Annotated in this window: 242 protein-coding genes, 5 pseudogenes and 2 riboswitches (2 of these 249 cut by a window edge); of the genes and pseudogenes, 196 read left to right on the forward strand and 51 right to left on the reverse strand. The window is 32.3% G+C overall.

The window, feature by feature from the left end; genetic code table 11:
- From KFV12_RS06060 to KFV12_RS06225, 36 genes and pseudogenes are all read left to right on the forward strand, one after another.
- Nucleotides 1-3,017, forward strand: partial view of a PolC-type DNA polymerase III gene (locus KFV12_RS06060; RefSeq protein ID WP_254257555.1) — the 3' portion only. The gene continues 1,285 nt to the left of window position 1, outside the view; the window shows 3,017 of its 4,302 coding nt (coding positions 1,286-4,302); its start codon lies beyond the left edge, outside the window; it ends in the stop codon at nucleotides 3,015-3,017.
- A 113-nt stretch (nucleotides 3,018-3,130) separates the two neighbouring features.
- The gene (gene rimP, locus KFV12_RS06065) at nucleotides 3,131-3,598 is read left to right on the forward strand and encodes a ribosome maturation factor RimP (protein ID WP_254257556.1); all 468 of its coding nucleotides are present in this window, start codon (nucleotides 3,131-3,133) and stop codon (nucleotides 3,596-3,598) included.
- 13 nt (nucleotides 3,599-3,611) lie between these two features.
- Nucleotides 3,612-4,676, forward strand: a complete 1,065-nt coding sequence (gene nusA / locus KFV12_RS06070; protein ID WP_099577725.1) for a transcription termination factor NusA — start codon at nucleotides 3,612-3,614, stop codon at nucleotides 4,674-4,676.
- Nucleotides 4,677-4,684: 8 nt separating this feature from the next.
- Entirely contained in the window at nucleotides 4,685-4,972 is a 288-nt protein-coding gene (gene rnpM / locus KFV12_RS06075; protein ID WP_239242653.1) for an RNase P modulator RnpM, read from the forward strand.
- Nucleotides 4,969-5,301, forward strand: a complete 333-nt coding sequence (locus KFV12_RS06080; RefSeq protein ID WP_096076703.1) for a YlxQ family RNA-binding protein — start codon at nucleotides 4,969-4,971, stop codon at nucleotides 5,299-5,301. Before rnpM ends, KFV12_RS06080 begins: the two co-directional genes overlap by 4 nt.
- A pseudogene (locus KFV12_RS13410) lies at nucleotides 5,294-5,468 on the forward strand (translation initiation factor IF-2 N-terminal domain-containing protein); the annotation flags it as partial. The gene KFV12_RS06080 and the pseudogene KFV12_RS13410, both read left to right, overlap by 8 nt.
- A 242-nt stretch (nucleotides 5,469-5,710) precedes the next feature.
- Nucleotides 5,711-7,480 (forward strand): annotated as a pseudogene (gene infB, locus KFV12_RS06085) (translation initiation factor IF-2); the annotation flags it as partial.
- Nucleotides 7,481-7,720: 240 nt separating this feature from the next.
- A complete protein-coding gene (locus KFV12_RS06090; RefSeq protein ID WP_254257557.1) occupies nucleotides 7,721-8,617 on the forward strand; it encodes a nuclease-related domain-containing protein in 897 nt (298 codons plus the stop codon).
- Nucleotides 8,618-9,050: 433 nt separating this feature from the next.
- Nucleotides 9,051-9,395 (forward strand): 30S ribosome-binding factor RbfA, encoded by a 345-nt coding sequence (rbfA, locus tag KFV12_RS06095; protein WP_111714670.1) that lies wholly within the window; start codon nucleotides 9,051-9,053, stop codon nucleotides 9,393-9,395.
- A 322-nt stretch (nucleotides 9,396-9,717) separates the two neighbouring features.
- Nucleotides 9,718-10,959: a poly-beta-1,6-N-acetyl-D-glucosamine synthase gene (pgaC, locus tag KFV12_RS06100; protein WP_436970159.1), complete on the forward strand. Its 1,242-nt coding sequence runs from the start codon at nucleotides 9,718-9,720 to the stop codon at nucleotides 10,957-10,959.
- Nucleotides 10,923-11,243 carry an intracellular adhesion protein IcaD gene (locus tag KFV12_RS13420; RefSeq protein ID WP_496113278.1) on the forward strand — a complete coding sequence of 107 codons (321 nt, stop codon included), beginning with the start codon at nucleotides 10,923-10,925 and terminating at the stop codon, nucleotides 11,241-11,243. The genes pgaC and KFV12_RS13420 overlap by 37 nt, the downstream gene beginning before the upstream one ends.
- Nucleotides 11,227-12,093 (forward strand): intercellular adhesin biosynthesis polysaccharide N-deacetylase, encoded by an 867-nt coding sequence (icaB, locus tag KFV12_RS06105; RefSeq protein WP_254257558.1) that lies wholly within the window; start codon nucleotides 11,227-11,229, stop codon nucleotides 12,091-12,093. The genes KFV12_RS13420 and icaB overlap by 17 nt, the downstream gene beginning before the upstream one ends.
- A complete protein-coding gene (locus KFV12_RS06110; RefSeq protein ID WP_254257559.1) occupies nucleotides 12,086-13,159 on the forward strand; it encodes an acyltransferase family protein in 1,074 nt (357 codons plus the stop codon). The genes icaB and KFV12_RS06110 overlap by 8 nt, the downstream gene beginning before the upstream one ends.
- A 67-nt stretch (nucleotides 13,160-13,226) precedes the next feature.
- On the forward strand, nucleotides 13,227-14,123 hold the full coding sequence (gene truB, locus KFV12_RS06115; protein WP_254257560.1) for a tRNA pseudouridine(55) synthase TruB: 897 nt from the start codon (nucleotides 13,227-13,229) through the stop codon (nucleotides 14,121-14,123).
- A gap of 9 nt (nucleotides 14,124-14,132) precedes the next feature.
- Nucleotides 14,133-15,086 (forward strand): bifunctional riboflavin kinase/FAD synthetase, encoded by a 954-nt coding sequence (locus KFV12_RS06120; RefSeq protein WP_254257561.1) that lies wholly within the window; start codon nucleotides 14,133-14,135, stop codon nucleotides 15,084-15,086.
- A gap of 115 nt (nucleotides 15,087-15,201) precedes the next feature.
- The gene (gene rpsO, locus KFV12_RS06125; RefSeq protein ID WP_111714678.1) at nucleotides 15,202-15,471 is read left to right on the forward strand and encodes a 30S ribosomal protein S15; all 270 of its coding nucleotides are present in this window, start codon (nucleotides 15,202-15,204) and stop codon (nucleotides 15,469-15,471) included.
- A gap of 120 nt (nucleotides 15,472-15,591) precedes the next feature.
- Nucleotides 15,592-17,700: a polyribonucleotide nucleotidyltransferase gene (gene pnp, locus KFV12_RS06130; protein ID WP_254257562.1), complete on the forward strand. Its 2,109-nt coding sequence runs from the start codon at nucleotides 15,592-15,594 to the stop codon at nucleotides 17,698-17,700.
- A 60-nt stretch (nucleotides 17,701-17,760) separates the two neighbouring features.
- Entirely contained in the window at nucleotides 17,761-18,954 is a 1,194-nt protein-coding gene (locus KFV12_RS06135; protein WP_254257563.1) for a M16 family metallopeptidase, read from the forward strand.
- Nucleotides 18,955-19,017: 63 nt separating this feature from the next.
- Nucleotides 19,018-19,272: a hypothetical protein gene (locus KFV12_RS06140; protein WP_111714683.1), complete on the forward strand. Its 255-nt coding sequence runs from the start codon at nucleotides 19,018-19,020 to the stop codon at nucleotides 19,270-19,272.
- 112 nt (nucleotides 19,273-19,384) lie between these two features.
- A complete protein-coding gene (gene rnjB, locus KFV12_RS06145; protein WP_254257564.1) occupies nucleotides 19,385-21,058 on the forward strand; it encodes a ribonuclease J2 in 1,674 nt (557 codons plus the stop codon).
- Nucleotides 21,059-21,125: 67 nt separating this feature from the next.
- Nucleotides 21,126-23,414, forward strand: a complete 2,289-nt coding sequence (locus KFV12_RS06150) for a DNA translocase FtsK (RefSeq protein ID WP_254257565.1) — start codon at nucleotides 21,126-21,128, stop codon at nucleotides 23,412-23,414.
- 10 nt (nucleotides 23,415-23,424) lie between these two features.
- Nucleotides 23,425-24,147 carry a GntR family transcriptional regulator gene (locus KFV12_RS06155; protein ID WP_111714688.1) on the forward strand — a complete coding sequence of 241 codons (723 nt, stop codon included), beginning with the start codon at nucleotides 23,425-23,427 and terminating at the stop codon, nucleotides 24,145-24,147.
- Nucleotides 24,144-25,373 carry an EF-P 5-aminopentanol modification-associated protein YfmF gene (yfmF, locus tag KFV12_RS06160; RefSeq protein ID WP_254257566.1) on the forward strand — a complete coding sequence of 410 codons (1,230 nt, stop codon included), beginning with the start codon at nucleotides 24,144-24,146 and terminating at the stop codon, nucleotides 25,371-25,373. Before KFV12_RS06155 ends, yfmF begins: the two co-directional genes overlap by 4 nt.
- Nucleotides 25,370-26,644 carry an EF-P 5-aminopentanol modification-associated protein YfmH gene (yfmH, locus tag KFV12_RS06165; protein WP_254257567.1) on the forward strand — a complete coding sequence of 425 codons (1,275 nt, stop codon included), beginning with the start codon at nucleotides 25,370-25,372 and terminating at the stop codon, nucleotides 26,642-26,644. The genes yfmF and yfmH overlap by 4 nt, the downstream gene beginning before the upstream one ends.
- Complete coding sequence (gene ymfI / locus KFV12_RS06170) at nucleotides 26,637-27,347, forward strand: elongation factor P 5-aminopentanone reductase (protein WP_254257568.1); 711 nt, start codon at nucleotides 26,637-26,639, stop codon at nucleotides 27,345-27,347. The genes yfmH and ymfI overlap by 8 nt, the downstream gene beginning before the upstream one ends.
- Nucleotides 27,348-27,358: 11 nt before the next feature.
- The gene (locus tag KFV12_RS06175) at nucleotides 27,359-28,153 is read left to right on the forward strand and encodes a DUF3388 domain-containing protein (RefSeq protein WP_111714694.1); all 795 of its coding nucleotides are present in this window, start codon (nucleotides 27,359-27,361) and stop codon (nucleotides 28,151-28,153) included.
- An 18-nt stretch (nucleotides 28,154-28,171) separates the two neighbouring features.
- Nucleotides 28,172-29,026 carry a helix-turn-helix domain-containing protein gene (locus KFV12_RS06180; RefSeq protein ID WP_254257569.1) on the forward strand — a complete coding sequence of 285 codons (855 nt, stop codon included), beginning with the start codon at nucleotides 28,172-28,174 and terminating at the stop codon, nucleotides 29,024-29,026.
- Nucleotides 29,027-29,063: 37 nt separating this feature from the next.
- Nucleotides 29,064-29,645 (forward strand): CDP-diacylglycerol--glycerol-3-phosphate 3-phosphatidyltransferase, encoded by a 582-nt coding sequence (gene pgsA, locus KFV12_RS06185; protein WP_096076666.1) that lies wholly within the window; start codon nucleotides 29,064-29,066, stop codon nucleotides 29,643-29,645.
- A 307-nt stretch (nucleotides 29,646-29,952) separates the two neighbouring features.
- Complete coding sequence (recA, locus tag KFV12_RS06190; RefSeq protein ID WP_254257641.1) at nucleotides 29,953-31,014, forward strand: recombinase RecA; 1,062 nt, start codon at nucleotides 29,953-29,955, stop codon at nucleotides 31,012-31,014.
- Between the two features lie 228 nt (nucleotides 31,015-31,242).
- Nucleotides 31,243-32,802, forward strand: a complete 1,560-nt coding sequence (gene rny / locus KFV12_RS06195) for a ribonuclease Y (RefSeq protein WP_096076664.1) — start codon at nucleotides 31,243-31,245, stop codon at nucleotides 32,800-32,802.
- Between the two features lie 132 nt (nucleotides 32,803-32,934).
- A complete protein-coding gene (locus tag KFV12_RS06200; RefSeq protein ID WP_254257570.1) occupies nucleotides 32,935-33,522 on the forward strand; it encodes a hypothetical protein in 588 nt (195 codons plus the stop codon).
- Between the two features lie 11 nt (nucleotides 33,523-33,533).
- Nucleotides 33,534-34,295: a hypothetical protein gene (locus KFV12_RS06205; RefSeq protein ID WP_254257571.1), complete on the forward strand. Its 762-nt coding sequence runs from the start codon at nucleotides 33,534-33,536 to the stop codon at nucleotides 34,293-34,295.
- Between the two features lie 7 nt (nucleotides 34,296-34,302).
- Nucleotides 34,303-35,094: a TIGR00282 family metallophosphoesterase gene (locus tag KFV12_RS06210; RefSeq protein WP_254257572.1), complete on the forward strand. Its 792-nt coding sequence runs from the start codon at nucleotides 34,303-34,305 to the stop codon at nucleotides 35,092-35,094.
- Nucleotides 35,095-35,105: 11 nt separating this feature from the next.
- Entirely contained in the window at nucleotides 35,106-35,621 is a 516-nt protein-coding gene (locus tag KFV12_RS06215; RefSeq protein WP_254257573.1) for a DUF3467 domain-containing protein, read from the forward strand.
- A 106-nt stretch (nucleotides 35,622-35,727) separates the two neighbouring features.
- Entirely contained in the window at nucleotides 35,728-37,461 is a 1,734-nt protein-coding gene (locus tag KFV12_RS06220; protein ID WP_111714705.1) for a 2-oxoacid:acceptor oxidoreductase subunit alpha, read from the forward strand.
- The gene (locus tag KFV12_RS06225) at nucleotides 37,462-38,325 is read left to right on the forward strand and encodes a 2-oxoacid:ferredoxin oxidoreductase subunit beta (RefSeq protein ID WP_099577775.1); all 864 of its coding nucleotides are present in this window, start codon (nucleotides 37,462-37,464) and stop codon (nucleotides 38,323-38,325) included.
- A gap of 60 nt (nucleotides 38,326-38,385) precedes the next feature.
- On the opposite strand, the gene KFV12_RS06230 is transcribed toward KFV12_RS06225, so the two are convergent.
- A complete protein-coding gene (locus KFV12_RS06230; RefSeq protein WP_254257574.1) occupies nucleotides 38,386-39,372 on the reverse strand; it encodes a C40 family peptidase in 987 nt (328 codons plus the stop codon).
- A gap of 206 nt (nucleotides 39,373-39,578) precedes the next feature.
- Nucleotides 39,579-39,679, forward strand: a riboswitch (TPP riboswitch).
- Between the two features lie 44 nt (nucleotides 39,680-39,723).
- On the opposite strand from KFV12_RS06230, the gene KFV12_RS06235 reads away from it, so the two are divergent.
- From KFV12_RS06235 to KFV12_RS06250, 4 genes are read left to right on the forward strand one after another with little or no spacing between them, the layout of a single operon-like run.
- On the forward strand, nucleotides 39,724-40,746 hold the full coding sequence (locus KFV12_RS06235) for an ABC transporter substrate-binding protein (protein WP_254257575.1): 1,023 nt from the start codon (nucleotides 39,724-39,726) through the stop codon (nucleotides 40,744-40,746).
- Nucleotides 40,746-41,033, forward strand: coding sequence for a thiamine-binding protein (locus tag KFV12_RS06240; RefSeq protein WP_254257576.1), 288 nt, complete (start codon nucleotides 40,746-40,748; stop codon nucleotides 41,031-41,033). The genes KFV12_RS06235 and KFV12_RS06240 overlap by 1 nt, the downstream gene beginning before the upstream one ends.
- Nucleotides 41,030-41,770, forward strand: coding sequence for an ABC transporter permease (locus KFV12_RS06245; protein WP_239242678.1), 741 nt, complete (start codon nucleotides 41,030-41,032; stop codon nucleotides 41,768-41,770). Before KFV12_RS06240 ends, KFV12_RS06245 begins: the two co-directional genes overlap by 4 nt.
- A complete protein-coding gene (locus tag KFV12_RS06250; protein WP_111714716.1) occupies nucleotides 41,763-42,470 on the forward strand; it encodes an ABC transporter ATP-binding protein in 708 nt (235 codons plus the stop codon). Before KFV12_RS06245 ends, KFV12_RS06250 begins: the two co-directional genes overlap by 8 nt.
- Before the next feature lie 78 nt (nucleotides 42,471-42,548).
- On the opposite strand, the gene KFV12_RS06255 is transcribed toward KFV12_RS06250, so the two are convergent.
- Both KFV12_RS06255 and KFV12_RS06260 read right to left on the reverse strand, forming a co-directional pair.
- On the reverse strand, nucleotides 42,549-43,091 hold the full coding sequence (locus tag KFV12_RS06255) for a hypothetical protein (RefSeq protein ID WP_239242680.1): 543 nt from the start codon (nucleotides 43,089-43,091) through the stop codon (nucleotides 42,549-42,551).
- A 12-nt stretch (nucleotides 43,092-43,103) separates the two neighbouring features.
- A complete protein-coding gene (locus tag KFV12_RS06260) occupies nucleotides 43,104-43,745 on the reverse strand; it encodes a VTT domain-containing protein (RefSeq protein ID WP_254257577.1) in 642 nt (213 codons plus the stop codon).
- 133 nt (nucleotides 43,746-43,878) lie between these two features.
- On the opposite strand from KFV12_RS06260, the gene KFV12_RS06265 reads away from it, so the two are divergent.
- The 7 genes from KFV12_RS06265 (at nucleotide 43,879) to KFV12_RS06295 (ending at nucleotide 50,734) form a co-directional block, all read left to right on the forward strand.
- Nucleotides 43,879-45,594 (forward strand): ABC transporter ATP-binding protein, encoded by a 1,716-nt coding sequence (locus KFV12_RS06265; RefSeq protein ID WP_254257578.1) that lies wholly within the window; start codon nucleotides 43,879-43,881, stop codon nucleotides 45,592-45,594.
- Complete coding sequence (locus KFV12_RS06270) at nucleotides 45,587-47,437, forward strand: ABC transporter ATP-binding protein (RefSeq protein WP_254257579.1); 1,851 nt, start codon at nucleotides 45,587-45,589, stop codon at nucleotides 47,435-47,437. The genes KFV12_RS06265 and KFV12_RS06270 overlap by 8 nt, the downstream gene beginning before the upstream one ends.
- Nucleotides 47,438-47,628: 191 nt before the next feature.
- Entirely contained in the window at nucleotides 47,629-48,000 is a 372-nt protein-coding gene (locus tag KFV12_RS06275; RefSeq protein ID WP_254257580.1) for a GntR family transcriptional regulator, read from the forward strand.
- Nucleotides 48,001-48,002: 2 nt separating this feature from the next.
- Nucleotides 48,003-48,905, forward strand: coding sequence for an ABC transporter ATP-binding protein (locus KFV12_RS06280; RefSeq protein WP_254257581.1), 903 nt, complete (start codon nucleotides 48,003-48,005; stop codon nucleotides 48,903-48,905).
- Between the two features lie 617 nt (nucleotides 48,906-49,522).
- Nucleotides 49,523-50,182 (forward strand): hypothetical protein, encoded by a 660-nt coding sequence (locus KFV12_RS06285; protein WP_239242685.1) that lies wholly within the window; start codon nucleotides 49,523-49,525, stop codon nucleotides 50,180-50,182.
- Between the two features lie 116 nt (nucleotides 50,183-50,298).
- A complete protein-coding gene (locus KFV12_RS06290; protein ID WP_254257582.1) occupies nucleotides 50,299-50,541 on the forward strand; it encodes a hypothetical protein in 243 nt (80 codons plus the stop codon).
- A gap of 1 nt (nucleotide 50,542) precedes the next feature.
- A complete protein-coding gene (locus tag KFV12_RS06295; protein WP_254257583.1) occupies nucleotides 50,543-50,734 on the forward strand; it encodes a hypothetical protein in 192 nt (63 codons plus the stop codon).
- Between the two features lie 23 nt (nucleotides 50,735-50,757).
- On the opposite strand, the gene KFV12_RS06300 is transcribed toward KFV12_RS06295, so the two are convergent.
- On the reverse strand, nucleotides 50,758-50,964 hold the full coding sequence (locus tag KFV12_RS06300) for a zinc ribbon domain-containing protein (RefSeq protein WP_111714732.1): 207 nt from the start codon (nucleotides 50,962-50,964) through the stop codon (nucleotides 50,758-50,760).
- 152 nt (nucleotides 50,965-51,116) lie between these two features.
- On the opposite strand from KFV12_RS06300, the gene miaB reads away from it, so the two are divergent.
- The 12 genes from miaB to hfq all read left to right on the forward strand — a co-directional run bounded on the left by miaB (nucleotide 51,117) and on the right by hfq (nucleotide 65,094).
- Nucleotides 51,117-52,649 carry a tRNA (N6-isopentenyl adenosine(37)-C2)-methylthiotransferase MiaB gene (gene miaB, locus KFV12_RS06305; RefSeq protein WP_111714734.1) on the forward strand — a complete coding sequence of 511 codons (1,533 nt, stop codon included), beginning with the start codon at nucleotides 51,117-51,119 and terminating at the stop codon, nucleotides 52,647-52,649.
- On the forward strand, nucleotides 52,649-53,074 hold the full coding sequence (locus KFV12_RS06310) for a YlbF/YmcA family competence regulator (protein WP_099577800.1): 426 nt from the start codon (nucleotides 52,649-52,651) through the stop codon (nucleotides 53,072-53,074). Before miaB ends, KFV12_RS06310 begins: the two co-directional genes overlap by 1 nt.
- Nucleotides 53,075-53,139: 65 nt before the next feature.
- Nucleotides 53,140-53,637, forward strand: coding sequence for an energy coupling factor transporter S component ThiW (thiW, locus tag KFV12_RS06315; protein WP_111714735.1), 498 nt, complete (start codon nucleotides 53,140-53,142; stop codon nucleotides 53,635-53,637).
- Nucleotides 53,638-53,639: 2 nt separating this feature from the next.
- Nucleotides 53,640-56,237: a DNA mismatch repair protein MutS gene (mutS, locus tag KFV12_RS06320; RefSeq protein ID WP_254257584.1), complete on the forward strand. Its 2,598-nt coding sequence runs from the start codon at nucleotides 53,640-53,642 to the stop codon at nucleotides 56,235-56,237.
- A gap of 8 nt (nucleotides 56,238-56,245) precedes the next feature.
- Nucleotides 56,246-58,207, forward strand: a complete 1,962-nt coding sequence (gene mutL, locus KFV12_RS06325; protein ID WP_254257585.1) for a DNA mismatch repair endonuclease MutL — start codon at nucleotides 56,246-56,248, stop codon at nucleotides 58,205-58,207.
- On the forward strand, nucleotides 58,207-58,758 hold the full coding sequence (locus KFV12_RS06330) for a glycerol-3-phosphate responsive antiterminator (RefSeq protein ID WP_111714740.1): 552 nt from the start codon (nucleotides 58,207-58,209) through the stop codon (nucleotides 58,756-58,758). Before mutL ends, KFV12_RS06330 begins: the two co-directional genes overlap by 1 nt.
- 128 nt (nucleotides 58,759-58,886) lie before the next feature.
- Nucleotides 58,887-59,702: an MIP/aquaporin family protein gene (locus KFV12_RS06335; protein WP_254257586.1), complete on the forward strand. Its 816-nt coding sequence runs from the start codon at nucleotides 58,887-58,889 to the stop codon at nucleotides 59,700-59,702.
- Nucleotides 59,703-59,764: 62 nt separating this feature from the next.
- A complete protein-coding gene (gene glpK / locus KFV12_RS06340) occupies nucleotides 59,765-61,258 on the forward strand; it encodes a glycerol kinase GlpK (protein ID WP_254257587.1) in 1,494 nt (497 codons plus the stop codon).
- Nucleotides 61,259-61,278: 20 nt separating this feature from the next.
- On the forward strand, nucleotides 61,279-62,952 hold the full coding sequence (locus KFV12_RS06345) for a glycerol-3-phosphate dehydrogenase/oxidase (protein ID WP_254257588.1): 1,674 nt from the start codon (nucleotides 61,279-61,281) through the stop codon (nucleotides 62,950-62,952).
- Nucleotides 62,953-63,082: 130 nt separating this feature from the next.
- On the forward strand, nucleotides 63,083-63,982 hold the full coding sequence (locus KFV12_RS06350) for an alpha/beta fold hydrolase (RefSeq protein ID WP_254257589.1): 900 nt from the start codon (nucleotides 63,083-63,085) through the stop codon (nucleotides 63,980-63,982).
- Complete coding sequence (gene miaA / locus KFV12_RS06355) at nucleotides 63,975-64,913, forward strand: tRNA (adenosine(37)-N6)-dimethylallyltransferase MiaA (protein WP_254257590.1); 939 nt, start codon at nucleotides 63,975-63,977, stop codon at nucleotides 64,911-64,913. The genes KFV12_RS06350 and miaA overlap by 8 nt, the downstream gene beginning before the upstream one ends.
- A complete protein-coding gene (gene hfq, locus KFV12_RS06360; protein WP_111714754.1) occupies nucleotides 64,897-65,094 on the forward strand; it encodes an RNA chaperone Hfq in 198 nt (65 codons plus the stop codon). Before miaA ends, hfq begins: the two co-directional genes overlap by 17 nt.
- Before the next feature lie 101 nt (nucleotides 65,095-65,195).
- On the opposite strand, the gene KFV12_RS06365 is transcribed toward hfq, so the two are convergent.
- Complete coding sequence (locus KFV12_RS06365) at nucleotides 65,196-65,669, reverse strand: glutathione peroxidase (protein WP_111714755.1); 474 nt, start codon at nucleotides 65,667-65,669, stop codon at nucleotides 65,196-65,198.
- A gap of 66 nt (nucleotides 65,670-65,735) precedes the next feature.
- On the opposite strand from KFV12_RS06365, the gene hflX reads away from it, so the two are divergent.
- From hflX to KFV12_RS06390, 5 genes are all read left to right on the forward strand, one after another.
- Nucleotides 65,736-67,046, forward strand: coding sequence for a GTPase HflX (gene hflX, locus KFV12_RS06370; RefSeq protein WP_254257591.1), 1,311 nt, complete (start codon nucleotides 65,736-65,738; stop codon nucleotides 67,044-67,046).
- Nucleotides 67,033-68,292: a methionine gamma-lyase family protein gene (locus KFV12_RS06375; protein WP_254257592.1), complete on the forward strand. Its 1,260-nt coding sequence runs from the start codon at nucleotides 67,033-67,035 to the stop codon at nucleotides 68,290-68,292. The genes hflX and KFV12_RS06375 overlap by 14 nt, the downstream gene beginning before the upstream one ends.
- Nucleotides 68,293-68,407: 115 nt before the next feature.
- Nucleotides 68,408-68,743 (forward strand): MerR family transcriptional regulator, encoded by a 336-nt coding sequence (locus tag KFV12_RS06380; RefSeq protein WP_111715520.1) that lies wholly within the window; start codon nucleotides 68,408-68,410, stop codon nucleotides 68,741-68,743.
- 17 nt (nucleotides 68,744-68,760) lie between these two features.
- Nucleotides 68,761-70,098, forward strand: a complete 1,338-nt coding sequence (glnA, locus tag KFV12_RS06385; RefSeq protein WP_239242697.1) for a type I glutamate--ammonia ligase — start codon at nucleotides 68,761-68,763, stop codon at nucleotides 70,096-70,098.
- Between the two features lie 445 nt (nucleotides 70,099-70,543).
- Nucleotides 70,544-71,578, forward strand: a complete 1,035-nt coding sequence (locus KFV12_RS06390; RefSeq protein ID WP_254257593.1) for a DUF2332 family protein — start codon at nucleotides 70,544-70,546, stop codon at nucleotides 71,576-71,578.
- A gap of 38 nt (nucleotides 71,579-71,616) precedes the next feature.
- Here the strand turns inward: KFV12_RS06390 and KFV12_RS06395 are convergent, their stop codons facing one another.
- Nucleotides 71,617-72,963 carry an aspartate kinase gene (locus tag KFV12_RS06395; RefSeq protein WP_111714763.1) on the reverse strand — a complete coding sequence of 449 codons (1,347 nt, stop codon included), beginning with the start codon at nucleotides 72,961-72,963 and terminating at the stop codon, nucleotides 71,617-71,619.
- A gap of 119 nt (nucleotides 72,964-73,082) precedes the next feature.
- Between KFV12_RS06395 and KFV12_RS06400 the strand changes: the two genes are divergently transcribed.
- The 4 genes from KFV12_RS06400 to KFV12_RS06415 are packed head-to-tail and all read left to right on the forward strand — an operon-like array spanning nucleotide 73,083 to nucleotide 77,114.
- Nucleotides 73,083-74,318, forward strand: coding sequence for a homoserine dehydrogenase (locus KFV12_RS06400; protein ID WP_254257594.1), 1,236 nt, complete (start codon nucleotides 73,083-73,085; stop codon nucleotides 74,316-74,318).
- Between the two features lies 1 nt (nucleotide 74,319).
- Nucleotides 74,320-75,381 carry a threonine synthase gene (gene thrC, locus KFV12_RS06405; RefSeq protein ID WP_111714767.1) on the forward strand — a complete coding sequence of 354 codons (1,062 nt, stop codon included), beginning with the start codon at nucleotides 74,320-74,322 and terminating at the stop codon, nucleotides 75,379-75,381.
- A complete protein-coding gene (gene thrB / locus KFV12_RS06410; protein ID WP_111714769.1) occupies nucleotides 75,382-76,266 on the forward strand; it encodes a homoserine kinase in 885 nt (294 codons plus the stop codon).
- A gap of 47 nt (nucleotides 76,267-76,313) precedes the next feature.
- Nucleotides 76,314-77,114 carry a Cof-type HAD-IIB family hydrolase gene (locus KFV12_RS06415; protein ID WP_254257595.1) on the forward strand — a complete coding sequence of 267 codons (801 nt, stop codon included), beginning with the start codon at nucleotides 76,314-76,316 and terminating at the stop codon, nucleotides 77,112-77,114.
- A 43-nt stretch (nucleotides 77,115-77,157) separates the two neighbouring features.
- Here the strand turns inward: KFV12_RS06415 and KFV12_RS06420 are convergent, their stop codons facing one another.
- A complete protein-coding gene (locus tag KFV12_RS06420; RefSeq protein WP_254257596.1) occupies nucleotides 77,158-78,021 on the reverse strand; it encodes an oxidoreductase in 864 nt (287 codons plus the stop codon).
- 112 nt (nucleotides 78,022-78,133) lie between these two features.
- Between KFV12_RS06420 and panB the strand changes: the two genes are divergently transcribed.
- From panB to panD, 3 genes are read left to right on the forward strand one after another with little or no spacing between them, the layout of a single operon-like run.
- On the forward strand, nucleotides 78,134-78,955 hold the full coding sequence (gene panB, locus KFV12_RS06425) for a 3-methyl-2-oxobutanoate hydroxymethyltransferase (protein ID WP_302054734.1): 822 nt from the start codon (nucleotides 78,134-78,136) through the stop codon (nucleotides 78,953-78,955).
- A 2-nt stretch (nucleotides 78,956-78,957) separates the two neighbouring features.
- Nucleotides 78,958-79,812 carry a pantoate--beta-alanine ligase gene (gene panC, locus KFV12_RS06430; protein ID WP_254257597.1) on the forward strand — a complete coding sequence of 285 codons (855 nt, stop codon included), beginning with the start codon at nucleotides 78,958-78,960 and terminating at the stop codon, nucleotides 79,810-79,812.
- Nucleotides 79,813-80,196 carry an aspartate 1-decarboxylase gene (gene panD, locus KFV12_RS06435; protein WP_111714777.1) on the forward strand — a complete coding sequence of 128 codons (384 nt, stop codon included), beginning with the start codon at nucleotides 79,813-79,815 and terminating at the stop codon, nucleotides 80,194-80,196.
- 26 nt (nucleotides 80,197-80,222) lie between these two features.
- On the opposite strand, the gene KFV12_RS06440 is transcribed toward panD, so the two are convergent.
- Nucleotides 80,223-80,540: a hypothetical protein gene (locus KFV12_RS06440; RefSeq protein WP_099577849.1), complete on the reverse strand. Its 318-nt coding sequence runs from the start codon at nucleotides 80,538-80,540 to the stop codon at nucleotides 80,223-80,225.
- 74 nt (nucleotides 80,541-80,614) lie between these two features.
- Nucleotides 80,615-82,054, reverse strand: coding sequence for an amino acid permease (locus KFV12_RS06445; protein WP_239242704.1), 1,440 nt, complete (start codon nucleotides 82,052-82,054; stop codon nucleotides 80,615-80,617).
- 264 nt (nucleotides 82,055-82,318) lie between these two features.
- On the opposite strand from KFV12_RS06445, the gene KFV12_RS06450 reads away from it, so the two are divergent.
- Complete coding sequence (locus tag KFV12_RS06450; protein WP_254257598.1) at nucleotides 82,319-83,797, forward strand: catalase; 1,479 nt, start codon at nucleotides 82,319-82,321, stop codon at nucleotides 83,795-83,797.
- A gap of 648 nt (nucleotides 83,798-84,445) precedes the next feature.
- On the opposite strand, the gene rpmG is transcribed toward KFV12_RS06450, so the two are convergent.
- Nucleotides 84,446-84,595: a 50S ribosomal protein L33 gene (rpmG, locus tag KFV12_RS06455; RefSeq protein WP_096076614.1), complete on the reverse strand. Its 150-nt coding sequence runs from the start codon at nucleotides 84,593-84,595 to the stop codon at nucleotides 84,446-84,448.
- Between the two features lie 33 nt (nucleotides 84,596-84,628).
- Nucleotides 84,629-85,825, reverse strand: a complete 1,197-nt coding sequence (locus tag KFV12_RS06460; RefSeq protein WP_302054735.1) for a GTP-binding protein — start codon at nucleotides 85,823-85,825, stop codon at nucleotides 84,629-84,631.
- Nucleotides 85,826-86,090: 265 nt separating this feature from the next.
- Between KFV12_RS06460 and KFV12_RS06465 the strand changes: the two genes are divergently transcribed.
- The 8 genes and pseudogenes from KFV12_RS06465 (at nucleotide 86,091) to KFV12_RS06500 (ending at nucleotide 91,462) form a co-directional block, all read left to right on the forward strand.
- Nucleotides 86,091-87,029, forward strand: a complete 939-nt coding sequence (locus tag KFV12_RS06465) for a metal ABC transporter solute-binding protein, Zn/Mn family (RefSeq protein ID WP_254257599.1) — start codon at nucleotides 86,091-86,093, stop codon at nucleotides 87,027-87,029.
- 121 nt (nucleotides 87,030-87,150) lie between these two features.
- Nucleotides 87,151-87,795 (forward strand): annotated as a pseudogene (locus KFV12_RS06470) (CobW family GTP-binding protein); the annotation flags it as partial.
- A gap of 15 nt (nucleotides 87,796-87,810) precedes the next feature.
- Nucleotides 87,811-88,080: a 30S ribosomal protein S14 gene (gene rpsN / locus KFV12_RS06475; protein ID WP_239242707.1), complete on the forward strand. Its 270-nt coding sequence runs from the start codon at nucleotides 87,811-87,813 to the stop codon at nucleotides 88,078-88,080.
- A 186-nt stretch (nucleotides 88,081-88,266) separates the two neighbouring features.
- Nucleotides 88,267-89,250 carry a GMP reductase gene (gene guaC / locus KFV12_RS06480; RefSeq protein WP_239242708.1) on the forward strand — a complete coding sequence of 328 codons (984 nt, stop codon included), beginning with the start codon at nucleotides 88,267-88,269 and terminating at the stop codon, nucleotides 89,248-89,250.
- 83 nt (nucleotides 89,251-89,333) lie between these two features.
- Nucleotides 89,334-90,344 (forward strand): CAP domain-containing protein, encoded by a 1,011-nt coding sequence (locus KFV12_RS06485; RefSeq protein ID WP_254256349.1) that lies wholly within the window; start codon nucleotides 89,334-89,336, stop codon nucleotides 90,342-90,344.
- A 28-nt stretch (nucleotides 90,345-90,372) separates the two neighbouring features.
- The gene (locus KFV12_RS06490) at nucleotides 90,373-90,789 is read left to right on the forward strand and encodes a hypothetical protein (protein ID WP_111714789.1); all 417 of its coding nucleotides are present in this window, start codon (nucleotides 90,373-90,375) and stop codon (nucleotides 90,787-90,789) included.
- Nucleotides 90,790-90,809: 20 nt separating this feature from the next.
- Nucleotides 90,810-91,190 (forward strand): VOC family protein, encoded by a 381-nt coding sequence (locus KFV12_RS06495; RefSeq protein ID WP_111714791.1) that lies wholly within the window; start codon nucleotides 90,810-90,812, stop codon nucleotides 91,188-91,190.
- 20 nt (nucleotides 91,191-91,210) lie between these two features.
- Complete coding sequence (locus KFV12_RS06500; protein WP_111714793.1) at nucleotides 91,211-91,462, forward strand: hypothetical protein; 252 nt, start codon at nucleotides 91,211-91,213, stop codon at nucleotides 91,460-91,462.
- Nucleotides 91,463-91,505: 43 nt separating this feature from the next.
- Here the strand turns inward: KFV12_RS06500 and KFV12_RS06505 are convergent, their stop codons facing one another.
- The gene (locus tag KFV12_RS06505; RefSeq protein WP_254256350.1) at nucleotides 91,506-92,282 is read right to left on the reverse strand and encodes a metal-binding protein ZinT; all 777 of its coding nucleotides are present in this window, start codon (nucleotides 92,280-92,282) and stop codon (nucleotides 91,506-91,508) included.
- A gap of 153 nt (nucleotides 92,283-92,435) precedes the next feature.
- Here KFV12_RS06505 and KFV12_RS06510 point away from each other — a divergent pair, with 153 nt between their 5' ends.
- Complete coding sequence (locus KFV12_RS06510) at nucleotides 92,436-92,591, forward strand: hypothetical protein (protein ID WP_170122444.1); 156 nt, start codon at nucleotides 92,436-92,438, stop codon at nucleotides 92,589-92,591.
- A gap of 96 nt (nucleotides 92,592-92,687) precedes the next feature.
- Here the strand turns inward: KFV12_RS06510 and KFV12_RS06515 are convergent, their stop codons facing one another.
- Together KFV12_RS06515 and lexA are read right to left on the reverse strand one after the other, a co-directional pair.
- Nucleotides 92,688-92,897 (reverse strand): PspC domain-containing protein, encoded by a 210-nt coding sequence (locus KFV12_RS06515; protein ID WP_111714796.1) that lies wholly within the window; start codon nucleotides 92,895-92,897, stop codon nucleotides 92,688-92,690.
- 407 nt (nucleotides 92,898-93,304) lie between these two features.
- Nucleotides 93,305-93,922, reverse strand: a complete 618-nt coding sequence (gene lexA, locus KFV12_RS06520) for a transcriptional repressor LexA (protein ID WP_254256351.1) — start codon at nucleotides 93,920-93,922, stop codon at nucleotides 93,305-93,307.
- 145 nt (nucleotides 93,923-94,067) lie between these two features.
- Here lexA and KFV12_RS06525 point away from each other — a divergent pair, with 145 nt between their 5' ends.
- The 4 genes from KFV12_RS06525 to KFV12_RS06540 all read left to right on the forward strand — a co-directional run bounded on the left by KFV12_RS06525 (nucleotide 94,068) and on the right by KFV12_RS06540 (nucleotide 97,044).
- Entirely contained in the window at nucleotides 94,068-94,289 is a 222-nt protein-coding gene (locus KFV12_RS06525; protein WP_254256352.1) for a hypothetical protein, read from the forward strand.
- A gap of 88 nt (nucleotides 94,290-94,377) precedes the next feature.
- The gene (locus KFV12_RS06530; protein WP_111714800.1) at nucleotides 94,378-94,614 is read left to right on the forward strand and encodes a DUF896 domain-containing protein; all 237 of its coding nucleotides are present in this window, start codon (nucleotides 94,378-94,380) and stop codon (nucleotides 94,612-94,614) included.
- A gap of 92 nt (nucleotides 94,615-94,706) precedes the next feature.
- The gene (tkt, locus tag KFV12_RS06535) at nucleotides 94,707-96,689 is read left to right on the forward strand and encodes a transketolase (protein WP_254256353.1); all 1,983 of its coding nucleotides are present in this window, start codon (nucleotides 94,707-94,709) and stop codon (nucleotides 96,687-96,689) included.
- A 124-nt stretch (nucleotides 96,690-96,813) separates the two neighbouring features.
- Complete coding sequence (locus KFV12_RS06540) at nucleotides 96,814-97,044, forward strand: YneF family protein (protein ID WP_096076599.1); 231 nt, start codon at nucleotides 96,814-96,816, stop codon at nucleotides 97,042-97,044.
- Between the two features lie 55 nt (nucleotides 97,045-97,099).
- On the opposite strand, the gene KFV12_RS06545 is transcribed toward KFV12_RS06540, so the two are convergent.
- Nucleotides 97,100-97,843, reverse strand: coding sequence for a hypothetical protein (locus tag KFV12_RS06545; protein WP_254256354.1), 744 nt, complete (start codon nucleotides 97,841-97,843; stop codon nucleotides 97,100-97,102).
- Nucleotides 97,844-98,040: 197 nt separating this feature from the next.
- On the opposite strand from KFV12_RS06545, the gene KFV12_RS06550 reads away from it, so the two are divergent.
- Both KFV12_RS06550 and KFV12_RS06555 read left to right on the forward strand, forming a co-directional pair.
- Entirely contained in the window at nucleotides 98,041-98,715 is a 675-nt protein-coding gene (locus KFV12_RS06550; protein ID WP_111714805.1) for a cytochrome c biogenesis CcdA family protein, read from the forward strand.
- Nucleotides 98,716-98,729: 14 nt separating this feature from the next.
- Nucleotides 98,730-99,197 (forward strand): CcdC family protein, encoded by a 468-nt coding sequence (locus KFV12_RS06555; RefSeq protein ID WP_111714807.1) that lies wholly within the window; start codon nucleotides 98,730-98,732, stop codon nucleotides 99,195-99,197.
- A 39-nt stretch (nucleotides 99,198-99,236) separates the two neighbouring features.
- On the opposite strand, the gene KFV12_RS06560 is transcribed toward KFV12_RS06555, so the two are convergent.
- The gene (locus tag KFV12_RS06560; RefSeq protein ID WP_111714808.1) at nucleotides 99,237-99,734 is read right to left on the reverse strand and encodes a DUF2621 domain-containing protein; all 498 of its coding nucleotides are present in this window, start codon (nucleotides 99,732-99,734) and stop codon (nucleotides 99,237-99,239) included.
- A gap of 94 nt (nucleotides 99,735-99,828) precedes the next feature.
- Here KFV12_RS06560 and KFV12_RS06565 point away from each other — a divergent pair, with 94 nt between their 5' ends.
- The 5 genes from KFV12_RS06565 to KFV12_RS06585 all read left to right on the forward strand — a co-directional run bounded on the left by KFV12_RS06565 (nucleotide 99,829) and on the right by KFV12_RS06585 (nucleotide 105,329).
- Nucleotides 99,829-100,032, forward strand: a complete 204-nt coding sequence (locus KFV12_RS06565; RefSeq protein WP_111714810.1) for a DUF1659 domain-containing protein — start codon at nucleotides 99,829-99,831, stop codon at nucleotides 100,030-100,032.
- A 22-nt stretch (nucleotides 100,033-100,054) separates the two neighbouring features.
- A complete protein-coding gene (locus tag KFV12_RS06570; RefSeq protein WP_170122445.1) occupies nucleotides 100,055-100,279 on the forward strand; it encodes a DUF2922 domain-containing protein in 225 nt (74 codons plus the stop codon).
- A 101-nt stretch (nucleotides 100,280-100,380) separates the two neighbouring features.
- The gene (locus KFV12_RS06575) at nucleotides 100,381-101,496 is read left to right on the forward strand and encodes an exonuclease SbcCD subunit D (protein ID WP_254256355.1); all 1,116 of its coding nucleotides are present in this window, start codon (nucleotides 100,381-100,383) and stop codon (nucleotides 101,494-101,496) included.
- Nucleotides 101,486-104,593, forward strand: a complete 3,108-nt coding sequence (locus KFV12_RS06580) for an AAA family ATPase (protein ID WP_254256356.1) — start codon at nucleotides 101,486-101,488, stop codon at nucleotides 104,591-104,593. Before KFV12_RS06575 ends, KFV12_RS06580 begins: the two co-directional genes overlap by 11 nt.
- 109 nt (nucleotides 104,594-104,702) lie before the next feature.
- A complete protein-coding gene (locus KFV12_RS06585; RefSeq protein ID WP_111714816.1) occupies nucleotides 104,703-105,329 on the forward strand; it encodes an SCO family protein in 627 nt (208 codons plus the stop codon).
- A 44-nt stretch (nucleotides 105,330-105,373) separates the two neighbouring features.
- Here KFV12_RS06585 and mscL read toward each other — a convergent pair whose 3' ends face one another.
- Complete coding sequence (mscL, locus tag KFV12_RS06590) at nucleotides 105,374-105,742, reverse strand: large conductance mechanosensitive channel protein MscL (protein WP_111714818.1); 369 nt, start codon at nucleotides 105,740-105,742, stop codon at nucleotides 105,374-105,376.
- A gap of 307 nt (nucleotides 105,743-106,049) precedes the next feature.
- Here mscL and KFV12_RS06595 point away from each other — a divergent pair, with 307 nt between their 5' ends.
- From KFV12_RS06595 to KFV12_RS06605, 3 genes are all read left to right on the forward strand, one after another.
- The gene (locus tag KFV12_RS06595) at nucleotides 106,050-107,603 is read left to right on the forward strand and encodes a glycine betaine uptake BCCT transporter (RefSeq protein ID WP_254256357.1); all 1,554 of its coding nucleotides are present in this window, start codon (nucleotides 106,050-106,052) and stop codon (nucleotides 107,601-107,603) included.
- A 162-nt stretch (nucleotides 107,604-107,765) separates the two neighbouring features.
- On the forward strand, nucleotides 107,766-110,474 hold the full coding sequence (acnA, locus tag KFV12_RS06600) for an aconitate hydratase AcnA (protein WP_254256358.1): 2,709 nt from the start codon (nucleotides 107,766-107,768) through the stop codon (nucleotides 110,472-110,474).
- 101 nt (nucleotides 110,475-110,575) lie between these two features.
- Nucleotides 110,576-111,004, forward strand: a complete 429-nt coding sequence (locus KFV12_RS06605) for an acyl-CoA thioesterase (RefSeq protein WP_111714823.1) — start codon at nucleotides 110,576-110,578, stop codon at nucleotides 111,002-111,004.
- Between the two features lie 20 nt (nucleotides 111,005-111,024).
- On the opposite strand, the gene KFV12_RS06610 is transcribed toward KFV12_RS06605, so the two are convergent.
- Both KFV12_RS06610 and plsY read right to left on the reverse strand, forming a co-directional pair.
- Complete coding sequence (locus tag KFV12_RS06610; protein ID WP_239242715.1) at nucleotides 111,025-111,327, reverse strand: HesB/YadR/YfhF family protein; 303 nt, start codon at nucleotides 111,325-111,327, stop codon at nucleotides 111,025-111,027.
- Nucleotides 111,328-111,335: 8 nt separating this feature from the next.
- Nucleotides 111,336-111,923, reverse strand: coding sequence for a glycerol-3-phosphate 1-O-acyltransferase PlsY (gene plsY / locus KFV12_RS06615; protein ID WP_254256359.1), 588 nt, complete (start codon nucleotides 111,921-111,923; stop codon nucleotides 111,336-111,338).
- 307 nt (nucleotides 111,924-112,230) lie between these two features.
- On the opposite strand from plsY, the gene parE reads away from it, so the two are divergent.
- The 3 genes from parE (at nucleotide 112,231) to alsT (ending at nucleotide 118,338) form a co-directional block, all read left to right on the forward strand.
- On the forward strand, nucleotides 112,231-114,273 hold the full coding sequence (parE, locus tag KFV12_RS06620) for a DNA topoisomerase IV subunit B (protein WP_254256360.1): 2,043 nt from the start codon (nucleotides 112,231-112,233) through the stop codon (nucleotides 114,271-114,273).
- Nucleotides 114,273-116,684, forward strand: coding sequence for a DNA topoisomerase IV subunit A (parC, locus tag KFV12_RS06625; protein WP_239242718.1), 2,412 nt, complete (start codon nucleotides 114,273-114,275; stop codon nucleotides 116,682-116,684). Before parE ends, parC begins: the two co-directional genes overlap by 1 nt.
- A gap of 148 nt (nucleotides 116,685-116,832) precedes the next feature.
- A complete protein-coding gene (gene alsT, locus KFV12_RS06630) occupies nucleotides 116,833-118,338 on the forward strand; it encodes a glutamine transporter AlsT (RefSeq protein ID WP_239242719.1) in 1,506 nt (501 codons plus the stop codon).
- 76 nt (nucleotides 118,339-118,414) lie between these two features.
- On the opposite strand, the gene KFV12_RS06635 is transcribed toward alsT, so the two are convergent.
- Entirely contained in the window at nucleotides 118,415-119,389 is a 975-nt protein-coding gene (locus KFV12_RS06635) for a DUF1002 domain-containing protein (protein WP_254256361.1), read from the reverse strand.
- Nucleotides 119,390-119,524: 135 nt separating this feature from the next.
- Here KFV12_RS06635 and glcT point away from each other — a divergent pair, with 135 nt between their 5' ends.
- From glcT to mprF, 4 genes are all read left to right on the forward strand, one after another.
- Nucleotides 119,525-120,379 (forward strand): glucose PTS transporter transcription antiterminator GlcT, encoded by an 855-nt coding sequence (glcT, locus tag KFV12_RS06640; RefSeq protein ID WP_254256362.1) that lies wholly within the window; start codon nucleotides 119,525-119,527, stop codon nucleotides 120,377-120,379.
- Between the two features lie 161 nt (nucleotides 120,380-120,540).
- Nucleotides 120,541-122,637 (forward strand): glucose-specific PTS transporter subunit IIBC, encoded by a 2,097-nt coding sequence (gene ptsG / locus KFV12_RS06645; RefSeq protein ID WP_254256363.1) that lies wholly within the window; start codon nucleotides 120,541-120,543, stop codon nucleotides 122,635-122,637.
- Nucleotides 122,638-122,809: 172 nt separating this feature from the next.
- Entirely contained in the window at nucleotides 122,810-123,967 is a 1,158-nt protein-coding gene (locus tag KFV12_RS06650; protein ID WP_254256364.1) for an AI-2E family transporter, read from the forward strand.
- A 123-nt stretch (nucleotides 123,968-124,090) separates the two neighbouring features.
- Nucleotides 124,091-126,634, forward strand: coding sequence for a bifunctional lysylphosphatidylglycerol flippase/synthetase MprF (mprF, locus tag KFV12_RS06655; protein WP_254256365.1), 2,544 nt, complete (start codon nucleotides 124,091-124,093; stop codon nucleotides 126,632-126,634).
- On the opposite strand, the gene msrA is transcribed toward mprF, so the two are convergent.
- Complete coding sequence (msrA, locus tag KFV12_RS06660; protein WP_254257644.1) at nucleotides 126,631-127,146, reverse strand: peptide-methionine (S)-S-oxide reductase MsrA; 516 nt, start codon at nucleotides 127,144-127,146, stop codon at nucleotides 126,631-126,633. The genes mprF and msrA overlap by 4 nt on opposite strands.
- 120 nt (nucleotides 127,147-127,266) lie before the next feature.
- On the opposite strand from msrA, the gene KFV12_RS06665 reads away from it, so the two are divergent.
- A complete protein-coding gene (locus KFV12_RS06665) occupies nucleotides 127,267-128,208 on the forward strand; it encodes an LCP family protein (RefSeq protein WP_254256366.1) in 942 nt (313 codons plus the stop codon).
- Nucleotides 128,209-128,295: 87 nt separating this feature from the next.
- Nucleotides 128,296-128,748 carry an Imm48 family immunity protein gene (imm48, locus tag KFV12_RS06670; RefSeq protein ID WP_099577927.1) on the forward strand — a complete coding sequence of 151 codons (453 nt, stop codon included), beginning with the start codon at nucleotides 128,296-128,298 and terminating at the stop codon, nucleotides 128,746-128,748.
- Between the two features lie 43 nt (nucleotides 128,749-128,791).
- On the opposite strand, the gene thmT is transcribed toward imm48, so the two are convergent.
- Together thmT and KFV12_RS06680 are read right to left on the reverse strand one after the other, a co-directional pair.
- A complete protein-coding gene (thmT, locus tag KFV12_RS06675; RefSeq protein WP_099577929.1) occupies nucleotides 128,792-128,977 on the reverse strand; it encodes a 2-hydroxymuconate tautomerase in 186 nt (61 codons plus the stop codon).
- Between the two features lie 12 nt (nucleotides 128,978-128,989).
- Nucleotides 128,990-129,994 carry a cation diffusion facilitator family transporter gene (locus tag KFV12_RS06680; RefSeq protein ID WP_254256367.1) on the reverse strand — a complete coding sequence of 335 codons (1,005 nt, stop codon included), beginning with the start codon at nucleotides 129,992-129,994 and terminating at the stop codon, nucleotides 128,990-128,992.
- Between the two features lie 219 nt (nucleotides 129,995-130,213).
- On the opposite strand from KFV12_RS06680, the gene KFV12_RS06685 reads away from it, so the two are divergent.
- From KFV12_RS06685 to KFV12_RS06695, 3 genes are all read left to right on the forward strand, one after another.
- A complete protein-coding gene (locus KFV12_RS06685; RefSeq protein ID WP_254256368.1) occupies nucleotides 130,214-130,606 on the forward strand; it encodes a sporulation protein in 393 nt (130 codons plus the stop codon).
- 241 nt (nucleotides 130,607-130,847) lie between these two features.
- Nucleotides 130,848-131,051 carry a LacI family DNA-binding transcriptional regulator gene (locus KFV12_RS06690; RefSeq protein ID WP_254256369.1) on the forward strand — a complete coding sequence of 68 codons (204 nt, stop codon included), beginning with the start codon at nucleotides 130,848-130,850 and terminating at the stop codon, nucleotides 131,049-131,051.
- Entirely contained in the window at nucleotides 131,052-131,792 is a 741-nt protein-coding gene (locus tag KFV12_RS06695) for a substrate-binding domain-containing protein (RefSeq protein ID WP_302054742.1), read from the forward strand.
- A 51-nt stretch (nucleotides 131,793-131,843) separates the two neighbouring features.
- On the opposite strand, the gene KFV12_RS06700 is transcribed toward KFV12_RS06695, so the two are convergent.
- Entirely contained in the window at nucleotides 131,844-132,359 is a 516-nt protein-coding gene (locus KFV12_RS06700; protein ID WP_254256371.1) for a DUF402 domain-containing protein, read from the reverse strand.
- 193 nt (nucleotides 132,360-132,552) lie between these two features.
- Between KFV12_RS06700 and KFV12_RS06705 the strand changes: the two genes are divergently transcribed.
- The 5 genes and pseudogenes from KFV12_RS06705 to rpsI (KFV12_RS06725) all read left to right on the forward strand — a co-directional run.
- The gene (locus tag KFV12_RS06705; RefSeq protein ID WP_302054743.1) at nucleotides 132,553-132,909 is read left to right on the forward strand and encodes an NUDIX domain-containing protein; all 357 of its coding nucleotides are present in this window, start codon (nucleotides 132,553-132,555) and stop codon (nucleotides 132,907-132,909) included.
- Nucleotides 132,910-132,927: 18 nt separating this feature from the next.
- The gene (locus KFV12_RS06710) at nucleotides 132,928-133,695 is read left to right on the forward strand and encodes a nucleotidyltransferase family protein (RefSeq protein WP_254256373.1); all 768 of its coding nucleotides are present in this window, start codon (nucleotides 132,928-132,930) and stop codon (nucleotides 133,693-133,695) included.
- Between the two features lie 8 nt (nucleotides 133,696-133,703).
- Nucleotides 133,704-134,567, forward strand: a complete 864-nt coding sequence (locus KFV12_RS06715; RefSeq protein WP_254256374.1) for an alpha/beta fold hydrolase — start codon at nucleotides 133,704-133,706, stop codon at nucleotides 134,565-134,567.
- Nucleotides 134,568-134,737: 170 nt separating this feature from the next.
- The gene (locus KFV12_RS06720) at nucleotides 134,738-135,472 is read left to right on the forward strand and encodes a class I SAM-dependent methyltransferase (protein ID WP_254256375.1); all 735 of its coding nucleotides are present in this window, start codon (nucleotides 134,738-134,740) and stop codon (nucleotides 135,470-135,472) included.
- Between the two features lie 6 nt (nucleotides 135,473-135,478).
- Nucleotides 135,479-135,544: pseudogene (rpsI, locus tag KFV12_RS06725) on the forward strand (30S ribosomal protein S9); the annotation flags it as partial.
- Nucleotides 135,545-135,791: 247 nt separating this feature from the next.
- On the opposite strand, the gene KFV12_RS06730 reads toward rpsI (KFV12_RS06725), so the two are convergent.
- Nucleotides 135,792-136,217 (reverse strand): VOC family protein, encoded by a 426-nt coding sequence (locus KFV12_RS06730; protein ID WP_254256376.1) that lies wholly within the window; start codon nucleotides 136,215-136,217, stop codon nucleotides 135,792-135,794.
- 77 nt (nucleotides 136,218-136,294) lie between these two features.
- Between KFV12_RS06730 and KFV12_RS06735 the strand changes: the two genes are divergently transcribed.
- The 7 genes from KFV12_RS06735 to KFV12_RS06755 all read left to right on the forward strand — a co-directional run bounded on the left by KFV12_RS06735 (nucleotide 136,295) and on the right by KFV12_RS06755 (nucleotide 141,428).
- Complete coding sequence (locus KFV12_RS06735; RefSeq protein WP_254256377.1) at nucleotides 136,295-137,230, forward strand: helix-turn-helix transcriptional regulator; 936 nt, start codon at nucleotides 136,295-136,297, stop codon at nucleotides 137,228-137,230.
- A 205-nt stretch (nucleotides 137,231-137,435) separates the two neighbouring features.
- The gene (locus tag KFV12_RS06740) at nucleotides 137,436-138,617 is read left to right on the forward strand and encodes an MFS transporter (RefSeq protein ID WP_254256378.1); all 1,182 of its coding nucleotides are present in this window, start codon (nucleotides 137,436-137,438) and stop codon (nucleotides 138,615-138,617) included.
- A gap of 488 nt (nucleotides 138,618-139,105) precedes the next feature.
- The gene (locus KFV12_RS06745; protein WP_254256379.1) at nucleotides 139,106-139,774 is read left to right on the forward strand and encodes a hypothetical protein; all 669 of its coding nucleotides are present in this window, start codon (nucleotides 139,106-139,108) and stop codon (nucleotides 139,772-139,774) included.
- A 221-nt stretch (nucleotides 139,775-139,995) separates the two neighbouring features.
- On the forward strand, nucleotides 139,996-140,079 hold the full coding sequence (rpsI, locus tag KFV12_RS13365) for a 30S ribosomal protein S9 (protein WP_367304776.1): 84 nt from the start codon (nucleotides 139,996-139,998) through the stop codon (nucleotides 140,077-140,079).
- 462 nt (nucleotides 140,080-140,541) lie between these two features.
- Nucleotides 140,542-140,670, forward strand: a complete 129-nt coding sequence (locus KFV12_RS13290; RefSeq protein ID WP_302054705.1) for a DUF7695 domain-containing protein — start codon at nucleotides 140,542-140,544, stop codon at nucleotides 140,668-140,670.
- A 131-nt stretch (nucleotides 140,671-140,801) separates the two neighbouring features.
- On the forward strand, nucleotides 140,802-141,017 hold the full coding sequence (locus KFV12_RS06750) for a hypothetical protein (RefSeq protein WP_254256380.1): 216 nt from the start codon (nucleotides 140,802-140,804) through the stop codon (nucleotides 141,015-141,017).
- Between the two features lie 45 nt (nucleotides 141,018-141,062).
- Nucleotides 141,063-141,428: a hypothetical protein gene (locus KFV12_RS06755; RefSeq protein ID WP_254256381.1), complete on the forward strand. Its 366-nt coding sequence runs from the start codon at nucleotides 141,063-141,065 to the stop codon at nucleotides 141,426-141,428.
- Between the two features lie 323 nt (nucleotides 141,429-141,751).
- On the opposite strand, the gene KFV12_RS06760 is transcribed toward KFV12_RS06755, so the two are convergent.
- Nucleotides 141,752-142,297, reverse strand: coding sequence for a hypothetical protein (locus tag KFV12_RS06760; protein WP_254256382.1), 546 nt, complete (start codon nucleotides 142,295-142,297; stop codon nucleotides 141,752-141,754).
- Nucleotides 142,298-142,528: 231 nt separating this feature from the next.
- Here KFV12_RS06760 and KFV12_RS06765 point away from each other — a divergent pair, with 231 nt between their 5' ends.
- From KFV12_RS06765 to KFV12_RS06790, 6 genes are all read left to right on the forward strand, one after another.
- A complete protein-coding gene (locus KFV12_RS06765) occupies nucleotides 142,529-142,981 on the forward strand; it encodes a GNAT family N-acetyltransferase (protein WP_254256383.1) in 453 nt (150 codons plus the stop codon).
- Between the two features lie 282 nt (nucleotides 142,982-143,263).
- Nucleotides 143,264-143,413: a hypothetical protein gene (locus tag KFV12_RS06770; protein WP_254256384.1), complete on the forward strand. Its 150-nt coding sequence runs from the start codon at nucleotides 143,264-143,266 to the stop codon at nucleotides 143,411-143,413.
- A 143-nt stretch (nucleotides 143,414-143,556) separates the two neighbouring features.
- A complete protein-coding gene (locus tag KFV12_RS06775; protein ID WP_254256385.1) occupies nucleotides 143,557-143,934 on the forward strand; it encodes an alpha/beta fold hydrolase in 378 nt (125 codons plus the stop codon).
- Between the two features lie 203 nt (nucleotides 143,935-144,137).
- A complete protein-coding gene (locus tag KFV12_RS06780; protein ID WP_254256386.1) occupies nucleotides 144,138-144,359 on the forward strand; it encodes a hypothetical protein in 222 nt (73 codons plus the stop codon).
- A 131-nt stretch (nucleotides 144,360-144,490) separates the two neighbouring features.
- Nucleotides 144,491-144,880, forward strand: a complete 390-nt coding sequence (locus tag KFV12_RS06785) for an NUDIX hydrolase (RefSeq protein WP_254256387.1) — start codon at nucleotides 144,491-144,493, stop codon at nucleotides 144,878-144,880.
- Nucleotides 144,881-144,882: 2 nt separating this feature from the next.
- Nucleotides 144,883-145,443 (forward strand): LOG family protein, encoded by a 561-nt coding sequence (locus KFV12_RS06790; protein WP_254256388.1) that lies wholly within the window; start codon nucleotides 144,883-144,885, stop codon nucleotides 145,441-145,443.
- Nucleotides 145,444-145,594: 151 nt separating this feature from the next.
- On the opposite strand, the gene KFV12_RS06795 is transcribed toward KFV12_RS06790, so the two are convergent.
- On the reverse strand, nucleotides 145,595-146,770 hold the full coding sequence (locus KFV12_RS06795) for an MFS transporter (RefSeq protein ID WP_254256389.1): 1,176 nt from the start codon (nucleotides 146,768-146,770) through the stop codon (nucleotides 145,595-145,597).
- Between the two features lie 536 nt (nucleotides 146,771-147,306).
- Between KFV12_RS06795 and KFV12_RS06800 the strand changes: the two genes are divergently transcribed.
- From KFV12_RS06800 to KFV12_RS06825, 6 genes are all read left to right on the forward strand, one after another.
- Nucleotides 147,307-148,140: a PhzF family phenazine biosynthesis protein gene (locus tag KFV12_RS06800; protein WP_254256390.1), complete on the forward strand. Its 834-nt coding sequence runs from the start codon at nucleotides 147,307-147,309 to the stop codon at nucleotides 148,138-148,140.
- A 422-nt stretch (nucleotides 148,141-148,562) separates the two neighbouring features.
- Nucleotides 148,563-149,381 carry a DUF6414 family protein gene (locus KFV12_RS06805; protein WP_254256391.1) on the forward strand — a complete coding sequence of 273 codons (819 nt, stop codon included), beginning with the start codon at nucleotides 148,563-148,565 and terminating at the stop codon, nucleotides 149,379-149,381.
- Nucleotides 149,381-150,499, forward strand: a complete 1,119-nt coding sequence (locus tag KFV12_RS06810; protein ID WP_254256392.1) for an AAA family ATPase — start codon at nucleotides 149,381-149,383, stop codon at nucleotides 150,497-150,499. Before KFV12_RS06805 ends, KFV12_RS06810 begins: the two co-directional genes overlap by 1 nt.
- A gap of 54 nt (nucleotides 150,500-150,553) precedes the next feature.
- Entirely contained in the window at nucleotides 150,554-151,048 is a 495-nt protein-coding gene (locus KFV12_RS06815; RefSeq protein WP_254256393.1) for a hypothetical protein, read from the forward strand.
- A 123-nt stretch (nucleotides 151,049-151,171) separates the two neighbouring features.
- A complete protein-coding gene (locus KFV12_RS06820) occupies nucleotides 151,172-152,158 on the forward strand; it encodes an AbiH family protein (protein WP_254256394.1) in 987 nt (328 codons plus the stop codon).
- Nucleotides 152,159-152,771: 613 nt separating this feature from the next.
- A complete protein-coding gene (locus tag KFV12_RS06825) occupies nucleotides 152,772-153,695 on the forward strand; it encodes a GNAT family N-acetyltransferase (protein ID WP_254256395.1) in 924 nt (307 codons plus the stop codon).
- Nucleotides 153,696-154,126: 431 nt separating this feature from the next.
- On the opposite strand, the gene KFV12_RS06830 is transcribed toward KFV12_RS06825, so the two are convergent.
- Nucleotides 154,127-154,672: an Hsp33 family molecular chaperone HslO gene (locus KFV12_RS06830; RefSeq protein ID WP_254256396.1), complete on the reverse strand. Its 546-nt coding sequence runs from the start codon at nucleotides 154,670-154,672 to the stop codon at nucleotides 154,127-154,129.
- A gap of 57 nt (nucleotides 154,673-154,729) precedes the next feature.
- Between KFV12_RS06830 and KFV12_RS06835 the strand changes: the two genes are divergently transcribed.
- From KFV12_RS06835 to KFV12_RS06840, 3 genes are all read left to right on the forward strand, one after another.
- On the forward strand, nucleotides 154,730-155,401 hold the full coding sequence (locus KFV12_RS06835; protein ID WP_254256397.1) for a MerR family transcriptional regulator: 672 nt from the start codon (nucleotides 154,730-154,732) through the stop codon (nucleotides 155,399-155,401).
- A gap of 210 nt (nucleotides 155,402-155,611) precedes the next feature.
- Nucleotides 155,612-155,686, forward strand: a complete 75-nt coding sequence (gene rpsI / locus KFV12_RS13370; RefSeq protein WP_367304777.1) for a 30S ribosomal protein S9 — start codon at nucleotides 155,612-155,614, stop codon at nucleotides 155,684-155,686.
- Nucleotides 155,687-155,929: 243 nt separating this feature from the next.
- The gene (locus KFV12_RS06840) at nucleotides 155,930-156,238 is read left to right on the forward strand and encodes an ATP-binding protein (RefSeq protein WP_302054706.1); all 309 of its coding nucleotides are present in this window, start codon (nucleotides 155,930-155,932) and stop codon (nucleotides 156,236-156,238) included.
- A gap of 26 nt (nucleotides 156,239-156,264) precedes the next feature.
- Here the strand turns inward: KFV12_RS06840 and KFV12_RS06845 are convergent, their stop codons facing one another.
- The 5 genes from KFV12_RS06845 to KFV12_RS06865 are packed head-to-tail and all read right to left on the reverse strand — an operon-like array spanning nucleotide 156,265 to nucleotide 160,402.
- Entirely contained in the window at nucleotides 156,265-157,806 is a 1,542-nt protein-coding gene (locus KFV12_RS06845; protein WP_254256399.1) for a hypothetical protein, read from the reverse strand.
- Nucleotides 157,803-158,513, reverse strand: coding sequence for an ABC transporter ATP-binding protein (locus KFV12_RS06850; protein WP_254256400.1), 711 nt, complete (start codon nucleotides 158,511-158,513; stop codon nucleotides 157,803-157,805). Before KFV12_RS06850 ends, KFV12_RS06845 begins: the two co-directional genes overlap by 4 nt.
- A gap of 11 nt (nucleotides 158,514-158,524) precedes the next feature.
- Entirely contained in the window at nucleotides 158,525-159,289 is a 765-nt protein-coding gene (locus tag KFV12_RS06855; protein ID WP_254256401.1) for an ABC transporter permease, read from the reverse strand.
- Entirely contained in the window at nucleotides 159,286-160,176 is an 891-nt protein-coding gene (locus KFV12_RS06860; RefSeq protein ID WP_254256402.1) for an ABC transporter ATP-binding protein, read from the reverse strand. Before KFV12_RS06860 ends, KFV12_RS06855 begins: the two co-directional genes overlap by 4 nt.
- Nucleotides 160,169-160,402: a PLD nuclease N-terminal domain-containing protein gene (locus KFV12_RS06865; protein WP_254256403.1), complete on the reverse strand. Its 234-nt coding sequence runs from the start codon at nucleotides 160,400-160,402 to the stop codon at nucleotides 160,169-160,171. The genes KFV12_RS06860 and KFV12_RS06865 overlap by 8 nt, the downstream gene beginning before the upstream one ends.
- 135 nt (nucleotides 160,403-160,537) lie before the next feature.
- On the opposite strand from KFV12_RS06865, the gene KFV12_RS06870 reads away from it, so the two are divergent.
- From KFV12_RS06870 to KFV12_RS06900, 8 genes and pseudogenes are all read left to right on the forward strand, one after another.
- Nucleotides 160,538-161,059, forward strand: a complete 522-nt coding sequence (locus tag KFV12_RS06870; protein WP_254256404.1) for a helix-turn-helix domain-containing protein — start codon at nucleotides 160,538-160,540, stop codon at nucleotides 161,057-161,059.
- A gap of 123 nt (nucleotides 161,060-161,182) precedes the next feature.
- Nucleotides 161,183-161,494 (forward strand): HEPN domain-containing protein, encoded by a 312-nt coding sequence (locus KFV12_RS06875; protein WP_254256405.1) that lies wholly within the window; start codon nucleotides 161,183-161,185, stop codon nucleotides 161,492-161,494.
- A gap of 32 nt (nucleotides 161,495-161,526) precedes the next feature.
- Nucleotides 161,527-162,132: a hypothetical protein gene (locus KFV12_RS06880; protein WP_254256406.1), complete on the forward strand. Its 606-nt coding sequence runs from the start codon at nucleotides 161,527-161,529 to the stop codon at nucleotides 162,130-162,132.
- 148 nt (nucleotides 162,133-162,280) lie between these two features.
- Nucleotides 162,281-162,355: a 30S ribosomal protein S9 gene (gene rpsI, locus KFV12_RS13375; RefSeq protein ID WP_367304778.1), complete on the forward strand. Its 75-nt coding sequence runs from the start codon at nucleotides 162,281-162,283 to the stop codon at nucleotides 162,353-162,355.
- Between the two features lie 307 nt (nucleotides 162,356-162,662).
- The gene (locus KFV12_RS06885) at nucleotides 162,663-163,358 is read left to right on the forward strand and encodes a class I SAM-dependent methyltransferase (RefSeq protein WP_254256407.1); all 696 of its coding nucleotides are present in this window, start codon (nucleotides 162,663-162,665) and stop codon (nucleotides 163,356-163,358) included.
- Nucleotides 163,359-163,490: 132 nt separating this feature from the next.
- Nucleotides 163,491-164,267: pseudogene (locus KFV12_RS06890) on the forward strand (aminoglycoside 6-adenylyltransferase); the annotation flags it as partial.
- Nucleotides 164,260-165,009, forward strand: a complete 750-nt coding sequence (locus tag KFV12_RS06895; protein WP_254256409.1) for a nucleotidyltransferase domain-containing protein — start codon at nucleotides 164,260-164,262, stop codon at nucleotides 165,007-165,009. The pseudogene KFV12_RS06890 and the gene KFV12_RS06895, both read left to right, overlap by 8 nt.
- A 59-nt stretch (nucleotides 165,010-165,068) precedes the next feature.
- Nucleotides 165,069-165,437: a hypothetical protein gene (locus KFV12_RS06900; RefSeq protein WP_254256410.1), complete on the forward strand. Its 369-nt coding sequence runs from the start codon at nucleotides 165,069-165,071 to the stop codon at nucleotides 165,435-165,437.
- A 639-nt stretch (nucleotides 165,438-166,076) separates the two neighbouring features.
- Here KFV12_RS06900 and KFV12_RS06905 read toward each other — a convergent pair.
- Complete coding sequence (locus KFV12_RS06905; protein ID WP_254256411.1) at nucleotides 166,077-166,577, reverse strand: phosphoribosylanthranilate isomerase; 501 nt, start codon at nucleotides 166,575-166,577, stop codon at nucleotides 166,077-166,079.
- Between the two features lie 22 nt (nucleotides 166,578-166,599).
- A complete protein-coding gene (locus KFV12_RS06910) occupies nucleotides 166,600-167,154 on the reverse strand; it encodes a TetR/AcrR family transcriptional regulator (RefSeq protein WP_254256412.1) in 555 nt (184 codons plus the stop codon).
- A gap of 128 nt (nucleotides 167,155-167,282) precedes the next feature.
- Between KFV12_RS06910 and KFV12_RS06915 the strand changes: the two genes are divergently transcribed.
- The 12 genes from KFV12_RS06915 (at nucleotide 167,283) to KFV12_RS06965 (ending at nucleotide 176,270) form a co-directional block, all read left to right on the forward strand.
- Entirely contained in the window at nucleotides 167,283-167,789 is a 507-nt protein-coding gene (locus tag KFV12_RS06915; protein ID WP_254256413.1) for a carboxymuconolactone decarboxylase family protein, read from the forward strand.
- Complete coding sequence (locus tag KFV12_RS13380) at nucleotides 167,779-168,144, forward strand: HXXEE domain-containing protein (protein WP_367304743.1); 366 nt, start codon at nucleotides 167,779-167,781, stop codon at nucleotides 168,142-168,144. Before KFV12_RS06915 ends, KFV12_RS13380 begins: the two co-directional genes overlap by 11 nt.
- 362 nt (nucleotides 168,145-168,506) lie before the next feature.
- Nucleotides 168,507-168,665: a hypothetical protein gene (locus KFV12_RS06920; protein WP_254256414.1), complete on the forward strand. Its 159-nt coding sequence runs from the start codon at nucleotides 168,507-168,509 to the stop codon at nucleotides 168,663-168,665.
- Nucleotides 168,666-169,241: 576 nt separating this feature from the next.
- Complete coding sequence (locus KFV12_RS06925) at nucleotides 169,242-170,435, forward strand: S41 family peptidase (RefSeq protein ID WP_254256415.1); 1,194 nt, start codon at nucleotides 169,242-169,244, stop codon at nucleotides 170,433-170,435.
- Nucleotides 170,436-170,485: 50 nt separating this feature from the next.
- On the forward strand, nucleotides 170,486-170,914 hold the full coding sequence (locus KFV12_RS06930; protein ID WP_254256416.1) for an NUDIX hydrolase: 429 nt from the start codon (nucleotides 170,486-170,488) through the stop codon (nucleotides 170,912-170,914).
- 82 nt (nucleotides 170,915-170,996) lie between these two features.
- Nucleotides 170,997-171,392, forward strand: a complete 396-nt coding sequence (locus KFV12_RS06935; RefSeq protein ID WP_254256417.1) for a nucleoside 2-deoxyribosyltransferase — start codon at nucleotides 170,997-170,999, stop codon at nucleotides 171,390-171,392.
- 24 nt (nucleotides 171,393-171,416) lie between these two features.
- Nucleotides 171,417-172,427, forward strand: coding sequence for a S66 family peptidase (locus KFV12_RS06940; protein ID WP_254256418.1), 1,011 nt, complete (start codon nucleotides 171,417-171,419; stop codon nucleotides 172,425-172,427).
- Nucleotides 172,428-172,452: 25 nt separating this feature from the next.
- Nucleotides 172,453-173,178 carry a DUF3969 family protein gene (locus KFV12_RS06945; protein ID WP_254256419.1) on the forward strand — a complete coding sequence of 242 codons (726 nt, stop codon included), beginning with the start codon at nucleotides 172,453-172,455 and terminating at the stop codon, nucleotides 173,176-173,178.
- 26 nt (nucleotides 173,179-173,204) lie between these two features.
- A complete protein-coding gene (locus tag KFV12_RS06950; protein ID WP_254256420.1) occupies nucleotides 173,205-173,771 on the forward strand; it encodes a histidine phosphatase family protein in 567 nt (188 codons plus the stop codon).
- Nucleotides 173,772-173,796: 25 nt separating this feature from the next.
- Nucleotides 173,797-174,603 carry a DUF4240 domain-containing protein gene (locus KFV12_RS06955; RefSeq protein ID WP_254256421.1) on the forward strand — a complete coding sequence of 269 codons (807 nt, stop codon included), beginning with the start codon at nucleotides 173,797-173,799 and terminating at the stop codon, nucleotides 174,601-174,603.
- A 97-nt stretch (nucleotides 174,604-174,700) separates the two neighbouring features.
- Nucleotides 174,701-175,948, forward strand: a complete 1,248-nt coding sequence (locus KFV12_RS06960; RefSeq protein ID WP_254256422.1) for an ATP-binding protein — start codon at nucleotides 174,701-174,703, stop codon at nucleotides 175,946-175,948.
- A gap of 70 nt (nucleotides 175,949-176,018) precedes the next feature.
- Nucleotides 176,019-176,270, forward strand: coding sequence for a type II toxin-antitoxin system Phd/YefM family antitoxin (locus KFV12_RS06965; protein ID WP_254256423.1), 252 nt, complete (start codon nucleotides 176,019-176,021; stop codon nucleotides 176,268-176,270).
- A gap of 36 nt (nucleotides 176,271-176,306) precedes the next feature.
- Here the strand turns inward: KFV12_RS06965 and KFV12_RS06970 are convergent, their stop codons facing one another.
- The gene (locus tag KFV12_RS06970) at nucleotides 176,307-176,753 is read right to left on the reverse strand and encodes a GNAT family N-acetyltransferase (RefSeq protein ID WP_254256424.1); all 447 of its coding nucleotides are present in this window, start codon (nucleotides 176,751-176,753) and stop codon (nucleotides 176,307-176,309) included.
- Nucleotides 176,754-176,835: 82 nt separating this feature from the next.
- Between KFV12_RS06970 and KFV12_RS06975 the strand changes: the two genes are divergently transcribed.
- The 9 genes from KFV12_RS06975 (at nucleotide 176,836) to KFV12_RS07015 (ending at nucleotide 183,384) form a co-directional block, all read left to right on the forward strand.
- A complete protein-coding gene (locus KFV12_RS06975; protein WP_254256425.1) occupies nucleotides 176,836-177,576 on the forward strand; it encodes a M48 family metallopeptidase in 741 nt (246 codons plus the stop codon).
- Nucleotides 177,577-177,585: 9 nt separating this feature from the next.
- Nucleotides 177,586-178,476: a phosphotransferase family protein gene (locus tag KFV12_RS06980; RefSeq protein WP_254256426.1), complete on the forward strand. Its 891-nt coding sequence runs from the start codon at nucleotides 177,586-177,588 to the stop codon at nucleotides 178,474-178,476.
- 233 nt (nucleotides 178,477-178,709) lie between these two features.
- Nucleotides 178,710-179,480 (forward strand): nuclear transport factor 2 family protein, encoded by a 771-nt coding sequence (locus tag KFV12_RS06985; RefSeq protein WP_254256427.1) that lies wholly within the window; start codon nucleotides 178,710-178,712, stop codon nucleotides 179,478-179,480.
- A gap of 57 nt (nucleotides 179,481-179,537) precedes the next feature.
- Nucleotides 179,538-179,975: an Rrf2 family transcriptional regulator gene (locus tag KFV12_RS06990; RefSeq protein ID WP_254256428.1), complete on the forward strand. Its 438-nt coding sequence runs from the start codon at nucleotides 179,538-179,540 to the stop codon at nucleotides 179,973-179,975.
- A gap of 99 nt (nucleotides 179,976-180,074) precedes the next feature.
- Nucleotides 180,075-180,878: a protein-ADP-ribose hydrolase gene (locus tag KFV12_RS06995; RefSeq protein ID WP_254256429.1), complete on the forward strand. Its 804-nt coding sequence runs from the start codon at nucleotides 180,075-180,077 to the stop codon at nucleotides 180,876-180,878.
- A complete protein-coding gene (locus KFV12_RS07000) occupies nucleotides 180,862-181,848 on the forward strand; it encodes an SIR2 family NAD-dependent protein deacylase (protein ID WP_254256430.1) in 987 nt (328 codons plus the stop codon). The genes KFV12_RS06995 and KFV12_RS07000 overlap by 17 nt, the downstream gene beginning before the upstream one ends.
- A gap of 276 nt (nucleotides 181,849-182,124) precedes the next feature.
- Nucleotides 182,125-182,610, forward strand: coding sequence for an NUDIX hydrolase (locus KFV12_RS07005; protein WP_254256431.1), 486 nt, complete (start codon nucleotides 182,125-182,127; stop codon nucleotides 182,608-182,610).
- Nucleotides 182,611-182,615: 5 nt separating this feature from the next.
- Complete coding sequence (locus KFV12_RS07010) at nucleotides 182,616-183,038, forward strand: hypothetical protein (RefSeq protein ID WP_254256432.1); 423 nt, start codon at nucleotides 182,616-182,618, stop codon at nucleotides 183,036-183,038.
- A gap of 31 nt (nucleotides 183,039-183,069) precedes the next feature.
- Entirely contained in the window at nucleotides 183,070-183,384 is a 315-nt protein-coding gene (locus tag KFV12_RS07015; RefSeq protein WP_254256433.1) for a hypothetical protein, read from the forward strand.
- Nucleotides 183,385-183,401: 17 nt separating this feature from the next.
- Here KFV12_RS07015 and KFV12_RS07020 read toward each other — a convergent pair whose 3' ends face one another.
- From KFV12_RS07020 to KFV12_RS07035, 4 genes are all read right to left on the reverse strand, one after another.
- Nucleotides 183,402-183,674, reverse strand: coding sequence for a Txe/YoeB family addiction module toxin (locus KFV12_RS07020; RefSeq protein ID WP_086042495.1), 273 nt, complete (start codon nucleotides 183,672-183,674; stop codon nucleotides 183,402-183,404).
- Nucleotides 183,667-183,924, reverse strand: coding sequence for a type II toxin-antitoxin system Phd/YefM family antitoxin (locus KFV12_RS07025; protein ID WP_254256434.1), 258 nt, complete (start codon nucleotides 183,922-183,924; stop codon nucleotides 183,667-183,669). The genes KFV12_RS07020 and KFV12_RS07025 overlap by 8 nt, the downstream gene beginning before the upstream one ends.
- Before the next feature lie 130 nt (nucleotides 183,925-184,054).
- The gene (locus KFV12_RS07030; RefSeq protein ID WP_254256435.1) at nucleotides 184,055-185,227 is read right to left on the reverse strand and encodes an MFS transporter; all 1,173 of its coding nucleotides are present in this window, start codon (nucleotides 185,225-185,227) and stop codon (nucleotides 184,055-184,057) included.
- Between the two features lie 192 nt (nucleotides 185,228-185,419).
- Complete coding sequence (locus KFV12_RS07035; protein WP_254256436.1) at nucleotides 185,420-185,776, reverse strand: cupin; 357 nt, start codon at nucleotides 185,774-185,776, stop codon at nucleotides 185,420-185,422.
- A gap of 154 nt (nucleotides 185,777-185,930) precedes the next feature.
- Between KFV12_RS07035 and KFV12_RS07040 the strand changes: the two genes are divergently transcribed.
- The 14 genes from KFV12_RS07040 to abc-f (KFV12_RS07100) all read left to right on the forward strand — a co-directional run bounded on the left by KFV12_RS07040 (nucleotide 185,931) and on the right by abc-f (KFV12_RS07100) (nucleotide 197,968).
- Nucleotides 185,931-186,425, forward strand: a complete 495-nt coding sequence (locus KFV12_RS07040) for a cysteine hydrolase family protein (RefSeq protein ID WP_254256437.1) — start codon at nucleotides 185,931-185,933, stop codon at nucleotides 186,423-186,425.
- Nucleotides 186,426-186,585: 160 nt separating this feature from the next.
- Entirely contained in the window at nucleotides 186,586-186,711 is a 126-nt protein-coding gene (locus tag KFV12_RS13295; protein ID WP_262492331.1) for a hypothetical protein, read from the forward strand.
- Between the two features lie 35 nt (nucleotides 186,712-186,746).
- Nucleotides 186,747-188,360, forward strand: a complete 1,614-nt coding sequence (abc-f, locus tag KFV12_RS07045; RefSeq protein WP_254256438.1) for a ribosomal protection-like ABC-F family protein — start codon at nucleotides 186,747-186,749, stop codon at nucleotides 188,358-188,360.
- 66 nt (nucleotides 188,361-188,426) lie between these two features.
- Complete coding sequence (locus tag KFV12_RS07050; protein ID WP_254256439.1) at nucleotides 188,427-189,203, forward strand: class I SAM-dependent methyltransferase; 777 nt, start codon at nucleotides 188,427-188,429, stop codon at nucleotides 189,201-189,203.
- Nucleotides 189,204-189,302: 99 nt separating this feature from the next.
- On the forward strand, nucleotides 189,303-189,764 hold the full coding sequence (locus KFV12_RS07055) for a hypothetical protein (RefSeq protein WP_254256440.1): 462 nt from the start codon (nucleotides 189,303-189,305) through the stop codon (nucleotides 189,762-189,764).
- A gap of 102 nt (nucleotides 189,765-189,866) precedes the next feature.
- Nucleotides 189,867-190,235 carry a GntR family transcriptional regulator gene (locus KFV12_RS07060; protein ID WP_203545446.1) on the forward strand — a complete coding sequence of 123 codons (369 nt, stop codon included), beginning with the start codon at nucleotides 189,867-189,869 and terminating at the stop codon, nucleotides 190,233-190,235.
- The gene (locus tag KFV12_RS07065; RefSeq protein WP_254256441.1) at nucleotides 190,235-191,335 is read left to right on the forward strand and encodes a DUF1648 domain-containing protein; all 1,101 of its coding nucleotides are present in this window, start codon (nucleotides 190,235-190,237) and stop codon (nucleotides 191,333-191,335) included. Before KFV12_RS07060 ends, KFV12_RS07065 begins: the two co-directional genes overlap by 1 nt.
- A 126-nt stretch (nucleotides 191,336-191,461) precedes the next feature.
- On the forward strand, nucleotides 191,462-191,992 hold the full coding sequence (locus KFV12_RS07070) for a GNAT family N-acetyltransferase (protein WP_111714885.1): 531 nt from the start codon (nucleotides 191,462-191,464) through the stop codon (nucleotides 191,990-191,992).
- The gene (gene aac(6'), locus KFV12_RS07075; RefSeq protein WP_111714887.1) at nucleotides 191,989-192,438 is read left to right on the forward strand and encodes an aminoglycoside 6'-N-acetyltransferase; all 450 of its coding nucleotides are present in this window, start codon (nucleotides 191,989-191,991) and stop codon (nucleotides 192,436-192,438) included. The genes KFV12_RS07070 and aac(6') overlap by 4 nt, the downstream gene beginning before the upstream one ends.
- A 119-nt stretch (nucleotides 192,439-192,557) precedes the next feature.
- Nucleotides 192,558-193,775: an ATP-binding protein gene (locus KFV12_RS07080; protein ID WP_254256442.1), complete on the forward strand. Its 1,218-nt coding sequence runs from the start codon at nucleotides 192,558-192,560 to the stop codon at nucleotides 193,773-193,775.
- A gap of 135 nt (nucleotides 193,776-193,910) precedes the next feature.
- On the forward strand, nucleotides 193,911-195,173 hold the full coding sequence (locus KFV12_RS07085) for a Y-family DNA polymerase (protein WP_254256443.1): 1,263 nt from the start codon (nucleotides 193,911-193,913) through the stop codon (nucleotides 195,171-195,173).
- Between the two features lie 152 nt (nucleotides 195,174-195,325).
- Nucleotides 195,326-195,514: a hypothetical protein gene (locus KFV12_RS07090; RefSeq protein WP_101140585.1), complete on the forward strand. Its 189-nt coding sequence runs from the start codon at nucleotides 195,326-195,328 to the stop codon at nucleotides 195,512-195,514.
- Between the two features lie 418 nt (nucleotides 195,515-195,932).
- Nucleotides 195,933-196,232, forward strand: coding sequence for a DUF4298 domain-containing protein (locus KFV12_RS07095; protein ID WP_103214550.1), 300 nt, complete (start codon nucleotides 195,933-195,935; stop codon nucleotides 196,230-196,232).
- Between the two features lie 215 nt (nucleotides 196,233-196,447).
- A complete protein-coding gene (gene abc-f, locus KFV12_RS07100; RefSeq protein WP_254256444.1) occupies nucleotides 196,448-197,968 on the forward strand; it encodes a ribosomal protection-like ABC-F family protein in 1,521 nt (506 codons plus the stop codon).
- A 46-nt stretch (nucleotides 197,969-198,014) separates the two neighbouring features.
- Here the strand turns inward: abc-f (KFV12_RS07100) and KFV12_RS07105 are convergent, their stop codons facing one another.
- Nucleotides 198,015-199,619 carry an ABC transporter substrate-binding protein gene (locus KFV12_RS07105; RefSeq protein ID WP_254256445.1) on the reverse strand — a complete coding sequence of 535 codons (1,605 nt, stop codon included), beginning with the start codon at nucleotides 199,617-199,619 and terminating at the stop codon, nucleotides 198,015-198,017.
- A gap of 93 nt (nucleotides 199,620-199,712) precedes the next feature.
- Between KFV12_RS07105 and KFV12_RS07110 the strand changes: the two genes are divergently transcribed.
- The gene (locus tag KFV12_RS07110) at nucleotides 199,713-200,936 is read left to right on the forward strand and encodes an MDR family MFS transporter (protein ID WP_254256446.1); all 1,224 of its coding nucleotides are present in this window, start codon (nucleotides 199,713-199,715) and stop codon (nucleotides 200,934-200,936) included.
- Between the two features lie 101 nt (nucleotides 200,937-201,037).
- On the opposite strand, the gene KFV12_RS07115 is transcribed toward KFV12_RS07110, so the two are convergent.
- Nucleotides 201,038-201,871, reverse strand: a complete 834-nt coding sequence (locus KFV12_RS07115; protein WP_240837772.1) for a DUF2785 domain-containing protein — start codon at nucleotides 201,869-201,871, stop codon at nucleotides 201,038-201,040.
- Nucleotides 201,872-202,062: 191 nt separating this feature from the next.
- Between KFV12_RS07115 and KFV12_RS07120 the strand changes: the two genes are divergently transcribed.
- Both KFV12_RS07120 and KFV12_RS07125 read left to right on the forward strand, forming a co-directional pair.
- Nucleotides 202,063-203,103 carry a M42 family metallopeptidase gene (locus KFV12_RS07120; protein ID WP_254256447.1) on the forward strand — a complete coding sequence of 347 codons (1,041 nt, stop codon included), beginning with the start codon at nucleotides 202,063-202,065 and terminating at the stop codon, nucleotides 203,101-203,103.
- Nucleotides 203,104-203,212: 109 nt separating this feature from the next.
- A complete protein-coding gene (locus KFV12_RS07125) occupies nucleotides 203,213-203,869 on the forward strand; it encodes a type 1 glutamine amidotransferase domain-containing protein (protein ID WP_111714904.1) in 657 nt (218 codons plus the stop codon).
- A 34-nt stretch (nucleotides 203,870-203,903) separates the two neighbouring features.
- Here the strand turns inward: KFV12_RS07125 and KFV12_RS07130 are convergent, their stop codons facing one another.
- Together KFV12_RS07130 and KFV12_RS07135 are read right to left on the reverse strand one after the other, a co-directional pair.
- On the reverse strand, nucleotides 203,904-204,272 hold the full coding sequence (locus KFV12_RS07130; RefSeq protein ID WP_239242971.1) for a hypothetical protein: 369 nt from the start codon (nucleotides 204,270-204,272) through the stop codon (nucleotides 203,904-203,906).
- A complete protein-coding gene (locus KFV12_RS07135) occupies nucleotides 204,266-204,934 on the reverse strand; it encodes a sigma-70 RNA polymerase sigma factor region 4 domain-containing protein (protein ID WP_111714907.1) in 669 nt (222 codons plus the stop codon). Before KFV12_RS07135 ends, KFV12_RS07130 begins: the two co-directional genes overlap by 7 nt.
- Before the next feature lie 307 nt (nucleotides 204,935-205,241).
- Between KFV12_RS07135 and KFV12_RS07140 the strand changes: the two genes are divergently transcribed.
- Nucleotides 205,242-206,495 (forward strand): aminoacyltransferase, encoded by a 1,254-nt coding sequence (locus KFV12_RS07140; RefSeq protein ID WP_254256448.1) that lies wholly within the window; start codon nucleotides 205,242-205,244, stop codon nucleotides 206,493-206,495.
- 20 nt (nucleotides 206,496-206,515) lie between these two features.
- Nucleotides 206,516-207,877 (forward strand): aminoacyltransferase, encoded by a 1,362-nt coding sequence (locus KFV12_RS07145; RefSeq protein ID WP_302054707.1) that lies wholly within the window; start codon nucleotides 206,516-206,518, stop codon nucleotides 207,875-207,877.
- 229 nt (nucleotides 207,878-208,106) lie between these two features.
- On the opposite strand, the gene KFV12_RS07150 is transcribed toward KFV12_RS07145, so the two are convergent.
- Together KFV12_RS07150 and KFV12_RS07155 are read right to left on the reverse strand one after the other, a co-directional pair.
- Complete coding sequence (locus KFV12_RS07150; protein ID WP_254256449.1) at nucleotides 208,107-209,711, reverse strand: choice-of-anchor I family protein; 1,605 nt, start codon at nucleotides 209,709-209,711, stop codon at nucleotides 208,107-208,109.
- Between the two features lie 166 nt (nucleotides 209,712-209,877).
- Nucleotides 209,878-210,267: a hypothetical protein gene (locus tag KFV12_RS07155; RefSeq protein WP_239242974.1), complete on the reverse strand. Its 390-nt coding sequence runs from the start codon at nucleotides 210,265-210,267 to the stop codon at nucleotides 209,878-209,880.
- Nucleotides 210,268-210,512: 245 nt separating this feature from the next.
- On the opposite strand from KFV12_RS07155, the gene pepF reads away from it, so the two are divergent.
- Nucleotides 210,513-212,327, forward strand: a complete 1,815-nt coding sequence (gene pepF, locus KFV12_RS07160) for an oligoendopeptidase F (RefSeq protein WP_254256450.1) — start codon at nucleotides 210,513-210,515, stop codon at nucleotides 212,325-212,327.
- A 72-nt stretch (nucleotides 212,328-212,399) separates the two neighbouring features.
- Entirely contained in the window at nucleotides 212,400-213,107 is a 708-nt protein-coding gene (locus tag KFV12_RS07165; protein WP_254256451.1) for an SDR family oxidoreductase, read from the forward strand.
- A gap of 60 nt (nucleotides 213,108-213,167) precedes the next feature.
- On the opposite strand, the gene KFV12_RS07170 is transcribed toward KFV12_RS07165, so the two are convergent.
- Entirely contained in the window at nucleotides 213,168-214,034 is an 867-nt protein-coding gene (locus KFV12_RS07170; protein WP_096076522.1) for a CvfB family protein, read from the reverse strand.
- Nucleotides 214,035-214,210: 176 nt separating this feature from the next.
- Between KFV12_RS07170 and KFV12_RS07175 the strand changes: the two genes are divergently transcribed.
- From KFV12_RS07175 to lysA, 9 genes are all read left to right on the forward strand, one after another.
- On the forward strand, nucleotides 214,211-215,806 hold the full coding sequence (locus KFV12_RS07175; RefSeq protein ID WP_096076521.1) for an ABC-F family ATP-binding cassette domain-containing protein: 1,596 nt from the start codon (nucleotides 214,211-214,213) through the stop codon (nucleotides 215,804-215,806).
- A 143-nt stretch (nucleotides 215,807-215,949) separates the two neighbouring features.
- A riboswitch (Lysine riboswitch) is annotated at nucleotides 215,950-216,123 on the forward strand.
- Nucleotides 216,124-216,200: 77 nt separating this feature from the next.
- Nucleotides 216,201-217,439 (forward strand): aspartate kinase, encoded by a 1,239-nt coding sequence (locus KFV12_RS07180; RefSeq protein WP_239243061.1) that lies wholly within the window; start codon nucleotides 216,201-216,203, stop codon nucleotides 217,437-217,439.
- An 82-nt stretch (nucleotides 217,440-217,521) separates the two neighbouring features.
- Nucleotides 217,522-218,508 (forward strand): aspartate-semialdehyde dehydrogenase, encoded by a 987-nt coding sequence (locus KFV12_RS07185; protein WP_254256452.1) that lies wholly within the window; start codon nucleotides 217,522-217,524, stop codon nucleotides 218,506-218,508.
- Nucleotides 218,509-218,585: 77 nt separating this feature from the next.
- Complete coding sequence (gene dapA / locus KFV12_RS07190) at nucleotides 218,586-219,473, forward strand: 4-hydroxy-tetrahydrodipicolinate synthase (RefSeq protein ID WP_254256453.1); 888 nt, start codon at nucleotides 218,586-218,588, stop codon at nucleotides 219,471-219,473.
- A complete protein-coding gene (gene dapB, locus KFV12_RS07195) occupies nucleotides 219,474-220,199 on the forward strand; it encodes a 4-hydroxy-tetrahydrodipicolinate reductase (RefSeq protein ID WP_111714921.1) in 726 nt (241 codons plus the stop codon).
- Nucleotides 220,200-220,256: 57 nt separating this feature from the next.
- Nucleotides 220,257-220,973, forward strand: a complete 717-nt coding sequence (dapD, locus tag KFV12_RS07200) for a 2,3,4,5-tetrahydropyridine-2,6-dicarboxylate N-acetyltransferase (RefSeq protein ID WP_275439880.1) — start codon at nucleotides 220,257-220,259, stop codon at nucleotides 220,971-220,973.
- Nucleotides 220,974-221,027: 54 nt separating this feature from the next.
- Nucleotides 221,028-222,179 (forward strand): M20 metallopeptidase family protein, encoded by a 1,152-nt coding sequence (locus tag KFV12_RS07205; protein ID WP_254256454.1) that lies wholly within the window; start codon nucleotides 221,028-221,030, stop codon nucleotides 222,177-222,179.
- A complete protein-coding gene (gene alr, locus KFV12_RS07210) occupies nucleotides 222,169-223,233 on the forward strand; it encodes an alanine racemase (RefSeq protein ID WP_254256455.1) in 1,065 nt (354 codons plus the stop codon). The genes KFV12_RS07205 and alr overlap by 11 nt, the downstream gene beginning before the upstream one ends.
- Complete coding sequence (gene lysA, locus KFV12_RS07215) at nucleotides 223,230-224,501, forward strand: diaminopimelate decarboxylase (protein WP_254256456.1); 1,272 nt, start codon at nucleotides 223,230-223,232, stop codon at nucleotides 224,499-224,501. The genes alr and lysA overlap by 4 nt, the downstream gene beginning before the upstream one ends.
- A 75-nt stretch (nucleotides 224,502-224,576) precedes the next feature.
- Here lysA and cspA read toward each other — a convergent pair whose 3' ends face one another.
- Entirely contained in the window at nucleotides 224,577-224,777 is a 201-nt protein-coding gene (cspA, locus tag KFV12_RS07220) for a cold shock protein CspA (RefSeq protein ID WP_016912585.1), read from the reverse strand.
- Nucleotides 224,778-225,030: 253 nt separating this feature from the next.
- The gene (locus KFV12_RS07225) at nucleotides 225,031-225,327 is read right to left on the reverse strand and encodes a DUF1033 family protein (protein ID WP_254256457.1); all 297 of its coding nucleotides are present in this window, start codon (nucleotides 225,325-225,327) and stop codon (nucleotides 225,031-225,033) included.
- Between the two features lie 127 nt (nucleotides 225,328-225,454).
- On the opposite strand from KFV12_RS07225, the gene KFV12_RS07230 reads away from it, so the two are divergent.
- The 3 genes from KFV12_RS07230 to KFV12_RS07240 are packed head-to-tail and all read left to right on the forward strand — an operon-like array spanning nucleotide 225,455 to nucleotide 227,679.
- Nucleotides 225,455-225,721 carry an acylphosphatase gene (locus KFV12_RS07230; RefSeq protein ID WP_111715526.1) on the forward strand — a complete coding sequence of 89 codons (267 nt, stop codon included), beginning with the start codon at nucleotides 225,455-225,457 and terminating at the stop codon, nucleotides 225,719-225,721.
- Nucleotides 225,722-225,743: 22 nt separating this feature from the next.
- Entirely contained in the window at nucleotides 225,744-226,526 is a 783-nt protein-coding gene (locus KFV12_RS07235; RefSeq protein ID WP_170122451.1) for a 5-bromo-4-chloroindolyl phosphate hydrolysis family protein, read from the forward strand.
- Entirely contained in the window at nucleotides 226,519-227,679 is a 1,161-nt protein-coding gene (locus KFV12_RS07240; protein ID WP_111714931.1) for a toxic anion resistance protein, read from the forward strand. The genes KFV12_RS07235 and KFV12_RS07240 overlap by 8 nt, the downstream gene beginning before the upstream one ends.
- Nucleotides 227,680-227,723: 44 nt before the next feature.
- Here KFV12_RS07240 and brnQ read toward each other — a convergent pair whose 3' ends face one another.
- A complete protein-coding gene (brnQ, locus tag KFV12_RS07245; protein WP_254256458.1) occupies nucleotides 227,724-229,052 on the reverse strand; it encodes a branched-chain amino acid transport system II carrier protein in 1,329 nt (442 codons plus the stop codon).
- A gap of 117 nt (nucleotides 229,053-229,169) precedes the next feature.
- On the reverse strand, nucleotides 229,170-230,686 hold the 3' portion of the coding sequence (locus KFV12_RS07250) for a vWA domain-containing protein (protein ID WP_254256459.1). 325 nt of this gene lie beyond the right edge of the window; the window shows 1,517 of its 1,842 coding nt (coding positions 326-1,842); the start codon falls outside the window, past its right edge; its stop codon occupies nucleotides 229,170-229,172.

Consider the following 230,686-nt stretch of genomic DNA (forward strand, 5'->3'; position numbering starts at 1 on the left):
CACAATACGATAAGATTATTGAACTTGCAGCAGTAAAAGTTAAAGATGGTGAAATTGTTGATAAATTTGAACGCTTTAGCAATCCTGGTGAACGTTTGAATGAAACGATTAAAAATTTAACTGGTATTACAGATGATATGTTAGTTGATGCACCACCGATAGAAGAAGTATTGAGTGATTTTAGAGATTTTGTTGGTGATGCCATCTATATTGCGCATAATGCAAGCTTTGATATGGGTTTTATCGATACAGGATTTGAACGTTTAGGTTATGGTGCGACGACAAATGGTGTTATTGATACGCTGGAATTATCAAGAACAATCAATACTGAGATGGGTAAACACGGTTTAAATTTCCTGGCTAAAAAATATGGTGTTGAATTGACCCAACATCACAGAGCGATATATGATGCTGAAACAACAGCACATATTTTTGTGAAGATGTTGAAGCAAATAGAACAGCTTGGAGTTACAAATCATAATGAAATCGATGCTAAACTTTCAAATCAAGATGCATATAAACGTGCGCGCCCGATGCATGTCACGTTAATCGTGCAAAATCAAACAGGTCTTAAAAACTTATTTAAAATTGTCAGTGAATCGATGGTGCATTATTTTTATCGTACACCACGTATTCCAAGATCTTTACTGATGGAGAATCGTGAAGGGATTCTTGTTGGTAGTGCGTGTGATAATGGTGAAGTATTTACTGCCGTAATGCAAAAAGACCAAGAAGAAGTAGAGCGCATTGCGAAGTTTTATGACTTTTTAGAAGTACAACCGAAAGCATTATATCAACATTTATTAGAACGCGATTTAATTCGTGATAATGAAACGATGGAAGAAATATATGACCGAATCATTCAAGTTGGTGAAAAATTAGATATACCAGTCATTGCTACAGGGAATGCGCATTATTTACATGAACACGAAAAGCCAGCGCGTGAAATATTAATTGCTTCCAACCCAGGTAATCCATTAAATCGACAAACTTTACCTGATGCGCATTTCAGAACAACCGATGAAATGCTGGATGATTTTCATTTTCTCGGTGAAGAGAAAGCTTTTGAGATTGTTGTAACAAATACGAACAATTTAGCAGATGCTATAGATACTGTTATCCCGATTCGTGATGAATTGTACACGCCAACGATAGAAGGCGCGAACGAAGAGATTCGTGAAATGAGCTATAATCGTGCACGTAGTATTTATGGAGATGAATTACCTGAAATCGTTGTCGCTAGACTTGAAAAAGAACTGGATAGTATTATCGGAAATGGGTTTGCCGTTATCTATTTAATTTCACAAAAACTTGTTAAGAAATCACTTGATGATGGATATCTCGTAGGTAGTCGAGGCTCTGTAGGATCAAGTTTTGTAGCTACGATGACAGAAATTACGGAAGTTAATCCATTACCACCGCATTATATTTGTCCGAAATGTAAATCGAGTCATTTCTTTGAAGATGGTAGTGTAGCAAGTGGATTTGACTTGCCGGATAAAAATTGTCCGGAATGTAACGTTCCATATATTAAAGAAGGACAAGATATTCCGTTTGAAACTTTCTTAGGATTTAAAGGGGACAAAGTTCCAGATATCGATTTAAACTTCAGTGGAGAATATCAGCCAATCGCGCATAACTATACGAAAGTACTTTTCGGAGAAGATAAAGTATTCCGTGCTGGTACGATAGGTACGGTTGCTGAGAAAACAGCTTTCGGATATGTTAAAGGCTACCTGAATGATTCTGGCATTCATAAACGTGGCGCTGAAATTGATCGTTTAGTGAAAGCATGTACGGGTGTTAAACGTACAACCGGGCAACATCCAGGAGGTATTATTGTAGTCCCTGAAAATATGGATATCTATGACTTTACGCCGATTCAATATCCAGCTGACCAGCAGGATTCAGCATGGCGAACAACACATTTTGATTTCCATTCAATCCATGACAATTTATTAAAACTTGATATATTAGGACACGATGATCCAACGATGATTCGTATGTTGCAGGATTTATCTGGCATGGATCCAAAGACGATACCAGTCGATGATAAAGAGACGATGAAAATATTTTCTAGTCCTGAGTCATTAGGTGTCTCTGAAGACGATATATTATGTAAGACAGGAACACTTGGTGTACCAGAGTTCGGTACAGGGTTTGTAAGACAAATGTTAGAGGATACGAAACCTTCGTCCTTTAGTGAACTCGTACAAATTTCAGGGTTATCACACGGAACTGATGTATGGCTAGGTAATGCACAGGAACTTATTAAATCGGGCACTTGCGATTTATCAAGTGTAATCGGTTGTCGTGATGATATCATGGTGTATTTAATGTATGCTGGTCTTGAACCATCACTTGCCTTTAAAATCATGGAATCCGTTCGTAAAGGTAAAGGACTTACTGAAGAGTTTGAAGTGGCGATGATTGAGAATAATGTACCTGCATGGTATCTGGAATCATGTAAAAAGATTAAGTACATGTTCCCGAAAGCCCATGCAGCAGCATATGTTTTAATGGCGGTGCGTATTGCTTACTTTAAAGTGCACCATCCGTTATTCTATTATGCAAGTTACTTTACAGTTAGAGCTTCTGACTTTGATCTTATTACCATGGTTAAAGATAAACATACGATTAAAGCCACTGTAAAAGATTACTATGCACGTTATCATGATCTTGGTAAAAAAGAAAGAGATGTACTGACTGTCTTAGAGATTACCAATGAAATGGCACAACGTGGATTTAAGGTGCAACCAATTTCATTAGAAAAAAGTACAGCCTTTGAATTTATTATTGAAGGTGATACATTAATTCCACCATTTATTGCTGTCCCGGGACTTGGTGAGAACGTCGCAAAACGTATCGTTGCAGCACGAGATGAAGGACCATTCCTATCAAAAGAAGAATTAAACAAAAAAGCGGGAGTCTCACAAAAGATTATTGATTATCTAGATGAACTGGGTAGTTTAAGTGATATGCCGGATAAAGCACAACTATCGATATTCGATTTATAATCATTTGAGTTATGCACTAATATGTGCTATCATTACATTGTTAAAGAAAATACTCTACAAGCGAAAAGAGTGGGATATCCCGCTCTTTTCTTAAGTTTTGTGAGGAGGATTATATGTCAAAGATTACTGAACGCGTGGAAGAGATTGTTACACCTATCGTTGAATCATTAGGATTTGAGTTGGTAGATGTAGAATATGTTAAAGAAGGCCCTGATTATTATTTGCGTATTGCAATTGATAAGCCAGGTGGCATCGATATCGCTGACTGTGCACTAGCGAGTGAGCATATTAGCGAAGTGATGGATAAAGAAGATCCAATAACAGAAGCTTACTTTATGGATGTTTCTTCACCAGGAGCTGAACGTCCACTTAAGAAAGAAAAAGATTACGAAAATGCTGTAGGTAATAATATCTATGTAAAACTTTATGAACCGATTGCCGGAGACAAAGAGTGGATTGGTATATTAGAGCATTATAATGAAGAATTCATAACGATAAATGCAAAGATAAAGACGCGTACGAAAACGATTGAAATTGACCGTAAAAAAATAGCAAAAATTCGTCGTGCTGTCGTTTTATAATTTGGAGGGAAACATGAATAAAAATAATGAATTATTAAATGCAATTGATTACCTTGAAAAAGAAAAATCAATTCCAAGAGAAGTTTTAATTGAAACAATAGAAGCTGCGTTAATCACAGCGTATAAAAAGAACTATAATTCAGCGAACAACGTCCGTGTTGAATTAAATATGGATAATGGAGCTTATCGCGTATATTCACGTAAAGATGTTGTTGAAGAAGTGATGAATCCACGTGATGAAGTAAGTTTGGAGATGGCTTTAGAGTCTAATCCAGCCTATGAAGTTGGCGATATTTATGAAGAAGATGTAACACCTAAAGATTTCGGTCGCGTCTCAGCACAAGCAGCGAAACAAGCGGTAATGCAACGATTACGCGACGCTGAACGTGGTATTTTATACAATGAGTTCATCGATAAAGAAGATGATATTATGACTGGTATCATTGACCGCGTTGATCATCGTTATGTGTATGTAACTTTAGGTAAAACGGAAGCGGTATTATCTGAAGCTGAACGTAGTCCAAATGAAGAATATCGTCCAACTGAACGCATAAAAGTTTATGTAAATAAAGTAGAACAAACAACGAAAGGACCTCAAATCTTTGTATCTCGTAGTCATCCAGGTTTATTAAAACGACTATTTGAACAAGAAGTTCCGGAAATTTTTGATGGCACTGTCATCGTTAAGTCTGTTGCGCGTGAAGCGGGCGACCGTTCTAAGATTAGTGTGTACTCGGAAAATCCTGATATCGATGCTGTTGGTGCATGTGTAGGTGCAAAAGGTGCACGTGTTGAGGCTGTTGTTGAAGAATTAGGTGGCGAGAAGATTGATATCGTTGAGTGGAGTGGTGATACAAAGACATTTGTTAAGAATGCATTAAGTCCATCTCAAGTCGTTGATGTGTTAGTGGATGAAGCGAATCAATCAACTACTGTAATCGTTCCAGATTATCAATTATCTCTTGCTATCGGTAAAAAAGGTCAAAATGCGCGTTTAGCTGCAAAACTGACTGGCTGGAAAATCGACATTAAATCTGAGACAGATGCAAAAGAAGCAGGCATTTATCCAGTAGAATAGGTGACATTATGAAACAAAAAAAAATACCTATGCGCAAATGTATATTAAGCAATGAAATGAAACCGAAAAAAGAAATGATTCGAGTTGTTAAGACGAAAGAAGACGAAATCTTTGTTGATCCGACAGGTAAACAAAATGGTCGTGGAGCATATGTTTCGATGGATTTAGAAGTTGTAGAAGCTGCACGTAAAAAGAAGAAACTTGAGCAATTCTTTGAGAGCGATACTGACCGTCTCAATCCTATATATGATGAAATTATTCGTTTAATATATCGAGAAATGATACCGAAACGATGAATAATCAAGATAAATTATTTAATTTACTCGGTCTTGCGATGCGTGCACGTAAACTTGCCACTGGCGAAGAACTTGTCATTAATGAAGTGAGAAATAAGAAATGTAAACTTGTAATACTAGCGACTGACGCTGGACCAAATACGACAAAAACTGTTACGAATAAATGTAATTCGTTCAATGTGCCGCTCGTGCAGCACGGAACGCGTTATGAGTTAGGATATGCGATTGGTAAGGCCGAACGGGTTACAATCGGTATCCTGGATGCTGGATTTGCAAAATCTATCCAAACGCTCATTCGTAACATCAATGAGGAGAGAACCTATGATTAAAAAGAGAATATATGAATACGCAAAAGAAGTTAAATTAAAAAGCAAAGACATCATTGATGAACTGAAAAAAATGAATATCGAAGTAACAAGCCATATGCAGGTGATTGAAGATAAAGAAATTACTGCATTAGATAAAATCTTTAAAAAAGATCAGGTGAAATCTGAACAGAAGGCCGAAAGCAAACCAGCTGAAAAAGTTGAGCCGAAAAAAGAACAACCGAAACAAGAGAAGAAACCTGCAGCGAAGCCTGCTGACAAACCAGCTAATAAGCCAGTTCAAAAACCGCGTCATAACAATAACCACCGACCAGGTAGTAATAACAAACCAGGAACAGGCGGTCCAAACCGTAATAAAAAAGGTAAAGGTAAAGGCAATCCGAAACCTGCTCCAGTAATTCAGGAGCCTGTAATTAAAGAAACACCTTCAAAGATTACATATGAAGAGGGTATTACAGTAGGAGAACTTGCTGAAAAATTAAACAAAGATGCATCTGAAATTGTTAAAAATTTATTTATGGTTGGAATTATGGCGAACATCAACCAAAGTTTAAATCAAGATGCGATTGAATTAATCTGTGATGAATATGGTGTTGAAGCTGAACTTGAAGTTGTAGTTGATGCAACAGATTTAGAAACTTATTTCGAAGATGTTGATGCAAATCCTGAAGATATTATTGAAAGACCTTCAGTAGTAACCATTATGGGTCACGTTGACCACGGTAAAACAACGTTGCTTGACTCTATCCGTAACACGCGTGTTACAGCTGGAGAAGCTGGTGGAATCACACAACATATTGGTGCATATCAAATTGAGAACGAAGGTAAGAAAATTACCTTCTTAGATACACCTGGACATGCTGCGTTTACAACGATGCGTGCACGTGGTGCCCAAGTTACGGATATTACAATTTTAGTGGTTGCTGCAGATGATGGTGTTATGCCACAAACTGTTGAAGCGATTAACCATGCTAAAGCTGCTGAAGTGCCAATTATTGTTGCAGTTAATAAAATTGATAAACCGACTGCTAATCCGGACCGTGTAATGCAGGAATTAGGTGAACACGGATTATATCCTGAAGATTGGGGTGGTGATACAATCTTCGTACAGTTATCAGCGATTAAAGGTGACGGAATTGATGAATTGTTAGAAATGATCTTACTTGTTTCTGAAGTAGCTGAATTAAAAGCAAATCCTAAACGTACTGCAATCGGTACAGTTATCGAAGCAGAGTTAGATAAATCTCGTGGACCAGCTGCATCATTATTAGTTCAAGATGGTACACTTGAAATTGGTGATTCAATTGTTGTAGGTAACACGTTTGGGCGTGTACGTGCAATGGTTAATGATTTAGGTAAACGCATTAAATCTGCAGGACCATCTACACCAGTTGAAATTACTGGTCTACAAGATGTACCTTTAGCGGGTGACCGTTTCGTAGTATTCAAAGATGAAAAACGTGCACGCCGAATCGGTGAAGCACGTCAACAACAAAACATCTTAGCACAACGTCAGGAAAGTCAAAAGGTTTCATTGGATAATTTATTCGAACAAATTAAACAAGGTGAAATGAAAGACTTAAACGTAATTATTAAAGGTGATGTTCAAGGTTCAGTAGAAGCTTTAGCAGCGTCATTAATGAAGATTGATGTAGAAGGCGTTAACGTACGTATTATTCATACAGCCGTTGGTGCGATTAATGAATCAGATGTTACTTTAGCATCAGCATCAAACGGTATCATTATCGGATTCAACGTACGTCCGGATGTAAATGCGAAACGTGCAGCTGAAGCTGAAGGCGTAGATATGCGTTTACACAGAATCATCTACAAAGTAATCGAAGAAATCGAACAAGCGATGATCGGTATGTTAGATCCTGAATATGAAGAGAAAGTGATTGGACAAGCTGAAGTACGTCAAACAATCAACATTTCTAAAGTAGGTACAGTAGCAGGTTCTTACGTAACAGATGGTAAGATTACACGTGATTCTCAAGTCCGTATCATTCGTGACGGTATCGTAGTGTACGAAGGACAAGTTGATGCGTTGAAACGTTTCAAAGATGATGTGCGTGAAGTCGCTCAAGGTTACGAATGTGGTATCACAATCGAAAACTTCAACGACGTTAAAGAAGGCGACATCTTCGAAGCATTTATTATGGAAGAGATTAAACGTAAATAATCAATTTTTAGCACTCACAATTATTTGTGAGTGCTTTATTTGTTTGAGAAAATTTAATTATTTTTATACATGTTTTATGAATAATTTGCTACAGAAAATCATTTTCTGCTAGTAAATTTTGTAGAATATGAATTACTGTATTAATTTTGAATATTCTTGTATAAAAGCACGATAAAGTATGCATTTTAGGCTGTTTGCATGCTCAGTAATTATGTTTTATATTCATTTTGAGGTGATAATTTGTTTATAAAAACAGCAGTGAAACCACCACAACTTGAATATTTAGAAGAGGTTCATGGACGCATGCACATGACTGAATCGGATAGAAGAAAATATTTCAATTTAAAATTGGGCTATGAAGGTGAAAAGAAAGTTTATGATTTTCTGAATCAGTTTAAGCAAGGTGTATGTATTTGGGATGTACGACTGAATATATGCGGAGAGATACAATTTGACTTCTTTGTGATAGTTAATGGAATTATTTTTATATTAGAAATTAAAAATTTTTACGGAAACTATACATATAAAGATGGCAATCTGAAAAGTGAAAGTGGTTATGTATGTCGAGATGTATTTTCTCAGGCAAGTAATGAACGAGATAAATTTGAAGCGTTTTGTTATGAACAAAATATTCATTATAAAATTGTAAATAAAGTCGTATTTGTTAATGAGACTTTCAAGGTGATTAATAATGTAAAAGATATTAAATTTAGTAATATGTCTGATATCGAAAATCTTGCAAGATACATGTGTAGTTTTGAAATTACCGATGAGGATATTGCGATTGGTGAATTGATTGTTAAGCATCATATTGAGCAATCGAAAAATGAACAGAAGCATTTTTATCCATATGAAAAAATGACACGTGGATTGAAATGTCCAGAATGTCACAGATTTCTGAAAGTGAATCGCAATGCGAAGAAAAAAGTTAAATGTACATGCGGCCATGTAATGGATAAATCTAAAGCTATAATTGAAGCGTTTAGAAAAATCGAAATGCTGAAAAGGGATAGTGTAAGTGTTAGTGAAGTTGGTGAGTGGATTGATTGTAATCCGTCAGGCATCCGAAAAATATTAGGGGAAAATTTTATTAAGATAGGTACACATAAGAACAGGAAGTATAAAACTATTATATAATAAGTCAGATGCTAGCGATAAACACGTAATATCGCTAACAAGTTGCAATTTTTTGTTGAAATAGTGAAGATGCTAGCGACAAACACGTAATATCGCTAGCAAGTTGCAATTCTTTGTTGAAATAGTGAAGATGCTAGCGATAAACACGTAATATCGCTAACAAGTTGCAATTTTTTGTTGAAATAGTGAAGATGCTAGCGACAAACACGTAATATCGCTAGCAACTAGCAAAATAATATAGAAATAGTGTAGATGCTAGCGACAAACCAGCGTTATCGCCAGCAACTAGCAAAATAATGTAGAAATAGTATAGATGCTAGCTACAAACCAGCAATATCGCTAACAACTCAAAGCCCGACCCCTTCAATTGACATCACCACGGTACCGACGTATAATTGACACTATTCAATAGTTATAGATGAGGTGAAGATATATGAGTTTAAGAAGTGAACGTGTTGGTCAACAAATGAAAAAAGAAATCAGTGAGATCATCAACCAGAAAATAAAAAATCCTAATGTTGGATTCGTTACAGTTACTGAAGTAGAGGTTACTGGTGACTTATCACTTGCTACTGTATATGTTACAGTACTTGGTGAAAATCATGATCGCAAAAAATCTCTAGAAGCTTTAGAAAAATCTAAAGGTTTCATTAAATCAGAGATTGCACAACGTATGGACTTAAGAATCGTACCTGAATTAAAATTTCATTACGATGAGTCAATCGATTACGGTAACAAGATTGAGCGTATGATTGCAGAATTAAACAAAGATAAATAAAATTTATTAGAACAACGTGATAATTGTATCGCGTTGTTTTTTTTATTTGAATTAGTTAATTATATAAAAATAGTATTAAAATTCCAAAAGGTAGACATTACTAAATAAAATGTCCATTTTTAATATAGGTTGTTTTCGTTATACTTAAATTTATTAAAATAAGATGCAAGTTCCTAAATAGTTAAATAATTTAATTATTTGTGAAAAAATTTTTAACAATTTATTTACAGAAAAAAATAAATAGTTAAATTAATAAGTAGTAATAAATTATTATATTTAAGTAATTTGTATCTTATTTAATATTTTAAAATGAGGTGATTGAGTGGAATTAATTTTCAAAATATTCGGTGATTTTGTGTTGTTTTATCCAATCGTTATGTCTATATTTTGGATAATCGGTACAATTTTGTATTTTTTTATCATTGAAATTAAGTTAAAAAAACAAGTGATGAAAGATAATCTTCCAGGAATCACCTTTATTATACCTTGCTATAACGAAGAGGATACTGTTGAAGATACGATAAGAAGTGTTCTTAAAATGTCTTATCCCAACAAAGAAATTATAGCAGTAAATGACGGGAGCAGTGATAATACTTCACAAGTGCTTTCAGATTTAGAACAAAAATTAGATTTTAAATTTTTGAATATCGTCAATAATAAAGGTAAAGCACATGCATTGAATAGAGCCGCAGAGATAACAACGAATGATTACATCATTTGTATAGATGCAGATACAATTATCGAAGATATAGCACCTTACTATATGATAGAAAGATTTAAAAATAATCCTACGTTAGCAGCTGTAACAGGTAATCCTAGAATTCGTAATAAATCAACGTTGCTGGGAAAAATTCAGACCATTGAATATGCTAGCATGATTGGCAGTATAAAAAGAGCACAGACAATGAATGGATATATTAATACTATCTCAGGTGTGTTTACTTTGTTTAAAAGAGAAGCACTTGAAAAAGTTGGTTACTGGGATATGGATATGATTACAGAAGACATCGCCGTTAGCTGGAAATTCCATTTACATGGTTATCATATAGAATATGAACCGCGTGCGCTATGTTGGATGTTAGTTCCTGAAACACTTTCAGGTTTACTTAAACAACGTATTAGGTGGGCACAGGGTGGCCATGAAGTATTATTAAGAGATTGGAAAGAAATGGGGAGACAGCGCAATTTCTCATTCTGGTTCTTGTTTGTTGAACAAGTGTTATCAATCATTTGGGTATATGGTGTAGTGATTCTTTTAGCATTATCGTTAATACAAAATAACTATTTAGATTTTTACTATTACAAATATAATTTTAGTATTCTCCTTTACTCAGCTCTACTTCTCACATTTGTCAATATTATTCAATTTACAATTTCTCTTTTGATTGATAGCAAATATGAAAAGAAAAATATGTGGTACATATTCTTTCTTGTATGGTATCCAACTTTTTACTGGTTTTTAAATGCATTTACTGCAATTGTTGCATTTCCAAAAGCATTAAGAAGGAAGAAGGGAGAGTTTGCGACATGGTCAAGTCCAGACAGAGGAAATATCCAACAGTAAAATCTCATCTTAATATCTTTAGAGAAATCCTCATTTTTATATTTTCATGCAGTCTATGGGTATATTGTATTGCTGTTATTGCTATACTCTTAGTTTTATTCAGTCGAATTAACAATTATGAATTTAGACTTATAAGGAACGCTTTGAATTTAGAACTTTATCAAGTTTATGATACATCAATTTTATTGGGATATTCTTCTATCGGCATCACTGTATATTTATTAATTAGTTATTTTACAAACAAACAATTAAGGAAGCGCAAATATTATGAGAAAAATTATTAAGTTAATTTTACTGACAGTTATATTGATAAGCATTAATTGTTCTTATGATACACACACAGCTGAAGCTAATGATTATAAAAAAGTAATGAAGAAATTAAATAATACAAATGGTTGTCTTGCGATCAATTATCATCGCGTTAGAAAAGATAATTTACTGGATAAATTGTTATTAATATTAACTAATAGTAAGGAAATGACTTTATATAGTATTACTGAAAAAGAATTTGAATCTGAGATTAAATGGCTCAGCAAAAAAGGTGCTACATTTGTAAGTGCTGATGAGCTATTCAAAGCTAAGGAAAAGAACAAATTCCCAAAAAAATGTGTATTTATTAATTTTGATGATATGGATATTTCATCTTATGAATCTGCACATCCTATACTGAAAAAATACGATGCGAAAGCGACGGAATTTATTATTTCCAGTGCAGTTGGTAATGAAGATTTTAATAATCTTCACATTACTTCCAAGAATCAGTTACAGGAAATGTATAACAGTGGTGTGTGGACATTCGGTTCCCATACACATAACTTACACGAATTAGAAGGAAATAACTCTATATTTCTAAAAGAAAAAAATAAAATTATAAAAGATTTACAAAAATCAAATAAGTACTTAGATAAAAATTTTACTGGTAGCAACCATCAATACTTTGCATTTCCTTATGGTCAATATGATAAGGAAGCGATTAAGAAATTGAAACAATCAAATTTCAAATATGCTTTTACATTAGAAGAAGATATTATTACGCATAAAAGTAATAATTATGAGTTACCACGAATACTCGTAAATCACGATGGATTTGACCGTATTGTTAAGAAATGGAAAGGTTTTGAACAAAATGAATAAAAAAATAGAATTGAATTACTTACGCGCATTATTATGCATTTTTGTAGTTGTAACTCATTTGTTCACGCAATACTCACTTAATACAAATCCAGATGATAATCAAATTGCCACTCTTTATTGGGTTCGTATGATATTTATTGTAGGGACAGCTGGATTCATTATGTTAAGTCAATTACTTGTTACAATGAATTATAAAAAAGATTTACCGAAAAAATTTATTTTTAATCGAATAAAATTTATATTTTTACCATATTTATTGATTGGGATCTTCTATTCGTTTAGTGAATACATGTATTTGAGAAAGCCATTTGAAGACATATTTTATCAAGAAGTCTTAAGAGGGTTTTGGTATGGATATTTTATATTAGTAATTTTCCAATTTTACATTTTGACAAAAATAATTTATTACATTAATAATAAATTCAATTTCAACTTATATAAGTCAAAAATAATCATACTTTTATCTGTTATTATAAATATGGGATACTTATATTTTTATTCCAACAACAAAGATGTTACAAAATTTATAGATCATAATTATTTCTTTTCTCCAAATACGATGATTTTAGGTTGGATTGGATATTATTTTATCGGCTCATTTATCGGGATTTATTATGATGAAATATTAGAATTTTTATCTGAATATATTAGTATATTGATATTTTTAAATGCATTAACTTTTGTATTTTTTATTTTTTCTCAAAAACATGATTACTGGATGGTCACTAGTTTTAGCTGGTCTATTTTACCATACTGTATTTGTATGTTTTTGATGATATTGGTTTTCTCTAAAACTATTGCACCATTTATGTATAAGTTTTTTACTTTAGTAAGTGCATATTCTTTTTTCATCTATTTAATACATCCAATCCTTTTAGATACAATATATATTTATACGAGTCGATTTGAAGACTTCACAGTAGTTTTTATTGTAGTTAGCTTAATCATTACTTTAGGCACATGTATCGGTATGGGACTTTTATTAAAGGAAATAAGTATATCTAAATATATTGTCGGTAAAGGACCTTTTCAAATTAAAGAAGCTGACATTACTTTAAATGAATAGCTGTGATTAGACCTTAAACACTTTTTCATGTAAACTATTTTAGAGTTTACTGAAGGAGTGTTTTTTTATGGATGGAATTATCGGTATCAATAAAGCGCGTGGTATGACAAGTCATGATGTTGTATTTAAATTGCGCAAAATTTTAAAAACAAAAAAAGTTGGACATACAGGTACACTGGATCCTGAAGTCGATGGTGTATTACCGATATGCGTTGGAAAGGCTACACGTATTAGTGACTATGTAATGCAAAGTGGTAAGCGCTATGTAGCTGAAGTAACGTTAGGTGTTCAAACTGCAACTGAAGATGCTCATGGAGAAGTTATTGATGAGGTTGTCATTCATAACAACGCTTATACGGAACAACAGGTAGATAAAGTATTATCAGAACTTACGGGTAGGATTAAACAAATACCGCCAATGTATTCAGCTGTTAAAGTAAATGGCCGAAAGCTATATGAATATGCTCGAGAGGGTATTGAGATTGAGCGTCCGGAACGTATTGTCGAGATTTATGATTTAACACGAAAGAGCATCCTTTACTTTAAAAATAATCAATGTACATTTAATATTGAAATTTATTGTGGCAAAGGTACATATATTAGAACACTTGCTACTCAAATTGCAGAGTGTCTTGGCACAATTGGTCATATGTCAGATTTAACACGTACCGAAAGTGGTGGCTTTAAGCTTGAAGACTGTATAACGTTGGATACTTTGCATGAAATTCCATTTGATGAAATTAATAATTATTTACAACCGATAGAGGTAGGTCTTAAACATATGCCACATTATGCAGTTGATGTAGTTACCTCAAAAAAAATATTGTTTGGGCAAAAGTTAAAACAAGTGAGCCCACCAATTGAAGATGAAACGGTGATGACGTACAATGATAAAGTAATTGCGATATTTGTGCCTGATGATAAGCATCCAGGTTTAATCAAGGCAAAAAAAGTATTTAATTAGGGGATATATATGAAAACAATAGAAATGATTCATCCAATAGAAAATTGCTATCAACATGAGCCATGTGCGCTTGCAATTGGTTTCTTTGATGGTATTCATTTAGGTCATAAGAAAGTGATAGACACAATGATCAATATTGCTAAGGATAAAAATTTAAAAAAAGCTGTAATGACATTTGACCCACATCCATCCGTGGTTTTGAATCCAGAAAAACAGAGAACAGATTATTTAACACCAATGTATGAGAAAAAACGTATATTAGCATCAATGGGAATCGATTATTTATTTATTGTCCCGTTTACATCATCGCTCGCTAAAATGGAAGAACATGATTTTATTAAGGATTACTTTACAAAAAATAATGTAAAGGAAGTCGTAGCAGGATTTGATTTTACATATGGAAAGTTTGGTAAAGGTAATATGTTAAAATTAGAAGCCGATAAAGACGGATTTAATGTCACAACAGTTGAAAAACATGCATTGCATGACGAAAAAATTTCTACGACCTTAATTCGCACGGATTTAGAAAATGGTAACATCAAATCAGCCAATGCTCAGCTAGGCCGTCCTTATAAAATTACCGGGCTTGTTGTACAAGGTGAGAAAAGAGGGCGTACAATTGGATTTCCAACAGCTAATGTTGAACCGAATGAGAATTTTGTTTTACCTAGATTAGGGGTATATGCTGTAACACTTAAAATAGACCAAACAGGAAAAGTTTATAAAGGTGTATGTAATGTTGGTGTCAAGCCGACATTCCATGATCCTGAAAAACAACAAGTTTCTATAGAAGTTAATATTTTTGATTTTAATCAATCTATTTATGGTGAACGTGTTGAAATTGAATGGCATGATTTTCTTCGTGCTGAGCAAAAATTTGATGGCTTAGACAGTTTAATTGCTCAGATTAATCATGATAAAATACAGTCTATTAAAATTTTAGAAACAATTAATATTGACTAAGGATTGATTATTTTAATTTTCATGTTATAATAGTCAAGTACCTTTCCTTGGTATTGAGACACTCCGACTCATACTCGGGTTATGGTGTAAATTAAATTATAGGAGGCTACTAATAATGGCTATTACTCAAGAACGTAAAAATGAAATCATCGCACAATACCGTGTACACGACACTGATACTGGATCTCCAGAAGTACAAATCGCAGTTTTAACTGCTGAAATCAATGCTTTAAACGAGCATTTACGTACGCACAAAAAAGATCACCATTCTCGTCGTGGACTATTAAAAATGGTAGGTCGTCGTAAAAACTTATTAACTTACTTACGTGATAACGATGTTCAACGTTACCGTGAATTAATTAAATCATTAGGTTTACGTCGTTAATTTTTAATGTTAAGAGCACAAATGAATTTGTGCTCTTTTTTTTATGCAATTTGTGACAATATAACCACTGTCGTGGTATGATTAAAGATATATGCTATGAGCTAAGAGAGGAAGATATGAATGTCTCAAGAGAAAAAAGTATTTACAACGGAATGGGCTGGCCGTCCATTAACAATCGAAACAGGTCAACTTGCAAAACAAGCGAATGGTGCAGTACTCGTTCGATATGGTGATACAGTCGTATTATCAACTGCAACTGCAAGTAAAGAACCGAGAGATGTGGATTTCTTCCCATTAATGGTAAATTATGAAGAAAAATTATACGCTGCAGGAAAGATTCCAGGAGGCTTTAATAAACGAGAAGGTCGTCCTGGTGAAGATGCAACTTTAACATCTCGTCTAATTGATAGACCGATTCGTCCTTTATTCCCAAAAGGTTACAGAAACGATGTTCAGGTTATTTCAATTGTAATGAGTGTTGATCCGAATAACTCACCAGAAATGGCAGCAATGATTGGGTCTTCTATGGCACTTTCAGTTTCTGATATTCCTTTTGAAGGACCGATTGCTGGCGTAAACGTTGGTTTGATTGATGATAAATTTATTATTAATCCGAATGTAGAAGAGCGCGAACGATCAATTTTGGACTTACAGGTTGCGGGTCATTTTGATGCAGTGAACATGGTCGAAGCAGGTGCTAAAGAAGTAACCGAAGAAAAAATGTTAGAAGCTATTATGTTTGGAAATGATGAAATTAAAAAGTTAGTGACGTTCCAAAAAGAAATTATCGCTGAATTGAACCCGGTTAAAAAAGAATTTGTTCCTATAGAAACTAATACTGAAGTTGAAGAAGCTGTAACACAGCAAGCTGAAGCATTAAATTTAGCAGCAGCTATTCAAACACAGGAAAAGCAAGAACGTGAAGAACGTATTACTGCGATTAAAGTACAAATTGTTGAAAACTTCCAGGAACAAGGGGAAGAAGTTATCGCAATCGTTAATAAAACGTTTGATGCGTTAGTTAAAGCTGAAGTGCGTCGCCAAATTACAGAAGATAAAGTACGTCCAGATGGTCGTCGTCCTGATGAAATCAGACCATTAGCTTCTGAAGTTGGTTTATTACCAAGAGCACACGGTTCTGGGTTGTTTACACGAGGACAAACTCAAGCTTTATCTATTGCTACTTTAGGTGCACTAGGTGAACATCAAATTATCGATGGTTTAGGTGTGGAAGAAGAAAAACGCTATATGCATCACTATAACTTCCCTAATTTCTCAGTTGGTGAAACAGGTCCAGTGCGTGCGCCAGGTCGTCGTGAAATAGGACATGGTGCATTAGGTGAGCGCGCATTATTACAAGTGATTCCTGATGAGAAAGAATTCCCATATACGATTCGAGTTGTTTCAGAAGTATTAGAATCAAATGGTTCAAGTTCACAAGCATCTATCTGTGGCTCTACTTTAGCATTAATGGATGCTGGTGTTCCGATTAAAGCACCAGTAGCTGGTATTGCTATGGGACTTGTAAAAAAAGATGAACATTATACCATTTTATCGGATATTCAAGGTATGGAAGATGCATTAGGAGATATGGACTTTAAGGTGGCAGGTACATCTAAAGGTATTACTGCGATCCAGATGGATATTAAAATTGATGGATTATCTGAAGATATTTTACGTGAAGCTTTAGAACAAGCACGTATCGGTCGTCTGCATATTATGGAGCATATGCTATCTACAATTAGTGAACCAAGAGCTTCACTGAGCCCATATGCACCGAAAATTAAAATCATCCATATCAATCCAGATAAAATAAGAGATGTTATTGGACCAGGTGGTAAGAAAATCAATGAAATCATTGATGCAACTGGTGTTAAATTAGATATTGAACAGGACGGTACAGTATTTATCGGATCAAGTGATGAGGCAATGATCGCTAAAGCACAGGAATTAATTGAAAATATCGTGCGTGAAGCAAAAGTTGGCGAATTTTATATGTCAACAGTGAAACGTATTGAGAAGTTCGGTGCTTTCGTTGAAATCTTCCCGGGTAAAGATGCACTTGTTCATATTTCACAACTTGCAAAAGAACGTGTCAATAAAGTTGAAGATGTGATTAAGATGGGCGATCAGTTCTTAGTAAAAGTAACTGAAATTGATAAACAAGGTCGTGTGAACGCATCTCGTAAAGTTTTACTTGAAGAAGAAACTAAAAAAGAAGAAAAATAAGCAATTATGAGACTACCGCTTTTGCGTTAGTCTCATATTTTTAGAAATTGAGGGTTATATTTGGAACAAAAAATATTAGAAAATCAATTGAAAGTAGTACATCATAATACTTCGATGCAAATCGTTCATATTGCTATGTATATTAAAGTAGGTACTGCTGATGAGATGAATTATCCAAATGGTATCGCGCATTTCATAGAACACATGCTATTTAAAGGAACAGAACGTTTTCCTTTTAAATTGTTAGCTGAATCGATTGATGCAATTGGTGGAGAAGTTAACGCCTATACAACGAAAACATATACTTGCTATTCAATCAAAACGTTAAAACGTTTTGAACAAAAAGCGATTGATATACTAAAGGAAATGATGTTTTATGCAACATTTGATGAAGAAGAACTTGAAAAAGAACGTCTTGTTATCCTTGAAGAAATAAAAATGATTGAAGATGATGATGAAGAAAATGCATTTGAACGTTTTGAAACAATTTTATATAAAGATACGCCTTATAACACGCCAATCTTAGGAACTGAATCATCCGTAAAAGCGATTACGCAAGATGACTTAAAACGTTTCTATCAAGCTTTCTACCAGCCGGATAACATGATCCTGTCATATGTAGGGAACGATATTGAACATTTATCTGAAGCCTTTCAAATAGAAGGGCAACCAACTGAAAAGCAAAATGTTCACCCATTTAATATGAATCCCTGCACATTAACCCATTATAAATCTGGACTCGAACAAGCCCATGTCATATTAGCACATCCGGCTGTTGGGTATCGTGATGTAGCTCAACCCGTGTTTGAAATTATCAATAATTTATATGGTGGATCAATGACAAGTATGTTGTTTAGAAAGCTACGAGAAGAAGAGGGATTATGCTATAGTTTATATTCTTCTGTAGATAGTTATTACTCTGGTGGCGTACTTTACACTTATTTTGCGACGGATAATGATAATACACAGAAATGTTTATCGATTATTGATGAAATCCATGCAACACTTGTTAACGGTATTGATCAGGAAATTTTAGATAAAACTAAACAATATTTAATTACTAATCTGCATATGAATCTTGATTATGATGGTGCAATTTTAGAACATATGGGGAAAAGTATGCTGCTCTATGACAAAATAATCGATATTACTTCAATTGAAGCTCAAATCAGTGCAGTAACATTAGAACAAGCAAACAAGGCTCTTCAAATATTTAAATCTACGAGTGCGTCATATCAATTACGACCGCAATGATTGGCAAGTAATAAATTTAACGGTATAATAAAAATGTAAACGTATACAAGGAGATGAAAAGTAATGGTATTTGACAAAATTCACGTGAATGGTCAGGAATTTGAAACAGATGGTCGCTTTTCAGTAGATGAAGAACTATTAAAAATTTCAACTGCGAATGGTGATGTCGGTTTATTATTCAAACAAATTGAAGCGACAAGCGAGCCTGTAGAAGTGGTTCTTTTCAAAGGTGAAACAGACCGTTACCATTCAAAGGATTTAAAATTGACACACTACACTGTAGCTGGTGGGGATTTTAAGATGGAATTACAAAAATAATTAATTGCGAGCAGAATATTCTGTTCGCTTTTTTTATTGTTAATTAATCTGCAAATAGCTTATAATAAAGAAGTATGAATTGTACGGGCGAATGAATTTAGGAGGAAATATTTTGAACTTAGTTAAAAAAGAAAATCAACATATAAGAATGATACCTTTAGGCGGTGTCGGTGAAATTGCAAAGAACATGTATATCGTAGAAGTTGACGATGAAATGTTTATGCTGGATGCAGGGTTAATGTTTCCTGAAGATGAGATGTTAGGGATTGATGTCGTAATTCCGGATATTAATTATGTAATTGAAAATAAAGATAAATTAAAGGGTATCTTTTTGAGTCATGGACATCAAGATGCTATTGGTGCGTTGCGTTATATTATTAATCGAGTAGATGCACCAATTTACGGTTCACGTTTAACGATCGCACTTGTTAAAGATCAGATGCGTGAAGCAAAAGTAACAAAGAAAATTAAATACTATACAGTAAATAACAATTCAATTATGCGTTTTAAAAATGTGAATGTGTCATTCTTTAGTACAACGCATAGTATTCCGGATGCGCTTGGTATTGTGATTCATACGTCACAAGGCGCTGTTGTATATACTGGTGAATTTAAATTTGATCAAAGTATGACTGGTAGCTATGCACCAGACATTACGAAGATGGGTCAAATTGGAAACAAAGGTGTATTAATGTTAATCAGTGATTCAACTGAAGCAGAGAAACCTGGTTATAATACACCGGAAAATGTTATTGAAAGTCACATTGTTGATGAATTTGCTAAAGCACAAGGACGTATTATCGTATCGTGTTATGCTTCAAACTTCATACGAATTCAACAAGTACTAAATGCTGCAGCGCGATTAAACCGTAAAGTTTCATTTTTAGGTAAATCTTTAGAATCATCATTTAATATTGCACGTAAACTTGGGTATTTTGATATTAAAGAACAACTATTAATACCAATAAAAGATGTTGAGAAATATCCGAAAAATGAACTAATCATTATTTCTACTGGCTCTCAAGGTGAACCGATTGAAGGATTAGCTCAGATGGCTTTACAAAAACACAGCATTTTAAATATTGAAGAAGGTGATACTGTATTTATTACAACGACACCATCTTCAAATATGGAAGTTATTTTAGGATCAACAATCAATCACCTAGTTAAAGCAGGTGCAAAAGTGATTCCAACGAATAAGAAGATCCATGCATCAGGACATGGATGTATGGAAGAGCTAAAATTAATGCTGAACTTAATGAAACCGACATACTTCGTACCGGTACAAGGTGAATTTAAAATGCAGATTGCGCATGCAAAACTTGCTGCTGAAGCGGGCGTGCTACCAGAACATATTTTCTTACTTGAAAAAGGTGATGTCATCAATTATGACGGAGAACGTATGATAGCCAACGAGAAAGTACCAGCAGGAAATGTTCTGATAGATGGTATCGGTGTGGGCGATGTAGGTAATATCGTTTTACGTGATCGACGATTATTAAGTGAAGATGGTATTTTCATCGCTGTTGTAACACTTGACCCTAAAAATAGACGTATCGTAGCTGGACCACAGATTCAGTCACGTGGATTTGTTTATGTACGCGAAAGTGAAGATTTAATGCGTGAAGCTGAAGAAAAAGTACGTGAAATTGTTGAGCTAGGCTTAATGCAAAATCGTATTGAATGGTCTGATATTAAGCAGGAAATGCGTGATAAATTAGGTAAATTCCTATATGAAAATACGAAACGTCGTCCAATGATTATTCCGGTTATCTCAGAAATTTAAAGATAATAAACAAATGAACAAGCTAACTTTAGCTTGTTTATTTGTTTATATAAAGCAGGTGAAATGAATGGCAGTTAAGAAGAAAACGACCAGAAAGAAAAAAACAAATAAAAATAAAAGTAATGAACCATACCGTTTTATTATTTCTATTTTGTTTATCGCGATGCTGTTATTAGGTGTTTTTCAGTTTGGGTTATTAGGTGTAGGCATAGATAGTGTAATGACGTATATTTTCGGTTCAGCTCGTTTTTATGCATATATTCTACTCATACTCATAACAATTTATTATGCTGTAAATAATAAATGGATTCCTATCAATCGTCGTGTTAACGGCTGGTTATTGCTATTAATTAGTACACCATCCTTTATGCAGGTGGTTCAGCACTTTTTACACGGAAAATCAGTTACACCTGTTTTTGATAAAATCTTTGAATTACAATCTAAGTCGGGGCTTCATTTTTTTGGAGGCGGTATGATTGGTTTTCTGTTTGATTCAGTCTTTTCTACGCTATTAAGTGTTTTTGGTGCATTTATATTATCTATTATTATGATTATTTTAAGTATTCTTTTGATATTAGGACGATCTATACGTAATACAGCGCAGAAATTTCTGCTTTATCAAGTTGATAAAACGAAAGATCTTTCAAGGCAGGCAAAAGTTCAATTAGCACAAAGAAAACAAAGAAAAATGGAACAGACGGTTAAAGATGTTTCTGATTTACCAGAAATTACTGCAATTGAAGCTGAATCTGAGCACTATCCTGAAGTAGAAATACCAATATATGACGGCAATCAAGCAGTAACACTTCAAAATGATCAGGAACATGTTGAAGCAGTACGTCAAAATAGTAATTCTGAATCTGAAACTTTTGATACGAGTCAAGATGAATTTTCAACACAAACTGACGCCACTGAACAAAGTGAAACAAGTGAAATGGAGAACGAAGATTATGATCTGCCTCCTATAACATTACTTTCTCCGGCAACTGACAAAGCAAAATCAAATATGCAGGCAGTAAAAAAGCGTGGTCAATTACTGGAAACAACATTGAAGAATTTTGGTGTGAATGCTAAAGTATCGCAAATCAGAATAGGTCCAGCTGTAACACAATATGAAGTGCAACCAGCGATGGGTGTAAAGGTTAGTCGTATTGTGAATCTTCATAATGATATTGCTTTAGCGCTTGCTGCAAAAGATATTAGAATAGAAGCACCGATACCTGGTAAATCTGCTGTAGGTATTGAAGTACCGAATAGTTCTACATCAATGGTAACATTAAGAGAAGTAATAGAAGCTTCACCTGTTGAAGAAAATAAGTTGAAAGTTGTACTCGGACGAGATATCAGTGGTGAAGCAATTACTGCTGAACTTGATAAAATGCCACATTTACTTGTTGCAGGAGCAACAGGTAGTGGTAAGTCTGTATGTATTAATGGTATTATCACAAGTATTTTGATGCATGCTAAACCACATGAAGTGAAATTAATGATGATTGATCCTAAGATGGTAGAATTAAATGTATACAATGGTATCCCTCATCTATTAACGCCAGTCGTAACGAATCCACAGAAAGCTGCTCAAGCTTTACAGAAAATTGTAGGTGAGATGGAAAGACGATATGATCTTTTTAGTCATACAGGTACACGTAATATAAAAGGATATAATCAATATTTACGACGCCAGAATGCAGAACTTGGCGAGAAAAATGCAGAACTACCCTATATCGTTGTAATCGTTGATGAGCTTGCAGATTTAATGATGGTCGCAAGTAAAGATGTTGAAGCAGCAATTATGCGTATCGCACAAATGGCACGTGCAGCTGGCATTCATTTAATTATTGCGACACAAAGACCATCTGTTGATGTCATTACAGGTCTGATAAAAGCGAATATTCCTTCTCGTATTGCATTTAGCGTTAGTTCAGCAGTTGATTCTAGAACGATATTAGATATGCAGGGTGCTGAAAAATTACTTGGTAAAGGTGATATGCTTTACTTGCCATATGGCGAATCAAAACCTAAACGTATTCAGGGTGCTTTTCTTTCGGATAAGGAAGTTGAAGATGTAGTAAACTTCGTCTGTAAACAACAATCAGCAAACTATATTAAGTCACTGGAACCAACAGAAGAATATACTCAAAAAGGTGAATCTGAAGATGAACTTTATCAAGAAGCTTATCAATTTGTCGTTGAAAAACAAAAAGCATCAGCAAGTCTGTTACAACGACAATTTAGAATTGGTTATAATAGAGCTGCAAGATTAATTGATGAGCTTGAAGCAAATGGTGTTATAGGACCAAGTACAGGTAGTAAACCTAGAACGGTATTAATCGAAAACAATGAAATTATAGAATGAGGTGGAATACATGTCAGTAAATAGAGAGGTCGTCTTTATTAAAGATTGGATTTTAGAACAGATAAATTCAAGGAAATTTGAATTGCACCGACCTTTGCCATCGCAATACGAAATCTCGCGAATGATTGATCGATCGAGAGATGATATAGAATTAGCCTTTCATGAATTAGTAACAGAACAAATTCTTTCAGAACATTTTCAGGAGGGTTACTATATAAAATCTAAGCCGATATTTTTCTATCCAATTGATGAACTCAAAAGTATAACGAGTATGATAGAAGAGGGAGGACAATCGGCAGGCACATTGATGATCAGTCATGATATTGAACAACCTTCTATTGATGATAAACGTGTATTAAATTTAGGTGATGATTGTGACATTACAGTTATCGAACGTATCAGAACAGCAAATGATGAGCCTATCGTATATTGCTTAGATAAGATTGTTGCAGCACCCTTAGAGGGTGGTCACGATATATTAACCCATTCATTATTAGAAATTATGGATCGTACCGATGGACTTAAAATTGTGTATGCTGAAAGTGAAATTGAATCAATTGCATATGAACCATATATTTCTAATGCGTTACAATGCACACCAGAAGAAAGCTTATTATTATTTAAACAAATTCATTTTAATGCTCAAGATGAGCCTGTATTATATTCATTGAATTATTTTAAATCGAGTCAGGTACAATTCGTTATACAAAGAAAAGTTAGGAGTATTCTATGACAATTAATTTATTGAACACAGACAAATTTAAGACAGTGTCTATCGTGCTTAAGTTTAAAGCGCCTCTTGATATTGAAACGATGAGCAGGAGAGCAATTTTATCTAAACTTATTCAAAAGACAACTGCAAAATATGCTGACGAACAGGCAATGATAAATCATCTTGCATATTTATATGGTGCACATCTTTATAGTCATGTTATAAAACAAAACAATGCCCATGTATTAACAGTAGGTATCGATATTGTTAATGATAAATATCTGAATGATGAAGACTTATTAGAAAAAGCATTTCAATTATTATACGAGGTCATATATGCACCTAATGTAGAAGATGGATCATTTCGTGAAGATTTATTAACTACAGAAAAACATCTCTTTAAAAATAAGAATGACGCTATAAAAGAGAATTTAGGCCAATATGGTTTTTATCAGTTATTAAAAACAATGTTTGAAGATGAGTCGATGCGTAATCCAAGTTTTGGAGATATACAAAATTTAGAACTTGTTACAGGCGAAGAAGTTTATCAAGCATATAAAGCTATGTTAAAGGATGATGAAGCACACCTTTATATCGTTGGAGATGTAGATGAATCGAGAGTTGCTAAACTGGCAAAAGAATATCTGGATTTACCTGAAAATAAAATTGATCTAAAACCGATAAAATTAAAGGATATTCATACACCTCAGACAGTTGTTGAACACATTGAGACGAAGCAAGCACGTATTAATATGGGCTATAAGTTAAATGTTAAACATCCAGAGAAAAGCTACTACGCATTTATTTTACTCAATCAAATATTTGGCGGTGATCCATCAAGCCTATTATTTACAAATGTTCGAGAAAAATTAAGTTTAGCTTATCAAATACATAGTCAGATTGATGCAAGAAGCGGTATGTTATATGTACTCTCTGGTGTTAACCAGGATAAACGTCAGCAGGCGATTGACACGATCAATGATGAATTTGAAAAGATTAGACAAGGTGACTTCGATAATGAACTATTGAATACGGCGAAACGTATGATTATTAATCAGAAGAAAGAATCAATGGATCGACCGAAAGGCTTTGTAGAAATTGAGTTTTCTAATACGTTTGGTGCGCACGTTGATGAAGGTGAATGGATAAAAGGTATACAGTCAATAACGAAAGAAGATATTATAGATGTTGCACAGACTGGGGCTTTACATACTGTGTATTGTTTAACAAGTGAGGGAACAGAATGAAACAAACTTATTATAAAGCAATAGATGAAACATTATTTGAAACAGTTTTAGATAATGGCATGCAGCTATTTATTATTCCAAAAAAAGGGTTTCAGAAATCGTATGTCACAATGACAACAAAGTATGGTTCTATACATAATGATTTTGTTAGACAAGATGGAACGAAAGTACATATGCCAAAAGGTATTGCACATTTTCTTGAACATAAAATGTTTGAGAAAGAAGATGGGGATATGTTTAACGCATTCTCAAAATATGGAAGTTCGGCCAATGCATTCACTTCATATGACAGAACAAGTTATTTATTTACTACTGTTGAATCATTAAAAGAAAACATTAAATTATTAGTAGATATGCTACAAACACCATATTTTACAAAAGAAAGTGTAGAAAAAGAAGTAGGTATCATTGCTGAAGAAATTAAAATGTACCAGGATCAGCCTAATTATCGCCTGTATTATCAGACTTTAAAAGCAATGTACCATACACATCCAGTACGTGTTGATATTGCAGGTACAGTTGAAAGTATCAATGAGATTACTGATCAAACTTTATATGACTGCTATAATACATTCTATCATCCAAAGAATATGGTGATGTTTATTGTAGGGAATGTTGAACCGAAAGCAATGACCGAATATATTAACGGCATTATCAAACCATTTAATACTTTTCAGCCAGTCAATATATTACCTTTTGAAGAACCTGAAAGTGTAGCAGTTAATGAGGTTAAGTCGATTGATAATGTGCAGATGGATAAATTAATGCTTGGTATTAAAACAGATAATTTTAAAAGTACAGATAACTTAATATTAACTGAACTCAAGATACTATTTGCTTTAGATATGCTTTTTGGAGAACAAACAGATTTTTATCAGTCGCTATTGAAAGACCAATTAATAGATGATTCTTTCGGATTTAATTTTACGATAGAGCCAACTTTCTCACATATGTTTATAGCTGGTGCCACTCGCGATGCTGAAAGATTAAAACAACGTATAATCAGTCAATTATATAACTTTGACTTATTAAACGACCAAAAAGCCTTTGATTTAATTATCCGTCAAACCATCGGTGAATATGTTTCAAGCATGAATAGCCCTGAATATATTGCGAATCAGTTTACACGATATTTCTTCAATGATGTTATATTATTCGATATTCTGCCACTTTTAGAACAACTGACATTAGCTGAGTGCATTGAAACTTATAAAAGTACATTAAATAATGCTCATATTACGGATAGTAGAATTGTGAAGCGCAATGGGTAAATATCTCGTTATTGGAGCAAGTGGTGATATAGGCAAACAAATAACACATGATTTATTATTTAAAGGACATGAAGTCATTGCGCATTATAATAATACGGACATTACTGCTTTACAAAATGAATTTCAAAATGAAACAATAAGTTTTGTTCAATTTGATCTAAGTAAACCTCTTTATGAAAATCCATTACAGAATTGGATGACAAGTTACCTGGATGGTATGATATATGCAGCAGGCACTGCTTATTATGCAGCTATACAAGAGGTGACAACAGAGGCTATGGATGCTCAATATCATATTCACTTTTCAAATCTTGTAAAGTTAACTCAATTTGTATTGAGTGGCATGCAAAGTAATGATCATGGTCGCATTGTTGTAATCAGCTCGATTTGGGGAGAAACAGGCAGTGCAACGGAATCCATCTATAGTGGTATGAAAGCAGCACAAATTGGATTTATTAAATCTATTGCGAAAGAACTTATACAAACAAACATTACAGCAAATGTTGTAACACCCGGTGTAGTTAATGGTAAAATGACATTACAATTAGATAAAGAAGATATACAATTATTATTATCACAATTACCACAACAAAGACTCATTTCACCGAAAGAAATTAGTCATGCTGTATTGTATTTACTAGATGATTTGTCACAATCTATTACGGGTACAGTACAAAGCGTGAATGGTGGTTGGTATATATAGGGGGTTTGTTAATGACAGCACTTCAGGAAACGAAAGAATGGTATCTTGAATATGAAATTAAGATTAACAGAGCCGGTTTACTTGGTGATGTTTCAAGTTTACTCGGTGTACTGGGAATCAGTATCATTACAATCAATGGTGTCGATCAAGGTGTCCGTGGATTGCTAATTAAAACGGACGATCTTGAAAAAGTGACGCGTTTTGAAAATATTATCAGTCAGTTAGAAGATATTGAGATTATTAAATTACGTAAACCATTATTACAGGATCGACTGGCAGTACGACATGGACAGCATATTGAAAGAGATAATAAAAATAAGCATATCTTTAAATTTGTGCGTAAAGATCTAGGTATTCTTGTAGATTTAATGGCTGAGTTATTTAAGCAGGATGGTAACCAGGTGATTGGTGTGCGAGGGATGCCACGTGTAGGAAAAACAGAATCTGTTGTTGCTGCAAGTGTTTGTGCGCATAAGAAGTGGTTATTTATTTCTTCTACGATGATTAAACAAACCGTTCGTAATAAATTGTATAAGGGCGAATATGACGATAAACATATCTTCATTATAGATGGTGCTTTGACAATCAAACAGAACGCTGAACATCTTAATCTTGTAAGAGAAGTTATGTCATTACCAACAACAAAAGTAATAGAGCATCCAGATTTATTTGTACAGAAAACAGATTACACATTAGAAGATTTTGATTATATTATAGAATTACGTGAAACAGAAGATCAGGAAATTACGTACGAAAAGTTATCAAAGAACAGTTTATTTGATAATGACGAATTTGCGTTCTTTTAAGCCGTAAAGGGGGCAATTATGAAACCAATCGGACAAATATTACGTTCAAAACGTGAATCGTTAGGTATGACGTTAATAGATTTAGAGAAAAAAGTGAAGATACAGAAGAAATACATAGAAATGATTGAGAAAAATGAATTTGATCGTTTGCCCAATCCTGACTATACACGAGGGTTTATAGAAAAATATGCAAAAGCAGTTAATTTAAATGCTGAAAATCTATTGAACGAGCATCAAAATGAATTACCAACTCGAAAATTAAGTGCTAAAGAAGCAAGCAAACAGATTAAAAGTACTCAAACAACGCAAAGTACAGATCAAAGTGTTCATAAATTACTTGCATGGCTGTTAGGGATTATTCTTATAATGTTTTTAATATGGCTTATTTTTTCACAGTTTATCTTCACAGATAAAAATAGTCAGTGGCAGGCAGAAGATATCAATAAGAGCCGTAATGTTAAAGTTGAAAAAAAGACGGAAGAAAAACCTATTGCATCTAAAACCGAACAATCAACAAGCGATAAACAAAAAGAAAAAGATAATGCAAAAGTAGAAGCGTCGACTAAATTAACCTATAAAAACTTTGATGGTGCAAACTTAGCGTATGAAGTAGAATCGACAGAACCGTTAAAGCTTAGGATAGATTCTAAAATACCAACATGGGTACAAATCTATGATGATAAAAAGAAAAATTATGCATATAAAGAAATGAAGAAAGAAACATTCAAAATCGATGAAAAAGTTAAAAGTATCACGTTAATATCAGGGAATTCAACTTCGATGGAAGTATACATTAACGATAAGAAGGTATCTGTACCAAAAGAAGCAGATAATTTAATTACAAGAACATATTTCTTTAAAGTAATACAATAATTTATTGATTTAAACTAATAAGTAAAGGAAGTTAATCATGAATATACCAAATCAAATTACAGTTGCGCGCGTTTTGCTCATACCTGTATTTCTAGTGTTTTTACTAGCAGATTTTAATATGGGGAAAATGAGCTTTTTAGGTAGTGACACGATGCGTATTGAACAATTTATTGCAGCATGTATTTTTATCTTCGCATCACTGACAGACTGGATTGACGGCTATTTAGCAAGAAAATGGCAGCTTGTAACGAATATGGGGAAATTTTTAGATCCGTTAGCTGACAAATTACTCGTATCAAGTGGATTGATTGCTTTAGTAGAACTTGGATTAATTCCATCATGGATGGCCATTGTGATTATTGCAAGAGAATTTGCAGTGACAGGATTACGTTTATTACAAATCGAGCAGGGGTTTGTTTCTGCTGCTGGTCAATTAGGAAAGATTAAGACGGCAGTAACGATGTTAGCAATGACATTATTATTGCTTAATGAGCCATTCAATCAGATGATTGGTTTCAAGCTGGGTTATCCATTGATGTATATCGCTGTATTTTTCACTATTTTGTCTGGTATTGAATATTTTTATCATGGCAGAAACGTCTTTAAAAATTCTAAATAATATTAAGGGCTAAGTATATCTTAGCTCTTTTTTTCTAAAATTTTACTTTATTCAAAAATAAATAAGGATAATCACAGAAATTATAGTGTGTGTTCCCATTTTTAAGGAAAATATAAAAAAATACAAACATGCGTTCGCTTTTCGCTTGCTAAATTAATAAATAATCAGTATAGTATTACTTGTAGTGAGTAATGAGGTTACCATATAAATATTTGAAATAGTGTTATAAATGTAAGTGATATATGAGTAGTATATGAGTAACATACAACAACAACCAATGATTGTAATTATAGGAGGACTCGAACATATGAGTGAACGTCAACAAGCTTTAGATACAGTAATTAAGAATATGGAAAAATCTTTTGGTAAAGGTGCGGTAATGAAACTGGGAGAAAATGCTACACGTAATGTGTCAGCAGTTTCTTCAGGATCAATTACACTGGATAATGCTTTAGGGATAGGCGGATATCCTAAAGGACGTATAATTGAAATATATGGACCAGAGAGTTCTGGTAAAACTACAGTTGCTTTACATGCGATCGCTGAAGTACAGAAACAAGGTGGTATTGCAGCATTTATCGATGCAGAGCATGCACTTGATCCCGTTTATGCCCAAAAACTAGGTGTAGATATTGATAATCTTTATTTATCACAACCTGATCACGGTGAACAAGGTTTAGAAATCGCAGAAGCATTTGTGCGTAGTGGTGCTGTCGATATTATCGTAGTCGATTCAGTCGCTGCATTAACGCCTAAAGCTGAGATTGAAGGTGAAATGGGAGATTCTCATATGGGTCTACAGGCGCGATTAATGTCTCAGGCTTTACGTAAACTTTCAGGTGCAGTTTCTAAATCAAATACGATTGCAATATTCATTAACCAGGTGCGTGAAAAAATCGGTGTTATGTTTGGTAATCCTGAGACAACGCCAGGTGGTCGTGCGCTTAAATTCTACTCTTCAGTACGTTTAGAAGTACGTCGTGCAGAACAGTTAAAGCAAGGTCAAGATATTGTAGGTAACCGTACTAAGATTAAAGTTGTTAAAAATAAAGTAGCACCACCATTTAAAGTTGCAGAAGTGGATATTATGTATGGTCAAGGTATTTCTCGTGAAGGTGAAATGGTTGATTTAGGTGCAGAGTATGAAGTACTACAAAAATCTGGCGCATGGTATTCGTATGAAGGTGAGCGTATCGGACAGGGACGTGAGAACATTAAAACATACTTACGTGAAAATCCGGAAGTTCGCGACGAAATTGATATGAAGATTCGTAAAGCGATGGGCATCGGTGAAGATAAAGATGCAATTAAAACTGAAACACCAGATTCACCACCAGCAGATGATTTGTTTGATGATGAATTAGTATAATATTTCGAATCCGAATAATATGTTATGAAACAAAATAACATGTTATTCGGATTTTTGTAATATTTCAACAATTAATTAAATATACGTTAAATTATTTTCTACTTATCTTGACACGCTTAACTTATTAAACGTACAATTAATTTGTATATGAAATAAGTGATATTTTATTTCTGTACGGAAGTCTTATGGTATAACTAGATGAAAAAAAGCAAATAAGGAGGTGTTTATGTGGAACTATTAACCCTCTTATACATTTTGCTTGGAATAATTCTAGGTGTTGGTGTAGGGTATGTATTAGCAAAAAACAGCTTAACTAATCAGCAAAATCAAGCGCGTACAACTGCTGAACATATTATTAGTGAAGCAAACAAAGAAGCTGAAAGTCTTAAAAAGGAAAAATTACTTGAAGCAAAAGAAGAGAATCAAGTAAGAAGTGATCGTTTAGAAGCAGAGTATAAAGAACGTCGTTCAGACCTTGCAAGACAAGAAGCAAGACTACTTCAAAAAGAAGAAAACTTAGATCGTAAAAGTGAACTTTTAGATAAAAAGGATGAACTTTTAGAACAAAAAGAATCTAAAATTGAAGAAAAACAACAACATGTAGATGCGTTAGAGCAAAGTGTCCAAGACATTATAGTAAAACATGAACAAGAATTAACACGCATCTCCGGACTGACGCAAGAAGAAGCAAAACAGGAAATCATTGATCAAGTTGAAGATGAATTAACACATGACATTGCTGTTATGGTGAAAGAAAAAGAACAAGAAGCAAAAATGCAGGTTGATAAAAAAGCCAAAATGGTACTTGCAACAACAGTTCAACGTTTAGCAGCAGAACATACTTCAGAATCAACTGTATCAGTAATTAACCTTCCAAATGATGAAATGAAAGGTAGAATTATCGGTCGTGAAGGTCGAAATATTCGTACATTAGAAACGTTAACAGGTATTGATTTAATCATTGATGATACACCTGAAGCGGTCATTTTATCTGGATTCGACCCAATCAGACGCGAAATTGCTAAAACAGCATTAGAAGCTTTAGTTTCAGATGGAAGAATTCACCCTGGACGTATTGAAGAGATGGTTGAAAAAGCGCGTAAATCTGTTGACGAAATTATTCGTGAAGCAGGGGAAGCAGCGACTTTTGAACTTGGTATACATAATTTACATCCAGACTTAGTGAAGATTTTAGGACGCATGAAGTTCCGTACGAGTTATGGACAAAATGTGCTGAAACATTCTATTGAGGTAGCACATTTATCAGGAATGCTTGCAGCTGAACTTGGTGAAGATATTACTTTAGCAAAACGTGCAGGATTATTACATGATATCGGTAAAGCGATTGACCATGAAGTTGAAGGATCACATGTTGAAATTGGTGTGGATTTAGCGAAGAAATATCGTGAACATCCTACAGTAATTAATGCGATTCACTCACATCATGGTGATATTGAACCGAATAGTGTAATCTCAGTACTTGTTGCAGCAGCTGATGCGTTAAGCGCAGCAAGACCTGGAGCAAGACGAGAAACATTAGAGAATTATGTAAGACGTCTTGAACGATTGGAACAAATCTCTGAAAGTTATGATGGCGTTGAAAAATCATTTGCGATTCAAGCTGGACGCGAGATTAGAATTATCGTTTCTCCAGAAGATGTTGATGATTTAAAAGCACATCGTATTGCAAGAGATATTAAAAATCAGATTGAAGAAGAGTTACAATATCCTGGTCATATTAAAGTGACAGTCGTCAGAGAAATGCGTGCGATTGAATACGCGAAATAATAATAACAATTTAAACAACGCTTAAAGCTGAATGGTTTTAAGCGTTTTTTTAATTTTTGAAGGTAAATAGTATCTATAATGGAAATATATTATAATTAAATTATTCATATGCTTGAAAGGATGATGAGTTTGATGGATACACGTCATAAAGAGGAGATTACACAAACCATATTACCATTATATGCATTGTTTTTTGATGCATTACCGAATGATTTGGGATTAAGCATTCAAACGAATATCAATTTACCTGATATGTCTGATCACTTTGAATCATATTGCATTCATGAAGAATACACTGCTTTTTCCAGGATGAAGGAGACATCAATTAAAGCGCAAAAGAATGCTATGAAATCCATTAGCCATCCTCTGCATGATTTACTTCAGTTATATGAACAACCAAAGATAAAGTCAATGTTACAGCAAATTACCGATAATGATAGAGTTACGACAATGCAAAGTAAAATGGAGCAAAATAGTAATATCATCAATAAATATTTTTTTGATGCAAACCAAAAGAGTGAAGTGATTAAAAATCATCATGATAATCTAATAAATAAACAATTAAGTGAACTTTGTGAAAATAAAAGAGAGGTCTTCATTCATTTACCACCTATCAAAAAAAGCACTATTGATATTTTAACTTCTATTTTCTGCGGGAAATATACTGCTATTCAATTCGCCTTTGCAGGTGATAATATTATAGGTATACATATTGTATAAGGAGTGAAGCGATGGAAAAACGTGTAAAGATTTATTTATGTATAGCTGCAATATTAATTTTATTATCTTTATTACCGCTCCTTGAAGCATACAAACTTCATTCAAACAGACAAGGGGCAAACAACGAAAGATTATTAACTGAACTAACGATTGATAAAAAGAATATTACTGAAGTGAAAGCCGCTGATAATATTAATGTTGATATGATTAGTGTTGAACATATATTTATTGATGATAAAGGGAAAGAAATAGTTGCGCATAATATGGATGAATATCAAAGGTTGATGAAAAAGAGTAAAATCTATTCTCGTGAATATCAGTTGGGCGATCAAGCTTTAATTCTCACAGAGGATATTAGCAAAAAACGTGTGAAAGAAATCCGGGTTAACAAACAGAAAGTTAATATGAAGATAAAAACAATTCAACAATTGAATAATCATTATGTGAATACTCCCTTAATCTTTGAAAAGAAAATAGCGACTGGTGAAACATTATTAATGTTAATGCAGCAAAATAAAGAAGATATTCGTTATATCGGTTTACAAAGTCATGATGACAATACAGTTGGTAAAACGACGCTTGAATCGATTGATTTAGATGGTGTGTGGAATAACAGAATCAATTTAGTTGGTTTTAATACTTTACCGAAACAGCATCTGAGTCATTATATTTTTCATCTTTTTATATTTTATCCATTGCTCACATTGATTCTAGCACTATTTTTATGTTATATATGTTATTTAAGAGTGAAAACAACACGAATGAAAGAATGAGGAAGCTATGAGAATATTATTTATTGGTGATGTTGTTGGTGCTATCGGTAGAGAGATGCTAGCAGAATATTTACCACAACTGAAGAAAAAATATGGACCGAATATAACGATTGTTAATGGTGAAAATGCAGCACATGGTCGAGGGATTACAGAAAAAATCTATAAGGAAATGATGACTTTAGGTGTAGACTGCGTAACGCTCGGCAATCATACGTACGGCCAGCGTGATAGTTATGAATTATTAGATAGTGATGTAAAGATGATACGTCCCGCAAACTATCCGGATGATAATCCTGGAAAAGGAATGCAGATTATCAAATTTAATGACAAAAAGATTGCTGTCATCAATTTGCAGGGGCGCGCATTTATGCAGCAGATTGATTGTCCATTTAAAAAGTTCGATATTCTTTATGAAACTGCTAAAAAAGAAACAGATTATATCTTTGTTGATTTTCATGCTGAGACAACAAGTGAAAAAGGCGCATTTGGATATTATGTGGATGGACGTGCAAGTGTTGTTGTAGGTACACATACACATATTCAGACAAGTGATAACCGAATTTTTGCTAAAGGTACTGGTTTTATCACCGATGTTGGCATGACTGGTTATTATGATGGTATATTAGGTATTAATAAAGATGAAGTCATCCATCGTTTTTTAACGTCGATGCCGGTTAAACACGTCGTCCCGGAAAAAGGACGAGGCGTGCTAAGTGGCGTTTTTGTAGAGCTTAAAGCAGATGGGACAACGAAGAAGATAGAAAGAATATTAATTAATCAAGATAACCCATTGAAATAGGAGAGGTAAGAATGTTTAGTAAGAAAAGTGAAAAACCATTTTTAAATAAAAGAGATCAAATCAGTTATACAGACGATTCACTTGATTTTTATAATTATGCTGAAGTAATTTTATTTGATAAAAATATTATACTCACATTCAAACAAATTACACCAGCGGGCACAGTTAAACAAAGAAAACTTGTTATGTCAGGAATTGTGGCAAAGGTCATTGCTGAGACTTTTATTGAACCACTAAAAGATTACAAAAAATTTGAAGGTGAAATTGATAAATATAATGTAGATTTCTATAATACACATGATAATGACATACAATCATTAGATGAGACATTATTATATATTCATGATTTTGAAGTAGCTTTCAGTCAAATCGCATTCCTATTACAATTCGAACAGGATACTGCTTTTGAAGATGTATATTATGAAGCATTTATTGTTAATCCAGAACTTGCAGTTTATCTTAAAGACATCCTGGATGATGTAGTCAATCAATACGAAGATAATTTTGGTGAAATTGAATTAGATTAATCGTATCGGCCATTCGACTGATTTTTTATTGAAGAACTACTTGTCTATGTTAAGACAAGTGGTTCTTTGTTATATTATAATAAGTGATTAAAGTAGGAGGGTATTTATGAAATCTCAAATTTCTTGGAAAGTCGGCGGACAGCAAGGTGAGGGTATTGAAAGTACTGGGGAGATGTTTTCAACTGCGCTGAATCGATTAGGTTATTATTTATATGGATATAGACATTTCTCAAGTCGTATTAAAGGTGGACATACGAATAACAAAATTCGTGTCTCTACAACTCGAGTACATTCAATCAGTGATGATTTAGATATATTAGTGGCATTTGATCAGGAAACAATTGATGTGAACTATCATGAAATGAATGAAACAGGCATTATTTTAGCAGATAGCAAGTTTGATCCGGAAAAGCCTGAAGATTATGAAGGTAAGTTCTTCCCAATCGCATTTACTGAAATTGCAAAAGAACTTGGCACTGCATTAATGAAGAACATGGTAGCAATTGGTGCGAGTGCAAGTCTAATTGGTGTAGACCTTAAACATTTTGAAGTATTAGTTGATGACATATTCGGTAAAAAGGGAGAAAAAATTTGTGCATTAAACAAACAGGCTTTACATGCAGGTTTTGATTTAATGGAACAAGAAGATTTCCATACGTTTACATTAAATCCGTCAACTGAAGAAGGGCATTTATTTATGATTGGTAATGACGCGATCTCATTAGGTGCAATAACTGGTGGAGCACGCTTTATGGCAGCTTATCCTATCACGCCTGCGAGTGAGATTATGGAGTACATGATTGATAAGTTACCTGATTTCGGTGGTACGGTTATTCAGACTGAAGATGAAATTGCAGCGGCCGTTATGGCAATTGGCGTGAACTATGGCGGCGTTAGAGCATTTACTGCTTCAGCTGGTCCAGGTTTATCTTTAATGATGGAAGCCATCGGATTAAGCGGTATGACAGAACAACCATTTGTGGTCATTAACACAATGCGTGGTGGTCCATCAACAGGTTTACCAACGAAACAAGAGCAATCAGACTTAATGCAGATGATTTACGGTACGCATGGTGATATTCCGAAGATTGTATTAGCACCGACAACAGCTGAAGATGCATTCTACTTAACAGCAGAAGCATTTAACTTAGCTGAGCAATATCAGTGCCCAGTTATTTTATTAAGTGACTTACAACTTTCTATGGGTAAACATACAGTGCCTCATTTAGACTTTAACCGTATTAAAATTGATCGTGGTAACTTAATTACTGAAGTTGAGCCACGTGAAGATAAATCATACTTCAAACGATATGAAGTAACTGAAAGTGGTGTATCGCCTCGTGTGATTCCGGGTGTTAAAAACGGTATTCATCACGTTACAGGAGTAGAGCATACAGAAGAAGGTAAGCCTTCTGAAAGCCCGGTAAACCGTGCGAAACAAATGGAAAAACGTATGCGTAAAATAGAACAGTTAAAAATATCAGAACCTGTTGATTATAAAGAAAATCATGCAGAAGCGGATGTATTAGTCATCGGCTACTTATCAACGTATGGTGCAATTGATGAAGCAATTGAACGAATTGATGGCCAGGTTAACCACCTGCACATTAAACAATTACATCCTTTCCCGACAGATGAAGTACAAGGTGCTATTAATAAAGCGAAGAAAGTTATTGTCGCTGAACATAACTATGCAGGCCAGTTATCAAGCATCATCAAGATGAATACGATGCATGAAGGTAAGATTACGAACTTCACAAAATATGATGGAACTCCATTCTTACCGAAAGAAATTGAAGCAAAAATCAATGAAGTAATAGAAGTAAAGGAGCGCATCTAAATGGCAACATTTAAAGATTTTAGAAATAGTGTGAAACCCAACTGGTGTCCAGGATGTGGTGACTTCTCAGTACAGGCTGCAATACAAAAAGCATGTGCTAACGTAGGTTTAGAACCTGAAGAATTAGCAGTTATTACAGGAATCGGATGTTCTGGTCGTTTATCAGGTTATATTAATTCATACGGTGTTCACTCAATTCATGGCCGAGCATTACCGATGGCACAAGGTGTTAAAATGGCAAATCAGGAACTTACAGTTATCGCTTCAGGTGGTGACGGAGATGGATACGCAATTGGTATGGGACATACAATCCACTCCATTCGTCGTAATATTGATTTAACATATGTCGTAATGGATAACCAGATTTATGGATTAACAAAAGGTCAAACATCACCAAGTTCAGCACATGGATTTGTGACAAAAACAACTCCACTAGGTTCTATTGAGAAAAATGTATCACCATTAGAACTTGCAATCACTTCAGGGGCTACATTTGTAGCACAAAGTTTCTCAAGTGATATTAAAGAATTAACAGCAATTATTGAAGCGGCGATTAACCATAAAGGGTTTGCATTCGTTAATGTATTCTCTCCATGTGTGACTTACAATAAAGTAAATACGTACGACTGGTTTAAAGAAAACTTAGTTTCTTTAAACGATATCGAAGGTTATGACAATAAAGACAAAAAACAGGCATTAAACACTGTAGTAGAACATAATGGATTAGTAACTGGTATTATTTATCATGATACTGAAACACCAAGTTATGCAGAACAATTAAATGGTTACTCAAAATCATTGGCCAAAGAGTCGATTGAAATGGATCCATCTAAATTTGAAGCTTTAATGGCTGAATTTAAATAATATAATTAAAAGCGCTTTAGCAATGAACATTTTGCTAAAGCGCTTTTTGCAACTTAATAGTTATTTAAACGGTCTTTTTACACCTAATTTATAGTAACCATATTGATTTTTATAACCAGATACGATTTTTACTTTATTGTCAAGTGAATGTAATATTTGGTTGTTACCTAGATATAATGAAACATGTCCAGCTGTGCCATTTCCTCTAATATAGAATATTAAATCTCCACGTTGAATATTATTAATACTGACATATGAAAACGCTCTGTTTTTCCATAATTCATTTGCTAAATCTGATTGTGGTCTAACATTGCTGAAGTTCGATATTCCTTTCGGATCAAATCCACCAGCACGCATCGCCTGTAATAATAATCCTGAACAATCAAAACCGGCTTCTCCTGTACTTCCCCATATATAGGGCTTTCCGACTTGTTTGTTGGCATAGTTAATCATCGCATTAATACGTGTCTCATGATTTGCATTCGTTGCTACAACACTTGGTTTTTTCCAAGCATCAATGTTAAATGCAACCGAATTACCGAACATTTTGGTCCATAGGCTTTTAGATACAATACCTGTCGATTTTAATCCATTTCTTTTTTGATAAGCTTTCACTGCATTAACTGTACGTTCGTTCATTGTCGAAGTATAAGGTGAATAAGGTATACCTAATTTACGTTGAAGATAATAAACTTTTATCCCATTGTAACCCGGATATAACGTATAACCACTATTAGAATTAGGTGCCGTAGATGTCAACTTAGATCTGTGGATGTACATTCCTTTATATTGAGCAGGATACGTTAGTTTAAGGTAAGATCCTACATTTGAGCCGCGAACTTTCGTCGCAGGTAATAGGTTAGCCACCTGGTAACTGTATATTGATGGTTTACTATATACAATAGTTCCTCTATCAAAGGTATATTTCTTATAAGTTTTTACAGCCGCCTCTGCGTGATTGACTGGCATAACTTGCGTTGTAGCCATACTTGATAGTAATAATGCAGAGATAATCATTTTTTTATTGATATTTTGAAATCTTTTCATTTTTTTCGCCTCCAATTGGTTCAATTTATTATATAATTAAAAATTTGAAAATAATAGAGGATTTTAATATTTAAATAACTATCTCTAACAAGAAATTTAAAGTAGAATAATCAAAAAATATTTCTGTTAAAGAGAGCACCAATTAAGTCTTAAACATTTGATACTAGGTATTTCTTTGGTATACTTGTAAAGGAAAATAAAATAACTAAAAACACTAGGGGAGTCATTCTGAGAATGGACATTGGTCCTAAACCCTTATTCACCTGATCTAGATAAAACTAGCGTAGGGAAGTGTCGCTTTTTGACACAACTTTACATATAGGTTGTGTTTTTTATTTGGAGGAAAATAAGATGAAAAAAAGTTTATTAGTAGGTATGAGTTGTGCAGTATTATTAGCTGGTTGTGGTAGCGAAGAAAGTAAGGATACTAATCAATCAACAAGTAAGACAAATAGTAACAAAACTGAAAAAGTTACGATGATGTTAGACTGGACACCAAATACGAACCATACGGGTATTTATGTGGCAAAAGAAAAAGGCTTCTTTAAGAAACATGGTCTGGATGTTGACATTAAAACACCTGGTGATGTTACTGCTGATCAGATGATAGCTGCAAATAAGAAAGATGTTCAATTTGGTATTAGTGCGCAGGAGCAGGTGACGCAATCTCGTTCTGAAGGTGTACCTATTAAATCAATCGGTGCAATCATTCAGCATAACACAAGTGGTTTCATGAGCTTAAAAGATAAAAATATTAAATCTCCAAAAGATTATGAAGGTAAAACGTACGGTGGCTGGGGTGCACCAATTGAGAAGGCATTTATTGAAACATTGATGAAAAAAGAAAATGCTGATATCAATAAAACAAAGATTGTCAATATGGGGAATACTGACTTCTTCTCAGCTTCTAAGAAAAATATTGATTTCTCATGGGTATATTATGGGTGGACCGGTATTGAAGCAGAAACAAGAAATATTGACGTAAACATGCAATACTTAACGGATTACGATAAAAATCTAGATTATTATACACCTATCATTATTGCCAATGAAAAATATTTAAAATCAAATCCGGATACAGCTAAAGCGTTTATGGCAGCCGTAAAAGAAGGATATGAATATGCGATTAAACACGAAAAAGAAAGTGCAGATATTTTAATTAAATCAGCACCAGAATTAAAGAAACAAAAAGATTTAGTCTATAAATCTCAAAGCTATTTATCACCGAAATATCAAGATGATGCAAAATCTTGGGGTATTCAGGATGAGAAAGTATGGGCCAATTATGCGAAGTATTTAAAAGATAATAAAATTATTAAAAATGATTTTGTAGCAAAAGATGCATTTACAAATGAGTTTGTGGAGGGTAAATAATGGCGAATACAATAATGAGCATTCAAATTATTCCAAAAACTCCCGAAGGTCAGGATGTAATACCATATGTCGATGCTGCAATTGAAGTGATTGAGCAATCAGGTCTTAAATTTGTCGTATCACCACTTGAGACAAGTATTGAAGGAGATCTTCATGAACTGTTGCCATTAATTGAACAAATGAACCATCGTATGCGTACATTAGGTTGTCTTTCTATCATTTCTCAAGTGAAATTTTTTCATGCCGAGACTGTATCTATGGATGCATTGGTAGAGAAATATAGATGATTAAGGCTATAAAGTTTTCAATATTTATCATTTGTTTATTAGTGATATGGGAAGCACTCGTTAAGATATTAAAAGTGGATCCCTATACATTACCAGCACCAAGTGCTATAGCGCAGTCATTTGTAATAGACTTTCCGGAATACTTTCCACATCTGTTACCGACGATACAACTTGTATTATTAGGTTTATTTTGTTCAATTATTTGTGGTGTTCTATTTGCGGTCATACTTAACTTAATACCAGTATTAAATGATTATATATATCCATTACTCATTATGAGTCAGAATATCCCTGTTATTGTTATTGCACCGTTACTTGTTATATGGTTTGGATTTGGTCTACTACCGAAACTCATTGTGATTACTTTAATCTGTTTCTTTCCCATAACAGTGAGTTTGCTGGAAGGGTTTCACGAGACAGATAAAGATTTAAAGAAATATATGCAGATGATGGGTGCTTCACGCATGGAACTATTTACAAAATTAGAATGGCCAAACAGTATGCCGTTTTTCTTTAATGGTTTGAAGATTGCTGGCACATATTCAGTAATGGGCGCGATTATTTCTGAATGGCTAGGAAGTGACAAAGGTTTAGGTAAATTTATGATACTTGCACAACGTGCATTTCAAGTCGATCAGGTTTTCGTTGCGATTGTCTGGATCATTATATTCGCATTAATAATATATATAGTAATAGAAGCGATAAAACGTTTCGTATTGAGGTGGAATCATGAATAACTTAATAACAATACAAAATGTTTCACATCAATATGGAGACAAACAAGTATTAACTGATATCAATCTTACAGTACAGCAGAATGAAATTATTGCAATTCTGGGGCCGAGTGGATCTGGAAAGTCAACGCTTATTAATATTATAGGTGGACTATTAGAACAAACATCTGGAGAAGTCTATATTAACGATAAGAAAGTGATGACTACCGGGCATGTTTCATTTATGCCTCAAACGAGTTCTTTAATGCCATGGCGTACTGTAGAAGATAATATAAAGCTTGCTACTGAAATTGGAAAAGAAAATAACCAAGATCAAAGTTTATCATTATTAGAGCGTGCGGGTTTTACTGGTATTAAAGATCAATATCCAGCCAGTTTATCTGGAGGTATGAAACAGCGCGTGTCTTTCTTACGTGCATTAAATACAAACCATCAAGTATTGTTACTCGATGAACCATTTTCTGCATTAGATGAAATTACACGTGTGGATATGCAGCAGTGGCTAAAGGGATTGATTAAAGAAACAGGTAAGACTGTACTTATGATCACGCATAGCATTGAAGAAGCGATTTCAATGTCTGACCGTATTATCGTACTCAATGGTAAACCAGCAACGATAACTCAAATTTATGAAACTCAAGCAATTCAGAATGAATCGGAAAAACAAACGTTGAAATTAAAATTGTTCGATCAATTAAGATAAGTAGGCAGCAAAGCAAAAAGGAGAGACAATTGTCTCTCCTTTTTGTAATTCACAAAATTTACTTAATTACTTAAATATTTATTTACTAATATGATATTGTTCTGCGTTTGAACCGAGATCTGCAATGGTAAAGAATTCACGTTGATTTGCGTTTAATACATGCAGTTTAATTGCATCGTTTCTTATATATTGTTTAGTTAAATCAGGATGTGTCTGTGTATTAAAACTAAAAGTAATAGTACCATCAGTATTAATCTTACCATTATTATTGGTAGGTGTGATAAATGGCTGATCATTTGTATTCGTACCGATAACCGTATAAAGTGATTTCGGAAGTTCTAACCTATAGCTTAAAGATGGTTTCTCTTTTGATAGATACTTTGCCAGCTGTTCTGTAAATCGATACTTTACGATAAACTGAGTTTCATCTCCAGCTTGCTTTTGTGAAAGTGAGCGCACTTTGAAATTTAAAGGAAAATCTTTCATGCTTTTAACGGGTGGTAAAGATTTATTTTCTTGTTTCTGTGTAGTATTAACAGTTTTGTTTTCTTCTTTTTGATTATTATCGCATGCAGCGAGTATAATGATTAAACTGCATAAAAATAAAAGTAATTGCTTCATTCACTTAACTCCTTATTTGTTTCGTAGGTTCTTAATAACGCTTATAACTGCAGGTAGGATTGAAACTAAGATAATAAGAATAAGAACTATTTCAAAATTATTCTTTACGACTGGAATATTACCGAAGAAGTACCCTCCCGCAAGACAAATTCCAACCCATGCAACAGCACCGATGATGTTATACAGAATAAAGTAGCTGTATTTCATAGAACTTGCTCCGGCTACGAATGGGATAAAAGTTCTGATAAATGGCATAAACCTTGCAATAACGATCGTCTTTCCGCCATACGTATTAAAGAAATTTTCAGCCTTTAACATATGGTCCTGTTTAATTAATCTACCAATTTTAGGGTGATTTACAATTCCGTATCCAACCCATTTACCGATATGATAGTTTAAAGTATCACCAATAATCGCGGCGAGTGTGAGTAAGATAAATAACAGCCAGATATTTAGTGCGCCTTGTGGTGCTAATGCTCCTGCTGCAAATAACATAGAATCACCTGGCAAGAATGGCATGATGACTAAACCTGTTTCTACGAATACGATACCAAATAATATTGCATATGTAAGTGTGCCGTATTCTTTTACGATATTAACGAGATGTTCGTCGATATGTAATATAAAATCCATTAATTGAGTAAGTATTGACATTTAATTAGCTCCAATTCATTTGTTTTTTCTAATCTATTATACGCTAGTATATCTGACTTGCAAAAGAGTAAGTATATTTATTTTTAATTAATTTATTTAATGGCATAATATGAATAAGAAAGAGGGTGGGAATATGATATTAAAGTTTACGAAGCCATATTCAGGTTATATCATCTTTGCTTTAATCCTGATGTTACTGGAACTAGCTGTTGAGTTAAGTTTGCCTGTCATCTTATCCCAGATTATCAATGAAGGGATATTAAAGAATGATTTGAATCAAACGTTCTTTTATTTAGGTCTTTTACTTGTAATGAGTATTGCAGCATTTATTTGTGGTATCATTAATTCATTTGTGGCAAGTCATGTCTGTCATGGGTTTTCATTTGACTTAAGAGAAGCTTTGTTTCAGCATATTCAAAAGTTTTCTTTAGCAACACTTGAGCAATTTAGTACTTCGAGTATTATAACTCGTCTTACAAGTGATGTGATTGCATGTGAAATGGTGCTATTCATGAGTTTAAGAATTATGTTACGCGCACCATTACTCGTTATCGGTAGCATTATTATGAGTTTTATGGTTGCCCCTCATTTAGCAATTTACTTACTTATAGGAAGTCCGATTATCTTTATCTTTTTATACATATCAGCAAGAAGTGGCATGAAACTCTTTAAACGTGTTCAAAAAGAGCTGGATGGTGTCAATCGTACCATTCAACAGAATTTATCTTCAGTAAGAATGATCCGTGCAAATTTAAGTGGAGCATACGAAACTTCAAAATTTGAAAACACTTCAACATTACTAAAGAATGACACTGTTAAAGCACTTAAATTGATGGAACGCATTTTACCGTTCTTATTAATAGTTATGAATATTGCACTTTTAATAGTGATTTATATGGGTGCAAAAGACGTTACGCAAAATGCGTTAAATGTTGGAACACTTGTCGCTGTAATCAATTATGCATTGCGTATGCAAGGCGGATTTTCAATGTTTGCTTTTATTATCATTGCCTTCTCACGTGCAAAAGCAAGTAGTGATCGTATGACTGAAGTCCTTGAAACTCCTGTTGATGAAGATCTTTTAGAAACTAATATTCAGCCTCATGCTGGTGGCGCAAGTGTAGAGTTTATAGATGTAGACTTTAAATATCCTTTATCACATCGAAATGTACTGGAGAATATCAATTTTAAAGTGAATGCCGGAGAAAAGTTTGTCGTTATGGGGGCGACAGGGTCAGGAAAATCTGCGATGTTAAGTTTAATCCCTAGAATGTATGAACCAACAAAAGGTCAGATACGCATTGATGGAAAAGATATAAAAGAATATCAGGAAAGCTATTTAAGAGAAATGATTGGCTATGTTCCTCAGAAGAATACACTGTTTACAGGTACAGTATTCGACAATATTATATTTGGCAATCAACTGGCGAGCGAAAGTGAAGTGATGAGAGCAACTGAAATTGCACAAATTCACGATAATATTATGGATTTTGATCAGCAGTATAAAACACGTGTTGGCCAGGAAGGTGTTAATTTATCTGGTGGCCAAAAGCAACGTATCGCAATAGCGCGTGCAATTATTCGTGAGCCGAATATTTTAATACTCGATGATTCGACTTCAGCTTTAGATATACATACAGAATCAAAACTATTTAATACTTTACAGCAACTACCGATGACTCGTATTATCGTAAGTCAAAAAATTGAAACAGCAAAAACAGCTGATCATATTTTACTGCTTGATCAAGGTAAAGTTGTTGGCTTCGGAGACCATGCAACTTTACTGAAGACATCGGAGCTGTATCAACAAATCAATGATTCTCAGGAAAGAGGTGAGGTAGGTGCCTAAATCAATTCTGGGACATGAATTTATATTAACGAAAGAAGATTTAAGGAAGAAAAAACAAAAAACTGATCAACGAGGGAACACAATACCGAATGCGAAGAACTGGCAATATTCAATGAAGAGAATATGGCAGTTGATGGATGATGCACATTTTAAACTATTTGTCGTAATTATGTGTGTGATTATTTCCTCCTTATTAGGATTGCTTGGGCCATATATGATTGGTAAGATTATTGATCATAAAATCATTCCAAAAAAGTTTGATGGTCTGACACAGGATTTGTGGATTTTACTTATCATATTTATATTATTATCTGTAACATCATATATTGCAGCAATTATCATGGTCACAATCGCGCAGGATACTGTATATAAACTAAGAATGCAATTATTTTCACATATGCAGAAGTTACCGATACCTTTCTTCGATAAACGACAACATGGTGAACTGATGAGCCGTATGACAAATGATATTGATACAATATCACAAGTATTAAATTCATCATTTATACAGTTTACATCATCTGTTATCACAATCATTGGAACGATTATCGTGATGCTGATGTTGTCACCATTACTTACATTACTGACGATGATTATTATTCCGCTGATGTTTATTGCGATGCAGTGGATTACAAGAAGAACTGGACCACTTTATAAACGCAGACAAAAAGCAATTGGGGAAATGAATGGTTATATTGAAGAAATTATTTCAGGACAAGTTGTCGTAAAAGTATTCTCACAGGAACAAGAAGTCATAAGTGGATTTAATGAAAAAAATAGCAATGTACGTGACAATAGTTTCTGGTCTGTGACGTATTCTGGTTTCATTCCGAAAGTGATGAACTTATTTAATAATATCTCATTTGCAATAGTTGCCGGTATCGGTGGTATTTTAGCGTTAAAAGGATACGGTATAACAGTTGGAACAATCGTTATATTTGCAGAATATGCACGTCAATTTACGCGACCATTAAATGATCTAGCAAACCAGTTTAATACAGTGTTAAGTGCATTAAGTGGTGCTGAACGTGTATTTGAAATTATCGATACTGAAGAAGAAATAGACGTAGATAATGCGAATCGTAACCTTGAAATAAAAGGTGATATACTACTAGAAAATGTAGTATTCAAATATAATGAAGAACAGACGAAACCAACAATTAATAACGTATCATTTGAAGTGAAAACTGGTGAATCTTTAGCGCTTGTCGGAGCAACAGGTGCAGGAAAGACGACGATCATTCAACTGCTTGCCAGATTTTATGAAATACAAGGTGGCATTATAAAGATTGATGACATCGATATTAAAGATATACCAAAGTCAACCCTTCGTAACCAGATGGCATATGTATTACAGGATCCATTTATATTTGATGGGACGATAAGAGAAAATATTAAATATAAAAATCAGGACATTAGTGATGAAGTGATGATTCAGGCTGCTAAAGATGCCAATGCATATGACTTTATTATGAGACTTGAACATGGATTTGATACAGAAATTACTTTTGAATCAACACATCTTTCACAAGGTGAAAAGCAACTTATCAATATATCGCGTGCACTCGTATTAAATCCTAAAATACTTTTGCTCGATGAAGCAACAAGTAATATTGATACTGTAACTGAGATGAAATTACAGGAAGCGATTGAAAAACTTATGCAGGGTAGAACGAGTATTATCATTGCGCATCGATTAAATACAGTGAAAAAAGCAGATAAGATAGTCGTATTAAATCAAGGAGAAGTCATAGAAGCGGGTAAACAAAGTGATTTAATCGCATCACGTGGTGTGTACTATGACATGCTAAATTCAGATGATGACCTTGAACTACTGGAATAAAATGTGAAATTTAGAACCGATAAACAATGGTTTATCGGTTCTTTTTCTATATAAAAATAGTTTGTAATAAACATAATATACCTAATAAAAACAATAAAAATAATTTATATTTGCGCACTAAATCACTTTACAAAATCGTATATACTGTGTATATTGTATATATACAGTATAACGTTAAAGAAGGTGACATATTGAACATTCATTTTGATCCAAAATGTGATTTACCAATTTATGAACAATTAAAATCTGAAATTATTCGGCTGATTATGTCAAAGGAATTAAAAGAAGGAGAATCTTTAATGTCGATGCGTGCACTTGCAAAGATGCTGGGCATTAGTGTTATTACGACGAAGAGAGCGTATAAAGATTTAGAAGATTTAGGATATCTATATACAATACCTGGTAAAGGAACATTTGTCTCAGAAGGAAATATCGCAATGATCGAAGAACAATCCAATAAAGAATTAGAAAAAATGATCATTAGTACAATACAACTTGCAAAACAACTAAACTTCGATAAAACAGATTTTATAGATTTGTCAAAAGACTTATGGGAGGAATAAACATGACAAAGCATGTAATCGAAATTTCTAATTTAAAGTTTAAACAAAATAAATTTGTACTAGATATACCAAGTCTTCATATACCAATGGGCTACATTACAGGACTTATCGGTGAAAACGGTGCAGGGAAAACGACGCTTATCTATCAACTATTAAATCTTACTACACCAGATAGTGGAGAAATAAAGATATTTGATCAAACTTATTATGAAGATAGAGCAGGGATACTTTCAGAAATAGGTATTGTATTCAGTGAAAACCACTTTCCTGAGTGGATGAATGCAAAGAAACTGGAAACGATTATGAAGATGTATTTTGAGCATTGGGACAGCAGTGCATACTATAACTATTTAGACCGCTTCGAAGTACCTGTTAAAACTAAGATTAAACATTTATCACAAGGGATGAAGGTGAAACTCAGTTTAGCAACTGCACTCAGTCATCAAGCTAAGTTGCTTATCTTAGATGAACCAACATCAAATCTTGATCCGACGTTTAGAGTGGAATTATTAAAGATATTTCAGGATTTGATGCTCGATGAAGAAATGACGATATTATTTTCGACGCATATCACGTCTGACCTTGAATCAATTGCAGATTATATTGCATATATTGAAAAAGGAAAACTACTAATGATGGATGAAAAAGATGTGATATTAGATGATTATAAAATTGTAAGAGGACCAGCATATATATTAGATGATGAGATCAATGGATTATTGATCGGAACAGAATATTTTGAAGATAGCTTTACAGCATTAACAAAAGAAGCTCAGGCAATGGAAGAATTATTTGGTAATGAAGTATCAATTCGAAAAGCAAATATCGATGAGTTGATGTACTTTAAGAAAAGGGAGCGTGTGCATCATAATCAATCAGTTGAAGTTGTTAATAGTGTTCAATAGATACAAATGGGTGTATGCAGGATTATTTATAGCTACGATTGCATTCGATATATTTCTTTTTGTAATAAGAAATGATGAAGTCTCTGCATTTTCACCTTATAATATGACTTTTTATATTATGTTAATGTTTGCATTAAGTGTATTTAGATATAGTATTAATAGTACACGATCTAGAGAAATATACTACCTTCAAAACATTGAAAAAAAGAAATTAATAATCAACGAATGGAGACTCATTTTAATTTTTAATTTAATTAGTTTTTTGTTTTGGTCATTAGAATTAATACTTTCTAAAATGACGATTTCAATGTTGCCTTTATTGTACGTATACAGTATTTCAATTGTATTAAATGCATTAATCATTTTTTGCTACTACATGAATAATAAATATTATCACAAAGTGATTAAAGCAATATTTCCTTTATTATATATAGGAATTATTTTCATCTTTACGAATTTACAATTCGATTATGTAAAAAATAATGATATTGTTAAACAACCGTTATTTAGTATTTTACCTTTTATTACGTTAATTCTATCCTATATTATAGGTAAATTATTTATTCAAAACACGATTAAAAAGTCACATTCAAAACATCTATTATGGAGTGATTAATATGAAAAAGACTTTAGTAACAGATATTAAATTGTTAAGATATTTACCTTTAATTATTATTAGTTTATCTGCATTAACTATAATGCTGAAGATTTTTATTGGTAATGATTCTTTAACTAAGTTGGATCAAAATTATTTGACCTTTAATTTTTCTGATACATTGTTTATATTTCTTGTTGTCTGTGTATTTTACATCCTTACACAGAAATATGATAATTTGAGAAAATATAAGTTAACAGCTTGGTACGATACTTTACCGGTTTCTATAAAGGATATACATTTTTCAAATTTTATACTGGTGATTGTGCCACATATATTGTTATTCATCTTTGCCTGTTTATATTATGCGATAAATGATGATTTCTTTAAATTTCACGGTATTATGCTGATGTTTGGTATAAGTCTTATCATGAATGGCCTCATGCTATTATTCGGAATCAAAAATCCACTTTCATATGTAATACTTGCGAGTATCGGTGGAGCATTTCTAATGTTTGCATTCGGTTTCCATTACTTATTAGTAATGAATGATTTCAATATGCATCTAAATCTGAGTGATAATAAGTACTGGCACTTTTACTTATATCAAATGCCGTATATCGTAACTGCTATCGGAATTATCATTTGTATTTTGTCATTATTTAAATATAGAAAGCATTAAGACACTTCAATCAAGAAGTGTCTTTTTTAGTGATAAATATTGTCCACGTTATATTTTTATTTATTGCATGAATTTGATAAATTTAAAATGGGATATTATTACAATTAGAGACTATTATGACAACTGTTGATATTTCTACAATTACTAAAAATCGCTATAACAGACTTATCAATTTAATGGAATCGGAAATTATGAATACGAATTATTATTACTTGGGTTCAAAGGAGGATATTGATCCATTTCTACTAAAAGGTATTCATTCATATATAAAATTTAATCTATATCAGGCGATGTATGAACAGATAACAAGGATGAAAGATGAACAATCGCTTACGTCTCAAGATGCAATGAATTATTGATATGACAGCTTATATCCATGAATATCCATATGGCATTTCAATGGCGATGATGAATGGAATGTATTTTGAAGGTTTAGATTATGACACTGAACGAAATTTAAAGCGTATGTATTACGATAATCCAGGTTCAAACACATTAAAGAGAGTCAATGAGATAACAGATCAATTTATGGAACAATATGCGATACAATAAAAAAAAAGCGCTTCGGCGCTTTTTTAACTGAAGAAAAGATCGATAATATTTGCTGTACTGTTACCCTTATCTTTATAGAACTCTGTATAACCACAATTGTTACATGAGATTGCAACAAAGTTATTATGTTCAATGTCAAATATTTTTGATAAACCAGAACCTGCCATCGAAACATTCTTAACTGTAGTTTCTTTCGTTCCGCATTTTACGCACCCATCAGCTCTTTCCAAACTACTCACTCCTTTAAATAATGATACTTCTTATTATATGCTATATATTTCCATTTTGAAAATGATAACTGTAAAGTAAAAATACTTTGAAAAAGAGACTTTAAAAAGTTATACTATATGAATGATTAAGTTGAAAATGGGGTTATTATGAAATGAATGAAGAAAGCAGATTAGATGCTTCTCAAGTGCGTGGTAAGACCGCACCAGAGAAAGATTACAGTAAATATTTCGAAAAAGTTTACCAGCCGCCAAGTTTGAAAGATGCAAAAAAACGTGGTAAAGAAACTGTCGAGCATCATGCATTTACAATTGATGATAAATATAAAGGATTAGGGCGTGGTCGTAAATTCTTTATCCGTACCTATGGTTGTCAGATGAACGAGCATGATACAGAAGTAATGGCAGGAATATTTGAAGCGTTAGAATATACAGCTACAAACGATGTGAATGAAGCAGATGTTATTTTATTAAACACGTGTGCAATTCGTGAAAATGCCGAGAACAAAGTATTTGGTGAAATAGGTAATTTAAAACATATTAAACTTGCCAAGCCAGAAGTATTAATTGGTGTCTGTGGATGTATGTCTCAGGAAGAATCAGTTGTCAATAAAATAATGAAATCATATCAAAATGTTGATATGATTTTTGGTACGCATAATATTCACCGCTTACCAGCCATTTTAGATGAAGCATACATGTCTAAAGCGATGGTCGTTGAAGTATGGTCTAAAGAAGGGGATGTAATTGAGAACCTTCCTAAGGTCCGTATGGGTGAAACGAAAGCATGGGTTAATATTATGTACGGTTGTGATAAATTCTGTACGTACTGTATCGTACCATTTACACGAGGTAAAGAGCGTAGCCGTCTTCCAGAAGAGATTATTGCTGAAGTAAGAGATTTAGCACGTCGTGGTTATAAAGAGATTTGTTTACTTGGACAGAATGTTAATGCTTATGGAAAAGATATTGAAGGATTAAATTACGGATTAGGTGATTTAATGGCTGATATTCAGAAGATTGATATTCCACGTGTAAGGTTTATGACGAGTCATCCGTGGGACTTTGATGATCGTTTAATTGAAGTATTAGCACAAGGTGGCAATATCGTCCCACATATCCATTTACCAGTTCAAAGCGGTAATAATGAAGTGTTGAAAATTATGGGTCGAAAATATACACGCGAAAGTTATTTAGCGTTAGTTGATAAAATTAAAACTGCTATTCCTGATGTTGCATTAACAACTGATATTATTGTCGGTTATCCGAATGAGACTGAAGAACAGTTTTTAGATACGATAGACTTATATGAACGCGTTGGATTTGAACACGCATATACTTATCTATATTCACCACGTGAAGGTACGCCAGCTGCAAAAATGAAAGATAACGTATCAACTGAAGATAAGAAAGATCGTTTAAGACGCTTAAATAAAGTTGTTGAACACCATACAGAAAGTGCATTAAAGCAATATCAGGATCAGGAAGTTGTTGTCTTATGTGAAGGACCTTCAAAGAAGAATGAAGCTATTCTTGCTGGTTACACGGATAAAAGTAAGTTAGTGAACTTCCCTGGACCAAGCGAAGCGATCGGTAAATTAGTTAAAGTAAGAATTACTGAAACGATGCGATATTCATTAAACGGAGAATTAGTAGAAATATTAGAACCAGTTGAGGTGGAAAATTAATGTATACAAATGATGAGATATTAGCAAAAGCAAAAGAATTAGGTAAGATGATGGCAGAAACAGAAGCGGTAGATTTCTTTAAACGTGCTGAAGCACAAATTCATGAAAATCAAAATGTTCGTGAAAAAATGGCATCATTAAAATCTTTACAAAAACAAGCGGTTAACTTCCAGAATTATGGTAAAGAAAAAGCATTAGGTATGGTAGAAGAGAAGATTGCGAATGTTGAAGCTGAACTTGATGAAATGCCGATTGTGGATCAATTTAAAGAGGCACAAGGTGAAGTCAATGCATTACTTCAAATGGTATCTCATGCAATTAGTCAAACTGTAACGGATGAAATCATTGTTTCAACGGGTGGCGATTTATTATCTGGTGAAACGGGTGCAGCTGCAGCGAATAGCACACCAGGTAAATGTAGTTAATTTTATAAAATGTAAATAATGTCGGTTCTTTTGAATCGGCATTATTTTATTAAATAGGAGGATATATGAGAAACGATACTAAAAAATTAACATTAACGAGTATTTTTATTGCGATGAATGTTGTTTTAAGTCAAATGATCTATATTCCAGTCGGACCGATAAAAGCTTTTCCAATGCAACATTTTATCAATGTATTATGTGCAGTATTTGTTGGACCGTGGTACGGTTTAGCACAAGCATTTATTAGTTCAGCCCTTAGAAATTTTTTTGGTACAGGTTCATTATTTGCTTTTCCAGGTAGTATGATCGGTGTGTTACTCGCATCATTATTGTATCGCAAATTCAAGAGAATTGAAGTCGCATCAATAGGAGAATGGATTGGTACAGGTTTAATTGGTAGTGTTTGTACAATACCATTAATGTGGATGATGCAAATTGATATGAAAGGATTTATGCCGATATTTTATGCTTTCTTATTGAGTAGCTTAATCGGCAGTATTATTGCGTATATACTATTAGTATTATTAAATAAAAGAAATTTATTAACTAAAAGGAATGGTTAAAGATGTCCAAACCCACACCAATGATGGCGCAATATTTACAGATGAAAGAACTATATAAAGATACGATTCTGTTCTTTCGACTTGGTGATTTCTATGAGATGTTCTATGACGATGCGATACTCGCAGCGAAAGAACTGGAAATTACGTTAACGCGTCGAGATAAGAAAAATGCAATTCCGATGTGCGGTGTACCGCATCATTCAGCGAAAAATTATATTGAACGATTGATTGAAAAAGGTTATAAAGTAGCCATTGCTGAACAAATGGAAGATCCTAAACTGACTAAAGGGATGGTCAAGCGTGAAGTCGTTCAGATTATCACACCTGGAACAGTGATGGATGATATGATCAGTGAGAATGAAAGTAATTATCTAGCTTGTCTTTATAAAATTGAACATGATTATATTATCGCTTATAGTGATGTTTCAACAGGTGAATTGAAAGTTACACAGTGCGATGAAACAACGATGATGAATGAATTAAGTAGTATTTCACCGAAAGAGATTATAGTAAATTTTGAATTGCCACAAATAATGGATCAGCAAATTCGTCTGATGACAAATGTTGTATCTTTCTATGAGTCGCATGACACTTTTAATCTGGTCGATGAACTTGATGCTGAATTACAACCAGCAGTTAATTTGCTACTAAGCTATATTAAAGATACGCAGATGAAAGCATTAAACCATATCGATAAACCAATTGCATATGAAGCGCTGGGTCATATGAGGCTGGATATGTATGCAAAGCGCAACCTAGAACTTACAGAAAGTATCCGTTTAAAAACAAAAAAAGGTACGCTTCTATCCATATATAATCAATGCAGGACACCGATGGGGAATCGCAGATTAAAGGACTGGATTGAACGACCATTAGTAAATAAGGAACAAATTGAAGCGCGATTATCAGTTGTTCGTTTATTTAATGATGAATTTATACTAAGACATAATTTACGGGAAGCATTAACGCACGTCTATGATATTGAACGCTTAGCGGGAAGAGTCCAGTTTGGTAATGTTAATGCGAAAGATTTGATACAGTTAAAATATTCATTAGAACAATTGCCTAGAATTAATGAATTACTGCAACCTTTTCAACATATTATTAGCGGACTTGACGGGATACAAAGTTTAGCACCGTTATATCAGATGCTGGAAGATAGTATCGTCGATGAACCACCAGTTACGATAAAAGAGGGTGGTATTTTTAAAGATGGCTATAATGTTACACTTGATGAATACCGTGATGCCCAGAAAAATGGTAAAGCATGGCTTGCGGAACTACAGGCAAAAGAACGTGAACGTACTGGTGTTAAATCACTTAAAATAAGCTATAACAAAGTATTTGGATATTATATCGAAATTTCAAAAGCGAATCTCGTCAATATTGATATTGCTAATTTCGGATATGATCGTAAGCAAACATTAAGTAATGCAGAGCGTTTTATTACTGAGGAACTGAAAGAAAAAGAAGCATTGATTTTGGGCGCTGAAGAAAAGGCGATAGATTTGGAATACGAAGCATTTATCGAATTACGCGAACAGGTGAAAACTTATATTCCTAATTTAAAACGCCAGGCAAAACGCATTGCTGAACTTGACTGCCTGCAAAATTTTAGTGAAGTCGCAACGAATAATAATTATACAGAACCAGTAATTTCAAGCCGTCGTGTGCTCGATATTAAAGATGCAAGACACCCTGTAGTAGAGCAGGTGATGGAACGTGATCAATATGTACCAAATGATTGTTTGTTAGATGATAATGGTTTTATTTACTTAATCACAGGACCAAATATGAGTGGTAAATCGACATACATGCGCCAAGTAGCATTGATTAGTATTATGGCGCAGATGGGGTCGTTTGTACCAGCTAGTCGTGCAGAATTACCGATATTCGATCAAATCTTTACACGTATCGGAGCTGCAGATGATTTAGTCAGTGGTCAAAGTACATTTATGGTGGAAATGTTAGAGGCGAAAAATGCTTTAGTAAATGCGACTGAAAATAGTTTGATTATCTTTGATGAAATTGGACGTGGAACGTCTACATATGACGGGTTATCACTTGCGCAATCCATGATAGAATATGTTCATAATCATATCGGTGCGAAAACGCTTTTTTCAACGCATTATCATGAATTAGTAGGTTTAGATGATTCGCTTGATGGATTAAACAATATACATGTTGCAGCAAAAGAATATAATGGCGAACTCATCTTTCTGCATAAAATTATGCCAGGAGCTGTAGAAAACAGTTATGGTATACATGTTGCAAAACTAGCAAATTTACCTGAAGAAATTATTAATCGCGCAGGACATTTGTTAGAAACATTTGAAAACTATAGTATTAAAGATTTAAATTTTGTAAAGAGAAATGACGAAAAAGAAGAACGTTATGAAATTATAGCGCAAAATATAGATGATGGTAATAAAAATGAGATTATAAAAGAGCAAGAGCATGTGTTACAGCCATCGTTTGATCTTTTCGGAGAAAGTGAAAATAATGAAATTATTACTGAACTAAAAAATTTAACGATAGAATCTATGACACCAATTGAAGCATTACTCAAGTTACAACAATTGAAGTCTCAAATAAAGTAGGTGAATAAATGGGAATCATAAAAACATTAGATGCCTCATTAAGTAATAAAATTGCAGCTGGAGAAGTGATTGAACGTCCGCAATCTGTTGTTAAAGAATTAGTGGAGAATGCAATAGATGCTCGTGCTACAAAGATAACTGTTGCAGTAGAAGAAGCAGGTTTAAAAAGAATTAAAATAACTGATAATGGTTCAGGTATAGATGAAGATGATTTGGCGTTGATGTTTTTAAGACATGCAACGAGTAAGATTTCAGATGATCATGATTTATTCCATATTCGCACGTTGGGTTTTAGAGGAGAAGCATTAGCTTCAATTGCTTCAGTAAGTCGTGTGACAGTTAATACGTGTAATGACGGTAAAGTTGGACATCAAATTAAAGTTGAAAATAGTCAAATTGTCAGTCGTAATCTACATGCAGCGCGTATAGGAACTGAAATGATTGTCGAAGATTTATTTTATAATACACCTGCTCGGCTGAAATATGTAAAAAGTTTGCAGACAGAGCTTGGTAAAATAACGGATATTATAAATCGATTTATAATGAGTTTTCCGGAAATTCAGTTTACTTTAATAAGCGATGAAAAAGTCGTTGTTCAATCCACTGGCAATGGTAAATTAAATGAAGCAATGGCCGTTATATATGGCATGAAGATTGCAAAAGATATTGTAGAAATAAATGGTGAAACAGGCGATTATAAAGTGCATGGCTATATTGCTAAACCAGAACATACAAGAAGCAATCGCCACTATATGTCGATATTTATCAATGGTCGTTATATTAAAAACTTTATGCTTTCGAAAGCAATTATCAATGGCTATCATACGTTATTACCAATCGGCAGATACCCGATTGTAAGTATACACATTTCTATGGATCCAAGTCTTGTTGATGTGAATGTACATCCAACAAAGCAGGAAGTTAGATTGTCAAAAGAACCGCAATTAATGCAATTAATTGAACAGTTAATCAAAGAGAAGCTCCTTGGACAAAATCTAATACCGAAAGTTACGACAAAGAAAAAAGTACTCGAACAATTTGAACAACAAAAGTTTGAATATGAACATCGTAATTCTGAGCAAGTTGTGAAGGAAAATCAAAGTCCCGATTTTAATGTCAATCGTGGCTTTAGTATTGAAAAGTCTAACGCTTTTGACAAAGCTTCAGAAGTTGTACAAAATAATAATGATTATGTACATAGTAATGACACTTTTAAAGCATCTACTCATAAAAGTGATATAGACGATAGTTCTGGTGAAAAAAAACTTGAACATGACCAACTATTAGAGACGAAACAAGATATTAATAAAGACGCTGTTATCTTCGAAACAGAAATTGTAAAGATGCCTGATGATTCACCACAGCAAGAAACAGCGCACATTCAACCCCGAAAACTTCCGTATCTAGAGGTTGTTGGACAAGTACATGGCACTTATATTGTCTGTCAAAATGATTCGGGGATGTTTATGATTGATCAGCATGCCGCCCAGGAACGCATTAAATATGAATACTTTAAAAATAAAATCGGTGAAGTGAGCCACGAATTACAGTCTTTATTATTTCCGGTTAATATACAATTAACACAAGATGAAGCAATGAAGTTTTCAATGCTTCAGGAAAAATTATCAGAAATTGGTGTTACGCTTGAACACTTTGGTGGACGAGATTATGTCGTTAATGAAGTGCCTGTCTGGTTTCCTGAAGACGCAAAATCAACGATTGAAGATTTAATTGAATATTTATTTGAACATCAGCATGTGAATTTAAATAAATTCAGAGAAGAGACTGCAATTATGATGAGCTGCAAGAAATCAATCAAAGCAAATCATTATTTAAAGAAAGATGATATGATGCGATTAATAAATGAGCTCGCACAAACGAACGAACCTTTTACATGTCCACATGGACGTCCGATTACCATTCAATTTACAACCTATGAATTAGAAAAACTGTTTAAGAGAGTGATTTAATGATATTACCGGCCATCAGAAGTATGAAAGATTTAGAAAAATTTATTCAAACAAATTATGACTATTGCGTCATTCTTGATTTGCATATCAGTCAACTTGAGCACATATTAAATATGTTGAAATTAAACGGTAAATCAGCTTTTTTTCATGTCGATCTCATTAAAGGACTTGCGATAGATGAAGCCGCCGTTGAATATTTAATTCAGAAATTTAAAGTTTATGGTATTGTTACGACGAAAACAAAGCTTATAAAAAAAGCAAAGTTACTCGGAGCACAGACAATATTACGTACTTTTATCATCGATTCGAGTGCTTTAAAGAAAAGTTATCGTTTTATAGAAGCATGTGAACCTGATTATGTTGAAGTATTACCAGGCATTGCAACAAAAGTTATCAAAGAAATGAGTGGTCACACAGAGAGAAAGATTGTAGCTGGAGGGCTCATTGAAACGATTGAAGAAGCGGAAATCGCATTAGCAAACGGAGCATCTCATATAACTACGAGCAATCAGAAGTTATGGGAGCACTACAATCCGATTAATAAAAATTGACAACGTTTACATTTTATTATAAGATTATTTCAAGTTAATATTTTGGGACGAGTTAAAGAGACCTTTTTATCATTAGATAAAGGGGTCTTTTTGTCTTTTTTAACTTAATATCATATAGGGGTGAATTTATGAATGAGTATGTAGCGGAATTTGTAGGAACGGCAATCTTAATATTATTTGGTGCAGGTGTGTGTGCAAATGTGAATTTAAAGGGGAGCTTTGCACGTGGTGCTGACTGGATAGTAATTGCTGTTGGATGGGGACTTGCAGTAACATTAGGTGTATATGCAGTTGGTGCCTTTTCAGGTGCACATTTAAATCCAGCTGTTTCAATTGGTTTAGCAGTGAATGGTGATTTTGAATGGGCAAAAGTACCGGGCTATATTTTTGCACAAATTTTAGGTGCGATGGTGGGTGCTGCAATTGTATGGCTGCATTTCCTGCCACTGTTCAAAGCAGAAGAAGATGCAGGACCAAAGCTTGGTGTCTTTGCAACAGGTCCGGCCTTTCCAAACTATTTCTCAAACTTTTTATCTGAGATTATCGGCACTGTGATTTTAATGATGGGATTATTGTTTTTGGGAGGCGATTTTACCAATGGTTTGAAACCAGTAATTGTAGGACTATTAATCATTGCCATCGGAATTAGTCTTGGTGGTGTAACTGGATATGCGATTAATCCTGCACGTGATTTTGGACCAAGACTTGCACATTTCCTTTTACCGATTCCGGGTAAAGGTAGTTCTAATTTCGCATACGCTATCGTACCGATATTAGGACCAATAGCAGGAGGGATGTTTGGTGCAACGCTTTATCGTCTATTATTTAAAGGTCAGTTTGCAACAATCGATTTCATTTCAGTCATCGTAATGATTGGCGTATTAGTATTAGGTGTTGTATTAAATAAAGCAATATTAAAAGAGAAAACTTCACCGATTATTTAATGTACCGAGCTGAATTGCGATGATTTGTTCAATAAAGAATATAGAATAAAGGGGATAGAAATATGGATAAATTTATTTTAAGTATTGATCAGGGTACGACAAGTACGCGTGCAATGTTAGTTAATCATGAAGGTGATATTAAAGGCGTATCACAAAGGGAATTCAAACAGCATTTCCCACATAGTGGTTGGGTAGAACATGATGCAAATGAAATCTGGTCTTCGGTATTATCATGTATTTCAAGTGTATTGATTGAGAATGATGTTAAAGCTGAGCAAATTGAGGGAATTGGTATAACAAATCAACGTGAAACGACTGTTGTGTGGGATAAGCATTCGGGCAGACCGATTTATCATGCAATTGTCTGGCAGTCACGTCAAACTCAGGAAATTTGTAATGAATTAAAAAATAGGGACTTAGAGCAAACGTTTAAAGATAAAACAGGATTGTTGTTAGACCCGTATTTTTCAGGTACTAAAGTAAAATGGATCTTAGATAATGTTGAAGGTGCCAGAGATAAAGCTGATGCCGGAGATTTACTGTTTGGTACGATTGATACATGGATTGTCTGGAAATTGACACGTGGTAATGCGCACGTAACAGATTACTCAAATGCTAGTCGAACGTTAATGTATAATATTTATGATTTAAAATGGGATGATGAATTACTTGAATATTTAACTGTACCACAGTCAATGTTACCTGAAGTTAAACCTTCAAGTGAAGTATACGGTCATACAGATGCAACGCATTTCTTTGGATTACAGATTCCTATTGCCGGTATTGCAGGCGATCAACAGGCTGCGCTATTTGGTCAAGCATGCTTCAATGCTGGTGAAGCGAAAAATACATACGGCACAGGTTGCTTTATGTTAATGAACACAGGTGAGAAAGCTGTGAAATCAGAAAGTGGTTTACTGACGACTTTAGCATATGGTATCGACGGTAAAGTTAATTATGCATTAGAAGGCTCAATTTTTGTTGCCGGTAGTGCCATTCAATGGTTACGAGATGGTATGCGTATGATTAAAGATGCTCCGCAATCTGAAAGTTATGCAGCAAGTATTGAATCAACAGATGGTGTATATGTAGTGCCTGCATTTGTAGGTTTAGGTACACCGTATTGGGATTCAGAAGCACGTGGGGCAGTATTTGGCATTACACGTGGTACTGAAAAAGAACATTTTATTCGAGCAACGCTAGAAAGCTTAGCTTATCAAACGCGTGATGTTATTGATGCGATGGAAAAAGATTCCGATATTGAACTTAAAAAATTACGTGTTGATGGGGGAGCAGTGAAGAATGATTTTCTAATGCAATTCCAATCAGATATTCTCGATGTACCAGTTGAAAGACCTGAAAACAATGAAACAACAGCTTTAGGTGCTGCTTATTTAGCAGGTATTGCTGTAGGTTACTGGAAATCTAAAGATGAAATTAAAGAAAACTTTAAATTGGATCAGCAATTTGATCCAAAGATGGACGAAGAAAAAAGAAATGATTTATATAAAGGATGGCAGACAGCGGTTAAAGCTACACAAGTATTTAAAAAATAAGTTTTTATGGAGGAATAATAATGCAACTTTCAAGTCTGAATAGAAATCAAACATTGAACAAAATGAAGGAAGAATATTATGATATCGTAGTGGTTGGTGGTGGTATCACCGGTGCAGGTATCGCATTTGATGCAGCACAGCGCGGTATGAAAGTCGCACTCGTTGAAATGCAAGACTTTGCAAGCGGAACTTCTTCACGTTCAACTAAGCTTGTTCATGGTGGATTACGTTACTTAAAACAGCTGCAAATTGGCGTTGTAAGTGAGACTGGGAAAGAAAGAGCGATTGTTTATGAAAATGGACCTCATGTAACGACACCTGAATGGATGCTCTTACCGATGCATAAAGGGGGTACATTTGGCCCGACAACAACATCTCTTGCATTAAAGGTTTATGATTACTTGGCAGGTGTAAAAAAATCTGAACGCAGAACGATGTTATCAGCTAAAGAAACATTAGCAAAAGAGCCCCTAGTGAAAGAAAATGGCCTTAAGGGTGGGGGCTATTATGTTGAATACAAAACAGATGATGCGCGTATGACGATTGAAGTGATGAAACGTGCGGCAGAATTTGGTGCAGATATATTAAACTATACGAAAGCAACAGGCTTTACTTATGATAAGAAAAAGAAAGTAAATGGTATTGAAGCTATAGATACTATCTCTAATACAAAGTTTAAAATTAAAGGTCGTAAAGTTGTTAATGCATCTGGACCATGGGTTGATGAAGTGCGTGGAAAAGATTATTCGAAAAATAATAAGCAACTCCGTCTGACTAAAGGGATTCATCTTGTCTTTGATGAAAGTGATTTTCCTTTAAAACAGGCAGTATACTTTGATACTGAAAGCGATAAACGTATGATCTTTGCGATTCCTCGTGATGGCAAAACGTATGTCGGAACTACAGATACATTCTACAATAATGATAAAACAAGTCCAAAAGTAACACAGGAAGATCGAGATTATATCATTGATGCAATCAACTATATGTTCCCGACTGTAAAAGTTACAGACGAGGATATTGAATCAACTTGGGCAGGTATTCGTCCTCTAATCTTAGAAAAAGGGAAAGATCCATCTGAAATTTCACGTAAGGATGAAATTTGGGAAGGTAAATCTGGTCTTCTGACGATTGCCGGTGGTAAATTAACAGGATATCGTCATATGGCTCAGGAAATCGTTGATTTAGTTGCAAAACGTTTAAAAGAAGAATATAAGCTTAACTTTAAAGAAAGCAACACTAAGCATACAACAATTTCTGGCGGAGATGTAGGAGGCAGTGCTAATTTCGAGCACTTTATTGAAAAGTCACTGAAACCTGAACTCTACAGTTATCTTCCTGAAGAGGACCAAAGATTTTTGATTAAAAAGTATGGTTCAAATGTAGAGAAATTATTTAACATTGCACATACCAAACATACTGCTGAAGTGAACGGATTGCCATTAGTTTATTACGCACAACTTGTGTATTCAATACAGGAAGAAATGGTCGTTAAACCAACTGACTTCTTGACACGTAGAACAGGTGACCTCTATTTTGATATTCATAAAGTTGAACAGCGTAAGGAAGCGGTTATAGATACGATGGCTAATTTGCTCAATTATGACAACGGACAACGAGAAGATTACACACGTGAGCTTGAACAAAAGATTCATGAAGCAAAATCTCCTTCAGTTCAAGTTTCTGTAGAATAAATAAAGACGAATAACAATTGTGAATAAAACCATCCAAATAATTTTATTTGGATGGTTTTACTATATTTAATTTGAGGATAAGATTATGACGAAAATAAATACTTTCGTTATAATATAGATGAGGTGAAGAATGATGGAAATTACGAATAAGTTTATGACGTTAAAGGATAACACACGTATTGCATTTAAATTATATAGACAAGAAAAAAGTAAGGGTGTCATTCAGATGCTTCATGGCATGGCTGAGCACATGGATCGTTATGATGCAGTTTGTCGATATTTTTGTAGTATGGGTTACGATGTTTTGATTCATGATCACAGAGGACATGGAAAGCATATCAGTCCTTCTGAAAAAGGTCATTTTCCATCTATCGATACATTAATTGAAGATGCAAATGAAATTTTTGAAACATTTGATTTTAAAGGAGAATTTATTTTGTTCGGACATTCTATGGGAAGTATCGTCGCTAGAAAATATGTTATTAATTATCCGGGTTTATTCGATAGACTTATATTGTCAGGTACTAGTTTCTATAATAAGAAATTTGAGGCAGCTGCGCTATTGCTTAAACCATTATTAAAGTTGCATCCCGCTAATAAAAAGCTAGATTTCGTCAATAAATTGACTCTGAACGATTTTAATCGTAAGTTCAGACCATTACGAACAGAGAGTGACTGGATCAGTTTGAATGAGGATAATGTCGATGCTTTTGTCTCAGATCCTGATGCAGGATTTAATATGTCGATAGGTGCTTTAAATTCAATTAATGAATCGTTAAAGTTTACAAGCAGTAAGAAGAATGTTAAACGCATGAATAAAAATCTTAAGATTCTTCTGGTAGCTGGCCAGGATGACCCTTTCTCAAATTTCGGAAAAGGTGTAGATAAAACAGGGAAGTTATTTCATAAGTGTGGCATTCATCATGTATATGTTCAGCTCTATGAAAATGCAAGACATGAAGTATTGTTTGAAAAAAATCAACAAGAAGTATTAATTAATATTGGAAAGTGGTTAAACCGAAATGAATAAAATACCTTTAATCGTAATTGTAGGGCCAACTGCAGTTGGCAAAACAGCATTAAGTATAGAAATTGCGAAACGCGTTGACGGTGAAATCATTAGCGGTGATGCCATACAAGTTTATCGGGGCATGAATATCGGCAGTGCTAAGATTACCGAAGAAGAAATGGATGGCATTCCACATCATTTAATTGATATTTTAGAGCCTGATGAACCATATTCAGCCGCACAGTTTAAAATACATGCGGAAGCAATAATTGAAGATATCTATGCACGTGGAAAAACACCTATGGTTGTTGGAGGTACTGGACTATATATTCAAAGTTTATTGTATCAATATGAATTTGTTGAAGAAGATCAGCATGTAAAGATGCAATTGCAGGAAAAATATAATCCAATGAATCTAGACGAACTCTATCAAATACTGACGGAAATAGATGCTGAAGCGGCATCTGTTATTCATCCAAATAATAAACAGCGTATAATTAGAGCGATTATTTATTTTGAGATGCATAAAAAATCAATTACATCGCAAAAAAAAAGTCAGACAATCAACGAAAAATATGATACAGTTATTATAGGACTTAATATGCCGCGTCCTACATTATATAATCGAATCAACCATCGTGTATTACTTATGATTGACCAGGGATTGGTACAAGAAGTGAGTAACTTAATAGACAGTGGCTATAGAGATAAACAAAGCATGACTGCAATAGGGTATAAAGAGATAATTCCTTATATAGATGGAGAAGTTTCATTGAATCAAGCGGTAGAAAGTTTGCAGCAAAATTCTAGGAATTTCGCAAAGCGTCAGTTGACATGGTTTAACAATCAAATGTCGATTGAATGGTTTGACAGTAGTGATTTATCCATTCAGGAAATGGGTGATCAAATAATGACAAATATAGAGGGGAATTATTATGACAAATTCAGGTAATCTGCAGGATGCATTTTTAGACAAGTACAAGACAAGCGGAACAGAACTGACTGTTTTCTTAACAAATGGCTTTCAAATGAAAGGTACAGTATTAGACTTTGACAAGTATGTAATTTTACTTAATGTTGGAGAAAAAGAAAACCTTATTTATAAACATGCAATTAGTACTTTTGTAGAATAATGTGATGCAAACAAAATAATAGAACAAATCCAGAGATGGATTTGTTCTTTTTTTTGTTTATTATTAAGTATTATTTATTATTCCATTAAATAAGTGATATCTTAAAGTAAATTTTCGATATCTTCAGTTAATGATTCAGGCGTCTTTGTTGGTGCGTATCGGTTTACAACATTTCCATTTTTATCTACAAGAAATTTTGTGAAATTCCATTTGATACCATCACCAAGTAATCCTTTTGTTTCTTGTTTTAAATATTTAAATAATGGATGTGCATTGTCACCATTGACCTCAATCTTATCATGCATTGGGAAGGTTACGCCGAAATTTAAACGGCAGTTTTGTTCTGCTTCAGCACCATCACCAGGTTCCTGGTTTCCAAATTGATTGCATGGAAAACCTAATACGATAAAATCTTGGTCTTTATATTGTTGATAAATTTTCTCCAAACCATCGAACTGTTTAGTAAAACCACATTCACTGGCAGTATTGACAATTAACATTGCTTTACCTTTGTATTGTGATAATGGGTATGTTTCATGTTTGGTGTTTGTAACATTAATATCATAAATTGACATGTTGTTTCTTCCTTTCTACTTGTTTATTTTATTGTTTTACCGCAAACTATTGTAAGAGGTGATATTTTGAACGATACATATATAAATATTGAACGTGCTCTTATTATAGCAGTTCACTTAAAAAAAGAATCAGATTTTGACTTTCAGGCAAGTGTTTCAGAGATAAGATCATTATGTGAAACAGCAGGGCTTGAAGTAGTAGATACTGTAATACAAAATAAAGATCGTACTGATCATTCATTTTATCTCGGAAAAGGAAAAATTGAAGAGATTATCGAATTAAAAGAACACGTTGATCTGGAATTCGATGTTGTTGTCGTAAATGATGAACTCACGAATTCACAATCAAAACGTCTTAATGAAATGCTGGAGTGCAAAATTATTGATAGAACACAGGTTATTCTAGATATATTTGCGCAACGCGCAAAAAGCAGAGAAGGTAAACTACAAGTAGAACTTGCTCAGCTGGAATATTTATTACCACGATTAAGTGGACATGGTCAGTCGTTATCACGACTCGGTGGTGGTATTGGAACGCGTGGGCCAGGTGAAACAAAGCTTGAAATGAATAGGCGACATATTCGTAATAAAATTCACGATATCAAAACGCAGCTTGAAGTAATAAAGGAACATCGTAAAAGATATCGAGAAAATAGACAGAAAAAACAAATGTTCCAGGTGGCGCTCGTTGGTTATACAAACGCAGGAAAATCAACATGGTTTAACAAGTTGACCGAAAGTAATACATTTATGGAAGATAAACTATTTGCAACACTTGATCCAAAAAGTAAAATTATGAAGGTAAATGATGGCTTTAATATTTTATTAAGTGATACCGTGGGATTTATTCAGCAGTTACCGACGCATCTTGTTGAAGCATTTAGTTCGACGCTTGAGGAAGCAAAGTATGCAGATGTGATTGTCCATGTGGTCGATCGTAGTCATCCTGATTATATGAATCATATTAAAACGGTCGAAAATATTCTTGCAGAACTTGATATGAAAAATATCCCGATGCTCACTTTATATAATAAAAAAGATTTACTTGAAATGTCTGTTGATACAACTGGTCCACATCAACTCGTTGTGTCGGTTAACGACCCTGAAGATGTATCACGCTTTAAAGCAGCATTGGTCAATTTAATAAAAACAGAAATGCAGTCATATCATATTAAGATGCTGGATTATGATGGACAAACTATTTCTACACTAAAAGAAACGACGCTCGTAGAAAATTTAGAATTTAATGAAATGAGTCAGTTATATGAAATTAAAGGATATGAAAATCCTGAAAATGGTGTAACTGAACAATTGATGAATCACAAAGCAGTTGAAACAATATTTACAGAAACAGAGGGTAAAAATGAAGATAACTAAAAATGATGCTTTACAGCATTTAATCGAAAAAACAGATATAAAAATAGCTGAACAATTGAAACGAATTGAACAAAGCGCACTGTTTAATCAGAAAAAAGTACTGGACGCTTTCAGTGCCTTGAAAATATCTGAGGGAGATTTAGTAGGATCAAACGGATATGGGTATGACGATATGGGACGAGACAATCTTGAAGCAGTGTACAGTCATGTATTTAAAGCTGAAGACACGATTGTTAGACCTCAAGTAATCTCTGGGACGCATGCCATCACACTTGCACTTCAAGCGAACTTAATGCATGGAGATGAACTGATCTATATTACCGGGAAACCTTATGATACGTTACTTGAAGTGATCGGTGTTGAAGGGAACGGTATAGGTTCTTTAATTGAACAGGGTGTAAAATATCAACATATTGAATTGAAAGAAAATCAGATAGATATTCCTTCAGTATTAGATGCGATGAGTGTAAATACGAAGTTGATTGCAATACAACGTTCAAAAGGTTACAGTTCAAGACCGTCGCTTACCATCGCACAAATTGAATCTGCCATTCAAGCGATTAAAGCGCAATATCCAAATGTAATTATATTTGTCGATAATTGTTATGGTGAATTTGTTGAAGATAGGGAGCCTATAGAAGTTGGTGCAGATTTAATAGCAGGTAGTTTAATCAAAAATCCTGGTGGTGGTATATGTAAAATAGGGGGTTATATATCCGGTCGAAAAGATTTAATAGAACGTATTGGTTATCGTTTAACAGCGCCGGGCATCGGAAAAGAAGCTGGTGCATCATTATACAGTCTGCTAGAAATGTATCAAGGTTTCTTCTTAAGTCCGCACGTAGTCAGTCAGGCATTAAAAGGTGCGGTGTTTACAAGTGCAATACTATCACAATTAGGTATGGAAACTACACCACGATTTGATGATTATCGTACTGACTTGATACAATCGGTTACATTTAATGATAAAGAAAAGATGATATTATTCTGTCAGGCGATACAAAGTGCTTCACCGATTAATTCTCAATTCTTACCGATGCCAGCATATATGCCGGGATACACAGATGACGTAATTATGGCAGCAGGAACATTTATTCAAGGTGCATCCATTGAATTAACGGCAGATGGGCCTATTCGTGCCCCTTATGAAGCTTATATTCAAGGTGGATTAACATATGAACATGTGAAACTGGCCATCATTAAAGCGATTGAAAATTTAGTTGAAAAGCAAGTTATTAAATTATAAAATTATCCATGTAAGGTTTCCTTACATGGATTTGTTTTTTAAAAAAAAGTATGTTAATTTATAAATAGTTCTTAGTGGAGGTGCAAAATTGGCAAGTGATAAAGTAAGAAGAAACATGCCGGTATTTCCTATAGGTGTAGTAATGAAATTAACAGAGCTAACGGCGAGACAAATTCGTTACTATGAAGAACAACAATTAATAAAACCAGAACGCACTGAAGGCAATCAACGCTTATTCTCAATGAATGACCTTGATACATTACTAGATATTAAATTATTACTTGAAAAAGGATTTAATATGAAACGTATCAAAACATTATTATATGAGAAAGAAAGTGCAATTAAGACATCATTTGAAGTGAAAGAGTCTTTATATTATGATGTGAGTGAACTAAACAGTAAGACAGATATACCTATTAACCGTGGAGATTTATCAAGATTTTTCAAATAAATTTATTGGAGGCTATTATGGCTAAATACACTAAGGAAGATATTAAAAGATTTGCTGAGGAACAAAACGTACGTTATTTAAGATTACAATTTACTGATATTTTAGGCGCAATTAAAAACGTTGAGATTCCAATCAGTCAGTTAGACAAAGCATTAGATAATGAAATGATGTTTGATGGTTCATCAATTGAAGGATTCGTACGTATTGAAGAATCTGATATGAAATTATATCCTGACTTAGATACTTGGGTTATTTTCCCTTGGACATCTGATAAAGGTAAGGTGGCACGTTTAATTTGTGATATTTATAAACCAGATGGTACACCATTTGCTGGTGACCCACGCTCTAACTTAAAACGTGTATTAAAAGAAATGCAAGATTTAGGATTTTCAGATTTCAACTTAGGGCCTGAGCCGGAATTCTTCCTTTTCAAATTAGATGAAAAAGGCGAACCAACTTTAGAATTAAATGACCAAGGTGGTTATTTTGACTTAGCACCAACAGATTTAGGAGAAAACTGCCGTCGTGATATCGTACTTGAATTAGAAGATATGGGCTTTGATATCGAAGCATCTCACCATGAAGTTGCACCTGGTCAACATGAAATCGACTTTAAATATGCAGATGCGATTACAGCATGCGATAATATCCAAACATTCAAATTAGTAGTTAAGACAATTGCTCGTAAACATAATTTACATGCGACATTTATGCCGAAACCATTATTCGGTTTAAGTGGATCAGGAATGCACTTTAACGTGTCATTATTCAAAGGACCAAAAGAAAATGCGTTCTTTGATGAAAGTGGTGATATGCAGTTATCTGATGATGCACGTCACTTCATCGCTGGTATTATGAAACACGCAAGAGGATTTACTGCGGTATGTAACCCATTAGTTAACTCATACAAACGTTTAGTACCTGGATATGAAGCACCAGTTTACGTTGCATGGAGTGGCCAAAACCGTTCTCCATTAATTCGTATTCCATCATCTCGTGGTTTATCTACGCGTGTTGAAGTACGTTCAGTTGACCCGGCAGCAAACCCATACATGGCGTTAGCAGTAATTTTACAAGCTGGATTAGATGGTATTAAAAATAAATTAGAAGCACCAGCACCAGTGGATCAAAATATTTATGAAATGAACCGTGAAGAACGTGAAGCTGTAGGTATCGAAGATTTACCATCAACTTTATACACTGCAATTAAAGCAATGCGTGAAGATGGCTTAATGAAAGAAGCATTAGGTGAACATATTTACCGCCAATTCGTAAGATCAAAAGGCATTGAGTGGGACATGTATCGTTTACAAGTAAGTGAATGGGAAATTGAGCAGTACTTAAAGCATTATTAATATAGATTAAACCGCCAACAAAAGTTGGCGGTTTATTTTTTTATTACTTTTTTTCAATTTTTACTTTCACAGCATTTTGTATATTTAATATTTCACCTTCATTTAAAGTGACATCCGTTTCTTTTTCGTCCTTTATATTTAATGAATAATAATTTTTAGAATTATACGCTCCATTAAAGAATAATTATTGTTTACAATGTAAATATATCAAAAACGTATGTTGTTTTACACTTAATGTGTCGTATTTACATAAAATTTACAATTAAATAGTATGATAATTATAAAAAAATAATTATATTATTAAAAATGACCAAAAAGGGTATATACATATTGAAACTATCCATAGATTAATATAGAATATGTTGAATGTGGCTAATTATTATTTATATTTATTATGAAAAATATAGAATTAATAGTTTATAAATAAATAAATGGAGGCAGCAAGATGCCAGAAAAAATTAAAAAGCAATTTATTGCATATTCAGAAGCTGTCAAAGAAGACAGCCCGCTGTATAGTTACATCACTAAGCAAATCGCAGAAGAAGAACAATTAATGATAAAGATTAAGCCTCATTTTTTTAATGCACATTTTATTTCTTTATACTTGTCTTCTGTGTTAAAACATCTATATATTTACGAGGATCAATTACGTGATTATTATCTAAACTTTACGAATGATCCAAAGAAACCTTCAAAAGAGATGATAAAAGCATTTCTTGCTTTTCAGGAATCACATTTCTCTGATTTATTAGGTGACATTGAACGATTTAACTTGAAGAAGAATATTGTTGAACGCTCTTCTGTGTTAGTTCCTGTCTTTCAGCATATTATTAAGTTAAGTGGACAGGAACAATTTAATGTTGTAGAACTTGGTTCAAAGGGTGGATTATTACTTAATTATGATTGGTATGGCTATACTTTCAATAAAAAAATAGAAATTGGTAATACGAAAGATTTTAATATTAAAGTTAAATTAAATGGCTATGACGAAGGGTTTGATATATCAAATCTTGCACATCCACATAAAAAAGTGGGTATCACAAAAAATAAGATTGATTTAACGCTTGATGATGAATATTTCTGGCTGATGAGTCTTTATTATCCGGAAGAGACGAAGCGACGTAAACATTTTATGAAAGCACGCAAAGTATTTCTGGAACATCCTGTTGAAATATTAGAAGGCGATGAGCTTACGCTTTTACCAGATGTACTTGCGACATTACCAGAAGATGAAGCTGTTATTTTATTTCATATTCATGTGACCAAAAATTGGTCAGATGATAAAAAGCAACAGTTAATGGAAATCATTAGTGAGTTTTCACAAACGCATGAAATATATCATGTTCATCATCAAATTTTTAATAATGATATCTATCTGGATTCATTTGTTGAGGGTAAATTACAACGTCAAAAACTAGCACATTTTGATTTAAATACATTGACCATTGATTGGTTACATAATCAAAAAGTGATATTCTAGATTGAATAAAAAAAACAGCGCATTTTTGCGCTGTTTTTTTATGCCGTAAAATATGCATCATATATGGCTTGTACTGCTTTTCTTTCATCTGTTTCATCTATCCCAAACATCATACTAATTTCTGAAGACCCCTGATTGATCATCTTCAAGTTAATATTATTCCGTCTGAATGCTTCTGTCGCTTTATTTGCTGTACCAACCTGAGTTTTCATACCTAGTCCAACAATCATGAGAATTGCTATATTCTCTTCTACAGAAATATCATCAACATTGAGTTGATTTTTTATTTCAGTGATCAGTGCATACAAATTATCGTTGAACTGATTTTTTCTAATGATTAAACTGATATCATCAATACCAGATGGCATATGTTCATAAGAAATATTATTGCTTTCAAGTATCGTTAATAACTTTCTTGTAAAACCTATTTCTCTATTCATTAAATACTTAGTCATATTAATACTAACAAAGCCAGAATCACAACTTACACCGACAACACCGCTTGAAGCTCTAGTTTTAGTAATCATCGTTCCAGGATGGTCTGGATCGTTTGTATTTTTAATATTGACGGGAATACCTTCTTTGTATAATGGCATTAATGCTTCATCATGAAAAACATTGAATCCGGCATATGAAAGTTCGCGCATTTCTGCATATGTTAAGTTGTGTATGGAAGCTGGATTTTCCACTATATTAGGGTTGGCGGCAAAAATTCCTGAGACATCCGTGAAGTTTTCATAAATTTCAGCATGAACACTTCTTGAAATAATTGCTCCTGTTATATCACTTCCGCCTCTGGAGAAAGTGACGCGATCTCCGTTTTCATTTACGCCAAAAAATCCTGGAATAATTATTTTTCCTTCGATATTTTGAATAACCTTATAAATTTTTTCATAGCTATCATCTAGTATAATCGCGTTACCTGGTTCGTCTGACACAATCATATTTAATGCTTTCGGAGATAGATAAGTTGTTTTTATACCATTTTGATTATTATATGCTGCAATGAGCTGTGCATTAAAATCTTCACCTGAACTTTTTAGTGCATCAAGTAATCGTAATGGCTGATTATTATATTTTTGTATAAAGTCCAGAAGTTGTGTCTTGAAAAGAGGGGTTAATGATGTCGTTAATCCTAATTCATCTTCTATACTTTCAAAACGGTGAAGAATATCATTTAATTTATTGTCATATTTTTCACTTAGCAGTACTTTATCGTATAATTGAATTAATAAGTCAGTTACTTTGACATCTTCAGCATATCGTTTCCCTGGTGCTGAAACAATTACAATTTTTCGTTGATCATTTTGATTTATTATATTTAGGATTTTCCTTATTTGCTGCGCATTTGCAACACTGCTGCCTCCAAATTTACATACGATCATTAACAACACTCTCTTCTTTTTGTATTTTAAGCTTTACTTTATTAATGACTTAGTTATACTATAAATATAAATCTTTTTCAAGAGTACATTTGTATTTATCAGAAAAACAGGAGGTTGCTATGAAACAATTAAAGATTGGCTTACTCGGACTAGGAACAGTAGGAACAGGTGTTGTTCGTATCATAGAAGAAAATAAAGAACAAATTAAAGAAAAGCTTAATACAGAATTACTTATCACCGCAATCGGTGTTCATAATATAAATAAAAAACGTGATATAGATGTAGAACAATATCACTTAACAACAGATTTAAAATCAATCGTGAATAGCGACATTGATATTCTTATTGAAGTGATGGGTGGAATAGATGACACTTATGTATTAATTAAAGCAGCATTACAGAATAAAATTCATGTGATTACCGCAAATAAAGATTTACTTGCAGAGCGATTAGAAGTATTAGAAAATGCATCCCGTGAATCTGGCGTTTCATTAAAATACGAAGCAGCAGTAGCTGGAGGTATTCCGATTATCAATGCGTTGAACTATGGCTTAAGTGCTAATGGTATTACACATTTTATGGGTATATTTAATGGTACAAGTAATTTTATTTTAAGTAAGATGAGCAATGAAGGTCAGTCTTATGAAGAAGCTTTGAAAATTGCTACTGAATTAGGATATGCCGAAGCAGATCCAACAGCAGATGTTGATGGTATCGATGCGCAAAGAAAAGTAGTGATTATGAGCTACTTAGCGTTTAATCAGTTCAACAAATTACAGGATTGTGCGGTTGAAGGTATTCGAGATGTGCGATTAAGTCATATAGAGCTGGCAAAACAGCTTGGATATCGCATAAAATTAATCGGTAACGGTTTATATGATGGAAAACAAGCTAAGTTATCTGTTGCACCAACTGCTATTCCACAAACGCACCAGTTAGCGCATGTTGAAAATGAATATAACGCAATCTATATTGATGGTAACGCTGTAGGCGATACGATGTATTATGGTAAAGGTGCTGGTAGTCTTGCCACTGGTAGTGCAGTAGTTAGTGATTTACTGCATATTATTGAAATGTTTGACACTGATAACCATAATTTACCGCTTCATCTTGAAGTAAATACTAAATCAGTACAATCTAATCACTCTCACAATATGCTGCTAATGATTGATTTATTTGCTGATAGTAAGGTCGATACATTGTTAAAGGATATCAAACATTCTCGATATATCGTTCAGGACGGCATTGTTGCACTTGAATGTAATGAATTAAATGCACAGGATTATGAGACGATTAAGGATTATTTAAATCAATTAAATGAAATATACAAAATATACAGAATCGAAGGTGTTTAGCATGAAAAGATGGAATGGATTACTAGAAGAATATAAAGCCTATTTACCGATAAATGAAAATACACCATCACTTACATTGAATGAAGGAGGAACACCATTAATTCATATGCCATTTCTTTCTGAATTACTGGAAAATGAAGTGTATGTAAAAGTTGAGGGTGCAAATCCTACAGGTTCTTTTAAAGATAGAGGTATGGTGATGGCTGTTGCTAAAGCAAAAGAAGAAGGTAAGGAAATCGTTATCTGTGCATCTACTGGTAATACTTCAGCATCTGCTGCAGCTTATGCAGCCCGTGCTGGATTAAAGACTGTCGTTGTCATTCCGGAAGGAAAGATTGCGATGGGGAAACTTGCACAGGCAATTATTTATGGCGCTGAAATTGTATCGATTGAAGGCAACTTTGATGAAGCGTTAAATATCGTTAGAAAAGTGAGTGAAATAAGAGATGATATCGCACTCGTAAATTCAGTTAATCCATATCGTCTTGAAGGACAAAAAACTGCAGCTTTTGAAGTGATAGAACAACTTGGTGCATCTCCAGATATTTTAGCAATTCCAGTAGGGAATGCCGGAAATATTTCTGCATACTGGAAAGGTTTTAAAGAGTATGCAGAAAAGCATAATACTTCATTACCTCAAATGTTTGGTTTTCAGGCTGAAGGTGCGGCACCTATTGTAAAAGGTCATGTGATTGACAAACCGGAAACAATTGCTACAGCGATTCGTATCGGAAATCCTGCAAGCTGGAAACTCGCTGAAAATGCACGAGATGAATCTTCAGGATTAATAGATGCAGTAACTGATGAAGAAATTTTAGAAGCTTATCAACTCATTACGAGTAAAGAAGGTGTATTTGCTGAACCAGGTAGTAACGCAAGCATCGCAGGTTTAATTAAGACGCATAAAGCTGGTAAACTCCCGAAAGGCAAAAGAATCGTCGCAGTATTAACAGGTAACGGACTAAAAGATCCACAAACAGCGATAGATACTATAGAAGTACAACCTAAAGTATTAAAAAATGAAGAAGAAGCTATCATAAAATATATTGAGTCGGTGATTTAAATGTTATATATAAAAGTACCTGCATCTACATCGAATTTAGGACCAGGATTTGATTCATTGGGGATGGCAGTTAATCTTTATTTAGAATTAGAAGTTTCAGAAAGTGACGCGTGGAATATCCAGCATTTTGGTGAGGAACTTGCTGGTTTAGAAAATAATGAGGAACATTATATACGTAAATACTGTTCATATTTTATGGAAAAATTTAATTTACAAACAAAATCCTTTACTGTTGTTATGCATACAGATATTCCTTTAGCAAGAGGTTTAGGTAGTTCAGGTTCAGCTTTAATTGCGAGCCTTGAAATTATTGATTATTTTTATGGGCTGGATTTGTCGAAAGAGGAAAAAGTAAGTCTATTATCTGAAATTGAAGGTCATCCTGACAATGTTGCACCAAGTGTATTGGGTGGTGTTGTGGTAGGCTATTATAATGCACATCACAATACTACAAGAACATTGCAGGTTCCTGTCATTGAATGGCCGATCATGGTGGTTATTCCAAACTATGAACTAAAAACAAGTGAAGCACGTGAAGCCTTACCTGCAAGCTTACAATATAGTAAAGCTGTTGAAGCAGGTGCAATTGGAAATATGCTCATTGCAGCATTGTACGCAAAAGATTACGTTACTGCTGGTCAAATGATGATGCAGGATGTATACCATGAACCATATCGTAAACATTTAGTGCCACATTATGAAATGGTGAGAGCAGCAATTACCGGAGATTGTTTTGCATTTTTAAGTGGTGCAGGCCCGTCCATCTTTGTCGTATGTCACCCAGATCATTTCAATGAAAACTTTAAACAACTCAATCAGTTACAAAATTGTGAAGTTAAACACATTCAAGTTGATGTTAATGGTGTTATTGCATACGAAAAATAATTATTTTATGATACGATAACTTTATTAAATGATATGGAGTGAAGAAAATGCAATATAAAATGATTGTTTTAGATATGGATGATACGCTTTTAACATCTAACAATACTATTCTGGATTCAACGAAAGAAGTATTAATAGAGGCACAGGAAAAAGGCATCAAAGTGGTACTTGCATCTGGAAGACCAACTGGTGGTATGCTTGATGCTGCAAAAACTTTAAAACTTGCTGAATATGGATCATACATCTTAAGTTATAATGGGGCTGAAGTAACAGATATGCAAACAGGAGAACGTATTGCAGAGACATATGTCAGCAAAGCGTCGTTCGATGAAGTTTATGATTATTTGAAGGCACGTGATGTCTTTGTATTAACATATATCGATAACACAATCGTTTATGAAGGCACACATGAATACATGAATGTTGAACATGAATTAACAGGTCTGCCGATGCAGCCTGTTGATGATTTGAAAACATTTGTACAGATAAATGTTCCGAAATTAATGGGTGTTGATGATATCGATAAAATTAGTGCGATGAACGAGACAATCGGTGGTAGATTTAACGATGATATCCATGCTACGACTTCTAAACCATTCTTCCTTGAGTTTATGAATAAAAATGTATCTAAAGGTAAAGTTTTAAAACAGCTCGTTGATAAGTTAGACATTCAACCAAGTGAGGTTATGGCTTTCGGAGATAGTAATAACGATAAGGATATGCTTGAATTTGCAGGACTTGGTGTTGCAATGGGGAATGCAAATGACAATATAAAAGCAATCGCGGATGTTATAACTGACGATCATAATCAGGATGGAATCGCACGTATTGTTAAACAATATTTATAATAATAAAACGCAGGTCATCAAATTTATTATGACCTGCGTTTTTTCAACGGTTATATTGATATCCTTTTAAGAGTGCATAAACGATGTCTAGTAAAGGGGTATTTAGTTGATGATGTCTTGCACGTGTATAAATATATCCCTGAATAAACTCAAATTCTGTTAATGCATTCTCTTGTACATCATAGTACATCGATGTGCCCATATGATCAGGATAGCCGTTATATATATTTAATATTTCATCTATCGTATCTTCATTAAATGTCAATCCGTCTTTATTTGCCACTGTGATACCTTCTTTTAATAACTGATTTAAAACTTGATTAACTTCCTCTACTTTTAATACTTGTGCGGTATTTTTCGTTAATGCTGTCATTGAGTTGATGCCAAGATTAACAAGCAGTTTAAACCAGATTTGTTGAAGATAATTATCGCTAATCGTTATATCAAGGTCTGTATTTAGAAATATCGATTGCAGTTTTTTAGTATGCGCATTGTTCGGCAATACAAGTCGATTATCTCTAAAATATATTACGATATCATCTTTTTTCTGTCCGCTAATATAGACGACTGCATGGAAGGTGTTAGGATGCGTTATTCGCTCTGTTTGAGAGTAACCATTCTGGCAAATGATAATAATTGTTTCAGGGTGCGTTATATTCTCAATATAGGGTACGATGTCTTTTAATGTATATGCTTTTGTTGTAATAAATATGACATCGTATTTTTTAGATGATTCTTTTAGCATTTGTGTTTTGTAGGGTAACGATATTTTTTTATTATCTATTTGTAAGTTGATGTCTCTCTTATTTGTCGCAAATATATCGATATTAAGAGATTTATCTTTTGATATTAGATGCAGTATAATACTTCCGACAGCACCAGCACCAATAATTGCTATATTCTTCATCATAATTCTCCTCGTATAATAAATTATTTCATTAATATATTATTATATTAAACTATACACACACTCCTTTACACACTATAATGTATATACTATGAAAAAAGGTGTGAAGAATTTGAGAACGACTCAAGATTTATACAAGATGAAACAGAACGGTGAAAAGATTACGATGCTGACTGCATATGATTATCCGAGTGCAAGACAAGTTGAAAAAGCAGGTATTGATACAATACTTGTTGGAGATAGTCTTGGTATGACAGTGTTAGGATATGAAACGACAGTGCAGGTTACACTAGATGACATGATTCATCACGGACGAGCAGTGCGTCGTGGTGCGCCGAATACATTTGTGATTGTCGATATGCCGATAGGTAGTGTCGGCATCAGTATGGAACAAGATTTGAATAATGCATTAACGTTATATCAAACAACAAATGCCAATGCAATTAAAGCAGAAGGTGCACATTTAAGAGATTTCGTTGCACGTTGTAAACAAATTGGGATACCAGTTGTCGCGCATTTAGGATTAACGCCACAATCTGTTGGTGTTATGGGTTATAGTGTACAAGCGAAGACTAAAGATGCCGCAACACAACTCATTGAAGATTGTAAAGCGATGGAGGTTGCAGGTGCCATCATGATCGTATTAGAAGTGATTCCAAGCGACTTAGCTAAAACAATTAGTCAGACGGTGAATATTCCGATTATCGGTATCGGTGCAGGAAATGGTACGGACGGGCAAGTACTTGTATATCATGATATATTACAATATGAACAAGATCACCGTGCGAAATTTGTTAAAGTTTATGGTGACTTCTCGACAGGCGTAGATGCGATAAAACAATTTAATGAAGAAGTAAAATCAGGCGTATTCCCAAGTGAGGAATACACATACAAAGCAAAAATTATGGATGAATTAAATAAAGGTGAGGTTTAAAATTGACAGTAAAAGTAAAGACGATAAAAGAAATGCAAGCAATTGTAAAATCTTTAAAAAGTGAACAAAAATCAATCGGACTCGTGCCAACGATGGGTGCTTTACATGAAGGTCATATGACATTAATGAAACGTGCACAAAGTGAGAACGATGTTGTCATAGCAAGTGTATTTGTAAACCCATTACAATTTGGGCCGAATGAAGATTATGATGATTATCCAAGACAAATCGATCAGGACCAAGCATTATTAGCTGAGAACGGTATTGATTATGTATTTGCGCCAGAACCAGAAGAAATGTATCCAAGTTCATTGCAAATACAACTGACAGTAGGTGCAATGGCGCAAGTATTAGAAGGTGCGAAACGACCTGGACATTTTGATGGTGTTGTTACAGTTGTAAATAAATTATTTAATATAATTCAGCCAGATCAAGCTTACTTCGGTAAAAAGGATGCACAACAGCTTGCGATTATAGAACAAATGGTTACAGAGATGAATCATTCTGTTGAAATAGTAGGGATAGATATAGTGCGTGAACAGGATGGGTTAGCGAAAAGCTCGAGAAATGTGTATTTAACTGAAACAGAAAGATTAGAAGCTGTGGCACTTTCACAAAGTTTACAAATTGCAAAAACTTTGTTTGATAACGGCGAGCGAAATGTTGAAGTAATTGAATCTGCAATAAAAAAATATTTAACAGCGCATACAGCTGGTAAGATTGATGAAGTTGCAATTTATAGTTATCCTGAATTAAAACAAGTTGAAAAAATTGATACACAAGTGTTCATTTCATTAGCAGTGAAATACAGCAAAGCACGATTGATTGATAATATTATTTTAAAGGATGATAAATAAGTGATTAGAACAATGATGAACGGTAAGATTCACCGTGCACGCGTTACAGAAGCAAATTTAAATTATGTTGGCAGTATTACAATAGATCAGGACATATTGGATGCAGTTGATATGTTACCAAATGAAAAAGTACAAATCGTAAATAATAATAACGGTGCGCGTCTTGAAACGTATGTTATTTCAGGAGAAAGAGGAAGTGGCGTTATTTGTTTAAATGGTGCTGCAGCCCGTTTAGTACAAGTTGATGATATTATTATCATTATTTCTTATGCACAATTAAACGAAGAAGAATTGAAACATCACGAACCTAAAGTTGCGATAATGGATGAGAATAATAAGATTAAATCATTGCTGCATGAAACTGCACATACAATCGTTTTATAAATAAAGAGACGTCAAAAGACGTCTCTTTATTTAGGCGTATGTGTCCATGTATTGCTTCCGCGTAGTCGTTTTGTATGTGCAAATAGATTATCAGCTGCATAATCTTCATTTGTATATACTGATATATCATAAAATACCATATGATCTTCAAATGGTTCAGAGAGATAAGTATCTTTTAAATGTTCAAATAGACGGTGCATTGCTGTACTATCTAAACTTGGATATTCTCTTAATATTTTTTTGATGATTTGTCCATTCTTTTCGTAGACACCTTGTACGACAATAACAAATTTTTCATCTGTTTTTAATACATTATCAAATAGGTTCGTTTGTCCTGCACTCATCTTAATCACTCCTTTGTTACTATAATTATACAAAGAAACCCTTTACAATGTACAGTACATTGTAAAGGGTGATTTTATAGCTGATGTTCATCTAAATTAATTTTTTGTGCTGGGATAACATTAACTTTACGTATAACTTTATAAGAGAAATATACGGCTAACGCAATAATTAACGGTAAGAATGATTCAAACACTTTAACCCAGTTCATTGCCTGAATATCAGCAAATGATTGACCAATCATCAAAAATGCAATTGTTATGAGAACAATTATCGGACCGACTGGATATAGTGGTGCTTTAAATGGTAACAGCTGATCAACACTTTTTCCTTGTGCTTTTATTGCCTGACGTAATCTTATGTGACTGATAATACTAATTGACCAAACAATCAAGACAAGTGAACCGACCATGCTCAGTAGCTTACCATAACCACCCATATTTATATTGGCATAAATTAATATGATAATGATAAATGCTGTTGTTACAAGTAACGCATTGAACGGCATTTTATTCTTATTTAAATTCCCTAAAAAACGAGGAGCCTTACCATCCTGACTTAAAGAAAAGAGTAATCTGCTTGTTGCATATAAACCTGAGTTACCAGCACTTAATACAGCTGTTAAGATAATAGTATTCATAACTGATGCTGCAAACAGAATGCCGACCTTTTCAAAGATAATCGTAAATGGACTCATCGCAACATCGCTATTTTGATTTAATAATCTCGGATCCGTATAAGGAATGATACAAGCGATAATAAATATAGAACCGATATAGAATAACAAAATTCTCCAGAAAACTTGCTTGATTGCTTTCGGCATCGATTCTTGTGGGTTTTCTGATTCTCCTGCAGTTACTGCTACTACTTCAGTACCACCAAAAGAGAAACCAGCAACAACGAGTACCCCAAGTAAACCAAGAATACCATTATGGAAAGGTGCATCTCCGATAGTGAAATTTTTAAATCCGATAGGTTCTCCACCGATAATCCCGAAGATTAATAACAATCCCATGATTAAGAAGATTATAATTGTCGCCACTTTAATAATACTGAACCAGAATTCAGCTTCACCAAATGATTTTACTGAAAATGCATTTAATGCAAATAATAAAGCTAAAAATATAAGACACCATATAAAAGGATGAAGACCTCCAAAAATTTGCCAGTAACTTAAAACTTGTGAAGCGGTTAAAATATCAACACTAGTTACTAAACTCCAGATAATCCAATATAACCAACCTACAGTAAATCCTGCAGCAGGATCGATAAAACGACTTGCATAAGCATTAAATGCACCTGATACTGGATAAAATGTTGCAAGTTCTCCAAGTGCTGTCATCAGAAAATAAATCATAATTCCGATAATTGCATAAGCGACAATAGCACCACCAGGACCAGCCTGTGAAATTACAGCACCACTTGCCATAAATAGACCTGTACCAATAGAGCCTCCGATCGCAATCATGGATATATGACGCGTTTTTAAATCTCTGTCCATCTGTTTCTTTTCCATAACAACACCTAACTTTCTTTCGTTGATTTATAAAGATAAAAGTAATATGTTTTATATTGTATGACTATTCTAAAAATTTATCAAGCAAAAGTTTTAATGCGTCTATGCTTTTATGCGTTAAAGTAAAAAGAAATCCCTTTATGACGGCATTTTCACTAGTAAAAAAATTTAAGAAACAATTAAATTGCATTATTATATTTTCTAGATTATAATAATTATAAATAAGACCTATTCTTATCGTTATCAACAAGGAGGAAAAATTATATGACAGAAAATAATAATCAATTAAGAGGTTTGTTTGGTGCACCAGTTGGCGATAGAGAAAATTCTATGACAGCAGGGCCTCGTGGTCCTTTAGTAATGCAGGATATTTTCTTTTTAGAGCAGATGGCACATTTCGATCGTGAAGTTATTCCTGAAAGAAGAATGCATGCAAAAGGTAGTGGCGCTTATGGTACTTTTACAGTAACACATGATATCACAAAGTATACAAATGCTAATATTTTTAGTGAAGTTGGTAAACAAACACAAATGTTTGCTCGATTCTCAACAGTTGCAGGTGAACGTGGTGCAGCAGAAGCAGAACGTGATATCCGTGGATTTGCACTAAAATTTTATACTGAAGAAGGTAACTGGGATTTAGTCGGTAATAATACACCGGTATTCTTCTTCCGTGATCCTAAGTTATTTGCTAGTTTAAATCACGTTGTTAAAAGAGATCCAAGAACAAATATGCATAATCCGGAAAGTAACTGGGATTTCTGGACATCATTACCTGAGGCTTTACACCAAGTTACAATATTAATGAGTGATCGTGGTATTCCAAAAGGGTTCCGTCATATGCATGGATTTGGTTCTCATACTTACAGTATGTATAACGATGCTGGAGAGCGTGTATGGGTGAAATTCCATTTCAGAACTGAGCAAGGCATTGAAAATTTAACTTCAGAGGAAGCAGCACAAATTATTGCGACAGATCGTGAATCAAGTCAACGTGACTTATACAATGCGATTGAAGCGGGTGACTTCCCTAAATGGAAAATGTATATTCAGGTGATGACTGAAGAACAAGCAAGAAATCATAAAGATAATCCATTCGATTTAACGAAAGTATGGTATAAAGGTGAGTACCCATTAATACCAGTTGGGGAATTTGAATTAAATAGAAATCCTGAGAATTATTTTGCTGAAGTGGAACAAGCTGCATTTGCTCCGACAAATATTATCCCAGGTTTAGATTTTTCACCTGATAAAATGTTACAAGGTAGATTATTCTCATATGGTGATGCGCAAAGATACCGTTTAGGTGTTAACCATCATCAAATTCCAGTAAACGCACCAAAAGCAGTTACTGGTGGATGTCCATTCTCAAGAGATGGTGCAATGCGTGTAGATGGTAATTTAGGTAGCCATACAAATTATTATCCTAATCAGTATCAACACCATCAGGATGATGCAAAGTATAAAAAACCTGCACTAGCAGTTGATAGTGCAGTATACGAATGGAACTTTAGAGAAGATGATGAAAATTATTTCGAACAACCTGGAAGATTATTTAATATTTTATCTCCAGAAGAACAAAAACGTTTATTTATCAATACAGCTAATGAAATGAAAGATGTTTCAACACCAATTAAACATCGTCATATCAGACACTGCTATAAAGCAGATCCATTATACGGACAAGGTGTAGCAGCTGCCATGAATATTGATATTAATGAAGTTGATTTAGTAGGGGAATAGAAGTATTTTTAAAGCCTGCACCCAATTTGGGTGCAGGTTTTGATTGTTTTAATTGTAAGTGTCGTCAAAAGAAGTTTGAAGTCACTTACTTAACGAAAATGAAAAAAAGGTTTGAGTAAGTGTCGTCAAAAGAAGTTTGAAGTCACTTACTTAACGAAAATGAAAAAAAGGTTTGAGTAAGTGTCGTCAAAAGAAGTTTGAAGTCACTTACTTAGTGAAAATGAAAAAATGGTTTGAGTAAGTGTCGTCAAAAGAAGTTTGAAGTCATTTACTTAACGAAAATGAAAAAAAGGTTTGAGTAAGTGTCGTCAAAAGAAGTTTGAAGTCACTTACTTAATGAAAATGAAAAAATGGTTTGAGTAAGTGTCGTCAATAGAAGTTTGAAGTCACTTACTTAATGAAAATGAAAAAAAGGTTTGAGTAAGTGTCGTCAAAAGAAGTTTGAAGTCACTTACTTAGTGAAAATGAAAAAATGGTTTGAGTAAGTGTCGTCAAAAGAAGTTTGAAGTCACTTACTTATTTAATCTCTATAATTATGATCAATAATATGTTCAGACAGCATGAATGTAATTAAAATAGGCATCCGCAACCGGATGCCTTGTGTCGTATTGATATATAACCGCAATAATATTGCACGTTTAACGATAATTATTTTGTTTCGCGATGTAAAGTGTATTTTTTTAATCTTGGGCTGTATTTCATTAATTCAATACGCTCAGGATTATTTCTTTTATTTTTCTTTGTAATATAGTTACGATCTCCACATTCTGTACAAGCTAAAGTTACATTTACTCTCATTTTTATGCTCTCCTTTAAATTTTATTTAATATTTTATAAAACAACATCGGCTTCAACTGGTTCGGCAACTGTGAACTGTGGAAGCGGATCATTAAATGTTGACCAATCTTGTTTCATCTCATCATCAGTTAACAGGCAATTATCTAAATCCTGAATAATTTGTTCTTTATTCATCTCAATGCCAATGAATACGAGCTCAGTTTGACGGTCACCAAATTCATGATGCCATCTGACTTTCAATGTAGGGTCTTCCAGCATTTCTGCTTTAATATCTGCTTCATTATAAGTTGCAATCCATTCACCGGCACCTTGTATTTGCATAGAATTTCCTGCCTGAGAAAGTAAACCGCACATATTATTTCGAGATGCTAGCCAGAAGAAACCTTTTGAACGAATAATATCTAATGAGAAATGTTCTAAGAATTGCATAAATCGCTCTGGATGGAATGGACGCTGTCTTCTATAAACAAATGAAGCTATCCCGTATTCTTCTGTTTCAGGTGTGTGTTCTTCATTTAATTCTTTTATCCAGCCTGCTGCCTGACTGGCTTTATCGAAATCAAATAGTCGTGTATTTAAGATGTTATCTAATGTAATATTTGAATGCTCAGTACGATAAATTTTAGCATCAGGATTCAATTGATGCAGTAATGCTTCTAATTCTTTTAAATCTTCAACGTGTACAAGGTCACACTTGTTTAAAAGGATGACATTTGCAAATTCAATCTGATCGATCAATAAATCGATGACTTCACGTGTGTCAGTTTCGTCGTTCGCCATTTTACGATCTATTAAAGAATCACCAGATGCATAATCGTCCCAGAATCGATTGGCATCTACAACGGTTACCATCGTATCTAAAATTGTATTATCAGCTAGATTTATATTGAGCACTTCATCATTTAAAGTTAATGTTTGTGCAACAGGTACAGGTTCTGAAATACCTGTAGATTCAATAACAATATAGTCTAACTGATTGTTTTTAACTAATTTATCAATTTCGATTAATAAATCTTCTCTTAATGTGCAGCATATACAACCGTTTTGAAGTTGTATCATTTTTTCGTCTGTACGTGACATGTGTACTAAGTCAGCATCGACATTCACTTCACTCATATCATTAACAATTACACCGATTTTTTTATTTTCATTATTGGTAAGGATATGATTGAGCAACGTCGTTTTACCACTACCTAAGAAACCACTTAATACTGTAATAGGTACTTTCAAAATCTTGCCTCCAATTCGTAATCTTTACGATTTATAATGATACGCCTTGAATGAATTTTTGTAAAGCTTTTTTATTAAATTTTTCTTAATACTTTTTCTTCTATATAATGGAGATATTACTTGCTATAATAAAATGTATTTATATAGACCTTTATATTGGATTAAAATGACTTAGGGTTAAAAAATAAAAAATTAGTGATTGATTTCTTATTAAATAAGGTTTAGAATGTTAAAGCGTAATGATTACGAAATAGGAGATGAACGTATGAAGAAGTTATTTTCATTATTATTAATTGCAACATTAGTATTGATGGCTGCATGTGGTAATAAAAGTAGTGAGAAAGAGTCTGGCGATAAACTACAGGTTTATACTACTGTCTTTCCATTTAAAAGCATGATAGAACAAATTGGTGGTGATCATGTCACTGTATCGAGTATCTATCCAAATGGTATCGATATACATACATATGAACCAACACAAAAAGATACGATGCGTATTGCAAAAAGTGACCTTTTCTTTTATTCAGGTGATGAATTAGATCAGGTGAGTGCTAAAATAGCGAAAGTTATTAACAAAAAGGATAAGACAGTTCAACTTGCAAAAGATATCGATGAGCATGATTTATTAGCGGGAGAGGAACATGATCATGATCATGAAGCGGACCATGAGCATGACCATGGCGCACATGACCCACATGTTTGGCTTGATCCAGAAATGAATAAATCATTTGCAAAAGTTATTAAAGATGAATTAGTTAAAAAGGATAAAGAGCATGAAAAAGAATACACAAAAAACTATGAAAAACTTGTAAAAGATATCGATGAAATAGATAAACAGCTAAAAACAATTACAAAAACTAAAAAGCAGGATACAGTTTTTATTTCACATGATTCAATAGGCTATCTTGCTAAACGTTACGGCTTTAAACAGGAAGGGGTTTCAGGTATGAATAATGAAGAACCTTCTCAAAGTGATATTATTAACATGATTAATCATATTAATAAATCAAAAGCAACAGTAATCCTATATGAACAAAATATATCTACAAAAACAGTTGATATTATTAAAGATAAAACGAATGCTACTGCTGTGCCATTCCACAATATGGCTGTGTTAACAGATAAGGATAAAAAAGATGTAACATATCAGGATCTCATGAAAACAAATATTGATTCATTAGATAAAGCACTTAACAATAAATAAAGGTTTTATAAAGTAAATTAATCTTTGAAATTTGGGTTCGGTATAGCCGGACTCAAATTTTTTATTTTACATGCATAGTATGGTATGCTATATTATAAATCGTAATAATTACGATTTAGGAGATTTAAATGATGAAGTTGACAAGGAAAAACTAATCCAGGTCTTAAGAACACTTCAACCCACAGCGCGCTTTATTGAAACAAGTCATTCACAAGTAGATCCGAGCGAGATACTTAATACCAATTTATTTGATTTTGAAACGGCTGCTAATTCTGCAGGATGGATTAAAGAACTTACAGAAGGTGGACATCATACGCATACACCAGAAACAGAGGAGTATGGTATAAGTTCATTTGTTTATCATAGAACATTACCTTTTCATCCGAAACGTTTTTATGATTGGTCACGATCAATGGATGTATCAATTGTCAGAGCAAAAGGAATAGCTTGGCTCGCAAATTATAATACTGTCGCATGTTTATTCTCACAAGCAGGGCCGTCAGTAGAAATTAATCCAGTAACATTTTGGGTAGCTGCAATGCCAAAAGATGAACAAGATAGAATATTAAGTGAACGTCCTGAAGTATTACAGGACTGGGATTTGGAATATGGTGACAGACATACAAAAATTGTGATTATCGGGACAGATTTAGAACAAGAAAAAATAACAGCAGAACTTGATGCATGTTTATTAAAAATGAATGAAATTGATGAAGCGTGGGAAAGTTTTGCTGATCCTTATGGATGGCAAATCAGAAAAATATAAATTAAAGGAGAAATTATGGCTAAAAAATCAAAAATTGCAAAAGAAGCTAAAAGACAAGCATTAGTAGAACAATATAGAGAGAAAAGAGATGCATTAAAAGCAGCAGGAGATTACGAAGGTCTTCAAAAATTACCAAGGGACTCAGCACCTTCAAGACTTACTACACGTTGCCAAGTAACTGGAAGACCGAGAAGTGTTTATCGTAAATTCGGATTGTCTAGAATAGCTTTTCGAGAACTGGCACATAAAGGACAAATTCCAGGTGTAAAAAAAGCGAGCTGGTAATCAATATAAAACAAGAACAAAGACGAATGAGTTAATTTAATTCATTCGTCTTTTCATTGTATATCACTTTACTTTTATTCTAAACAGTAGTAAAGTTTCCATTGGATAAATGATAATAATAAAATTTTATTAATGAAAAATTCTATATTATTCATAAAATATAACAAATGATTAGAGGTTTTAAATATGCAGGATGTATTTGATTATGAAGATATTCAACTGATACCTAATAAATGTATCGTAAAAAGTCGTTCTGAATGTGATACATCAATTCAGTTTGGTCCATTACGTTTTCGAATTCCAGTTGTACCGGCAAATATGCAGACAGTTATCAATGAAGAACTTGCTGAGATGTTTGCTCAAAATGGCTATTTTTATATTATGCATCGATTTGATGAGGCAGCAAGATTACCATTTATCAAGAATATGCACGAAAAAGGTTTATATGCATCGATTTCAGTAGGTGTAAAATCATCCGAATATGATTTTATTCAAACGCTGGCCAATGAAAATATTGTACCTGAATATATCACAATTGATATTGCACATGGCCATTCTGATCAGGTCATTGAAATGATTCATCATATTAAAAAGTTGATACCGGAAACATTCCTGATAGCAGGTAACGTTGGTACACCAGAAGCGGTTCGTGAACTTGAAAATGCAGGAGCAGATGCTACTAAAGTTGGTATCGGACCAGGTCGGGTGTGCATTACAAAGATAAAAACTGGCTTCGGAACAGGTGGATGGCAACTTGCAGCATTAAGATTATGTTCAAAAGCTGCGCGTAAACCATTAATTGCCGATGGTGGCATTCGTACGCATGGCGACATCGCTAAATCCATTCGTTTTGGTGCTTCTATGGTGATGATTGGATCATTACTTGCGGCGCATGAAGAATCACCAGGAGAAACGATTGAAAAAGATGGTAAACACTATAAAGAATATTTTGGTAGTGCATCAGAATTTCAAAAGGGCATACGTAAAAATGTCGAAGGTAAAAAGCTATTCGTTGAACATAAAGGTTCCTTAAAAGAGAAACTCATAGAAATGGAACAGGATATACAATCATCAATTTCATACGCAGGTGGAAAAGACCTTAAAGCAATAACAACGGTAGATTATGTTATTGTGAGAAACTCTATATTTAATGGAGATACTGATTATTAAGCAATTCGTACAGAAAAAGAATTAAATTTGATATAATTAAAAACATACACGCTGTGTATGTTTTTAATTTATAGAGGTGTAACATGAAGCAAATATTGTCATTATGCCTAGTAATAATATTTATACTTATTTTTCCGATTAGTTTTCTTCAATTATCCGATAATATTATTTTGAATATAAAGTCTGAACTACGTGAAATGATTAAAGAAAATCATTTACTGACTGAAAAGCCGGAAAAAGCAAAAAATATAAATGTCGGAAAAATTAAAATGGGGATGACCCAATCACAAGTCAATCATATTTTAGGTAAACCGCATGAACAATTGTTAAATGAATACCAACAGTACTGGACGGTCTATCATAGAGATTATGATGACTTTATGCTGGTTATGTATTTAAATGGCAAGGTGAGTGGTGTCTATTCCAATCAGAATATGATCGTTACTGATAATGGTATAAAGTATGGTTTGACACGCGAAAATGTTGAGAAAAAACTAGGTCAGCCGTTGGAAGTTTTTCAAGGTAAAGATTATCAACTTGCTTTAGACAATAAAGAAAGTGCGATTTATCAGTATGGACAGTACTTTGTTACAATTTATTATGATAAGTATCGTAATAATACAGTAAGTGGAATAAAAATTATTAATAAGTCAATTGATCAGTTGAAGCAAAATTATTATGCTTATCCAAATGATAATTTAGAGAAAGATTATGCAAGGTTACACTTTGAGTTAACAAATGCAACAAGAAAAATGTTTGGTAAGCAAATACTAAATGTACATCCAGAAATTGCAAAAGTTGCATCTGCACACGCAAAAGATATGGCTGAACATCATTATTTCAGTCATACAAATAAACAGAATGAAACACCATTTGACCGTATTAAAAAAGCAAATTTAAATTATAGTGTCGCTGGTGAAAATATCGCTTACGGTCAAGTATCACCCATCGAAGCGCATCATGGATTGATGAATAGTTTAGGCCATAGAAAAAATATTCTGAAACAGAATTATTTGAGTTTAGGCGTAGGAATAGCATTCAATGACAACAATCAGCCATATTATGCTGAAAACTATATTACGCAATATAAATAAAAAAATTTATTATCAAAAGGAGTTTCAAATGAAAGAAAAAATATCTGCTTCATTATTGATAACAACTGAAGACAAAATATTAGTACAGGATTTCGGAAATAAACAAATGAAATTACCAAGTGTCGTAAAATCAGGTCAATCAACAATTAAAGATACTGCAGAACAATTTGCACGTAAATTAAATCACGATATTAAAGTTGGGGGTATATTGTTTGTCGTTGAAGAGAAAAAAGAATTCAAGACATGGTTATCGAAAACGATGGCCAATGATACTGCATTTGTGTTTAACGCTAAAAATAAACAAGAATTTAGAGTTCGTGCACCATATGCCTGGTTAGACTTTGACTATCTAGATCAGCTTGATATCGCAGATGAGTTAAAACATTTAATTGTTTCGAACCAAGTGATAAAATCAAGTGTACCACTTATTAATTTACACAAATAAAAAGAGCAGAGGGAGAATAAATGAAATCATACTGGATTAATTTACCTGTTGCAGATGTGAAAGCATCAACTGAATTTTTTAGAAATATTGGTTTTGAGATTAATGAAGAGCGTTCAAATGATGATACATTAGCTGGAATAATGGTAGGGAAACAAGTAATTTGTTTATTTAGAAAAGATGTTCTGGAAGGCTTTATGGGACGTGAAAGTAGAAGGAGATCTGATTATCCTGAAACGATTATTTCTTTTGATATGGAGAGTGATGAAGCAGTTGATGAATTGGCAAGATTAATAGAACAAAATGGTGGGAAAGTATTGAGTCCTCCAGGTAAGAAAAATGGTTATTATGGTATAATGTTTTCAGATTTAGATGATCATTTATTCAATGTTATCGTAATGTAGGAATAAAGGCAGGAATTATTATGTATCGTTTTATTGTAATATTATTATTATTAATGAGTTCACTTTTATTGATATTTACACCATTTATTCATGGAAGAGGTCAAATTAATTTATATGTACAGATGCTTTTGTATGTAACGACCTTACTTGGTTTATATATGAGTGCTTTATTTGGTAATGTAAGTCATAGAAAGTTATTTGTTGGATTAAATCTTATCATTGTGATATTAATTATTTCAATGCATACATTCAACTTCTGGATAGGAAAATAAAAACCAGGAGCTTATCATATTAGGATAAGTTCCTGGTTTTTTATTAATGTGCTAACATTTCTTCTTTTACTTCTTCACCTTTTAAATCACTTGGATAATATGTTGGCCAATTATCCATTTCTTTGAGTAACTGTGCACGATCATTACCCATATATATATGGTAGTGTAATGCTTTTTCAGGTGCGATAATATGGTCGCTAAATTGTATAAACTTTGGTGCAGCATCATCACCGCTCACTTTTTTAAAGATAAATCGTACACCACGGTTGCCTGCTTCATATGTTAATATTTCTTTACCATCATATGTATATTCACCTGTCGATTTTTCTTTTCCTTTATAAAAAGATATTGATTTTTCACGGATATTAATTCGATTTACATCAGTCTTATAGCCTGTTGTATAATATGCTTTATATGCCTTAGCAGATTTTGAATCATCTTCTTCTGCTTTATGCTCAAATACATCATCTAGCGTTCCATCTTTTAAATAAGGATATACGGATTGCCAATCGCCTTCCCAATCTGTTAATGGACGATCTTTAACTTGTTCATCTTTAAAAATACCTTTATAAATATTTTCTTCTTCTTTCGTCATTGCATGACCACCATGTGAATGACCATGATCGTGAACATGTTCGCTTTGTTCTTGTTCATGGTCATGTGCATGCTCTTTAGAAGTCGTTTTCTCATGCGTTGCGTTAGAATTTGTCTCAGTCTTATGTGTTTGTTCTTTTTCATTTTCAGTGTTAACATCCTGACAGCCCACTAATAATATTCCTAATGATAAGATGCCTAAACCTGTTAATATACTTTGTTTCATAATAATTCTCCTTTTTCGTAATCATTACGATTCAATACTAAAGCAATACAATATAAATGTAAATAGGAATTATTACTATTTAAACAAAAAGTTAAATAAATTAAAAAAAGATGGTATGATGAACATCATATAATATAGAAAAGTAGGGTTGAAATGTCTAACTATCATATCAAGATACTCGTTTTGTTTATTTATGCATTCATATTATTCATATGTCGTTATGGCTTAATGATCATTGATGATAAAATAACGATATTATTGCTCGTATTAGGATTTGGGACTGTGGCGTTATTAAATAAGAGGGAATAAGTAGCAAATATTAAAATGAATAAGCAGAGAAAGAGCTTAAGACAAATGTGCGAATACACATTGTCTTAAGCTTTGTTTAATTTAATAAATTTTTAATTAGTAACGATCGATAACATCAACGTCTTTTGGCATAAAGAGTGCAAGAATAAGATAGATTGTAAATGTTGGGATATGTACAGTTAAGAATGAAACAAGAATAAAGATAACACGGAGTAGTGTTGAATCCATGTTTAAATATTCAGCAAAACCGCCTAATACACCAGCCAAATATCTATCAGTTGTAGAACGTGCTAATTTTCTATGCATGTCATTCGCCTCCTTAACTATATTATATCAAGGAAAAGGAAAGTTATAAAATTTCTGAAGTGGAAAAAGTGAAATATTTGTATGTTCTCATGAATTATTGTAAAATATTAGTAGTTAATTTAATATAAATTGTTACTTCCTGTATTAAAAACAAATACATCGATGTTTGATTCATTTCTTTTTGGGTATATTTTATAAGTAAGCCTTTTATAATGAATATACATTATAAGAATGAGATAAGGGGATAGTACGATGGAAACAAAATCAAAAGAACATAAAGACATATTAGAACAAGTAAAAGAAATCATTGGACGTAAATAATCGTAATAGTAAAATAATTATTATCTAAATGTAAAATAATATAAACGAAAATAAGAGCGAATGACATTAGTCATGCGCTCTTATTTTTAAAATTCTCTAAACAACCCAACAACTTTGCCTAAAACAGTTACAGAATCTAAATAGATTGGATCCATTGAACTATTTTCTGGTTGTAATCGATAACGATTATTTTCTTTATAGAATCTTTTGACAGTTGCTTCGTCTTCTTCAGTCATAGCAACGATAATATCCCCATTCTCTGCAATAGACTGTCTTCTAACAATCACTTTATCTTTATCAAATATACCAGCTTCTATCATACTTTCACCAACAACATCTAAAATAAAGATGTCACTATTATGACTACTTGTAAAGTGAGCAGGTAATGGAAAGTATTCTTCAACATTCTCAATCGCAGTAATAGGGACCCCTGCTGTTACTTTACCGATAACCGGAACGTGAATGGTTTCTGAATAATCAGTAGGTGTTTCATCCTGTACTATTTCTATCGCTCGTGGCTTAGTTGGGTCTCTTTTAATATATCCTTTTTCTTCTAATCGAGATAAATGCCCATGAACTGTCGAAGATGAAGCTAAACCAACCGCTTCTCCGATCTCTCGAACACTAGGTGGGTATCCTTTAGTTGATACAACATGTTTTAAATATTCATATATTTCTTCTTGCCTTTTAGTTAGTTCTCTCATTTATAAACACTCCTTAGCATTGGTGTTATTTGTATTATAGCATATACGTTCGCATGTAACAAACATTTGTTCGTGTTTTTATTGACACAGAACAAACGTTCTGTTAAAGTATAAATACAAACAAATGTTCTAGGAGGAATTAACTATGACAGTTACTATTTCAAAGGAATTTATGATGTATTTTCTATTATTTATTGTAATTACAGTCTTCGGCCTTTTATATATGACGCAATCTCAATATATTTATGAACAAACTTCACCAGGCATTACAGAACAAGTAAGCGAACAAAATGATGTTCGTAATGATAAAGAACAAACGATACATGATCCAGTGCAAAATGGAGAGGTTTTAGGTGTTGTAAATTAAACGTCCATATAATTTTTTACTTAAGCGAGTGTGACCAGTTGGTTTCACGCGCTTTTTTTGGTATCTTTAAATGGAAAGGAATGAGGGTATGTTAGAACAAGAAAAAATGAATAGAATAAATGAATTAGCACAAAAAAAGAAAACTGAAGGATTAACTGAAGAAGAAGGTAGAGAGCAAACGTTATTACGTAAAGAATATCTTCAGACTTTCAGAAATAGCTTTCAAAAAACAATAGAGAACGCAAAGGTAATCGATCCTGAAGGCAATGATGTTACGCCTGAGAAAGTGAAAGAAATTCAAAGAAACAATAATTTAAGAGAATAATAAATAGTTTATTAATGAGTAATTAATATACTAGATAATTATGTATTAGTTTAGTTGAATAATTTAAAATATATTATAAAGGAGAAATAAATATGTTTACAAAAGAAGATCAACTTGCAATTGACACGATCAGAGCATTAAGTATCGATCAGATTGAGGCTGCAAATTCTGGTCATCCGGGTTTACCGATGGGTGCTGCACCATTTGCTTATACATTATGGACGCGTCACCTGAACTTTAATCCTAGCTCAATGAATTTCTTCAATCGAGATAGATTTATTCTTTCTGCTGGTCACGGATCGGCATTATTATATTCTTTATTACATGTTTCTGGTGGATTAGCACTAGAGGAACTGAAAAACTTTAGACAATGGGATTCTAAAACACCAGGACATCCGGAATTTCGTCATACTGAAGGTGTGGAAATTACAACTGGACCATTGGGTCAAGGATTTGCGATGAGTGTTGGATTTGCGATGGCTGAGAAGCATTTAGCTGCTACGTATAACAAAGATATAGATATTGTAGATCATTATACGTATGCACTTGTTTCAGACGGAGATTTAATGGAAGGTATATCTCATGAAGCTGCAAGTTTAGCAGGTCATCTTAAATTAAATAAACTGATTGCTTTATACGATTCAAATGATATTTCTTTAGATGGAGATCTTGACAAAGCATTCTCTGAGGATGTAAAAGGTCGCTTTGAAGCTTATGGCTGGGAGCATATCTTAGTTGAAGACGGTAATGACTGTGATGCGATTGATAAAGCGATTACGCAGGCAAAATCTTCAGACAAGCCTTCAATTATTGAAGTTAAGACAATCATCGGGTATGGTTCACCAAACCGTCAAGGAACAAATGGTGTGCATGGTGCGCCACTTGGTAATGAAGAGAGAATTTTAGCATTTGAAACATATGGATTAGATGCAAACTTAAAATTTGAAGTACCACAATCTGTATATGACATCTTTAATGAAACGATGTTAAAACGTGCAAATGAAGCAGAAGAAACATGGAATAATAAATTTGCAGAATATAAAGAAAAGCAACCAGAACTTGCAGCTCAATTTGAATTAGCGATTAAAGGTGAACTTCCAGAAGGTTATGATACTGAATTACCAAAATATGAAGTAGGTAAATCTGCTGCTACAAGAAGTACATCTGGAGACATGATTCAGGCAATCGCTAAAACAGTACCATCATTCTTTGGTGGGTCTGCAGACTTAGCATCATCAAATAAATCAAATGTTAAAGATACTGCTGATTTCTCAGCTGAATCTCCTGAAGGTAAAAATATCTGGTTCGGTGTCAGAGAATTTGCGATGGGAGCTGCATTAAATGGGATGGCTGCTCACGGTGGTTTAAAAGTATACGGGGCGACATTCTTCGTATTTAGTGACTATTTAAAACCTGCTGTAAGATTATCAGCGCTCATGGGACTACCTGTAACATACGTATTTACGCATGATTCAATTGCAGTTGGTGAAGATGGACCAACACATGAGCCGATTGAACAATTAGCAGGATTACGTGCAATACCTAATCTGAATGTGATTCGTCCGGCAGATGGTAATGAATCTCGCATTGCATGGAAGATTGCTTTGGAATCAAAAGATGTACCTACAGCATTAGTATTAACACGTCAGAACTTAGACGTTACTGATGTTTCTGAAGATGATTTAGAAGAGGGTGTACGAAAAGGTGCTTATGTCGTATATCAATCTGAAACACCTGAGTATTTACTGATCGCTACTGGATCAGAAGTTGGTCTTGCAGTTGAAGCAGCAAAAGCTTTAGAAGCACAAGGTAAAGGGGTACAAGTTGTTTCAGTACCGAATACACGTGTATTTGATTTACAGGATGATAATTATAAAGAACAAGTGATGCCAAGAGATTTAACGAAACGTGTTGCAATTGAAATGGCTGCCACTGCTACATGGTTCAAATATGTTGGCTTAGATGGTAAAGTGATAGGTATTGATACATTTGGTGCAAGTGCCCCAGGCGAATTAGTTATGGAGAAATTTGGATTTACAGTAGACAATATTGTTAGAGAAATTTTAGACTTATAATATTAATGATCGTTGTTAAAGAAGACTGACTCAGTTCAGTCTTCTTTATTCATGATAAATAACTATTGAAAATTAGACTTTAATCTAGTAAACTTTTAAAAGAATGAGAAAGTGGGTGAAGTGAATGGATACTTGGATTTGGATATTATTAATTATTTTAGCATTAGCAGCAGGTGCAGCTGGTGGTTTCTTCTTAGCACGTAAATACATGATGGATTACTTAAAGAAAAATCCACCAATCAATGAAGAAATGTTACGCATGATGATGATGCAAATGGGTCAAAAACCTTCACAAAAGAAAATTAACCAAATGATGCAAATGATGAACCGCAATATGAATCAAAATTTAAAATAGTAAGACAGTAATTTATTTTACAAAAAAAGCATGAGGAATTTCCTCATGCTTTTTATTATTGACCTGGCATCGGCTCGATAAATCCATCATTAGATGAAGGTGGCTCAGGTGTTGCCGGTTGTGTTGTAGCCGGTTGAGTCGTCGTCGGTTGTGTTGGTCTTGGTGTTGTCGTTGGTGTTGTTGGACGTGTTGTCGTTGGTGCTGTCGTTGTCGGTGTCGTTGGTCGTACAGTCACTGTCGGTGTTGATGGTCTTGTCGTTGGTGATTGTGTTGCAGGACGTGTCACAGCAGGTTGAGACGTACTTGATGCTGGTCTTGATGTAGAAGTATTTGAACTGGTATTACTGTTAGATGTGTTACTAGATGAATTGCTTGATGATGTTGAACGACTTGATGCAGTTGATTTTTTCTTTGATGACGTTTTAGTAGACTCTTTTTTAGAATCGCTTTTACTTTCAGAAGTAGATTTTTCAGTTGTATCATTACTTTCTGATTGTGTTTCTTTATCTGTATCATTGGAAGCAATTTCTTTATTATCTGCTTCTTCAATATCATTTTTACTGTTTTTCTTTTTATTTTTACCGCGTTCTTTTGCAGCTTTGATTTTTTCAAGTGCAGCTTTAGATTTATTTTTGTCTGTTACCTTTTTATCTTCGTCAGTTGATTCTTTATTTTTCGTTTCAAATGCAACTTTTGCTTTATTGACTTCTGATTCATCACGTGCATCTTTTCCACACGCTGCTAACAAGGATACCGATAAAAGTGAAGTCATCGATAATAAGAGATATTTATTTTTCATAGCAAGTCCTCCTGTTAATGTAAATATAGCATTTTTTTCTTAATTTGAACATGATAATCTTCTGATTGTTTAATGTATTTGGTGTGATAAATATTAATGAAATAGACTCAAGATTCTATGAATGTCACATTTCGTTCAAAATCTTAGCATTAAGATGCGCAAATATTTGATAAAATGATTGAGAATGGAGGTTGATTATGGGAGATATTACGATAGCCGTTGCTTTCGGCGCTGGTATACTTAGTTTTATTTCACCGTGTGTTCTGCCGATTTATCCTGCATTTTTATCTTATATTACTGGTGTAAGTTATAATGATCTAAAAGATAATAAAATGGATAAAAAAGCCTTATTACACACTGTATTCTTTTTAATTGGTTTTTCTATTGTCTATATTTCGTTAGGCGTGGGATTAGGTTTTGTTTCAGATTTTCTACAGTCGTATGATAATACGATTCGTATGGTTGGAGGACTACTATGTATAATATTTGGTTTAGTGGTACTAGGCATCTTCAACCCACAGTTTTTAATGAAAGATCGTAAATTTGAATTTAAGAATAGACCGACCGGCTTTATCGGAACGTTACTGATAGGCATTGCATTTGCGGCAGGCTGGACTCCATGTATGGGTCCGATTATCGGAACTATTTTTTCTATGGCAGCTGTTAATCAATCGTTAGCGCTGATCTATATGATTGCCTATGTTCTTGGATTTTGTATTCCATTTTTCTTATTGACATTCTTTATCACAAAAATTAATATATTAAAGAAATATAGTCAGATAATCACTAAAATTGGTGGAGTAATGATGATTATTATGGGATTGTTATTATTCTTTGATAAGTTAACAGCAATCACCCAATTTTTTAGTTAGAAAGAAGGATGGATATGTATTTTGTGATATCGATGCTCGTAGCATTATTTATGGGTACGGCAGTTATTATAGTTAGAATGAAGGCTCAAAATTATCCCACAAATGTTAAGAAAATTATTCTTCCACCGTTTTTTATGTCTACGGGAGCGTTGATGTATGTAGTACCTTACTTTCGATTGACACCGATGGAAATATTAGAAGCGGTTGTCGTCGGAATGTTCTTTTCGATTTTCTTAATCTATACTTCTAACTTTGTTGTTAAAGATAACTTAATTTATATGAAACGATCGAAGTTATTTCCGCTCATTTTAATTTCTTTACTGATTATTCGTAGTGTGATGAAATTTTACTTAAGTAGTACGATTCATCCAGGTGAATTAGCTGGTATGTTCTTCTTACTGGCATTCAGTATGATTGTGCCATGGCGTATTGCGATGTATATTAAATATAAGAAGTTAGAGCGCACTTTAATTAAAGATTGACATAAAAATAAGCCGGGTAGTGAATGATCACTGCTCGGCTTATTTTTGTTTTTCAGTTTTCACTATTTCTGAATGATCAAATATAGAGAATTTTTGTTTCTCATCATCCGCATACTTAAAGTAATCTTCGTAGGGCGAATAATCAATTCCTAATTGATTGAGTTTCTTTTTCATAAAAGGGTGATCACGTTTTGGTGTAGCGATGATGTATCCGCGTAATATATGATCAAGTTCTATACTTTCGGCTTGTTCGTCTAACGCAATTTTTGAGATACGTCCTGCGATACGTTCTTTTGCAACATCACGAAATAGTTCCGGTACAGGAGAAACCAGTTCATTGAGTAAACTTTTAGCATCATCTCCCCAGAGTGGTAAAGCTTTATTAATGTAATAATCCTGCCAGTCAAGCTCACTTTTACCATCTTCTTTTGGCATACGCTTTAAAAATTTACGGAACATAAAGAAACCACCGATTGCCAGCATAGAAATAAAGAATACTGTCCATAAGAAAATAAATATCATAAACCAGTCGTTCATGTCGTTCACCTCTAAACACATTATATAGAACTAAAAAATATGTGTCTATCTAATAATCTTTATTCGATATATAAAGTGTAAAGGAGGTGAGAACATGTTAAAAGAAGTTGTATTAAATCTTATGTATGTTACAGGTGTAAAAGAAGATGGTAAAGAAGTATTTAAGACAAGACGTTTTAATCAAGTGCGTATGGATTTGCTTGATAGTGATTTACAAAACTTTGCAACATTAATGTCTGAATTGACTGGTGAAGATTATGTAAAGATTGATAAAGTTGAAACGAAAGCAGTGATTTAATTATTAGCGGGAGGAATAAATGATGAAAAGCTTACAAATGAACTTTTTAACGGATACTGGAAAAAACTACACATTTACAGTGAATCAGCCGAAACAGGATTTGACACGTGAAACGGTATTATCTGTAATGGAGAGCATCGTCAATAGTAAATATTTTATTACGACAGCAGGTGTTCCAGTATCGATAAAATCAGCAAAATTAGTCGATAAAGTTGAAACGATTCTTTTTGATTTAGAGGAAAAGTAATAATAACATATTAATAAATGCATACTTGTTGAATATACCATCGGCACATCCCTATATCAGGGATGTGTTTTTTTGTATAATAAATGCTGAGGTGAAAAAGTATGAAGATAATGCATATCGCAGATTTACATATTGGACGAACAATCAATCAGTTTTCTTTACTAAATGATCAGCAGATGATTTTAAATCAGCTCATAGAACGAATTGATGAAGAGAGCATAGATGTACTTGTCATAGCAGGTGATATATATGATCGTTCAATACCATCAAAGGAAGCAATGCAGGTATATGAGTCATTTTTACTATCAGTAAATGTAGATAGAAAAATTCCGGTGCTCGCTGTAAGCGGAAATCACGATGGTGCTGAACGTTTAGGTCATGCAAGAAATTATTTTAAGCAGTTCCAATATTATCTTTCAACTACGATTGAAGATAGTTTAACACCTATAATCATTGATGGTGTTCATTTCTACTTAGTCCCTTATATTGATCCGGCATATGCCCGTCAGTATTTCAATGATGAATCGATAAGAACGCATCAGGATACATATCAGAAGATAATATCAAACATAGAAAACAATATGGATAAAAATAAGAAAAACATATTGATCAGTCATCTATTTGTTGCTGGTGGTGCGGTAACAGAATCTGAAAGAGAACTCGTTATCGGGACTGTCGAGCATGTGAATAAATCATTATTTGATGAATTTGACTATACGCTGCTCGGTCATCTGCATACACCAGACGCAATAAAAGATGAGAAAGTTTTTTATAGTGGGAGTTTAATGCGTTATTCTTTCTCTGAAATTGGCCAACGTAAGGGTTATAGAATATTTGATTTAAATGAAAATGTAGTAAATTTTAAACCTCTAAAATATGAAAGAGATTTAGAGGTTGCACAAGGAACGTTTAATGAGGCGATGCATTTACAGCTTAAGTGTAATCAGCATGCATATTTAAGGCTTGAACTTAGTGAGATGGAAGCGGTTAATGAACCGATGGCTAAATTAAAACAAATTTATCCGAATTTACTCGAATTAAAACCGATATTGAAAGCAAATAATACATTTACGATGAGTAAGGATGTTACAAGTCTAAATACAATGGATCTCATAGCGACATTCTATCAAGAAATGACGGAAGAAACGTTAAATGATCAACAAATTGATACGCTTCATTCATTACTGACAGCAGGAGGTGATTCAGATGAGACCTAATACATTAACGTTAAAAGCATTTGGTCCTTTTAAGGAAGAAACAATCGATTTTAAAAGCCTTCAAAATCATCAGCTGTTTCTAATCAGTGGTAAGACCGGTGCAGGAAAAACGACGATATTTGATGGGATGATGTACGCATTATTTGGTGTCGCGTCGACGAGTGATCGTGAGGAATCAAATTTAAGAAATATAAATGCACAGGATGATGAACCCACAGAAGTTATCTATAACTTTTATATGCAGGGCAAACAATATGAAATTTACAGAGACATACCCTTTATAAAAAATGGTAATAAGACGAAGAAACCAACTCAGCTCAATGTTTATGAAATCGATGCAAACGAGAAACGATTGCTAGCATCTGGACTGACTGCTGGAAAAGAAAAGATAAAAGATATTATAAAGCTGGATGCCCATCAATTTAGAAAAATTTTTATATTACCACAAGGTGAATTTAAATCATTACTTGTCTCGGGATCAAAAGAAAAGTCAGATATATTACGTACACTTTTCGATACGACGAACATTCAAAAGTTGTCTGCACAACTGCGAGAAAAAGTTCAGCAGGATCAAAAAGAAATGCTGGCATTAGAATCTGAAATAGGTGTCCAGTTTGCCATGTTCAATGGACTAATCGATCAAAATGGGGCAAAAACTTATACCGATAAACGTGATGCAATTCAATCTGCTTTATTAACGATGAATGATGAAATTAAAAAGTCTAAAGAAACGCTTGAAATTAAACGTAATTTGTTAAAGGAAAAAGAGAAAGAAGTAAGTGACGCAGAAATTTTAAATGATAGTATCATACAATTAAAGGAACATGAAGCGGAACGTATTCGTTTAATGGAAAACGAAAAAAATATTAATGACAAGCAAAATGATTTAAAATACCTTATTCAGTTTGATCATTATAAGATGATTGAAAATGATTTATTTTCTCATATTAAGAAAAGAGAAATAGTAGAACAAAACATAAAGCGCCTTAACATTCAATTTCAGGAAATAGAAAAAAGGTTGAAAGTATTACGTAAGCAACAAGAAACATTTCAACAAAGTTATGAAGATATCACTGAAAAGAAAAAATATGTTGTTCAAAATGAGAGTTATACACATTCAAAATATAAAAATTTACAGCAAGATATTCGTAAAAGTAAAGAAAAAATAACCACTTTAACAAATAAGATTGAATCAATACAAGAAAAAGTAAATGATGCGCAAAACTATGAAAGAGAAAAACAGTTGATACAAACGCAAGTACTTGAAAATGATTCAAAAATTACCACACTGGACAATACAATCACAAAAGTTAAGATGCAGATTGCTACATTATCAAAAATTATACAACAATTAGACCGTTTGCTATCAACTAAGGAATCCTATCAAAATATCGATGAATCAATAAAATCATTAAAAAGTAAATTAAATGATTTACAAAGTAGTGAGAAAGTACAGGATGTTGAACAAATAGAAAACATCAAATCTCAATTAAATGTTGGGGATAAATGTCCGGTTTGTGCGAATGTTATTCACAATCTAGATGATACATCACATATAGAAGCACATAAATACCAAATAGAACTAGAACAAATGAAACAACGTCAGCAAAAATTGAGTACTTCTATTGAAATTTACATAAATGAACTTGAAAAAATTCCATCAATTACTCATATTCATGATGAAGATAAATCGAAATTTAATACAATCGAAATTGGTGCATTAAATGAATGGATTGATAATATAACAATCGAAAATATAGGTAATGCAGTGTATTTGGCATTACAGGAACAGGTACAAGCTAATATTAAGGTACTTTCTCATGATATAAAACGTGCAGATAATGAACTTCTGGAACTAACAAATGTTAATTTAAAGTATCAAGAGCAATTACATACGCTTGACGCAGCACACGATGAAACAGTTCAATTTGTTGAATCACTTAAATCAATTCAAGAGGAAGTTACTGTGGTCGAGAAACAATATCACACAGACGCATCTGATTTTTCAAAGTTTCTGCAAGATACGAATACGGATAATCACGAGTCATTTATCAAACGATTCAATACCTATAAAAATGAAATCTCAACTTATGAATCGTCCTTTGAACAATGTAAAGATAATATCGCACAAGACGAAAAAGAAAAACTGGTTATTCATCAAAATGTTGAGAGTTTGAACAGACAAAAAGAAGAAATCGTTCAATCAATTCAACTTTACAATGAAAGAATAGAACAATATCAAATCCCTGAAGCAATTAAACTAAAGTATACTGATAAAAATATTAGTGTTATTATTGAACAATTTGAGAAAGAAATTAAAGCGTTCCATGATAAGCGACTTACACTATCCAATGAAATAGATCGATTCAATCAGATTATTGACAATCGTAAATCACCTAATCTGGATAATTTGCATCAGGAACTAGAAACAATGAGAGAAATGATAGATGAACTGGTTTCAAATGTTGGTTCTATGCAGGAGAAATATCAGAATTATACAAACCAGTTTATAAAGCTTGAAGATAGACTTACTTATTATGAATCAACAATGAAAGATGTAAGATCACTTGTATTATTGAGCGATGCTTTAAATGGAAATAATGCTCAGAAGATAGATATTGAAACTTATGTATTAATGTATTATCTGGAACAGACATTGCTATTAGCTAATAATCGACTAAGACAGATGACGGGTAATCGTTATGAGTTACGACGTCGTGCTGAAAAGCGAGGTGGTGGCAGACAAGGCCTTGTTATAGATGTATTTGATTATAATGCGAATAAAACGAGAAATATATCTTCATTGTCTGGAGGAGAGACGTTTATTGCCTCATTATGCCTAGCATTAGGCTTATCAGATTTTGTGATGCAAATTTCTGGGGGGATTCATCTGGAATCTGTGTTTATTGATGAAGGTTTTGGAACGTTGGATGATGAAACTTTAGAAGTAGCAGTTAACGCATTAATCGATCTGCAAACATCAGGTAAACTCGTTGGAATGATTAGTCATGTACAATTACTCAAAGAAAGAATACCAGCAATATTAAAGATTGAGTCGAACGGTTTTGATAGCAGTGCCACATTTATCATTCAATAATTTCAGGAATCTTAAAAATTGTAATAATTATGACAAAACTTTCGTTGTATTCATATACTCATTACACCTATTATTTGTTATATTAATGTTTGATAAATAGGAGGGAATTATGAAAAAATTACGAATTTTTACAATTATTTTAACTACTTTATTTATTTTTGCGGCTTGTAGTAATTCAAGAATAGTACCGAAGTCTTTATTTGGGAATACCATTACTGAATTTTCAGGGACAAATGAAGAAGGTAAAGCAATTTCTGAGAAAGATTTGAAAGGCAAAGTCTGGTTAGTAGATTTTATCTTTACTAACTGTAAAACTGTTTGTCCACCGATGACTTATAATATGAGTCAAGTTGCAGATGAACTGAAAAAAGAGGGTGTATCTCCTAAAGACTACGGAATTATTAGTTTTAGTGTGGATCCAAAGAAAGACACGCCTGAAAAATTGAAAAAATATATTAATCAGTATAATCCGCCAAAAGGTGTGTGGACAGCTGTTACTGATTATGATGAAAAGTTCATCCGACAGTTTGCAGAAGAGAATTTTAAAACGATTGTCGTTCCACCGACTGCTGACAATGATCAGGCGACACATGGTACATCGTTTTACTTAGTTGACCAAAATGGTGTAATTATGAAAGATTATGCAGGAAAAGATACTGGAGATAAAAAATTTCCGAAAGCAGAAATTGTTGAAGATGTGAAGACAATGATAAAAGAAGGACCTTATAAAAAGTAAAAAAGATAAGAAAAAGAGATTGCAATCGCAATCTCTTTTTAATATTATTTAGAACGCAATAAATCTCTAATTTCAGTTAATAATACAGTATTTTCTTCTACTGCTTCCTCAACTTCTTCAACATCGCTCTTACGTGTTAATTTATTGATTAATTTAACGAATAAGAAGATGGCTGCGGCAACGATTAAGAAATCAACGATAGATTGAATGAAGACACCATATTTAATACCTTTATAAGCCCAGTTTGATGCGAAATCAGTATCACCAAAGATAAGACCGATTATTGGCATAATAACATCTGCTACTAATGAAGATACGATTTTACCAAATGCTGCACCGATTACCACTGCAACTGCTAAATCAAGAACGTTTCCTTTAATAGCAAATTCTTTAAATTCTTTTATTAATGACATGTATAGTCACCTCCTATAATAATTCTATTTTACAATCAAAAATATAAAAAATCAATCTCTATTTATTTATTATATTAATTTTTATTAAATTTTTATCATTTTACAAATAATATTTCTTTCAATTATAAATAATAAGTATATTTGAAATGAGGTGATGAGAAATAAAATTTTTAGATTATAAAGAAATAGCAATGAAAACGATTTAAATTTTTCATTTTGATATTTTCTTAATATTTATTTATTTGAAATTAACTTTTCTCTTTGTTATACTATAGACTGTTTTTAATAATTAGAGAGGAGTTTTTTAATGAAAGAAGGTAGAAAATTAACACCTGTATTTTTTATTGCACTATCTTTAGTGGCCGTTACAGTGATTTTAGGTATTACTATTCCAGAAGAATTTAGTAAAATAACAGGTAATATTAACCAATGGATTTCTAAATATTTTGGTTGGTATTATGTTATGGTGACTTCTATATTTGTCTTTACATGTTTATTCTTAATATTAAGTCCGATCGGTAAACTTAAATTAGGTAAACCAAAGGATAAACCTGAATTTAGTACAATCTCATGGTTTGCAATGTTATTTAGTGCAGGTATGGGGATCGGTTTAGTCTTTTATGGTGCATCAGAACCTTTAAGTCATTTTATTACCTCACCTGTTGCTGAACCAGAGACGGATGAAGCGATGAAAGATGCATTTCGTTATACATTTTTCCACTGGGGATTTCATGCGTGGGCAACATATGGCGTTGTAGCGCTTGGACTTGCATATGCACAATTTAGAAAAGGTGAACCAGGATTAATTTCAAGAACACTACGTCCTGTGTTAGGGAATAAGGTTGATGGATGGATTGGAACAATCATTGATGTACTTGCAGTATTTGCAACAGTAGTAGGGGTTGCAGTTTCACTTGGTATGGGTGCTCAGCAGATCAATGGTGGTTTGCATTATCTCTTTAATATTCCAAATACATTTAACGTGAAATTAATCATTGTTATTATCGTTACAATATTATTCTTGATAAGTGCGTGGAGTGGCTTATCAAAAGGTATCCAAATTTTAAGTAATGCAAATATTACGCTCGCAACATTATTATTATTTGCAGTATTATTTTTAGGTCCAACAGTATTAATTTTAAATATGTTTTCAACATCAATCGGTAATTTATTACAGAATTTCTTAAGTATGAGTTTTGATGTTGCGCCACTTGATAAAGATAAACATGACTGGATGAACAGCTGGACAATTTATTATTGGGGCTGGTGGATGAGCTGGAGCCCATTTGTTGGTATCTTTATCGCACGTGTTTCAAAAGGAAGAACGATTCGTGAATTTTTAATCGGTGTATTACTCGTTCCTACTATTATCAGTGCACTATGGTTTAGTGTGTTTGGTGTAACAGGTATTGAAGTATTCAAGGATGTTCCGAAAATTGGTGAAATGGTCGTTGAAACTCAATTGTTTGCAATCTTTGAACATTTGCCGATGGCGATGGGCTTATCATTGATAGCTTTATCATTGATTTGTACTTTCTTTATAACGTCAGCAGATTCTGCGACGTTTGTATTAGGTATGCAGTCTACAAACGGCTCTTTAGAACCAGCAAACTATATTAAAGTGATTTGGGGTGTTGCGCAATCTTTAATCGCGCTTGTGTTAATTTATGCAGGTGGACTTTCTGCATTGCAAAGCGCAGCGATCATTGCAGCTTTCCCATTCTCATTTGTATTAATGTTGATGTTAGTTTCTGTCTATAAAGACGGAAATAAAGAAAGAATGAGGCTTGGGTTAACGTTGAAACCTGATAAAAAGTTTAGAAATAAAACTTATGAGGTCAATCCTCAGAAAAATAAATAATAGTAAAGACAGTTCAGGTTATTTTACTTGAACTGTCTTTTTATCATAAGTAAAACTTATAAACTGGTATAGCTTATTTGGAATGTGATAATATTTACTTCTCATTCTATTTTGATTAAAATAGGGTTGTAAAGGCTTTAATAATCTTTAGGGGGAACGAATATGAATTCAAATTTACAACAAACTGCAAAACAGACATTTGAATTAAATGGTAAATCGTACACGTTTTATAGTTTAAAATCATTAGAATCATTAGGTTTAGGAGAAATTAAAAATTTACCTTATTCTATTCGTGTATTACTAGAATCAGTGTTACGCCAATATGATGGTCGTGTAATTAACGAGGATCATATTAAGCATTTAGTAAAATGGGGCAAAAAGAATGATCCAAACGCTGAAGTGCCGTTTAAACCATCACGTGTTATTTTACAGGACTTTACTGGTGTGCCTGCGGTCGTTGACTTAGCATCACTTCGTAAAGCAATGGATGACGTTGGTGGAGATGTTACGAAGATTAATCCGGAAGTACCTGTAGATTTAGTAATTGACCACTCTGTACAAGTGGATGCCTATGGTAATGAAACTGCATTAAAACGTAACATGGAGTTAGAATTTGCACGTAACAAAGAACGTTATCAATTCTTAAACTGGGCGACAAAAGCATTTGATAACTATCGTGCGGTTCCACCAGCAACAGGTATCGTACATCAAGTAAACTTAGAATATTTAGCGAACGTTGTTCACGTACGTGACGTAAATGGTGAACAAGTTACTTTCCCTGATACATTAGTAGGTACTGACTCACATACAACGATGATCAATGGTATCGGTGTACTTGGATGGGGTGTAGGTGGAATTGAAGCAGAAGCGGGTATGCTTGGTCAACCATCATATTTCCCTGTACCGGAAGTAATTGGTGTAAAACTGACGGGAGAACTTCCTGAAGGTGCAACTGCCACTGACTTAGCGTTACGTGTGACACAGGAATTACGTAAAAAAGGTGTTGTCGGTAAATTTGTTGAATTCTTCGGCCCAGGTGTAGTGAACTTACCACTTGCAGACCGTGCGACAATTGCTAATATGGCCCCTGAATATGGTGCTACGTGTGGTTTCTTCCCAGTTGATGAAGAAGCTTTAAATTATATGCGTTTAACAGGTCGTGATGAAGCACATATCCAGCTTGTAAAAGAATATTTAGTAAAGAATGACATGTTTTTTACAACAGATAAAGAAGATCCTACGTACACTGATACATTAAATTTAGATCTTTCAACTGTGGAAGCTTCATTATCAGGACCGAAACGTCCTCAAGATTTAATCAAACTTAGCGATATGAAAAAAGAATTTGTGAAATCCGTTACTGCTAAAGCGGGCAATCAAGGTCATGGATTAGATAAAGCTGAATTTGATAAAACTGCATCGGCTACACTTGCTGATGGTAAATCCATCACAATGAAAACGGGAGATATCGCAATTGCGGCGATTACATCTTGTACAAATACATCAAACCCTTACGTGATGTTAGGTGCTGGATTAGTTGCTAAAAAAGCAGTAGAAAAAGGATTACAAGTGCCTGCTTATGTGAAAACTTCATTAGCACCGGGTTCTAAAGTTGTTACAGGATATCTTGAAGATTCAGGATTACAAACGTATCTTAATCAATTAGGATTTAATACTGTCGGTTACGGATGTACGACATGTATCGGTAACTCAGGTCCGTTATTACCTGAAATTGAAGAAACAATTTCAAAAGAAGATTTATTAGTAACCTCTGTATTATCTGGTAACCGTAACTTTGAAGGTCGTATTCATCCATTAGTGAAAGCAAACTACCTTGCTTCACCGCAACTTGTTGTGGCATACGCGTTAGCTGGTACTGTTGACATCGATTTACAAAATGATCCGATCGGTAAAGGTCACGATGGTAAAGATGTATTCTTAAAAGATATCTGGCCAACGATTGATGAAGTTAAAAATGAAGTTAATGCTGTTGTAACACCAGAATTATTTAGAAAAGAATATGAAAATGTCTTTAATTCAAATGAAATGTGGAACCAAATTGAATCAACTGATCAACCTTTATATGATTTTGATCCGACATCGACATATATTCAAAATCCTACATTCTTCCAGGGATTATCTAAAGAACCAGGAAGTATTGCACCACTTAAAGATTTAGCGGTTATGGGTAAATTTGGTGACTCAGTTACAACTGACCATATTTCTCCGGCAGGTGCTATCGGTAAAGATACACCAGCAGGAAAATACTTAAGAGAAAATGACGTTGAAATCCGTGACTTTAACTCATATGGCTCTCGTCGTGGTAATCATGAAGTAATGATGCGTGGTACATTTGCAAATATCCGTATTAAAAACCAAATCGCACCAGGTACAGAAGGTGGATTTACAACGTATTGGCCAACGGGTGAAGTAATGCCGATTTTCGATGCTTGTATGAAATATCAGGCAGATGGTAAAGGATTAGTCGTGTTAGCTGGAAATGACTACGGTATGGGTTCTAGTCGTGACTGGGCTGCAAAAGGTACTAATCTTTTAGGCGTAAAAACAGTGATCGCTCAAAGTTACGAGCGTATTCACCGTTCTAACTTAGTGATGATGGGTGTATTACCTTTACAATTCTTAAAAGGTGATTCTGCAGATGCATTAGGGTTAGATGGTTCTGAAACATTCTCAGTTGAAATCAATGAAGGTATCAAACCACGTGATGAAGTGAAAGTTACTGCAGTGAAAACTGATGGAACTGTTGTTGAATTCAATGCTTTAGCACGATTTGACTCAGAAGTAGAATTAGATTACTACCGTCATGGTGGTATTCTACAAATGGTTTTAAGAGATAAGTTAACGCAATAAAAATAATTGACCTATGAATTAAAAATTCATAGGTCTTTTTTTAGTACCAAGTACTAAACATTTGGTACAATAGAGTTATCATTTATAAGAAGGTGGATAATTTGTATTATACAGAAAAAGAAATAGAAGTGCGTTATGCAGAAACAGACAAAATGGATGTCGTTTATCATGCAAATTATTTAATATGGTTTGAAGTTGCTCGAACAGATTTTATTGCAAAAGCTGGATTCAGCTATGCAGATATGGAAAAAGATGATCTAATTTCACCTGTATTAGATGTAAATGTAAAATATAAACGCTCAATTACTTATCCTGAAAAGATAACAATCAAAACATGGATACATGCTTATTCAAAGTTAAAAACTGTCTATGCTTACGAAGTGATTAAAGAGAATGGGGAGATTGCTGCCACAGGACAAACAACACATGTCGTACTAAAAAAAGGTAGCGATCGACCAATACGATTAGATCGCTATTATCCAGAGTGGCATGCCAAGTATCTGGAGTTTGTTGCAATGGGTGAACTTTAAAATATACAAAAGTAGCCGGGTCAATATTGACCCGGCTTTTTTGGAGCTATTCTATATTTAATTTCATCATTTACTGCCACAACATTCATCGTGTCATCTTTGTAATACCATAGATCCGTTTCTTCAACAAAGTAGACGAGTCCACCTTTTTCATCCTGATAACCGACATTTTGTAGTTTATCAACCATAAATCCTGGTGAATAGCCTTGTTTTAATTGAAATGAGCCACCATAACGAATAAAAAACTTTAAACCTGAACCTTCTGGGAAATCAAATTCTGATTTAAACCACTCAACTGCTGTATCATTTAAATTTATCTGCATGATAAACCTCACTTCTTCTTAAAATTTATTTTAGGTTCTGAACCGTTCATGATACGTTCTATATTTGATTTATGTCTAACGATGATAACAATCATAATGATAAACGATACAACCATTAAAATTTTATCATCAAAAAATAGTGAACCGATAAAATTTGTGATACTTGTTAGCATACTTGTTAGTGACACCATTTTCGTTGTAAACAATAAACTAAAGAAGATGACAGCAATGATTAAGAATAGCACCGGATTTGTACCAAGGATCACACCTGCACTTGTAGCAACAGCTTTGCCACCTTTAAATTTTAAGTATATTGGATATACATGGCCGATAACTGCTGCAACACCGATGATAATGGGATGAACATTCTGATTAAATATAACTGGGAATAGTGCGGGAATCGTACCTTTTAAAACATCAAAGATCGTTACGAATATTCCTGCCTTCTTACCGAGGATTCTAAACGTATTCGTTGCACCTAAATTCCCACTGCCATGTTGTCTAATATCTATATTGTAAAATAATTTACCAATAATTAATCCTGTAGGGATACTACCGATTAAATATGCTGCGATTAACATCATCGCGATAACCATAAAATCTCTCCTTATATTAGCAGGTACTAATAGTTATTCATAAAATCATACTATTATTATAGCTTATTCAGATGAAATAGAAAATAATTATCGAAATTCCATCGCTATTATTTTAATTCATCTATGATAGCCCGTACCGTTTTTATAATGTTTATGATAAAGTTGAATAGAGCACAACTATTTACTACTATAAATATATTATGTAAACTTTTATGTTTTTGTATAAATACTTGCAAAAATATAGGGATTAGATAAAATAGTGAATGTGTATAAATTAAACGAACGTATGTTTGTAGGGGGTAATATTTTGCCGAAAAATCAATATAATGATGAATCGATACAAGTTTTAGAAGGTTTAGAAGCAGTTAGAAAAAGACCTGGTATGTATATCGGTTCTACTGACACAAGAGGGCTTCATCATCTTGTATATGAAATTTTAGATAATTCTATCGATGAAGCGTTAAATGGTCATGGTAATAAAATAGATGTGATATTGAATGAAGATGATTCTGTAACAGTAACAGATAATGGGCGTGGGATGCCGACAGGTCTGCATAAGACAGGTAAACCGACACCTGAAGTAATTTTTACTGTATTGCATGCCGGAGGTAAGTTTGGACAGGGTGGATATAAAACGACAGGTGGTCTACACGGTGTAGGGGCCTCTGTAGTAAATGCTTTAAGTGAATGGTTAGAAGTAACGATTCATAATAATGGTAAGATTTTTAAACAACGTTTTGAAAGTGGTGGTGTGGCTGTAACTACTTTAGAAGAAATAGGGACATCAAAAAAAACAGGAACGCGTGTAACATTTAAACCGGATCCCTCAATTTTTAAGCAAACGACGAAATTTAACTATGAAACGTTAAGCGAGCGTCTACGTGAGTCAGCATTTTTATTAAAAGACTTACATATTTCAATCACGGATAATCGTGTAATTCCGGAACGTCACGATGATTTTTATTTTGAAGATGGCTTAAGTGATTTCGTGAAATTTGTTAATGAAGGTAAAGAAACCTTACATGAAGTGGCGCATTTCAGCGGTACATCAAATGAGATTGAAGTGGAAGTTGCCTTCCAGTACAATGATCAGTATTCAGAGACGATACTTTCATTTGTTAACAACGTACGTACGAAAGATGGCGGGACACATGAAGTTGGTATGAAGACAGCGATGACGCGTGTATTTAATGAATATGCGAGAAAGATTGGTGAATTAAAACAAAAAGATAAAAATCTGGACGGTAATGATATTAGAGAAGGTATGACTGCGATTATCTCTGTTAAGATTCCAGAACATCTTTTACAGTTTGAAGGTCAAACGAAATCTAAGCTTGGGACAAGTGAAGCAAGAAGTGCAGTAGATGCGATGCTTGCTGAACAGCTACCGTATTATTTTGAAGAGAATGGTAAGCTGAGCCAGATACTTGTGAAAAAAGCTGTAAAAGCAGCTCAAGCAAGGAATGCTGCACGCAAAGCACGTGAAGAGGCTAGAAATGGTAAGAAAAATAAGCGTAAAGAAACATTATTGTCAGGTAAATTAACACCTGCTCAAAGTAAAAATACAGAGAAAAATGAACTATATTTAGTAGAGGGTGACTCTGCCGGCGGTTCTGCTAAACTAGGACGCGATCGAAAATTTCAAGCGATACTGCCATTACGTGGTAAAGTCATTAATACAGAGAAAGCTAAGCTTGAAGATATATTAAAGAATGAAGAGATCAGTACGATTATTCATACGATCGGTGCCGGTGTCGGCAACGACTTTAATATTGAAGATAGCAATTACAATAAAGTGATTATCATGACAGATGCAGATACAGATGGTGCACATATCCAGGTATTATTACTTACATTCTTCTTTAAATATATGCGCCCGCTTATTGAAGCAGGAAAAGTTTATATAGCGTTACCACCTTTATATAAAGTTTCAAAAGGTAAAGGTAAAACAGAAGTGATTGAATATGCATGGACGGACGATGAATTAAAAGATGTACAGAAAAAAGTAGGTAAAGGATTTATTTTACAGCGATATAAAGGTTTAGGTGAAATGAATGCCGATCAGCTTTGGGATACAACGATGAATCCTGAAACGCGCACATTAATTCGTGTTGAAATAGATGATGAACTAAGAAGTGCCAAACGTGTATCAACATTAATGGGTGATAAAGTTGAGCCACGACGTGACTGGATTGAACAAAATGTTGAATTTGGTATGCAGGAAGATGCCAGTATACTTGAAAGTGATGAGTTATTGTTACTTGAAAGTGATGAGTTATTGTTACTTGAAGAAGAAGAGGATGTTGCTGTGATTAAAGATGTAGATTTATCTGAAGGAGGTATAGCGTAATGCAGGAAAATATACAAAGCTTACCTTTAGAAGATGTTATAGGTGATCGATTTGGACGCTATAGTAAATATATAATTCAGGATCGTGCAATACCAGATGTCAGAGACGGCCTAAAACCAGTACAACGTCGTATTTTATTTGCGATGCATGCTGAAGGTAATACTTATGATAAGAACTTCAGAAAAAGTGCTAAAACAGTAGGTAACGTTATCGGTAATTATCACCCACATGGTGATACTTCAGTATATGATGCCATGGTCCGTATGAGTCAGGACTGGAAATTACGTCACGTCCTCGTTGAAATGCACGGTAATAACGGTAGCATCGATAATGATCCTCCTGCAGCAATGCGTTATACAGAAGCAAAATTATCTAAACTTGCCAGTGTATTATTACGTAATATTAATCAGGATACTGTTGATTGGGTACAAAACTTTGATGATACTGCAATGGAGCCTATGGTGCTACCTGCAAATTATCCTAATCTATTAGTCAATGGGTCAACAGGTATCTCTGCAGGTTATGCCACTGATATACCACCACATAATTTGAGTGAAGTAATCGATGCCACATTAATGATCATCGATAATCCTAATGTTACTACTGAAGAAATTATGACAGTCATGCCAGGACCAGATTTTCCGACAGGTGGTATTATTCAAGGTAAGTCAGGTATAAAACAAGCATATGAAACTGGTAAAGGTAAAGCGATTGTACGTGGTAAAGTTGAGATTGAAAAATTACGTGGCGGCAGAGAAGAGATTGTTATTACTGAAATTCCTTTTGAAGTGAATAAAAGTACGCTTGTTAAACGTATTGATGAATTAAGAGCTGATAAGAAGATTGAAGGCATTCTTGAAGTTCGTGATGAAACAGATAGAAATGGTTTGAGAATTGCCGTTGAGCTTAAGAAAGATGCTAATGCAGAAGGTATATTAAACTATTTATATAAAAATACTGATTTACAAGTTGCCTATAACTTTAATATGGTAGCAATCAGTGACAGACGCCCAAGTCTTTTAGGTGTCAAAGCGATGCTACAAAGTTATATCAAGCATCAACAGGAAGTTATTTTACGTCGTAGTCAGTTTGAGCTAGATCAGGCTAAAAAACGAATGCACATTGTTGAAGGTCTCATTAAAGCATTGTCGATTTTAGATGAAGTGATTGAAACGATTCGTCAGTCTAAAAACAAAAGCGATGCAAAAGAAAATTTAAAAACTAAATATGACTTTACAGAAGCACAAGCTGAAGCCATTGTGATGTTACAGTTATATCGTTTAACGAATACGGATATCGTGCAATTAGAAAATGAACATGATGAATTAAAGGCAACTTTAGAAAAGCTTGAAAAAATCCTTAACGATAAAAAGCACTTAATGTCGGTGATTAAACGTGAACTTAAAGCTGTACAAAAAGACTTTAGTGAACCTAGATTAAGTACTATTGAAGACGAGATTCAGGAAATTAAGATTTCTAAAGAGATTTTAATTCCTAGCGAAGAAGCAATTGTAAGTATTACGAAAGACGGTTATATTAAACGTACTTCACCAAGAAGTTTTGGAGCAAGTGGATTAAATGAACTCGGAACTAAAGAAGGAGATTCAATACTTGATTATAAAGAGAGTAATCTGCAGGATGTACTGCTTGTGTTTACAAACTTAGGGCACTATATCTACATACCAGTTCATCAGTTACCTGATGTGAAATGGAAGGAACTTGGTACACATTTATCACAAATTGTCCCACTCACGCAAAATGAATATGTTGTAGGAATGATCAATGTTACTGACTTTAATCAGGAACAAAGTATAATGATAGCGACACAAAATGGAATGATTAAAAAGACATTGCTTAATGATTTTAATGTGACACGTTATTCAAGACCGATTGTCTGTATGAAGTTAAAAGATGATGATCAGGTAATTACTGTACAATCTATCACAGGTGAAGAACATATACTTGTAGTTACTCAAAATGGTTTTGCATTACATTATTCCTTAGCTGAAATCAATAATATTGGTATTAAAGCTGCGGGCGTAAAATCAATTAATCTTAAAGATAATGATAAAGTTGTTTCAACTGAAATTCTTTATCCGGAGAGTGATCTTATTATTGCGACGCAACGTGGGGCAATGAAAAAGATGAAAATAGATTTATTTGAAGAAAGTAAGCGAGCGAATAGAGGCGTTGTTATCTTAAAAGAGCTCAAATCTAATCCGCATAAAGTAGTTAATGCATATATCATAACCGATGATTTAAACTTTACATTATCTGCTTCAAATGAAACATATCAGTCTAATACAAAAACGATACGTAATGCTGATCGATATACAAACGGTAGCTTTATCGTAGATGAAAAAGAATTTGGACAGATTGATGCATTTAATCTTATGATTGCTGATGAGTAAGTATTAAATTTTACGGTTAAATATTGTTTGATAGCTTATTAATATATAATAAATAAATTTATATATAAAAAAATAAAAATTGAAACCTTCATATTCTATGATAAAATGAACTTTGTATTATTTTTATTAAAGAATATGGAGGTTTTATATGTTTTCGAATGTTGATTTTGATGCAATGATACCAGAGTGGTTTAAATCGATTGTCACTGCTGGTAATGATTTAATATGGACTGAATTTTTAATCGGTTTATTATTACTTGCTGGATTCTTCTTTAGTTTAAGTTCAAGATTTGTTCAGTTTAGATGGTTACCTGAAATGTTTAGGGTAATCGGTGAGAAACCTGAAACACTCGAAGATGGGAAAAAAGGTATTTCATCTTTTCAGGCTTTTGCTATAAGTGCAGCAAGCCGAGTAGGTACTGGTAATATCGCTGGTGTTGCAACTGCAATTGTCTTAGGGGGTCCAGGTGCAGTTTTCTGGATGTGGGTCATTGCATTCTTTGGTGCTGCAAGTGCATTTTTTGAAGCGACACTCGCGCAAGTATATAAAGTTAAAGATGAAAAAGGTGGTTTCCGCGGGGGACCAGCTTACTATATGGAACATGGATTAGGTCAAAAATGGTTAGGTACAACATTTGCAATACTTATTACCGTAACATTTGCTTTTGTCTTTAATACGGTACAATCAAATACGATTGCTGCAAGTTTTAAAGAACAATATAATTTTGATCCATTCTGGACAGGAATCATCCTGGCTGTGATTACGGCACTTGTAATCTTTGGTGGCGTACGTTGGATTGCTAACGTGTCAACAGCAATTGTTCCTTTAATGGCGATTCTTTATATCGGTATCGTATTGTTTGTATTAATCACACATATTAGTGATGTTATTCCGATGCTTATGCAGATCATTAAAGGTGCATTCGGTTTAGAACCAGCATTTGGTGGTGCTTTAGGATTTACCATCATGCAAGGTATTAAACGTGGATTATTCTCAAATGAAGCAGGTATGGGTTCTGCTCCAAATGCTGCAGCTACTGCAGCAGTAAGTCATCCGGTTAAACAAGGGTTAATACAATCCCTTGGTGTATTCTTTGATACGATGCTAGTATGTACGGCTACTGCAATAATGATTTTATTATATGGTGGTTTAGAGTTTGGTGAGAAAGCACCTCAAGGGATTGAAGTTACTCAAGCAGCTTTAAACAGTCATATCGGTTCATTTGGCGGAGTATTTTTAACGATTGCAGTATTTTTATTTGCATATTCATCTGTGTTAGGTAATTACTACTATGGACAATCAAACATCGAATATTTGACAACAAATAAAACAGTAATGTTTATCTTCAGATTGTTAGTAGTACTCATGGTATTTTTCGGAGCTGTTATTAAAGTTGAAACAGTTTGGTCTACAGCTGATTTATTTATGGGATTAATGGCCATCTTAAATATTACAGCAATCATTGGATTAGCACATGTTGTATTCGAAGTTGCAAAAGATTACGGAGAACAACGCAAAAAAGGTTTAAATCCAGTGTTTAAGACAAAACATGTTAAAGCAGATTTATCATCTGTTGAAACATGGGGAGAGAATCCTTACGAATATCATCCTGAACAGGATAATCTAGAAACGAAAGAGATTAAAAAAAATTAAATAGTAAAACAATTTTCTAAATAAAGACAAAAAGAATCAGCGAATGAAATCATCCGCTGATTCTTTTTATATAACATTATTTAAATAATCCCATAATTGCATCGATAATGGATTGAATAAAGTTCATAAATTTATCCCATACGCTTTCTTTTTCAAGAGAATCCTGGATACTTTTCCCCATATCTTTTGCTTTATCAGTAGCTTGTTTAAAGCCATCTGAATTTTTAATCTCATTGACATAGTCTTTTGCACCATTGATAAACTTATCTTTATTTTCTCCACTGAATACACCAGAATTTTGTGCATTATTAATGAAGTTAACGATGATGTTAATTTGGTTGTCAGAAATAATGTTATTCAGTCCATTGTTTTCAATCTTCTGTACAACGATATTTTTAATTTCAGTCGTATTTAAGTTAGCACCTTGCTTGGCAATTTCCGCTTTAGCTTCGGCGATTGCTTTATTTAATTGTTCTTGAGAGAACCCTTCTTTGCCGGCATTTTCTGCATTAATATTTGAAATTGAATTCAATTCATTTTGAGCGGCTTGCGTCTGTGCAGTGTCAATTGTTTCGCCTTGATCTTCAAATGCTTTATATACACCAGCTAACGCACTTTCACCAGTAACATCTTCTGCTGCTGCAATCGTAACTTCAGCATCCGTTACACCAGCAGTGAGTAATGCATTTTTGTAAGTATCTTCGGTAATTTTAGTGATTTTACCTGCTGATTGGTTTATATTTAAAGAAAGACCAGATCCAGCTGATAATTTTTTGATTCGAATACTAGATTTTAAAACACTATCGTTAGATTGTAAGCCTAAATATTTTGTTAAATCTGCAGCATGGACATATGTTGTCTTATCACTATCATCTGTGCCGAGTAATGATTTAGTTTTACTTTGCAGATCACTATTTTGTTCAAGGGCAGCACCGTAAACAGTAACAGCTTCAGACCAGGCTTCTTCAGTAACAGCGTCAGCATTTTTAAATGGAACTACAAGTAGTAATAATGCTATTGAAATGAATAATAACTTTTTGTATAATTTCAACTTAATCCCTCCAATTTTTATTTAATATTAAGTTTCACTATATTTACTTATAATATAGCAGCTATATATATAGCTAACATTATTTTACCATGTAACTAAATTGAACACATAGGTCTTTGGAATGAGGTATTTAATATGGGACAATATATTGTCGAAAAAGTGTTGAATAATAATGTATTAATTGCACTTAAAAATAATAAGGAAGTTGTATTGATCGGTAAAGGTATAGGCTTCAATAAAAAAGCTGGGCATACAATTATAGATCAGGATTTAAACAAGATAGAAAAAATGTTCGAACTTAAAACGGAACAGGAAAAAGAACGCTATAAAGATTTAATGACGTTAACAGATGACCATGTTATTGCAACAGTCATCGAGATTGTGGAATTTATCGACAAGCGAACAGATGGACAGATGGACGATAAAATTATTTTATCATTAACGGATCATATCATTTTTGCTCTGAAACGTTATAAAGATGGTATTTTTGTTGCAAATCCATTTTTAAAAGAAACAGAAGCACTATATCAGAAAGAATTTTTAATTGCTGAACAAGTTGTTCAAATGTTAAATGATAAGCTACAAGTTAATTTTCCAAGAACGGAAGTAGGTTTTATTGCGTTACATATCCATTCATCCGTTAATAATCATTCGCTTCGTGATATGAATATGATGGCCGAAGTGATTACAAAAGCGATTCAAATGATAGAACAGGATTTGAAAGTTAATATAGATAAGGATTCTATAGCTTATTCAAGATTTGTTAGACATATTAGTTTTGCTGTTCAACGCGTGATGGCTGATGATCGTATGCCTGAACAAAAAAAGTTAGAAAACCTATTGAAAGTACAATATCCATTGTGTTACAATACGGCTGTAAAGATTGTTAAGATGATGCAGACGCATTTAAACAAGCCGGTTTATGAATCAGAGCTTGTATATCTTACAATGCATATTCAAGCATTTAATACTGAAGTAGATAACGTGTAACTGATAAAGCAGGCATGAGTTATTACTGGTACAAAGGGACCAGTATATACTTATGCCTTTTTTGTTTGCTTTGTATTTTGTGAATATGTATGTAAATTTGCTTTTATCTTCTTCTTATCTTATCTAGCAATCTAAACAAAACATTTTAGGAGGAATAAAATATGTTCAAAACGTTATTCGGTCAATTACAACGTATCGGTAAAGCATTGATGTTACCGGTTGCTTTGTTACCAGCAGCAGGTATTTTACTTGCATTCGGTAACGCGATGCACAATGAACAACTTGTGCAGTTTGCACCTTGGTTGAAAGCTGATTTCTTTGTAATGTTATCAGGTATTATGGAAAGTGCAGGACAAGTTATTTTCGATAACTTACCTTTATTATTCGCGATTGGTACTGCACTTGGTTTAGCAGGTGGGGACGGTGTTGCCGGACTTGCAGCTTTAGTAGGTTACTTAATTATGAATGCCACAATCGGTAAATTCATGGGTATTACAATCGACAATATTTATTCATATGCTGAAGGAGCGGAAACTTTAGGTCAGTCAGCTAAGTTACCTGCACATGCTTTAATTTTAGGTATCCCGACACTTCAGACTGGTGTATTTGGTGGTATCATCATGGGGGCCGTTGCAGCATGGTGTTACAACAAATTCTTTAATATCAATATGCCGGCATTCCTAGGTTTCTTTGCGGGTAAACGTTTCGTTCCAATCATTACTTCAGTGATGGCAATCATTGTGGGGGCTGCATTAGCAATTATCTGGCCACCAATCCAAGACGGATTAAATACTTTATCTGAATTCTTATTAAATAAAAACTTAATTTTAACTACATTTATTTTCGGTATTATTGAGCGTTCATTAATTCCATTCGGATTACACCATATCTTCTATGCGCCTTTCTGGTTCGAGTTTGGTAACTACACGAACGCAGCAGGTAACTTAGTACGTGGTGACCAAAGTATCTGGATGGCACAAATGAAAGATGGCGTACCATTTACAGCAGGTATGTTCACAACTGGTAAATATCCATTTATGATGTTTGGTTTACCAGCAGCAGCATATGCCATCTATCGTCAAGCACGTCCAGAACGTAAAAAAGTTGTTGGTGGTTTAATGCTTTCAGCAGCTTTAACATCATTCTTAACAGGTATTACAGAACCTTTAGAATTCTCATTCTTATTCGTAGCACCAATTCTTTACGGAATTCACGTAGTATTAGCGGGTACTTCATTCTTAGTAATGCATTTATTACACGTTAAAATTGGTATGACGTTCTCAGGTGGTTTCATTGATTATACATTATTCGGTTTATTAAACTGGGATCGTACAAATGCGTTATTAGTTATTCCGGTAGGTTTAGTTTATGCAGTTGTTTATTATTTCTTATTTACATTCGCGATTAAGAAATTTAACTTAAAAACACCAGGTCGTGAAGATGAAGAAGCGCAATCAACAACTTCTACAGCTGGTGAATTACCATTCAACGTGTTAGATGCAATGGGTGGTAAAGAAAATATCAAACATTTAGATGCTTGTATTACACGTCTTCGTGTGGAAGTTAAAGATAAATCTAAAGTTGATGTACCAGAATTAAAAGCGTTAGGTGCTGCAGGGGTATTAGAAGTTGGAAACAACATGCAAGCTATCTTCGGTCCAAAGTCAGATCAGATTAAACATGAAATGGCACGTATTATGTCTGGTGAAGTTACACGTCCAGAACAAGTGCATATCGAAGACCCAGGTGCTGTAAAAGCAGAAGAAACAATTGAAGCTGTTCCAGCAACATCAAATATTTCAACATCTACAGCAACTACAATTTATGCACCAATTACTGGTGAAGTGGTTGAACTTTCAACGGTACCTGATCAAGTATTCAGTCAAAAAATGATGGGTGACGGGGTAGCGATTAAACCAGAAGAAGGATTAGTTGTTGCACCATTTGACGGTGAGGTTAAGATGGACTTCCCGACAAAACACGCACTTGGTCTTGAAAGTAATGATGGTATTGAAGTTTTAATCCACTTCGGATTAGAAACAGTTGGATTAAAAGGTGCAGGTTTTGAAATGTTAGTTAAACCTGGTGATCATGTAACGAAAGGTCAAACATTATTAAAAGTAGACCTAGAATATATTCGTGCAAATGCTGATAGTGATATCACACCAATCATTTTCACAAACTTAACAGACAAATCAATGCACAATATTAAATATGGTCATACAGTTGCAGGAGATGCAATTTTAGATATCAAATAATTATATTGAAACGATTAGGGACTAGCATGCGCTGGTCCCTAATTTGCTTTTTTATGATAATTATGGTTAAATTTGATATTATATTTAACACTAAAGAATACAATAACTTGATTATGTAAACCTTAATTAATTTGTTAAAATCAAAATAAAAAACATAAGGAGGAAACAATCCATGCAGGATAATCGATTTATGCGTTTTTTAGGTGGAAAAAATCTCATCTTTTCATTATGTATCCTTATTTTAGTAGGGATATTAATCTTTGTTTTTGCTAAAGTATCATTTGTATTTAAACCACTTCTCATTATCTTTAATACGATTATTGGTCCAATCATTTTAGCTTTTATACTTTTTTATCTATTAAATCCAATCGTAGATTTACTGGAACGCAATAGGGTCAAAAGACTTTATGCGATTATTATTTTGTTTTTATTGATTATCGGTGTATTCACAATACTTATTACTGTATTAATACCTTTAATTGAACAGCAAATATTAAGTCTAGTAGCAAACTTTCCGGATTATATGAAACATCTCCTTAATAAGTTTAATGATATTGCTTCTAATTCACGCATTGCTCCATATATGCAGGACATTCAGAAGTGGGTGAACACGAACTTAAGTGATCTACCTAATAAAGTAGGGGATTATCTCGGTAGCTTTTCATCTCGTTTAAAATCTATTATCGGCACAATTGCTAGTGTAGCAGTGGTAATTATGACATTTCCTTTTGTATTATTCTTTTTACTTAAAGACGGTAAACAATTTAAAAGCTATTTGATCAAATTATTACCCCCACGCTATCGCAGTGATTTCAATGAAATTCTGGAGAAGATGAATGTCCAGGTTGGTTCATATATTCAGGGACAAATGATTGTTGCTTTTTGTATAGGAGTGTTACTGTTTATCGGTTATAAAATTATAGGACTGGAATATGCACTTATCTTAGCGTGTATTGCTGCAGTTACAAGTGTTGTGCCATATTTAGGACCTATGATTGCCATCAGTCCGGCAATCATCATCGCACTTGTTGACTCACCACTTATGCTATTGAAGTTAGCTGTTGTGTGGATGGCGGTACAATTTTTAGAAGGTCATTTTATTTCTCCAAGTATTATGGGTAAAACGATGAAGATTCATCCACTTACAATTATCTTCGTTCTGCTATGTGCAGGAAACATGCTCGGTATCATCGGTGTTATTCTTGGTATTCCGCTATACGCAATTATGAAAGTTTTAGTACAATTTTTCTTCCATAAATTTAAAATACGATATAATAAATATTTTCAGGATGCACATGGTCCATATGAGATTAATAAAAATGAAGCATAACTCTTGTTTATGCTTCATTTTTTTGTGATTTTGCAAAAATGGTATTTACATGTACAATAGTAATATCGTTTTTTTACATAAACAATATTTAAATACATTTTTTAACATAGAAAGTGGGTAAATATGAAAACATTTTTAAATTACCACCAAAACAAACTAAAAATATTATTTATATCTTTACTATTTGTTTTTATTTTTTATAAATTAATCGGTGAATTATCATCTATTGATTATAAAGCAACCTATATTGCGTTTAAATCGTTGCAATCTTATGAACTCGCTGGTCTGATTATATCAGGGTTTTTAGCAGTAATGTTGTTATCGTTATATGACTTTGTATTGGCTAAAAATTTAAATTTATCAATTCCTAAGAAAAAGTTATTGAACACAAGTTTTATAGCGAATGCATTAAACGCTGTAATTGGATTCGGAGGCATAATTGGTGCTGGACTGCGATTACTAGTTTATAGAAATTATGCTGATGACGAAAGAACTTTAGTTAAAGCAATCTCCTTGTTGTTAATATCAATGATTTCGGGAATGAGCATTTTAAGTCTAGGTATCATATTCAATTTATTTAATAACACGCATGCCTTTGATCACTACCCATGGTATAACATTGCATTAATTATCACTGCTTTATTCTTACCTGTGTTTTTAGTATATACATTTATAAAACCGGTCAATCAGGATAAATTATTAGGATTAAAATTTACTTTAGTCTCTGCATTGGAGTGGATTGCAGCGAGTGGCGTAATGTACTTAATCTTTAAATGTATTGGTAATCCCGTACCATTTGCAGTTGTCATCGGCATATTTGTTGTAGCAGCTTTAGCAGGATTAATATCACTCGTACCAGGTGGATTTGGTGCATTTGATTTAATGATTCTTGTAGGTTTTAAAGCTATTGGAATTACAGAAGAACAAGTATTACTTGCTTTACTTATTTATCGCGTAGTTTATTACTTTGTACCATTCCTGCTTGCACTTGCATTATCGACTTTCGAGTATAGAGGTGTGGCGAGAAAACAATTTGAAGATCGATTTGAAGATCATAAATATGTTGGACCAGCAATTGAGACAAGCAATTTGTTTTTAAGCATTTTACGTGACGTAATTGTAAAACTTCCCGCAATTGCATTAGGAGTTATTGTTGGTATTACTGGTCTCTTATTATTTTTAAGTAACGGTTTAGTAATCATAGAAGCTATCTATGATGTGAAACATAATACGTATTTATTTCTAGCCGCATTATATGGAGTGGCTGAGCTGATATTAATCATTAATGCTAAGGGTATTATGCATGACACAAGACGCTCGCATGTAATGAGTATGGTCGCAGTAAGTATTTTACTGATTGTCGTATATCTGACATATGGAAACTTTCTCATTTATATCTGGCTATTTATTGTGTTAATACTATTGTTTATCGGCAATCGGAATGTCAGTTCGATTAGAAGACCAATAACATTAAAAAGAGCTGGATTAACCATTCTTTCATCAATCGTGTTATTATCAATCAACGGATGGTTACTTTCATTACAATTAGAAGGTTTGATTCGCACAGAAAATATTGATTTCGATAGTAACTTACTAAAATATTATTTCCTGCTTTTAATCGTATTATTTGCAGGTGTGACGTATACACTCTCTTATCTTTTCAATAAAAAATTTAAAACTAAAGTTGATATGCAAATGTCAACAGAGGAGATAGACAAAATTATTCAGTCTTATGGCGGGAATTTTGTAAGTCATCTGGCATTCACTGGAGACAAATTATTCTTTACAAATGATGAGCGTGATGCATTTGTCATGTTTCAATTTAAAAATGATAGTATTATCGTATTAGGTGATCCAATAGGGAATAAGGTATCTTTTCAATGTTTACTGACACAGTTCTATGATAAGACAGAATATTATGGTTATGACGTGGCATTCTATCAGGTTCAACCGCATCTGTTACCGATGTATCATGATTTCGGAAATATATTCTTTAAACTAGGTGAGGAAGCAGTCATTCCGCTTGAAGACTTTACAATCAGCGGAAAGAAAAAACGTGCATTTCGAGCAACTGTCAATAAATTCGAAACAGAAGGATATCGCTACGAAGTGCTAGAGCCTCCATTTGATGATTGTTTAATTGCACAATTACAAGAAGTTTCGAATGAATGGTTAAATGGACGTAACGAAATGAATTTCTCAGTAGGGCAGTTTAATCCTGATTATTTAAACAAAGCACCGATCGGAGTGATTAGAAATGATGCTGAAATCATTGGCTTCGTCTCATTTATGCCAACACATTATAATCAATCATTCTCAGTAGACATGATACGCTGGAAAGATAATGAACTCCAAATGATGGATGGTCTATATTTAAATACAATGCTATTAATGAAAGAGAAGGGCTATCATTCATTTAATATGGGAATGGCACCACTATCAAACGTAGGCAGTCATAAACATGCATTTTATCGTGAACGACTGGCAGGTAAGATATTTGATTCTATCTCAAGACTTTATAGTTTTAAAGGATTACGTAAATATAAAGAAAAGTTCAATCCTGACTGGCAATCAAGATATTTAGTCTACCGAAAAGATAGTTCACTCATCACACAGATGATTCGTATTAATGCAATCATCAATCGATCAAAAAAATCTGAGCATTAGCTCAGATTTTTTTGTGTCTTTATGTAATTTTCACGATCAATTTGTTCCTGTTTGTAACGTTCAGGGTTTCTTTTATAGAAGTCCTGGTGCTCATCTTCAGCTAAATAGAACACTTCAGCGGCACGTATTTCAGTCACAATCGGCTTATCAAATCTATCTTGAATACTTTCTATGTAATCTACTGTTTTCATTTTTTGCGTTTCATCAGTATAAAATACAGCAGTACTATATTGTGTGCCTCTGTCCATATATTGACCGCCAGCATCTGTCGGATCAATTTGAGCAAAGAAAATCTCTAATAATTTATCAAATGAGAATACAGCATCATCATAAATTATTTCAACGACTTCAAGATGATCTGTCGTACCTGTTTTCACTTGTTCATAAGTTGGATTTTCAATTTGTCCACCCATATAACCACTCTTTACACTTTCAATACCATCAAATGAATCAAAAGGTTTTACCATGCACCAGAAGCAACCTCCGGCAAAATATATCGTTTTCATTTCAATCTACCTCCTTTTAATTATTTTACGATAATAATGTACAATTACCATAGGTATTTGCTTGCAATTTAGTCCTATTTTTTATAAGTTTAATATACTGGAGAATGGAAAGTAGGGTGTTTTATTATGGATGGACAAACGCCACCTGTACGTCGTCGAAAAAAGCGTCGTATTCGTAAGTTACCGTTTATATTATTATTTATTATTTGTATTTTATTAGGATGTTTTTTATACATAAAATCGAGTTATGAAAGTGGTTTAAAACAAGCAGAAAAACACGCACCGAAACATGAACAATATGAATTTAATGGTGTAAATAAAAAAGATGGGAAAATTAATATATTAATATTAGGTCAAGACCGTGCGGTTGATGGATCTGCAAGAACTGATTCAATCATGATTGGCCAGTATAACTACTTAAATAAAAAGATGAAAGTTATTTCCGTGATGCGTGATATTTATGCTGAAATACCAGGTTACAGAAATTATAAGATTAATACAGCATATACATTAGGTGGACCGGAACTTTTACGCCAAACGATTAAACAGAATCTAGATATCGATATTGATCATTATGCGATTGTTGATTTTAAAGGATTTTCTGCAATGGTTGATGAAATATCACCGAATGGTGTACCTATTGATGTTGAAAAGGATATGTCAGAAAAAATCGGTGTGACGCTGACTGAAGGTAAACACAATCTAAATGGTAAAGAGTTACTTGGCTATGCACGATTCAGAAATGATGCTGAAGCTGACTTTGGTCGCGTTAGACGTCAACAGCAAGTAATCCGTGCTTTAAAGAAAGAAATGGTTAGTCTTCCAGTAATCTTAAAAACACCTAAACTTGCTGGTATTGCAAGAGGGTATATCAATACAGACATGACTGATGGAGAAATATTTAGAACAGGCACTTCGTTTGTAATTAGAGGGAGTAAAGACCCTAATACACTAGTTATTCCAGTGAAAGATAGTTATACTCAGATGAGTTATCCTGAAGCTGGCGCAGTATTAGAAATTGATATAGAGAAAAATAAAGCAGCCATTAAGAAATTTCTAGAGGAATAAACTCAGTCAGAAGACTGAGTTTTTATTATATGCATTCATAATATAACAATGATAAAATAAATTATGAATTAAATGGAGGGATTTAAAATGAATGATTTAGAAGCAATGTACCAGTATGCTGTGAAAGTTGCTGATACATTACAAGCGTCACCTGTATACGATGAACATAGTGATGCAGATGATCAGGCAATGGTGGCGTATACTTTCGGTGTACTCAATGGTTATGCACAAAAAAATGACTTTGGCGCAGAAGAAATACAAGTTGTTATGGTCAGATTAATCTCAGAATTTATCGGCTATCCAGTTGATTACGCTGAAGCTTTAACACAATATATTATCTCTTGCACAAACAAAGAAGAAAATGAATCAATCTATATCATTATCCATAAAGGACTCGATCAATATTTAGATGGGGGACGCGTTGTCGACTTCCAAAATGATTATTCGATGATACTAAATGATATAAAAGCAGTTGTAGAACCTGAGCCTGCTCCGAAACGTATTAATATGGCTGCACGAATCAATCCGAATGAACAATAAAAACCTGCTTGTCCGCTAAGGACAAACAGGTTTTTTCTTTGAATTAAGATTCTGATTTTAATTTACCAGCCACTGCATAGCGCTCTTTTTTCAATTCTTTAATAAATACATGAATATTTTCTTTCGGTGCGTTCGCATTTGTAGCAACAACTTCAGTTACTTCTTCAACGATTTTCTTTAACTGTTCTTCTGAACGACCTTCTAGTAATTCTACTGTAATAAATGGCATATAATTCTCTCCTTATTTGTGTACTATATTTACTGATGATCCTTTACCACTGATCCAGTCATCCGTACCGTCATCTTCCATGATTTCGATATTGACATCTGTAACGTGTGGTTGTTGTAATAACTTTGTAACTAAATCTTTCTTGATTGCAGATAATTCACGTAGATTAAATTGATGACCTAATGTTTCCACAGTCGCTTCAATATGCTTATCTTCTCCTTCTTTCATAACGACTAAACGTTTAATATCAGAGATTTCAGGATGTTCTAAAATGATTTTAGAAGCATAAACTTCCATATCTTCATCAGCGCGACCGATAGCACCAGCTGCATTTTCCATAAACACTTTAAATACAACATAGAACATCGCTAAACCGATAATAACAGATACAATACCTTCAATCATTGTGAATCCTGTATAACGAGAAACAATAACGGCGATTAAAGCGATAACACCGCCACCCGTTGCAACAGTATCTTCCATAAATACTAACTTCGTTGCAGGCTTAGCTTTAGCTAAATGGGCATAACTCGTAGTGAAAGGGTGAAGACCAGTTGTTGGTTTATTAACTTCTTCTAACACTTCTTTACCAGCTTTATATAAAACTGAACTTTCTAACACAACACCAATTAATAATACACCGACGTTGATTAAGAAGTGCGTAGGATTGTGATCACCCGCAGCAGCAGGGTGCTGAATATGGTGAATCCCTTCTAAAATTGTCTCGTACGCTAAAATTGCAACGATAATCACTGCAAATAAACAAACGATATTAACAAGACGACCATAACCAAATGGGAATTTCTCATTCGGTTCTTTCTTAGAAACCGCTGAACCAACCCAGACGAATAATTGGTTTGCAGCATCACCATAAGAGTGCATCATTTCAGCGAACATTGCAACGTTACCTGTGAAAATCCAGGCAAACAACTTCAAAGTTCCCAAAATAAAGTTGACGATAGCAGCTGCTAAAGAAGAAGCGCTACCTTTTTTGAGTAGATTAAATAAACTTGACATAGAAAACTCCTTTATTCATTTTTATTATTTTATTATAACCGAAATTAAAGTGAAATACCTTAATAATCGTTGTATAACTGTAGCCATAATTTAAATGAAATAAACATAATATCAATAGAATAGGGATATTATTTTATGTCTACAATTCATTATGGTACGATTAATTTAAATCTACACATTATATCACTAAATTTCATTTACGGAAAAAGGAGGCACCATATGTTTAATGAACTACTTACATCAATAGGATTTGGAGACGCGAAAGTTGATACACTTGTTAAAAAAACAACATTTCATCCTGAGGAACAAATTGCTGGTGTCGTTAAATTAGAAAACTTAACAGAACAGGATATAGAACGTATTGAACTTACTTTAATAGAAAGAAAAGAAAATACGGATGAAACAAGCGACTTCCATACAATCGATCTTCCTGTTTCTAAAATAATTCTTCAACATGACGGAACAGAAGAAGTACCATTTATATTTGATACACACGAAGAAATAGAAGACTATAACCATGAATTCTATATCATGACACACGTATTTGTTGATAATGCAGTAGATTATTATGATGAAGATCAAATTTATTTTGAAAGTGTGCAATCAAGTTAATATTATTATAGACAGGACGCAAATCAAATATTGCCACCTGTCTATTTTTATTATCAATTAAGCTTTATACATACTTTCATAAGCCTTAATATTTATCTTCAACTTCCGGTACAATACTTACAAATAAGCGTTCAATGGCACATAAAATAATCAGTGATAAACAGCCATACATTACAATCACCTCTTTCTTAAGTCGATTGTAATGTATGAAAAGAGTTTCATAGCAAGGGGGAATTGCTTCATGTCAAATATTCGTGATATCGCAAAGGAAGCAGGTGTGTCAGTAACCACTGTATCCAGAGTAATAAATAATCATCCATATGTTACAGAAGAGAAAAGGAATAAAGTCATGCAAGCAATGAAGACATTAAACTATATACCCAACCACCTGGCGGTGAATCTATCTCGCGGGAAGATTAGAGTGATTTCAGTCGTATTTCCATAGATTACAAACCCATATTATTTAAGAATTTTGGAAGATGCAATTAAGCAGGCATCACTACATTATTATCATATTATTGTCATTGAAACGCACTATAAAAAAGACGAAGAAATAAAGGCATTAGAAATGTTGAAACACCGATCAATTGATGGCATCATATTTATTACGAAACAACTATCGATTGATGAAATATATGATTATGAAAAATATGGCCCAATTATACTCATGGAGAAGAATGATCATCTCCCTTATATATTTATCAATCAATACGCAGCAATGAAAAAAGCATTGAATTATCTCTTGAGTGAAGATTATAAAAAAATAGGGTACACAGTACATAGAAATAATGGATTTAGTGCAAATGAACGCACAAAAGCGTATGCGACATTGCCTGAAGATATGCAATACAAGGAATTCATCTATGTCAGTGGATTATCTTTAACGGAAGGGAAACAACTCGCACAAAGAATACTGAAACAAACGAACTTACCTGATGCGTTAATTGTGACCAATGATGCCCACTGTACAGGACTATATGCAGAGTTTCAGAATCAAGGCATTAAAGTGCCGGAAGACATTGCACTCATATCTTACGAAAACGGTGAACTATCACAGGTAAATAACATAACAAGTATCGATCTGCCATTATTACAAATGGGAGAACGTAGTGTGGAATTAATACTGTCTGACTCGGCGACATCAGAGGAATTGCCGTCAAAATTGATTATTAGAAAGTCAACTTGAATTCTGCTAAATAGACGAAATGAATTTATTTCGTTTATTTAACCGAATTTATTATTTTACATCATTCATTATAGTTTCAACATGTTTTAATAGAAAACCATCAAAAGGGAACGCCTTAGAACGATATAAAGATTCTAATTTTTCTTTCAAGTGACTTACCACTGTTATTAAGTTATCTGGATATTGATATTTTATTTTGTTAATTTCAAACTCGTCTTCATCTACAAAATTATATTTACCTTCTTTATCGATAATCATATCAATATCTAAATCCACAATATCTATATCATTCTCTGTTAATTTAGGCAGAGAACATATATTACAGTAGTATTCAATATCACCATTACGATAAATGTCCGTATTTATTGTAAAACCGTCACATTTTGATATGAACTCAAGAGAAGCATTATCATAAACAAATGTTTGACCACGTGTATTATGAATAAGTTTTCTGGGTGGCAGAGACTTAAGAAGAATGTATGTTTCATTCTCCTCTATAAGTTCTGATTTCCATGAATAGTGAATGGTATGATCGTATTTATATGTATTAACAATGTATTCTTTCATTTAAACCTCCGTTGTAAATTTATTGATTTAATTATATGATATATTAATCAGAAAATTCTTTAAATAAAATTATATTAATACAGGAGTAACTTATGGATATCACATTTACTAAAGATAATAAGCGTTTCAAATACAGAGCTTCAGCTTTAATTATAGAAAATAATCATATTTTACTTCAAAATATCAAAGATTACTGGCACCACCGGGAGGCAAAGTTCAAATGCTGGAAGATTCTAGAACTGCGTTGAAAAGAGAGATATTTGAAGAACTTTCTACTGACATAGAGATTGAACAAAGTGCTATTTTCATTGAACAAACATATCATTCACAAGAAAAGTCATTCCATGAACTCGGTGTTTATTATTTTTGCCATTCTAAATCATTATGGGGTAGAGGCATATCTATAATCGGAAATGAAAATGGAGAAGATATGGAGTATCGATGGTTTGCAATAAATCAATTAGATAAGATCAATCTTCAGCCTGCCGTATTAAAAAACAAGTTGTTAGGTGAAAATAAAATTTTTGAACATATTATTAATCATGAATAGATCTAAGGAGGAAAGCAGATGTATACATTTAAAGAGAGAGAAGATAAATTTGATAAATTATTAAATCAATTAATACTTCTTGGTATTGAAGGTGCTGTGCAAATTGGATCAGGCGTTAATGGCTATACTGACGACTTTTCCGATATAGATATGATGGTAGCAGTTAATCAACCTGTATCAGAGAACAAAGAAAAAATAAAAGAGTTACTTTTAGATTTGGGAGCAATCTATATTCATGAAGGCATGTTCAGGGAAGATATTTATTTATTAATTCCGTTCTTTGAAAATGGTCTGGAAATGGATATTTCAATCATGCCTACTGAATTATTAAGTGTGCAATCACCACTTTGGAAAGTGGTCTATGATTCAGACGGTTCTGTATTAAAAAAGATGAATGAACTAAGTGAACAATTTCTAAACAAACAACAACCATATCGAACAACGCCGAATATAGCTTTTCAATTTATTTATCGTTACCGTAAAGCAATCATCGACTTAAAAAGAAATAATTTAATTGGCGCCTTAGCTCATATTGATATAATGAAAGAATTTATTCTAGAAATTCAAATATTAAATGAAAATCAAAAATTACATCAATTTAAGCAATATCAACTTCTAGACCCATCTTTCAAGGAAGTATTTCTAGAACTATATCAAATGGATATTAGTATCGATGGTGTAGAAGAACTTTTAGAGAAGACCATGCAATTATTTAAAGATACCATCAGTAAAAATAAGAGCATAAAATATGACAAGGATATTTATTCTATTATAGAGAATTTGTAGGTGATACATTGAAGAATTTAAATCATTTGTTAAAAGAAAATCATTTAAATTATAAAACAGTAGAAACAACTGATGGAAAAATTAGCTATTTTGAAACGGAAAATAAAAATAACAAGTTTGAAACTTTATTATTTTTACATGGATTTGGTGCAAATGGTTTAGATTATTTACCGTTGATTAAACTACTTAAAGATCGATATCATATTATTTCTATAGACTTACCTGAAAGAGGGGAATCAAAATTAAACAGTAATAATGATTTCACACCAGAAACGATTGCTAAGTGGTTATATTCATTTATAAATAAAATCCAAATTGATAATTTTCATTTAGTTTGTCATTCAATAGCAGCACATTACGGATTATGCTATGCAAGCAAATACTCGCTAGAAACTTTAATATTGCTTGATGGTGGATATTTAGTTCCTAAATACATTGATGGCTATAGTCTAGAAAAAGAAATCAATGATACGCGAAGTTTAATTCAAACTCTGAGTTATAATTCAGAGCAAGAGTTGTTTGAAAGTCTAATCACTCAAGTAAACACATTTGAGAAGAATATCATTGATAGAAGATTATTTATAGAAGACGAAGGCAAATTAGTGTTTACTTTATCGGAAGAAGTAGGCGTACAAATGACTTTAGATGTCGCAAATTATCCTGATTATGATTTAATACGAACAATTGATAAAGATATTTATATGATTCGAAGTGACAAACCAGAAGAGATTAATGATATCCGTGAGAAATGCATTAATCAGTTTATTAAAGCAAAGGATATATGTATTACAATTTTGAAAGATAGTAATCATAGTTTATATCATGATAAAGCATCTGAGGTTTCAATCCTAATTGATAATTGGATAAAATAAAACAGCCATCGATAAACGATGGCTGTTAAAATATATGTAAATTATTGTAAAATTATTTTTGCTACTTCTATAATACATCATACATATTTTTATAATATAAGTCTATTCTTTTTTATATAGTTTTATAAAATATAATTACTGGGCCCAAGTATAATTAGGAGATGATTAGAATGTCACAAAATATTTATGATAATGAGCATTTCTACAAAGATTACACAAAAATTCGTAACAACAAATTAAGTTATAACGAGATGATCGAAATGCCAGTTATGAAGGAAGAGTTACCAGATATAAAAGGGAAAACGGTATTAGACATAGGTTGTGGTATGGGGAAATTTATTCAATATATGCTCGAATTGAACACAAAACAGATTGTAGGTTTAGATATTTCGAACAATATGATTTCTTTTGCAAAAGAGAATGTTAATGATGAAAGCTTGTCATTTGTTGTATCTGATATACTTTCATATAAAACAGACATTAAATTTGATGTGATTGTATCAAGTCTCGCTTTCCATTACATTAAAGATTTCAATTTACTATTGAAAAAATTAAATAAATTATTAGCAAATGACGGTATATTACTATTTTCTACAGAACATCTGTTAACAACAGCAACGAAACAACTAGAAATTTGGTCTCATGTTGAGAGTCGATTCAATCACTATAAATTAGATCATTATTTTGAAGAAAGCGCGAGACCGATAGATTGGTTAGATACTGAAGTAATACGTTATCATCGCACAATTGGTACAATGATGAATACTATAATCGATAATGGATTCATTATTGAACGAGTAATTGATACAGGCAATACAGAAATGTCGTTAAAATTATGGGATGCAGAAGATATTATGAAAGTAAATCATAGACCACCGTTTATAGTGATAAAAGCGAAAAAGTAGTAATGTATGAAAGAACGTAAAAAGCCAGGTCTTAAAGGCGCTCGTCGTTCACCACAGTTCTCAAAACGTTAATCGCAAGTTATATCAACGTTTACAGCACTCTTTGGATTATTCCAAAGAGTGCTTTTTTGCATTTTTATTGATAGATTCAGTTACCTTTTAGTTACCCGTTGGGGAACTATTTTGTTTGAAACCTATTAAAAATTCAATGATATGAAACTGTATGACACCATATGAAATGACCAGGTTTTTCTTTGGGATTCATACGTTAAAAAGAACATATCGATAATAATATGTTCTTCTGAAGTGCCTATTAATTTTATTTTCTTTTAGTAAATAAATGATAAGCGATTCCAAATTGATCTTTAACATAGCCGTAACCATCAGTATAGAATTCAGGACTAAATTCTTTTAAAATTTCAGCATTTAATGACACTAAATGATCGTATACTTTTTTAGTTTGTTCAACATGCTCAAAAGTCATACATAAAGATATATTGTTTCCTTTTATAATGGGAAGACCTTCTGTATCATCAGCTAACATTATTTTAATATCACCTAGGCTCATCACACATTGATCAATCTTTTCTAATTCATTTAATTCCAAATCCGCACGTGCATTTTCAGGTCTGTCTTTTATTCTTTGAATGTAAATCGTTTTCGCACCGAATACTTTCTCTAATTGTTTTCTTAAATCCTCTGCATTATTTGTAACTAAAAAATATGGACTTACTTCAAAGTTCATAATTAATTCCTCCTCGTATTTGATATAATCATATTAATATTAAAAGGTATCAATTTATGACACTTTAAGGAGAAGTTATGAAAAAATCTACGCGATTAAATTATATGATGACTTTTATTAATGAAAATCCAGAATTCAAATTAATCGATTTAATGAATGAGTTTAATGTATCTAGAAGTACAGCCTTAAGAGATATTAAAGACTTAGAAGAGCTAGGTGTTCCGTTATATAGCACGAATGGAAAAAATGGTGGTTATAAAGTTATTAGAGATAGATATGTTACTAAAATTGGTTTTACAGATGAAGAAATGGTTAATATGATGTTCGCGTTAAATAGTATATCATCGATTAAACAATTACCATTTCAAGTTACATATGAACAACTTTACAGAAAGCTATATCAGAATATGGCAGCAGATCAAAAAGCATTAGTTAAACAGTATGAGAATAAATTTAGGTACTTTAATAGTGAGAATTTGGATATGAAAAATAACTTGATGGAAGACATATTAACAGCGATAGTTAGTAAAAAATTCATATCATTGAAATATGGAAAGAGAAATTATAAAAATATTATAGGCATCGGTTATATTTATAAAAATAATAAATGGTATTTAGTTATTTATGAAGAAAAAAGCAATATAGTAAAGATTTTAGATAATAATAAAATTCAGTCATTGCTGATTGGTGAGTTTATAAAAAAAGAAATACCCTTTGATTTAAATCATTTTGAAGAGTATATGATAGAGGGTGAATCAATTCAAATTGAAATAACTTTTGACAATCTAGGCATTAGCAACATTCAAAATTACCTATGGACGAAGTATTCTATAGAAAAAGTAGATGAAGGTATATTCAATTTCAAAACGATTATTAACAAGAATGATATAGATTTTATTGCTCAATTATTATATCGAGAGAGTTTGAATATAATTGAAATTGAACCTAAAACTTTAAAAGACGCATTGATTGAAATATTAAAAGTGAGTGTAATAAAAATGGCAAGCAATTGATATAATACAATAGATTGTGTTCAATTGAAAATACGTTTAAAACACTTTTCGAAAATAATCGAGAGGTGCTTTTTTGTATTTATACTTTTTCTTCAGTACTTTCTCTACAGTTATTGAAAGCAAATGCTTATCATAAACAATAAATAAAATGTATTATCTCACACTTTATTTTGGATTATATAATAAAACAAGAGGGGTGAAAACTATGAGAATTAATTACCTTATGTTTACTGTGTTATTAGCAACTTTTTTAGAGAAGTATTGCTACTATTTAATCATGCCAGTATTACTCGTGTTCTTAACGACTGATTTTAATCTTACTGGCACGCAAATAGGGATAGCCTTATCACTAAACGGATTAAGTAAGATAGTGATGAGTCTTTTAAATGCAAAAATTATCAATAAAGTGCCTAAACAGTGGATCATCTATGCAGGATTAATGATCACTATCATCTCATACTTTTCATTTCCATTCATCGACAAATATATATGTGTACTTATTTTTTCATTTTTTTCTTCTTTGGGTTTTTCAATGCTCACGCCTGTTTATAAGCTTTTAATTTCAACCAATGCAACTGACAATAAAAAGTTATTATTTAATATTAGATATTATGTGATTAATATAGCTGCGGCACTTGGTCCTTTATCAGCTGGACTCCTTATATTTGTTAAACCTGAACAATTATTCTTTGTAGTTGCTATTATTCTTTTAATAAATTTATGTTCATTTATGATTTGCTTTAGAAAATATCCTCAAATAGAGAGTAATGATGTGAGTACGACGACAAATGAATATAGAATAGATAAGATTCCAGTCATATTCTTTTTATTGTTGATTGCGATGATATTCTTCAGTTTTGCATATAATCAACTCAATTCCGGATTACCAATATATTTGAGTCAAATTTTTACTTATAAACAGTCGCTCCAATACTATTCGACTTTATTATTCGTAAACTCAGTGACGGTATTACTCGGTCAATATTTCGTTTATCAATTATCTAATCATCTAAAATCACAGTATTTATTAATCATTGGCTCAATATTAATGACGTTATCAATATTGTTGTTTGGGTTTTCCCAGGCAATTATAATATTATGTTTGATAATGATACTATTCACATTTGGAGAAATGATTGTCATGACAGTCCAAGATATTCGAATTGATGAAATCGCTTCTGATCAAATGAAAGGACGATTGTATTCATTAATGGAATTAGAAAGTATAGGTAAGCTTACTGCACCATTAATCGGAGGTTATATAATAGATACGTTTAAAACAGGACAAGATATATTTATGATGTTATCTATTATTGCATCATTTTCAGTTTTATTCTTTATATTAGGTTTGAAATCCAGTAAAAGAAAAGAAAGCATTTCGAAGTGATTAACAAACTTAATAATATATAAAATGATATAATTATATAAATATACATGAGGTGAATCGTCTACACTTAATTTAACAATGCATCCCCTCAGGGGAGTTGTCCAATTAAGTGTAGACGATTCATCTTTAGAATTTGCGAGTTAGTATTATGATATGTGCTATTTGGAAATGATGAGAAGATAAGGTGTGGCATGTATATAGTGTAGAAGTATGAATTAAAATTATTAGTAAAGCCCTTAGAGGTTAATGACTATAGTGCTATTGATAGATGGTATATAAAAAGGATGAGATGAAAAAGTGAACAACTATTTTGTTCTTGAATAGACAAAAAGTACAGTGGTATGAAATTTCATACCACTGTATTTGATTTTTTATACAGTTTATTAGTCAATCATTTATAGTTAAATAGAATGAATAATCAGACTATTGGCGTATATTTTAGAACAGATATTTTTTATATAATAGGCAAAAGTAAAGGAGAAATAACTTTGAAAATTATAACTATTTGCTTACAAACTAAAGAAATATCTAATTTAAAAGAATTTTACAAAAAAATAGGATTTAATTCAGTGGTTAAAGATAATAACTTAATTATTCAACTTAATGATAGTAAAATTATATTTGAAAATAATAGTAACGAAAGTAGACCGTATTATCACTTTGCTATAGATATTGCTCCTAAAGATTTCGAGTCTTTAAAGAAAACAATTAGTGAAAAGGTATTTTTATTAACTGAAGATAATAATGATGAAATTTATTTTGAACATATAAATGCAAAATCCTTTTATATCAATGATCCATCTGGAAATATTGTTGAGTTTATAGCAAGAAATCAATTTGATAATGATAATTCTAAAAATATTAGATACATAAGAATAAGTGAAATTAGTTTAGTTACAAACAAGGTTAATCAGACTTTTAAACAATTAGAGAATTATAAATTTAGGGAACGAGATAATGAGTTAATAGAAGAAGGTTTAAACTTTATATGTTCAAGTGAAGAAAAAGAATATATATTGTTAACCAAAGAAGGAAGAAGATGGCTTTTTTCAGATAAATTATCTAAATCATTTCCATTACAAATAAATACAGATGAATATATATTGAATTTTATAAATGACCATCTTGAAATTAAAAAAAATGAGAATATACTTTAGTTATTATCTAAAAGCTTATATACTGAGTTAAGTACATCAATAAAAAATTGTTGAATTACAAAATAATATAAGTTTGAATATCCAGATTTAGAACAATTCAAATCAAAATAACCACCGGCCAGCAGTTTATTTAGTTACCCCTGAGTGATATTTGATGCAATTTTATGAAATCGAATAAATTAGAAACCCTTTAATATCAATGCTTACGACAGTCTATACAACTGTACGAAATCCTAAAGTTTTTTGAACGTAAGAAGCCAGGTCTTAATGGCGCTCGTCGTTCACCACAGTTCTCAAAACGTTAATTGCAAGTTATATCAACGTTTACAGCACTTCTCGAATTTATTCGAGAGGTGCTTTTTTATATGTTTTTTGCATGGATGTTACCCCATGCTTTTTTGGTAAGTGCGATTATATATATGTACCAACAAGTATATGGAGAAGTTGGACACAAAACGGCAGGATTCATTATGAATACTTTATTATTAACTGAGTCCATTTTCTTATTATGTAATGTTTGATATTAAAAGTGCTACAAATACATTTACTGGTACTAGAGTCTATTATATTACGAGAGAAACGTTAGGTTTTTTGGATTGTTCAAGATCATTGTAATTGTTTTATGGGGAACAGTATTTTTATTATTGTCGCCAATTTTCACATATATTCATTTCAAAGATGTTAGTAAGTACGGTCAGTATAAATCACAAAATAAATGATAAAATAGTATTGATAATAATTTTTCAACTACTACTGAGGTCGAGATCATGCAAAAGATAATTAGAAGTATTGCACGCTGTAAAATTTGTGATGATGTAATTGAATCAAAGTATACCCATGATTATGTGAGATGCAAATGTGGTGCCATCTTTTTAGATGGTGGCAAAGAGTATTGAAGATATGGATGGTTGCCTGAAAAAGTACAAGGAAGAAGTCATGATGAAATTATTGATTTTAGTTTGTCAGAGTATGAGGATGAAGAATAGCGAAAACTAATTCTTTTATATTTCAAAGGGAGTCGACAAATTTGAATAATAGAGGAAAGACAATTAATGACCTTACTGAAGAACAAAGAGAAAAAATGACAGATGATCAGAGAAGAGAACTAAGAGCTAATACTAGATTAATAATGAAACAAAATGGTTATTATGATGATGTAAGAAGGTTACGTAAACAAAATCCACTTCAAGAAGATGATAAAAAGGTTTATTTTTTCGGTAAATCAATAGGAATATTTGAATAGTAGATATTTAAGTATGGATTATCTAATAAACTAGGATGTGATGATATGCTTGAAGTTGATAAAGAAAAAATTCAAAAAATGCTTGAAAGTGATTTAACATCTGATGAAATAGCTGAATATTCAGGAATAGCGTATACTACTGCGAGAGAATTAAAAGATGGAATTACAAGTATTGATGAAGCATCTTTTAAAACACAAGTTAAATTAACATATGGATATAAAATAGCATTTGAAGGGCATGTGCCTGAAGAAGTTAGCTTAAAAAGAAGAATAGCGATTGTTGATGCAGCAATAGGCATAAATAAAATTGATGGCCTTGTATTATCGGATGAATATATAGAAAAAATGTATGATATGGCACATGGGAGAATTAAGAGATCTGAATTTGCTGAATATGTTTTAAAAAATTAATAAAGGAGTGAAAGTAATGGAATTAGTTTATCCTGTGACAAAACATCAAGTTGAAGAAAATGTTTTTGATAGAAAGAGATGATGATTATTATGCGAGAATTAGAGCAGAACATTTTTGTATAGAGGTAGGTATAAATGAATTTGTTCCTGGAATTTTCAATCTAATTACTGCTAATCATAAAGGATATAGATCGATGACGCTTTTAAGTGATAAATAGTAATATATATAAATATAAGAAAATAGGATTTGCAGTAAATATTATAATAGCTATAATAAGTCAAAAAACAAGCTGATATGAATAAATTTCATATCAGCTTGTTTTTTATTCTGGCAATGAATCTAATGAAGCATAATAAATATTTGTTACATATAGTTCGCCATCAATTTTTTTAAGTTTTAATTTAAAATAAACCGTGTAGTAGTACTCATAGTAATTTTTAATTTTTTTAATTTGTGATGGTCTTTTAACTACAGGAGCTATTTTTGAAAATTTAAGATTTTTATTATTTAAGCTAATCGTTAAATATCTCAAGCGATCAAATTTTTCATCACCTTTAAGATGTGTTGTGTAGAAATTAAACTTATTTTTATTTTTAGTAGTATAAAGATTTTGAGTTATTGTAAAACCATTATTTTTATTTACAATTAGCTTATCAGGTTTACCAAAGTTTTTTTGAATAGTTTGATTAAGAGTATCAAGAGTAATATCTTGGTATTTCAAATGTTCTTGTTTCATTGAATATATTACTTCATTGGTTAATAAATTATTTAATGATTCTTTCTTGTTTTCCTTAGCATCTGCAGAACTTACTGAAATTAAGCTAAGTATCATTATTACTGAAAACACCGATATTACAATTTTTTTCATTATGAAGTTCCTCATTCCTATTTAATGATTAAATTATATACTAGATATTAAAAGATTAATACATTTATTGTAATTTGAATAAAATGTTTTCTTGTGATTATTAATATATCTAAAATTTCAATATACTTATTGATTATATCTTTTTTGAAGGTATAATTAAGGAAATTATATGTATGTTTCCAAATATAAATATTTACGATTAATACTCTATAAAATTAAAGTGGTGTTCTAATGGAGATTAGAGAATTTAAAATTGAAGATTTAGAAAGTGTTAGTCATTTATTAAATAATTATAGAATCTTTTATGGGAAAGAATCAGATATAGAGTCATGTAACAAGTTTATAAAAGATCGATATGATAATAATGAATCAAAAATATTTGTAGCAGATAATGGAGAAGAATTAGTTGGATTTGTACAAATATATCCTGTATTTTCAACCGTAAGTCTACAAAGAGCATATATATTAAATGATTTATATGTAAGTTCAAATAGTAGGACAGGTGGAGTAGGGAGACAGCTTATTGAAAAAACTTTTGAATATGCACGTCAAAATAACGCTAGATATGTAACGCTGGAGACAGGTATTGATAATACAAAGGCACAGTCTTTATATAAAAAGATGGATATGAGAGTAGATGATTCTGTACTACATTTTTCAAGAACATTCGACATAAAGAATTAAAGCAGTATTATTTTAAATATGGAAAGATAACATATTAATAAGTTAGGGTTACGTACATCATAAAAAGAATTCTGGAAGTCAATTATTCGTTTAAGATATAATTGTAATTATTTTGTATTTGTGTTTATAATTAATAAACTGTTTTAATAGTTAATATTCTTAATTGTTTTCAACATCAATAAAGAATACAATATTAGGAAATTGAATCGAAATAATTGAAAGGATTAAATAATTATGACTTCCTTTAAAAAAGCATTTTTCATAGGATTGCCGTTAATAACAATGACTATACTTATAATTTGGTTCGCTATCGCAAATGAAAATGATAGTATTTTATTAAAAATCATTGTATTTATCATTGGTTACATTGGTGTTCGTACATTCTTTAAAAATTTAGCACATCACCTAGACAGCAAACAAGCTAATCATTAATTTGATTGGCTTTTTTTATAATCGAATCTATATGTAATGAATTTTATTTTTAAAGAAATTATATATGTTTTAGATGAGCTGGGTATTTTTGAAAAGATTTATTATTTAAAGATTGTATATTATATATATCAGGAGTTGATTAAGTGTTTAATGGAGAACTTCTGATTAACATAAATGATTGTGAACATTGGATTAAAGTAGTTGGAGATTATAAAAATGATATCCCTTTACTAATTGTACATGGAGGTCCAGGAGGTAATCATTATACTTTTGAAAGAAATACAGGTGTTCATTTTGAAAAGTATATGCCGGTAATATATTATGAACAAAGACGTTGTGGAAGAAGTAAAGAAGTAGATGATCTCAAGACTATTAATCTAAATCAGCTAATTGAAGATATTGAAGAATTAAGAAAACGATTTAAAATAGCCAAATTTAATATTCTAGGTTATTCTTTTGATGCTGAATTAGCACTAAATTATGTATCAAAGTATCCTGGAAGAATCTATAAAGAATTTTAGAATCACCCTCTCTTATATCACTCCCTTTAAATAAGCTAATACAGCTAAATGGATTTTTATCAATTTTTGATAGTGATAAGAGAAAATTATTGTGTGAGTATATGAAAGATAATGATATAGATGGCTCTTTAAGTCACGCTTGGTCTTTAGCATCAATAGAGGAAATTGATAGAATCTTATTTAAAGATTAAAAGTTTGCAAAATTGAACAGAAATTTATGGGATGAAAGTGAACTTAATAATGATGGAACCTTTTATCAAAATGTAAAAGGTTCTATGGATAGTGAAGAGCTACTGAGAGATATTCAAAAACTAGACCATGATGTACTTATTATTACTGGTATTCATGATCGAAATACTGGTTTGTCAGTTACAGAACTTCTCAAAAATAATTTAATGAATTGTAAAATAGAAATATTTTTATAATAGTGCACACTTTCCTGATATGACATCATCTATAATATACTACTCAAAGTGTTAAATGTTGATTTGTTTGTGTAAGAGTAACTTTATTATTTGATATAATAAATAAGAAAATATTTTTAGGGGCGATTGGATTGATTAAGTATATATGTTCAAATTTAGTAGATATTAAAGGAGATAAGATACTGCTTGTAAAGGTAAGAGATAATGAAAAATATTATCTTCCAGGTGGTAAGATAGAGACAGGAGAAGATGATAAAGAATCTTTAGTGCGTGAGATACAGGAAGAACTGTCGTTAGAATTAGATCCTGCAAGGTTAACTTATTACGATACTATTATTGGCCCTGCCTATCCAGACATAGAAAATCAAGTAGAATTAAGATGCTATATGTATGATGGTATTAAAGAGTATCAAAAATCAAATGAAATAACGGCTGTAGAATATATTGAAATGAATGAAAGTGAATTAATTGCACCGGCCGTTAATATATTAATCGAAAAATTACGTGAAAAAGGAGAATAATTTTGAATATTATAGTTTACTGTGGAGCAAGCAAAGGCAATGAAGCTCAATTTAATGATAATGCTGTTGAACTAGGAAAATGGATTGTAGATAATAATCATTCACTTATTTATGGGGGTGGAAATGTTGGCTTAATGGGTACTATCGCTAACACGGTCTTAGAAAATGGTGGAGAAGTGATTGGTGTGATGCCTAAGTTTTTAGCTGACAGAGAGATTTCACATCCTGGATTAAGTGAATTAATCATTGTGGAAAATATGTCAGAGAGAAAAAATAAAATACTATCAATAGGTGATGTATGTGTGGCATTGCCAGGTGGCCCTGGAACACTAGAAGAAATTTCTGAAGTTATATCATGGTCTAGAATTGGACAAAATGATCGTCCTTGTATTCTTTATAATAAAAGTGGATATTATGATTTACTAGCATCGTTCTTTGATGAGATGGTAAATAAGGGCTTCCTCACAAAGAGTGATAGAGATAATATCGCATTTCCTGATTCAATTGAGAATCTAGAAAAAGTTATTAGAGAATATAAGTCCGTAAGTATTAGAAAATATTGAAGATAGCAGACAAGCTGATCCTCCTTTTGAAGAATAATGCAAACATGATCAAACGATACTTCAATATTAAATGATGAAAAAGTTTAACTTCAATGAAATAGAAACACGCTTCAATTTGAGTAATTTTCAAAATGAAGCGTGTTTTTAAACTTTAAAATATTTTTCTAAATCGATAAGTGAGCAGACATATTGATAAATAACTTAATGACGCAATAATAAATACTACCGTCAAGTTGGAGTGGTCTCCAATTGATGACATAGCAAATGTTGATATACAGAATCCCAAACTATAAATCGTCTGATTTAGTGTGTAAGTATCAATCAGCAGTTCGTGGTTTAATTGTTTTTGTATTTCAGTATGGAGTGTAATTGATAATATTTGTTCAATAACACCATAAAGCCATGATAGAAGTACAGCAATTAAGAGCAAACGATTAATACCAAATAACAATGTAATGATTGATAGCACCAGATATCCAATAAAGTATATGTGTAAAATTTTATAGGATGTAGTTTTACGAATTATTTTTGTTCCATAAAGCAGACCTATAAAGAATGAAGCGTTGATAATTCCAAACCAGAATGATGGTGCATTTAAATAATCTTTTACAAAAGCAATCATTATTGCTGCAATCCAAACTGAATGGCCGAATGATGCTATGAATGTATTCCAGTTTAAATATTTACTGTAGCTAGAATTACCATTGCTTTGTATGACTTCTTTGAAACTCTTTGAGCCTGCTATTTCTTTTTCTACAGTATTAATACTAAAATTTATTTTCATAATAAAAATGACTGAAATAATAGATAATATTATACACGTAATGATTAATCCTTCGCTATGAAGAAGAGTTAATAGTATACTTCCTAGTGCCCACGCTGATATTTGAACTATATTATTCATACTACTGATTTTTGTGTTTGCTCCAAGAATATTTTCTTTTTTCTCGAAATAGGGGATCAACGTATTGCTTAATGGATTTGTAAATCCATCTAAAAAAGCAATGAGAAAAGCTAAACCTAATATATAAACCATTTGAATTTCAAAACGCATTGTCAAAAGTAAAGTGATTAATAAACAACATTTCATCGTTTGATTAAAAACTAAAATATATTGCTTTTGAAATCTTGAGTATACATAAGGTGCAATAAATCCACTTAAAAAATAAGCTGATGTAATGAAGATAGGTATTAGTGCACTGGTTTGAACTGAATTTGTCATTGCGTATAAATAGGCAATGAGCGCAATGATGTATAAATTATCACTTGTATTAGCGAAAAGCTGGCTAAAGTATAAATATTTAAAGTTATTTGTATATCTTTTCATGATTCCCTCCTAATATAGAGGATCATAGACGTACAAATACAATTTTTTATTCAGTTTTTATTGGACTTGTAAGTCTATGTCCTTTTTTATTGATTAGAAAGAAATCTCTACATATCAGATCACCTTTAAACTTATTTATGTTTCTTTTTAATGTATCATTATCAGAAAATTTGCACAATATATTTTTGAAATTTTAACTGTATTAATAAGTATTTTACTTTTCTCTTGAAACGCAAGTTGTCTATTATTATTTTCATTTCTATCTAGTTGATAATTGTTATATCAGTTGTAGGATGACTAATCCAAGTTAAACTGCAATTTATTTAAGTTAATAAAATAGTCCTATCAAGTTTTTATCAAAGTCATTTCTGCCGTAAATAAATAATATTTAGAATATCTCAATTTAATTATAAACTTAATTGGGGTAATTTTTATTTTTTATAAAGAAAAGTAACTTAAATATCTATATAATTAAAGTAATAACATTTTGAGGATGTAACATATAATAAGATAAAAATTATCGGAGGATTTTAAATATGAAAATTTATAATACAACTGTATTTTCACATAACAATGAAGGTGGTAATCCTTGTCCTGTGGTGTTGGAAGCAGATGAATTAACGTTTGATGATATGATAGGTATAGCTAAAAAACAGAAATTAGAAGTAGGTTTTGTTCTGAATAGTAGTAATTCTTCATGTGAGTATAAATTTAAATATTTTGTTCCAAATAAAGAAATGGAAATGTGTGTTCATGCGACGATTGCATGTGTAACAGTTCTTAAAGAGAAGAAATATCTTAATAAAAATAAATTTTCAGTAGAAACATTGGCTGGAATTTTAGATATAGAGATTATAGAGGAAGATTTAGATTTCAAAGTTAAAGTAAAACAGGGCAAGCCTGAAATTAGTAACCAGTATATTGATAAACTTGAAATTGCAAATGCTTTGAATATATCTGTAGATCAACTTTCAGATAGTCCTGTGAAGAATGTTTCTACTTCTAGATTCAAAACAATTATCGAATTGAAAGATTTAGAAAAATTAAATGAACTAAAGCCTAATTACGATTATTTATGGGAAGTCTGCGACAAGATTGAATCGACTGGCTTATATCCATTTGTAAAGGATGAAAACAATATATATCATGCTAGACAATTTCCTAATAACACAGGATACTTAGAAGATTCAGCTACTGGCGTAGCTGCTTCAGCATTAGGGGTTTATGTTAGAGCTGTAATGAATTATCCTTTTGATGAATTAAAGGTATATCAAGGGTTTGCTATGAATAGTCCAAGTGAGATTGATGTTATCAATGATAATGAATCAAATTCTATAATGGGAAGTGCGAATTTTATAGATAGACTATGATGATTAGAATGTTGATTTGTATAATCTTTAGGTGAGGCGAAATTGTCATTAACAATAAATGATATATATACAGTATTTAAGAGTTCGTATTTTTTAGAGGGAATTCCCAGATAGTTTCTGCATATATACTAACTTTAGCTTGAAAAAAGAATGGGTGAATACCTGTTTGTACTGAATAAGAAATAATAAATTCTATCTTTGATATCACAAATGAATTTACAACTGATGTTATCCATGAAACATAATATTAAATATAGCAAAGCAAATATGGAGCCATAAAGTTCACATGGCTAATATATTGATAATCAAATTTGATTGACATCTCTAAATTGATTGAAAAATATTGATAGATTTGATGAATTTAAAATACTATAAAAATAAAAAATGACTTTTAAAATATAATAATTGAATGAGGTTGAAAAATGTCAAAAGAAATATTTATGAAATATAGTAAAATTATCGTTTTCGATATGGATACTGCACTAGATATGCTAGATCAAGAAAATGAAGGTAGATTAGATTATTTTGAAAGAACGACAAAAGGAAAAGGATTTAAACTACTGGGAGAGATTTTAGGAGGCGGTGGTAAAGAACAAGTAGATGTTAATATGAAAGCATTAATGAAACTTGAATTTGATAAACATATTACTAAGGAACTTACCAATACTGTAAAAACTGATTTTATATCAAAAATTGAAGCTAAAATTAATGATTTTAACTTGAAATACATTCAAGACTATAATTTATATATATTAGAAGGAACTAGCACACATTTAAAAACACTTGCACCTGTTACTAAAGTTATAAAGGATTTTTCAAAGTTACAAAACAGTAATGAATTTGAAAATATTGAATTTACTAAAATGGAAGAGTTAATCGATGATATGAAATCATATCATGAATTTGTTGCATATAAAGCTAACTCATATAAGATAATACGTGTCAATCCTAAACATCTTCAAAGCGACTACAAGCTCTCGGATTTAAGAAATATGAAAATGAATATAGTTGGAGTGGTAATAGGGGAAACTAGTATAAACGACATAATGTTTGATGCAATTATGGAATCTGATGATCAAAAAATTGAAGGCAATCTTCAAGTAAATAACTTAGAAGATCAAATTGATAACCTTAGTATCGAAAAAAAATTAGAAAAACACCAAAACAGTATTAATTTAAATAAGTTTGACAAGAATAAAAAAGTAGAAATCATAGATGTAATTATAGCAGGTATAAAATGATGGGAAATAAGTTTATTTATATAGTAACAGGTGATATAAATCAATTCTATGAAGAAAATAAAGGTAAATTTTTTATAAATTTTTTAGATTCAATTGATAATTTAAAAAGCTTATTTAATGGTGATGGAAGTCTATTGAATTTTTCGTTAGGTTTAAGCAAGGATTTTATAATCAATGAAGGAAGTGTAAAAAGGATCACCAGTAGTTTTGAAAGCGAAGTAGGGATGTTAGTAAAAACACTTAATGAGAGCGGATTTTTAGAAAAAATATATATAATCAATCCGACATTAACCTTAGATGAAAGTCTAAAGAAACTATATCCAAATAATATTCAAGAGATAAGATACCCATTTCATTCTTACAAAAATGAAGATGTTACCAAAAGTTATAAAACTACTATCTCTGAAATACACGGTCAGGAAAGAGCGTTGAAAAAGTTACATTCTAGTCTAATAAATCACAAAAATTCTAATAATACTAAGGTTTTTTTATTATATGGACCAGCAGGAGTAGGTAAAACTGAAAGTATTAAATCAATTGCAAAAATATTGTTTGGAGATAATAAATTAAAAAGAATACAATTATCAATGCAAAATGATACAGAAGGATATAATTATATCTTTGGTAATGATAAACATAATAAATCTTTATCTGAAGATATTTTGAATCGGAAAAGTAATTTTATATTATTGGATGAATTTGATAAATGTCCTAGTAATATTTATAATGCCTTCTATCAAATGTTTGATGAAAATGTTTATAAAGATAACCATTTCCAAGTAGATCTTAGTGGGACAATAATATTTTGCACAACGAATTTTAAAGATAAAAAGATTATTAAGAATGTACTAGGATCTGCACTATATAGTAGAATTGATGTTTTTGTTAAATATGAAACTATAAATGAAAAAGTTAAATATGAATATCTTGAAAATTCATATCAAAAATTAGTTTCAAAATATGATGAGAGTACTAAAGAGTCACTACTATCATCAGGTCTTTTAAAAGTTTTGTTAAAACAAGAAATAAATATGTTGAGTATGAGAGAAATTGATAGCATGGTTCTAGAAAGTGTAAATAGATATTTATTTAATTGTTTATTAGAAAAAGAAAAATAAAAATTTTTTGAATAAAGAGGTATATTAATAGTGAGATAGTAAGGGGGAATCTTATTGCATTTTATGAAATATGAAAGAAATTTGAATAATGGAATTACAAAGTGTCCAGTCGAGTCATCTATGTATATGCTTGTACAAAATTTTTTAGATGAATTGTTTGAACATCTAAAAATAAGTGTAATCTCAGCTGTTGGATTACATAAAAATACAGATTTTAGATTAGAGACATTAGCAGGTATAAGTGATATTTACATCGTATCTAGTGATTTTAAATATAAATTAAACCAAGGTGAATGTTTGGGTTGTATTGAAATCAAATCACCTACTGAAGAATTAAAACACACTGAACAGATTATTTTTCAAAGTAAATCTTTAAGTAATGTAATATATACAAACGGTATCATTTGGGAATATTATAAAGATTCAAATTTAGAATGGAAAATAAACTTAAGTGTGGGAACCCATTTAAATTCAATAAAGAATATTAAAATTGATCATGAAAAATATTATGAACTTATTATAAAATTGCTAGATATTAAGTGGCAATAATAATCTCCTATGAATATAATAATTTAAAAGTTTATATATCGTATAATAAAAGAATACAATCATATATAGCTTTTAAATGCTAATTTTTAGTGAATAATAATTTATGAAGATAGGAAAAATAAAATGAGACTAACTTTTTTAATTGGCAATGGTTTAGATTTGCAATATGGTTTAAAAACTACTTTTAATGATTTCTTTGAGTATATTAAAAGTAATAATGTTTTACAAAAAGAAAATTATATTTATAGAAAATTTTTGAATAAATCTTCGAAAGAGGATTGGTCTGATTTTGAATACATTCTGGGTAAACTTACATTTGATTTGAAAAAAGATAATGTTGAACCAGATGGTTTTATAGATGATTTAATCGATTTTAGAGAAGTTTTCATTACTTATATGAATTCTCAACAAGAACTATTTGAAGTAAATAAAGATGAAAATAGTGACATTGTTATAGATACTGCAAAAAATTACTTTCATAGTTTAGATTATAAAAATAAAAAATATATTTTAGATTTCATAAATCAAAGTAGAGAGGTTCAAATTAATATATTAAATTTTAATTATACAGATACTTTAAAAAAAGTTTTAGATATTTCTAATATATCATTTAGTATTTGGAATAAATATCATACAATTGAAAATCATATATATGTCCACAGAACATTAGACGATGGAACTTTTTTGGGTGTAAATGATAAAAGTCAATTAGATTCAGAAATTTTTACTCCATTAGATTTAGATGGATTAATTAAACCAAGAATGATTGAAACTGATAAAGATGAGTATAGCGACAAATTAACTGATATAATTAGTCGATCAAATATCATTTACATTTTTGGTATGTCCTTAGGTGATACAGATAAAATATGGTGGGAAAGAATTAAAGTATGGTTGGAAAAATCATCGTATAATAGACTTATAATAAATTATTATATCGATGATAATAAATTAGCATCTTCAAAAAAACATTTGAATAGAAAAAATAGAATCCATGCTGAAGCAAAGAATAAATTTTATGAGCATTTTAACATGACAAATGAAGAGAAAGAAATATTTAATGAGAAAATTTATATTTCTTTAAACTCTCCTAATATTTTCAATAAATAACCATGATATTTTGATGAAAATACCACCGGCCAGCAGTTTATTTAGTTACCCTTTAGTTACCCCTGAGTGATATTTGGTGCAATTTTATGCAATCGATAAAATTAGAAAACCTTTAATATCAATGCTTACGACAGTATGTACAACTGTACGAAATGCTAAAGTTTTTTGAACGTTAGAAGCCAGGTCTTAAAGGCGCTCGTCGTTCACCACAGTTCTCAAAACGTTAATCGCAAGTTATATCAACGTTAATCGCAAGTTATATCAATGTTTGCAGCACTTCTCGAAAATATTCGAGAGGTGCTTTTTTATATGGTTTTTGCATGGATGTTACCACTGGTTGACAATTACATATTTTTAGCACGTTAAAAGCTAGATATTTTTGGAAATCATTATAGTTATTATTATCTCAAATTCTATTTTTTTTCGATGATATTTATTCATAAAGTTAACAATGCTATAATTATATAAGTATACAGGAGGGAATCCATATGAAAAAAAGATCAATTAAATCATTGGGAATTGGATATGGATTTAGCATTGCTATTTTCTTTTAAAATTTTTAAACAAGGGATAAGTCTGTACTTTTTTAAAAATTTAAAGGAATGGTGATAATATGTATATTAAATCTGAAAGATTAGTTATTAGAAATTTTAAAGCAAGTGACATAGATGATGTTTATCAAATTTATGAAAATGAAGAAACATGTAAATATTTATTACATGATGCTTGGGATGAAACCAATAAAGAAGTAAATTTTAATAATCTGCTCATAAAAAGTGATTTAGATAATGATCGTGCTGTAAACTTAGCTGTTTCTTTTAATGATAAAGTAATTGGTGTATTTCATGCATGGTACACAGAAATGAAACAAACGATTGAAGTTGGATTTAGTTTTTCAAAAGATTTTAGTGGCAAAGGATATGCAACTGAAACGCTATTAGTAATGCTTGAATATATATTTAATAACTATGAGGTGCATAGAATTCAGGCAGTCTGTGACGATAGAAATAAAGCTTCTGAGAAATTATGCTTAAAAGTAGGTATGAGAAAAGAAGCTCATTTCATAAAAGATTATTGGAGTAAGGGTGAATGGACGAGTAGTTATGTATTTGGAATTTTAGAAGAAGAACTAAGAGCTTATGAAAAAAATGATACAGTAATTAGAAAAAATCCATTCTTTTTATCCTCTCCGCTAGGGCCATATAGTCACTTAACGGAAGTTTCAAGTAATAAAAGATTATTAGTAACATCAGGACAAGTAGGTTGCGATGTACTTGGTAATATACCTGTTGGATTAAATGAGCAAGTCGAAAATTGTCTAAAGAATATTCAACAAATTCTAGTAAATGAGGGTATTAATCCATCCAACGTTTTAAAAGTAAATATTTATGCTACTGAAAAATTAAATTGGGACTGTTTCAATTCTAAATGGAATTTAATATTTAATAAGAATAATCCGTCAATGACATTTGTTTATGTACCAGCTCTTGCGATGCCGGAATTAAAAATTGAAATTGAGTTATGGTGTATAAAATAATTTCATCTCATAGGTAAATTTCAAAACATAAATATTTACCACTGGCAGCAGTTTATTTAGCTACCCCTAAGTGATATTGGATGAAATTCTATTTAATCGAAAAAGTTAGAAATCCCTTAATATCAATGTGTACGACAGTCTATACAACTGTACGAAACCCTAAAATTTTTTGAAAGTAAGACGCCACGGCCTTAAAGCGTCAGACAGTTCTCAAAACGCTAAAATTTGAATTGTAACTAGCTTTTTCCATACTATTTTAAGACATTAACTAGCATAGACAATATGTTTTCCATAAGAATTTACAAACCACTCTTCAGTATTGCTGCAGAGTGGTTTTGTTAATATACATATTTTGTATTCAACTGAATCTTTCATAAGTACATTTTAATAATTCAATTTATATTATAAGTGGACGCATAATAGAGTGTATACTAAACTTGTGTTTGATAATCTATTACTACATTCCCAGTTAAAATACAATCGTTTATTGTTAAATCAAAATTATGATATAATGACGATTTTATCTGCTCATAATTCTTCCAATTAAAGAAAGGTAACGGTTGAATTAATACAATATAATTATCTATTCTATCTATAGAAACTTCCATCTGTTCACTTTGATTATAATAATCTTCAAAAATATTAATTAAGTTCAATGTATTATAATCTAGAATTGTATTATAAGATGCTCCAAAATTTTTCAGTTTACTTTTAGTTACAAATAACAAACCATTATTGAGAATCTGATTATTAATCTTATACGAAAAATGATAATCTGAGTATATATCTGTATTTATTATTTTATCTCCATTTTTCGATTTAAAATTAAAAGTAATTCTTTCATCTTGACTAAGTAAAATTGAAGACATTGAACTAAGTGAAATTAAATCATCTTCAATAGTTTTCTCTTTGGATTCCGTAGTATAGATTCTAAATTCCTTATTTTTGTCGAGATATTTTTTAATTTTTGATTTCATATTTTTCCCTCCCTATAATTAGGTTAAGGGGTGACGTAACGTGAGGTGCAAGTGGAAATGAAATATTCAGTTTCAGAAGTAGCAAATTTTACAGGATTAACTATTAGAACGATAAGATATTATGATGAAATCGGTCTCGTCCCTGCTACGAGATTGTCAAATGAACATAGAATTTATACTTTAAAGGATTTATTAAAGTTAGAATCTATTATTGCTTTAAAAAATGTTGATTTTAGTTTAAATGAAATAAAATCAATTATTAACAATGATGAAGATATTACTAGATTATTAGCTTTGCAAGAACAAGCACTAATTGAACAAAAGGAGACGATTGAATTAAAGATCGACAGAATAAATTATTTAAAGAAACTAAAGAAGAGTGATGAAATAGAAGCTGCAATATTAGAACAAATAGTTAAAATTGAGAATAAGAATATTATTGCAAACATACAAAACATAATTAATACGGATGAGATAGATTTTAATGATCATTTTAATAAGATTTTTCTAATGAGAAATGACAACAAAGCATCTAAATTATTAATGATAAAATTTATTGAATATCTTAATGAAGTTTACGAAGGGTACTTTAACAAAAAAACTCTCTTGGAACTTTCAAAAAAGTATTTAGAAACTGATGCGCAAAACTATTTTAACAAATATGAGGATGGATTTAATATTTATTTATCAAAACTACTTATTGAAATAGCAGAAGAAAATTATGATTAGTTATTGTATATGCTAGATGTTATATAATTTGTGACTAATAAAATTCATTAAGTGATATTCGAACGATACAAGAGTATTTACCACGGGCCAGCAGTTTATTTAGTTACCCTTTAGTTACCCCTAAGAGATATTTGATGCAATTCTATGCAATCGAAAAAATCAGAAATCCTTTAATATCAATGCTTACGACATTCTATACAACTGTACGAAATCTTAAAGTTTTTTGAACGTAAGAAGTCAGGTCTTAAAGGCGCTCGTCGTTCACCACAGTTCTCAAAACGTTAATATCGTTGTTATATCAACGGTTGCAGCACTTCTCGAAAATATTCGAGAGGTGCTTTTTATGTTTTAATTGATGGATTCAGTTACCTTTTAGTTACCCTTAGAGGAACTATTTTGTTTGAAACCTGCTTAATAATCAATGATATGAAACTGTATGAAAACATATGAAATGACCTGGTTTTTCTCTGGTATTCATACATTTGTGATTATTTTATATTAAGTTTGTAAAATATTTACTAGTCTCAATTGTATTCTATTAATAAATATTCTTATTTCAGAACAGATATAATAGTGATTGATGATTTATTATTAACGAATACACCTGAACAAGATCAAAAGAATCTAATAGAGGTATTTGATGAAATAAGCAGTAGCGAAAAATCATTAATACTTAGTTCTCAAATGATTTCTGTAGAAAGGCATAAGAATTTAGACGGTGAAGCTATCGCAGATGCGATTTTAGATCGAGGTAAATCAATGTCATATAAAAAAATTTTAGAAGAAGATTCATTAAGAAAAAATTTAATAATCCTTATACTATTTGGCCGATTTTGATAGTTCTATAAAGGCGCAATATGAAATCAGAAACTAAAAATTCTTCTTTCACAAATATCAATTAAGCATTTGTAAATTATTATTAGTAGTAAAAAAATTATAAATAAAGTTAAGAACCATTTATTTATAATAACAAAAATTGTTATTATTGTATTAAAAATCATACTAAATACTGCAGTCAGAATTGTGGATTTACTCTGTTTAATTATTTCCATTTCGCTATTCCAACTAAAATTGAGATACATAAGATTAATTCTATATCCTATTATGCTAATAAAAATCAAACTAATAACCATTAATAATGGCCAAAATATATCTTGTAGGTTATTTATTCCAAAAATACTTATATATGAAAATACACTTAGTGAAATTCCTGGTACAAATAAAAGAATATTAAGTAAGATTTTCATAACAGCTATTTTTAACAGTGAAATAGGAGTGGACTGAATGATCCAAATATTTTTTCCTTCAAATGATAATGCTGAAGAAGTTGTTGTTGTTAAAGTAATAATTATATAAATAACCATTAGATAAAGCTTTTCGAAGTTAATATTAGAGAACGGTAAATTATAACTGAAGTCCTTAAGACCATCGAAGACACCTAATATTAGTGATATATTTATAACTATAAGGGCTAAAGGCGTCAATAGTGTATTTGTTAGGTAAGTAATTGACGAACTATAAAGTTTCATCTCTTTTATAAATAACATTCTAGAGGATGAATTTTTCAAATTTATAAAAGAAGGTTTACTGTTTGATTGATAATTTTTAAAAATAGTGGTTAATAAATTTGACTCCTTAGTAAAAATAAAATATATTGCAAAAAGTAATAACACCACTACCATCAGGAATATAATCATAATTAGATAGTTTATGTTGAAATGTGGAGTGGTAAGAACTTTCTGGAATGGTGAGATTTTGACAAGTAGTAAAGCGTAATCAAAAGTTTTTATTTTAAATATTACATAAATCGGGAAAATCATAAATATTATAAAAGTTAACATTGAAATTACAATATTATTTCTTAAATTCACTATATATAAGAGATATCTTAAAAAAAATGAAATCAAGAAAGTGGAACAGAGTGATAGTAATGGAACTAACGGAATCAATATAATCACAATAAAAATAAAAGAAGGATGTTCAAGAAAAATTTTGATGTTACATAAACATCCTACTATTAAAGTAATTAATGTTATAGCTAAATAGACCAGATACTGACTTATGATATTAATAAACGGAGTAGCTTTAGAGGACAAAGGCAATGTCGATACAAATTCTTTATCTGGATAGTGAAACAAATTTTCCGGACCCGATAGAATAGTCCAAAGACCTAGACCCCAGAAAAGTATTGAAGTGAGGATAGGTATAAGGAAAAATCCCTTATCATTACCTGTCAGATCAATGGCCAGATAAATAATATAACCTACAGCCATTGATATAGCTAATCCATACCCTAACAGTGTAATCATAGCATGTCTTCTTTCATCTGGGTTACGACTTTCTAGACGAAATAACTGCATCTGATGCTTTAGACGATAACTGATTAAAAACAACATTTTATTCATGAGCAAGTCACATCCTTAAAAACGGAGAATAAATCCTTGTTTATCGTCACATTCTCCATGCTATCATTAACAGCAACTCTGCCTTTATGTATCATAACGACGCGATTACAAAGCTTTTCTGCAACTTCTAGAACATGGGTTGAATATATAATGATAACTCCTTCTGAAGCACGCCTTTTCATTTCATTCTTAAGAAACTCAGTAGCATTAGGATCAAGACCTACAAAAGGCTCATCCAGAATAATTAATTTAGGATTATGCATAAGAAGTGATATAAGGACGAGACGTTGTCTCATACCATGAGAATATGATGAAATCACATCATTGACAGATTCCTTATAATCTAGCTGTTTTAAGAGTATATTAAGCTGGAGCTCCATTTCGTTTTGGTCCATTTCATACATTGAACCTATAAGCTCTAAATAGTTTTTACCTGTCATATTTGGATAAATATCAGGTGTATCTGGTGAGTAGCCCATCAATGATTTATATTGCTGAGGATTTTCTTGAAGATTGATACCTTCTAATTCAACTACACCCTCATCAAACGGATGAATACCTACAATAGACTTTAAACTGGTTGTCTTACCTGCGCCGTTTAATCCAATAAAAGCACATATGTCTCCAGGTTCAAGCAAGAGATTTAAGTCTCTGATTCCCTTGTCTGTACCAGGATAAATCTTTGAAAGCTTTTCAATTTTAAACATAATTTCAACTCCTATCGCTTAATCTTCAAGTGAGATATGTAAATATTTAAAGCTGTGAAAATAAGGCAAGAAATAATTTGAAGGGCAGAGATATTATCAGAGCTTACAAGAAAACTCTCAGCATATCTCAATATACCACTCGGTAATATCATTGACAGGGTGCTGTTAAAGTCTTTTAAGACGATAAGCATCATGCCAATGAGAATTGTGATAACAGCTACAGTTACAGAACTTTTCAGGAAGAGACTTAAAAAAATAATTAAACTAATTACGTATAAAATCCATATAGAATAAAGCAATATAAACACCACAAATTTAGTCAAGGAAAAAGGGCCGAAAAGATAGACTGTGTAATAGTATGAAATAATTCCTCCAAATATGATGCAGACTAAGCTGATCATCCAATGGCTTATCAGTTTTGATAAAATATAAGAAGAAACTGATACAGGGCGAGTAAAAATAAAATCTTGAATACCATTATTCTTATCAGCCATGATAATACTCATTAGACTTATAACGAGTACAATAAGGCCCATTTGATTGAACTGCCCGGAGAAAGTTGAAAGTAATACTTCTCCTGATGTATGATCCGGGCGATTGGGATCCAAGGTTATTCCATCTGCACCTCCAACATTTTTAAGTATAATATCCATATACCTGTTAATAAGGGGTTGTGTTAAACCCAATATTATAAAAAATAATGTCAGCCAGACTAACTTAAGTTCCTTAAGTGCTTCCTTCCATTCTGTGCTCATTAATACATTGAAGTTTTTCATGTCTCAGATACCATTTCCAGAAAAATATTCTCTAGATTCCTTTTCAAATATTCAATTGATATGATGTCGCAACCGATATTATCAAATGCATGTACAATTTCAATAATTTCAATTGGATAATCACTGATTATATGAAACTTATCAGGTCTTATAGTTTTGATACTATAATGTGTGGACAAAATAAAATCTTCCGGAATAGGTCGTGAAGTTTTTATTTCACAAAGAATTTGATTAAAGTCAATGTGTTCATCCTTTGAGCTAATGTTTCCAATCATTTTACCGTCTTTAAGAATAAAGAATGCATCACAGAATTCACTTGCATCATCCAGAATATGAGTCGATAACATAATTGTAGTATATTTTTTTAGGCGCTTAATGAGGTTTTTAATTTCATTCCTTCCAATAGGATCTAAAGCAGAGACGGGTTCATCAAGTATTAAAAAAGAAGGGCGATGAAGAATGGCCTGGGCAATTCCTAATCTCTGTTTCATCCCTCCTGAAAGCTGTTCTACTTTCACTTTTTCCTTTCCTCTGAGCCCCACTTCACTGAGTATGTCACTGATGTTTTCCTGTAAATACTGCTCACTCAATCCAGATAATCTACCAAAAAAACTGAGGGATTCCTTACAACTCATCCAAGGTTTAAAGTCTGTATGTTGAGAAAGATATCCAATATCCTTCTTTCTAGAACTTATTGGTTCTCCTTCAAAAATCACCTCTCCTTTTTCATAATCCAGTATTCCTGTCATACATTTAATGAGTGTAGTCTTCCCGGCTCCATTAGGACCTAACAAACCTATGCATTGATCATTCGTAATCCTGAAACTGACATTATCGAGGATTTTTCTGTTCTTAAATGATTTCGATAAATTATTCACTTCAATCATGTTTTACCATCCTTCTTCCCACTATCAAATAAAGAATTGGTCCGATAGTTTGAATCAATAAAATGACAATCAGCCACAAATAGGGATATTCAATAATATTTTTTCTTTTAAACCAATCGAACAACGAAATCAGCATCAATATAAATGTCAATGCCATAATTGGTAGTGCTAGGGGAAGTATTGCTTGCCAATCAATATTATTTAAACCACTAAAATCTGTATTCATATTTAAAACCTCCTTATCATTATCATTATCAATAATGATAATAGTATATAATAATAAAAAAAGCAATATATATATTATCACTTTTGATAATGCTATAATATAAATAAATGTAGATTTGATAAAAAGGAGGATATCATGGAGTTTGAATTTTTTAAAAATCAAGTTCGTTTCAAGATTGCATTAGAGCTAATAGATAAAGAAGAAGGAATATCAATTATGAGATTAAGTAATCTTTTAAAAGACATTCCTCAAGCTACATTATATAGACATGTGAACTCTATGCTACAAGATCAATTAATAAAAGTTGTTTCAGTTCGAAAATTAGATAAAGGCGAAGAGAAACTCTATGCATTAAATACAGAAGAATATAGAATTAGTGATGAAGAATGGAACTCAGCAAGTTATAGCGAAAAAGTTAAATTTATATCCTATTATTTCATGTATATAATGCAATCATACAAAAACTATTATAATACTTTAACGACAGAGAATAATATTGATAAATCAACATTCTCATTAACTAAATTAAATTTAAACGATAATGAATTTGAAAAATTTCAATGTGAAATAAGTGAATTACTGAATAAATTTTATTCAATTGAAAAACATGGAAATTCAAAAGAACGTATAATATCTTTTGTAATAATTCCTGAGTAAAAGGCAAGATTAAAACGACTAAATTTAATGAAATAATTATATTAAAAGTGATATTATTGAAGAACTCCCTACACCTTATGATGATATATAATAATATAGAAAGATAAATACAGGTTTCAAATTTTGAAAGATGAAGAAGACTTAAAGTATTATAAGACAAAATTAAATAAAGTATGCAGACCTATTTTTCTTAAAGATCGCCTAGTTTATTTATTTGAGGAAATACCCGAGTATTTAAAACAACAAATATTTCATAATGAAGATGTCATAGAAGTTTTTGCAAATAAATTAAAAGACACACGAAACTACTATACACACGGAGATAGGAAAAGTAAAAATGTGATAATTGATGTAAATGAGATGTATTCTGCATATAATAAATGTAAATTAATTTTAAGTTATTATTTATTTAAACAACTAGAAATTGAAAATTAATCTTATTCTTTAATTTATATAAAATAATGGAGTTGATAGAAATAGGTACATTTAATAATACTTCAATAATTAAAGGCTATCAAAAATCAGTTCGTGATTGTTTGGAAAGTGAAAACTATTTTGGAGCTATATTAACAAGCTTGATTCTACCAGAAGTATGTTCAAAAATATCAAATTTTAATTATAGAGGTGTATCCGCTAGATATAAAGAATGGTTGAACACATATTTTATACCACTCTTACAAGATGAAGATGAAGTAGTTCGTAATTATCTTAATTCTAAAAATATATATGCTTTAAGGTGTACTATTGTTCATGAAGGAACGAGTGATGTTTCTAGACAAGATAATTATATGAGTAAATTAAAAGAACATGAACAAGTTGATGAACTAATTCCTTATTTAAATACACTTGATTTTCATAAAGTATTATATGCTGATTCTACTAATACAAGCACCAGAGAGATAAAAAGATCGTTATTTTTAGATTTAGAGTTTTTTTGTGAATTAATGATTAAATCAGTGGATAGATGGCTGAAAGATAATATTAATTTAGATGAAACTGAATTGAGTTTGTTTTCTATTGCTTATATTTTAAAAGATAAAGAAGATGAAAAGTTTCTTATATTTAGAAGGTAATTAAATGTTAAGTATTTACCACCGGCCAGCAGTTAATTTAGTTACCCTTTAGTTACCCCTGAGTGATATTTGATGCAATTCTATGCAATCGAAAAAATCAGAAATCCTTTAATATCAATGCTTACGACAGTCTATAAAACTGTACGAAATCCTAAAGTTTTTTGAACGTAAAAAACCAGGTCTTAAAGGCGCTCGTCGTTCACCACAGTTCTCAAAACGTTAATTGCCAAAGCTGTTGCGAATTTATTCGCTTACAGATTTGGTACGCAAATTGCGTCAGCAATTTGTGTTCAAGTAAATATACGTTTACAGCACTTCTCGAAAATACTCGAGAGGTGCTTTTTTTGTTTTTATCGATGGATTCAGTTAACTTTTAGTTACCCCTAGAGGAACTATTTTGTTTGAAAACTGCTTAAATTTCAATTATATGCAACTGTATGAAACCATATGAAATGATCTGGTTTTTCTCTGAGTGTTATACATACAAAGAGTAAAAATAGTATAATTGAGATAAATGAAAGGGGGATATTATGATTACAAGTAATGAAGATTTATTAAAAGTATTAGATGATTTATTTGAAAAGAACAGAAAACAAAATGAATTTTGGGATCATTTGTATGCAGATAAAACAAGGGATATTCCAATTTTTACAGATAAGCCAGATGAAACTTTAGTAGATTTATTAAACAATAAAAGTAATATATCCTCCGCTCTTGATATAGGTAGTGGAAACGGTAGAAATGCGATATATCTTGCTAAGAATGAGATTAAGACAAGTGTTCTAGATTTTTCACAAGAAGCACTAGATTGGGTCTGTCAAAATGCGAAAAATAACGAAGTGATAATCGATATTAATAAAGCAGATGTTACAATAGACTCTCTAGATAAAAAATTTGATATGATATATGATTCAGGTTGTTTTCATCATTTACCACCACATCGAAGAACTAGTTATAAAAATTTTATTTTGTCACATTTAAATAAAGATGGCATTTTTGGTCTCGTGACTTTCTATGCTGGTGGAAAAATGGGAGGATACGAAGGTAGCGATAAATCTTGTTATGAAAATTATACTATATATGGTGGATTAGGATATACAGAAGAAAAGATTAATAATATATTTTATGAATTTGAGGTTATAGATCAAAGAAGAATGAAGAAAGAATCAGACAAAACTTTCGGACATGAAGATTTATTATTCACAATTATGAAAAGGATAAACTAAGTATTAATGAACTTAATATATGGTACTGTTTATTTAATCATAAAGGAGGGTTTTATGCGTACAGAACAACAAATGTATAAAATAATTCTTGATATGGCACAACAAGATACACGTTTTTAAGCAGTATTACTTAATGGATCTAGAGCAAATCCAAATAGTATGAAGGACCAGTTTCAGGATTTTGATATTATATTTGTAACAAGACATATTAATGAAATTATCAAAGATAAAGATTGGCATAAGCAGTTTGGTGATATCTTAATTATGCAGGAACCGGACTTTGAACTTGATAGGAAACATTATAGTGTGTATGGTTATCTGATGCAATTTCGAGATATGACAAGAATTGATTTAAGATTGATGCATCCTGACAGCATCTTGAATTATATAAATGATGCTTATTCTATAGTTTTGTTAGATAAGACAGGGAATTATCAATCATTTAATTTTAATAAAGAAGAGATGTACTTAACAAAAGTAGCTTCACAGTACGAATTCAACAAGAATGTTAACGAAATATATTGGGTTAGCACCTATGTCATTAAAGGGATTGCTAGGAAAGACTTTATGTATGCAGAATATATGCTAGCCAATCCAGTAAAAAATGCGTTTATTGAATTGATAAAACAGTATATTTTATCGAAAAAAGATATTGAAGAATATAACTTTGAAAAAGTGAATCAACATATTTTAGAACATGAAGAGATAAAAGATAGTTTAATAAAATTCAGTTGTAATGACAGTCTAGAATCTATTGAAGAAAATACCAAACTTATCGTTGAACAAACAAACGAACTCGCAACTAAAATATCTTTGAAACAGGGTATAAAATATAACAAAGCAGAATATGACGCTGTAAAGTTTTATATGGTTAATATTTTGAAAACTAAGGATGATTCAAATGTCTAATATTATAGAAGATTATATTGTAACTGTCAGACAAGGTATAAATGATATATTACTGGATGAGCTTATAGGAATCTATATACATGGATCATATGCACAAGGTACTTTTAAATGGGAAAGATCTGATATAGATATGATAGTTTTGATTAGTAATAGTCTCTCTGTAAAACAAAAAGAAGATTTATTAAATTTGTTTATTACATTAAAAGATAAAGGGCCGAAGAAAGAGATAGAAATATCATTTTTAAATATACACAAGTTATTTGAAGAAAGTCACCCTTATTCTTATGAATTTCATTACTCACCCTACTGGTACAAGCATTTTGAAGAAAATAAATGGCAAGTAACGACCAATAAAGAAAAGACAGATCCAGATTTAGCAAGTCATATAATGAATCTTAAGTCGCGAGGGATAGTAGTCTATGGCCCAGATATTAAAGATGTATTTCCTGTTATTACTGAACAAGAGTTTATTGATAGTTTAATCTATGATGAATCAGATGCACCATTAAACAATGTTGATACGATTATGAATTTATGTAGAAGTTATTATTATCACGAAAAAGGTGAGTTGATTTCTAAGCTAGAAGGATTACGTTGGATGAAAAATAATAACTCTGACTTCAACAAGTTTCTTAATCTAGTAAATGAATTATACAATAATAATCAAATACTAATACCAGATAAATATTTTCAAGAAGCTAAAAGGTTTAAAAATTATATTGATTACTTAAAGCAGAAATAAATGATAGTTAAATTATACTTTTAATAACAATTAAGCTGAATACATTGAAAGGAAAATGCATGAGAGGATTTTTTGATAATAAAAACATTGAACGAAAAGCAATGCAATTATTAAATAATTTTAATACTAACGAGTTTGGTAATTTAGTTATAAGTGATAAACCGGATTTACAAGATATTAAAAATGAAATAGGTATAGAAGTCACGATTGTAGAGTTCCACGGATTAATAAAGAATTTTAATCTCATAGGCAAATCAATTATTGAATATCACAAGATGTTTAAATCGTATGCTTATAACATTATGGATTTTGATGATTTATTAAGCTTAGATAATGAATATTTTATTGAGTTCCTCGAACAGAATCCCGTCTACTTAAAGGATGGGCATCCTAAATTTATTTATTCTAGACAAGAATTGAGTACTTAAAAAGAAAGATAAAATTTATTTTACAGATTCTCATTTGTTAACATGCTTAGATTCAGAAGGATTTTTTAAATTTATACCTGTGGTAGCAGAATGGGTATCTGAATTACCTTCTCTAATGTTGGAGCAATATAAAGTAAAAGAGATAAAGGCAAAAGACTATAAAAACTTTCAAAATTTATATTTATTTATATATTGTTTTTCAGGAGACATAGAAGAGATTAAACGATTTGAGTTGATTTTAAAAGAATATTTTATACATAATAATCAAATTTTCAACGGAGTTTTTATTAATAATAATTGGAATAATACTGAGAAATTATATTACATTGAATTATAAATACCACCGGCCAGCAGTTTATTTAGTTATCCTCTAGTTACCCCTGAGTAATATTTTATGAAATTCTATGTAATCTAAAAAATCAGAAATCCTTTAATATCAAGGCTTACGACAGTCTATATAACTGTAAGAAATCCTAAAGTTTTTTGAACGTAAGAAGCTTGGGTATAAGGCGCTTGTCGTTCACCACAGTTCTCAATACGTTAATATCATTGTTATATTGACATATATAGCACCTCTCGAAATTATTAGAGAGGTGGCTTTTTATTATTATCTTGAATGATAACTTTATCTAATTACAATTACTCATTAAGTACACGTTCTAAGTACAATATTTTTTCGAAATCTTTATTATTATTATTATTATTTCTATAACTATCCTTAGAAGATGACTCATAAATTTTCAAATACTGCTCCAAACTTGGGACATAAAAATGAGCGCCATCTATATGCATATCTTGTAAATCAGATAGTGGTATACCAGAGAACTCAGGTAAGGTATCAATACAACCATATTCTATACTTATAATGCCATTAGTGAACTCATGTTCATGCCGATCTATTAGACGGTAATCTAACCTGTTCATGACTGAATAAATAGCATTAAAATTATATATTCTATCTTCATCAGGTGCATCCCAACCTCGTGGATCTCCTGGAACATGAATATCAATATCACTCGGTTGCCAGTCTGTATTACTAACTAATTCCAACCCCAAAGATCCCATCAAAGTAGGTTTTATATCTACCTTATTTAAATCTTTACAAACCTTAATAAATTCATTGAAAAGCTGATTATTCATATTTTCTCTCCTTTGTTGTTGATTATTTAGAAACATTAAATTTAGTAATTTCAATGAAACTCTCTACTAATTCTTGAGTACTTTCTTCAAATCCACCCTCCATCCATTTCATTAAAATATTAAAGAATCCTCCTGTATTAAAATATAAAGCAAAAATAAGATGTTCGTCGCTTATTTGATAGTTAAATTTATTCTTAACAGATATATGGAGTTGAGGCAATATTTCATTAAATTGATTAAGTAATAAAAAGGATAGTCCTTGAGAATGTAACAGTCTTAATAAATTAATTTCTTCATAACAAATTTTAAAAAAGGCGAGAGATAAAAATTCCATATTTAATGATTGTGTGTTTTTTAATACATCCATGTATTTATTTTTAATTTTTGAAATGCCCACATTCAAAATATCTTCTTTAGAGTCAAAATTTCTATAAAACGTCGTCCTATCAAGATCAGCATTTTTTGTAATTTCACCAATTGTAATGCTATCAAATGGTTTTTCTTTCATTAGCATTATTAAACTATTATATAGCCACTGTTGAGATCTAATTACTGATGGATTATTAGATTTTTTCATTTCTATTTTCTCCTATGCAACAAAAATTGAATTATGTGGAACTTAATTATGTAGTATTGAGTTTTTCTTATAATAAATTTACTATATATACAAAAGTTCTACAAATGTTGCAAATAGGAGGGGTTTTAATGAAAAATTTAGTATCAAAAGGTATCGTTAAGGCAGGAAGTTTTATGAATTTGAATAATAGAGTCAACTATTTTAAAGTATCTCCAGTTGGTATGGAAAATGTTATGTTACAAGAAAAGTATGTAAATAAAATAACGATGGACAGAAAACTAATACCATTAGTAAAGCTATATATTTCAGTATTAAATGGTTGTTCTTATTGTATTGAGTTGCACTATAAAGAAGCAGTAAAAAAGAAAGTTGAGAAAAAGTATATAGAAAACATAATTAACTTAGATATTGAAAATGAGATTTTTAATAATAAAGAGAAAACAATACTCTTATTCTCCAAAAAACTAACTCTAATCACGGAACATTCTATTTCAGATGAAGATTATTTGAATATGAGAAAATACTTATCAGAAAAAGAGTATATTGATTTTATATTACTAATTAATCAAGTCAATACATGGAACCGAATTTCGATAGGTTCAGGTAATATTGGAAACAAAATAGATGATAGATGAATCAAGTCTGTATTGGTTGTTTCCGATTTTATTCATGACACATGAAATAGAAGAGATTATATTTTTACCTAGATTCGTGGAACGGTTAAAATGGATTAATAGTAATAAAGTAATTGAAAAGATACCATCAATTAGTAGTTTTCAGTTTACTATTATCGTTATCGAACAATTGAGCTTCATTATACTCTTATCATTTTATTGTTATATGAATAATAATATCTCATTATACATTGCATTGATCATAGTTTATATAGTTCATATTTTGATTCATTATATACAGGCCATTGTAATCAAGAAGATTATACCAGGATTTTATATGAGGACATTAAGTTCGATTGTATTAGCGTATTTATAAATAACGATTGAGGTAGAAATAAAAGAATTAGTAGGTTATATACTTATAATTTTACTTATAGCAATCTTCAATCTATTAATTATGTATAAAATTATTTCTAATAAATTTAGATATTAAAACTACCGGCCAGCAGTTTATTTAGTTAGCCTTTAGTTACCTCTGAGTGATATTTGAAGCAATTCTATTCAATTGAAAAAACAGAATTCCTTTAATATTAAGGCTTACAACAGTCTATACAACTGTACGAAACTCAAAAGGTTTTTGAACGTAAAAAGTCAGGTTTAAAACGTCAGTCACTCACCACAGTTCTCAAAACCATAAGTGTCAAAACTCTTGCAAACTTGTTAGCATAGAGATTTGTTATGCAAATTACATCATCTTTACCTTGGGCAGCGCATTTTAATGCGCAAGATATACAAATGATGAAAGTTGAATATGCTGTGCAATATCAACATTATTTTGGCTTTACGAAAGCCATAGCAAATTGGTACAGATTCAAATATATTGCGTTTCGACTATAATCGAAACGCTAATTATTTTCCTCTTTGATTTCGATTATAATCGAAATAGGAGGTTGATATTTTTGATTAAATTATTAGAGTTCAATACCTCAATATTATTAGCCGTTTTGCAGATAAACCGATTGTAAAATTTTTAACAGGTTTACGACGTGCCGGTAAATCGACGCTTTTAGAAATGATTAGATATGAATTGCTTTCTCATGTAAAAGATGAACATATTTTATTCTTAAATTCGAATCAAAAGATGGATTATCTATTAATAATGCTCAAAAACTAGTTGATCTTGTTTCAGAGCGATTTAGCAATGATTACCACATTTATTTATTTTTTGATGAAATACAACTTGTAAGTGAATGAGAAAAAACAATTAATGTTTTCAGTGTTGATTTTTTATTGATAAATAATTTTATAAAATTTAAGTGCTTTTCGATGATAATCGAGAAGTGCTTTTTTGCTTACTATATAACTCTTTATTAGAAAAGGGACAATCGTTTAATTTGTTTAGTGTCAAATAATCATGATTATTATATAATTATATTTGAATATTCTGTATATTTAACAGGGTGGAGGGATATAATGTTTAAAAGTGAACTAGAGTTATTAAGTAAATATTTAATTGAGGAATATGTCGGATTTAATGATAAAAAAGATATAATAGCATCGATGGATTTTTCAAATATCAATGATTTCTTTCCAGATGTAACTGAACAACTTAATAAACTGCATGATCCTCATTTACGTATTATTGATAAACTGAATACAAAAAAAGTATCAATTTTATGTAAGAACCACAATAATCGGCTGTTTGTTGTAAAATCTATTGACCCAGACATATCGATTGGTAGTGAAATAATAAAAATAGGTGAGCACTCAATTCAAGTTATAATTGAGAATGAAGCAGATTTATTATTTGATCCAAATCCTGAAAGATACGAATGGCATAATGTTCTTCGTAAGTATAAAACTGTAACTATAAAAAATGGAGAAGTTAAAAATATCTTTATCGCGTCTAATGATGAATTATATGATGAAGAATATAGAATAGAAAATCATGATGATTACATATTTATCAGATTACCTGATTTTAAAAATGTTAATGCACTACATGAACTTATTAAACAAAATAGTAACTTACTTAAACGGAGTAAAAAATTTATTATCGATGTGCGTGATAATAGAGGTGGCAGTGACTTTGCATATTATCCATTGTTAGAATACATCTTTCCACCTGGATATATATTAAATATCGACTACGGATTAACGTTTAATTATACAAAAAAATATTGTGATTATATGATCAGTAAAGTGGATAAAGATTTGATGAAGATGGATGAGGGAGAGACGAAAGAAGCGTTTAAGGAATATCGCAAAAGAATGTCTGATAACTATGGTAAAGGTATGATCAAATTCAGCGATGATATTGAACCGATTGTATTGGACGGAATTGCTCAAGATATTAAAGTAATTGTAATCGCTAATGAAAGATGCGGGAGTTCAGGTGACAATTTTGTTGAGACCGTTAAACATAGCGAATTTGTGACGGTTATAGGAAGAGCTACTAAAGGCATGAATGATTATTCAAATTGTGGTTATCTCTATTTAAACGACCAATTTGACTTGCTTTGTCCTTATTCAAGATATAACGGTTTAGATCATGGTGTCTCTATGGCTTTAAAAGGAATTACACCAGATATCGAAATTCCATGGACGACTGAAGAATTATCACGCGATGTTCTACTTGAAAAGGCGATTCAGTTGGTTAATGAATGATTAGAATACTATTGTTTTATATTTAGTTCTAAATAAGTCGAGGGATTCCAATGAAAATATTTGGAGAAAAAATAGAAAATCTTAATTATAAAAACATTCCTAGTGTATATGCTGTTATTTTAAATGACGCTAAAGAGAAAGTTTTAACGGTCAGGAATGGAAAAGGACATTACTTTCTTCCAGGTGGAGGATTAGAGGAAAATGAAAGTCATGAAGAAGGTATTAAAAGAGAATTGGTAGAGGAAACCGGATACAACATTTCAATTGATACATATATAGGTAAAGCAAAAATGTATTTTAACAGTTCTAATAAAGAACCTTTATTAAATGATGGATATTTTTATAGTGTAAATTTACCAGATAAAATTTGTGAACCAGACGAAGATGACCATATGATGCATTGGATTCCTATAGATAGTGTTAAAGATTATCTATTTCATGAACATCATGCTTGGGCAGTACAACATTATTTTAAATAAATTGATTTGACAGTTTTAAAATATTTTTAGAATATTCAATCCTTTTTCGAAAGTTAATTAATATAGTAGAGGAAAATAATTAATGAAATATTATATAGCTAGTAGCTTTGCAAATAAAGAGATTGTCAATCAAACAATTAATTCATTAAACAACTTAGGTTTTATCAATACATATAACTGGACTCTAAATGAAAAAGCAGATAATAAGTTAAAATTAAAAACTATAGGAATTGAAGAATTAAATGCTGTAAAGGATGCAGATATTCTTATAGCGATTTTGCCAGGTGGTAAAGGTACTCATATAGAGATGGGTATTGCAATTGGTTGTAACAAACCAGTTTTAATTGCTTATTTCAATAAAGAATTAATAAGTGTGGATAACTCAGCAACTTTTTACCATCTCGACAAAGTTAAACACATATTAGTAACAAAAGAGAATATCGTTGATAAATTAGTGAAAACATTGAGAGAAAACTAAAACTCTAAAAAGGAGAATAAGCATATGATCAAATATCCAATACTAAATGAAAAATTCAAAATCGGCGTTACAGCACCATCTTCCGGTATTGATTCTACCTTGCACCATTTAATAGATTCAATAAGTAAGAAGTTAGAACCTGAAAACCATCTTATTATTGGTGATACCACATTTACACAACATAAAGCAAAATCTGCTGATGCTTTAATTAGAGCTAATGAACTAAACGATTTCATACAAAATGAAAATGTCGATATTATTATTCCTCCATGGGGTGGAGAGCTTGCCATTGAAGTTCTTGATAAAATTGACTATGAATCATTACAAAATAAATGGATATTAGGTTATTCAGACATCAGTGCAATACTTTTAGCTGTTACTTTAAAGACTGGTATTGCAACAGCACATGGTACAAATTTAGTTGATCTACGAGGTAAATTTTCTGATGATACGACTGCAAAATGGTTAGCTGTTTTGAAAACAAAACAAGGTGAGACGATTAAACAATATTCTTCTGAGATGTATCAAAGTAAGTGGGACCATGCAAACCCATCTGATTATGTATATAACTTCGATAAAAAGACTGAATGGAAAACAGTGAATAATCAAAATATCAATATAGAAGGTAGATTGTTAGGTGGTTGTATTGATGTTATTCGTCATTTAGTAGGAACACCATATGGAGATGTAAATCAATTTATTGAGGATTTTATAGATGGTAAGCCTGTTATTTGGTATCTTGAAAACTGTGAACTTTCACCTGCTGATTTTCGTCGAAGTTTGGTCCAAATGAAATATGCAGGTTGGTTCAATAACTGTGCTGGCATACTATTCGGCAGAACACCAGTTAGTTTTGATTCGGATGGTTATACAATTGTAGACGTCTATCAAGATCTTTTTAATGAGTTAGAAATTCCTATAATTTACGATATCGATTGTGGTCATCAACCTCCGCAAATCACATTCATTAATGGCGCTTATGGAATTGTTGAATTTGAAGACGGTAAGGGTATCGTTACTCAGAAATTTATATAATCAATAAAGGAGATTTTATAATAATTTGATTTACTATGATGATATCAAACAATTAGAGAAATTTATTTTAACTACTATTTTAGGTGCTATAGAACAACTAAACAAAGGAATTACTCGGATAGAGGATGCTGAAAAGATTATTTTTAATCCAGGTATTGCATCTGATCTTCAAAAGCAAAATGTTGATGAATTCATTATATCTTTAATTTTGCAAGGTTGTGAGATAGAAGATCTATACGATGAAATCCATAAAGAAAACCTCATAAATAATATACGAATACAATCTGAAAACCTTCTGAAAGACTATTTGACAGTTGAATTTGATAGACCAGTTTTAAGAGATTTTCAAAAAAGATCGTATATCTATATGAACGAAACTGATTTTTGGAATCATATAGTTAACATAAACATACGTGAGCATTCATTTGAAGGCTTCAATCAATATATAAGTGCATTAAGTTATGTTGAGCTTATAAATTTTAATAACAGATTAGCCCTTTATCTTGAAGAGCTAAACGAAATTGAAAAAATAAGCTTAGACATTGATGATGCGTTTGAATTCAAGTCTTTATGTTATAGAATGGAAATAATTTTAGGCGGTTATCAAAAATACTTAAAAACAATATCATTGGGTGAGTTCTCTAGCATTAACTATGATAATAAATATATGAAATATATCAATATTATTGAGGCATTAATTATGAAAAAGCAAAATGAAGTCTTTAAACATAGTGTTAAAGATTTATACTAATTAAAAATGGAATTAGGAGAGTTACTATGAATAACACAACAATTTATTTCATTAGACACGCTGAATCTCCTTTTATATTTGGTGCTGAAAGAGAACGACCATTATCAGAAAAAGGTTATAAAGATTCCATAGAAGTTGCAGCAAAATTGACGGAAGTTCATTTCGATAAACTTTTTTCGAGTTCTTATACTAGAGCAATACAAACCATTGAACCTCTTGCTAATCAAAGTGAGATTATTATTTATGATGAGTTAAGTGAAAAGAGATTAATAGGACCGTATAAGTTAGAGAAAGCAAAAATAGATGAAGCGATTAAGAATTCATTTATTGATATAAACTTTAAGTTAGACGGTGGAGAAAGTACCAAAGACGCACAAGAAAGGTCGATACCAATTATAAAAGAAATTTTATACGATGATGCGTTACAAACAGTAGCTATAGGTACTCATGGTAATATATTAACTGCAATATTGAATTATTTTAATTCTTCTATTGGTTTTAATTTTTGGAAGAACTCAACGAAACCAGATATTTATAAAGTAGAATTTAATGGAGAAAAGTTGATATCAATTGATAGAATATCATTAAAATAAAACGTTTTTTCAAGGAGATTTAAATATGTATGATTTTGATAAACTTAAAACCGGTGATGTTATAGTTGAAAAACTACCCTTTGACTTATATTCATGTGTAGTTATTGTAAAAAGTATAGGAAACTCGAAACTATTTTATTCTGCAAATTATATAGACTCATGTAAACCAAGTATCTCTGATCCGAGATTAAAAGAAATTTACATTACAAAAGATCATTTTAAAGAACTTAGTATAAATTGGGCTGATGATTATCATGGTAACAGTTTAGACTTTGAATATATAGGTAATATAAAAATTGATTCTGAAATTCCTAAATGTAATAGTCTTTTTTTGCTGAATGCTAGAGATCCATTTTGGGATTGGATGGAGGAAAATATGCCAGAAAAAATTGAAGAAGAAAAAGATAAGTTTTATGGAATAGATGATGAAATCGAAATAAACAATAAAATGCAGATGGATGATACAAAATTTTGGAAAATGATTGACCACCTTTTCCCTGACGAGCTTGATGAACAATATGCAATCAAAAAGTTAACTAAATATCCTAGAGAAGAAATAATAGCATTTCATAATACTTTAGGAAAGCATCTTGAAGTACTGGAAAAACTACCTTTAAAGAATAATAAATATAATTCTGATGATGCTTTTCTATATACGAGATGTTTTATTATTGCTCAAGGTCTAGAATATTATAATGAAACATTAGAAGATCGATTTATTGAAGAAGACCTTGTCGAAGATAGTTTTGAAGAGTTACTAGAAATTACAGAAGAAGCGCTTGAACGTGCTAATTATTCTTATGATTATCAAGAATTATTGGAATTGAAATAAGCAATTAAATTGATTCATTATTATTTACAAACCAACAAAAATGCAACGCAAAATTTTGCGTTGCATTTTTGTTGGTTTGTAAATAGAGGTGGTCTAGTTGATTGAAAATAAAACAACTGCATTTAAAGAAAAAGTATCAAATCAGTTCTTAAAGACTGTGAGTGCCTATGCGAATTACGGAAATGGACAAATAATATTTGGTGTATCAGATAATGGTGAATATATTGGGTTTGAAAACATTCAGAAAACAATATTAGATATAGAAAACAAAATTAACGATAGTATAAATCCTAGTCCTGACTTTACTTTTTCAATTAACAGAAACAATACGATTTGTTTAGAAGTTACAGAGGGCGTTCATAAACCATATTTATATAAAGGTAAGGCATATCGAAGAAATGATACTGCTACAATTGAAGTTGACCAGCTAGAATTAAAGCGTTTAGTATTGGAAGGTTCAAATTTATCTTTCGAAGCACTTGAAGTTAAATCAACTGATCTTACTTTCAATACACTTTCAAAATTATTGATGGAAAAAATTCATGTTAATGTTGTATCCGATGATTTATTTAAAACTTTAGGAATTATTGATATGAATGGTAAATATAATAATGTAGCGTCCATTGTAGCTGACCGTAATAAGTTTTCCTGCATTGATATTGCGCGTTTTGGTCATTCTATAAATGAAATACTTGATAGAAACCGTCTATACGATATTTCAATCCTTTCAGCATATCAAACTGCTATTGACTCATTTGAACGTTATTATGAATACGAGAAGATAGAAGGGATGCATAGAAATTCAATCGAGATTATCCCGAAAGATGCATTTAGAGAAGCTTTAGCCAATGCAATTATTCACCGTCATTGGGACATTAACAGCCATATTAATATTGCTATGTTTCCAGATAAAATTGAAATTACATCTCCAGGGGGATTGCCTAGTGGGATTAGCGAGTTCGATTATCTTGAAAACAATGTTTCAATATTAAGAAATCCTATTCTTGCTAATATATTTTTCAGATTAGGATATATTGAGATGTTTGGTACAGGTATTAAACGTATTAAATCTGCTTATAGCCAATATAAAGTGAAGCCACAATTCTTTGTTTCAGAAACAAGTATTAAGATTATCCTTCCTGTAACAAATGTTTTACCAAAAGTAACAAAAGATGAAAGTATCATTATGGAGACACTGAGTTCTGGATATGTGCTTTCAAGCAGCGAAATAGTAGAACGCACCCCTTTCAATAAATCAAAGGTGATCCGCTTAGTTAACCATCTTTGTGAAAATGGATATGTTTATAAAGTCGGCACAGGTCGTGGAACAAAGTATAGAATTTAATTCAATAGAGAGTAGAGTATATAACAATTCCTGATTAATAGTTATTACAGATTATGTCGGAGGTTTAAATATGAACATTTATACATTTGATAATGCCAGAAAAGAATTTTTCAATATCATTAAATCTGTTAATCAAGATAGTAAAGAAATATATATCGCTCCAAATGAAATTGGAGAAAAAGGAGCTGTTTTAATCGGTGAAGCTGATTGGAATACCATTCAGGAAACTTTATTTTTATTGGAAAAGAGAATAACAAATCAAATTAAACACCGTAAAAATGAAGAAATTCTTGATTTTGAAAGTACATGGGATAATCTTTAGATTGTATGGCAGAATTGAAATCTTATGAATTAGATTTTATATATTTTTACTAAGTATTATCTTATCCAACGCTCTTATACCATTTTCAATTATGACTTCTTTATATACATTGATAAAGAAGTCTTTTTCTATTTCATGAAGTCTAAATCCACACTTTTGATATAATACGAGTTGGTTCAGACTTGAATTGGCGGTTGCAATGATTAAATTGTTATATCCTGAATGCTTCGCTATTTTTTCTGCTTCTTTTAGCATCAACTTTCCATATCCTTTTCCTTGATAAGCTTCACTAACTGCAATATTCATTATTTCCATCGTTGATTCACTTACTTCTTTAAGGACAATAACACCAATGAGATCATTTTCTTCTAATATATAGATTGAACTTTCACTAATATATTGATTAATCATAACTATCGAAGGGTCTGCTAATAATAGCAATTCTTTTATTTCATCGTTGATTTCTTTAGCTTGTTTTAACATCGAATCACCTTTTTGTAAGAATTTTCTGTATAATGTCATTATATATTTTTTTCTTATGATAAACACAGAAAGGTGCATATTAATGAAACCAATCTATACTTTTGAACAAGCTACTGATCTAAATAAGTATCATGCTGATATTACATATTTCCATACACAAATCAATGATTTCCAACAATATCTTGAAGATAATTTTCAGTTAAAGGATATACCAAATGGAGTATTCTGGACATCACGTTTTGTGATGGAGGAGGTACTTGAAAAACCAGTACCTGCTTTTACGAGAGATGAAGCGATCTATATGTGTGCTGATCAAGATTATTGGGAACAATATTTCAAAGCGTTACTTCCAGAAGCTTTAAAAGATAAATATACTTCCTTTTATGAAATGCATACTAAAGATGAGATGCTTGCAATATTAGGACATGAACTCGCGCATCATATTGATCTATTTCTTGCTGAATTTGATGAAGAGCATCCAGCGTGTGAAGATATGTGGTTTGAAGAAGGAATGGCGACATACCTTCCAAGAAAGTTCATTTTTGATGAACAGTTATTTGATGATATCTATCATCTTGAAAAGTCACTTTACGAATATTATTTAAATGAATTCGGTGACTTACCTTTAGAACACTTTACATATGATATTTACTCGTATTCGAAGGAATATATTATGTTTCATTACTGGATGAGTTTTGTTAAAGTTACTCAGTTTATAAATCTTGTAGATGGAGATGTTTCACGTTTATTTAAACTTTATCATGATTGGGATACGGAAGGGAGAAAGGTATCTTTATCGCATTATTTTGAAACACATATATAGGAGGGTGCTATGCATATTGATGATTTAAATGAACGCTTTCCCGGCTTTCATTTTGTGAAGTTAGTAAGCTTCAACAAAGGCTGGTCGGATGACCAAAAATATATTGTTACAACTCGAGATGATAAGTATCTATTACGTATTTCTTCTATTGAAGAAATAGAGAATATTAAATTGCAAATTTATTTAGTTGAACAGTGTATGGACCTTGGGCTTCCTGTGCAACAATTAGTATCACACGGCGAGTTTAAAGATCAATACTATTTATTATACAAATGGATTGAAGGTCATGAAGCTAAAGAAATATTGCCGACATTAACTTTAGAAGAACAATATGAACTTGGTCTTGAAGCCGGTAGAATATTGAAAGCCATTCATGCTATACCTGGAGCAAATCAGTTTGGATGGCGTGACTTTTTCCTAAAGAAAATCGAACGTAAGCAATCGATGTATCTAAACTGTGAATATAAATACGATAATGATCAGTGTTTATTTAATGTAATAGAAAAGTATGAAAATCGTATCATCGATAAACCTGTTGTATACCACCACGGCGATTATCATGTTGGGAATATGGTCATTGATAAAAAAAGTAAACTGTGGATTATTGATTTTGACAGATGTAGTATCGGTGCACCATTTGAAGAATTCAATCGTATCAGCTGGTGTGTAAATACGAGTGAGGCATTTAGTAGAGGGCGCGTTGATGGATATTTTGATGTTAAAGTACCGATTGATTTTTGGGAAGTATTATCTGTTTATATCGCGACGAATATCTTATCTTCATTACCATGGGCAGTCCCATTTGGTGACAAAGAAATACAAGTCATGAAAGAAGAGTTTGAAGTACAACGTAAGTATTATGAAGATTTTAATATTGTAATTCCTAAATGGTATAAATAATATTTCTTATTTTGAGTTTTATCGTTTTGAGTGGGCGAATTATTATATATTTCGCCCACTTTTTTCTTTTCAATCAAAATTATTAATAAACAATAGTCCAAAATATATGTCATTAAAAAAATAAAAATTTTGATGTAACCATTGACATTACATCAAAACAGATGTTATTATCTTTTTGTAAGATGTAATCATAAAGGTTACATCAAAAAATAAAATGCAGGAGGAAATTTATTATGACTAAAAAAGAGAAGGCATTAGCACTTATTGAGACATTTGCAACGGGAGAAACTGAAATAGTAAAAGAACTTCTTGCTGAAGGGTATATTCAACATAATCTTGCTTATGCAACAGGTAGAGATGCATTTGTTAGTGCAGTTAAACACCTTAGTAATGCGCCGATTAAAACAACTGTAAACAACATTCGTGCATTTGAGGATGGCGATAAAGTTTTCTTACAAACTGTGTATAATTTTGCTGGAGCAGGTGAACAGGTTGCATTCGATATCTTTAGATTTGATTCAGATGATAAGATTGCAGAACACTGGGATAACTTAGATGCAATAGCAAAACCTAATCCATCAGGTCATACTCAGATTGACGGTACACTTGATAAGAAAAATGTTGATAAAGAAGAAACGAGAAATATTGTCAAAACTTTTGTATTAGATGTCCTGCATGGGGAAAATCCAGAAAAATTAACATCTTACTTTAATGGAGATCATTATATCCAGCACAATACTGCAATTGCTGATGGACTTTCAGGTCTTGGTACAGCACTTGAAGCAATGGCTGAACAAGGTATACAGATGATATATAATAAAACTCATTTTGTTCTTGCTGACGGAGATTTTGCTCTTGCAGTAAGTGAAGGAACTTTTGGAGGAGTAGCAACTTCATATTATGATTTGTTCCGAGTTGAAAACGGGAAAATAACTGAGCACTGGGATGTTATGGAATCTATAGCAGATGAAGCAACGTGGAAAAATCAGAATGGTAAATTTTAATGTAACTCTTGATGTAACAAAACGATGAATGTAGAATGATGACAGGAGGAATGTAACATGCAAATTTCAAGTAGATTCACAGTTGCCTTACATATTTTCACTTGTGTAGATACCTTTGAAGATAATCATAAAATTACGAGCGATTTTCTTGCGGATAGTATCAATACAAATCCTGTCGTCATTCGAAAAATTCTTACACAACTTAAAAATGCAGGCTTAATAACAGTAACAAGAGGCACAGGTGGTATAACACCGACAAGACCATTAAATGAAATTTCTTTCTTCGATGTGTTTGAAGCAATAGAAGCTGTGGAAAATGGAGATCTTTTCAGTTTCCATTCAAATCCTAGTCCTCAGTGTCCCGTTGGAATGAACATTCATACTTTACTAGATGATAAACTTAAAGCTATCCAAAATGCTATGGAGAATGAAATGAAGCAATATACATTAGACGACTTAAGTAGTGGAATAAAAGTATTATTAGCAAATGAATAACAAGTATGGCTTCTGAATAAATAGAGTTATGTTATAGAAGTCATTATCGATAAATTGGTATCAAGTTCTACATTTACAATCCTGAAAGTAGGTGTAATGATGAATGATTATAATTTACAAGATCAAAGACTGAATTATCTTTTAAAAATATTTGCAGCAGAATCTGACCATTATCAGAATATAATAATTCCAGATAATAAAAATGAAAAAGAACGCATTTTACGTTCTTTAATGAATATACGTTTGCCTAAAAAAATATCTGATGAAGTGATAAAAATACAAGATGAATATTTATCAAGTTATGCCAATGAAAAAGGAATTGTAAAATTAAAGGATATTCCAATACACAAAAATATATTTTCTATTTGGCAAGGGGATATTACAAGACTAGAAGTAGATGCAATCGTTAATGCAGCTAATGCACAGATGCTAGGATGTTTTGTGCCGATGCACACATGTATAGATAATCAAATTCACACGTTTGCTGGCGTTCAACTAAGAGAAGAATGCAACAATAAGATGGAAGAATTAAAAGAGAAATACGGACACCATTATGAACAACCAACTGCGTTACCAATGATGACTGATGCGTATAACCTTCCTGCAAAAAGAATAGTTCATGTTGTAGGACCGATCGTTTCGGATAAACTTACAAGATCTTTAGAAAAAGATTTGGCAGATTGCTATTTTAACATCCTGGATATTTGTCTGGAAAATAATTTAAAAAGCGTCGCCTTTTGTTGTATATCTACTGGCGTATTTCGATTCCCTAATAAAAGGGCGGCACAAATTGCAATTGATACGGTTAATAAATGGTTAGCGCAGCACCCAGGTGCTATGGAAAGAATAATTTTTAATGTATTTAAAGATGAGGATAAGGCATACTATGAAGAATTATTATAATCAAAAAGATGGCTATAGAGAAACGATTCAGCAAGGGTTGAATGGTATCAAATACTTTAATAAAGGTATATCTAATGGAGCAGGATCAAAAGAAGAGCAATTAACAAGATTAAAAAATGAAATAAAAGATGCTGACGCAGTACTAATTGGCGCAGGTGCAGGATTATCGATATCTGCCGGCCTAACCTATCATGGAGAACGTTTTGAAAAGTATTTCTTTGACTTTATAGAAAAATATAGGATAAATGATTTGTATTCTGGAGGATTTTATCCTTTCCCTGACAATGAAACAAAATGGGCTTGGTGGGCAAGGCATATTTATTTTAATAGATATATCAATCCACCTAAACCAGTATATGAAAATCTATTTTCTCTTTTGAAAAACACAAATTACTTTATCATCACAACAAATGTTGATCATCAGTTTCAAAGAGCTGGATTTAATAAGCAGAACTTATTTTATACTCAAGGTGATTATGGTTTATTTCAAAGCGTAAATCCTGAAATTAAAAAAACATATGATAACGAGCTATGGGTTATGCGTGCGATGGAAACTCAAGGTTTTATAAAAGATGAAAATGGAATATATACTGTTCCTGATAATAATGAAATTGCGATGCAAATCCCGACAATGTTGATACCTAAATGTCCTGATGATCATTCTGATATGACGACAAATCTTAGAGTAGATGATACTTTCGTAGAAGATGAGGGGTGGCATAAAGCATCCTGCGCCTATTATGACTTTCTTCAAGCTAATAAAGATAAACGTATTTTATTTTTAGAATTAGGAATAGGCGCAAACACGCCTGTTATTATAAAATATCCTTTTTGGGAAATGACACTGAAAAATGAAAATGCCATGTATGCATGTATCAATTACGGTGAAGCATTTTGTCCAATTGAAATAGAGAATCAAAGTGTGTGTATAGATGCTGATATCGGTGGAATTCTAGAAAGAATTATGTAATAGTAAAACATTAAAATATAATGTATTGTTTGAGAAGTAAAGACGATGAGTCAATACTTCTCTTTTTGTCGTTTTAAATTTTAAGATCTAAAAAAACGTAATGAAAAAACATTAATATATCATTTGTTATTAAAATTTTTAATTGTTAATATTTCTGTTATAATTGAAATATATTTAGTTTGAGTGGGCGAATTATCGCACATTTCGACCACTCATTTCTCAATTTACAATAATAAATATAATAATATTGCGAATTACAATATTGGAGGGATACGCTTGAGTGAAATATGGGAACTTCTAGATATGAATAGACAAAAAACTGGTATCCTCCATGAAAGAGGCGTTACAGTACCTGATGGATTGTACCATTTAGTAGTAGAAATCTGGGTACAGAAACCAAATGGTGATTTGCTACTTACACAACGTCATCCTGATAAACCACTTGGTTTGAAATGGGAATGTAGTCGAGGATCTGCTGTTGCAGGAGAAGATGGTGTCCTTGCTGCACATCGTGAGTTACTTGAAGAAGCAGGTATTTATGCATCTTTAGAAGACATTCAATTTAAAGGCTACACGATGCATTCGCATTATATTACTGAAACTTATCTTTACGAAGCACCAACGAATGACATTACTTTTAATCTTCAGGCTGAAGAAGTTGTTGATGCAAAGTGGGTAGCACCGAATGAAATTGAACAAAATTTAGATGAATTAATACCAGATTTATGGGATAGATATTGTAAGTATATTAAAGTGGGGTAGTGAATATGCGTAATTTGAAGTTTGAATTTGATCTTTTCTTTATATCAGAAGCTTTCTTAATTGAACATCAGCATAATTTAATAAACACTTTAGTTGTACCGAAAGATGAGTTTAAGAAAAACAGTAGCTTATCAAATGTTGTTAACCATTCAACGTATCAAACATGGCATCTGACATATGAATTTGTTATTGTAGCCGAACCAGGATGGTATGAAAGCATAGAAAATACATTTAAAGATGCATTGAAACAAGAAATGATCGATAATGGCACTCAGCTGATCCATGTTGATAGATTAATCACTTCAGCATATTGGGATACGCTCTCTCAAAAAGAACAAATAAGCTTTATCCAACAGTTCGATGATGAACCTAGCAAAAACAGATATAACGCAGTTCAGTTCAATATCTCATCTTACTGCATTGCATAATAAATTTCCGGAAAACCATGGCGCAAATTGTTTGTCGGCAACACTGTATGCATTAACTAAAAATCCATTTATATTAGAACAGTGGGTGCATCAGGAAACCTTTATGCTCTTCCTTAATCGTCTTGGATACAAAGAAGTGGAAACTTCATTTAATAGAGGAGATATTATCTCTTTCTATCATGATAATATACTAACACATGCATGTTATGCGATTGATGACGCATATGTCTTTAACAAGCAAGGACAGTCATTCTGGGAACCGTGGACGATAGAACGATTTGAGACGATTCAAAGTAACAGAGATGAAGTTAATTATAAAATTTATAAAAAAATTAAGGTAGGATAGTCTAATGAATGTCTATTCTACCTTTTGTAATGAAAACGACATTGTAAAATACAAATGGAATCATCTTCTATCTTATATACGAGCCGATGTTCATGAGTGATCCTTCTGCTATAGCAACCTGTATAGTTTCCTAATAATTTTTCTGGCTTACCTATACCTTCATTTGCACCATCAATCATAATACTCTTTATTAGTTTATTTATTTTCTTTAATACAGTTTTATCGTTAGTTTGCCAGTACGTATAATCTTCAAAACCACTTGAATAAAATAGTATCTTTTTCTTAGGCATCTAAATCAATCTCAACTTGAAGTAAGTTATTTTTATCAATTGATTCATCAATCGCTTTTTGTAATCTTTCGGCATTCGCTGGTGTACTATGTAAATAAAGTGTTTCAATCATACTATTATAATCTTGTTCAGATAATATCACGGCATTATGCGTATTTGTTGTGATTGTGTAAGGTTCACAGTCTTCATTAACAATATCTATTATTTTTCTAAAATTTGATCTTGCATTAGAATACGTTGTGACTTTCATTTTATCGCCTCCTTGTACAATATTATTGTACCACTTACGAGTTATTATGTATATAATCATTACATTTTACTCTTAAATATGCTGATTTTAAAAACCCATCACTCAAACATTTGAGCGATGGGTTTGTCTTTTAGAATATATTTTTATATCGATATGTGAGTAAACAAATCAATAAGTAAGCAAGCGATGCTATAACAAATGCGAATGTTAAGGTAGCGTGTTCTGCTAGTAACGACATCACAAATGTTGATAAACAAAATCCTAAGCTATATATACTCTGATTCAGTGTGTAAGTATCAAGCAGTGTTTCATGATTTAAATGCTTTTGTATTTCTGTGTGTAGTGAAATAGATAATAATTGCTCTATAATGCCATAAAGCCATGATAGCAGAACTGCTAATATTAACCACCTGTTAATCCCGAAGACAAACGTAATGAGTGAAAGCAGCATATATCCACTATAATAGAAGTGCACCATTTTAAATCTTTCAATCAAATGAATCATCTTTGATCCGACAAGTAAACCTACGAAAAATGCCGCGTTGATAATACCAAACCAGTATGATGGGGCATTTAAATATTCTTTTACAAAGGCAATCATTATTGCAGCAATCCAGACAGCATGGCCAAATGACGCGATGAAAGTATTCCAATTTAAATATTGACTGTAACTGGTACGATTGCTTTTAATAACCGCTTTGAAACTTTTGGAACCTATATGCTCACTCTCTACAGTATTAATATTAAAATTTATCTTCATCATAAATATCACAGATATGATAGACAAGATGATACAAAACATAATCAATCCATCACTATGTAGGACTGCTAACAATAAACTGCCTAATGTCCAGGCTGAAATTTGTATCATATTATTCATACTGCTAGTTTTTCCGTTTGCTCTAAGTATATTATCCTTTAACTCAAAGTAGGGGATTAATGTGTTGCTTAATGGATTTGTAAATCCATCTAAGAACGCATTCATAAATGCTAATCCTAATATATAAATATAGTGCAATTCAACATACATTGTACCGATCAATAAGATCAGCAAGCCACATTTCATCGTTTGATTAAACACTAAAATATATTGCTTTTGAAATCTTGAATATACAATTGGTGCGATAAACCCACTTATAAAATAAGCAGATGTGATGAATATCGGAACTAATGCACTTAATTGAATAGAGTGCGTTAATTCATATAGATAAGCAATCAGTGCAATAATATAAATATTATCGCTCGTATTGGCGAATAACTGACTAAAGTATAAGTATTTAAAGTTATTTGTAAATCCTTTCATGATTTCCTCCTAATTTAAGAAGATCATAGACTTACAAATACAACTAATTTAATTGTTTTTATTGACTTGTAAGTCTACGTCTAATTGATGAATTAGAAAGAAATCATTACATATGAAATCACCTTTTATAATTTTTTAATGCATTCATCTTATCATTATCAGAAAATTTGTACAATATTAAAGTGGGAGAATTTATTGATTATATTGAAATAAATCATCTTTTAAATCTGGGCTTTCAATAATAACTGCATTTAAACCATTATTCGTTCTTGTTTCATGCATTTCCCCAGCTTCAAAGAATACCGCGGTATTCTTACTGATTGAAATAGGTGTATGATTGTTTGATGAAACAATTGCTTCACCGTCGACGATTAATAATATTTGATTAACTGGAGCTTTATGATTACCTATAATACCATTCGCTTCTAAGTGGATGAAGTTAATAGAGATTTTTGAATTCATAGTAGTTAATCTATTGATATTAAATCCACTCGAGTTGTGATTATCAATTTTAGTTGCCTTCGATTTCTCCAAAGGATATATTTTCATAGTTTTCTCCTTTTTAATTCATTTTAATTTTTTAAAAATTCTATATAATAAATATAATACATTAATTTTAGAGAGTTACGTAATCTATAATATATTATGTAATCATATTATTTTATTCGCACGAACAAATGATTTTTTATTTTGAGGTGATATTTTGGAAGCTCTATTAGTTATTGATTTTCATACACATTTTTTAGAAAAAGGTGATTTTTCAGTAGTTAAGAATAATGCTATTCATCTAGTAGAAGTATTTAAAGCAAACAAATTACCTGTGATTGCAGTGGAACATATTGATGACAAAACAAATAAGCCATTTCCTTTAGACCCATTTATTCATAAAAATGCCGATAAGATTTATTCTAAAAATAAACCGAGTGCTTTTAAAGATACGGATTTGCAACAATATTTAATTTCACTTGGTGTTACTGAACTGATCATTATCGGTTTTAATATGGAATATTGTATTTTATTTAATGCGATTATTGCTAATGAACTTGGCTTTAAAGTTACAGTAATTGAAGATGCTTGTGCAACAGTTAATAATTGTGAAACATATGAAATGCCTGGATTAGATATTAATGATTTCGTATCTACAGTTTTGCATTGGTCTGATGAAGTAGAAGTTCTGATGATAGACGAGTATGTGTGATTTGGGTTATTTATAATTTTGAGATAATCTCATTTTTAGCTGTAAATAATATCGTGAGGGTTATTCTGAAGTTTTTGCAGGTACTATTCATCATAAATATTTAAATATTCTAAAAATTATTATATAATATAAATAATTTTTATGAACGGAGGTGTTGGTATTGTTTTTAGAAGTTGCGAAGCGTATGCGTTTTGTTTTAACGGTACGTGGGAAATTTGCGTTTGAAATTAAAAATTGGTGGAGTCTGCCCTTTTTTAAGCAAGTACAACTTCTAGAGGAATACTAAACACGGTTCCTCTAACAAACTAGAGGAGAGAAAAAATGAATATTTTAAACGTAGCCCAAGTATCAAAATCTTTTACAGGTGATGTGATTTTTGAGGATATTAAATTTGAGGTAAACGATAATGATCGTATTGGTCTTATCGGCAGAAATGGTGAAGGTAAAACAACCTTATTCAAACTCATTTCAGGAGAAGAGCGTCCTGATAGTGGTTTTATTAGTTTATCAAAAGATATACGAGTTGGTATTTTGAGCCAAATCCCAAAATTCCCGGATGATATGGATGTTTATTCATGTTTTGCACAAACTTTTATTGATCTTGATGTAATAGAGAAGAAAATGAAAGCATTAGAATTAAAAATGGCAAGTAACCCTGATAATCTTGAAAAGATTTTAGTTCAATATGCCAATATACAAGAGCAGTTTGAAGTACTAGGTGGTTATGAAAAGGATAGTAAAATCAACTTTGTAATGCACGGTCTTAAAATTAATCCATTGGCCGATAGACTTTGGTCTCAGCTTTCAGGTGGAGAACGTACTAAAGTTGGTTTAGCCATGTTATTACTTCAATCACCGGAATTATTACTACTGAATGAACCGACAAATCATCTGGATATCGATAGTATTGAATGGTTAACGCAATTTATTAAAAATTATACAGGTGCTGTTATTATTATTTCTCATGACCGTTATTTTCTTGATGAGACGGTGAGTAAAATATTAGAGATAGATCAACAAGCGCTACATATTTATCACGGAAATTATTCTTACTTCATAAAAGAAAAAGAAGATAGAATCTTAAGTGAGTATGAAGAATACAAAAATCAACAGAAGAAAATTCAAAAGATGAAAGCACAGATCAAACAATTAAAAATATGGGCGAATCAAGCTGTACCACCAAATGCCGCAATGCATCGTCGCGCAAAAAGTATGGAAAAAGCTTTGGCTAGAATAGAAATAAAAAAGAAACCGATTATTGATGCTAAAACAATGCAGCTTGATATTCAAAGTGCAGACAAATCTTCTAAAGATGTGTTCACTTTAATTGATGTTGCCAAAATGTATGATGATATATTGTTTGAAGATGTAAATATGAAAATTAGAAGAAATGATAGGATTTCTATTGTTGGAGCCAATGGTACAGGAAAAAGTACGTTAATAAAAATGATGTTAGAGGATGTTTTTCCTGATGAAGGCGAAATCATTATTGCACCTAATATTAAGATTGGTTATCTATCACAACATCATTTTACTGAAGACAATGATACTGTTTTAGACGCGTATCGTGCATACGCATCAGTCACAGAAGGTGAGGCTCGTAATCATCTCGCTGGCTATTTATTCTATGGTTATGACGTATTTAAAAAAGTGAAAGATTTAAGTGGTGGTGAGAAGATGCGTTTACGATGGGCACAAATTATGTCAAATGATTTTAATGTACTCATTCTCGATGAACCTACGAACCACTTAGACATTGAATCTAAAGAAATATTAGAAGATGCTTTAGATAAATTCGAAGGAACGATTATCGCTGTTTCGCATGATAGATATTTTCTTGATAAGTTTTTTGATGTTACTTATTGGATTGAAGATAAAAATGTAAACATGTATTTAGGAAATTATAGTTATGCGAAGCAGAAAAAAGCTGAATAAACTTAAACCTTTATTATTTTATTCTAGGTTTGATTTTACTTACTTTCATATTAAAGGAGATATGTTATGAATCAATATGTAGATTTTAATCAAGAAAGATGGAACAATGTATCAAAGAAAAAAGGAAATGCTTATTCAATTCCGTTAAGTCATGAAGAATTTATATATATTAAAAATAATCCTATCGATGTTAGTTTGACAATTGGCAAAAGTGTACCTAACGAATGGTTCACAAAAGCGAAAGGTAATAAATTATTAGGTTTAGCTTGTGGTGGAGGTCAACAAGGTCCTATTTTCTCTGCTAAAGGTTATGATACAACAATTATGGATTTCTCAGAAGAGCAGTTAAATAAAGATAGAATGGTTGCTGAAAGAGAAAATATCATTATTACCACAGTTCAAGCCGATATGACTAGAGTTTTTCCTTTTGAAAATGAAACTTTTGATATTATTTTTTGTCCAGTATCGAATGTATATATTGAAGATTTAGAGAACATGTGGAAAGAGTCATATAGAGTGTTAAAACCTGGTGGTTTATTAATGGTTGGTTATTTAAATCCATGGGTCTATATGTATGACGGTGATATTGTTTGGGATCAACCCGATAAAGAATTATTATTAAAATATAAATTACCTTTCAATTCTAGACAGCTTGAAGAAGATGGTAATTTAATTATTGATCCTGAGTATGGATATGAATTTAGCCATACACTAGAAGAGCAAATTGGCGGTCAATTAAAAGCAGGTTTTGCCATGATTGATTTTTATGAATCAAAAGATATCCGAAATAGACTAACAAAATATAGTAGTGACTATATTGCTAATCTATCTATCAAATTGTAATTATATTAAATGATTTTCAAAATCAAATTCAACAAATATATCTATCGATTCATGATACTATATTAGTGAACTACACTCTTAATAGGATGTGATTATTTCATGAATATTAATGATATAAAGCTTACTCAACTTTATTTGAATCAACGTAAAGTGGATGAGGTAAGTGAATGGCTGGATGATGTTTCTGTCAAAAATACAATAATCTCAGTAATTCAGTATGACAATCAATTTTACATCGTTGATGGTCATACACGTTGTTTCGTTGCTTTTCAAAAAGGGATTATTGATATACCTGTTGAAATTTATGATATTGATAATACATCAGTAGAGATGCAATTATATCTGGATTGTATAAAGTGGTGTGAACAAGAAAATATTGATCATATTAATGACTTATCCCATCGCATTCTAGGAGAAGTAGCGTTTGAAAAACTGTGGATTGAGAGATGTAAAAATCATATGGAAGATATTCAGGATGCTCGTGATGCTGATATTGCTTATCGTGAGCATTTGAACCATAAAGTAACCTATACTCACGAAGAAGTCATGAAACACTTCTAACTTGTAATCCTACACCAATCTGTTATAATAAATGTATAACAGATTGGTTTTATTTTTGCCTTTAAATCTGTTCTATACTTTGTATAACAGAGAGGTGGTTTAATGTATATAGAGATTGATGAAACGAGTAGTGTACCGGTTTATTTACAACTTGCCAATCAAATGATTCATCATATTGCAGAAGGGAATGTCGTACCTTATGATCCATTACCTTCTGGTCGTGCATTTGCGAAGAGTCTTCAGATTAATATGCACACAGTGAACAAAGCCTATCATTATCTGGAGGAGAAACAATTGATTCTTGTGCAGCCGAAGTCCGGAGCGATAATTCATCCTGATGCTTTAAAGGCTGCGACAAAAGTTGAACGGGAAGATTTAATGAGTCGTTTGAAACCGATTATTGATGAAGCGAAGTGCAAACAACTGGATGTAGCTGATTTACTGAGATTAATTAAAGAGGGAGAGGGTTAATGATGGAAGGTTTATTACTTAGTGGCATATTATTTTTAACCGGCTTATTGTTCTTATTGAATGGTCGTTTCGTTCGTCGTAATATAATATTTAGTGTCTTTGTGCCTGAGAGTGAAACAGATAATGGTGCAATTGAGACGGTAAAGGCACAATACAGAAAGCAAATTTTAATGTTAGCCATTGCTGTAGCACTATTATTTATAGTAATTTATTTATTTGCCAGTCATTCTGCAGCTTTATTAAGCTTTGTTGTATTGCTTCACGTTCTTATTATCGGTGCAATTATTATCTATAAAAGTGCTCATGATCATTTGAAAGCTGTAAAGTTAAGCGAAGAGTGGATGAAAGATATTAAAGTAGTGAAAGCGACAGATACACGTTTAATGACAGAAAGTACATCACTTCCGAATGTTCTATTTATAATGCAGTTAATCGCATTTATTGTTGCATTTATATTTGTTGCATTAAATTATGATAAGATACCTGAAACGATCGCTACACATTGGAATTTTAAGGGTGTAGCTGATGATTTCAGTCAAAAGAATTTCTTTAGCGTGTTTTCACCAGGATTACTTGGATTAGCCATATTATTATCACTTTGGGCAAGTTCAAAGGGGACAAGCTTTTTCAATACAACTGTAAATCCTGCTGTAAAAGATGCTTCTATCAATTTTATAAAAAATTCTAAGCTGATTAACAGTATGATGATTCACCTTATTTCATTTACGATGACCTTATTATTTATATTAATCTTTATTCGACCTGCAGTGTATAATGATAATTATTTGCCGAATGGTATCATGATGATGCTGATTGGAATGCTGCTTTTAATTACAGTGGCGTGTATCTATTTACAAATTTCGGAAAGCAAGAAGTATCGTCAAGCCATAGCCACTTCAGATAAAGCGCCATATTACAATGAGAATCATTATATTTTCGGACTATTCTACTATAATCCTAATGATCTGAATGTCTGGGTACCTAAGCTTTCAGAAATGGGGATGACATTAAATATGGCAAGACCGATGTCTTGGTTTATAGCGTTTATTTTACTTGGATTACCGATTGCTATACTAATTGTAATTACAATTTTCTCATAATGTTTTAATATGAAGTTAACTTCATTTTTACGGATATTTTAGTAGATTTGAAGCTAACTTCATTTTTTATTTATTCTGTTTTCTATTATTATAAAGATAACAATCAAATCATTAGGAGAGAAGCTTATGATTTCATATGAACAATTACAATACAAAGACGTTAATCAATTAAAAGACTACTTTAAACATGTTATTTCACATACATTTTTAAACAATGGCGTTGATGATGATGAAGACCTTATTAACGAAATTAATAAAAAGATGACCTATATCAATCGTTATTTTAATGGTTCAGATGATATGTTTATCGTCGCTAAGGATGGCGATGTTGTTGTTGGAATCATTGGGTTCTATACACCTAATCAAATGATCACGGAGCTTGTCGGAGATAAAGTTGATGGATTAAAAGAGATGGGGACATTATACATACACCCTGATTATCAGAGTAGAGGAATAGGTAGTCAGCTTATCACGCTTTTAACACAGTTTATTAAAGAGCAGGGTGTCGATTCGTACTGTTTTGACTGTGGTTATAAGAAATCAATGGCCACATGGACGCGTAAATTTGGTCAACCTACGTATTTCTTTAAAGATTACTGGGATGTAGGAGATCATTATGCTGTTTGGATTGTGGATATCAAGGAGGCGTCTGTATGATTCAACCTTTGACGTTAGAAAAGTTAGATACCGTCACCAACCTTGCTTTAAGACTATGGCCGGACAATATATATGAAGATTTAATAGATGAATTTAAGTCTTTAATCCATCATGATAATCAACGTGTATTTCTGTATCATGACAATCATCTGGATGTAGGTTTTGCGCATGTCAGTTTGCGTGTTGATTATGTTGAAGGGACAGATTCAAGTCCGGTAGGTTTTCTTGAAGGTATTTATGTCTCTCCTGATTATAGAAATCAAGGTATCGCAAGAGAACTTATTGAAGCATGTGAGCATTTTGCCAAAGATAAGGGCTGTACTGAATTTGCGAGCGATTGTGAGTTAACAAATATAGATAGTATTTTAATGCACGAAAAATTAGGGTTTGAAGAAACTAATAGAATCGTGTGTTTTAAAAAGAAAATAGAAAGATTTAAATGTTAATCACATTTATTCCGGCAAATATAGAGTTGTATTCCATATTTGCCGAACTTTTTTGATTGATTTTTATGTTTTTTTCGGCTAATATGGATTTGTATTCCATATTTGCCGGAGGTGGCTTAATGTATATCCATAGAACAATTGAAGATACATTGCTAAAAGTTCAACAAAATTTTAAAGTTGCTTTAATTACTGGACCACGACAGGTCGGTAAATCTACTGTATTGAAGCATTTATTTGGTGATGATTACGAATATGTCACTTTAGATGATTTATTCGAATTGAATCTTGCGAAAGAAGATCCAAAGCTTTTTTTTATGAATCATCCTGGGAAATTAATCATTGATGAAGTGCAATATGCACCTGAATTATTTATAGAAATTAAAAGACTCGTTGATCAAAACGATGATTATGGACAATATATTTTAACAGGTTCTCAAGGATTTAGTTTAATGCGTAATATTTCTGAGTCCTTAGCAGGTCGCGTTGGTATTATTGAAATGAATGGTCTGTCTACACGTGAAATTGTTGGTGATGATATGTTATCACCATTTATTCCAAATAAAGATTTTATTGCTGCAAAAAGAAAATATGTTGAATTAAGTGAGATGTGGCGTATCATTCAGCGGGGAAGTTTACCTGAACTGTATAAGAACGAAAATCTCGATTGGGACATGTATTATGCTTCTTATGTAAAAACATATATTGAACGAGATGTCCGTGATTTGCTTAATGTTAAAGATTTAAATCTATTTTCTCAATTTTTAACGGCATTAGCTGCACGTACTGCTCAAATGTTGAATTACAACACGATTGCAAATGAAATTGGTGTTGATATTAAGACAATCAAAAGTTGGATTAGTGTACTTGAAACATCAGGTATTATATATCTTTTACAACCTTTTTCTAATAATAGATTGACCCGTGTTATTAAAACACCGATGTTATATTTTAAAGATACAGGGCTTGTTTGTTATCTACTGAAATGGAAAACACCAGAAACACTAATGAATGGTGCAATGAGTGGAGAAATTCTTGAGACATTCGTGATTTCTGAGATCATTAAGTCTTTTAATAATGCAGGTATAACTAATGTACCTATAATGTTCTATCGTGATAGAGATATGAAAGAGATTGATGTCATTATTGAAGAAGATGGTGTTTTGTATCCAGTTGAAATAAAAAAAACATCGATGCCAACATTAAAAATGGCCAAAAATATGGCTGTTTTAGAGAAAGCTGAAGGCTTTTCAATTGGTAATCGAATGATTTTAAGCTTTGTTCAACAAAAAAGTTATTTAGCTTATGATACGATTACTTATCCTATTTGCGCCATTTAACCCTGTCCAAAGTAGTCTATAAAGGCTACTTTTTTATTTATACAAAACAAGAACATACGTTCTATTTTTATTGAAATAGAACGTATGTTCTGGTATGATAAATATATCATCAAAGATTATAAGAGGGTGCTTAATATGTATGATTACAGTCTGTGCGAGAAAAGGAATGTACTCTGTATTGACCAGAAGAGTTTCTTTGCGAGTGTTTCTTGCATCATGAAAGGACTTGATCCTATGACAACAAAGCTCGCTGTTGTCGCTGATACGAAACGACAGGGGTCTGTTGTGCTTGCTGCTACACCACCTCTAAAAGCAATGGGGATAAAGACCGGTTCACGTTTATTTGAAATACCTCATCGTTCTGATATCTATATTATCAATCCATCGATGAACACTTACCTGAAAGTTGCCAGTCAAATTGCTGAGATTTCACTGCAGTATGTTGCACCGGAGGATTACCATCAATATAGTATCGATGAATTTTTTATGGATGTTACAAAGAGTTATAACCTATACGCAGAAAGTCCGTATGCGCTTGCCTTAAAGATTAAACAGGAGATTTATGATAAGACGCAAATTCAATGTGCCGTGGGAATAGGGGATAATGTCTTACTCAGCAAGATTGCACTGGATATGGAGGCAAAGAAACAACCGGATGGTATTGCTGAGTGGCATTACGAAGATGTACCGGCAAAGATGTGGTCGATTGAGCCGTTAAGTAAGTTCTGGGGAATTAATCGTCGTACCGAGAAGAAACTCAATCAAAAGGGAATATTTACGATTGGGCAGCTTGCTAATTATCCGCATCATTATTTAAAGCGCGATTTCGGTATTATCGGAGTGGATCTGCATTTACATGCGAATGGAATCGATTCAAGTTTAATTCGAGAGAAACATCATATTTATAAACCCTCTATTAATAAAAGTCAGATTTTAATGCGTGATTACCGTTTCGATGAACTACGTGCTGTCGTGTTAGAACATGTTGAAGAAGTAACATTCAGACTACGTGCCGACAATATGATTGCACGTACGATTTCTTTTACTATTGGTTATAGTGATGAAGGGAAAGTAAATAAAAGTTACACATTATCTGAAGGGACGAATTTAACCGCTGATATCTTTCAGGTTGTGTGGGGATTTATGATGCAGTTATGTGATAAGAAGCGTATGTATCGTACAGTAAATATTTCACTTACGAACTTTATTCGTGAGGAAGATCGTCAGTTATCGCTCTTTGTTGATGAGTTTGAACGTGAGAAACAAGAGAGACTGGAAAAGACGGTAGACCAGCTAAAGATACGTTTTGGGAAGAATAGCGTCTTGCGTGCAGTATCGTATACAGAGCAAGGCACGGCGATGAAGCGCAATGGTCTTATCGCTGGTCATAAGGCATAGTAGTAATTATAACTATCTAAAATAGCATGATAAAAGGTTATATCAAATCTATAAAATATATAGTATAGATATTTTATGAAATTTGTTAAGTTTATATTTTACTATATTGAATGTACAATATTTATACATAGTATACAGAAAGGATGATGTATATGAAATTAGTTAAATATAGTGAACTTACAAAAAATGCACTAGATAAAAGAGAAAAAGTTATATTAGCTATGAAAGAAGTAGATAAAAACTTTGATATTGGACAAAGAAACTATGATGCTAAACGTATCGATGGTAAAAAAGAACAATTGAAACGTATGAAAGAAAAAGAGTATGCATTACACTATTAGACAAGCTAAATTAGATTTAGAAAGAATTGAAAGCTGTCAACCATTGATGCTTGTAAAGCGTTCAAAGAATGGATTAATATTGCTATAGAAAAAAGAAAAAAATTTAATTAAGTGCACCTCAAAAATCAGACTTAAAATCTAACTTTTGAGGTGCACTAGTTGTATAAATGGATGCTATTTATAGTGAACAATCAATGTATAACCTAGAAAAAAATAAAATGAACAATCAAAAACAGTATGAAGAGTATTTATTTTCATTACAATCCACTTTAAATAAGTTAATACTGATTATATTTAATAACGTAAACTTGCTTTAAAAATATTTAGCAAACTATTACCGTCTCTCTGGAATTATTCATCCATCAAACGTATAATAGACATAAATTGTTAATATATCTATCAATATGAGGTGAATACAATGAAAGAAGATGTAATCCGTTATGAGAAAGTCTTAAATGAAACAAGTGAAATTGTAGAAAAGATGAATGCGTTATTAGATCAATTGGAAGCAAATAGCACAGATTATAATGCCTTAAAAGACTATTATGGTAGTGAAGAGTATATGCGTGATGTAGATCTATCAAATGAATCTGATACGTATCAGGATATCCCAACTGGTGTATTATCTGAAGACGGCGTATATAACTTAATTGCTGAACAATATGCTTTAAATATAAGAATGCTGGAAATTGCGACACAGCAATTGAAGACGCATTAATATAAATCTATTTGTATTTGTTTTGTAGCAACCAAATACAAATATGGTATAATTACATCAATCTAAGATAACGAGGTAAAAGGTCATGGTAATTCTATAAATCCAAATGATGATATTGAATACAATATGATAATTTGTGATGACAGGATTACTATGTCCTTTTTTAATATCATCATTTGGACTTTCATATATTAAAAGATGAAAGGAAGAATGACATGATGCTACAATTTCATAATATTAATAAACAAGTTAAAGATACTACTTTATTCAAAATAGACCAATTAAAGATTAACCAAGGAGATAAGATTGGCTTAATCGGTAAAAATGGTTGTGGAAAATCAACTTTACTTAAAATGATTGCCCAAATAGATACTTCATATTCAGGTATAATAACTAATCCGTTTCAAACAAAATATGTGCCGCAATTAAAAGAAATAACGAGCCAGTCCGGCGGAGAACAGACGAAAAGTTACTTACTTGATGCTTTTAACAGCAATAATGCTTTATTGTTACTTGATGAGCCATCCACTAATTTAGATATGAACAATATCAATTGGCTCATCAATCAAATCAATCAATTTCAAGGGACAATGGTAATCGTGAGTCACGATAGATCATTGCTCAATCAAACAGTACAAAAAATATTAGAAATAGATGAGAGAAAACTTAATATATATACCGGTAACTATGATGATTACGATGAACAAAAAAAGAAACAATATGAACAACAAGTAAAAGAATATGAACAGTATCAAAAGAAAATTAATCAACTCCAGCAAGAATCAATTGAAAGAAATAAACATGCCTCAAACTTTAAAAAAAGAAAGAAGAATATTAGTATTTCCGACTATAAAGTCAACTCAAGAATGGGTGCTTATGACAGTCAGGAAAAAGCAATCGCTAAATCAAGTAAAGTGCTGCAAAAACGAATGGAACAAATAGAAAAAGTAGAAAAGCCTCTGAGTGACAAACAATTTAAAATTAAAGCAATAGGTAAATTAAAACATACAGGTGCTACGTTAATTCATTTAGATACTTTTACCGTTAGCATTGAAAATCATCTATTATTTCAATCGGGCATCTTCAAGCTAGTTCAAGGGGATAAAATTGCAATAACAGGACCTAATGGGAGTGGTAAGACAACTTTTATTAGACGGTTAATTGAAAAGCAATTAAATGGCTACTATAAACCCAATTTAAAAATAGGCTATTTTGCGCAAAATTTAACGACGTTAGATGAACAGAAAAGTATATTTGAGAATGTACGAAATACATCAGTACAGGACGATATGCTTATTAGAAATGTACTTGCTGCATTAGGATTTGATTATTCGAGATTGAATCAAATTGTTAATTCTTTATCTGGCGGAGAACGTGTCAGACTACAAATCATAAAGTTAATACTCGGTGATTATGATCTGTTAATCTTGGATGAACCGACAAATTTTCTGGATGTTTCTACATTGCAAGCATTAGAGCATTTCTTAAAAGATTATCCTGGTAGTTTTCTGATTGTATCTCACGATGAGCAATTCATAAATAATACGACAAAGAATAAATTTGTCATAAAACAACAACAATTATTAGATGACACAAAACAGAAAAACTATCAAACCCCTGACAATAGTAATTTACAACTATTAGAATATAAATTAGAACAAATGATAATTGATCCTGACGTAAATATACAGGATGTTATCAAACTTAAAAAGAAAATAGAAAATCTTAAAAAGTAATCAAAATTCATAAAACCAAAAACTTTCAGGAGACCTGAAAGTTTTTTTATCGTTTAATCACAAGCTCTGAAAAGTTATAGAATCCAGCAGTAGTCACTTTTGCATTATGTATGCTATTTGGTACTTTAACTTCCTGAGTAATGTTGAAGATAGGGTAGAGTGTATGTGATTCAAATAACGACTGATTAATCGCATGATTCAGTTCATTCCACTCACGAGTATCTGTTGTGATATATGTAGCATAATAATCGCTCAACAAAGGAAATTGTTGTGATAAATGGCGATGCATCGTTTTATTTTGATAGAGCAGTGTAAAATATTCAAAGGTTTCCGCTTCACTAAAGAACATACCATGGATATAGATATCCCCCTCAATTGTTATTTCACTTTTAAAAGAAGTCATAATATCGATAGGTTTTAATACCGCTTCTATATTGTATCGCTTTAAATATCTTTTATACTGGAGCATCTTTTTTTCGATATAGCTCGGATAGACAATGGTAATAGAGAAATGATCTTCTAATTTATTTAATGATTTAAGTGAAAGTGGCTGATCTTTCAGAATATAAGAGGTTTCTTTACTTGTGTGTATATCTTTAACATGATGAACGGACTGCTGAAATAAGTAATGCACAGTTGCTTTCTGAAGATCAGATAACTTATTTTGAGCGAGTGATAGCACATAATAAAAACCATCTGTTACTTCGATATGCTGGAACGTATCACTATCACTTAACGTAAAGTTAGTTTCTTTAAGCTTCGGTATATAAATTAATTCAACTTCATCAAGATATGATTGATAGCCATAATACTGATTAAAAGATTTTAAAGTCGTTTGAAATTCATTATTCATTGCGATATAAAATGGTCCTGTACCAATAATTTGCTGCTTATCCTGCTTATAGATTGCAAGATTTAACTTACATAATACATCTTTGAAATATGGAAAATCGTGATAATATACTTTAACTGTAAGTTTATTAAGCACTTCAATTGAAACAATTGAACTTAATAACACTTTCGTCTCCTGATACGCTATCGCATGACTCAGACATCGTTTAATATCTTCAGCAGTCACTTGAGTACCATCATGAAAGTAAATATTCTTCCGTAAATATATCACTGCATAATCATCATAAAAATCGATATGCTGTGCTATCTTAAAATGATACTGATCCGAATGTTTATCATAAGCGACTAACGTGTCGTAAACATTACTCAATATATTGGCGCTATTGATATCGACCACTTCTAAAGGATGAGAATAGAGTGGGGCGTAGCGCTTCTTAACAACTAATCTGTCTATATCAACTGTAGATACCCCGAGTAATTGATTCGCTTTCGTAATCAGCATCTGTTTATGATGAACAGACCAGTCCCATGTTAAATATTGAATAGCATCTGATAATTGATATGGTGTTAGCATTGCATTCACCTTATTGAAATATAATGTATCGATATCCACGAACCATTGAACCGTTGATTGATTCCCGCGACCACGTGCACTCTTAAAAGTGAGATAACCACTATCCTGCCACCTTTTTAAACTTCTGGATAAATGCTTCTGGCTCACCTTTAACTGTTCACTGACAGATGATTGATGAAATGCTGTAATCTTCAAATTATAGAATGACAGTAATAAATGCTCCATAGCTCCTCCTAAAAGTGGACTCAAATAAAATATTGTCCATTTTTAAATCATTTAGTCTACTTTAACATATGTAGAAAGTTAGGGGGAATGAAAATGAAAGTTCGTGACTTACCAATCAATATACAACTCAGATTGTGGGGTTCATTTGTCAATCGCTGTACTTATAGTGCGACACTACCATTTATTGCACTATATTTAACTGATCAGCTGAATGCAAGATTCGCTGGATTGTTTTTAGCATCAATCGTCTTTGTCCAGTTTATCAGTAATATTTGGGGAGGTTACTTAGTCGACCAATTCCCGAGGAAAAAGATGCTGATATTTGGTTCATTTACTGAAGCATTATCGCTAATATTTATGTGGCTCACTGTTGTCAACTCATGGATTTATCTATTTATGATGACATTTATACTCTTTACGATATTCAGTGCATTTCGCAGACCTTCTATGAGTGCACTAGTTCAGGATTCAGCAACAGATGAAAATAAGAAATTATTATATCGGATGGATTACTGGCTAATCAATTTATCACTGGCAATAGGCGCACTTCTCGGTGGGCTATTCTATAACGAACATAAAAGCTGGTTATTCTTTGCTTCAGCGATGGTGGCACTGTTATTAAGTTTCTTATATATGAAATATATTGAAGAAACAAACAGCTTTATCCGTAAAAAAGAACATAAAAATGTATTTGTAGATTTGTTCATTGCATATCAGACTGTCGTTAAAGATAAACGATTCGTATTAATGGTAATCGGTACGATGTTTATTGCAACTGTGGAGCTCATGACAAGTACTTACGTTGCTGTTAGATTACATAAAAACTTTGACACCATTTACTTGTTCGGCTTTGAAATTACCGGTGTTAGAATGTTTACAATCATTAACCTCGTTAATACAATTACCGTTATTACATTTTCTTTATTAGTTGGTAAGTGGTTAGAGAAGTTTAAAGTAAGTAGAATTCTAGGATTTGGACTATTGATGTATGCAATAGGATATGCAGTACTTACTTCTGCAAATATGTGGTGGCTGATTATCATAGCTGTGCTTATTGCTACATTTGGCGAAATGATATTTGCACCGATTAAAAGTGCTGAAATGCTGACACTAATACCAAAAGAAAAACGAGGTACCTATAATACATTCAGTTCATTCACATTCAGTGGTGCACAGCTATTATCAAATGGATCTTTGATCCTTGGTACATATTTAAACCCATATACAATGAGTGTAGTTGTGTTTGTGATCGTAATTATTGGATCAGTACTTATGATGAACAGCTTGTATAGAAGTGATAAAAGGGACACAAAATAAATTTTTCATTTAAATAACAATTTTTATATAACATGAGAGAATAAAGGACACTGATAAGTTTCTATCAGTGTCCTTGTTTGGTTCACACTATAACTCACTCTTTATTTCACAAACATTTCTACAAATAAGTCATTAATCATTACCTCTAATTGTTTCACCAGCTTTTTATATTTACCCATTCCTTTAGCTCTGAAGTACATACTTTGATAGAAATGTTTATAATTAGTTCTTATTCTGAATCCTTCTAGATTCTTTGAAGTTTGATTTAACATTAGTTTATTACTATTATTCAACCAGTTAATATATGCTTCTTCAGAAATACGTTGTTGATCAAGCATCGCAAATACAATAAATAGCATTCGTTCTTCTTCATCATCAATATAACACGATTTATCAACATTTAATTTTTGAAGATTGATATTCAGAACATCTAATATTTCATCATTATATTTTGAGTCGTAGAAATCACTTGTTACTAAACCTGCAATTAAATCTGAGTAATGCGCAATACTATGAGCCCATCCTTTACCTTCGACGTATCCTCTAATATCTTGTTCATTCTTAAATATATATATACTCTCGTGAATTATTTGTTGCTTTAAATCATTAGACAGAAAGTTACGTTGCTGATTTATAACAGCTAAATAGTATAACACGAGTGCACTAAAGCTTCTTTTGAATACAGAATCAGAATTAATCTCACCTAAACCATATTTGATTTGCTCTAAACATATTTCAGTATAAGCAATAAGTTTTTCATTGGTAAATGGTTCACTCTCCAGCATTTCTACAAGTCTCATTAAATAAATATTGTCTCTTAAATATCCATCAGTTGTTCCAATATTTTCTAACATTGATTCGAATAAATTTTCTTTTTCTTGCTGTGACAAGCTTTCAAAATTATATTGATTATCCTCATTTGATATCTTAATCATACTTTACCTCATTTTTTAAAATTTTCTGGTAATTTCTATTAATACTATTATATATGAATATGTATAAAAATAAATACGAAAGGAAACTTCCAGTTAACTGAAAGTTTTTGTATTTTTCTTATCAACCATTGTACTCCCCTTCATTATCAGATAAGATTAAATTATCAGTAAATTTGAAAAGGAGAATGAAAATGTATCCAGATGTAAATAGCACGATGCAAGAGATTGAGCGTTTAGTAAATATTCCAGGTCCTTCAGGTTTTGCATTTAAAGCGATTGAATATGTGACAGAAACGTTATCTTCAGTAGGTTACGAAGTACAACAAACGAATAAGGGTGGGGTATTGATTACTGTGCCCGGTAAAGATGATACACGTCATAAATACTTAACGGCACATGTTGATACTTTAGGTGCAATGGTTAAAGAGATTCTACCGAGTGGACGTTTACGTTTATCAATGGTTGGTGGTTTCAGATGGAATGCTGTTGAAGGTGAATACTGTGAAATTCATACAAATGATAAAGTGTATACGGGAACAATCTGTCTGCATGAGACCAGCGTCCATGTTTATCGTAACGCTGGTGATATTAAACGTGATGAGGATCATATGGAAGTTCGTATAGATGAAATCGTAAAGTCTCAGGAAGATACTGAAAAATTAGGTATCAGTGTCGGAGATTTTATCACGTTCAATCCAAGGTGTGAAATTACAGAATCCGGATTTATTAAATCGCGTCATTTAGATGATAAAGCAAGTGCGGCGATGCTTATCCAGCTGTTACGTCATTTAAAAGCTGAAAATATTGAATTACCACATACAACACATTTCTATTTTTCAAATAATGAAGAAATCGGTTATGGTGGTAACTCTAATGTTCCGGAACAAGTTGTAGAATATATTGCTGTTGATATGGGTGCATTAGGTGATGGACAAGCCTCTGACGAATATACGGTATCGATATGTGCAAAGGATAGTTCAGGTCCTTACCATTATCAATTGAAACAACATCTCGTTCAGCTATGTAAAGACAACGAAATTGATTATAAAGTTGATATTTATCCGTATTACGGTAGTGATGCGAGTGCTGCAATGAGCGCTGGTTATGATGTTAAACATGGTCTATTCGGTGCTGGTATTGAATCCAGCCATGCGATGGAACGTACACATAAAACTTCACTTGAAAATACCGAAAAGTTAATTTATCAATATGTATTGAGTGATGTAATTTAGTATAAATTTAAATTTAGAATTTTCTGATAAATATAAGTTGAATATTTTGAGACACACGTCCTTTTTCGTTATAATGTGGTTACTATATGAGAAAGGGCGTGTTTTATTTATGACAAAAAAAGTATTAATGGTACTGACAAATCAAGAGAAGTTTAGTGATGGCACACCAACAGGACTATGGTTAGAAGAAGCTGCAGCACCTTATAAAATTTTTGAGAAAAATAATATCGCAGTAGATTTTGCTTCTATAAAAGGTGGCGCAATTCCACTGGATCCAAACTCTGTAGCCAATGATGAGACGAAGACATATGCAGATGTCGTTAAGAAATTAGGAGACTCTCTAAAATTGAGAGACGTTGTATTTGAAAATTATGATGGTGTATTTATTCCGGGTGGACATGGTACGATGTATGATCTACCTAATGATCCGGATTTACAGAACATCCTTGCATTCTACAAAGAAGATGGTCGTGCAATTGGAGCTGTTTGTCATGGTCCAAGTGCTTTTGTCGGTGCTAAACTTAAAGATGGCAGCTACTTAATAGACGGTGTTAAACTTACTGGATTTACGAATAACGAGGAAAGTGCGATGAAACTAGATGAAGTTGTTCCATTTGCATTACAATCAGAGTTAGAAAAACAAGGTGGACGCTTTGTCGTAGGTGAGAATTTCACATCACACGTTGTAACAGATAAGAAGTTCGTGACCGGCCAAAATCCTCAATCAAGTGTAGAAGTCGCAGAAGCATTTGTAAAAGTATTATAAAAAATAAACCACATGGGGTAATGCCTCATGTGGTTTATTTCAAAAGTAAGAGATTTCTTAAAATTAATCCGAGTACAACACCAATCAGTAAACTTAGCATCGTCCCAAGTAATATATATTCACTTGTCTTATCAATCTTCTCTAAATTGTTATTTGGTTTATCATCTTTAAGGTCATTAAACCGAAGTATCGATTTACTGGCGATCACAAGTCCAATCGCTGTATACTCACCAAAAGCGATAAACATCAGGATCAGTAGCCTTTCAATATAACCAATCATTAATCCTACGTTATCTGACTGCTTCGTCTTTGTTTCACTCATCGCCGTTAAAATCCATTTAATGATAGGACCTGACATAATAAATAACAGTATAAATATCGCAATTAAAATAATTTTCAGCATAATGCATACTCCTTAAAAGTATTCGTGACGTGTAAAGAAATATGATTATCGTTGTCGAGTTTTTTTAATGCCGCTTCTATAAGCATTAACTGTTTTTTATGGCTTTTTTTTAAATGTTCTGAAATGGTAGATAGACCTTTACCAAGGATTTGCGCAATTTCTTTTTGCTGATCATACACATAGGAGAGCAGCAGCACTTGTTGCTGCATTTCAGAATGATTATGAACGATTTCAGTTAAATATGGATATAATACGTTGTTGATAACCGTAACATCCTGTTCTTCAATCGTTAAATGAAAATCTGTAATATCTGACTGTTTAATTTGAGTTAAATTACGACGTGCCTGTTTAATGATCGGTGCATTCCAATGTTCAAGGTTTCCAGTAGGTATTTCTTCATTACTCGCAGCAATTCCGAATTTAATCGGTTGTGATTTATATGGCCATAATAACTTTATATAGTAACTTGTTAAAAGGGTTGCTGACAGACTATCGCTTACAAAAAACAATTCATCACCCATACGAAAATTAATATACTTAAATGATACGTCCTTAGTCCACTGTTCAATTTCATCGGTTAAATTTACTAATGCATTACTAATCGCTTCAGAATTATCGTATTTTGTACTTCCTGAAACATCCATTACGAATAAAGATAACATTTCATACCTCCAGTTCGTTTATTTAGACGAATTATCATAATTTCGTTTATATAACCGAATTATATCATACATGAAATAATTAAAGTAACAATATAAAGTTAATGGTAGAAAATAAGTATAGTAGAAAATAAGTAATGTACATATATTTAATATAAATTTATGTTAGTCAAATTTAGTGTAAATTTCATTTAAATCTTCATTAAAGTTGAATCATTAATGCTATGAAGTGATTAAATAGACGCTTTTATGTTATTATGGTGCATGAGATTAATGAACAATAGTGTTCATTCGAATAAGGAGAATCATCATGAAATTTATAAACTTATCAAGAGAAGCTTTCGGAGAATTTACAGATAAACAGACATATAGTCATTTTACGCAGATGGCAGTTAACTATGATTTGAAAATCGCAGAAGGTGCTGAAGTACATCTTGTAGGCGTTACAGATGATAATGAAAATATCATTGCAGCAGGTCTTTTCACCGCTGTACCTGTGATGAAAGCGTTCAAATACTTCTATTCAAATCGAGGTCCGGTCATGGACTTTCACAATAAAGCGCTTGTGACATTCTTTTTCAAGGAATTAGAACGTTATTTAAAGCGTCATAAAGCACTTCATCTTAGAATCGATCCATATGTGCCATATCAACTGAGAGATCATGATGGCAAAGTGATAGAAAGCTATGATACACAAGATATTTTTGAAAATTTAAAAACATTAGGCTTTAAACACCAAGGATTTACGACTGGTTTCGATCCAATTCATCAAATTCGCTGGCATTCGGTGCTAAATACTGCAGGTTTGTCGGAAAAAGAAGTAATGAACAATATGGATAGCCTACGTAAACGTAATATCAAAAAAGTGATTAAAAACGGTATAAAGGTACGTGATCTCTCAATAGATGAACTTCATATCTTCAGACAGTTTATGGATGATACGAGTGGAAAAAAAGAGTTTGTTGATAGAGATGATGCATTCTATAAAAATCGATTACAATATTTCGGAGATCGTGTGAGAATGCCGCTCGCATATATTGATTTTTCTACATATATACCTGAGCTCATTGCTGAAGAAGTTGATGTACAATCTCAAATCGAAAAAGCTAAAACAGAACTTCAGAAAAAGCCTGATGCGAAGAAATGGAAAAATGTACTGACAACAAGCGAAAATCAATTAACAGCAATTAAAGAAAAACTCGCTGAAGCAAAAGCTTTACAGCAAAAACATGGTGATACTTTACCGATTGCTGCTGCATTCTATTTAATCAATCCATTTGAGGTCGTTTATCTTGCAGGTGGTACATCAAATGAATTCAGGCATTTTGCAGGTAGTTATGCGATTCAATGGGATATGATAAAGTATGCCATGGAAACGGGCATTAATCGTTATAACTTCTATGGTATCAGTGGTGATTTCACGGAAGATGCAGAAGACGCTGGAGTAATCAAATTTAAAAAAGGATTTAATGCCGACGTTATTGAATATATCGGAGATTTTGTGTTGCCGATCAATAAACCGGTTTACAAAGTATACGAAACGATGAAGAAAATACGAAAATAAGATTTGAAGGGAAGATTTTCATGGAATTCACTGAGTTGACGGTTGCAGAATATACTGATTTTATTTGGAATACAACTGAAATGAGTCACTATTTTCAACTGCAGGAAAACATAAAGAATAGAGAAGCTGACGGTTATCCAGTCGTATTACTAGGTATTAAAGCAGAAGGCGAAGTCATTGCTGCCAGTCTATTTTCTAAAATACCGACATTCGGAAGTTATTTCTATTATTCAAACCGTGGTCCAGTCATGAACTATAAGAATTCAGAGCTTGTTGATTTTTACTTCAAATCGCTGGATACATATTTAAAAACACATCAGGCTTTATATGTGAAACTAGATCCATACTGGATATATAAAATGTACGATAAAGATGTGAATTATAAAGAAGAACATGGCACAAACGATGCGATTATTAAACAGTTAAAATCGCTTGGCTATAAACATACCGGTTTCTCAGTAGGGTATACAATGGACACACAGGTCAGATGGATGAGTGTGTTATACCTTCAAGATGAAACACCAGCTTCTATAATGAAACAATTTGATTCACAACGTAAACGTAATGTGAAAAAAGCGCAAAAATACGGCGTGAAAATCCGACTGCTTGGTAAAGATGAATTAGATGTATTTTTAGATCTATATCGTGAAACGGAACAACGCGCTGGTTTTATTGCTCGTCCAGATCGTTATTTTGAAGGATTCCATCAATATTATGAAGATAAAGTACTATTACCGTTAGCATATATTGATCTTAATGAATATATTGAGAAATTATCGAATGATATTACATCATCTGAATCAAAACGTGATCAGATGATGGCAAATGAAAATAAATCAGATAAGCAGATGAAGAAGATTGAACAGTTAGATCGTGAAATCAATCACATGCAAGACGAATTATTAGAGATGAGTACATTGCGTAAAACTGATGGTAATATTCTTAATTTAGCATCTGGTATGTTTTTCTTAAACCATTTTGAAGTGAACTATTTCTCTGGCGGTTCTAGTGAGAAATATAATAAATTCATGGGACCATATGCAATGCACTGGTATATGATCAATTATTGTTTTGAACATGGATTTGATCGCTATAACTTCTATGGTGTATCTGGTGATTTCAGTGAATCTGGTGAAGATTACGGCGTATATCGATTTAAACGTGGATTTAACGCTCAAATTGAAGAACTTGTTGGAGACTTTATTAAGCCAATCAATAAACCTAAATATGCTGTATATCAAGCCGCATTAAAAACGAGATTAAAATTAAGTGAATTAAAACAACGTAAACGAAATAAAAATAATCAGTCAGAAGATGAATTAGAAACGACAGAAAATATTGTATTACAAAAAGGACCGGATAAAATTAGTGAGCCGAATTAATCATTAAGATATAAAAATTGAATAATTAATCTTAAGTACAAAATAAGGCATCATATAATATAAATGTATATATAGTATTATATGATGTCTTTATTCAATATTTTAGTTTACATAATATATATTATCGGAAGTTGTATGCAGAAGAAAAAGATACTACCTATTTCGTAGTATCTTCTATTCTTTCCATTATTAATGTATACATGTTTCAATTATAAATAATTAATTACATTTACTTTAAAGCCGTTAATTCATAAGCAGCAATTGTTCCGCTCATTTCATGACTTGCAAGTAATACCGGTTGTTTTGTCGGAGAATGTTTCGCATCGATAAATGTTAAACCTTCCGGTGAAATATCGCCATTATCATTTGCTTTGAAATATGTTTCAAATACAGGTTTCTTCGGATTTGAAACGTTATAAACCATAATTCCACCAGTTCTTTCTAAACCAATAAATGCATACGTTTTACCATTGATAACGCCAGTTATAACTGATTCTGGCTCTGGACCTTTATCGTCACTTCTTGAGTCAAATTCAATTTTACCAAGTTCTTCATGATGTGAATTGAATGTATCTTTATTTGCTTTTGCAGTAATTGATTCAAAATCTGATCCTGAATCGTACACTAATCCTAAATTACCCGCATTGCGAATTGAGAATGAACGTCCACCAAATGTTACAGGAACAATGAATTTACCTTCTTTATTAACAAAACTTTGAGCAGTTGTTGTTTTAAGACGTCCAAGATACTTGTCATCTTCTAAATCTTTAATATCTGTACCTTTTAAATATTTACTATTTAAATCATATTGATCAGCGATATCTGCAATTCTAGTTTCTTCACTATATCCTTCGTAATCCTGTGAATCCCCTTCATTTGCTGTTAATAAGTAAGTTTTACCTTTTATCGTCATTTGAGCAATACCGTCAGGTTGATACATACCAAGTAACGGATAATTTTTCATATTAATCTTTTTATCTTTATCAGAAACATCAATTGTATGCTTTAAATATGATTTATAGCCTAGTCCTCTTACTTTTACGAATTTATCTTTTTTAAGATCAAACTTTGCGATCGCATTACGCTCCTGAATCGTAATATATGCAAATTCATTTTTATCATCTATCGTTACATATTCTGGTTCAAGATTTAAGAAGCTTTCTTCAGCAGTACGGCCAAGATGACGTAAGTTACTTGGAATCATCTTTTTAGAGAATTTAACTGTCTTAACTGCTGATTGTTTTACTTTACCTAGTGCATTGACTTTAATTGAAGATACAGAACCTTCCGGATTAACAGTATAAGCATCATTCGGTTCACCTTCGTTAGCAACGATTAATTTCTTGCTATCGTGCGTGAAGGTTAACATATCTGGCAATGCCCCAACAGTAACCTTACTGATTAATTTACCGTCTTTATCTAAAAATGCAACGCGTCCATTGTCTGTTTTTTCTTTTGCAGGAATACTGATAGCGATATAGTGATATTTCTTATTCACTGCGACACTTGTAATATCACTACCTTCAATACCAAGGTCTTTTAATAAGATACGTTTCTTTAATGTGAATTTCCCTTTTGATAATTTAGACATATCTATAATATCAACTGCATTTAATGCACCGTTAATTGAGTATGCTTGTTTGTATTGTGGATCATAACTTACAATTTCAGTACCGCTTTCACCGAATTCAGTCTTTGAATCATAGCGAGCTAATTGAGAAACTTTAATCTTGCTATTTGGTCCATAATTGTTTACTGATTGTGCATCAGCAATAGGTGTTGCTAGTAATGATGTTAACGCTAAAGTACTAATAACTTTGCCTACACTTTTCATAATGACATTCTCCTCAAAATTTATTCTTTAGGATATTTAATATGTACAAATTAAATTTTAATGTAATGATGTAAACCACGAATAAAATTTATTAATAAAATGTAAATATTTGATTACAATATAAAATAAAGCGGTCAGGAGATTTCCTGACCGCTTCTTTAAGCTTTTAACGATTTAATTTGTTTTCATGATGCTTTACCGATTCCATCTCAGCACGGTTTTGATTTTCATCATATTTACGTTGTTCTAATTTTGCTTTTTGTTTTAACTTTCTGTTCTTGCGATAATCTTTCGTCATATACCAGAATAAAATGCTTAGCAATAATGAAATAACCGCTAAAAAGCCTGCATATCCAAGTAAAGGTTGGTAAGTAATATCGTAAAAGTTAGGTAGTATAAACGCCACAATTGCTAATAATAAAAACGTAATGATCGGTGCAAAAAGAAATCTACCTAATGCTAATCCAAAGATTAACGAGATAACAAGCATCCCTACAATAGTGATTAATAGGAAGTTCGGAATTTCATAGAAGTTGATTGTATTTAATGTCATCATTTTATCACTCTCTTATCCTTTATCAATTTTAGAAAATACAAAACTTATTATACCCTATAATTATAAATATAAAATCAATATTCGGTAAATTTCTTATCATTTAAAGAAATCTTTAGAACTTTAGAAAAAAACTTAATATTTTACGAAAAACACTTTTGTTAAAAAAATTTCTAAAAATTCATAATAAAGCGTATAATAAAAATATTAACATCTATAATGGATGAATCTTTAATGACAAAAGGAGAATGTATATGAGTTTACCGAAAAGAAATGAAGTTCCAGTTGAACAAACTTGGGATTTATCTACATTATTTGACTCAAATGATGCATTTTATGCGCAACTTGAGAAAACAATCGCAAGAACGAAGCAATTCAATCAAGAATACGCAGGGACACTTTCTGATACTAGTAAGATTGAATCTGCTTTAGATGAATATGCTGCAATTAAAAAAGAACTGGATCACTTAGGCAGTTATGCTTCCTTATTGTTTAGTGTTGACCAGACAGATGATACTTCAGGCAAATTATACAGTAAATATGTGAATAGTTATGGTACGATTGCAAGCTTACTGACTTTCGTAGAGTCAGAGATTCTTGCTCTTGATACAGAAATTTTAAACAAATTAAAAGATGAAACTCCAGCGTATCAACGTTATCTGGAAAAGCTAATCGCGCGTAAACCGCATCAATTACATCCAGAAGTTGAAAAGACACTTGCATCTTTCTCACCAGTATTTAGCGCCCCTTATAACCTTTATGACACGACTAAGATGCTGGATATTGATTTCAGAACGTTTTCTGCGCATGGTAAAGAGATTCCGATGAGCTACGTTTCATTTGAAGGAGAACTGGAAGTTGATGCAGATACAGAAATTCGAAGAAATGCATTCAGAAAATTCTCTGATACGTTAAAAAAATATGAAAATACAACAGCAAAAACTTACGATATGGTCGTTCAACAGGAAAAAATCGAATCTGAACTACGTGGATATGATTCAGTGATTGATTATTTATTACAACCACAAGAGGTTACTCGTGAACTATATAATCGTCAAATCGATTTAATCACAACTGAACTAGCGCCACATATGCGCCGATATGCAAAGTTACTGCAAAAAGTTAATGGTTTAGAACAAATGAAATTTGAAGATTTAAAGGTTTCTTTAGATGATACCTTTGAACCAGAAATTACTGTAGAAGAATCTCGTGATTATATTAAAAAAGCGCTTTCGATTATGGGTGAAGATTATATGCAGATGGTAAATGATGCATATGACAAACGCCAGATTGACTTCGTACAGAATAAAGGGAAGTCAACTGGTGCATTCTGCGCAAGCCCGTATCAGGTGAATCCGTTTATCTTAATCTCATGGACTTCAAAGATGACAGAAGTATTTGTGCTGGCACATGAATTAGGTCATGCCGGTCACTTCCATCTTGCTCACCAAAATACAAATATATTTGATGAAAGCTGCTCTTTATATTTTGTTGAGGCACCAAGCACAATGAACGAGATGCTGATGGCAAATTATTTATTGGCCGAATCCGATGATCCAAAATTTAAACGTTGGGTAATCGCTTCGATTATATCACGTACTTATTATCATAATTTTGTAACGCATTTATTAGAAGCAGCTTATCAGCGTGAAGTTTATCTATTAGTAGATAAAGGTGAATCTATGACTGCTGATATATTAAATAGTATTAAACGTAAAGTGATCGAAGATTTCTGGGGAGAAGCAGTAGAAATCACTGAAGGTGCTGAACTGACTTGGATGCGACAACCCCATTATTATATGGGCTTATATCCTTATACGTATTCAGCTGGACTGACTATCTCTACGATTATGTCTCAACGTATTCTTAATGAAGGTGAACCGGCTGTACAGGAATGGACAGAAGTACTTAAGAGAGGTGGTTCATTACCACCAGTTGAACTTGCAAAGATGGCTGGTATCGACCTTACTACTGATGCTCCGCTTAAAGAAACGATTGCTTATATCGGTTCATTAATTGATGAACTGGAAAAGTTAACTGAAGAAATTGAACAGCACAAATAAAACAACAAACGCATAATACAATGGCTGTATTATGCGTTTATTTGATTAAATATTAAATAATGAGGTGTTTATATGAATATTAATGGTAAAGTTGTCATTATAACTGGTGCTGCAAATAGTATCGGTAAACATATCGCAGATACATTTAGACACAATAAGGCCATTGTCTGCGATATTGATATCCAGCCAGGATGTTATTTTCAGGGCGATATATCAGATACAAATGTAATTGATGCATTCATTCAGCAGGTTATCAGTGAGCATAAGAAAATTGACTATATTATCAATAATGCACTTCCTATTATGAAAGGCATCAATGATTGTACGATAGAAGAATTTAACCACGCGTTACAAGTTGGTGTCTCTGCACCATTTTATATTGTACAGCAATCCCTACCCTATCTAAATGATAATGCTGCTATTGTAAATATCTCATCATCAAGAGCACTGATGAGTCAACCACAAACAGAAAGCTATTCCGCTGCCAAAGGTGGCATCAGTGCATTAACACATGCCTTAGCTGTAAGTTTAAGAGAACAAGCACGCGTCAATGCGATATTACCTGGATGGATCGACACGACAAATAGTGAATTTTCTGGCAGCAATAACTTACAACATCCTGCCGGTCGCGTCGGAGTACCGAATGATGTTACACAAATGGCACTTTATTTATGTAGTGATAATGCAACATTTATTACAGGACAGGAATTTGTCGTTGATGGTGGTATGACTAAACAAATGATTTATCATAATGACCAAGGATGGTATTATGATAAATAAAACCAACATTGCCGGATACTTGAAGTATCCGGCAATGTTGGTTTTGATTATATGAACTTATTATTCAACCGCTTTAATTTTATCCGCTTCAATCACGATGCGTTTGTTTTTATATAAGCGGCCAATCGCACGTTTAAAACTACCTTTACTCATGTTAAAGACTTCTTTTATCGCTTCAGGATCTGACTTATCAGAGAATGGCAGTTCACCACCGTATTCTTCTAATAACTTTAAGATTTGCTCTGAATCATCATCTAAGCGCTCATGTGCAAGTGGTAAAAATGAACCATTTAAAGTTCCATCTTCTTTATGTCCGATAATTCGTACTTCTACTGCTTCACCAAGTCTAGGTTCACTTCTACGTTCTGATTCGTGAACGAATATTTTGTAACCCTCTTTAGATAAAAGAAACGTTCCGATACGTAATAAACGGTATGGATGTGCTGTGATCGTCTTGTGTAACAGCTCTTCTGGTGCTGGTGTAAACATGGCATCGACCATCGTTTCACTTGCTAAACGTCCATATAACTGATCATTTCTGTCTACACGAAGACAAGCAAATACTTCATCTCCTGCTTCCGGCCAAACTTCTTTTACTTTCGGTAGATCTTCCCACGGAATAACGATTTCACGTGGGATACCGATATCTACCGTAACCCCGTCTCTATCTTTCTTAATCACTTTTACCCAGTCATAGCGGTCAGTTGAAATATCGGGAATATTTTGGGTTGCAAATAAATCTCCAGTACGACCTGGATATACAAAGAAAGAATAATCCTCACCAATTTCTAATTCATCATCTTCTAATACTTCTGATTGATTTAACTTTACGACTTCACTATTCGGTCCAAGTAAGTAATACGTAGACCCTTCTAATCGATCGACGCGTAAAAAGTCGATACTACCTGATAATTGTTTGTTCTCCATATGTCTCTCCTTTAGGTTAAATACCTATTTCAATAAATCATTATAGCACATTTTCACCCATTCGTCAGAATTAACAGTATAATAGAACTATCTGTGTAAGTAAGAAATCAGTAATATCTATTTCTTATCAAACTATGATATAATCTTACTGATTATAAATTAAAGGAGACCACTCAATGTTACAAGTATCTAATGTTAGTTTACGATTCGGTGATAGAAAATTATTTGAAGATGTAAACATAAAATTCACACCCGGAAACTGCTACGGTTTAATCGGAGCAAACGGTGCAGGAAAATCTACTTTCCTAAAAATTCTTTCAGGTGAGCTTGACTCTCAATCAGGTCATGTTTCATTAGGAAAAGACGAACGATTATCAATATTAAAACAGGACCACTTCGCTTATGAAGATGAACGTGTACTTGATGTTGTACTTCGTGGTAATGAAAAGCTTTGGAATGTCATGAAAGAAAAGAATGAAATCTATATGAAACCAGACTTCAGTGATGAAGATGGTATGCGTGCAGCTGAACTTGAAGGTGAGTTTGGTGAAATGGGCGGCTGGACTGCTGAAAGTGATGCACAAGTATTATTGTCTGGTCTTGGCATCAAAGATGATCTACACGAAAAGAAAATGTCTGAACTTGAAAATAACCAGAAAGTTAAGATTCTTTTAGCACAAGCATTATTTGGTGAGCCAGATGTATTATTACTCGATGAGCCTACCAACGGTTTAGATATTCCTGCAATCAGCTGGTTAGAGGAATTCTTGATTAACTTTGAAAACACAGTAATCGTTGTATCACATGACCGTCATTTCTTAAATAACGTATGTACGCATATTGCTGATTTAGACTACGGTAAAATTAAAATTTATGTTGGGAACTATGACTTCTGGTATCAATCAAGTCAGTTAGCACAACAAATGCTACAAGACTCTAATAAGAAAAAAGAAGAAAAGATTAAAGAATTACAGGACTTCGTTGCACGATTCTCAGCAAATGCTTCTAAATCTAAACAAGCAACAAGCCGTAAGAAAATGTTAGAAAAGATTGAATTAGATGATATCCAGCCTTCTAGCCGTAAATATCCTTTCGTTAACTTTAAACCAGAACGTGAAATTGGTAATGAGTTACTACAAGTTCAAGGTTTAACTAAAACTATCGATGGCGTAAAAGTTATTGATAACTTATCATTTACGATGAATCCAAACGATAAAGCAGTACTAGTCGGTGATTCTGAAATTGCTAAGACTACCCTACTTCGTATTTTAGCTGGTGAAATGGAACCGGATGAGGGTTCTTACAAATGGGGTGTGACAACGTCACAAAGTTATTTACCGAAAGATAACTCAGAATTCTTTGAAGGTAAAAATATCGACTTAGTAGAATGGTTACGTCAATATGCACCGCCTGAGGAACAAACGGAAACTTTCTTACGCGGATTCTTAGGTCGCATGTTATTCTCTGGTGAAGAAGTACGTAAAAAAGCAACTGTATTATCAGGAGGAGAAAAAGTAAGATGTATGTTAAGTAAGATGATGTTATCATCAGCGAACGTATTATTACTTGATGAGCCAACAAACCATTTAGACTTAGAAAGTATCACTTCTGTCAATGATGGTTTAAAGGCATTTAAAGGTTCACTGATCTTTACTTCTCATGACTTTGAGTTCATTAACACAATTGCCAATCGTGTTATTGACTTAAATGCAAACCTTTCTAAAGAAATTACTTATGAAGAATACTTAAAAGAACAAGGTGTACTTAAATAAATATTTTCTTGCGTGTATTCATTTTATGAATACACGTTTTTTGATTTTAAGTATTGTTAAATAAACTATTATTTTTAAATTTTCTCAAAACACTTTACAATTTTAAAATCTTTCTGTAGTATATTAAATATCAATTAAATAAATGTAACAGATGAGGCGCATCGATCATGAGTAAGTAATGGTAATTCTGCAAATGAATTACTGAAAGGGTGAGATGCCGAAATATAGTATTGATTGCAGTGAATACTATGTTGGATCCACAGGTTAAGAGCTATGGATTTGTCATTATTGAAAAATAATGGAGTGCATCGCTTGTATATAAATTCAACAAGTCCAGATGTCTCTGGGCTTGTTTTTTTGTTGGTGATGACCCCTTGCAGGAGGCAAAAAATTGATAACAGAAAACAGTATTCAGACAGAAGAAAAAGCAAGTAATATCAAAGTATTAAAATTTGGCGGAAGTTCTGTTGCTGATTTTAATAAGATTAGGCACATTGCTGATTATCTTAAAAAGCGTGTTGAACAAAAGGAAAAACTCGTCGTCGTTGTTTCAGCGATGGGAAAGACAACGGATGCACTACTCAAAAATGTAGCGTCACTTACAGAACGTCCAAAAGAAAGTGCACTAGCTATGTTATTAACCACAGGTGAGCAGCAAACCATCGCTTATCTTTCAATCATATTAAATGATTTATCAGTAGAATCCGTTGCTTTAACGGGAGCGCAGGCTGGAATACGCACTGAAGGTCATCATCTAAAAAGTAAGATTCAGTCTATTAACACGACTAAATTACAGGAACTATTTAAGACAAAAGATATTATTATTGTAGCTGGCTTTCAAGGTATCAATCATGAAGATGAGTTAACGACACTTGGTCGTGGTGGAAGTGATACAACAGCAGTAGCACTTGCAGCATCACTTCAATCATCATGTGAAATATATTCTGACGTAATAGGAATATTTGGTACCGACCCGAGAGTATATCCAGAAACAATGAAGATGGACTATGTAAGTTTTGAAGAAATGATGGAACTGTCATCACTCGGAGCTGGCGTACTTGAAACACGATGTATTGAAATCGCTTATAATAACAATACTAAAATATATACCGGAAAAACTTTATCCGAAGAGAAAGGAACATGGATTGTGCCAAATGAACAAATCATTGAAAGAAAAGCAGTAACAGGAATTGCATTAGATGAAGATATGAATTACGTAACTTTATCTTATCCAATGCACGATACAAAAGTATTAACCTCTCTTTACGAATTATTAGAACAAAATCAGATCAATATCGATATGATTTCTCAGACAGTAAATATCGATGGTATGCAGTTATCATTTACGATGAAAAATACAGAACAATATCAGATTAAAGCAATTATTGATCAGTTAACTGCATCATACCCTGCCCTACTCCATGAAATTAAAGATAACTATGCGAAAGTATCGATCATCGGTTCAGGTATGCGTGATATGTCTGGTGTCGCGTCAAAAGTATTTATGTCTTTAATCGAGGAGCAGATTGCATACTATCAGGTATCGACAAGTGAAATCAGTATTTCATTAGTAGTAGATGCTGGAAATGCAAAGCAAGCAGTACAAATATTATGTGAAAAATTTAATGTTTAATTTTTATTAAAACACTTTAACTCATTAAAGAAAATGCGTAACATATAAGTAAATAATTGATTAATTATAAGGAGTGTATGAAATGTATAAAATCGCAGTCGTAGGTGCAACTGGTTTAGTCGGTCAAAAAATGTTAGAAGTACTCGAAAGAAAATCAATCCCATTTAATGAACTTACATTATTTACTTCAGCAAGATCTGCAAATAAAGAAGTTGTTTATCAAGGTAAAACGTATATTACAGAAGAATTAACAGAAGAAAAAGCGAATGAAAAGTATGATTTTGTATTAATGAGTGCAGGAGGTAGCACGAGCTTAAAGTTCTCTCCTCTGTTTGAACAAGCAGGAAGCATTGTTATAGATAATTCAAGTGCATATAGAATGGAAGAAGGTATTGATTTAATCGTACCGGAAGTGAATAGCCCACAATTAAACAGAAAAATTATCGCAAATCCAAACTGTTCAACGATTCAGTCAGTCGTCCCTTTAAAACCGCTTCAAGATAAATATGGTTTAAAGCGTGTGGCATATACAACTTATCAGGCGGTGTCTGGTAGCGGTGTTGCCGGAAGAAACGATTTAATCAATGGCGCTAAAGGTGAAGTACCAAAGAACTACCCTCACCCTATTTACAATAATGTATTACCACATATCGATGTATTTTTAGAAAGTGGCTATACAAAAGAAGAACAGAAGATGATTGATGAAACAAAGAAAATATTAAATTTACCTGACCTAAAAGTAACAGCAACATGTGTACGTGTTCCTGTGCAGGATTCGCATTCTGTTGCTATCAATGTAACTTTAGAGCAACCAGCAACAGTACAGGATTTACGTCATCTATTTGAACAAACTGAAGGTGTTATCCTTATCGATGACGTTGCGAATAATGAATACCCTTTAGCCATTAATACAACGGGTAAAGATGAAGTATTTGTAGGAAGAATTAGAGAAGATGACACGCTAGATAATTCATTCCATATTTGGTGTACAGCAGATAACTTACTAAAAGGCGCAGCACTTAATGCTGTTCAAATTTTAGAACAGATTCATTTGAACAATCATAAATAGTAAATACGAATAGTAAATAATAAATAGCTATCGAAAAAATGCGCAATAATCATCATAAATTATCAAGGAGTGTTCATATGACACAAGTTCAATTTAAAGGTACTGCAGTAGCAATTACAACCCCTTTTATCAATTCACAAGTAGATTATGAGACTTTCGAACGTCATGTAAATTTTCTTATCGATAATGATATTCAGGCGATATTTGTTAATGGTACGACAGGAGAAGGTTCAACATTAGCAGAAGAAGAAAAATTAAAACTCGTTGAAATCGCTGTACGTATTTCAAATCAACGTGTTCCGATTATCGTAGGTACTGGAACAAATAATACGCAGGCAAGCATTGATCATTCTTTAAAAGTAAAATCACTTGGAGCAGATGGTATTATGCTCATTACACCATACTATAATAAAACAAACCAAAGAGGTTTAATTGAACACTTTACTACTATTGCTAACGCTGTTGAATTACCTGTTGTACTATATAATGTACCAGCAAGAACGAATATGACGATTGAACCAGAAACGGTTGAAGTATTAGCACAAAATCCATATATCTATGCTTTAAAAGATGCAACACACGATCTTGACTATACTGCAAATATTAAATCAATTATCCCTGATGATTTTATGCTTTATAGTGGTAATGACGATATTGTCGTACCATTCTATAAAGCCGGTGGAGATGGCGTTATTTCAGTAATCGCAAATGCAATACCAAAAGAATTTCAGGAAGTTTATACGACATTTAATAATGACCCTGCCCTGGCTACAGAAAAGTTCAATACAATTGCACCTTTACTTAATGCACTAGAAGTTGACATCAACCCAATGCCGATTAAAGCACTCGTTACGCATATCGGATACGCAAATGGTGAAGTACGTTTACCGCTCGTACCTTTATTAGTTGAAGAACAGCAGCACATTAGTGATGTTTATGACAACTTTAGAAGTAAGGTGATCTAATTGAAAATTTTACTAGCAGGTTTTGGAGCAATGAACGAACGTGTTGCTAAATTAGCATTAGATAAAGGACATGAAATTACGGGAATCATTTTGTCACGAACGACAGAGCGACAGCTTCCCTACCCAATCTATTATGTGGATGATAAATTCCCTGAAGCGGATGTGATTATTGATTTCTCCAATCCGGAAATTACACTGCCACTCATTCAGAGCAAACATAATATACCTTTAGTCATTGCCACAACCGGAGAAAAAGAAGCAATAATCGATGCATTGAAAATTAAAGCACAATATACGCCTACTTTCTTTAGTGCAAATATGAGTTATGGCGTGCATATCTTAACTGAACTCATCCAATACGCAGTCCCATTATTAAAAGAATATGATATTGAACTGATTGAGCGCCATCATAACAAAAAAGTTGATGGTCCGAGCGGTACACTCGTTAAACTACTCGATGCAATTCAGGAGAAAAGATCTTTAAATCCTGTCACAGACCGTACATTAGAAGATAAAGTAAGAGCGCATGATGACGTTGGTATCAGCGTAGTACGTGGTGGTACGATTACTGGTGAACATGAAGTGCTTTTTGCAGGCATTGATGAAACAATACAGATTATTCACCGTGCACAAAGTAAAGATATCTTTGCAAATGGTGCCATCGAAGTCGCTGAGCAACTCATCAATAAGCAAAATGGATATTATACATTTGAAAATTTATCATAAAGAATATTTATAAAAAAGTTAAAAACATATCAATAAATTATCTTAAAGGAGATTATTATGAGAGACTTATCAGCACAAGAAATTATTCAATACATTAGTGATTCAAAAAAGCAAACACCGGTAAAAGTATACGCAAACGGAAATTTTGAAGATGTTGCATTCCCTAAAACGTTAAAAGTATTTGGATGTGCACAGTCAAAAACAATATTCGGAGATCTAGCTGATTTTGAAGCTTTTTATAATGAGAATCAATCAATATTCAGTGAAATCGAAGTTGAATATGACCGCCGTAACTCAGCAATTCCATTAATTGATCAACGAAATATTAATGCACGTATTGAACCAGGTGCTTTTATCCGTGAACATGCTGTCATCGACGATAACGCTGTTATTATGATGGGTGCTACAATTAATATTGGCGCAGTTGTCGGGGAAGGTACGATGATTGATATGAATGCTGTGCTAGGAGGTCGTGCTACGACTGGTAAAAATGTTCATGTAGGTGCAGGCGCTGTTCTGGCAGGCGTGATCGAGCCTCCTAGTGCACAACCAGTAATCATTGAAGATGATGTATTGATCGGTGCAAATGCCGTAATTTTAGAAGGTGTACGTGTTGGTCGTGGTGCTGTCGTTGCAGCGGGCGCTATCGTTACTGAAGATGTTCCTGCAGGTAGCGTTGTTGCTGGAACACCTGCACGTGTAATTAAGCAGGCTTCTGAAGTTGAAGGTTCTAAAATTGAAATCGTAAGTGCTTTAAGACAATTAAATCAATAATACATAGGCTGATACATGTATCAGCCTTTCATTCTACTATAGAAAGGTGACACAATGATAAATCTAGATAACATTATTACTACGCGACGTACATTACATCAGTATCCTGAACTAGGCCTGAAAGAACATCATACAACAACATATATTATTAAAAGAATACAATCGCTTGGCATTGAATTCTTTACCCCTCTTGATACAGGAGTTATTGCAATCATCTGGGGATCTTCAAACGAAACAATCGCGTTTCGTGCTGATATTGACGCACTGCCGATTGAAGAACAAAACGATATTGAATACAAATCTACTGTGCCGAATGTTATGCACGCATGTGGCCATGATGGTCATACGACGATGTTACTATCATTAATGGAAGAAGTATACGCAATGCGTCAGAAAACACCATTAAAACATAATATTATGTTCATATTTCAACCGTCGGAAGAAGCAAATGCTGGTGCTAATTTACTGATACAAAACTTTAATTTTGAAGCATATAATATAAAAGCGATATACGGTATCCATATGATGCCTGATCATCCCGAAAGAGAAATGATTTACAGAAGTCATGAAATTACAGCCAGTGCAACTGAATATCGATTCTTTATTAATGGTAAAAGTGCACATGTTGCAAATAAAGAGCAAGGCCATGCTGCAAGCAACGCTTTAATTCAAGTCTTAAATCAAGTTAGTACACTCCAGCAGTTCTATTTACCAGGACTAGAACGTAATATTATTCACATCGGAAAGTTTAATGCTGGTGAAGCGATAAATACTGTACCTTCCAATGGATATTTAGAAGGTACAATCAGAACATATCGTTCAGCTGATTTAAATATTATCCAGCAGCAAATGGAACACATTGCACAAGCCGTATCATTAACAACACATTGTGAGGTCAATGTCGAATTTTCTGAAGGATATCCTCCAACAATCAACGATTCATCTCTTGAAGACAAAGTTGTACAAAGTATTGCACAATCTAATCTTGTCGCTGTAAAAAAAGATGTACCCTATTTATTCGGAGAAGATTTCTCTTTCTATAGCAGCCTAGCTCCAACTTACTTTGTATTTCTCGGTTGCAGAAATGAAGAAAAAGGTTATGTACATGGATTACATCATAATCAATTTAACTTTGATGAAACAGTATTACTGAACGGCATTAACTATTACTTATCATTAATTAGAGGTTACGAAGATGAGTGCTAAATGGGAAATTAATCAAACACAGTTTACGGAAAACATCAAACAGGTCATTAAAGATAATCCAGTAATTGCTGTCGTTAAAAATAATGCTTATAATTATGGCCTTGAATTTACGTTAGATTGCATGACAGCTTGTGGTATTAATTATTTCAGTACGACAAGCTTAGAAGAAGCAATTGCTATTCGTAACTATAATAATACATGTAGTATCTTCCTAATGAATCCAGTCACGGATTTCGAAAGTTTAAGACGATATAACATTGAAATGACACTGCCATCAACACAATTTTTTGAGCAATACAGCGATGAACTTTATGGCATCCCACTTCATATGGAATTTGAGAATTTGTTACATCGTTCAGGTTTTAAATCAATTGCTGAAATGCAGGAAACACTAGTAATCATTAAAGCACAATATCCTGATATTGATATTAAAGGATTGTGGACACATTTTGGATATGCCGATGAATTCAAAGTTACAGATTATAAAACTGAAAAGAAGGACTGGTTGGACGTAGTAAACACTCTGGCTCCGCTCCATTCATTTGAAGTCATACATGCACAAAACAGTGCAAGCTACGTACGTGAAGATGGTCTATTATCACAACATACACATTTACGACTTGGCATCATTCTTTATGGCTCTCGTCCCTATTCGAGTTTACCGGAAACGATAACCAGACAGTCATTACGTATATCAAGCCACGTCATACAAATCCGTAAAATAAATGCCGGTCAATCCGCTGGCTACAGTTTCGCATTTACTGCTCAAAAAGATACGCGATTAGCAGTCGTGGCTATTGGATACGGTGACGGTATTTTAAGAACACGCGCAAAGCATGACTGCTTGATTAATAACAGACGTTATCCTATTAAAGCGCTGATGATGAGTCATATGTTTGTTGAAGTCGATGAACACGTACAACCGGATGATATCGTATATTTATATCACGAACAGATGCGTATCGATGAATATACATTTTTAGGTGTGGGTGCTAATTCTGAACAGCTTTCTGCACTCAATCATAAAACACTAATACTGGAGGTTACACAGTGAATTTAACAAGAGAACAAGGCGTACTAACAATACACGGCCATTCATTACTAGATATAAAAGAACAATATGGTACACCTTTATTCGTATATGACGAATCATTAATCCGTAATCAATGCAGACGTTTCCATGAAGCATTACAAGCTTCAGGATTAACTTATACGATTTCATATGCATCAAAAGCATTTACATCTATTCAATTATTTAAACTGATGCAGGAAGAACATATGGGATTAGATGTCGTATCAGAAGGAGAACTTTATTCTGCCCTTACAGCTCAATTTGATCCGCAAAAAATCCATTTCCACGGTAACAATAAGACAGATCATGAAATTGTATATGCGATTGAAGCGGGTGTTGAATACTTTGTGATTGATGCAATTGATGAAATTGAACGCATCAATACTATCGCTAAACGTAAGAATAGTACTGTTAAAGCTGTATTACGCGTAAATCCAGGTGTAGAAGCACATACACATGAATTTATCCAGACTGGACAAGAAGATAGTAAATTTGGTTTAAGTATTAAACACGGACTTGCATTACAGGGCATAAAGCACATTCAGGAAACAAGCCATATTGACTTTTATGGTATACATTTTCATATTGGCTCTCAAATATTCGAATCAACTGGAACGATAGAAACAATACAAATCGTTATTCATTGGTTAAAAGAAAATAATATTGAAATTAAAGTTTTAAATATCGGGGGTGGATTCAGTATAAAATATATATCTGAAGATATCAGTTATCCTATTGAAGATGGTATTAAAGCCATAACTGAGACGTTAATTGATACATGTAACAAAATTGATTATAAAATACCAGAAATCTCTTTAGAACCAGGACGCTCAATCGTCGGTGAAGCTGGGATAACACTTTATGAGGTTGGAACTGTAAAGTCAATACCTGAAACAAATAAATATATATCTATCGATGGTGGTATGAGCGATCATATCAGGACTGCACTTTATGATGCACAATATGAACTCGAATTAGTAGATCGTGAAGAAAATCAAACTGAAAATGTAACTGTAGCAGGAAAGTTATGCGAATCTGGTGATATTATCGCACGTAATACCGCCCTACCCGTTTCAACGAAGCGTGGTGATACATTATGTGTGAAATCAACAGGCGCTTATCATTATTCAATGTCATCTAATTATAATCAGATGCTTAAGCCTGCTGTTGTCTTTGTTTCAGAACAAGGGGTACGTGAAGTCATTAAAAGACAGTCACTTAAACATTTAATTGCTAACGAAGTACAATAAAATAAGTAAAAGAAAGACACCCTGGAAAAACCAGGGTGTCTTTCTAACGTTCATATATAATTTATTGCATTAAAATTATAATTTTACAACGTTTGCAGCTTGTGGTCCACGATCGCCCTCAACCACTTCGAATTCTACTGCTTGTCCTTCTTCTAATGATTTGTATCCTTCTTGATTAATCGCTGAGAAGTGAACGAATACGTCGTTTTCTCCTTCGATTTCGATGAATCCAAATCCTTTTTCTGCGTTAAACCATTTAACTGTACCTTGTTTCATAATTAGAAACCTCCACACTATATTAATTCAATATGTGATTATTCACATATTACAAAATAAATAAAAAAGTGAATAAATATATTTACTTTGTAATATGGAATAATCATATTGCTATAAATAATTATAAAATACCGATAATCATAAATCAATACAATATTCTGTAAATTTAAACACTTTACAAATTTTACTTTACTGTAATAATAAAAAAATTTTAATTATCTTTTTTATCATTTATATAGTATTTATTATTATTTCAACGATATTGATATATTTCCCCATTATCAAGAAATAAAACACTATGAAAAATTTGAACATCATCATCGCAATCTTCACAGAATTCGATTTCACAATTGTTATAAAAAGCATGTATATCATACTTTCCAACTAATTCATTGCAAAAATGCTGTCTTAACATTACTAATTGCTCATTATAATAGCTTTTTGCTTCAGATAATTGTGAAAAACTTTTTATTTCGGTAGCTTTCTCTAGATAATCTTCAAACAGCCACCATCCTTCATAATCTGCTCTTATTGTTATGATTTCATACATCTTTTTCACCCCATTAAAAAGATTATCTTCTGTTTATTTCATATTTTCAAGTAAATCACCTTACAAATGCGATTTATTAGGTGTTTTGAGTCTTTTTACATATAATAGTGATAAGAGGTGAAGTATGATGAAAACAATACAAATTAAAGTTTTTGGACGTGTACAAGGTGTGGGATTTCGTTACTTCACAGCGCAACATGCGAAAGATAATAATATCACTGGCACGGTTCAGAATGTAGATGATTATGTTGAGATTTATGCAACTGGAGAAAATTCAGACTTAGATACTTTTACAGACAAAGTTATTCGTGGTGCTTCTCCAATGTCTCGCGTACAATCTTATGAGATTAATGATATACCAGAGCAACAATTTAAACAGTTTAAAACGATATAATATATTTAAAGGAAATGATGAGATGAAATACAATGCATCGTATATTTTTGGTGCGATATTTGCAGTACCAATCGCACTATTGACAGGGTTTATCAGCATGAATTTTTTTCAGTTTGATATGTGGCTTGATTCACTTGTTATGGCTGGTGGTTATCTAGGTGCATTCTTACCTATCCAGATGACGACTGGTAATAAATATTTAAAAGAGATGGGTGTTACAAAACAAGACTATAAATATATCAGACAGCAGATGAAGATTGCTGAACCAAAGATCAAACAATTATTAGTTCAATATAAAAAAGTACGTTCTGTAACTGATTTTCGCAATGTAAATGAAATTAATAAACTCGCACGCACAATTTATAAATCAGTGCAAAAAGATCCTAAGAAGTTTTTTAAAGTTGATAGCTTCTTTTTTTCTCATTTAGATAATACAGTAAATTTATTAGATCAGTTTTTATATTTATCAAGAATGCCGCATAAGACAGCTGAAGATAAGCAGTTGCTTTATAATGCCCGTTTAACACTTGAAGAATTAAAAAGAACTTTGCAGGCAGACTTAAAAGCATTAAATTCAAGTGACTATGAACAGATGAAAGTCGAAATCGATCTCGCTTCTATTCAGAAGTCCGGCCATCAAATACCGATTCAAAGTGACAATGCGAACCACGAAAATGTCAATCATAGTTATAAACATAGTACAAACAAACAGCAGGCTTTAGATTATGAGGAACGTGTGCCTGTTAATTTTAAACGTTCTAAACAATATGCACATGTAAACGAAAGGAAAGATATAAATGAATGAAAACGAGTTACTTAATGATTTAACGGCAAATCCATTTGAAAGCAATGCAGTGTTACAACCGGAACAAAAGAAAAATAATTTAACTACATATCAAACTGAAACCCTTTCTCCTGAAAAACGTGAAAAAATCAACCAGATTAAAAATCAGATTAAACCTCTCGATAATGAAAATTTATTGTTATATGGCGCAAGTGCACAACAAAAACTTTCTACATTTTCTCATCAAATATTAGATGAAGTACAAAAAAAAGATGTAGGTTCAATTGGTGACAGCCTTGATCAATTAATGAAAAAATTAAAAGAAGTTGATCCAGATGAAATTTCACAAGTCGAAAAAAGTAAGTTTAAAAAATTATTTAAACGCGTTTCTAAATCAGTCAATGAGTTAATTTCTAGATATCAGTCGGTTTCAGGACAAATCGATCGTATATCAGTACAGCTTCAAAATTCTAAAGATGTATTATTAAGAGATGTACATATGTTAGACCGCTTATATGAAGAAAACAAAGCATATTTTGAAGCTTTAGATATGTTTATCATCGCTGCTGAAGAAAAACGTGAAGAAATTCAGACCGTAATGCTTCCTGAGTTAGAGCAACGTGCATTAGCATCAAATGATCAGATGATTGTACAAGATGTTAATGATCTTAGACATTACCTTAATCGTTTAGACAAACGTATCTATGATTTGAAATTATCACGTCAAATCACTTTACAATCTGCCCCACAAATTAGAATGATTCAGGATGTCAATCAAACACTAGCCGAGAAAATTCAAAGTTCAATTCTAACAAGTATTCCATTATGGAAAAATCAGATGGCAATCGCCATGAGTTTATTACATCAGCAGAAAGCGTCTAAAGCACAACAACAGGTTACGAATACAACGAACGAACTACTGCTTAAAAATTCAGAAATGCTTAAGATGAATACAATACGAACAGCAGAAGAAAACGAACGTGGCATTGTAGAATTAGATACTTTAAAAACCACACAACAAAACATCGTTGATACGATACGTGAAACCTTAACTATTCAACAACAAGGTAGTGAAAAACGACGTGCAGCTGAAATAGAACTTGGCAAAATGGAACAGGATTTAAAACAACAATTACTCCAATTACAACAGGATCAACAAAATCGTAATTATTAAATAAAGAGACCTAAGACGTTAATTCAAACGTCTTAGGTCTTCATTTATTTATATGCAATTTTAGTTTGTCTTAATCCTAATACATAACCGATGATATATCCAACTACAGCGAATATTAGCCATTCCATTGATTGTGCTTTTAAAGGTAATGCATTCATAAAAGGAAAAATATTAAATTCTGCACTCAGTACAGATAAAACAGAAACAATCGTTACTAATATAATCGGAATTTGAAATGCTAATAATGGTGTTGGTACAAATTTTGCGACTAACATAATTAACACTAAGGTCATCGCTATAGGATACAAGATTAATAATACAGGAATTGATTTTTCAATTACTGCTTTTAATCCTTGGTTCGCTAATATAAAACTAAATAATGTAAAAGTAATTGCATATGTTTTATAAGATATTTTCGGGAATATTTCATTGAAATATTCACTTACAGCAACAACTAAACCTGTTGAAGTTGTTAAACAAGCTAAGCTCACTATGATTCCAATTAACAGCTTACCGAAAGTACCGAATGTATCATGTGCAACGTGCGTTAAAATATATGTACCTAAATCTAATTCATTTTTCTTAATTTCTGAAAGTTGTGCAGCTGATAAATGATAGTGACTACCAATCCATCCTAAAGTTAAGTAAATGAAACCTAATGCAATCGCAGCAATGATGCCTGCTAATACCGTTTGTTTAAATAAACCAGTTTCTTTTGTAATACCTTTATCTTTAATCGCATTAATAACAATTACTGAGAATGCAATCGCTGCAATTGCATCCATTGTTTGATATCCACTAGTAAACCCGCTAAAGAAACTTGTATTTAAATCCGTATAAACATCAGCTTGCGCCTTCACTGGTGAAGTACCAAATAATGAGAAGATACTTACCACAACTAAAGCAATAATAGAAATCAGTAATAGTGGTGTTAAGATTGCTCCTACTCTATCTACCATTTTAGATGGATTAATCGCTAACCATAATGTAATTCCAAAGAATATAATAGTAAAAATCAATAAAGACATTGCAGATGGTGCTTTTAAAAATGGTAACACAGCCATTTCGTAAGATGTTGCACCTGTTCTCGGAATAGCAAATAATGGTCCAATCGTTAAATATACTGCTGACAGAAATAAGATTCCGAATACCGGATTAATTCTATGAAGTACACCTTTATAACCTGATTCATCTAAAGATCCGACGATAATACCAAGTAAAGGTAAGCCTACCCCTGTTAAAATAAAACCAACAATTGCCGGCCAGAAAAATTGACCACTAGCAAAACCTAAATTTGGCGGAAAAATTAAATTACCCGCTCCAAAAAATATTGCAAATAACATAAAACCTACGACCCAAGTATTCTTATTCATGGGATGACCTCCTTACTTTAATGTTAATTATACTATCACTTTAAACGCATAAAGTCTATAACTTTTCAGAAAATTTAAAAAAAATACACACACCGTTAATATGTGTGTATAATTATCCTAAAATTGTTTCATACTTTGAAGTAATAAAGTTTTAAGAAGCGGCTGTATCACACTTGGTAACTTTTCTACACCTTCCACAAAGATGCAGTAATCATTATAAATATTTTTTATTGTTGCCATCGTATTTTCGTCGATTTTTGTCTGGCTTAAGAAAATATTGATGACATATATATTTTCTTTTCGCAGCGCAACTACTGCATCATGGGTATCTATAATACCATTCGATTCATAATCAAATGCTGATGGCTCACCATCTGAGAATACGATTAAAAATTTTTGTTTTTCCTGACGTGCTTTTAACATATTGCCAGCTATTCGAATCGCTAAACCATCCCGATTATCCTCACCTGTCTTATAACTCACTACATTTGGAGAATATTGATTTTGTAAGGAATTTTGGTAAGTAATGATTTGTTCTAAAATGTTTGGCTGAATATTTTTATCCGCTTCAAACCCATCTTCAGAGAAAGCCATAATTTCATGTCTTATCGATAATTGTTGTAATGTCTCATGAAACAACACGATACCCTTTTTTGTTTCTTCCAGTTTATCTTCCATGCTATAAGAAGCATCAATTAATAACATAAACGTTGCATCTAATTTATAGGATTTCTGATCTTCTTTATAAAATACGCGTTTGCGATCATCTAAAAACCATTGTGTAAGGTTACGACTTAATTTTCCTTTACTCAATCCTTGACGCTTTGCGCTGACCTCATGATCGACGCTTTTGTTAATCACGTTGACCAATGTTTTTATCTCTTTTAATACATCCTCTTTATATGTATTATATATTGTCAGACTTTTATCATCTTGCACAGTTTCTTTCCAAATTATCTTTGTATTGATGTTCTCTTCCCCGACGATGTCACTAATATCATTACCTTCTGCGTTTGTCTGAGGCGGTTTTGTCTTACCTTTCCCCATCATCATCTCAGTAATGTCATCACTTGCGTCACCTTCACGCTCATTTTCTTTTATATTATTACTGTTCGAACCTTCTGTTACTTCAGTCTCAAGATAAGCACCACTCTTTGTTTCTGTATCACGTTGTTTTGTCTGTACTGACTCTGATTCATCCATTTCTGCTACGTCTTGTTTCGCTTTATCTAAATTTGCTTTTTTAATAGCTTTAGCATTCATATATGCTAATTTCGGGATATGGTAATAGGCGTTTAACATATCTTTCGTTAAATTTGGTTCAATTAATAGCATAAGTCTTATTGCAAGATTTGCACTATCTTCAGTATTTTTTAAGTCATAAAATGATTGTAAGGCAAGCTGAATGCTATATTCAAGTTCCGTAAAAAACATTGTCTGAAAAGAAAGGATATTATCTGTCAGTAATGCATGTTCAATTTGTAAAAATAATTCATCAGTGGGCATCGCCTTTGTCTGATAAAATTTAATCTGGCTTTCATTCTCTTTTAACTTTGCTCGAATGCGTATATCAAAGAATTTCTTTGTGAAAGGTCTTTCTTCACTGATTAAATGCATTAATCTAAATTCATCAA

The sequence above is a fragment of the Macrococcus epidermidis genome (assembly GCF_024205965.1).
GTDB classification, from domain to species: Bacteria; Bacillota; Bacilli; order Staphylococcales; family Staphylococcaceae; genus Macrococcoides; species Macrococcoides epidermidis.

Coding starts and splice junctions, on each gene's coding strand:
- KFV12_RS07010 (WP_254256432.1), top strand. CDS start 182,616: ATGCGTAATTTGAAGTTTGAATTTGATCTTTTCTTTATATCAGAAGCT.
- KFV12_RS06595 (WP_254256357.1), top strand. CDS start 106,050: ATGAAAGAAGGTAGAAAATTAACACCTGTATTTTTTATTGCACTATCT.
- icaB (WP_254257558.1), top strand. CDS start 11,227: ATGAGAAAAATTATTAAGTTAATTTTACTGACAGTTATATTGATAAGC.
- KFV12_RS06795 (WP_254256389.1), bottom strand. CDS start 146,770: ATGAAAAGATATACAAATAACTTTAAATATTTATACTTTAGCCAGCTT.
- acnA (WP_254256358.1), top strand. CDS start 107,766: ATGAATTCAAATTTACAACAAACTGCAAAACAGACATTTGAATTAAAT.
- KFV12_RS06985 (WP_254256427.1), top strand. CDS start 178,710: ATGACTAAAAAAGAGAAGGCATTAGCACTTATTGAGACATTTGCAACG.
- ymfI (WP_254257568.1), top strand. CDS start 26,637: ATGGGTAAATATCTCGTTATTGGAGCAAGTGGTGATATAGGCAAACAA.
- mutL (WP_254257585.1), top strand. CDS start 56,246: ATGGGAATCATAAAAACATTAGATGCCTCATTAAGTAATAAAATTGCA.
- KFV12_RS06345 (WP_254257588.1), top strand. CDS start 61,279: ATGCAACTTTCAAGTCTGAATAGAAATCAAACATTGAACAAAATGAAG.
- KFV12_RS06290 (WP_254257582.1), top strand. CDS start 50,299: ATGACAACTGTTGATATTTCTACAATTACTAAAAATCGCTATAACAGA.
- KFV12_RS06225 (WP_099577775.1), top strand. CDS start 37,462: ATGGCAACATTTAAAGATTTTAGAAATAGTGTGAAACCCAACTGGTGT.
- KFV12_RS06210 (WP_254257572.1), top strand. CDS start 34,303: ATGAGAATATTATTTATTGGTGATGTTGTTGGTGCTATCGGTAGAGAG.
- KFV12_RS06335 (WP_254257586.1), top strand. CDS start 58,887: ATGAATGAGTATGTAGCGGAATTTGTAGGAACGGCAATCTTAATATTA.
- KFV12_RS06330 (WP_111714740.1), top strand. CDS start 58,207: ATGATATTACCGGCCATCAGAAGTATGAAAGATTTAGAAAAATTTATT.
- mprF (WP_254256365.1), top strand. CDS start 124,091: ATGAAAACATTTTTAAATTACCACCAAAACAAACTAAAAATATTATTT.
- KFV12_RS06110 (WP_254257559.1), top strand. CDS start 12,086: ATGAATAAAAAAATAGAATTGAATTACTTACGCGCATTATTATGCATT.
- KFV12_RS06760 (WP_254256382.1), bottom strand. CDS start 142,297: ATGAAAAAAATTGTAATATCGGTGTTTTCAGTAATAATGATACTTAGC.
- KFV12_RS07150 (WP_254256449.1), bottom strand. CDS start 209,711: ATGAAAAGTGTAGGCAAAGTTATTAGTACTTTAGCGTTAACATCATTA.
- KFV12_RS06400 (WP_254257594.1), top strand. CDS start 73,083: ATGAAACAATTAAAGATTGGCTTACTCGGACTAGGAACAGTAGGAACA.
- KFV12_RS06835 (WP_254256397.1), top strand. CDS start 154,730: ATGAAATATTCAGTTTCAGAAGTAGCAAATTTTACAGGATTAACTATT.
- KFV12_RS07170 (WP_096076522.1), bottom strand. CDS start 214,034: ATGGAGAACAAACAATTATCAGGTAGTATCGACTTTTTACGCGTCGAT.
- KFV12_RS06490 (WP_111714789.1), top strand. CDS start 90,373: ATGAAAGAAAAAATATCTGCTTCATTATTGATAACAACTGAAGACAAA.
- tkt (WP_254256353.1), top strand. CDS start 94,707: ATGTTTACAAAAGAAGATCAACTTGCAATTGACACGATCAGAGCATTA.
- nusA (WP_099577725.1), top strand. CDS start 3,612: ATGAATAAAAATAATGAATTATTAAATGCAATTGATTACCTTGAAAAA.
- thiW (WP_111714735.1), top strand. CDS start 53,140: ATGAGAAACGATACTAAAAAATTAACATTAACGAGTATTTTTATTGCG.
- mutS (WP_254257584.1), top strand. CDS start 53,640: ATGTCCAAACCCACACCAATGATGGCGCAATATTTACAGATGAAAGAA.
- KFV12_RS06285 (WP_239242685.1), top strand. CDS start 49,523: ATGAAAAAGACTTTAGTAACAGATATTAAATTGTTAAGATATTTACCT.
- KFV12_RS06240 (WP_254257576.1), top strand. CDS start 40,746: ATGGCGAATACAATAATGAGCATTCAAATTATTCCAAAAACTCCCGAA.
- KFV12_RS06505 (WP_254256350.1), bottom strand. CDS start 92,282: ATGAAACAAAGTATATTAACAGGTTTAGGCATCTTATCATTAGGAATA.
- parC (WP_239242718.1), top strand. CDS start 114,273: ATGCAGGAAAATATACAAAGCTTACCTTTAGAAGATGTTATAGGTGAT.
- hfq (WP_111714754.1), top strand. CDS start 64,897: ATGACAAATTCAGGTAATCTGCAGGATGCATTTTTAGACAAGTACAAG.
- KFV12_RS07090 (WP_101140585.1), top strand. CDS start 195,326: ATGAAATTAGTTAAATATAGTGAACTTACAAAAAATGCACTAGATAAA.
- KFV12_RS07025 (WP_254256434.1), bottom strand. CDS start 183,924: ATGAAAGTCACAACGTATTCTAATGCAAGATCAAATTTTAGAAAAATA.
- KFV12_RS06365 (WP_111714755.1), bottom strand. CDS start 65,669: ATGTCAATTTATGATATTAATGTTACAAACACCAAACATGAAACATAC.
- KFV12_RS06990 (WP_254256428.1), top strand. CDS start 179,538: ATGCAAATTTCAAGTAGATTCACAGTTGCCTTACATATTTTCACTTGT.
- KFV12_RS06205 (WP_254257571.1), top strand. CDS start 33,534: ATGGAAAAACGTGTAAAGATTTATTTATGTATAGCTGCAATATTAATT.
- KFV12_RS07155 (WP_239242974.1), bottom strand. CDS start 210,267: ATGATGACATTAAATACAATCAACTTCTATGAAATTCCGAACTTCCTA.
- KFV12_RS07140 (WP_254256448.1), top strand. CDS start 205,242: ATGAAATTTATAAACTTATCAAGAGAAGCTTTCGGAGAATTTACAGAT.
- thrB (WP_111714769.1), top strand. CDS start 75,382: ATGTTATATATAAAAGTACCTGCATCTACATCGAATTTAGGACCAGGA.
- KFV12_RS07110 (WP_254256446.1), top strand. CDS start 199,713: ATGAAAGTTCGTGACTTACCAATCAATATACAACTCAGATTGTGGGGT.
- KFV12_RS06180 (WP_254257569.1), top strand. CDS start 28,172: ATGAAACCAATCGGACAAATATTACGTTCAAAACGTGAATCGTTAGGT.
- KFV12_RS13420 (WP_496113278.1), top strand. CDS start 10,923: ATGGTCAAGTCCAGACAGAGGAAATATCCAACAGTAAAATCTCATCTT.
- rbfA (WP_111714670.1), top strand. CDS start 9,051: ATGAGTTTAAGAAGTGAACGTGTTGGTCAACAAATGAAAAAAGAAATC.
- KFV12_RS06220 (WP_111714705.1), top strand. CDS start 35,728: ATGAAATCTCAAATTTCTTGGAAAGTCGGCGGACAGCAAGGTGAGGGT.
- KFV12_RS06555 (WP_111714807.1), top strand. CDS start 98,730: ATGTATTTTGTGATATCGATGCTCGTAGCATTATTTATGGGTACGGCA.
- pepF (WP_254256450.1), top strand. CDS start 210,513: ATGTATATGAGTTTACCGAAAAGAAATGAAGTTCCAGTTGAACAAACT.
- KFV12_RS06530 (WP_111714800.1), top strand. CDS start 94,378: ATGTTAGAACAAGAAAAAATGAATAGAATAAATGAATTAGCACAAAAA.
- KFV12_RS06175 (WP_111714694.1), top strand. CDS start 27,359: ATGACAGCACTTCAGGAAACGAAAGAATGGTATCTTGAATATGAAATT.
- KFV12_RS06525 (WP_254256352.1), top strand. CDS start 94,068: ATGACAGTTACTATTTCAAAGGAATTTATGATGTATTTTCTATTATTT.
- KFV12_RS06920 (WP_254256414.1), top strand. CDS start 168,507: ATGCAAATTACATCATCTTTACCTTGGGCAGCGCATTTTAATGCGCAA.
- KFV12_RS06485 (WP_254256349.1), top strand. CDS start 89,334: ATGAAGCAAATATTGTCATTATGCCTAGTAATAATATTTATACTTATT.
- KFV12_RS06215 (WP_254257573.1), top strand. CDS start 35,106: ATGTTTAGTAAGAAAAGTGAAAAACCATTTTTAAATAAAAGAGATCAA.
- KFV12_RS07095 (WP_103214550.1), top strand. CDS start 195,933: ATGAAAGAAGATGTAATCCGTTATGAGAAAGTCTTAAATGAAACAAGT.
- KFV12_RS06895 (WP_254256409.1), top strand. CDS start 164,260: ATGTCTAATATTATAGAAGATTATATTGTAACTGTCAGACAAGGTATA.
- KFV12_RS07115 (WP_240837772.1), bottom strand. CDS start 201,871: ATGATTAAGATATCAAATGAGGATAATCAATATAATTTTGAAAGCTTG.
- KFV12_RS07165 (WP_254256451.1), top strand. CDS start 212,400: ATGAATATTAATGGTAAAGTTGTCATTATAACTGGTGCTGCAAATAGT.
- KFV12_RS06515 (WP_111714796.1), bottom strand. CDS start 92,897: ATGCATAGAAAATTAGCACGTTCTACAACTGATAGATATTTGGCTGGT.
- KFV12_RS06235 (WP_254257575.1), top strand. CDS start 39,724: ATGAAAAAAAGTTTATTAGTAGGTATGAGTTGTGCAGTATTATTAGCT.
- KFV12_RS06680 (WP_254256367.1), bottom strand. CDS start 129,994: ATGTCAAGTTTATTTAATCTACTCAAAAAAGGTAGCGCTTCTTCTTTA.
- KFV12_RS07020 (WP_086042495.1), bottom strand. CDS start 183,674: ATGCCTAAGAAAAAGATACTATTTTATTCAAGTGGTTTTGAAGATTAT.
- lexA (WP_254256351.1), bottom strand. CDS start 93,922: ATGAGAGAACTAACTAAAAGGCAAGAAGAAATATATGAATATTTAAAA.
- pgsA (WP_096076666.1), top strand. CDS start 29,064: ATGAATATACCAAATCAAATTACAGTTGCGCGCGTTTTGCTCATACCT.
- KFV12_RS06540 (WP_096076599.1), top strand. CDS start 96,814: ATGGATACTTGGATTTGGATATTATTAATTATTTTAGCATTAGCAGCA.
- KFV12_RS07070 (WP_111714885.1), top strand. CDS start 191,462: ATGATTTCATATGAACAATTACAATACAAAGACGTTAATCAATTAAAA.
- KFV12_RS06765 (WP_254256383.1), top strand. CDS start 142,529: ATGGAGATTAGAGAATTTAAAATTGAAGATTTAGAAAGTGTTAGTCAT.
- KFV12_RS06850 (WP_254256400.1), bottom strand. CDS start 158,513: ATGTTTAAAATTGAAAAGCTTTCAAAGATTTATCCTGGTACAGACAAG.
- KFV12_RS07225 (WP_254256457.1), bottom strand. CDS start 225,327: ATGTATGAAATCATAACAATAAGAGCAGATTATGAAGGATGGTGGCTG.
- KFV12_RS06560 (WP_111714808.1), bottom strand. CDS start 99,734: ATGAACGACTGGTTTATGATATTTATTTTCTTATGGACAGTATTCTTT.
- KFV12_RS06740 (WP_254256378.1), top strand. CDS start 137,436: ATGAGAATTAATTACCTTATGTTTACTGTGTTATTAGCAACTTTTTTA.
- KFV12_RS06440 (WP_099577849.1), bottom strand. CDS start 80,540: ATGAGTGCAGGACAAACGAACCTATTTGATAATGTATTAAAAACAGAT.
- KFV12_RS06935 (WP_254256417.1), top strand. CDS start 170,997: ATGAAATATTATATAGCTAGTAGCTTTGCAAATAAAGAGATTGTCAAT.
- ptsG (WP_254256363.1), top strand. CDS start 120,541: ATGTTCAAAACGTTATTCGGTCAATTACAACGTATCGGTAAAGCATTG.
- KFV12_RS06495 (WP_111714791.1), top strand. CDS start 90,810: ATGAAATCATACTGGATTAATTTACCTGTTGCAGATGTGAAAGCATCA.
- KFV12_RS07125 (WP_111714904.1), top strand. CDS start 203,213: ATGACAAAAAAAGTATTAATGGTACTGACAAATCAAGAGAAGTTTAGT.
- KFV12_RS06140 (WP_111714683.1), top strand. CDS start 19,018: ATGGTATTTGACAAAATTCACGTGAATGGTCAGGAATTTGAAACAGAT.
- KFV12_RS07230 (WP_111715526.1), top strand. CDS start 225,455: ATGAAAACAATACAAATTAAAGTTTTTGGACGTGTACAAGGTGTGGGA.
- KFV12_RS06545 (WP_254256354.1), bottom strand. CDS start 97,843: ATGAAAAATAAATATCTCTTATTATCGATGACTTCACTTTTATCGGTA.
- glnA (WP_239242697.1), top strand. CDS start 68,761: ATGGCTAAATACACTAAGGAAGATATTAAAAGATTTGCTGAGGAACAA.
- KFV12_RS07205 (WP_254256454.1), top strand. CDS start 221,028: ATGATAAATCTAGATAACATTATTACTACGCGACGTACATTACATCAG.
- KFV12_RS07055 (WP_254256440.1), top strand. CDS start 189,303: ATGAATATTAATGATATAAAGCTTACTCAACTTTATTTGAATCAACGT.
- KFV12_RS06120 (WP_254257561.1), top strand. CDS start 14,133: ATGAAAACAATAGAAATGATTCATCCAATAGAAAATTGCTATCAACAT.
- KFV12_RS07065 (WP_254256441.1), top strand. CDS start 190,235: ATGATGGAAGGTTTATTACTTAGTGGCATATTATTTTTAACCGGCTTA.
- KFV12_RS07175 (WP_096076521.1), top strand. CDS start 214,211: ATGTTACAAGTATCTAATGTTAGTTTACGATTCGGTGATAGAAAATTA.
- KFV12_RS06955 (WP_254256421.1), top strand. CDS start 173,797: ATGTATGATTTTGATAAACTTAAAACCGGTGATGTTATAGTTGAAAAA.
- KFV12_RS06700 (WP_254256371.1), bottom strand. CDS start 132,359: ATGAAAGAATACATTGTTAATACATATAAATACGATCATACCATTCAC.
- KFV12_RS06445 (WP_239242704.1), bottom strand. CDS start 82,054: ATGGAAAAGAAACAGATGGACAGAGATTTAAAAACGCGTCATATATCC.
- KFV12_RS06930 (WP_254256416.1), top strand. CDS start 170,486: ATGAAAATATTTGGAGAAAAAATAGAAAATCTTAATTATAAAAACATT.
- KFV12_RS07085 (WP_254256443.1), top strand. CDS start 193,911: ATGTATGATTACAGTCTGTGCGAGAAAAGGAATGTACTCTGTATTGAC.
- KFV12_RS06295 (WP_254257583.1), top strand. CDS start 50,543: ATGACAGCTTATATCCATGAATATCCATATGGCATTTCAATGGCGATG.
- imm48 (WP_099577927.1), top strand. CDS start 128,296: ATGAATGATTTAGAAGCAATGTACCAGTATGCTGTGAAAGTTGCTGAT.
- KFV12_RS06350 (WP_254257589.1), top strand. CDS start 63,083: ATGATGGAAATTACGAATAAGTTTATGACGTTAAAGGATAACACACGT.
- KFV12_RS06865 (WP_254256403.1), bottom strand. CDS start 160,402: ATGAATACAGATTTTAGTGGTTTAAATAATATTGATTGGCAAGCAATA.
- pnp (WP_254257562.1), top strand. CDS start 15,592: ATGTCTCAAGAGAAAAAAGTATTTACAACGGAATGGGCTGGCCGTCCA.
- KFV12_RS06805 (WP_254256391.1), top strand. CDS start 148,563: ATGTCAAAAGAAATATTTATGAAATATAGTAAAATTATCGTTTTCGAT.
- KFV12_RS06585 (WP_111714816.1), top strand. CDS start 104,703: ATGAAAAAATTACGAATTTTTACAATTATTTTAACTACTTTATTTATT.
- KFV12_RS06570 (WP_170122445.1), top strand. CDS start 100,055: ATGAAAAGCTTACAAATGAACTTTTTAACGGATACTGGAAAAAACTAC.
- KFV12_RS06280 (WP_254257581.1), top strand. CDS start 48,003: ATGACAAAGCATGTAATCGAAATTTCTAATTTAAAGTTTAAACAAAAT.
- KFV12_RS06390 (WP_254257593.1), top strand. CDS start 70,544: ATGCCAGAAAAAATTAAAAAGCAATTTATTGCATATTCAGAAGCTGTC.
- KFV12_RS06825 (WP_254256395.1), top strand. CDS start 152,772: ATGTATATTAAATCTGAAAGATTAGTTATTAGAAATTTTAAAGCAAGT.
- KFV12_RS06755 (WP_254256381.1), top strand. CDS start 141,063: ATGCTTGAAGTTGATAAAGAAAAAATTCAAAAAATGCTTGAAAGTGAT.
- KFV12_RS07000 (WP_254256430.1), top strand. CDS start 180,862: ATGAAGAATTATTATAATCAAAAAGATGGCTATAGAGAAACGATTCAG.
- KFV12_RS06415 (WP_254257595.1), top strand. CDS start 76,314: ATGCAATATAAAATGATTGTTTTAGATATGGATGATACGCTTTTAACA.
- KFV12_RS06450 (WP_254257598.1), top strand. CDS start 82,319: ATGACAGAAAATAATAATCAATTAAGAGGTTTGTTTGGTGCACCAGTT.
- KFV12_RS06610 (WP_239242715.1), bottom strand. CDS start 111,327: ATGCAGATAAATTTAAATGATACAGCAGTTGAGTGGTTTAAATCAGAA.
- KFV12_RS06940 (WP_254256418.1), top strand. CDS start 171,417: ATGATCAAATATCCAATACTAAATGAAAAATTCAAAATCGGCGTTACA.
- KFV12_RS06080 (WP_096076703.1), top strand. CDS start 4,969: ATGAATAATCAAGATAAATTATTTAATTTACTCGGTCTTGCGATGCGT.
- KFV12_RS07080 (WP_254256442.1), top strand. CDS start 192,558: ATGTATATCCATAGAACAATTGAAGATACATTGCTAAAAGTTCAACAA.
- rpsN (WP_239242707.1), top strand. CDS start 87,811: ATGGCTAAAAAATCAAAAATTGCAAAAGAAGCTAAAAGACAAGCATTA.
- KFV12_RS06260 (WP_254257577.1), bottom strand. CDS start 43,745: ATGTCAATACTTACTCAATTAATGGATTTTATATTACATATCGACGAA.
- KFV12_RS06915 (WP_254256413.1), top strand. CDS start 167,283: ATGAAAAATTTAGTATCAAAAGGTATCGTTAAGGCAGGAAGTTTTATG.
- recA (WP_254257641.1), top strand. CDS start 29,953: ATGAGTGAACGTCAACAAGCTTTAGATACAGTAATTAAGAATATGGAA.
- KFV12_RS07185 (WP_254256452.1), top strand. CDS start 217,522: ATGTATAAAATCGCAGTCGTAGGTGCAACTGGTTTAGTCGGTCAAAAA.
- KFV12_RS06830 (WP_254256396.1), bottom strand. CDS start 154,672: ATGAAATCAAAAATTAAAAAATATCTCGACAAAAATAAGGAATTTAGA.
- KFV12_RS06565 (WP_111714810.1), top strand. CDS start 99,829: ATGTTAAAAGAAGTTGTATTAAATCTTATGTATGTTACAGGTGTAAAA.
- glpK (WP_254257587.1), top strand. CDS start 59,765: ATGGATAAATTTATTTTAAGTATTGATCAGGGTACGACAAGTACGCGT.
- KFV12_RS06860 (WP_254256402.1), bottom strand. CDS start 160,176: ATGATTGAAGTGAATAATTTATCGAAATCATTTAAGAACAGAAAAATC.
- KFV12_RS06905 (WP_254256411.1), bottom strand. CDS start 166,577: ATGAATAATCAGCTTTTCAATGAATTTATTAAGGTTTGTAAAGATTTA.
- KFV12_RS06250 (WP_111714716.1), top strand. CDS start 41,763: ATGAATAACTTAATAACAATACAAAATGTTTCACATCAATATGGAGAC.
- thmT (WP_099577929.1), bottom strand. CDS start 128,977: ATGCCATTTATTACAGTAGAATTACTAGAAGGTCGTTCAGAAGAACAG.
- KFV12_RS07145 (WP_302054707.1), top strand. CDS start 206,516: ATGGAATTCACTGAGTTGACGGTTGCAGAATATACTGATTTTATTTGG.
- miaB (WP_111714734.1), top strand. CDS start 51,117: ATGAATGAAGAAAGCAGATTAGATGCTTCTCAAGTGCGTGGTAAGACC.
- KFV12_RS06900 (WP_254256410.1), top strand. CDS start 165,069: ATGAGAGGATTTTTTGATAATAAAAACATTGAACGAAAAGCAATGCAA.
- guaC (WP_239242708.1), top strand. CDS start 88,267: ATGCAGGATGTATTTGATTATGAAGATATTCAACTGATACCTAATAAA.
- KFV12_RS06395 (WP_111714763.1), bottom strand. CDS start 72,963: ATGATCGTATGTAAATTTGGAGGCAGCAGTGTTGCAAATGCGCAGCAA.
- KFV12_RS07135 (WP_111714907.1), bottom strand. CDS start 204,934: ATGTTATCTTTATTCGTAATGGATGTTTCAGGAAGTACAAAATACGAT.
- KFV12_RS07130 (WP_239242971.1), bottom strand. CDS start 204,272: ATGCTGAAAATTATTTTAATTGCGATATTTATACTGTTATTTATTATG.
- KFV12_RS07240 (WP_111714931.1), top strand. CDS start 226,519: ATGAATGAAAACGAGTTACTTAATGATTTAACGGCAAATCCATTTGAA.
- plsY (WP_254256359.1), bottom strand. CDS start 111,923: ATGGTTATCGCGATGATGTTAATCGCAGCATATTTAATCGGTAGTATC.
- KFV12_RS06770 (WP_254256384.1), top strand. CDS start 143,264: ATGACTATACTTATAATTTGGTTCGCTATCGCAAATGAAAATGATAGT.
- KFV12_RS06710 (WP_254256373.1), top strand. CDS start 132,928: ATGTATACATTTAAAGAGAGAGAAGATAAATTTGATAAATTATTAAAT.
- KFV12_RS07120 (WP_254256447.1), top strand. CDS start 202,063: ATGTATCCAGATGTAAATAGCACGATGCAAGAGATTGAGCGTTTAGTA.
- KFV12_RS06580 (WP_254256356.1), top strand. CDS start 101,486: ATGAGACCTAATACATTAACGTTAAAAGCATTTGGTCCTTTTAAGGAA.
- KFV12_RS06150 (WP_254257565.1), top strand. CDS start 21,126: ATGGCAGTTAAGAAGAAAACGACCAGAAAGAAAAAAACAAATAAAAAT.
- KFV12_RS06720 (WP_254256375.1), top strand. CDS start 134,738: ATGTCACAAAATATTTATGATAATGAGCATTTCTACAAAGATTACACA.
- abc-f (WP_254256444.1), top strand. CDS start 196,448: ATGATGCTACAATTTCATAATATTAATAAACAAGTTAAAGATACTACT.
- yfmF (WP_254257566.1), top strand. CDS start 24,144: ATGACAATTAATTTATTGAACACAGACAAATTTAAGACAGTGTCTATC.
- KFV12_RS06465 (WP_254257599.1), top strand. CDS start 86,091: ATGAAGAAGTTATTTTCATTATTATTAATTGCAACATTAGTATTGATG.
- KFV12_RS06855 (WP_254256401.1), bottom strand. CDS start 159,289: ATGAAAAACTTCAATGTATTAATGAGCACAGAATGGAAGGAAGCACTT.
- alr (WP_254256455.1), top strand. CDS start 222,169: ATGAGTGCTAAATGGGAAATTAATCAAACACAGTTTACGGAAAACATC.
- KFV12_RS06230 (WP_254257574.1), bottom strand. CDS start 39,372: ATGAAAAGATTTCAAAATATCAATAAAAAAATGATTATCTCTGCATTA.
- KFV12_RS13290 (WP_302054705.1), top strand. CDS start 140,542: ATGCAAAAGATAATTAGAAGTATTGCACGCTGTAAAATTTGTGATGAT.
- KFV12_RS06845 (WP_254256399.1), bottom strand. CDS start 157,806: ATGAATAAAATGTTGTTTTTAATCAGTTATCGTCTAAAGCATCAGATG.
- thrC (WP_111714767.1), top strand. CDS start 74,320: ATGAAAAGATGGAATGGATTACTAGAAGAATATAAAGCCTATTTACCG.
- KFV12_RS06730 (WP_254256376.1), bottom strand. CDS start 136,217: ATGAACTTTGAAGTAAGTCCATATTTTTTAGTTACAAATAATGCAGAG.
- KFV12_RS06575 (WP_254256355.1), top strand. CDS start 100,381: ATGAAGATAATGCATATCGCAGATTTACATATTGGACGAACAATCAAT.
- KFV12_RS07105 (WP_254256445.1), bottom strand. CDS start 199,619: ATGGAGCATTTATTACTGTCATTCTATAATTTGAAGATTACAGCATTT.
- dapA (WP_254256453.1), top strand. CDS start 218,586: ATGACACAAGTTCAATTTAAAGGTACTGCAGTAGCAATTACAACCCCT.
- truB (WP_254257560.1), top strand. CDS start 13,227: ATGGATGGAATTATCGGTATCAATAAAGCGCGTGGTATGACAAGTCAT.
- KFV12_RS06265 (WP_254257578.1), top strand. CDS start 43,879: ATGATATTAAAGTTTACGAAGCCATATTCAGGTTATATCATCTTTGCT.
- KFV12_RS13380 (WP_367304743.1), top strand. CDS start 167,779: ATGATAGATGAATCAAGTCTGTATTGGTTGTTTCCGATTTTATTCATG.
- rnpM (WP_239242653.1), top strand. CDS start 4,685: ATGAAACAAAAAAAAATACCTATGCGCAAATGTATATTAAGCAATGAA.
- KFV12_RS07050 (WP_254256439.1), top strand. CDS start 188,427: ATGAATCAATATGTAGATTTTAATCAAGAAAGATGGAACAATGTATCA.
- KFV12_RS06885 (WP_254256407.1), top strand. CDS start 162,663: ATGATTACAAGTAATGAAGATTTATTAAAAGTATTAGATGATTTATTT.
- KFV12_RS06910 (WP_254256412.1), bottom strand. CDS start 167,154: ATGAAAAAATCTAATAATCCATCAGTAATTAGATCTCAACAGTGGCTA.
- KFV12_RS06255 (WP_239242680.1), bottom strand. CDS start 43,091: ATGAAGCAATTACTTTTATTTTTATGCAGTTTAATCATTATACTCGCT.
- KFV12_RS06310 (WP_099577800.1), top strand. CDS start 52,649: ATGTATACAAATGATGAGATATTAGCAAAAGCAAAAGAATTAGGTAAG.
- KFV12_RS06200 (WP_254257570.1), top strand. CDS start 32,935: ATGGATACACGTCATAAAGAGGAGATTACACAAACCATATTACCATTA.
- rimP (WP_254257556.1), top strand. CDS start 3,131: ATGTCAAAGATTACTGAACGCGTGGAAGAGATTGTTACACCTATCGTT.
- rpsO (WP_111714678.1), top strand. CDS start 15,202: ATGGCTATTACTCAAGAACGTAAAAATGAAATCATCGCACAATACCGT.
- KFV12_RS06380 (WP_111715520.1), top strand. CDS start 68,408: ATGCCGGTATTTCCTATAGGTGTAGTAATGAAATTAACAGAGCTAACG.
- KFV12_RS06650 (WP_254256364.1), top strand. CDS start 122,810: ATGCAGGATAATCGATTTATGCGTTTTTTAGGTGGAAAAAATCTCATC.
- KFV12_RS06420 (WP_254257596.1), bottom strand. CDS start 78,021: ATGAAGAATATAGCAATTATTGGTGCTGGTGCTGTCGGAAGTATTATA.
- KFV12_RS06550 (WP_111714805.1), top strand. CDS start 98,041: ATGGGAGATATTACGATAGCCGTTGCTTTCGGCGCTGGTATACTTAGT.
- dapD (WP_275439880.1), top strand. CDS start 220,257: ATGAGAGACTTATCAGCACAAGAAATTATTCAATACATTAGTGATTCA.
- KFV12_RS06995 (WP_254256429.1), top strand. CDS start 180,075: ATGAATGATTATAATTTACAAGATCAAAGACTGAATTATCTTTTAAAA.
- KFV12_RS06965 (WP_254256423.1), top strand. CDS start 176,019: ATGAACATTTATACATTTGATAATGCCAGAAAAGAATTTTTCAATATC.
- alsT (WP_239242719.1), top strand. CDS start 116,833: ATGTTTTCGAATGTTGATTTTGATGCAATGATACCAGAGTGGTTTAAA.
- KFV12_RS06500 (WP_111714793.1), top strand. CDS start 91,211: ATGTATCGTTTTATTGTAATATTATTATTATTAATGAGTTCACTTTTA.
- abc-f (WP_254256438.1), top strand. CDS start 186,747: ATGAATATTTTAAACGTAGCCCAAGTATCAAAATCTTTTACAGGTGAT.
- KFV12_RS06870 (WP_254256404.1), top strand. CDS start 160,538: ATGGAGTTTGAATTTTTTAAAAATCAAGTTCGTTTCAAGATTGCATTA.
- KFV12_RS06510 (WP_170122444.1), top strand. CDS start 92,436: ATGTCTAACTATCATATCAAGATACTCGTTTTGTTTATTTATGCATTC.
- KFV12_RS07030 (WP_254256435.1), bottom strand. CDS start 185,227: ATGAAAGGATTTACAAATAACTTTAAATACTTATACTTTAGTCAGTTA.
- KFV12_RS07235 (WP_170122451.1), top strand. CDS start 225,744: ATGAAATACAATGCATCGTATATTTTTGGTGCGATATTTGCAGTACCA.
- KFV12_RS06925 (WP_254256415.1), top strand. CDS start 169,242: ATGTTTAAAAGTGAACTAGAGTTATTAAGTAAATATTTAATTGAGGAA.
- KFV12_RS06665 (WP_254256366.1), top strand. CDS start 127,267: ATGGATGGACAAACGCCACCTGTACGTCGTCGAAAAAAGCGTCGTATT.
- KFV12_RS06970 (WP_254256424.1), bottom strand. CDS start 176,753: ATGTTAAAACAAGCTAAAGAAATCAACGATGAAATAAAAGAATTGCTA.
- KFV12_RS06820 (WP_254256394.1), top strand. CDS start 151,172: ATGAGACTAACTTTTTTAATTGGCAATGGTTTAGATTTGCAATATGGT.
- KFV12_RS06690 (WP_254256369.1), top strand. CDS start 130,848: ATGTCAAATATTCGTGATATCGCAAAGGAAGCAGGTGTGTCAGTAACC.
- KFV12_RS06980 (WP_254256426.1), top strand. CDS start 177,586: ATGCATATTGATGATTTAAATGAACGCTTTCCCGGCTTTCATTTTGTG.
- yfmH (WP_254257567.1), top strand. CDS start 25,370: ATGAAACAAACTTATTATAAAGCAATAGATGAAACATTATTTGAAACA.
- KFV12_RS06155 (WP_111714688.1), top strand. CDS start 23,425: ATGTCAGTAAATAGAGAGGTCGTCTTTATTAAAGATTGGATTTTAGAA.
- mscL (WP_111714818.1), bottom strand. CDS start 105,742: ATGTCATTAATAAAAGAATTTAAAGAATTTGCTATTAAAGGAAACGTT.
- KFV12_RS06950 (WP_254256420.1), top strand. CDS start 173,205: ATGAATAACACAACAATTTATTTCATTAGACACGCTGAATCTCCTTTT.
- KFV12_RS07035 (WP_254256436.1), bottom strand. CDS start 185,776: ATGAAAATATATCCTTTGGAGAAATCGAAGGCAACTAAAATTGATAAT.
- glcT (WP_254256362.1), top strand. CDS start 119,525: ATGGGACAATATATTGTCGAAAAAGTGTTGAATAATAATGTATTAATT.
- rpmG (WP_096076614.1), bottom strand. CDS start 84,595: ATGAGAGTAAATGTAACTTTAGCTTGTACAGAATGTGGAGATCGTAAC.
- KFV12_RS06810 (WP_254256392.1), top strand. CDS start 149,381: ATGGGAAATAAGTTTATTTATATAGTAACAGGTGATATAAATCAATTC.
- KFV12_RS06685 (WP_254256368.1), top strand. CDS start 130,214: ATGTTTAATGAACTACTTACATCAATAGGATTTGGAGACGCGAAAGTT.
- KFV12_RS06375 (WP_254257592.1), top strand. CDS start 67,033: ATGAAGATAACTAAAAATGATGCTTTACAGCATTTAATCGAAAAAACA.
- brnQ (WP_254256458.1), bottom strand. CDS start 229,052: ATGAATAAGAATACTTGGGTCGTAGGTTTTATGTTATTTGCAATATTT.
- KFV12_RS07060 (WP_203545446.1), top strand. CDS start 189,867: ATGTATATAGAGATTGATGAAACGAGTAGTGTACCGGTTTATTTACAA.
- miaA (WP_254257590.1), top strand. CDS start 63,975: ATGAATAAAATACCTTTAATCGTAATTGTAGGGCCAACTGCAGTTGGC.
- cspA (WP_016912585.1), bottom strand. CDS start 224,777: ATGAAACAAGGTACAGTTAAATGGTTTAACGCAGAAAAAGGATTTGGA.
- KFV12_RS06975 (WP_254256425.1), top strand. CDS start 176,836: ATGAAACCAATCTATACTTTTGAACAAGCTACTGATCTAAATAAGTAT.
- KFV12_RS06735 (WP_254256377.1), top strand. CDS start 136,295: ATGAAAAAATCTACGCGATTAAATTATATGATGACTTTTATTAATGAA.
- KFV12_RS06800 (WP_254256390.1), top strand. CDS start 147,307: ATGAAAATTTATAATACAACTGTATTTTCACATAACAATGAAGGTGGT.
- KFV12_RS06245 (WP_239242678.1), top strand. CDS start 41,030: ATGATTAAGGCTATAAAGTTTTCAATATTTATCATTTGTTTATTAGTG.